This is a genomic window from Streptomyces sp. DSM 42067 (assembly GCF_055792885.1).
Map to the genome: position 1 here is coordinate 8,106,278 of NZ_CM147706.1, position 224,342 is coordinate 8,330,619.

Here is a 224,342-nt window from a genome sequence, read left to right on the forward strand (position 1 = left end):
CGCCCGACGGGACAGTCGCGCCGTCCACGGCCTCCGCCGGCGGAACAGTGGCTCGCCCGGCCCACGCACCGGCCGATGCGACAACCGCTCAATCGGCCGCGACAACCGCCCAGCCCGCGAAGGGCGGCAGCGTTGCGCCACTGCCCGTCCGCGGAGCACGGAAGAACCGCCCCAGCATCGCCGAATCCGTGCCAGGCATCCGGCCCGAGGACCGGCAGGCCGCTACGGAGCACGCCGCCACCCTGCTCACGCCCCGCTCGGAAGCGGTGCGCGGCACCGTGGAGCGGCCCCGACTCCCCAGGCGCCGCGCCCAGCAGCACATAGTGCCTCAGCTGAGGGAAGGGCCGGTCCCGCGCCGCGAGGAGCAACTCGTCGGCCATGACCCAGGGCTCATGGCCGCGTTCCGGCGCGGCATCGGCCTGGCCGAGGCGCAGTACGCGCGCGACCAGGCGAACGACCGGGCAAGCGACCACCACCTCGGCGCCCAGCCTGACGGGAGCGAACCGGCTGGCTGATGCGCTCCACTCCGCACATGTCCGCCCCCCTCACATGTCCCCATTCCCCCACATGTCCGCATCCCCCACATGCCCCGCAACCCCCCACCTCGTGCCCCGCACCCCGCAACCCCGCTCCCGCAGAACCTTTACTACTCCAAGGAGTCGATCCCCCCATGGCGAGCGATGTGCCGACCGGCCATGTATCCGATCTCGACTGGCTGATGAGCGGCCTCGTGCAGCGTGTGCCGCACACCAGAAGTGCCGTGCTGCTCTCCTCCGACGGACTCGTCAAGTCCGTCCACGGCCTCGACCCGGACAGCGCGGACCACATGGCCGCGCTCGCGTCGGGCCTGTACTCGCTGGGCCGCAGCGCGGGTGTCCGATTCGGGGACGGCGGGGAGGTGCGCCAGGTCGTCGTGGAGCTCGACTCCACCCTGCTGTTCGTCACCACCGCCGGCTCCGGCACCTGCCTGGCCGTACTCGCCGGGCGCGAGGCCGATGCGGCAGTGCTCGGATACGAGATGGCGATGCTGGTCAAGAGCGTGCGCCCGTATCTGGTCACAGCGCCACGGCAGCCCGCCGCCCAACCTTCGGCGATGAGGCCTTGAGGGTGGCGGCGCCCCAGGACGGGCCGTGGTTGGACGGGGCGGCCGGACGGCTCGTCCGCCCCTACACGGTCAGCGACGGCCGGACCCGTCCGTCCGCGGCCCTGGACCTGCTGTCGCAGTTCATGACCACCGGAACCAAGCCCCTCGGCTATCTCGGACCCGAGCACCGACAGGTCCTCGACCTGTGCAAGGGCCCGCTCTCGGTCGCGGAGATCGCCGCCCACCTGAAGCTGCCCGCAGCCGTCACGAAGGTCCTGCTCTCCGACCTCGTCGACTGCGGGGCGCTCACCACCAAGCCCCCCGACTTCTACCACAACCCCACTGACCGGTCCCTTCTGGAGGCAGTGCTCGATGGACTACGACGACAGCTCTGACGCATTCCCGACCGCGCTGAAGATCCTCGTCGCGGGCGGGTTCGGGGTCGGCAAGACGACCTTCGTGGGCGCGGTCAGCGAGATCGCGCCGCTCAGTACGGAGGAGCTGCTCACCACGGTCAGCGCGGCGACCGACAATCTGGAAGGCATCGAGAACAAGGTCGAGACGACCGTCGCGATGGACTTCGGGCGGATCACCCTCGACCGGCAGCACGTGCTCTATCTGTTCGGTACGCCCGGGCAGGAGCGGTTCTGGTTCATGTGGGACGAGCTCTCCACAGGTGCCCTCGGCGCGGTGGTCCTCGCCGATACCCGGCGGCTGCAGGACTGCTTCGCGGCCGTCGACTTCTTCGAGGAGCGCGGCCTGGGGTTCATTCTCGCGATCAACGATTTCGACGGCGCGCACCGCTACGACCCCGAGGAAGTACGGGCTGCGATAGACCTCGATCCGCGCGTGCCCGTGGTGCGGTGCGACGCGCGGATCTCCAGTTCGGCCATCCAGACCCTGCTGACCCTCGTCAAGCATCTGCTGGCCCACGCCCCGTCCCACGCGCCCAGCCACGGAGCCCACGGAGCCCACACATGAGGTACCACCCGCCCGCATCCGCGGCCCCACTCCTGCTGACGCCCGTCGACAGCGAGGCACCCGCACGGATGCAGCGGCTGCGCCTGCTCGGTCTGGGGGAGCGGCCCGAACCCACGCTCGACGCCTTCGCGGACCGGCTCGCCGAGGTGACCGGGGCGCCGTACGCCATGGTCAACTTCATCGACGAGAACCGCCAGTTCTTCGCAGGCCTGCATGTCCCGGGCGGCAGGCACACCGGTATCGGGCGCGGTGTGGCGGAAGCGGCGGCGGTCACACATGGGCATGGGCATGCGACACATGGGGTGCACCACGGGGTACAGGGGCTCCATGGGGTAGAGGGGTCCCATGGTGTGAACCGCTATATGGCCAGGGACCATGGGTACTGCCCCCATGTGGTCGTCCGACGCAAGGCGCTGGTCCTGGAGGACGTCTGCGACTTTCCGCGGTTCGCCGGGAACCCGGTTGTCGACGAGATCGGGATTCGCTCGTACATGGGCGCCCCGCTCATCGACCGCACGGGCATCGCGCTCGGCACGGTATGTGTGGTGGACACCGAGCCCCGGCCCTGGGGGAGGGCCGGACTCGAGACGATCAAGTGGATGGCGGCGGAGCTGACCGAACAGATCCAGGCGCGGGAGGACGGCGGTATCTGAGCACTCTGTTTCAGGTAGGGGCTGTTTCAGATATGGGATAGCATCCCGAATATGAAACAAGACGTGAGTGTGCTCGCCGCCGACCCGGTTGACGTCCGGCTCGCGGCGCGCCTGGCGGAGCTGCGCGCCGAACGAGGCTGGTCGCTGGGCGAGCTGGCGGAACGCACCGGAATCAGCCGCTCGACGCTGTCCCGTGCGGAGCGCGCGGAGATCAGCCCCACGGCCTCCCTCCTCAACCGGATCTGCGCCGTCTACCAGCGCACCATGTCGCAACTGCTCAGCGAGGTGGAGGCGGAACCGGCACAGGTGGTGCGCGCGGCCGACCAGGCGGAGTGGACGGACAGCGCCTCCGGCTTCGTACGCCGCTCGGTGTCGCCGCCACTCGCGGGCCTGCGCGGCGAGATCGTCGAGGGCCGGCTCGAGGCGGGCGCGGACATCGCCTACGACCGGCCTTCCGTGCCGGGCCTGGAGCAGCACATCTGGGTCCTGGACGGGACGCTGCACCTCACCACGCAGGGCGACGAACACGTCCTGAACAGCGGTGACTGTCTGCGCTTCCGCGTGTGGGGGCCGGTCCGTTTCCACTGCCCCGGGCCGAACCCGGTGCGGTACGCCCTGGTGGTGGTGGCCCCATGACCCGGATACACCGGCTGTCGTCCGCAGAACTGCTCGCCGCCGCGGACGCTCTAGGTGATCTTCTCAGCGACGTGGTGGACGGCGGGTCCTCGCTTGGATTCCTGGCGCCCCTGGACCCGGGCACGGCTGCCGCATGGTGGCGGGGCCTGGCGCCCGCGGTGGCGGACGACCGCCTCGCCGTATGGACCGCTCGGGACGGGGACCGCGTGATCGGAACGGTCAGCGTCGCCTTCGCGGACAAGCCGAACGGCCGGCACCGCGCCGAGATCAACAAGCTGATGGTGAACCGCACGGCGCGCGGCCGAGGGCTCGGCCGCACCCTGCTGACCACCGCGGAACGCGCCGCAGCCGCCGCGGGCGTGACCCTGCTGATCCTCGACACCCAGACGGCCAGTCCCGCCGAGTCCCTGTACCGCGCGGCCGGGTGGACAGAGGCCGGCGTGATCCCGGACTTCGCGACGGACCCGGCCGGGACGCTGCATCCGACGACGCTGTTCTACAAGCGAGTGAACGACATCGATCCTGTGAAGCCGGTGGACGAAGCAAGCCGCGTGGCGGTGCAGACCAGCACCTGACGGGCTCCGGCGGGGATTGGCCGGTGGATTGGCCGGGGGATTGTCGGTGGCGTTGGCTACGGTTCGTGTCATGCCAGACGCAGACGACGTACGCCGCATCGCCCTCTCGCTGCCGGATACGACGGAGAAGATCGCCTGGGCCATGCCCACCTTCCGGGTCGCCGGAAAGATGTTCGCCACGCTGCCCGAGGACGAGACATCCATCGCCGTCCGCTGCCCCAAGGAAGAGCGCGACGAGCTGGTCCTCGCCGAGCCCGAGAAGTTCTGGATCGCCGACCACGAGGCGGGCTTCGCATGGGTCCGGGTGCGGCTCGGCGCGCTGGAGGACGACGGCGAGCTGCACGACATCCTCGCCGACTCCTGGCGCCAGGCCGCGCCGGGCCGCCTGCACGAGGCGTATCCGGAGCTGGGGCTGCCGGCCATCGACTGACACGCTAGGGCCGGTCCGTCGACGTCTTCCGCTGTTCCCGCGCATCGGCGCGCGGCTGATCCCGCCCATGGGCGCGCGAGGGGCCCGTATCCGCAGGTGGCGCGGCGGTCCGGGGCCCGGCGGCAGCTTGAGGGGATGTCATCGGGACGAAAAGCCGTGAGCGACCACGGGCCGGAGTGCGGTATTGTTTCCGTGCGCGTTCGGCCAGGGGAAACCCCAGGTCATACGAGCACCGGGACGTGGCGCAGCTTGGTAGCGCACTTGACTGGGGGTCAAGGGGTCGCAGGTTCAAATCCTGTCGTCCCGACAGGAATGTCGGTGGAAACCGCAGTTCAACGGCCGGTTCGAGGCATCTCGAACCGGCCGTTGTCTGTTTGACCGAATGGGAGCGGCCCAGGGTCTCGGGTGCTCCCAGAATCGAAAGCGTCCCGCGGACGGTGTCGATGGGTTGTGCGTTCGTGCAGGTCGTGACGGTTTCGGGGAGTAGCGGCTGTTCGATGGACAACATGTCTCGCGGGTAAGGGGTCGTGAGTGCCCGAACGTGCGTGTACGGCGGCTCAGGTACGTCTACGGCCGGTCGTCCGTGAGAGTGCCGCATGCGCGTGAGTCGGGAGTGCCTGCCATGCCGGAGTTCTGGGAGCGCATTCCCGTGGCGGTCAAGGTGTTTCGCTCCCACGTGCTCCCAGTCGTTCGATTTTCTTGCTCGATTTCTCGGGTGGTGTGGACGGAGGGTGAGGGGCTCTACCAGCGTTGTGGGGTGCCCGGGACGGGGTGGCAGTCGCCGTTGAGGTAGTCGGTGAGGGTCTGTCGGGCGGTGGTGAGGTGGCGGATGCTGGGGTGGAGGTGGCGCTGGGTGGTGGTGATGCTGCGGTGTCCGGCGATCTGCTGGAGGGCGTGGAGGGGGATGCCGGCGTCGGCCATCCAGGTCAGTGCGGTGTGTCGGAGGTCGTGGCGGCGCAGGTGTTCGTGGCCGAGGCGGCGGGTGACGTCGTCCCAGTGGGTGGCGCGGCGCAGGCCCGCGGTGGTGATGCGGCCCCCGGAGGGGCCGGTGAACAGGCGGGTGTCGGGCGTGCCGTGTACGGCGGCGATGCGGGCCGTGACGAGGGGGCGGAGGGGTTCGATGATGGGGACGGGTCGGGCGCGTTTGCCTTTGGTGGGCTTGTCGGCGAGTCCGCCGGGGGCTGGGGTGGTCTGGCGGCGGGCGTTCCAGATCCAGTGGTGGCGGTCGATGTCGCGGACGCGGATGCCGGAGACTTCGCCGATGGCGTGCGCCGGTGCAGGCGGCGAAGATCACGGCCTGGCCCCAGCTGGGATAGTGGTGGTGGGAGGCGTCGGTGAGCGCGTCGGCGAGTCGGCGGAGCGTGGTGAAGTCGGGCAGTGCCAGGCCTCGTGGCTCGGTCAGTGCGTCCTCGGGGGTGAGGTAGAGGCGCTGCCAGCCCTTTAGTGCTTGCGGGGGCTGGGTGAGTCAGCCGTCGCGGGTGGCCTGGCGGGTGATACGGGCCAGGACGGCCAGGGTGTTCTTGATCGCGGACTGTCGGTGTCCGCTGGCAGCCCAGTGGTGGACGGCGCGGTCGATCGTTCCGGGTGTGAGGCGGTCGATGGGGATGGTGCCGAGGGTGGGCAGGAGTCGTTGTCGCCAGGCGGCGAGGTAGGCGCCGCGGGTGGTCGGTTCCAGGCCGGCGAGGGCGAGGTCCTTGACGCGGGCTCCGTAGCCGGCGAGGGAGGGCGCGTCGGGAAGGTGGGGCACCGGGCGCTCGGCGAGCGAGGTCAGGGCGGTCAGCAGGGCGGCGGCGAGATCCGGGAGGCAGTGGGCGGACTGCTGCCCGGGAGCGATCGGCAGGGGAGGGGCGGGTACGGGCCTCGTCGGTGCGGGGCCGGACGACGGCGGCGAGGGTGATGTCATGTCTGCACCGTGGGCGCCGACCGGCTCGTGCGACAGTTTGATCTCGGCCGGTTCCTCAACACGTGCTGAGTTAGGTGGCGTTGGTCACCGACGGGCGGCGCGTCACGCCGCCGCATGGACGATCGTGCTGCAGCGGCGTCATGGTCGGCAGGCCGACTCCGATGGCAGTCGATCCCCGCGTGCGGCCTGGTGGGCCTGAAGTGTGGTGGCCGGACCGCCGGAACGTGGCGGTCCGGACGCGACAGCGGCGCGGGCTTATCCCTGGTACGGGTCGGTGATTGTGTAGGGGCTGCGGGCGGCTGCGACGAGGGGGGCCGTGAATGATGCGCACCCGTGGTGCCGACACCACCGCGGTAGTGGAGTCCGTGCTCGCCGAAGACTGCCTCGGCACGACAGAGGTCATGATCAGGGGGCGGGCCGAGGGGCGCTGAGGTGCCCGGGGATACGGCGGGTCAGGCGCCCTTGTAGAGGCGTTCGAGGTCGACGAGTTGGATGTTCGGGTCGTGGGCGGCGCGGGTGTGCAGGTCGTCGGTGAAGCCGGCGCCGCTGAAGCAGAGCAGGCGGGTGGCGGGGGCGTTTACGGTGCCGCGGGCGCGGATCAGGTCGCGGATGTGCTCGAGGCGCTGGACGTGGCCGAAGCCCATGGTCTCGTTCCACTTGGCCTCGCCGATGGCGAGGAGTGTCTCGCGGCCGTCCTCGTCGCGTCCGAAGGCGGCGAGGTCGACTTCGTGGCTGGCGCGGGCCGCGGTGTCGGCGACAGTGCCTGACTCGACGCGGGTGCGCTGTCCGCCGAGGGTGTCAGGGGAGGCGTACCAGCGGGTCCAGGTGCGGCACAGCTGCTCGAAGTGGGGGCCGATGACCTTGCTGCGGAAGGTGGGCTGCGAGCGCTGCCAGACGGATTCGGCCTGGCCGGGGCGCTCGAGGTCGCTCCACTCGGGGCGCATCAGGGCGTAGTTGAAGGTCAGGATCGGCTCGTTGATGCGGTAAGCGGAGCGTTTGCCGTGGAAGGCATCGGGTTCGCGGCTGATCATGCCGGTGTCCTCGAGGACGGTCAGGGCGTGTCCGAGGTCGGTGGACTTGCGCTCCAGGAAGCTCGCGATGCCGCCGCGGGTGTGGTTTCCCTGGGCGATGGCGGCGAGGACGCCGTGGTAGAGCGCGGTGTCGCGCAAGTCGGGTTCCTCGGCGAGGAGGAAGCGGGCTTCGCGGAAGAGCGGGCGGCCGGGGTTGAGGATGTTGCGCAGGATCCACGGGCCGAAATCGTCCAGGTCAGCGGGGACGTCGCCGAGGGTGAACTCGCGGCCGTAGGCCGGGGTGCCGCCGACGACGGAGTTGACCAGCATGGCCAGGCGCGGGTCGGTGATGCCCCAGAAGTCGGCGGCGAGGCGGAAGTCGAGGGTGGGCACGATCAGTTCGAGGCTGGCGCGGCCGCGCAGCGGTGCGGTGCCGGAGAGCAGGTTGCCCATCAAGGACAGCGCCGAGCCGCACAGCAGGAGACGTACGGGGCCGACCTCGCGGCGGCCCTGCGGGCCCAGTGCGCGCTGCAGTAGGGAGGGGAGTTCGGGGGAGGCCTTGGCGAGGAAGGGGAATTCGTCGATGACGACGGTGAGGGGGCCGGTGCGCGCGGTGGCGAGGTGCATCGTGGCCTCGACGGCCTCGTCCCAGTGCGTGAACCGGTACGGGACGGTTCGGCCCTCGAAACGGGCCATCGCGACGCCGTACTGGCGCAGCGACTCCGCCTCGGTGGCCTCGCTGGCGGCGAAGAAGAAGCCGTCCGTGGCCCGTGCGATCCCATCGAGCAGGAAGGTCTTGCCCTGCCTGCGCCGCCCGGAGACCACACCGAGGGTCGCCTCGGGGCCCGGGTAGGTGACGAAGCGCACCAGCTCGGACCACTCGAAGTCACGGTCGAACATGCCGTCCGGCTTGTGGGTTTTCGGCTGGCTCACGGGACACCTCCGGGATGGCATTGCAATAATGAGCGTGTTAATTATAGACGCACCTATCATTTAGCGCCGTGGGTTGTCTGCCACGCCTGGACCTCCGGGGCTGTTTCCGGAGACCCCGCAACGGTCCGCCGAGGGCCGGGCGTGCCGTGGCGCCGTACGTCCATGCGGTGGGTGTCGCGGCAGCCGCAGGTGCGGTACAGGCGTCCGGGGGAGACGAGAGACGACGTGGACATGGCACGCTCGCCGTGCGCCAGCACTTCCTTCCGGCCATCGAAGCCGGCTGCTTTCCGGCACCCCGCCCTGGCCGCGCAGGCTGCGCATCCACCGGCTCTCCAACAGCGAGATCTACTCACTGAGAGATGCCCATCCTGATCACCGCTGGTCAGCGGTGCTGGCGTGGGTGGCCGGTGGCGTACTTGTCCTGGCCGCGGGCGGGAGGCTGGAGTCTAGATCATCTGACATGTCGCGGATGGGGGTTCTGTGCTTCGGCCGCGCCTCGGGTTGGCGGGGGGAGCGCCGACGAAAGTGCGCTGGTTGCACTGACGAAACGATGAGCCGGTTTCGCTATGTCTGGGCAGGCCAGGGGCGGCGTGATGGCGCTTACACGTATGACTGCCCGGTGGCTGGTGAGTCACCGGGCAGTCGGCCTTGCGGTTGTTGATCTTCAGTGGACTATTGAAGTGCGGGCAGTCTCACTCATCGGACTCGCTCTCTTCTGGCCTGGTGACGCAACCCGTTGCCGTCGTTGCCGCCGCGCCCCTTCGCCACGACGCCGTACCGTTTCACCAGACGGGGCGCCATGGTGGGATCGAGTCTCCGGCCAAAGTGCGGATGACTGCCGCGAGTTCGGATCGCGGAACCTGTTGGCCGGCTTCGTGGAGCTGCTTGGTCAACTGTGCCTCCAGTTCATGCAGGATCCGTCCGGCCACAGCGAGGTGCTCCAGCGCCTTCTCGGTCAGGACAACGAGTTTGCGACGGCCGCCGGTAGGGTGCGGTTGCCGCTCGACGTAGCCCCGCTTCTCCAGATCGTCGACGATCTGGCCGGCGGCCTGCTTGGTGACCCCGAGCTGCTCGGCCAGTTCGCTGCTCGTCGCACCGGAACCGCGTAGCGCCTGGAAGACCAAGCCGTGCATGGGGCGGAGATCGGCATAGCCGGCGGCGTCAAGACGGCTCACGAACTCGGAGAGGACCAACTGGAAGGCCATTCCGAGCAGGAAGGTGAGCTCGGCGCGCTCGAGGGGGTCATGGGTCTCCACCAGCTCATCTTGACACACCTGAATAAAGTCGCTTTACTCGCTGCGAGTAAAGGCGCTTTACATGGAGGGTGTGCACATGTACGTGGTCAGCGAGAGCGAGCAGCGGACGACCAAGACGCCGACTGGCTCGATGTTCGGCCTGGCTGCCCCCAGCCAGGGCAGTGCTGAGGTCAGCACCTGGCGGGTGGAAGTCGGCGCGGACTCCGCCACGCCGGTGCACATCATCGACCGCGAGCAGGTGTGGATGCCCCTGTCGGGCGAGTTCGAGATCGAGGTGGAGGGCAAGGCCGGGCGCGCCAAGGCCGGTCAGGCCATCATCGTGCCCGCTGGTGCGGTGCGGCAGCTGAAGGCCGTGGGTGGCCCGGCAGAGGCTGTGGTCGCCATGGCCGTGGGCGGCCAGGCGATGATGCCGGGCAGCGAGGACAAGATCCCGCTTCCGTGGGCGGAGTGACCCCTTCCCCCGTGAACAGCCCGACCAGGCCAACCCTCGATGGTTCTGGTCGGGCTGTTCGTCTCTTCGAGCTCTGCCCCGCAGCCCGTGCGTGACCGCGATCCTGGGTGGCAACTTCCGCCGTGTCACCGCTGGGAAATGATCTCCGCGAGCGTGGGAAGTGATGAGCACCAACAACGGAATCAGCCCTGGCTGAGGACTTTCGTCGGTGCCCCCGGGGCTCCTACGCCCCCGGTCAGGGTGTTGTGCCGTTCGGGAGGGTGCCGTGTCGTCGCTGGAGAAGATCGCGGCTCGCCGCGCGGAACTGGACCAGCAGGCCGAGACGCTGGCCAAGCAGTTGGCCAGGGTGGACGCCGAGCGCGAGGAACCCTCTGTCGCGGAGCGGGTCTTGCGGCGTCTGTACGAGCAGGAAGCCGAGGCTGCTGCTGCCGGTCTGGGTGTTGAGGCTGGGCAGCGGGTGGAGGTCGCGGGCCGGTCGGTGCTGAAGGTGCCACACCGCCGGGAGGTGCCGGATGCGTCCGCGCCGCCCGGCGACTACCAGCGGATGCTTGAGATCGTTAAGGCCGCGGGCGGGCCGGTGATGGTCAAGGAGGTCGGCGCCGAGCTGGGGATCGAGGTCTCGGTGCCGGGCCGGCTGGAGCCGTTGCGCGGGAAGCTGTCGAAGCTGGCCGCCCGTGGCTGGCTGCACAAGCTGCCGAACGGCACCTTCACCACCCGACCGTGAACGGTGCCTGTCAGGCCGTAACGGGCGGGCCCCCGGCCCGGGTTGAGGAGGTATGCCTACAACCAAGAACCCGGCCGGGGACCACGGTGAGCTTGTCTACCAGTGCCGACTGCCGCTGTCCACGCAGACCCTGCGCTTTATGACCAGGCTGCTTGCCGCTCACCTGAAGAAGATCCGGTCGCGGTGGCGGAAGCGTCCGGCCGGGCGGATCGCGGTGATCGTGCTGGCCGCGCTGCGGCATGACCAGCGCCTTGCCGACCTCGCCGGGGGCAACGACCTCTCACGCACCACCGTGGACCGGTGGCTGAAGGAGATTGATCGAGCTGCTGGCCGCGCGGGCTCCCAGGTTGGAGCGGGCCCTGGCAAAAATCGCCCGCGAGGGCGGCAGCGTGGTGCTGCTCGACGGGTCGCCGATACCCACCCAGCGCCGCACCGGCATCCCGATGAGGCGCCGCTGGTCGGCGAAGCATAAGCGCCACGGGCTGCTGGTCATCGCCCTGACCGACACCCGGGGACGACTGTTGTGGACCTCCACGGCCCGCCCGGCCCGCGGCTCGGAGGTCACCGCCTGCCGCCACGACGACCTGGTCGGCCGCCTGCGCGAGACCGGTCTCGCCGCGATCGCCGGCCTCGGCTTCGTCGGCCTGGACGACAACGCCGGCGACCCGACGGTCATCACTGGCTACAAGAAGCCGAAAGGCAAGAAGCTCTCGCTGGGGAAGAAGCTGGTCAACCAGCTGATCGCCGCGGAACGGGCGGTGTGTGAGCACGCGTTCGCGCATCTCAAGAACTGGCGCGTGCTGACCAGGCTCCGCCTCGACGTGAAGTGGGCCCCCCGACTCGTGAGGGCGCTCATGATCCTCAACCAGCGCGACATCGCCCGCTGACAGATGATCTTCACCGCAGACAAGCCCCAACGACCAGCACGAGCACGGCCTCATCCGCCCACGCCACCCCCGCGACCTGCACGTTCAGGATGAACACGACTCACTTACCTGGAATTTTGCCTCCCCGGACGGACGGCCCACCTTCCATCTCGACAAGACCGCCGACGGCGAGGCGCTGCTGGTCTGGCGCCGCATCGGCGACACGGCATCTATCGTCAGCCGTAGAGGCGACCGGGCCCGTCATCGGGCGTCCAGCTGAAGGATGTGCAGAACGGTGAGAGGCCGACGTCGAGAGCCGGCAGCAGAGCAGAGGTGCGTTTGAGCAGGGGCGCCGCCCCGGCCATGGGGCGGGTTTTCGCTGTTCGAGCAGCGCGTCGGCGATTTTCAGTACGGTTCGATGCCCCTCTACGGCGGTGCACCAGTCCTGGGGTGGCGTCTTCAGCCCGTGGGCTGTGCCCAGGAGGTTGCCGTACACCGCACCGGTGGAGTCGCTGTCGCCGGGGTGGGTGACGGACAGCGGTGAGCGTGGAGGCTCTGGGGCGGCGCAGTCCTGGGGGCAGCCGACGCTGGCGCCGCTGGTGCCGATCCGGGCGGTTGGCAGACCTTCCCGTTGGTGGCCCCGTGCCGTAGAAAGTCGGTCATGGGACCGTACTCCGTCCCCGTCGCCCAAGGTCCCTGGCCCGTCTCGACATTGCTCGGGAGGCTGGACGGGAGGATCGCCGCGGAACTGGTCGCCGCCGGGCGGCGGCGCACGGCGCATGCGGGTGAGGTGTTGGTGGGGCAGGGCGGGCAGGAGCGCACGCTACTCCTGCTGATGAGCGGGGCGGCGAAGGTCCTCGCCCAGACGGAGAGTGGCCACCAGGCGCTGCTCGCGGTCAGGGTCGGCGGGGACTGCGTGGGCGAGATGGGTGCGCTGGACGGCGCGCCGCGCAGCGCCACCGTCACCGCCTGCGGGCCGATGGAGCTGGTGGTGCCTCGTCATGCATCTCGATGAGCACGGCGGTGGTGAGGCGTTCGAGGGCGTCGGGGTTGGGGAAGATCTGTCTCGCCCAACCCGTACGAGCTGGAGCCAGTACGCCCAGGACATGACTGTCACGCATCACCACGGAAACCGGGACGCTCCATGACCTCAACCGAGTCGGCACAGCCCAAACGCGGCGCCGCAGGTCTTCACGGGCTGCCGCCTCGCACTGGCGATCGCCACCGTCGTCATGGTGGTGACCGAGATGGTCGGCTCCAAGGGCGGCATCGGCTGGTCCATCCTCGACTCCCAGCGGAGCTTCGACATGGTGGCGATGTGGTCCGGGATCGTCGTCCTGGGCTTCGTCGGCTACTCCCTCAACCTCGTCCTCCGCCTGGCCGAAGCGCGGATCCTGGCGTGGCACCACCAGAAGAACGGATAGGAACTGTCATGGATATCCGCAGCAACGACCGCTCCGGGACGCCACTGCTCCTGGTCCGGGAGCTCTCGAAGGCCTACGGCGACCACGAGGTGCTCGGCGGGATCGAGTTCGAGGTGCAGCGCGGCGAGATCATGTGCGTCGTCGGCCCCTCCGGCGCCGGCAAGACGACCCTGCTGCAGTGCCTGTCGGGCCTGTCGGAGCCGAGCTCCGGCCAGGTGGTGCTGAAACGGCGAGGCGATCCGTGAGACCCCGCCGGAGATGGCGATCGTCTTCCAGGACTACTCCCGTTCGCTGATGCCGTGGCTGTCGGTTCTCGACAACGTCACCGTCCCGCTCCGCTCGGCGAAGCTGGACAAGAGCACGCGCCGGGAGCGGGCCGTCGCCGCACTCACCGAGGTCGGTCTGGGCGAGCACCTGGAGAAGTACCCGTGGCAGCTCTCCGGCGGTATGCAGCAGCGGGCCGCCATCGCGCGCGCACTCGCCTACCGGCCGCAGGTCGTGCTCATGGACGAGCCGTTCGCATCGGTCGACGCCCAGACCCGCGCGGACCTGGAGGACCTTACCCTTTCACTGAAGAACCACATGGGCATCACGGTCGTGCTCGTCACCCACGACATCGACGAGGCGGTCTACCTGGCCGACCGGGTCCTGGTGCTCGGCAAGCGCCCCACCCAGGTCGTCGGCCTCGTCGAGGTGGACCTCGGCCACGAACGCGACCAGATCTCGACCAAGGAGAACCCGGGGTTCGCGACGCTGCGCAGCAGGGTCTACCGGGGCATCCGCGGCGAGCAGCAGTCCGTGAGCGGCTCGGCAGCCAGCTGAGCCGAGGCCTTCGAGTCGGCCGCCGTGTCCACCGACTGCTGGCTGGCGTACGGCTGCCCCGCCGACGCCATGTCCGACGCGAACGCCTCGCCCGCTTCCACACCCTCGCCGACAACGCGGGCGCCTGCCTGGGGCAGCAGCCATAGGGGGGAGTGCGCTGATCAACGGCCCTGTCTCATATTCGGTGGTGACGGAGAGTCGTGAGGGTCGTTGACACTCGCGTGAAGGATGTCAACGAGCTCGTGCAGACGGTGTTTTCGGGTCTTTCCCCGCTGGTCATAGAGGATGTGGTCGACGAGGGCGAGCGGATCGTGGTGCGGGCACGGACTCCCCAGGGCACCGCGGTCTGTCCGGTGTGCGGGGCGTCGTCGGGGCGGGTGCACGGATCTCACCTGCGGACGGTGGCCGACGTGCCGGTCGACGGACGGCGGGTGGTGGTCCGTGTGCGGGTGCGGCGCTTGGTGTGTCCCACGCGCGGCTGCCGGCAGACCTTCCGCGAGCAGGTGCCCGGGGTGCTGGAGCGTTACCAGCGACGCACGGCCCGTCTGACCAGGCAAGTCAAGGCTGTGGTCAAGGAGTTAGCGGGCCGGGCTGGATCACGTTTGCTGGCGATACTCGCGGCGGGCCTGTCTCGTCACACGGCCCTGCGCGCCCTGCTGCGCATCCCGTTGCCGACCGGGCGGACGCCCCGCGTGATCGGCGTCGACGACTTCGCTCTGCGCCTCAGGATCCGGTCGCGGTTGCGTTCGGTGTCGGCGCGCAGTCCCGTTCCGGGTCGCTGGTCCGGGGTGTCGCCGGGAGCTGCGGAAGAAGTCATGCCCTCACTCTACCCAAGTGGAACAGGCGGACCACTTCTGTTGTTACGCTGGACAGCAGTGGAAACGGGAAGGCCGTTTCGCTTATCGGGAGGTGTTGTCATGCGCGCTGTCACGCTGGACTCGGTGCCCGCGGCCCCGGCCGTGACCGAGGTGGAGACTCCCCGTCCCGGGGCTGGTGAGCTGCTGGTGAAGGTGGCCGTGTCCTCGGTGAACGGCATCGACGCCGCCACCGCCGCCGGCTACACGCAGGGGATGATGGAGCACCGGTTCCCGCTGGTCCTCGGCCAGGACTTCGCGGGCACCGTCGAGGCGCTCGGTGAGGGCGTGGACGGCTTCGCCGCCGGTGACGCGGTCTTCGGTGTGGTGATGAAGCGGTTCCTGGGCGCCGGAGCGCTGGCCGAGTACGTCACCGTGCCCGCCGGACACGGCGTCGCCCCGATCCCCGCGGGCGTGACGGCGGAGGAGGCGGGCGCGCTGGGCGTGGCCGGGGCCACTGCCCTGGAGAGCCTGAACGCGGTGGCCCTGGCCGAGGGCGAGACGCTGCTGATCTCGGGAGCCTCCGGCGGGGTGGGCGCGCTGGCCGTGCAGATAGCCGCCGCCCGCGGCGTGAAGGTGATCGCGACCGCCCGTCCCGGCGCGCAGACCGACTTCGTCACCGGCCTGACCGGCACCGAGGTCCACGTGGTCGACTTCACCGGGGACCTGGAGGCCCAGGTCCGGGCGATCGCCCCGGACGGCGTGGACGCGGTGCTGCACCTGGCGGGCGACGGCGCCTGGCTCGCCGGCCTGCTGCGGCCGGGCGGCAGGCTCGCCTCCGTCACCGGCCTGACCCAGGACGACGTCAAGGGCCAGGACGTCACCGTCCACACGATCATGGGCAACCCGAACGCCCAGACCCTGACCGCCCTGGCCGGGCAGGTCTCCTCCGGCGCGCTGCGCGTGCCGGTCACCGCCACCTACCCGCTGGAGCAGGCCACGGAGGCGTTCGCCGCCTTCGGAGCCAGCACCCCGGGCAAGATCACCGTCACCTGTTCTTGACCGGTCCTCCCAACCCGCCCCCCGCACACCCCTCGAAAGAAGAGAGATCCTGATCATGCCCACCATCGCCATCGTCGGCGCCGGCCCTGGCCTGGGCCTGGCCATCGCCCGCACCTTCGGCAGCCGCGGCTTCGACGTCGCCCTGATCGCGCGCACCAAGGAGAAGCTTCAGACGCTGGTCGACCAGCTCGGCCAGGAAGGCATCACCGCCGAGGCGTTCACCGCCGACGTCCTGGACCGGCCCTCCCTCACCGCCGCCCTGGACGCCGCGAAGGCTCGCTTCGGCAGCATCGACGTACTGGAGTACTCCCCGGCCCCGCACTCCCCGGTGCCCGGCCTCACCATGGCCGCTCCCTCGGAAGTCACGGTGGACAATCTGCAGCCGCAGATCGAGTACAACTTCTACGGCGCCGTCGCCGCCGTCCGCGCGGTGCTGCCCGCCATGCGCGAGGCCGGGACAGGCACCCTGCTGTTCACGACCGGCGGCGGCTCCGTGAACCCCGTGTTGCCGACGCTCGCCAACGTCAACGCGGCCGCCGCAGCCCTGCGCAACTGGGCGATCAACCTGCACAACGAACTGGCCGGCACCGGCGTCCACGCCGCCCACGTGGCGCTCAACGTGTGGATCGGCGAGGGCGGGCCCGAGGGCGTCCCGTCGGCCACGCCCGAGCAGATCGCCCCCCTGTACTGGGACCTGCACGAAAACCGCGACCGCCCCGAGGCCATCTTCAACGCCTGACCGGCGGCCCCACGCCCTCCCCGGGAGGGGGCGCGCCCGCTCCCCTCTCAGCTGCAATGGGTAACGTCGGCACCCCGGCCGACGCCGGGATGCAGGCCGCGGCCATCATGTTCCTCGCCTCCGACACCGCGAGCAACATCAACGGCGTCGTACTGCCGGTGGACGGCGGCTGGTCCGCGGTCTGACCGCGCAGCCGTCGAACCAGTTCTGCGGTGACCACGGAGGGGTCGAACCACTCTGCGGTCTGCCCATGAGCGGTTCCGTGCCCCCGTGCCGACGCTCGGCAACGCAAACGCCGCTGCCGCGCCCTAGGTGTTCTGGGTGATCAACCTGGACATGGAGCCGGCCGGCAGCGGCGTCCACGCCGCCCACGTCGCGATCAACGTGTGGATCGACGACGGCTGCCCCGAGGGCATCCCCACCGTCACCCCCGAGTAGATCGCCCCCGCGTACTGGGACGTGTACGAGGACCGCGACCGCTCCGAAGCCGTCTTCAACGCCTGACAGGCACCCCTACCCCGCTTCGGCCCCCCACAGCCTCCGCCCCCCACCGCAAGGAGCTTCTTCCCCATGCGTGTCACCGTCTTCGGTGCGACTGGCGGCATCGGCCGCCTCGTCGTCCAGCAGCTTCTGGACGACGGCCACCACGTCACCGCCCTCACCCGCAATCCCGCCAAGCTCACCCTCACCGACCCGAACCTGACGGTCATCCCCGGCCAGCTGTCCGACCGTGCTGCCGTCCAGCAGACCGTCACCGGCGCGGACGCGGTCATGAGTGCGCTCGGCCCGTCCCTGAAGCGGTCCGCGACCGGCACCCAGCTCACCGAGGGAACGCGCACCATCGTGCAGGCCATGGAGACGGAGCAGGTGTCCCGCTTCATCGGCCTGGCCACCCCCTCCCTGGCCGACCCGCGGGACAAGCCGCACTGGAAGCACAAGGTGCTGCCCGTCATGGCCGGGCTGATGTTCCCCAACGCTCTGGCCGAGCTGAAGGGCATGACCGAGGCCGTCACCTCCTCCGGCCTCGACTACACCATCGCCCGCATCACCAACCCGACCGACAAGCCCGCCGCCGGCCGCATCTGCTCCGGCTTCCTCGGCCACGACAAGGTCGGCTCCGCCATGAGCCGCGCGGACATCGCCGCGTTCCTCGTCTCCCAGCTCACCGACACCCGCTACCAGCGGGCCATGCCCGCCATCAGCAACTGACCCACCCCGTGGTGCCGGTGCTCACCGGCCGGCACCACGCCCCCTCGTGAGGAGCCCGCCGTGGAACTCGGCATCCTGTCCCTGTCCGACCTGCAGATCGACCCCGCCACCGGCGCCCTCCACGATGCCGCCCGGCGCACCCGCGAGATCGTCTCCTACGCGATCGCCGCCGACCAGGCCGGCCTGGACGTCTTCGGCCTCGGCGAGCACCACAGCCCCGACTTCTCCGTCGCCAACCCCGCCATACCCCTGGCCGCCATCGCCCAGGCCACCACGAACATCCGCCTGACCAGCGCGGTCTCCGTCCTGTCCACCCTCGACCCCGTCCGCCTCCACCAGGACTTCGCCTCCCTGGACCACCTCAGCAACGGACGCGCCGAGATCATCGCCGGACGCAGCGCCTTCCTCGAAGCCTTCACCCTCTTCGGCATCGACCCCGCCCACTACGACGACGTCTTCGCCGAGAAACTCGACCTCCTGCTCGCCATCCGCGACCGCGAACACGTCACCTGGTCCGGCCGCCACCGCCCCGCCCTCGACCACCTCCCCGTCCCGCCCCGCCCCCAGCAGGAGAAGCTGCCGCTGTGGCTCGGGGTCGGCGGCACCCCGGCCAGCGCGGAGCGCGCAGCCCGCCTCGGCCTGCCCATGGTCCTCGGCCTCATCGGCGGCGACATCCGCCGCGCCCGTCCCCTCACCGAGCACTACCGTGCCGTCGGCCAAGCCGCGGGCCACACCGCCGAGACCCTGCGCCTCGGCCTCACCAGCCACTTCTACGTCGGCACAACCTCCCAGGGCGCCCGCAAGGATCTCTACCCGTACTACCGCGAGTACCTGCGCCCCAAGACGCCAGGCGGGCGTGGCTGGCTGGTCGGCCCCGACGAGTACCAGGCCGTCTCGGGTCCCTTCGGCGCGCTGATGACCGGCAGTCCCCAGGAGGTCATCGACAAGATCCTCACCGAACGCGAACTGCTCGGTATCGACCGCTTCATGGGACAGGTCGACTTCGGCGGCATGCCGCCCGGCATGGTCAACGACTCCATCGAACTGCTCGCCACCGAAGTCGCCCCCGCCATCCGCAAGGAACTCGCACCGCCGGCAGGACCGGCAGCATGACCAGCGCCACCGGCTTATCCATCCGTGCCCCGCCGTTCCGCTGACGCCCTCGGCCAACTGATGTCTTCCCTCAGAGATCCCCCCACTTTTCGAGGAGTAGACCGGCATGACCACCACCGATCCGTCCTACGTCGACCCGGCGCGGATCAACCCCCGCGCGGTACGTCTCGTCGAGGCGTTCAAGGACGCTCTGGCCCGCCTGCGTGACGAGGAGGGACTGACCTTCGACGACCTCAACGCGGCCACCGACCTGCTGCAGAAGATCCAGACGGCCACCGGCGCCCCCCTGGCGACGGTCGCCATGCCGCTGTACAGCGAGCTCTTCCAGGGCGGCAAGGACGGCTACACCCCCTCCGAGGACGTCGAAAGCCCGACCGTCATCCCCGGCTCCCCGCGCATCGGCAACCCCGGCACCCTGCCGATGCGGCCGGACGAGCCCGGCACCCCGCTGATCGCCTCCGGCCGCATCCTGGACGGCCACGGCCAGCCGCTCGCGGGCGCCAAGCTGGAGATCTACCACGCGGCCAACAACGGCTACTACTCCGGCCAGTACGACGACGGACAGCCCAAGTACAACCTGCGCGGGCACCTGTTCACCGACGACGACGGCCGCTACACCTTCACCACCATCACCCCCGTTCCCTACGCCGACGACCACGTCACGTCGGTCGACGGGGCGGCCGAGGCCGCCGCGGCCCTCGGCCGCAGCCTCTACCGCCCGGCCCACATCCACTACGAGGTCCACCACCCCGACCTCATCGCCCCCTGGTACGGCGAAATCTATTTCAAGGGAGACCCCGTCATCCCCGTCGACTTCGTCGGCCCGAAGCTGGCCCACCCCGCCATGCAGGCCGACACCGTCCTGCACGAGGACCCCAAGGACATCGCCGAACACGGTTTCCAGGGCCCCTACAAGACCGCCGAGTTCGACTTCGTCCTCAAGACCCGCACCAGCCCCGGCATCGCCGCCCCGAAGGGGGCGACAGCATGACCCCCGACACGCAACGGCCTGGTCGCTGGCCCGGCTGAACCACGCCTTCTTTCACCACTACGACCGCCGCGAGTACGACCCGCTGCTCGACCTGTTCGCCCCCGACGCCCTGTACGAGGTGCACGGACGCAGGCTGCGCGGCCACGCCGAGATCCTGGACGTGCTCAACGCCCGCTCCGGTCCCGAGCTGACGGTTCGCCACCTGGTGACCAGCCAGCACTTCCACACCATCGGGGACACCACCGCCCAGGGAACCGTCTCCCTGATCGCTTACGCGGGACCGACCCCCGCCGGCGAGGGCCCCGCCCGCTATCCGGCCGCGAACGCCGGCCACATCGTCGAGGTGACCGACCACTACCGGGCCGAGAACGGGCGCTGGAAGATCGCACAACGTACCGTCGACATGATCCTCACCCCTGCCACCAACTGATCACCCCACGGTGTCGTCGGCGGAAACGTCGGCGTCCTCCGCCGGCGACACCACACCCCAAACATTTTCTGCCCAGGAGGCGCCGTGACCTACGCGTACGCCCTCGAGATCACACCCTGGTTTCCGAAGCTCCCCAACGGGCCGTTCACCGACGTCCGAGCGCGGCGCGCCATAGGTGAGGAAGACAGTCACACGAAGCGCGACCGCTCCGAGGCTGTCTTCACCGCCTGACCGGTGGACCCCACAGCCTCGGCTTGTTCTTCGAGTTCCAAGGCGGTCCCGCTCGACGCCGATGTCGGGGCGTTCAGCTGTTTTGCCCATGTCGTGGCAGACGGCCGCCGATTCTTCGGGCCGAGCGGCTGTCTTGGCCCGAACCGTCGACTTCTCCGGCGAGGAGTCAGAGATCGTGCGGTGCGGGACGGGCGACACCGCGCGGTTCGAATTAAGTGCAGTTCACACATGTTTCCGGCAGCCGACGCGTTCCGTTGCAGTGCCGGCACCCGGCCGGGAGAACTCCCGTACCCAGGTCAGGGGAGGCGGGCTGGGCAGTCCGTGGGGACGGCGAGGAAGCTGCCGCGCTGGGAGAGTACGACGTTGCCGTATAGCGTGTTCACGCGCTCGTCGGAACAGTGGAACTCGCCGATGCGGCGCAAGTCGCCAGACACGACGCCGACTTCCACCGCCTCGATGGTGACGTCGGGGGAGGTGGCGATCTCGGCGTACCGGAAGCCGTGGAAGGTGAACTCCGGCTCCAGTTCGACGGTGCCGCCGGCCAAGGTGTACTGGTCGGTGGCGCGTGCACCGCGCAGAATGCTGGTCTGCAGGCGGCCGTCGTCGTCGAGGATCTCGGCGTGCCGGACGGTGACCATGCTTCCCGGTGGGCCGTGGGCACGGAGCCGGAGCCAGCCGGTGATTCTCGCCCGCGTCGACGGCGATCGTGCTGTCGGGCAGTGTCCGTCGCTCGGGCCGGATGACCTGGACGACCCGTACGGGCGGGTGGGCCCGCTGGGCCAGCCCGGCGGGCAGGGAGAGCGCGGTGGTCTGCTCCCAGTCGCGGTCGTCGAAGCCCGGCCGGTGCCAGCCGTGCGGTTCGCGGCGGAGGTCGCGTTCGAAGCCGTCGTACAGGTTCGCCGCCAGCAGGTCGCCGTAACCGCCCCGCCAGTGGTCGTCGGTGGCAACCGTGACGGTGGTGCCGTCGGCCAGGGTGAATTCGAGCTGGGCGAGCAGTGCCGCTGTGTCGCCGTAGACGTTGCGGTTCTTGCGCCAGGTGAGATGGCCGCGGTACCAGCCGTCGCCGACCGCGGCGCAGAGGGCGTTGCGGCCAGGGACGAGCAGGCCGGTGACGTCGTAGGTGGCCCAGAGCAGCCGATGGGGTAGCTGGTCCAGGCCGGTTCCAGCACCTCGTCAGAGACGGGCCGGCCGTTGATGCGACGGCGCGACCCAGGGAGCCGACCCGACCAGAAGCACGTCCACTCCGTCATACGCAGGTCCCTTCACCCACGCAGTGAGCCTGCGGCCTGTGCCGGTACTGATAGGCCCGGCCTATACGGGGCATCGATTTTTGGTCGTGGACCCCTGACGTGTGGGCCGGTTCACTGTGGCCCAAGCTGGCGCGTGCCGATCGGGCTCGGTGTCGCGCGATCAGGGAGGTTGCAATGACGCAAACCCGGGACAACGAGCGAGCCGCACAGGCCGCGCGCATCGCGGCGAAGCCGTGGTACCGGCAGTTGTACGTCCAGGTTCTGGTGGCGATTTTGATCGGCATCGTGCTGGGCTGGCGGTGGCCGGATCTCGCCACCGACATGGAGCCGCTCGGCACGACGTTCATCACCGCGATGAAGATGCTGATCGGCCCGATCGTGTTCCTGACCATCATCGGCGGCATAGCGGGCGTCGCCGAGGGTCGGGCTCACCGGGATCAAGGCGTTGACGTACTTCCAGGTCGGCACGATCCTCGCCATGGCGGCGGGCCTGGTGGCGATCAACATCTTCCGGCTCGGCGACGGCGTGCACGCCGACCCGTCGACGCTGGACACCTCCGGCGACGCGGGCGAGTACATCGAGAAGGGCGAGCACCAGCAGTGGTGGGAGTTCCTCACCCACATCGTGCCGAACAGTTTCTTCGGCCCGTTCGTCGAGGGTGACATCCTCCAGGTGATCTTCCTGGCGGTGATCTTCGGCATCGCGTTGAAGGCGGTGGGGAAGGCGGGCGAGCCGGTCATCGCGGGTGTGCACCGGCTGACCGAGGTCGTCTTCAAGGTGCTGTCGTACATCATGAAGGTCGCGCCGCTGGGTGCCTTCGGCGCGATGGCGTACGCGATCGGGAAGTTCGGCCTGTCCACACTGACCAGCCTGGGTTCGCTGATCCTGCTCTTCTACGTCACCTCCGCCCTGTTCGTCGTGGTGGTGCTCGGCGGTGTGCTGGCCGCGTACGTGAAGCTGAACATCTTCCAGCTCTTCCGCTACTTCAAGGAGGAGTACCTGCTGGTCCTGGGCACGTCCACCGCCGAGCCCGCGCTGCCCGGGCTGATGCGCAAGCTCCAGCACATGGGGGTCGAGAGGTCCACGGTCGGCCTGGTCGTGCCGACGGGCTACAGCTTCAACCTCGACGGCGCGGCGATCTACCTCTCCCTCGCCACGCTCTACATCGCCCAGGCCACCGACACCCCGTTGTCCGCCACCCAGCAACTCGGGCTGCTCGCCGTCATGCTGCTGACCTCCAAGGGCGCCGCGGGTGTCGCGGGCGGCGGTTTCATCGCGCTCACCGCGACCCTGTCGACGGTCGGTACCGTTCCCGCCGCCGGCATCATGCTCGTCTTCGGTATCGACAAGTTCATGTCCGAGTGCCGGGCCATGGTGAACTTCTCCGGCAACGCCGTCGCCACCCTCTTCATCGCCCGGTGGGAGAACACCCTGGATCTGGCGCGGGCACGCGAGGTGCTGGCGGGCAGGGCGGTGGAACCGCAGGCGGCCGCCGAGACAGAAGCGGACACAGGAGCCGGAACGGAAGCGGCGAAGAGTCGGCCGGCCGTGGCTCCCAGCGCCGAGGTGGCGTCCTGATGGTGTCCGTCCTGGTCGCCCCGGACAAGTTCAAGGGCTCCCTCAGCGCCGACGAGGTCGCCCACGCACTGGAGCATGGGCTGCTGGAAGGCGCCCCGCATGCGCAGGTCCGCCGGCTCGCGCTGGCGGACGGGGGCGAGGGCAGCGTGGCCGCCGCCTGCGCGGGCCGGTTCCGTCCCGAGAAGGTCACGGTTGCCGGGCCGACCGGGCAGCCCGTCACGGCCGAGGTCGCGATGCACGGCCGTACCGTCCTCATCGAGGCAGCGGCCGTCTGCGGACTCGGCGTCCTGCCGGGCGGCCGCACGGCACCGCTCACGGCCACCAGCCGAGGCATCGGCCAAGCCGTCCGGTACGCGCTGGAGGGCGGGGCGGACACGATCGTTCTCGCCCTCGGCGGTGTTGCCACGACTGACGGTGGCGCGGGCCTGCTGCAGTCCCTCGGCGCGGTACTGGCCCGCGAGGACGGCACGCCGATCGGCCCGGGCGGCGCAGGGCTCGCCGACCTCCACACGGTCGAACTCGCCGAGGCCCGCGCCGCGCTGGCCGGGGTCGACCTCGTCCTGGCCACCGATGTCGACAACCCGCTGCTGGGACCGACAGGCACGGCCGCCGTCTACGGCCCTCAGAAGGGGGCGAGCGCGGACGACGTACGGGAACTGGACGGCGCGCTCGCCGGTTTCGTACGGCGGTTGGCGGCGGCGGGAGTCGCCGAGGCGGTACGCCATGCCGATGTCCCCGGTGCCGGGGCGGCCGGCGGGCTGGGGTACGCCGGGATGCTGCTGGGTGGGCGGGTGTGCTCGGGGGCCGACTACTTCCTCACCCTGCTCGGAGCCGACGACCTGCTGGCCGGGAGCGAGTTCGTGGTGACCGGCGAAGGCAGCCTCGACGAGCAGTCCCTGTCGGGCAAGCTGCCGGTTGCGCTCGCCCGGCGGGCCCGACGGCTGGACGTGGCGGTGCACGCGGTGGCCGGCCGCTGCACCCTGCCCGCGCACCGAACCGCCGCCCACTTCCGTTCCGTACAGGCCCTGACGGACCTGACCGACCAGGACTGCGCGCAGGACAGCGCCCTGTCTTCGCGGCTGCTCGCCGAGTGCGGGCGGACCCTCGCTGACCGCTGGATCGGACGCGGAGGAACGGAAACCGGCAGGTAGGCTCGCTCCGCCTGTTGTACCAGCACAGAGCGGGGAGGCGCCGTGGACGCCCGGCAACTGGAGTACTTCCTCGCCATCGTCGAGCACGGTGGTTTCAGCAAGGCTGCTGCTGCCCTCCACGTGGCCCAGCCGTCGCTGTCCCAGGCGATGGCGAACCTGGAGGCCGATCTCGGTGTGGCCCTCTTCCACCGGGTGGGGCGGGGCGTCGTACTGAGTGAAGCCGGTGCGGAGCTGCTGGAGCCGAGCCGGCGCGTGCTGCGGGACCTGGCCGCCGTACGGGACACCGCGGCCGCGCTCGCCGGGCTGCACGGCGGTACCGTCGAGGTCGCCACCATGCCCTCGCCCGGCATCGAACCGCTCACCACGCTCATCCACCGCTTCACCGAGCTGCATCCGTCGGTGACGGTGAGCACACAGGCCGCCTTCACCCCGGACGAGGTCATATCCCTGGTACGCAGCGGCGCCTGCGAACTGGGCCTGCTGGGCAGCGCCGCCCCCGTGCACCCGTCCGGGCTCGAGGTCCTGCACGTCGAGGACCAGCCGTTCGTGGTCGTCGCCGCGCCCGGCGGGGCGATCGAGGACGACGTCACGATCCGGCCCGAAGACCTGGCCGGCCAGAAGCTCATCGCGTCCCGCACCGGCAGCCTGATGCGCAGCATCGTGGACGACATCACCGCGGGCGGCACCGGAACGGAGATCGTGACGGTCGTCGACCACCGCACGTCGATCCTGCCGCTGGTCCTCACCGGGGTGGGAGTCGCGGTCCTGCCCTCCTCCTGGACCCGGCTGGCCCGCCGCTGCGGCGCGGTGGTCGCACCCATCGAGCCGACCGCCCACCTCCATGTGGCGATGGTCAGCCTGCCCGCGCATCTCACGCCGGCCGCGCGGACGTTCCTCGCTCTCACCAGGTCGCTGGCGCAGCGGCGGCCACAGGCCGCCTGACGCAGGACCGATCGGCCGCGCCTATACGTCGTATCGGAAGCAGGTCTTGGACGCGCCGTGACGTCGGTGTGTTGACTCGAACCCGACCGCACGACAGCGAGCCGGAGGCACCCATGACAGCCGCACCCCGCACGTTCCGCATCGCCGCCATCCCCGCCGACGGCGTGGGCAAGGAAGTCGTCGCCGCAGGACGCGCCGTACTGGACGCCCTGGCCGAGACCTCCAAGGGCTCCGACGCCGAATTCGCCTTCGCGTGGGAGGAGTTCCCCTGGGGCTGCGAGTACTACGAGCGCACCGGCAAGATGATCGACGACGACGGCCTGGAGCAGCTCAGGGACTTCGACGCGATCTATTTCGGCGCAGTCGGCTGGCCGACCGTCCCCGACCACGTCAGCCTGTGGGGCCTGCGCCTGAAGATCTGCCAGAACTTCGACCAGTGGGCCAACATCCGCCCCGTGCACTTCCTGCCCGGCGTCCAGAGCCCGCTGCGCAAGGCCGACGACACCGAGCTCGACTGGGTCGTCGTCCGCGAGAACAGCGAGGGCGAGTACGCGGGCCTCGGCGGCCGCAACCTCTCCGGACGCGGACCCGGCGGTGAAGTCGCCGTCCAGTCGGCCCTGTTCACCGAGGTGGGCTGCGAGCGGATCATGCGGTTCGCCTTCGACCTGGCTCGTACCCGGGCGCACAAGAAGGTCTCCTCCGTCACCAAGAGCAACGCCCAGCAGTACGGCATGGTCCTGTGGGACGACGTCTTCAAGCGCGTCGCCGCCGACTACCCGGACGTTGAGACCGAGAGCGTGCTCGTGGACGCGATGTCCGCCAAGTTCGTGCTGCACCCCGAGGACCTCTCGGTCGTCGTCGCCTCCAACCTCAATGCCGACATCCTCTCCGACCTCGGCAGCGCCCTGGCCGGCAGCCTTGGCCTGGCGGCGAGCGCCAACCTCAACCCCGAGCGCCGCTTCCCCAGCATGTTCGAGCCGGTCCACGGCTCCGCGCCGGACATCGCGGGCCAGGGCCTGGCCAACCCGATCGGCGCGGTCGGCAGCGCCGCGCTGATGCTGGACCACTTCGGCCTGCCCGACCAGGCGGCCCGGCTGCACAAGGCGATCGAGGCCACGACCGCCGCGGGCATCCTTACCCGCGACGTCGGTGGCACGGCCACGACGGAGGACGTGACCAAGGCCTTGATCGACGCGCTCAACGCCTGACGGTCTGAAAGCGAGCTCTGAACGTCACCGGCGCTTGCCAGGGAGGGGACACCGACTGGGCACTTGTTCTGGGTGCCCGGTCGGTATCGAGGCTGACCTCGGGGTGCGGATCAGGTCGGCTCCGGCAGGGAGCGCACGGTCGCGTCCGTACTCGCGTGTCCCACCGGGACTTCCTCTCCAGGGGCACGGGGAACCAGTCCGGTCAGTGCGGCACCGATGACGCCGGGTACGGCGAGGGCGTAGAAATTCCACTGGAGCGCCAGCCCGGCCCCGATGATGAGCCCGAGCAGCGGCGGGGCAAGCATGGAGCCGATGCGGCCGAAGCCCAGTGTCCAGCCCAACGCTGTGGCGCCCATCCGTACCGGGTAGTACTTGGAGACGTAGGCGAGGATGAACGTCTGCGTCCCCATCGCCCCGATACCCCCCAGCGCGACGGCCGCGTACAGCACCGCCGTGGGCAGCCGCAGGCTGAGCAGGATCACAGCGACGCCGGACAGCAGGTACGTCGTGACGATGATCGGCTTCGAGCCGAGCCGGTCGGCGGCCAGGGAGATGAGGAGTTGGCCGACGACAGCCCCGAGGTTGAACATGAGCAGGAAGCCGAGTGCGGAGCCGGAGGAGTAGCCGGCCCTGCGCATGATCTCCGGGAGCCAGGTGTTGTATCCGTAGATCATGAACAGGCACAGGCAGGACATGGCCAGGAAGCACAGAGTCGCCACGACGTAGTCGCGCGAGAGCAGGGCTTTCACCGGCGACATGCTGTCCGAGCCGGTTACGGTCGGCGCCTGCGTTGACGCAGGTGCTTCTTTCTCTGTGTCTTCCAGAGGGATGTTCCAGCGCCGAGCTGTCTGCTCCGCCTCGGCATGCCTGCCCTTCGCCCGGAGGAAAGCGATCGACTCGGGCAGGAACTTCAGGGCCACAGGCACGATCAGGACAAGCGGGAGGAGACCGAGTAGGAACATCGCCTGCCAGCCGAATCGGGGTATCACGAACATCCCGGTGAAAGCGGCGATGATGCCGCCCACGGGAAAGCCGCTGAAGATGATCGCGAAGACCAGGTTGCGTGCCTTGGGATGTGAGTACTCACCGCTGAGAGCGGAGGCGGTCGGCAGCACGCCGCCAAGGCCGAGGCCGGCGAGGAACCGGAAGATGCCGAACACCTCGGGGGAGGCCGCGATCGCGCACAGGCCCGTCATCACCGAGAACCAGGTCAGACAGCCGATCAGCATTCTGCGCCGGCCCAGAATGTCGGTGAGCGTGCCGACGGTCGTGGCTCCTATGAGCATCCCGATCAGAGCGAAGGAACCGATCAGACCGGCACCGGCAGGCGTCAGACCCCACCCGTGTTCGTGGAGCAAGGACGGGATGACAGCGCCGTAAATGACTACGTCGTATCCGTCGGCGACGATGGCGATTCCACAGATCGCGAGTACCAGCAAGGTCACCGGAGGCCAGGTGGCTTTGCCGCCACTTCCTCCGCGGCTCTCTTCGTGCATGACAATTCCTCTCACTGGGCTTCGTCGGTGGTATCTCTCTCGCACTTGAATGCGGCGTGCGCAGGTTCGTTGGTGGTAGTGAAGGCGATGGCCTGACTGTGTCGCCCGCGGCTCGTGTCGCACCGCTAAGTGTGCACACTATTACGGGGCTGTAAAGGGTTCAGTGCGGGAAACCTGCACCAGGTGTGCGATGTGGGCAGGGGCTGGAGATGTCGCCCCGCGGCAGCCGCTCTTACGCTGTTCTCTGCAGTTCACTCGGCCTGTATGCGGCCTGTATGCGGCCTGTATGCGGCGAATATCCTGGTCGCGTTGCGGTTCGGGAGTCCCTGGCGATGTCAGGCTACGTGCCACTCAAGGGTTCATTGTGTATGCACATTGATGGCAGGTGCCTTACGAAGCGGCGCTCGCGCCGAGGCCCCGGGAAATGCCCCGGCCGGCCAGCATGACAGCGGGGACCAGCAGATGGGTTCGGGCGTCGGCGCACACGACGGACAAGGCCGCGACCACGCGGCCTTTCGAGTCGGTGACCGGCGCCGCCACCGAATGGGCGTCTGGGCTCATCTCCTCGCGTACGACCGCGACGCCGGTCCGTCGGCAGTCCGCCAGCGTCAGACGAAGCGCGGCCGGGTCTGTAATGGTCCTGGGCGTGAAGCGGGCCAAGCCGTCCCGTACGACGTCTGTGAACAGCTCCTCGCCGGCGTGGGCCAACAGCACCTGGCCGACGGCGGATGCGTGCAGGGGAAGCCGGCCCCCGACCTGGGAAACCACCGAAACCGCGCCCGCCGCGGAGATTTTCTCGACGACGAGGGCGTCGGTACCGTCGAGGACGGCCAGCTGCACATGCTGCCGCGTGGCGGCATGGAGGTCTTCCATGACGGGCATCGCCTGGACACGCAGGGGCAGTCCTCGCGGATTGAGCGTGCCCAGCTCCCACAGGCGCAGGCCGATGACGTAGGCGCCGCTCGACAGGCGTTCCAGTGCTCCCCACGCCGTGAGTTCGCCGACCAGCCGGTGGGCGGTGGCGTGGCGGAGGCCGGTGAGGCGGCAGATCTGGGCGAGGGTCAGCTCCGGGCGTCCCTGCGTGAACGCGTCCCGGATCGCCAGGGCCCGGGAGGTGACTGTGCGACCACGGTCGCCGCTGTTGGCCGTGTCAGGTCCTTTCGCCGTGGTGGCGGGCCTTCCACCTCCGTCATTCTCCGGTCGGCAGACGGCCGTCGGACAGCAAGGTGTCCGTTCAACGGACATCGTACTGACCTCGTGGGTCTCCGCCTCGGACTCTCTGTCCCAGACCAACAGCCGAAAGGGGTCCGAGCATGCGCATGACCGAGACGTCGCAGGGCGGCGGCGGCCATGGCGCCGAGTCGCAAGCCGAGTCACAAGGCAGGTCGTTGCTGCGTTTCGACCACGAGAGCCTGCCTCAGCGTGTGTGTTTCGCCTCGGGTGAGGCGCAGGCGCTGGTACGGGCCGAGGTGGAGCGGCTCGGCGCTTCGCGGGTGATGGTGATCGCGGCAGCCGCCGAGGCCGAGCTCGCGCAGGCGGTCACCGCCGAACTGCCGGTCGTGATGCGGTGGGACGAGGTGGTGATGCACGTTCCCATCGAGGTGGCCGAGCGGGCGCGCGCCGCGGCGGCCGTCCACCAGGCGGATCTGCTGTTCAGCGTCGGTGGTGGGTCCACCACCGGCTTGGCGAAGGCGATCGCGCTGACCAGTGGACTGCCGATCGTCGCCGTTCCCACCACGTACGCGGGCTCGGAGGCCACGAGCGTGTGGGGTCTGACCGAGCAGGCACGCAAGACCACCGGCGTCGACGCACGGGTCCTGCCACGCTCCGTCGTGTACGACGCGACGCTGACGGAGTCCTTGCCGGTGCCGATGAGCGTCGCTTCGGGACTGAACGCGCTGGCCCACTGCGTCGACGCGATGTGGGGCCCCCGCGTGGACCCGATCGACCAGGCGCTGGCGGGGGAGGGGATCCGTGCGCTGGCGGCGGGCCTGCCCGCGGTGGTCGCCGACCCTTCCGGCCTTCCGGGCCGGGAGCGGACGTTGTACGGGACGTACCTGTCCGCGGTGGCGTTCTCGTCGGCGGGTTCGGGGCTCCATCACAAGGTCTGCCATGTCCTGGGCGGCATGTACGACCTGCCGCACGCCCAGACCCATGCGGTGGTGCTGCCCCATGTGCTGGCGTTCAACGCACCCGCCGCTCCGGAGGCCGAGAACCGGATCGCGGCCGCGTTCGGCGCGCCTTCGGCGATCGAGGGGCTGGAGCGGCTCCGGCGTGAGGTGGACGCGCCGAAGGCGTTGCGCGACTACGGGTTGAAGGAGACCGATGTCGACGACGCGGTGCAGGCGGTCCTGGACGTGGTGCCGGACGGCAACCCGCGTCCGGTGACGGCCGGAGACATCCAGCGCCTGCTGCGTGCGGCGTGGCGGGGTGCGGACCCGCGAACGATGGCCGACGACTCGACGACCACGACTCGATGACGAGGAGAACTCATGGCGACTGAGACGAGCGGGGCGGCCGAGCAGGTGACCCCCGAGCAACAGGCACGCGAACAGGCCCTGGTGGACAAGGTCGTGGCCTCGTTCGAGACCGCCAAGGACCCGCGGCTGAAGCAGTTGATGCAGGCCCTGACCCGGCACCTGCACGCCTTCCTGCGCGAGGTGCGCCTGACCGAGGCGGAGTGGGACGCCGCAATCGAGTTCCTCACCGCGGCCGGGCACATCACCGACGACAAGCGGCAGGAGTTCATCCTGCTGTCGGACGTGCTCGGCGCTTCCATGCAGACGATCGCGATCAACAACGAGGCGTACGCGAACGCCACCGAGGCGACGGTGCTCGGACCGTTCTTCGTCGAGGGCTCACCCGAGATCCCGCTGGGCGGAGACATGTCCTTCGGCGCCGCCGGGCAGCCGTGCTGGGTCGAGGGCACGGTCACCGACACCGACGGGAAACCGGTGCCGGGGGCCCGCATGGAGGTGTGGGAAGCCGACGACGACGGCTTCTACGACGTGCAGTACGACGACGACCGTACCGCGGCGCGGGGCCACCTGTTCAGCGACGAGATGGGCGACTACCGGTTCTGGGCGATCACCCCGACCCCGTACCCGATTCCGCACGACGGTCCGGTCGGCGCGCTCCTCGCAGCGGTGGGCCGTTCCCCGATGCGCGCCTCGCACCTGCACTTCGACGTCCGCGCCGAAGGCAAGCGAACCCTGATCACCCACATCTTCGTCCGCGGCGACGAACTCCTCACCAGCGACGCCGTGTTCGGTGTCAAGGACTCGCTCATCCACGACTTCGTGCAGCACGCCGCGGGCACACCCACTCCCGACGGCCGCGATCTCGCGGGCCAGTCCTGGGCGAGTGTCCGTTTCGACATCGTCCTCGCTCCCGCGGACATCACGGGCGCGGGTATTCCCTCGGGCGACAGGAGCCGGTGAACGATCAGCGAGGACAACAGACGAACGCCGGGCCTGCGCGTGGCCGTGGCCGGCGGAGGAATCGGCGGCCTTGCCACCGCGGCGTTCCTGCACCGGGCCGGGATCGAGGCCACCGTGTACGAGCAGGCGCCCGCCCTCACCGAGGTCGGTGCGGGCCTCGTCGTCTCCCCGAACGCCACGCGCACGGCGCCGATCCCCTCGCCGCGGTGAAGGCAGCGGTCCCCGAGGCGTCGCTGCGGCTCGGGACGCGTCTCGCCGGCCTCCCCAGACTGGACGAGGCGGGAGTGGAGCTCACGTTCACCGATGGAACACGGGCGGTCGCCGACGTGGTCGTCGGCGCCGACGGCGTCCACACCACCGTCGGACAGTACGTGACCGAGGCGGGCGCACCGCGGTTCTCGGGCATCTGCGCCTGGCGATGCCTCGTACCGGCCGAGAGCGCACCGGAGTTCGCGCGCCATCCGGCCCAGACACTGTGGCTCGGCCCCCGACGGTCCCGCTCAGCAGGCCAGGGACGCCTCGTTCTCCAGCGTGGACCCCTTCGCCCACAACGAGTGGATCTACGGGCACGACTGGAGCGAGCAGGGCCAAACGCGATCGAACACCGACCGGCAAGCGCCAGGAACGTAAGACCCTCTGGGGGCCTCCTGTCAAGGCGGTCGTACGACGGGGCGCGTATGCGAGCTGCACCAAGACGACTGCGCGGAAGCCGGGGGCCGCGTTCCGCAGGGCTCCACATGGTCCGCTCCGGCGGCAACAAGTGACGCTTCGGAGGCGCGGATGCGCCCTGGTCAGAGGCAGTTTTGCGCCGCAGGCAGGGCGTCGCCTGACACCTGACTCCCGGCTTCTCCCCGAGGGCGCGAGATTGAAAGAAGCCGTGCGCACACCCTTGACGCGCGATCTCGGGCTGCGTAGACAATGACCGCGCGGTCATACAGTTGAGCTCGAAAGACTTCCGCCTTCGGCCAGAGGAGACTCCATGACACGAGTGGTAGGACAGAGTGGAAGCCCCTCTGCGCCGCGCAGCGCCGATGTCGCCCAACTGGCCGGCGTCTCACGCAAGACCGTGTCGAGAGTTTTCAACAACGAGCCCTACGTCTCCGACGACGTACGGCGACGCGTCATCGAAGCCGCCGAGGAACTCGGCTACCGGCTGAACAACGCGGCCCGGGCACTGGCTTCCGGACGGACACGTTCCATCGGTGTGGTCGCTCTGGGGACGGCCGGGTACGGAACCGCCTCACTGCTCGTGGCCATTGAGAAAGCCGTGCGGGACTCCGGTTACGCACTCCGAGTGGTCAACACACTGGACGGCGAACCGGACGATATCGCCGGCGCCGTGGACTCCCTCCTGGATCAGGGCGTGGACGGCATCATCGTCTCCGAGCCCATCGTCGAAGGAGAGGTGTCCGTCCGCGTCGACGTGCCCGTCCTCTTCCTCGGCGCACCACCGGCCTTCGGCGGCCCTCGAGCGGTGACCGCAGGGGTCGGCGCCGATCTTCTGGCGCGGGCCGCCACGGATCACCTGCTCGATCTGGGACACCAGACCGTCCACCACCTCGCCGGACCGCTGCGCTGGTACGCCGCCAGGGACCGTGTCGAGGGATGGCGAGCAGCACTGGCGGCACGCGACAGGCACCAACCGCCCCTCCTCGAAGGCGACTGGTCGGCCGCGTCCGGTTACGAAGCGGGCCGAAAGCTGGCCGCCGACCCCGAGGTGACCGCGGTCTTCGTCTCGGGCGACGACATGGCAATCGGCCTGATCCATGCCCTGACAGAAGCCGGTCGACGCGTGCCCGACGACGTCAGCGTCGTCGGCTTCGACGGCAACCCCGTCTTCGCCTACGTCACCCCACCCCTGACCACCGTGCGCCAGCCGTTCGACGCCGCAGCCCGAGACGGACTCAGGCTTCTCGTCCACGCCATCGAGAAGCCCGACACCCAACTGCCACCGGCGAGCGACCTACCGGTCGAACTCGTCGTCCGAGCCTCGACTGCACCCCCACCGTCCTCCCTCAGCTAGACGACGCACTTCATCATCACGTTCTCACCCATCGCCACGGTCACACGTCTGACGCAGCTACCCAACTGCGTCAGACCCTCCACGCAGGCGATCAATGACCACCCTCCGCAAGAGCAGCCGGCACATCCAGAAGAGCCATGCCACACGTCATGGGTTCGTCACTGGATCAGGGAGCGCTCGCCTCCCACATTTCCCCGAAAGGCTGAACTACCTTGCCAAGATCCCGACGTAGCTTCATCGCCGCCTCTGGCGCGGCCGCCACCGCAGCCGCCCTCGGCGCAGCGTCTCCATCGTCCGCATCGACTTCCGCCGACGGCGTGTCAACGACGTCTTCGAGCGCGGCTGACACCGATCTCATGCGGCTTCCCGACATGCCCCTGCACGACCCGTACATCCTCGCCGACAAGGAGACCCAGACCTACTACCTCTACACGGCCAACATCCGGTCGGTATCGGGCGTGTCCGGCCCCGGCACGATGGTCTACCGCAGCCAGAACCTGCGCGACTGGATGCGCCCCGTCATGGTCTTCCGGACCGCCGACCAGGAGGGACTCTGGGCGACCGACGGCGGATGGGCGCCGGAGGTGCACGAGTTCGGCGGCAAGTACTACCTGTTCGCCACCCTGCACAACCACAAAAAGCCGCTTCCAGTACCACCACCCAACCAGTGGGGCACGCCGTTTCCGATCGGGAACTACATGCGCGGGACGATCATCGCTGTTTCCGACTCGCTGCTGGGGCCCTTCACCGTCATCGACCCGTCACGCCCCACCACGCCCGAGAACCTCATGGCCCTCGACGGGACGCTCTACGTCGACGAGTCCGGGAAGCCCCACATGGTGTACGCGCACGAGTGGCTGCAGACCATCGACGGAACGATGGAAGCGATCCAGCTGGCTCCGGACCTGTCGAAGGCCGTCGGCGATCCGACCTACCTGTTCAAGGCATCGGACGCGTTCTGGCTCAGTGAGCAGATCCCCAGCGGGGTACCGCATCAGCTCCCGCCCTACGTCACCGACGGCCCGCAGCTGTACCGCAGCCCTGACAAATCCCTGATCATGCTGTGGTCGACGTACGAAAAGAACTCGGCCAACCCGGACGGCACCGTCGGCGGCTACTACGTGCAGACCTATGCCGTCTCGAAGTCCGGCGACATCAAGGGGCCGTGGAGTCAGCGCCGACCGCTGGTCCGGAACGACAGCGGTCACGGCATGCTGTTCCACACCTTCGACGGCCAGCTGATGATGGTCCTCCACCGCCCCTTCAACAACGCGCGCGGGAAGCTGTACGAGATGCAGCTTCTCGGCCACGAGCTTCGGGTGCTCCGCCAGCGTACCGATCTCGATGGCGGCGGGTGACGCCCCCTGTGTGACCGCTGGCTGTCGGTGGACGCGAACACCTGGCACCTCGCCGGCCCGCAGCGGTGGTTCGCCGCCCGGGACAGGCTCGGAGGCCGGCCCGCGGCCCTCGCGGCACGCGGCAGGCAGCAGCAGCCCGTACTCGAGGCGGCTTGGCCATCGGCCTGATCCGCGCGCCAGCGGAGGCCTTCCTGCTCGTGCTGGACGGTGTCGTTCGTGTCCTCGGCTTCGACGACAGCCCGTCTCCCCTGTGTGACTCATCGCCCAACCAAGGCGCGTCAGCCGTTCGACGCTGTGGCGCACGAGGAACTCCGGCTTCTGGCGCAGGCCATCGAGAAGCCGGACGGGAGCTGCAGTCGGCGAACGACCCGCCGGTCGAACTCGTCCTCGGTGCCTCGACCGCACCCCCGCGCCCCGGAGGACCCCCCGGGGCGCGGGCGGCGCGCGGCCTCCCGCTTACACGGCGGGGCGCACTGAGGTCCTCGGTCCGCGCACCGCGTACGCCGACCACGAGGCCCGGGCGCGGCACGAGCCGGCACCCGGACGTCTCGTCACCGCCGCGGACGTGCGGTACGACGAGTTCAGCAGCGGGCGCTGCCCGACTGGCTGGTGCCCACCGCGATCAGCGGCTGGCGCGAGCTGCCGGAGACCGTCACCGCGACGACCGGGACGGACCCCAGAGGGACACCGCGTCCATGTGATCCACAACTGGAGCCGGGAGCCGACCGGCGTCACCGCTCCGGGTCAGCTGTCCGGCGTCCTGGACGGCAGTTGCATCCCCGCAGGCACCGCGCTGGAGCTCGGCGCGTGGACGTGCGGGCTTTCATTCGTCACCGCAGATGCGCCGACGGCCCAGGACGAGGGTCGTCGGCATCCCAAAAAAGGAGAAGCTATGCACCGAAGAAAGCTGGGTAAAGCACTGGGAACCTTCATGGCAGCGTCTGCCATGCTGGCAGTACCGATGGCCAGTGCGCAGGCGTACAACCCAGCGGGCGGGATCCTGTACCAGCTCGGAAACGAGCCGTGCCTGAAAGGGCGAGGCAACTGCGCCATCTACGCGAAGTCAGCGCAGCTGCCGAGCGGGCGTCTCGTCGCGTCGTTCGAGAAGGCCACTGTCGTGGAGGAGACGGGAAGCGCCGACGGAGAGACTCTCCCGGTGTACAAGAGCGACGACTACGGATCGACGTGGCAGCCGCTGTCCGAGGTCAAGGCTCCGGCGTACCTCTCCCGCGATCCCCGCTACGCGAAGTACGTGAGCAACTGGGGGGCCCCGTACCTCTACGCGCTTCCGCAGGACGTCGGGAACCTGAAGAAGGGCACGCTGCTCCTCGCCAGCATCGTGACGGGCGACGACTACTACTACAAGGAGCACAAGGCAGCCGACCCGAACTGGACGCCGTCCAATGACGGTGACCGCAGCGACATGGCGATGGCCCTGTACTCCAGCACCGACGACGGCGTGACGTGGAAGGTCCTCAACATCATCGCCACAGGCGGCTGGCAGGGCGGCAGCGCGGGCGCGATCGGCAAGAACGTCGCGAGCGCGAACACGTACAAGCAGGTGGACCCCCTCTGGGAGCCGTACCTCATGGTCCACAACGGCCAGCTTGTCTGCTACTACTCGGATGAGAACGACTACCTCGGCTTCGACCCGGTCACCGGCGTGCCGATACTGGACCCCGAGAACGACACCGCCCCGGATTCGCACGGCCAGATCCTCGTCCACAAGACCTGGAACGGCCGCAGCCCGAAGTGGAGCGAGCCCGTCGTCGACGTCGCGGGCCTGACCCAGGACATGGGAGGCGGCAAGACGCAGATCGGAGGCGGCCGGCCGGGCATGACGAACGTCGTCCGGACGACGGACGGCAAGTGGCTCCTCCCTTACGAGTACTGGGGTGGCGGGGTCAACGTCAGGTACGTCATCGCCGACGACCCGCTGAAGTTCTACGAGGGCTCCGCGGGCCCCATCACCTCACTGCCGGTCGCCGCCGGCTCCCGCCCCGTTTCTCCCGGCGGCAGCCCGGTCATCATCAAGCTTCCCGACGGGCGCCTGGTGTACAACGCCGCTTGGAGCGGCAACGTCTGGGTCAACGAGAGCGGACGCAGCGACGGCGTGTGGAAGGAGTACCAGACGCCCCTGGGAGCCGGCTACACCCGCAACCTGCAGTACGTCGAGGGAACTGGCCGCATCTCGATCCTCCGGCACCAGGGCACATCGCAGATCGCTTACTCCGAGGTCGATCTCGGCCACTCGGAGGGCGCCTACTACCAGCTGGTGAACCGCAAGACCGGCCAGGTGATCGGCACCGGAGGCAAGACCAACGACGCGAACATCGGTAACGGAGACGTTCCTGACGTCCGTCTGGAGGACGCCGGCTCGGCGGCGAACAAGGACACCCAGTACTGGCATGTGGTGACCAAGCCGAAGGGCGGCGTGACTCTGCTGAACAAGTCGGGCGGCCGCGCGGCATCCATCTGGACAGGGAACGCGACGCCCGGCCAGAGGATCGGCCAGTGGGTCGACTTCGGCGCCGCAGGCAGCTGGAACGTCATCAAGACCGACGGCGGGTACTACAAGTTCCAGGCGATCAAGAACACCAACGTGTACTTGACCGGTGCGTCCCAAGGAGCGCCGCTGACCTTGCAGAATGCCGTCGAGGACGGCTCGCAGGAGTGGCGGCTCGTCCAGCAGGCTCCGACCTCCGAGAACCTGACGCGGGACAAGCGGTCGAGTCATCTGGTCGCGGGTAACCCGGCCGGGGAGCGGGCAACCGTCTCGCTCGACGCTGCGGCGTCAGATCCTGCCGGGACCGCCTTGCACGCGAACGCGACGGGCCACGCCTACGTGTTCGCAGCCGACGGGAGGGTCACAGATCTCGGTCTCGTCTCCTTCGACGAGGCCCAGAAGGGCAGCGTGACGCTTCCGGAGACGTTCGCGGTCGGGACGAGATTCAAGATCGCTGTGGTCTTCGACGACACACCGCTGATGTGGGATTCGGCTACCGTTCGGGCTACTGCCACGGAACGTTGATCTCAGGTGGGGTGAGCCGACGAGTCGGCTCACCCCACCTGAGCCGGTCGGCTACCGCCATCTCGGCTATCTCCAGACCAAGGCGCCGGGGCGGCGGGACCCGCAGCTGTGGTGGAGCCCCGGCGGGACAGCCCGTGGGGACGACTGTTCCGCATCGTCACCAAGGCTGTCCCACAGGGGACCGGCCGGGGGCCGGGTGCCGTTACGAGTCCCAGTCCTCGGGGCCCAGGGTGAGTGCCACGCGCCCGAGGCTGTTGTCGTCCTCCATGTAGCGGTGAGCGTCGGCGGCGCGGGCGATGGGGAACGTGCGGTCGACGACAGCACGGAATCCGTGCTCCACCTGCGTCCACAGTTCCTTCACCGCGGCCGGGTTGCCGGTGCGTACCCCGATGATGCGGTGGCAGTCGGAGTACACGCGCCGCAGATCGATGCCCACCTTGCCGCCGAGGAAGGCGCCGGAGGTGACCACGGTGCCGCCGCGGGCCAGGGAGTCGATGGTGGCGTCCCAGACGGCCGGGTCACCGAGGTTGTCGACGGCGATGTCGACACCGCGACCGCCGGTCGCCTCGCGTACTCGCTTCACGAATTCCGGTGCGTTGGTGTCGAGTACGAGGTCGGCTCCCGCGGCGGCCATGGCTGCGCGCTTTTCCGGCGAGCGGGAGGTCGAGATGATCTTCGCGCCCAGGTGCTGGGCGTAGGCGGCCGTGGTGGAGCCGAGCGCGGAGGCGGCGCCCTGGACGAGTACCCAGTGTCCGGGGCGGAGTCCTGCCTGGGTCATCTGGTTGGCGGCGACCGCGCCGACGAGTGCGAGCGAGGCGGCCATCGCGGCCGGAACGCCGTCGGGGACCTTGTGGACGTTGCGCGCCGGCACCGCGCAGTACTGCGCGTATGCGCCGGGGCGGTGGGTGCCTATCACGGTCAGACCGTCGCAGACTTCCTCGCGGCCTTCGGCGCAGTAGGTACAGGTGCCGCAGGCGACACCGGGCAGGACGGCCACGCGGTCGCCGACCTGGACGGTGTCCACGCCCTCTCCCAGTGCGGCGACGGTGCCGGCGTGGTCCGCGCCCAGGATGTGGGGCGGTTCGATGGTGGCGTAGGGGTGGTTGCCCGCGCGTGCCGTGAGGTCGAGCAGTCGGCCGATGCCGACCGCGGCGACCTGAACGAGGACCTCTCCGGGACCGGGGCGCGGTGTGTCCACCGTGGCCTGCTCCAGGACGTCGGGCGGTCCGAATCGGCGGAAGAGCATGGCTTGCATGGTTGCGGGAACCGGCAGTGCTTCGGACCAGCCGAGCTCAGAAAGCTCAGGAACGGTCGAAGTTTTGCTCATGACGCCACCACCGTGTTCTCCAGGCGTCCGATGTGCTCGATTTCGATGACTATTTCATCCCCGGCGGCCAGGAACTCCCCGCGCGGTACTCCGCAGCCGGCCGGTGTGCCGGTGAGGATGACGTCCCCGGGTTCCAGTCGGGTGATGCGGCTGGCCGCCGCGATCACCTCGGGGATCTTCACCATCATCTGTGCGGTGGAGGAGTCCTGCTTCAGCACGCCGTTGATGCTGAGTTGGATCTTCAGGTTCTGCGGGTCGGTGATCTGCCAGGCGGGCACCAGTCCGGGGCCGAGCGGGCAGAAGCCGTCCTGTCCCTTGTGGCTGACCCAGTCGTAGGTGAACGGCTCGGCGACCGGCCTGGCTGCCTTGAGCCGGTCGCGGGCCGAGATGTCGTTCGCCGCCAGGTAGCCGGCCACATGGTCCATGGCCTGCTCGGGCGCGAGGTTGCGGCCGCCACGGCCGATGACGACGGCCAGTTCGGCCTCCCAGTCGACGCGTGCACCCGGGTGGGCGGGCAGCGGCACCGGGTCGCCCGGTCCCGTCACGGTCGTCGTCGGCGGCTTGAGGAAGAAGAACGGGTCACCCAGCTCATCGGGGCGTTCGCAGCCCATCTCGGCGATGTGATCCCAGTAGTTGGCGCCCGCGCAGAGCACCTTGCCGGGATACGTCAGCGGCGGAGCGAGTCGGGCGCCCGCAACGGCGTCGGATGCTGCCGGCGTCCAGTCACGGAACATCGGCGCGAGCGACTCCCAACGGCCCAGCACCTCCATCAGTGTGAGGCCTTCTGTCCCGGGCGGTCCCTGGACCACGGTTTCGTCGGTGTACACACCGACGGCGACTTTTTCCGAGTCATCGACCCGGTACTGCACCAGCGACCATTCAAGCGGTGTCATGTTTTCCTCCGACAAGCGGCTCTCTGAAGCAGCAGAACCATAGTGCATACACATTGGTAGAGGAAGACCAGGCTTCGGGATACATAACGGTCAGTGGTGGGAGGCGGGCCTCATGGGCCGGACGTGGGTGGCGGGAGCGGCGCGGACGGCGGTGGACGGTCTGCTCGACGGCCTGCCCCGGCTGCGTACCATGGCCTCCCGCGCGGAGCGCAGTGAGCGCTATGTCCGGGCGGAGCAGGAACGGCAGCCGGACGCGTACGTGCGGCGCCGTCAGGAACACCGTGCCCTTCGCCGCGGTCGCGGCCGGGGAGCCGGGCCGGGCCGGGCGGCTGATCGCGCAGCATCTGGCCCGTACGGCGCACGAGGCCATCGAGGACCTGGCTCCCGGTCGCGTGGCCCGGTACGTCCGGGAGGCGACGGACATGATCTGCGGTCCCGGAATGGAAAAGGTTTCACCCGACACCTGGACGTCAAGCGGCGAAGGTGTACACACTTAGCTCGGGTGCCCGTGCGGGATGCGGGTTCACCAGAACCATGAGGAGTGCACATGTTGCGTGTCAGAGGTCTCCTGCACTACGGACTCCAGGTGCCGTCACTCGATACGGGCGCGGACTTCTACAGCGCGTTCGGGCTGGAGACGGCTGAGCGCGGCAACGCGGTGGTGATCCGTTGCGACGGTCGGGAGCAGGACCAGACGGTGCTGATGGAGGGGCCGGTCAAGCGGTTTCACCACGTGGCGTTCGCGGTGGAGCCGGACTCGCTGCCCGAGTGGCAGCGCCACCTGGAGGGCCTGGGCCTGAAGCTGCTGGACGCACCGGCCGAGGTGCCCGGCGGGCTGTGGTTCCGCGACCACGAGGGGAACCTGGTCAACCTCCGTGACGAGGGAATCCGTCCCTGGCGTGGATTCGGTACCACGGACGCCCAGGACGCCAACGTCGGCGACCGGGTCCGCCGGATCGACCAGGCCCGCTGGCGGAACGCGACAGAGGAGACCCGTCCCCAGCGTCTCGGACACATGCTGATCTTCAGCTCCGATGTGGCCGCCTCCGAGGCCTTCTACGGCCGCACGCTGGGGCTGCGCTTGTCGGACCGCATCATCGGCGGGCCCGTTTTCATGAACTCGGGGCCTGGCGACCACCATGTCTTCGGCTTTGTCCCCGGGGAACACCCGGGCCTGCACCACTCCAGCTGGATGGTGTCCGACATCGACCAGATCGCCAGGGGCGCGCAGACCATGGCCGCCGAGGGCTACACGAAGGGCTGGGGCCTGGGCCGCCACACCCTCGGCTCGAACCTCTTCCACTACATCCAGGACCCCTGGGGCAGCTGGATCGAGTACTCCAGCGACATGGACTGCATCACCGAGAACTGGCAGCCGAACGACTGGGACTGCCCGCCCGCCGTATGGAGCCCCGGGGAGCCGCCGGCCGACTTCATCACCAACCAGGAAGCAAAGCCCGCCTGACCGTCGTCACGTGGCCGCCGAACGGCCGCCCCCAGCCGACGCACACCCCTGCCTTCTGAACGCAAAGGAACCATCCCATGCAAGGGAGTCCGCCATGCTTCCCGCGCTGAGCTCGCTCCGCCCGCCCGGCGAGCCCGTCCGGCAGCTGACCGTGGGTGTCTTCCCCGGCGCCGGCAACGTGCATCTCTACCACGCCATCGACTCCGGGCTCTTCCAGCAGGCCGGGCTGGAGGTGAACCTCGTGCAGGTCGTCTCCTCCGACCAGCAGATGTCCGGCTGGAACGATGACGACTACGACATCATGCACACCTCTCCCGACCACCTGCTGCGTGGGCTGCTGAAGCGGGATCCGGTGGCCGTCCGGGCCGACGGCATGGGCGAACTGGCTGTTCACCGGCGTCCCGGAGCGCCGCTGCCGACGGACCGGTGGGCGGTCGACAACGCGCGGAGCGCCTTCGCGTTCGTGCTGCGCGCCGTGCTCGCCGACGTGGCCGACTGGCCGGTGACCGACGACCAGCTCGTCCCGGTGGGGGGTACCTTGCAGAGGTTCCAGGCCCTGCCGACGGACGCCGTGGACGGGACCACACTCCACCCGCCGTTCGACGTCCTCGCCGCCGAGCAGGGCTTCCCGCGCGTAGGCGGCCACCTTCAGGTCGCACCCGACCTCATCACCAACGTGGTGGTCACCCCGCGCGAGACCGCCACCGCGTGGCACACCCGCGCGTACGCCGAGGTCTGCCGTATGAGCACCGAGGAACTGCTGTCCTCCGGCGCACCGGGCATCGAGGCGGCTCTGCTGCGGCACGGTCTGCCCGAGGCCGCTGTCCGGGCCGCTGTCCCCGGCCTCCTCGGGCCCGCCGGCCTGTCGACCGCTCCCGAGGTGACCCTGCGCGGCATCGAGGCGGTGGCCGGCCTGCGCCGCCGCTTCGATCCGGACTGGCAGCCCGCCTGCCCGCTCACGTCCCTGATCTGTCCCGGTCAGGGACGCTGAAGCAAGCCGTCGCGGAGGCGGAAGTCCCGCCCGCCGGAGATCGTGGCGGTGCGGCCGAAGACGCTCGTCTCGCTGGGGCCGGTCGAGCCTCCGATGCACCTTGCCGCGAGCCGTGCCGCAGCTGGCGAGTACGCCAAGGAACTGCGTGCCCTACAGGACAGGCACGCGGCCCCGCTGACAGCCGTCCTGGAGCACTGCGCTCACGACGGCTCAATGATGCCGCTCGCGCAGTCTCCCTGGCCATCGCCTCGTCGGCGATGACCGGCATGCGCGCTGCCCCGGTGACGGGGGAGGGACCGCAGGCGAGGCCTTCGGCTCGATGGCCGAGCGGCTCAGGGCGCCGCCCCGCCACAGCTGCTTCCACCTGGAGCTGGCGCCGCCACAACGGCCCGGCCGGCTGGTCCAGCCGAGGCGGCCGAGGGCGCGACTGTGCAGTGCGCGAATGCGTGCTGGGCATGCTGGAACCCACGCGCCCGCGTTCTCGAGCGATGAAGCACAGGGACCTTGTCCGGGTCGGCGACAGGGCCCCTGCTCCTGCCTGATGACCTGGGACTGTCGCAGGGCGCCTTCGCCGTACTCGTCCTCGCCGGGGACCCGACCCGCCGACTCAGGTGAATACAGTGACATGCTGTCTGAACTTGGCCGCGAACCCGTAGGCGAGCCATCACTGTGCAGTTGGGAGGGGCTCCCGTATCGGCTGCATACACACTGGGTAGACTCCGGGCGTGAGCAGGAGCAGGAACAAGTCGTCCGGGGACCAGTGGCCGGCCGACATCGGCAGCGAGGGGCAGGCGCAGTCCGTGTCGCCGGGCGAAAGCCCCGCAGCCGCCGCGGGCGGTCGCCGCCTTGCTCTCGATGTCCACGGGCGGCTGCGGAACATGATCCTCAGCGGTGAGCTGCCTCCGGGGTCGGTGCTGCTCCAGGCCGAAATGGCCCGGAAGCTGGGCGTCAGCCGCACGCCCATGCGGGAGGCGTTCCGGCTGCTCCAGGAAGAGGGGCTCATCGACGCGCGGCCCGACCAGCGAGCCCGGGTGCGGGCGGTGGACCCCGAGGACCTGGACGCTGTCTACGGGGCTCGCATCATGCTCGAAACGCTCGCTGTCAGCATGACGGCCAGGTCGCTCACGGCTGCGGACCTCGAGCGCATGAGCGACGTCCTGAAGCGGATGCAGGAGCTGGCGGGGGACGACCGGCCGGACGAGTGGCAGGCCGCGCACAGGGAGTTCCACCGCATCGCCACCCGGGCGGTGGGGCCGCATCTGCAGCGCATGCTCGCGTCGCTCGGCGAGCACAGCGATCGTTACATCCGCCTGGCTCAGCTGGGCGTGCCCAGCTCATGGGGCCGGGCACACGCAGATCACGAAGCGCTCCTGGAGGCACTGCGCCTGAGCGACCCGGCCGAAGCGGCACGCTTGATCGCCCGCCATCTGGCGCGCACCGCTCTGAGCGTGCTCGCGGACGTCGCCCCGGAGTACGAACCCGCGGCAACTCGGACAGCGCTCGGGATCGCGGGCAACGGTCAGTCCTGACGCCGGTCCGCCCGGCTGCTGTTGCCTCTCGCAGCGGGACTTGCCGCATGGGCGCGTACATGCCGCCCATTCGACGACGAGGGTCGAAGCCTCGTGTACGACGCGGTCGTGCCGGTCAACAGCGAGGCGACCCTGCGCCTTCCGCCCGCCTCCGCGGATTCGGTACGTGAGGGACGTACTCCGTCGGCACGGGTGGTCGGGGTGCGTTTCCTCAGCCACGCGGACGGGTGTCCTCGTGCGGGCTGCCGTCCGGCCGCTGCCGCTTGAGCGCCCGAGCGCGCTGATCAACGCTCCGGCACAGCGCAGGTGACCGGGCCGCGTACCTGGTGTGGTGCCGCGGTCCGGTCACTTCGGCAGACGGGTCAGCGTGGCTCGCGGACGACGGCGACGCCTCCCGGTGGGACGGTGACGGTACCGGTGATCGGTGTGCCGGTGAGGAGTTCGACGCCTTCGGCGGGTGCTTCGGCTCCCTTTCCGGCGTGGTCGATGAGGAACAGGTAGTCGGCCTCCGTGCCGCGGCGCCGGACGACCTCGATCCCCGCGGGCGCCTCATGTTCCGGTGTGACGCCCGCCTCGTGGCGAATGCGGTGGAGCAGGGCGGCGAGAGTGTCCTGGTCGGGGTGGGTGGCCACATACCAGGCGGTTCCGCTGCCGTGCTGGTGTCGGGTGACGGCGGGGTGGCCGGCCAGCGGGCCGTCGGCGTAGGAGGCGACGGCCCGCGCGCCGGTGAGCCGGATCCGTTCCGACCACAGGTCGGCCGTGGCGGCGGGAAGCGCGTCGCCGGTCAGGCCGGTCGTCTCTCCTGGCAGCAGGGGGAAGAGCTCGTCGGTGACCACGCCGAGGAGATCGCGGAACGCGCCGGGGTAGCCGCCCAGGTACACGTGGCAGTTGGCGTCGACCATGCCGCTGTGGAAGCCGACGGCCAGTGTGCCCCCATGTTCGGTGTACCCGGCGAGGTTCGCCGCGGCTGCCTCCGTCACCAGGTACAGCGACGGCACGAGGACTAGTTTGTAGCGTTCGAGCTCGGGGTCATCGGGGCGTATGAAGTCGACGGCGACCCCCGCCCGCCACAGAGGTGTGTACCAGTCACGCACCAGGTCCTGGTAGCGCAGCTCGCTGCTGGGCTGGGCGGGCAGTTCCAGTGCCCACCGGGCGTCCCAGTCCCACACGATCGCCACCTCCGCCGTGCTGGTGGAACCCTGCACCTCGGCCAACGCCCGCAGGTCCGCGCCCAGTTGGACGACGTCCCGCCAGGTCTGGCTCTCGGTGCCGGCATGCGGGAGCATCGCCGAGTGCCACTGCTCGGCGCCCGCCTTGGCCGCACGCCACTGGAAGAACGCGATGCCGTCGGCGCCATGGGCCACGTGCGCGAGTGCGTTGCGGCGCATTTCCCCGGGCCGCTTGGCGCGGTTGACGGGCTGCCAGTTGACGGCGCCGGTCGAGTGCTCCATGAGGAACCACGGGCCGCCCGCGAGCGAGCGCATCAGGTCGCCGTTGAGGGCGATGTCGATTTCGGCTTCCGGGTCGTCGGACATCAGGTAATGGTCGTTGGAGAGGATGTCCAACTCCGGTGCCCAGCGCCAGTAGTCGAGGGCGTCGATGGTGCGCAGGACCAGGAAGTTGGTGGTCGCGGGGGTGTCCGGAGCCGCCCGGAGCAGTACATCGCGTTCGGCGGTGCACAGGGAGAGCAGTTCGTCGGAACAGAACCGGCGCCAGTCCAGCTGGTGGGTGGGATTGGGGACGGCGCTGGTGGCGCGGGGCGGGAGGATCTGGTCCCACGAGTAGTACCACTGGCTCCAGAAGGTAGTGCCCCAGGCGTGGTTGAGGGCGTCCAGATCGTCGCCGTAACGGGCGCGCAGCCAGGTCCGGAAGGCGGCGGCGCTGGTGTCGCAGTAGCAGGCGTCGTTGTGGCAGCCGTACTCGTTGTGGATGTGCCACATGGCGACGGCCGGGTGGGCGGCGTAGCGCTCGGCGATGACTTCGGCGATGCGCAGCGCTGCTCGGCGGTAGGCGGGGCTGGACGGGCAGAACGTCTGACGGCTGCCGTACGACAGTGTGCGGCCGTCCCGGTCGACCGGCAGTGCCTCCGGGTACGCCTGGAAGAACCATGCGGGTGGGGCGGCGGTGGGGGTGGCCAGGTCGGCGGCGATGCCGTTGTCGTGGAGCAGATCGAGGATCCGGTCCATGCGGGCGAAGTCGTGTACGCCCTCGGACGGTTCGAGCAGCGCCCACGAGAAGATGCCGACGCTGACCATGGTCACCCCGGCCTCGCGCATCAGGCGCATGTCCTCGGCCCAGACCTCCTCGGGCCATTGCTCGGGGTTGTAGTCGCCTCCGAAGGCGATGCCGGGAAGACGAAGGCGGCGGGCGGTACTCACTGGTGGTGCTCCGGGAGGTGTAGGGGAGGGGTGGCGTGTGGGTGTCAGCCCTTGTTGGCGCCCAGGGTGAGGCCGCTGACGAACTGGCGCTGGAGTATGAAGTAGTGGAAGCTCTGCGACGACGCGCGGCCGAGGCAGTCCGCGTGAGCCCGTTGTGAGTGAGGGACAGACAGCTGAGGCTGGGGTGAGCTGCCGCGCCGGCTCACCCCAGGCCACGGATCAGCGTTCGGTGGCAGCGGCACGCACGGTGACCGCGTCCCACATCAGTGGTTGGATCAGCTCCATGAGGGTGGCGACACGGACGGGCTGCCGGCTCCGGTTGTGGACGACGCGGACGCGCCGCCGAACAGGACGCGGGCGGGCAGGTCCGCCATAAAGAAGCCTCCAGAAGAACGAGTGATGAGTGGCCTACTGCTTGACGCTTCCGGTGGCCAGGCCGCTCTGCCAGTACCGCTGGAGCATGAGGAAGGCCACGACGAGGGGAAGGATCGAGATCAGGGAGCCGGTCACGACGAGCGCGAGCATGTCGCTGCTGGCGCCCGCCCCGCCGTTCTGCGCCTGGGCGGCCCAGGACGAGAGGCCGACGGTGATCGGGTACAGGTCCGGGTCGTTGAGCATGATCAGCGGCAGGAAGTAGTTGTTCCAGGTCGCCACGAGCGTGAACAGCAGGACCGTCACCAGACCGGGGGCCAGCAGCCTGAGCACGATCCGGAAGAAGATCCGGGCCTCCCCTGCCCCGTCGATGCGGGCGGCCTCGAGGAGGCTGTCCGGGACCGCGTCGGCCGCGTAGACACGCATGAGGTAGAGGCCGAAGGGGTTGACGAGGGAGGGCAGGATGATCGCCCACGGGGTGTTGACCAGACCGACCTTGGCGAACAGGAGGTAGGTCGGGATCGCCAGGGCGGTGGCCGGGACCATGATGGCGCCGAGTACGAGGTTGAAGGCGGCCCGGTCGCCGCGGAAGCGGAACTTGGCGAAGCCGTAGCCGGCGGCGGCCGCGATCATCGCGGCGCCGACTGCGCTGACGACGGCGTACAGCGTCGTGTTGAGCAGCCAGTGCACGAAGACCCCGTCGTCCTGGGTGAAGGTCTCCTTGATGTTCGTCAGCAGCTGCGGGGCGTGGGAGAACCACAGGCCGAAGCTGTTGAACAGGTCCTGGGTGCTCTTGGTCGAGGCGACCAGCAGCCAGAACAGCGGGAGGAGGAAGTAGGCCAGGGCCGCCAGCATGGCGATCGTCAGCGGGGTGCTGCGGCGGGGGGATGCGGACCGGCGCCGTTTCGGTGCGGTGGGGGCCGGGCCGGCCGGCGCGACCGTGGCCTTCTGCATGGTTGTCGTCACTTTTCCCCCCTTCGGTTCGCGGTGAGCAGCACGGCGTAGGAGGCAATGACGATCACCAGGCCGAGGAGGAAGGACACCGTGGCCGCGTAGTTGACCTGCTGGCCGGTGAAGGCGAGGGAGTAGGCGTAGAGGTTGGCGGTGTAGGAGCTGCTGATGACGTCCGGGGCGATCTTCATCAGCAGGCTCGGTTCGTTGAACAGCTGGAAGCTGCCGATCACGGAGAACAGCAGGGTGAGCAGGAGTGCCGGACGGAGTGCGGGCAGCTTGACGGACCAGGCGGTCCGCCAGGCCCCGGCGCCGTCCATCGCGGCCGCCTCGTACAGCTCCTGGGGGATGGTGCGCAGGGCGGCGTAAAGGATGATCATGTTGTAGCCGACGAACTCCCAGGTGACGATGTTCGCCAGGCTGCCGAGCATCCAGCTCTCGCTGAGGAAGGCCGGGGCTGGTAGGTCCAGATTCCGGCTCAGCTGGGCGAACGGGCCGAAGTCAGGGCCGTACAGGTAGCCCCACATGAGCGCGGCGACCACGCTCGGGACGGCGTACGGCACGAAGATGCCCAGACGGATCACGCGCGCCAGCCGCAGCAGGCCGCTGTCCAGGGCGAGTGCGAAGAGCAGGGCCAGGAGCAGCATCAGCGGCACCTGGATCACGAAGAACAGGGCCACGCGTCCGACGCCGTGGAGGAGTTGTGGGTCCTTGAGGGCGGTGACGTAGTTGTCCAGGCCGACGAAGACCGTGCCGCCGATGAGCTGTTCCTGGAAGAGGCTGAGGTAGGCGGCGTAGCCGAGCGGGGCGAGGAACAGTAGGAGGAAGAGGATCAGGAACGGGGCTACGAACAGGGGTCCTGCCGAGCCGGACCGGCGCCGCGGCGCCGGTCGAGCTCGGCGCGGCTTCCTGGCGTAGGCCGCGGTCGTGGCGGCCATCAGGCCCCCTTGACCGTGAAGCCCTGCTTCTTGGCGTACGCCGTGAGCCGGGACTGCCACGTGCCGAGTGCGGCGACGGTGTCGGACTTGTCGGCGAGGGACTTGCCGACGGTCTCGGTCCAGTCGGTCGCCGCCTGGTCGAGGAACGGCGGCCACTGGAACGAGGTCGAGACCGTGTCGCTGATGTCGGCGAAGATCTGGTTGACTTTCTGGCCGCCGTAGAACTCGGACGCGCTGCCGGTGACACTCGGGTCCGCGAGCAGGGCCTTGGTCGCCGGGAAGAAGAACTGCTTGGTGGCGAACATCTTGGCGCTGGCCGGGTCGCTGTTGAGGAACTGGGCGAACTGTGCTGCCGCGATCTTGTTCTTGGTGGCCGCGGTGACCGCGGTCGCGGAGCCGCCCCAGTTGCCCGAGACCGGCTTGGCGGCATCCCACTGCGGGAGCGGCGCCGCCCGCCATTTGCCCGAGGTGGACTTGGCCGAGCCGGACAGGAAGGACGGGCCCCAGGCCGCGGTGAGCCAGGTGGCGTACTTGCCCTTGTTGAATCCGGCGTACCAGGGGTCGGCGAAGTCCGGGTCGGTGCTGATGACGCCTTCCTTCGCGAGCCCGCCCCAGTACTCGGCAAGCTTCTTGGAGACCGCGTCGTCGACGCTGATGGAGAGATCGCTCTTGCCCGAGGTCGCATACGGCTTGGCGCCCGCCTGCCACAGCAGGCCGTGCCAGGCGGCGGGTTCGTTCGCCGCGAGGTTGGTCAGATAGACGTCCGGGTCGGCCTTGTGGAGCTTGCGTGCGGCAGTCGCGAACTCGTCCCAGGTCTCGGGCACTTGGATGCCGTGCTTGTCGAAGATGTCCTTGCGGTAGAGCATCCCCATGGGGCCGGTGTCCTGGGGGATCGCCCAGATTTCGCCGCCGGGTCCGCTGACCTGTCCCCACGTCCAGTCGACGAACTGGTCCTTCAGCGCCGTGGCGCCGTACGGGGCGAGGTTCAGCAGGCTGCCCGTGATGGTGAAGGTGGGGATCGCCTGGTACTCGATCTGCACCATGTCCGGTGCGCCGGTTCCGGCCTTCAGTGCGGTGCGCAGCTTGGTGTAGTGGGCGACGCCCTGGCCGGCGTTGACGACCTTGACCTTGATCGCGGGGTACTTCTTCTCGAAGAGCGCGATCTCCTGCTGGATGTCCGGGACCCAGGTCCAGAACGTCAGCTCGGTGGGCGTCTTCATCGCCTTGTCGATGTCGGCCTGGCTGACCGGCTCGGCGGAGGAGGAACCGCCGGAGTCGCTGTCGCCGCTGCACGCGGTGAGTGCGGCGCCGAGGGACACCGCGCCGGTCGCGGCGAGGAACCGCCGACGGCTCATGGAGGACGTGGGAACAAAGGATCTGGGCATGGTGAACTCCCGCTGAAGGGCAGACGAATGGGCAGAGTGACGGAGCGCCTGGCGAGGGCGCTTCGCATGGGTGGGAAGGGAGAGGTGTGTGGGGGAGGGGTGACGTGGGGTGATGCGCGGACGTCGCTACCAGGGCATCGGGGTCGCCATGTTCGGGTCTGCGTCGCGCGGGGTGCGGCCGGCACGCGCGTTGCGTGCCGTACAGCTGAAGGCCACGGTCGTGGAGAGTTGTTGTGGGGCGGTGAGCGCGGGCGGCTCACCGCCCGGCCATGGGCGGGTGCCGTTCGGGCCGATGAGCGCTGATCAGCCGGTGGTGGGCGGTCCGTCCCCGGCCGGGGGTAAGCGTGCCGAGCCGCTCGAGCGGAAGGCCGTGCGTCGCCCGCGTGCCGGGGCCTTCCGGGTCGGCGGGGGTGCGGTCGAGCCGCGGACGACGAGTTCGACCGGTGGTTCGCTCGCCGGCGGCAGGTCGTTCTCCGGTTCCTCGATGGCGTGCACGAGCAGCCTGATTCCTTCCCGTGCCGCGGCGTCGAAGGGCTGACGCACGGTGGTCAGAGGAGGGGTGACGTAGGCGAAGACGGGATTGCCGTCGAAACCCACGACGCTGATGTCCTCCGGCACCCGGCGGCCGGCTTCCCGCAGGGCATGGATCAGGCCGATGGCCATTTCGTCGCCCGCTGCGAACACGGCGGTCACGGAGCTGTCCGCAGCCAGTTCGCGGCCTGCCGCGTAGCCGGAGGCGGGTGACCAGTCCCCCTCGACCACCGGGGGTTCGTGCGCGCCCCGTGCCGCCAGTGCCGCCCGCCAGCCGGCGAGACGATCCTTGGAGGCGTACCACCGCCCGGGACCGGCGAGGTGATGAACGGTCGTGTGTCCCAGATCCAGCAGGTGATCGGTGGCCGCCCGCGCTAGTGCGTGGGCGCCTACACCGACCGTCAGGGTCCGGGCAGAGATGAAGGCCGGAGGTGCACCCAGGAAGAGGACCGGCACGTCGACTTTCAGGGAGACTTCTCCTTCCACGATGGGTTCGGAGACGACAATGCCGTCAACTCCCTGTTCGAGGAGGGACGTAGCGGCGCCGGCGATGCCTTCCGAGTGGCCGTCCGCCGTGTTGACCACCCGCAGTGTGTAGCCGGCGTCCCGTGCGGCCTTCTCGATGCCCACGAGGAGCGAGGCGGTTCCGTACCCGGCCGTCCCCAGAGCGACGACACCGATGGAACGGCTCCGCCCCAAGGCCAGAGCCCTGGCCGCGTGGTTCAGCCGGTACCCGAGTTCCTCGGCGGCTTCGAGGACGCGTCGGCGGACCCCGTCGGAGACGTACGGCTCGTTGTTGAGGACCCTCGACACGGTCTTGCGCGAGACCCCGGCCACACGGGCCACGTCCTCGCTGCGCGGGGCGGACGCCCCCTCGCCCTGCCCCACCACTCGTGCCATGGGAACTCCTGTCGGCCGCATGCCTGCATCAGACGAAGTCAGCTGTATGACCGCGCGGTCAATGACCGCGCGGTCATATCTACGCAGCCGGAGAGGCACGCGTCAAGGGTCCGCACAGCGCCACTCTCCTCCTGTGGGAATCTTCCGCGCGGATCAGACCGATGACCAAGCCGCCTCGCGTACGGACGGCCGCTGCCTGCCGCGTGCCGCGAGGGCCGCGCACCGGGGGTCGAGCCTGTCCCAGGCGGCGAACCACCGCTGCGGGCCCACGAGGTAGACCAGGCCGTCCTTCTTCATCTGCTGGCACAGGGCGACCAACTGGTGCCAGGTGGTGGGGATTTCGCAGCCGTACTTCTGGAAGACGCTCTTGCGGTAGAAGACCGCCCACGGGTACGTGGTCAGCGGCACGAAGCAGGAGTTGCCCTCCTCGCCCTTGCTGAGCTTCTTCATCGCATCGGGGAAGTTGCCCTCGATCTTCTCCCGCACGTCGTCGATCGGGCTGGCGACCGCGGAGAACGTGCCGCCTCTTTTGGGTGTCGCCGCCGGACGTACCGGCTGCGCATATTGAGTCAGCCGATCTGCCGGTCGCGGCCCGCGAGAAGGCCGGCCACGAGCTGGGGCAGCATGAGCAGTGCCATGAAGACCAGTGGCGCCTTCCAGCTGCCGCTGTGCTGGTAGAGCGCTCCGACCAGGATGGGACCGGGGATGGACAGCAGGTAGCCGGTGCTCTGCGCGAAGGAGGACAGTCGGATCACCGTCGCGCTGTCCCGGCCGCGCATTCCGATCATTGTCAGGGCCAGCGGAAACGAGCAGTTGGCGATGCCGAGCAGCACGGCCCACAGCCAGGGCGCGGCACCCGGCGCGGCCCACAGCCCGGCGTATCCGGCGAGGCCGAACACTCCGATGGCGACCGCGATCCCGCTCTGGTTGCGTAGCCGTCCGGCGACCGCGGCCAGCGCGAAGGACAGCGGCACACCGAGCAGCGAGGTGACGGCGAACAGCAACCCGGCCGTCTCGGCGGACAGTCCGGCGTCGCGGAAGATCTGCGGCAGCCAGCCGATGATGACGTACGCGGCGGTGGCCTGCAGACCGAAGTAGACGGCGAGCGCCCAGGCCGTAGGGTTGCGGGTGAGCCGTACGGCGGGTGCCGGGCCCGGTGAGGCGGGGTCCGTGTCCGGCGTACCGGTGGCGGATGCGGTGCGATCGCGGGCCAGGGCGAGCCAGGGCGGTAAGGCGACGGCGGCGACCGCCGCCCAGCAGCCGAGGCCGATCCGCCAGTCGCCGCCGAACGCCCGGGCCACGGGGACGGTGACGGCCGCGGCGGTCGAGGCTCCGACGTTGAGGGCCATGGCGTACATGCCCGTCATCGCGCCGACGCGGTCGGGGAAACGCTGTTTGACCACAACCGGGAGCAGAACGTTGGCCACCGCGATCCCGGCGAGGGCAAGGGCGCTCAGCACGACGAACAGGGCGGTGCTTGCGGTGAGGGGGCGCAGCGCCAGGCCGACCGCGATCGCCGCCGTGCCGGCGGCGATGACGCCGTCGGTCCCGTACCGGCGGGCCAGCCGGGGCGCGGTGAGGCCGACCAGTGCGAAGCACACCGCCGGTACGGAGGTGAGCAGCCCGGCGACGGTGGCGCTCATGCCCAGGGAGGCGCGGGTCTCCTCCAGCACCGGGCCGAGGCTGGTGACGGCGGGCCGGAGGTTGACCGCGGCCAGCACCAGGGCGACGGCTGCGAGGCGGCGCACCCGCACAGCGGACCGGGACGCGCCCTGCTGCGGATCTTCGCGGGGCGCGCACGCCACTTCATCGTGGTCCACGGACCGATCATAGAATCATTGGATGACTCGGCGTCACGCGTTGAGCAGAGTCGCGCGGCGTCGGAGGAGGGCGAGCGGGCGCTGCCCTGGTCGATGCCGAACCAAGTGCCCATATTGGTGGTCATCCGGTATGTCACCTGATTCCGGGTGACGTTGACCGTAACGGTGGTGCAGGAACGCTCAGCGGTCGGCGGGCTGAGCGCCGCTGACGAGGGTGCGGATACGCTGCTCCAGACTGCGCTGAGGTGTCCGCGCATAGCGGCGCGGGCCGCGTCGGGGGCGTGGTCGCGCAGAGCCTGCAGCATGCGCTCGTGCTCGTCGTACAACACCTCGGGCTCGCCGAAGGACGATGGTGGGCCGCTGTCGTAGATGCGCAGCCGGGTGTTCAGCTTGGTCAGGAGCTCGGCGATGGTCGTGTTGTGCCCGGCCTGCCACAGGACCTCGTGGAAGCGGAAGTTGGCGGCGCGGACCGCCGCGTCGTCCGAGGAGGCGCGGGCGACGTCGTGCTGATGCTGGAGCCGTGCCAGGTCCAGGTCGGTACGGCGCAGTGCCGCGGCGGCTGCCGCCTCGGACTCCAGGGCGATCCAAGCCTCGTAGATCTCGACGACGTCCTCCGGGGTGCCCGCGCGCACTCGGTAGCCGCGCGGCGCCCGCTCCAGCAAGCCGTCGTGCTCGAGCAGGTTGAGCGCTTCGCGGATGGGGTCCGGGAGATGCCGTAAGTACTGCTCAGTGCCGTTTCCAGCAGTGGCGCGCCCTTGGGGCAGCGGCCGTCGAGGACCAGGGACGAGCGTACCCAGGTGCGTTCCGCTGATGGCGGGCTCCGCCCTGGGCCCGGCGGTCAGCGATAGTAGGGCTCGACCACAGCCCGTACCTCGTCGAGCAGCGCGGGGCCGTCCTGCGGCACGGGCGGTCGGCTGCTGCCCGGCCTGATGTCCAGGAGCTGTTCGTTGGACAGGGCGAACACCACTCGCCGCAGCCCTGCCCATTGGACGACGGCCTCGCACATCCCGCACGGCTGGCAGCTGGTGTACATCGTGGTGCCTGCCGCCGTCTGCGCGTCGAGTTCTCTTGCGGCCCACCTCGCCAATTTGAGTTCCGGGTGTGCAGTGATGTCGTTGTCGGTGAGGGTGGTGTTGTGCTCCTCGGCCAGGATCGTCCCGTCCGGTCCTGCCAACAGAGATCCAAAGGGCGGGTTGCCGCTCGCGTGTGCCTTGGCCGCGAGAGAGATGGCCTGTCGGAGGAGGGTGTGGTCGTCGGGTGTGGTCATGACTGCTCCATCGTGGTGCGGGGTGGGGTGCTGGGCGGGAGAAGGTGCGCGGCCACGGTGGCGAGGGCCTGCCAGGCCGCCTGCGGGTGACATGTCGCGTGGGGGTCGCCCTGGTAGGTGTCGAGGACGACGGACTTGGCGCCCAGCAGCCGCAGTTGGTCGAGGTCGTCCATGATCTGGTCGATGGTGCCCTCACCGGCGAGCCGTCCCGCTCCGTCGACCGGTTCCTTGGTGAGTCGCAGGGCGATGCGGGGAGCCAGGGCGGGCACGGGCAAGTGTTGCTCGTCCGCGTACGTCTCCAGCCTGCCTGCGGCTTCGCGCAGCCACGGCACGGTGGGGCGCAGCGGATGCCATGCGTCTCCGAGTCGTACGGCCCGGCGCAGCCCCGCGTCGCTGTTGCCGCCGACCCACACCGGGATCCGGCGGTCTCCGTATGAGGCGGTGTCCTTCCAGGCGGCCCGGATGTCCCGCAGGTGGCCGTCGGTCAGCTGTCCGCGCTGTGAGAACGGGATGTCGAGGGCGGTGAACTCCTGCCGCGCCCAGCCCACTCCCACGCCGAGGACCAGCCGGCCGCCGCTCAGCTCATTCAGATTGGCCGCCATTCGGGCGGTGAGCAGCGGGTGCCGGTAGGGAGCGATGAGGACCGTCGTGCCGAGCTGGATACGGGTGGTGAGGCCGGCCAGCCAGGACAAGGTGGTGAAGGGCTCGTAGAAGGGTGCCGGATAGCGCTCGGCGACATCCGGCGTAATGGCTATGTGGTCCGAGATCATCAGTAGGTCGAAGCCCAGGCCTTCCACGGTCTGGGCCCAGCTTCGCAACACTCCGGGGTCAGTGCCCGGGCCGAAATTGAGGACGTTCACTCCGATCTTCATAGGGCCCAACCCTAGGCAGGACGTATGGATCGCCAGAAGGGATTCCCGCCTGTTCAGAGGCGGTTCAGCCGTGGATCCGCCGGTAGAATGGGCGTATGACCGAGAGTCTCGACGTGACGGACTGGGCGATCCTGACAGAAGTCCAACGGGACGGCCGGATCCCGTTCACCGAGCTGGCACGGCGGGTGAACCTGAGCGCGTCGGCGACCAAGGAGCGGGTGCGCCGGCTCGAGGAGGCCGAGGTGATCACGGGGTACCGTGCGGAGGTGAACCCGGAGCGGACCGGTTACCCAGTGATGGCGGTGGTCCGGCTCAAGTACCCGGGGCCGGGAACCCGGCACCAGCCGCTGCGCCGGCTGCTGGAGGAGCGCCCGGAGATCCTGGAGTGCCTGCGCACCACCGGAGACGACTGCTACGTCATGAAGGTGGCGGCCACGTCGATGGCCCACCTGGAGGAGATCGTCGACGAGCTGGCCGAGTTCGGGAGCACCACCACCAACCTCGTCCTCAGCCGAACGCTCCCGTTGCGCGGCCCGGGGGTGCCTCGGGTGAACACCGTCAGGTAGGCGCTGACGTGGCGCGGACGCCACTCCATCGCCGGGGCCCGGCTTGGCGCCCAGCAGCGGCGACCGCCCCTAGCGATGACCTGCCGCAACGCAGTCGCTCGGAGGGGGGCCAAGCCGGCGCCGCCGACTCCGGTCGAACCGCCGGGGCTTGCGCTACCCGATCAACTGCCCGTCATCCCCTGTCACAGGGAGATGGGACCGAGGTCGGCGGCAGTCTGGGCCAGTGCGCGGAGGGTGGGGCCGTCGGCGGTGGATCGCCACGTGAGGGCCCAGTGCATGGTGGGGGCGTCGTGAAGGGGGAGGAAGACGATGCCGGGGGGACGGTTGTAGCGGGCGGCGATCTCGCCCAGCGGGTGGACACACTGTCCGGAGGCGACCAGAGAGAGAACCTCGTGGAAAGTCCGCGCGGCGGGCCCGCGCGGGATACGGCGGCCGAGCGGCGTACGCGTGGGGACCATGGTCGTGACCCAGTACTCGGGGGCGCCGGGGCCGAGGTCGACGACATGATTGTCGCCGAGGTCTTCCAGCGACGCGGTGCCGCGCTCGGCCAGCGGATGGTCTGCCGCCACGGCGAGCACGCGGCCTCCGGTCAGCACGGTCGGGCCGACCGTGAGGTCCGGTTCGGCCACTGGCAGCCACAGCACGTGCGCGTCGTGCTCTCCGGTGCGCAGCGCGGTGAACGGGTCGCTGCCGTTGATCTCGCCGAACTGGACATCGCTGCCGGGGTGGCGGGAGCGGAAGGCCTCGATGAGGGGTCGCAGTTCGTGGCCGGCATGGCCGAACACACCCAGGCGCAGGGTCTGCCCGCTCGCCGCGCCGGCCGCTTCGGCGCGGGCGAGCCCCTCCCGGAGGAGGTCGACGGCTTGCTGGAGGTCCTCGCGCAGACGCCGGCCGACCGGGGTCAGGGCGACGCGCCGGCTGGTGCGGTCGAACAGGACGACGCCCAGGCGTCGTTCCTGCTTGGCGATGGCCTGGCTGACGCGGGCCTGGGACACATGAAGCCGCTCCGCGGTGCGGCCGAAGTGCAGCTCCTCGGCCAGGGTCAGGAAGATCTCGATGTCACGCAGCTCCATGCATAACCCCCCTCATGCGCAACCCCCATCCGCGCATAACCGCCATCCATGCATAACCGCCACATTATGAATAGCCCAAGGAACCTTACATTGTTCCGCTGCCCACCCGCACCGATGCTGGATCCATCACCACCGGACAGGCGGCACACGCCTGACGCACACATGGATGGGGAGGGAAACCGATGGGCGACATGCGGGCCATCGCCGATCGCGTCGAGATAGAGGCGCTGCGAGCCGAGCTCACGGACGCGGTGATGATGCGTGACTTCGACCGCGCCGTCTCGCTGTTCACGCCCGAGGGCGCCATGAGCTGGCCGCACATCGACAAAAAGTTCGTCGGTCGCGAGGAGATCCGCGCGGGGATCGAGTGGGGCCAGTCGCTCTGGGAGTTCTTCGTGCAGAACGTCCACCCGGGCGTCATCCGGCTGGACGGCGACACCGCGGCCGGCCGGGCGTACGTCCAGGAGTTCGGACGGATGCGCGACGGCAGCTCGCACCTGAACTACGCCTTGTACCACGACCGTTACGAGCGAACCGCCGACGGCTGGAAGTTCAGCGAACGCATCTACGAGGTCCGGTACCTGGACTCCACCCCGCTCCGAGGCTCGGCGCCACAGCGCCTCAGCTGATCCGTCCCGCACGCCGTGACGGCGTGCCAAGTCGACATCTTGCGTGCGAATCCCTGAAAGCGGAGGAAAGAAACCATGGCTGAGAACATCGAGGTCGTCGTGATCGGCGGCGGTTACGCCGGGGTCATGGCGGCCAACCGGCTGACGCAGCGCGACGACGTGACCGTGACGCTGATCAACTGCCGCCCGGACTTCGTCGAGCGGATCCGGCTGCACCAGCTGGCGGGCGGAACGCACGAGGCCGTCAGCGACTACCGGAAGGTCCTGGGCGAGCGCGTCCGGCTGGTGGTCGACACCGTGACCCGGATCGACGCGACGGGGCGCCAGGTGGAGCTGGCGAGCGGCGACACGGCCGGCTACGACTACCTGATCTACGCGGTGGGCAGCGGCAGCGCCGTCCCGGACGTGCCCGGAGCTGCCGAGTTCGCCCACCCGATCGCCACGTTCGAGGAGGCGCAGCGGCTGCGGTCGGTCCTCGACGCCGCTCCCGCCGCAGCCCCTGTGACGGTGGTCGGAGCCGGTCCGACCGGCATCGAGACCGCCGCCGAACTGGCGGAGGCGGGCCGCACCGTGACCCTGGTCTGCGGCGGGCTGCTCGGGCCCTACCTGCACCCGAACGGCCGCCGCTCGGTCGCCGAGCGGCTGGCCGGCCTCGGTGTGACCGTGCTGCAGGGTCCCGACACGAAGGTCACGGAGGTGACCGGCGACACCGTGCGGCTCGGCGACGGCCGTGAGCTGCAGAGCGAGGTCACCATCTGGACCGCCGGGTTCGGCGTGCCGGACCTGGCCGCCCGCAGCGGGCTCAGCACCGACACCCTGGGCCGCCTGCTCACCGACGAGACCCTGACGAGCATCGACGACGAGCGGATCGTCGCCGCGGGGGACTCGGCGGCTCCGTCGGACATGCCGTTCAGGATGAGCTGCCAGGCCGCGGGCCCGCTGGGCGCACACGCCGCCGACACGGTGCTCAGCCGCATCACGAGCAAGCGGCCCACACCGATCGACCTGGGGTTCGCCGGCCAATGCATCAGCCTGGGGCGCCGCGCGGGCATTTTCCAGTTCGCCCACAAGGACGACACCGCCAAGCGGCTCTACCTCGGCGGCCGAACAGGCGCGAAGGTGAAGGAACTCGTGTGCAAGCACACCATCAAGCAGCTGGTGAACGAGGCACGCAAGCCCGGCTCCCACACCTGGGCCAAGGGCGAGCAGGGCCGCCGACTGCTGCGGGCCCAGCGCCGCGAGACGGCGGCCACCGCCGAACAGTCCGCCTGAACCACGCACCGGCAGCCGACGTGGGTCCCGGTACTCGGCTGTGTTCTTTGTGCGGCGCGGCGCAGGTTCAATAGCGACGAAGCTGTTGTAGTAGGCGGTTGTTCATTGCTGAAGAGAGTGACGTCGTAGCCAACTCCGTTGGCTGGTAGGTGTATCGGTACGACCTGGAGTGTGCCTGGCACTTCGGCGCTCGACTGATATGCGCCGGTGGTCAGCCGGTGAAGCACTCGGGGCCGAAACGGCCCCATGCGACGAAGGCAGCCAGGGCGAGGTAGATCAGGTCGCCGGCGATCGTGGCCTTCTCGCCACGGCGCAGACGCATGGTGACCGCGCAGGCAAACAGCAGAACAAGTCCGGTGGCGGCCAGCGGCACCAGCACCGGCGCGATGTCGAGCACCGCGGGCAGAATCAGGCCGACCGCAGCCAGCAGCTCGACGGCGCCGATGGCCTTGAGAGCGCCGGGGCTGAACTCCAGGACCCACTGCGCAGAGGAGCCCATCGCGGCCAGCTTCTCCTGCGGCACGAACATCTTGGAGCTGCCCACCAGGCAGACAGCGGCGAGCACCCCAGCGGTGATCCACAGCGCGACGTTCATCATCAACTCCCTGATCGAGGACTTCCGTACCCGAGACGAGGCAGCGACTCGGCCTGTGACATGCCCGAACCCAGACAGCGGAGAGACGTGGGTCACACCGTTCCGTGTCACAGGAGTGAGGGCCGCCTCGTCTTGGGGGTGAAGGCATCGACGAACGTGGAGGAGCACACGATGGACGCGCGATTGAACTACTTCGCCAACCCGGCCGCCGGCAAGGCCCTCAAGTACTTCATGTCGGCTGGCCGGGAGCTGAAGGAATCGCCGCTGCCGGCCACGACGCAGGAATTGGTGGCGCTGCGCGTGAGCCAGATCAACGGCTGCGCGGTCTGCATCGACATGCACACCAAGGAAGCCGCCGCGGCCGGCGAGACCCCGGTGCGGCTGAACCTGATCGCGGCCTGGCGGGAAGCGACGGTCTTCACCGCGGCCGAGCGCGCCGCACTGGAGCTGGCGGAGCAGGGAACCCGGGTCGCGGACGCGGCCACCGGGGTCAGCGACGACGTGTGGGCGCGCGCCGCCCAGCACTACGACGAGGAGCAGCTCACGGCCCTCGTGCTGCTGGTCTCGTTCATGAACACGGTGAACCGGCTGAACATCATCACCCAGCAGCCGGCCGGCGACTACCAGGTCGGCCAGTTCCACTGAACCACCACCGCACCCTGGCCCAGGTCAGGCCCGCCGGGGCCAGGACGCCGTGGTCAAGGCGGGCAGGGCGGTCGCGGCACGAGCGTTGTCTGCTCCGCCCACACATCGGATGATCTTCGAAGGATGCCTCGCCGGCGCGGGTCCGGCCGGGCACACAGACCACAAAGGGGGAGTCGGCGTGGGCAAGGTCGAGGAGTTCGAGGAGCTGCGGCCGCTGCTGTTCTCGATCGCGTACCGGATCCTGGGCAGCGTGGGCGAGGCGGAGGACGCGGTGCAGGAGACCTGGCTCCGCTACGACGCCTCGAGAACCCGGCCCGTGTCGGCCAAGGCGTTCTTGTCAGCCGCGGTGACCCGGATCGCGATCGACGTGCTGCGCTCCGCCCGGGTGCGGCGGGAGAAGTACGTCGGACCGTGGCTCCCCGAGCCGCTGCTGGACGATCCGTACGAGGACCCGGCCCGCGCGGCGGAGCTGGCCGACTCGGTGTCGATGGCGGCGCTGCTGCTCCTGGAGCGGCTCAGCCCGCTGGAGCGGTCGGTGTTCGTGCTGCGGGAGGTCTTCGCCTTCGGCTTCGACGAGATCGCCGCCGCGGTGGGGCGCTCAGAGGCGGCGTGCCGGCAGTTGCTCGTTCGGGCACGCCGCCACATGCACGAGGGGCGGCCCCGGTTCGAAGCGGACCGCCAGGAGCGGCAGGAGCTGGCGAGGCGGTTCTTCGAGGCGCTGGCGCAGGGAGACGTGGACGGACTGCAGAGTCTGCTGTCGGCCGATGTCCAGCTTGTCGGGGACGGCGGTGGCAAGGCCCCGCAGCTGGCCAGGGCCGTCGCTGGCGCCGAGAACGTGGCCAGGCTGCTCGCCACTGTCTACCCGCTGATGGCACAGGTCGACATCACGTTCGAACCGCACGAGGTCAACGGCCAGCCGGGCGCGCTCTTCCGCGATCGCGACGGCAAGATCCTCCACATCCTCGCCCTCGACGTGCTCGACGGGCAGATCCAGACCATCCGCTCGGTCATCAACCCCGACAAGCTCGGCCACCTCGGCCCGGTCGCCGACGCCTGGGCCGTCGACCAGGAAGTGAAGCAGACCCGTAGAACCCAGTGATCTCCCGACCAGCCTGATAGGGCAGGACCGGAGGTTTCAGTGCCGCATGCCGAGGGTCCTGGCGCACGGCTCGTCCGTTCTCCCGCGATTTGAACCGCGCTACGAACCGCGATCACCCACCGCGCAAGATCGATTATCGACACACCCACGAGAGGTTCAGTCATGATCCTGATCACCGGGGCCACCGGCGTCGTCGGCCGGGAAACCGTCCGCCTCCTGGTTGAGGGGGGAGCGAAAGTCGCCGCTGTCACCCGCGACCCGCACGCCGAATTCCCTGCGGGTACACAGCTCGTCGACCCCGCGAAGGTTCCCACCCTCGACGGCGTGGAGGCCATCCTGCTCAGCCCGCGAGCCGTCGGATCCGCCGCTGTCGACCTGTTGGCCCGCGCCCGCGAGACGGGCGCGGCAAGGGTGGTCGTGCTGTCCGCCGTGACCGTGCAGTACCCCGCTGGGCACGCACGCTTCCGGCAGCAGTTCCACACGGTTGAGGACATCGCCAAGGGGGGCGGCCTGGACTGGACGATCCTGCGCTGCGCCGACTTCGCCGCCAACACCCTGGCTTGGGCCGGGCAGATCCAGGCGACCGGGACCGTGCGGGGGGCATACCCCCACGCGAGGACCTCGACCGTCGACGAGCGTGACATCGCTGCGGTGGCCGCCCTCGCCCTGACCCACCCGCAGCACAGCGGTCAGACGTACCTGCTCACCGGAGAGCAGTCGCTGAGCCAGCCGGAGAAGGTCGCCGCGCTCGGCGCGGCGCTCGACCGGACACTGTCGTTCGTCGAGGCCGCACCGGACGAGATCCGCCGCGGCATGCTCGCCGCCGGCCTGCCCGACGAGGTACCCGACCGGCTGCTCGGCTCGCTGGCCGACTACGCCCGCGAAGCCGGGCCCACCACCGACACCGTGCGGCGGCTGCTGGGCCGCCCGGCACGCACGTACGCCACCTGGGCGCAAGACCACCGTGCCGCCTTCACCGCAGGAGGACCCCGATGAAACTCACGATCGTGGCCGCCACCGGCGGTATCGGACGGCACCTGGTCGAGCAGGCGGTAGCCGGCGGGCATGACGTCACCGCCGTGGCCCGCCGCCCACGTGAGCTGCCGGGCGGCGTCCGGGCGGTCGCCGTCGACCTCACCCGACCCGACATGCGGACGCTCGCCGCGGCGGTACGCGGCGCCGACGCCGTACTGTCCGCGCTCGGCCCGCGAAACCCGCGCGCGGACGCGGGCATCACCTCGCGTGGCACCCGCGCGATCGTTGCGGCGATGCAGGCCGAGCACGTCCGGCGGATCATCATCGTCAGCGCCGCACCCGTCGGACCGGTGCCGCTGCCGGGCCGGCCGACGCCACCCAGGCACGATCCCGGCGACGGCTTCTTCATGCGCTACCTGGGAGTCCCGTTGACCCGGGCAATGTTCGGCCGGCACTACGCCGACCTCGCCGTCACCGAGCAGACTCTGCGCGACAGCGGACTGCAATGGACGGTGTCGCGCCCGCCCAAACTCACCGACAAGCCCCTGACCGGCATGTACCGGACCGCGTGGAACCGCAACATCCGGGGCGGATTCTCCGTGCCACGCGCCGACGTCGCCCACCACATGCTCGCCATGGTGAACCAGCCGGACACCATCGAGCAGGTCGTCGGAATCGCGAACTGACGAATACCAGCCATGCACATGATCCGGGCTGCGGGTAAGAAAGCGGGCGACAACCCGCGACGGTCACCAACAAGGTCAAGAAGATGCGTCTGCCGTCCCGCCCGCCCCTTCGCCGCCCGGGTCACCCATCACGAAAGAACGTGATCATGACGAAGTACGCCCGTTTCGCCAGCCTCGTATTCGCGGGGCTGTTCGCCGGATACCTCACTTCAGTCCTCGTCCTGGAACTCTCGCTGCGCAGCTTCGACAGCACCGTCTACACCCAGGTCCGGCTGGTCGAACTCGACTCCCTCGACAAACTCGCCGTCGCCACACTCCTACCGGCGCTGATCGCCACAGCGGTACTGGTTTACCAGACCTACCGAACAAACACCCGATGGTTGACCGTGGCCGCACTCGCCCTCCTGGTCTTCATTTTCGGCCTCACGCTCATCGTCAACCTGCCCATCAACTCCGACCAGCTCCACTGGAACGCCCAGGCCCCGCCCACCAACTGGACCAACGTACGGGACCGCTGGCAGATCGCCCACGCTGTCCGGACGATGGCCGCGGTCCTCGCCTTCGCGGTCCTCGCCCTTGCAGCGCCGTTGCCTCATACACGTCGTTCAAGCTCGCCGAACACCTCGGCGCGGAAGGATCGGCTACGCGCATGAGGTGAGGGAGTCCCAGGACGATCTTCTCGGCTCCCCGCGCGAACGCCCAGGCCGCCACGGTGAAGGCCCGCATGACGTCTACGACCACAGCCACCGACGGAGTCTCGGCCGGCTCTGGGATGCAGGCGAACCGGAAGCGCCGGGGCACTCCGGAGTCCCCGTCGGATCCGGAACGGTTCGGTGCCCTCATGGCATGACCGCGGATCTGCGCTCGGACGGAGGAAGCAGGAGGATCTCCAGGGCGCGGGCGCAGGTGCGGGCCTGGGTGAGGAACCAGTCCCTGCGGTCCGCCGTGATGACGTCCGGTGTGGCGCGGACGGCCAGTGCGAAGCGCGCGGAGTCCGCGTGATCGAGCACGGGCACGGCCAGGGTGCGGATTCCGTACGCCGACTCGCCGTCGTTGAGGGCGTGCCCGTCGGCGCGCACCCGTTCCAACTCCTCGGCAAGGTGCGAGGGGTCGACGATGGTGCGGACCGTGAAGGCGCGCAGCGGCGGCAGCGACTCCGCACCGCCCTCCCCGGGGCGGGGCCAGGCGAGCAGCACCTTGCCGAGCGCCGTGGAGTGCAGCGGCCTGCGCAGGCCCACCTTCGGCGTGACGGACCCGCCGGCCACGATCACCGCGTGTGGACCGCTGCGCAGAGCCAAGTCGACTGTTGCGCCGGTGCGTTGGGCCAGATCTGCCAGTTCGGGCGCGACGAGGTGGAGTCCGCGCTGGTGGTAGGAGAGGCGGCCCAGTTCGGTGACGGCGGGTCCCAGCCGGTAGCGGGCGGTTCGCGCGTCCTGCTCCAGGAACCCGGCGCCGAGCAGGGTGCGGGCCAGCCGGTGCGCGGTCGACGTGGAGAGCTCGAGACGGCGCGCGAGCTCCGAGGCGCTGAGGTCCGGGGCGTTGTCGTGGAAACAGTGCAGGACGTCGAGGGCGCGCCGTACCGCCTGCGCGCCTGACGGCGGGGCCTGGGTCATGCGCGGCTCCTCCTGCACGCACCGCACCCTCCACCCCGATCTGTCGGAGGAACGCCTCACCCTGCTCGCCCAGCAGGAGTCCGCCCTGCGCGCGCACGGCGTCCTTCCCGAACCCGTCGACGTACGCGCCTGGGCCGACCCCGAGCCGCTGCGCCGTGCCCGTCTCCACCCCTCCGCCGCCCCGTCCAGAACGGACACGTAAGGACTGCCATGCGCATCCCCCGCATTACCCCGGCCCTGCTTGCCTCCGTTGCCGCGCTCGCCGCGCTCACCGGCTGCGGTACCTCGGAGGCCGACACCGGAGCCAAGAAGGCCGAGGTCACCGTCCGCATCCCGGACCCCGGCAACGCCGGAGTGCTCGCCCTCGGCAAGAAGGACGGCTCCCTGGCCAAGGCCCTGTCGAAGGTGCACGCCAAGGTCGCCTGGACCGGCAGCGCCGGTCCCTTCGCGCCCGCGGCCCAGGCCCTGAAAGCGGACCAGCTGGACATCGCCACCGCCTCCATCACCTCCGGCATCACGTCCCTCACGCAGACCCCCGGATTCAAGTTCTTCAGCGCCACCGCGCCGGACCCCGTGGGCGAGGGCATCCTCGCCAAGGACGGCTCCGGCATCGCCTCGGTGAAGGACCTGGTCGGCAGGAAGGTCGCTGTCAACCAGGGCGGCACCGGCGAGTACCTGCTGCTCAAGGCCCTCGCCAAGGAAGGGATCCCGGCGAGCAAGGTGGAGCGGGTCTACCTGCGCCCCGACCAGACCGCCGCCGTCTTCAACGCGGGCAAGGTCGATGCCTGGGCCGTCTGGGCGACGTACTCCGTGGCCGAACTCGGCACCGGCAAGGCGCACTTCATCGCCGACGGACAGGCCATAGGCTCCGACAACTACAGCCTCACTGCGGTCCGCACCGGCTTCGCGGACGAGCATCCCGAGGTCGTCAAGGCGCTCTACCAGTATCTGCACGACGGCAGCGTGAAGGAGAAGAAGGACCCGGCCGCGTACCTGAACGTCAACACGGACGCCGGACCCCAGGCGCTCAACGGCGAGGCCAAGCGCATCCAGATCGAGTTCACCGGCAAGGGCGGCACTGTCGACCCCATCAGCGACGCCGACATCAAGCGCTTCAAGGACGTCGCACGCTTCTACGCCGAGCAGAAGGTGACCCGCACCGAGGTCGACATCGCCGCCCACCTCATCGACGTCGGGAAGCTGTCGTGACGGCGACCCACGAGGAGGTGATCCATGAAGGGCCGGCCCACGACGGGCCGCCCCAAAACGAGGCGGCCCACGAGGGACTGGTCGTTCCGCGCGCGCCCGTTCGCCGGCCCCGCTCCCGGACGTACTCGCTGACGGTACGCGCCCTGGGCGACGAACTCCTCGACTCGTCGCTGCAGACCCTGCGCACCATCCCGTTCCTGTCGTTGGTCCCGCTGTTCATGGTGTGGTTCGGGATCAACGAGATCGCCAAGATCCTGCTCATCGCCGTCGCCACCACCGTCCCGATGTACGTCTCGGCCTCCAGCGGGGTGCGCAACACCGACCGCAAGCTCGTTGAGGCGATGCGCAGCTTCGGGATGGGCCGGCTCGGCATCGTGCGCGAGGTCGTCCTGCCCGGCGCCCTGCCGTCGCTGCTCGCAGGCCTCCGGCTCTCCATGACCCTCAGCGTGATCGCTCTGATCGCCGCCGAGGAGATCAACGCGACCGCCGGAATCGGCTACTTGATGGCCCAGGCGCAGAGCTACGCCCGCACCGACATCCTCGCGGTCTGCATCCTCGTCTACGGGCTGTTCGGCCTCATCGCCGACGGGATCGTGCGGCTTCTGGAACGGGTGCTGATGCCCTGGCGTACGGCGGGACAGGGGGCGGGCCGATGAGCACCGCCGTACAAGTCCGCGGCCTGCGACGGGTCTTCGGGGAGCGAGCGGTACTTGACGGGCTCGACCTCACCATCGGCAGAGGCGAGTTCGTGGCGCTGCTCGGCGCGAGCGGCAGCGGCAAGACCACACTGCTGCGGATCCTCGGCGCCCTGGACGGCTCCGACGGGGGAGAGGTCCTCGTCCCTCAGGCGCGAACCATCGTCTTCCAGGAGCCCCGGCTCGTGCCATCGAAGCGGGTACTGGCCAATGTGACCGTCGCGCTGCCGAGCGGCGAGGCGGAGCGCGGCCGGCGTGCGCTCGCCGAGGTCGGCCTGGAACGGCACGCCCGGGCCTGGCCCGCCACCCTGTCGGGCGGCGAGGCCCAGCGTGTCGCACTCGCCCGCGCCCTCGTCCGGGAGCCCCAACTCCTCCTGCTCGACGAGCCGTTCGCCGCGCTCGACGCCCTCACTCGGCTGAAGATGCAGGACCTGGTGGGCGAGCTGTGCCGGGTGCACCGCCCGGCCGTGCTCCTCGTCACGCACGATGTCGAGGAGGCCGTACGCCTCGCGGACCGCGTCTGCGTCCTGCGCGACGGCCGGCTCGTCACCGACGAACCCGTCACTGTGGACCGGCCGCGCGACCCGGGCGACCCCGCTTTCGCCGCGCTGCGGCGTCGGCTCCTGAACGACCTCGGCGTGCAGCTCGCCGAGACTGCCAACCCCGCTGAAACCGGAGTGATCTGAGTGACCATCAGGACCATCACGATTGGCGTGCACCACAGCAACCCGTCCCTTTACTACCTCTCGCGCCTCGACTACGCGGCCGAAGAACTCGCCGCCGTCGGGGAGACGGCCGACTTCCACACGTACACGAACGGCGTGCGCACCGGAGAGCTCCTCACCAAGGGAGTAATCGACTTCGGCGGCACCGGATCGACCCCGCCCGTCACAGCCCAGGCCGCCGGGCACGATATCGTGACACGCACCGTACTTCCACGCGAGGGAGCCCGGACGGGAACGCCGGTTGGCTGTCCGCCATGCGGTCCGGCCCCTGGGGTCAGCCGAAGCGCTCGATGCGGATCCGCTCCACGGGCTGGCCCAGCTCGGAGAGCAGCCGGGAGGCGTGCTCCGCGAAACCGTTGGAGCCGCAGACGTACGCCTCCCAGCCCGCAGCCGGCGGCTGCGCGAGGTACGGCTCGAGGTGGGCGGCCGAGAGGCGGCCGGGGCGCACTCCGGGTGGAGCGGTACCCGTGAAGACGGGGGTGGTCTCGTCCCCGTACTCGTCCGCGTAGATCAGGTCCTCGGGGGTGCGCGCCGAGACCAGCAGGTGTATCGGGACGGTCAGCCGGCGCAGGCGGTGGTGGCGGACCATCGACATCAGCGGTACGACGCCGGAGCCGGCGCCGAGCAGCAGCGCGGGCCGGTCGCCGGGCCAGGCGAAGAACCCGCTGAGCGGGCCGCGCACCTCGACGGTGTCGCCGGGCCGGGCGACTCGGTGGAACCATCCGGACACCTCGCCACCCTCGACATGGTCGAGGGTGAGCTCGATATGGCCGGTGTCTTCGGGCGGTGAGGCGATGGAGTAGTGGCGCTGGGCGACGTAGCCGTCGGCGGCCGTCAGGCGCAGCATCAGGTGCTGGCCGGGCAGATGACCCGCCCAGCCGGGCACGGCGAACCGGAACGTCGAGGCGCGCGGCGTCTCGCGGCGGATCTCTACGAGGCGGCCCGGCTGCCAGGTCGCCGCAGCGCGGTTGCTCACGGCGATCCGTCCCGGCACGGCGAACCGGGTCGGGGGCGTGAAGGTCTCAGTCACCGGCGTACCGCTCCTCGTTCCAGGGGTTTCCGCGTGCGTGGTAGCCGTTCTGCTCCCAGAAGCCCGGCTCGTCGTGGTCGAGGATGCGCAGGCCCGCGATCCACTTGGCGCTCTTCCAGAAGTACAGGTGCGGTACGAGGAGCCGTGCCGGACCGCCGTGTTCGGGGGCCAGCGGCTCCCCGTCGAACTCCCAGGCGATCCAGGCGCGGTCGCCCGTCAGGTCGGACAGCGGAAGGTTCGTCGTGTACCCGGTGTGTGCGTACGCGACGGCGTGCGTGGCGGTGGGGTGGGGGCGGACAAGGTCCAGGAACGTGTCCAGGGACACCCCGCCGAACCGCACCCCGAACTTCGACCAGCTGGTGACGCAGTGGATGTCGCCTTCGTACACGGACTGCGGAAGCTGGTGCGCCTCGTTCCAGGACCAGGTGCGCTCCTCGGCCACCAGGCCGTCGATGCGGAATGTCCAGTCGGCGGGCGTGAGGTGGGGGGTGACTTCGGCGGACAGTACGGGCCAGGAGTCCCCGGCGTCGTACTGGCCGGGTGGCAGCCGCGGATCGCGGTCCTCCGCGCGGGAGCGTCCGGTGAAGCCTCGGGTGACGGTCATGACAGGGCCTCCACGTCTGACAACCCCTCCAGATTCGACAACCCCTCCAGATTCGACAGGGCCTCGAGGTCGGCCAGGGCGGCGGTCTCGTCGAGGGTGGTGAGCGCGCGGTCGCGCATCAGTACCTGTCCGTCGACGACCGTGTCGCGTACGTCGGAGGACTGCGCGGCGTAGGCGAGCATCGACCACGCGTCGTGGCGGGGCGTGAGATGGGGCCGGTCGAGGCCCAGCACGATCAGGTCGGCGCGCTTGCCCGGCTCCAGGGAGCCCAGATGCGCGTCAAGGCCGAGCGCGCGGGCGCCCTCGATGGTCGCCATGCGCACGGCCTGCTCGGCGCCGACCGCCGTGGGATCGCCGCCCGCCTTGTGTACGAGTGCCGCCTGCCGCACCGCGCCCAGCAGATCGAGGGTGTTGGAGCTGACCGCGCCGTCCGTGCCGAGTCCGACGGTCACGCCCGCGCCGAGCAGCCGGGGCACGGGGGCGATGCCGCAGCCGAGCTTGAGGTTCGACACAGGGCAGTGGGCGACCGACGTGCCGGTGCGGGCCAGTGCGGCGATCTCGGGTCCCGTCAGGTCCACGGCGTGGGCGAGCAGCAGGTCGGGGCCGAGCAGGCCGAGTGAGTCCAGCAGTTCCACGGGCCGCTTGCCGTGCGCGGCCTCGACCGTGGCGACCTCGGTGGCGTTCTCCGCGGCGTGGATGTGCAGCAGCGCGCTGAAGTCCCGGGCCAGCGCGGCGATGTCCGTGAGCTGGTCGGGGGAGAGGGTGTACGTCGAGTGCGCGAAAAGGACGGGCCGGGTGCCGGGCCGTGCCGGGCGTGCTGCCAGGTCGCGGCGGGCCCACTCGAGCCGGTCGTCGTACGCGATGCCGTCGGCCGGGTCCGGTACGTCCATGAAGGTGGGGCCGGTGTGCAGCCGCCAGCCCGACTCCCGGGCGGCTCGCTCGGCCGCCTCGTGATACCAGTACATGTCCAGCGCCGAGGTCACGCCCGCTCGTACGCTCTCGGCAACGGCCACGCGCACGGCTGCTTCGACGTTCTCCGGCGACAGCAGTTCGGCCTCCCAGTGGATCACCCGTTCGAGGAAGCCCTGCAGCGTCACGTCGTCGGCGCGGCCGCGCAGCACCGTCATCGCCAGGTGTGTGTGGGTGTTGACCAGGCCGGGCAGCACCAGGCAGCCGGTCGCGTCGAGGGTGCCGGCGGCCGCGTACCGGGCGCGCAGTACCTCCGCGGGGCCGACGGCCAGGATCTCGCCGTCGCGGACGGCGACGGCCCCGTCGCGTACCAGGGTCCCGGCGTCGTCGACCGTGAGGATGTCGCCGCCGTGGACCAGGAGGTCGGCAGGGACGGTCATGCCGCGTCCTCTTCCTCCGCCAGCAGTCGCAGCGCCTCCAACGAGACGACGGCGCCGCGCTCCACGCCCCGCGCCACGACCTCGCGGTGGGGGTTGTATCCGCCGGTTGCTTCTTCGTCGACCAGTTCGTCCGCGTTCGCGCCGTCCACGACGAGCACGCCGCCTGCGACGAGCCCGCGCAGCGAGGCTGTCACGAGCAGCGCGGACAGCTCCATCTCGATCGCGGCCAGCCCCGCCCTGTCGTACGCGTTGAGGGGGAGGAGACCTGGCTGGAAGGCGGCCCGGGTCCACACGATGCCCCGGTGGCGCGGGGCACCCGCCTCGCGCGCCGCGCGCTGGAGCGCGAACACCGCCTCGGGCGCGGCCACGGCCGGGTACTCGGGCGGCAGCAGCTGCTGGGTCACCCCGTCGTCGCGTACGGCCGCCTCCGCGATCACGAGGTCACCCTCACCGATCCCGGGCTTCATCGCGCCCGCCGTGCCGAACCGCAGGACCGTGCGGACCCCCGCGTCGGCCAGCTCCTGGAAGAGCAGGATCGCGCCCGGCGCACCCACCCCGTGCGAGGCGACGGTGACCGGCAGGCCCTTCCAACTGCCGCTGAACACCCGGTATTCGCGGTGGTACGAGACCTCCTCGGCGCCGTCGAGCAGCGCGGCGACGGCCGCCGCACGCGCCGGGTCGCCGACGACCAGGGCGCGCGGGGGCAGGCCGGTGCGGGGTATGCGGGTGACGGGCAGCAGATCGTGCGTCATGAGGCGGCTCCGGAAGAACGGGTGGTACGGGCGGTACGGCCACGGCGCCGGGCCGTGGTGAGGAAGAGGGCGGCGAGCGTGACGACGTAGGGCGCGGCGTCGGTCGCCTGCTGCGGCAGGCCGAGGCCCTGGAGGCGGAAGCCCGCGGCCTCCGCGAGGCCGAACAGAAGCGCGGCGAGAAGCACGCCGAGCGGCAGGGCGCGACCGAGCATGACGGCCACGACCGCGATCCAGCCGCGCCCCGCCGTCATGTTCTCGGAGAACAACGTGACGTTGCCGAGGGCGAGCTGGGCCCCGGCGAGCCCGCACAGGACACCGGACACGAGCACCGCCGCGTACTTGTAGCGGACGGGGCTCACGCCGAGCGTCGCCGCGGCGTCCGGGGCCTCGCCGACACCCCGCAGGCGCAGACCCCAGACGTGCCGGGAGAGCAGCACGGCGGCGACCGCCACGGCGGACCACGCGAGATACGTCAGCGGCGAGAAGCCTCCGACGAGCGGGAGTCCGGCGAGGTCCGGGTCGTCGAAGGTGCCCTGCACCCCGAAGACCGTACGGAGAAGGAAGCTGGTCAGGCCCACGGCGAGGAGGTTCACGGCCACGCCCAGGACCACCGCGTCACCGCGCAGCGTCACCGCGCCCACTGCGAGGATCAGCGAGTACGCGGCGGAGGCCAGCGCGGCCGCGAGCACGCCGAGCCACGGGCTGCCGGTGAACCAGCTGGTGGACACGGCGGTGAAGCAGCCCACCAGCATCATGCCCTCTAGACCGATGTTGAAGACGCCCGCGCGCTCGCACAACGCACCGCCGAGCGCGGCCAGCAGGATCGGGGTGAGCGCGCGCAGCGCCGACATGAGGAGATCGGAGTCGAGGAACATCAGGCGAACTCCCCCTGGGCGACGGGCTCCCGGTCGGCGCTCTTCCGTCTGCGCGGGAAGCGCAGCCGGGCCGCCAGGAACACGATGACAATGGCCTGCAGCACCTGGGTCAGCTCACGCGGCACCTCCGTGGTGCGCTCCATCGCCAGCCCGCCGACCTGCAGCACGGCGAAGAAGAACGACGCGAGGACCGTGCCCAGCGGGGCGGCGGCCGCGAGCAGCGCGGCGGTCAGGCCCGTCCACGTGTAGCCGGGTGCGGTGAGCGCGCCGTCGAGGAACCGGTACGGGAAGCTCAGCACGCCGATCGCGCCGACGAGCCCGGCCAGCGCGCCGGATGTCGCCATCAGGCGCAGCGTCAGCCCCTTGCGCTCCACGCCCGCGTAGGCGGTGAAACGGGAGTTGAGGCCCGTCATGCGGATCTCGTAGCCGATGGCCGTACGGGAGTCGGTGAACCAGTACGCGGCCGCGGCGAGCACTACCAGGAGCAGCCCGACTGTCACGGTCGACGAGCCGAAGGCGGGCAGCGCCACGCCCTCGGGAAGCCGGCGCGTCTGCGGGAGGCTGGAGCCCGGCTCCTTGAGCGGATAGCGGACCAGGTAGGAGGCGAGGCTGGCTGCCGGATAGCTGAGCAGCAGGCTGCTCACCAGGAGCGGAACCCCGAAGTGGTTCTCGCACAGTGCGGCGAGTGCGGCGTACGCGGCGCCCGCAGCCATCCCGGCGAGCAGCGCGAGTACCACGGTGAGGGGCGCGGGCAGCGGCGAGTACAGCCCGGTGACGGCGGCGGCGATCCCGCCCAGCACCAACTGGCCGTCTCCGCCGAGGTTGATGAGCCCGGCGCGCAGGGGTACGGCCAGCGCGAGCGCCATGCCCAGCACGCTGGTGCCGGTGCTCAGCGTCGATCCGATCCCCTCGGTCCCGAGGGATCCGGTGATGACGGCGCCGTACGCGGCGAGCGGATCGGCGCCCGTGCCGATGAGGAACAGCGCGCCGATGACGACTCCGGCGAGGACGGAGAAGGTGACGGGGGAGCGGAGGGCCTTCAATATGTCGGCCAGGTCCGGTATGCGGGCCATGTCAGTCTCCGTCTCCGTCCTGCGCGGCGGCTTGGGGCTGCTTCGCCGTGCCACCGGCCATCGCCAGGCCGAGGGTGCGTTCGTCCGCCTCGTCCTTCGCGTACGTGACGCCGACCCGGCCCTCGTACATCACCAGGACCCGGTCGGCGAGCCCGCGGATCTCGCTGAGCTCCGCCGAGACCAGCAGGACGGCGTGGCCCGCGTCGCGGTAGGCGATGAGCTCGTCGTGGATGTTCTGGATCGCGCCGATGTCGACGCCCCGGGTGGGCTGCTCGACCAGCAGCAGCGGGGCGTCGTGGGCGAGTTCGCGTCCGATCAGCAGCTTCTGCAGGTTGCCGCCGGACAGCGCCGATGCGGGCACCTCGGGCGTGGACGCCTTGATGCCGAAGCGTTCGACGAGGCGCCGCGCATGGGCCCGTGCGGCGGTGGGCGGCAGCAGGCCGCGCCGCGAGGACAGCGCCGTACGGTGATGACCCATGGCCAGGTTGTCCGCGACGGACGCCGCGGGCGCGGTGCCCACCGCGTGCCGGTCCTCGGGGACGTACGAGAGGCCCGCGGTGCGGCGGTCGGCCGCCGAGGCGTCCGTGATGTCCCGGCCGGAGAGGGTGACGCGGCCGGAGGTGACGGGCCGCAGCCCGGCCAGTGCTTCGATCAGCTCGCTCTGGCCGTTGCCCGCGACGCCCGCGATGCCGACGATCTCGCCGGCGCGGACGGTCAGGTCGACGTCGCGTACGGCGTCGCCCGCGCTGAGCCCGGAGACATCGAGGACGACATCCCCGGGCGTGCCGGGCGCGTGCACGCGGTCCAGTTCCACGGAGCGGCCGGTCATCGCGGCCGCGATCTCGTCGGCGGTGGTCTCGGCGGTCCGCAGGCGGGCGGCGACCCGGCCGTCGCGCAGCACCGTCACGTTGTCGCTGACCTCGAGCACCTCGCGCAGCTTGTGCGTGACGAGAATCACCGTGCGCCCCTGTGCGGCAAGCGACTTGAGCACGGCGAACAGGGCGTCGGCCTCGGCGGGCGTGAGCACCGCGGTCGGTTCGTCGAGGATGAGCGTACGGGCGCCGCGGTGCAGCAGCTTGAGGATCTCCACACGCTGCCGGAGCCCGACCGGCAGGTCGCCGACCCGCGCGTCCGGGTCGACGATGAGGCCGTGCTCCTCGGCGAGCTCGCGCACGCGCCTGCGCGCGGCGGCCCGGTCCACAAGACCGAAGCGGCGCGGCTCGGCCGCGTAGACGACGTTCTCGGCGACGGTCAGCGACTCGAACAGCTTGAAGCCCTGGTGGACCATGCCGAGCCCGGCGGTCATCGCGTCCCCCGGGTCGCTGAAGGACACCTCGCGCCCGTCGATGCGTAGGGAACCGGCGTCGGGCCGCTCCATGCCGTACAGCACGGACATCAGCGTGGACTTGCCCGCGCCGTTCTCGCCCATCAGGGCGTGGATCTCACCGTGGCGGACCGTCAGGTCGACGGCGTCGTTGGCGAGGGTCCCGGGGAAGCGCTTGGTGATGCCGCGGAGTTCGACGGCCGCGGGGGCGTGGGCGGGGGCGTCCCCCGGTTCGACGGCCGACGGGCCCTCGGCGGTGGAGAGGCCTTCGCCCGGGACCTCGCCGGTCCCGGCCGACCGGTCAGCTGGCTGCCGGGTCATCGACCGTCAGCTTTCCGGACACGATCTGGTCGCGCAGCTTCTCGACCTTCTTCAGCACGTCCTTGTGCTCGGCGATGACGCACTGGGAGGTCTCGACGCCGTTCTCGAGCCCGGTGAGGCTGATGCCACCCTCCTTCAGGCCGTACGAGACGGTCGTGCCCGTCTTGCCGTCGAGGACCTGCTCGATGCCCTTCTCCACGGCGATGTCGGTCCGCTTGATGACGTTGTCGACGACCGTGCCGGGCGCCGATGGGCACTGGTTGACGTCGACGCCGTACGCGTACGCGCCCTTGGCCTTCGCGGCCTCGAAGACGCCGTAGTTGCCGGCCGCGGCCGCGGCCATGAGGTGGTCGTAACCCTTGGAGAGCAGGGAGTTCGCCTGCTCCTTGGCGCGCGCAGAGTCGTCGAACGGGGACTGACCGCCGACGAAGCGCGTCGAGGTCGACGTCTTCGGGGCCACGTGCTTGGCACCGGCCGCGAACGGGTCGCTGAAGCGCCGGAACTGGGGCGTGTCGAGCACGTCGACCGCGCCGACCTTGCCGCTCTTGCTGAGCAGCCCGGCCTCGGCACCCGCGAGATAGACGCCCTCGTGCTCACGGAACACCGCGCAGCTGACGTTCTTGTACGTCTTCGTGGTGCACGCGTCGACCATCAGGAACTGCTGCTTGGGGTTCTTCTCGGCCTGCTGCGCGACGATGTCGGCGAACTCGAAGCCGACCAGGACGACGACGTCCGGCTTCGCGTCGACGGCGGCCTGCACGTTCTGCTGCTGCGAGGCGGTGTCCGAGCTCTGGTAGACCTTCTGCGACCCGTCGTGCGCCTTCGCCGCGGACTTCAGGCCGGTGACCGCGAGCTTGAGGAACTCGTTCTGCCCGACCGGGTCGGGGGTGACCAGTGTGAAGGACTTCCCGCCGCTCGTGCCGGCGTCGTCGGCGCTGTCCTTCGCGGCGGCGTTGCAGCCGGTGGCGAGCAGGACGGTACCGGCCGCGACCGCGGCGAGCTGGAGGGAACGGGTTCTGCGAGTCATCGTCGATGGCCTTCCGGGGACGTCGGGCAGCGCACGCGTGCGGCAGCGCCGAGAGGCTGAAGGAGAGGGGGAGGTGAGGAAGAACGGCGGCGCCGAACGGACGTTCAGCGGCGACAGCCGTCGCTGGCGCACCGGCCGTGGTCGAGGAAGCGGCGCATCGTCAGCAGCACACGTCCTCCTTCGCATCGGCACTCGGGCTGTGGGTGCAGGAGAGTAACACCGGAATCCGGACACCTGCGCGACCGTCTCGAACTGTGGCTGCTCCAGGTCATGTACGGTGGCGCGCATCTCGCACCATCAGGAGTGCCCCGCTATGCCCCAGGAACTTCGCGCCGTCGACTGGACGGAATACGGTCTCGCGCTCATCGACCAGACCGTCCTTCCGCACCGCACCGAGATCCTTCAAGTCCGCGACGTGGACGCTCTGGTGGACGCCATCAAGCGGCTCGTGGTGCGCGGCGCACCGGCGATCGGCGCGGCGGGGGCGTACGGCGTGGCGCTGGCCCTGCAGCAGGGCGAGCGCGAGGGATGGGACCGGGAGCAGTTGCTCGCGGCGGTCTCCCGGATACGCGAGGCCAGGCCCACCGCCGTCAACCTCGCCGTCTGCGTCGACCGCGTCCGGCAACGGCTCGACGAAGGACTCGGCGCGGTGCTTGCGGAAGCCGCGGCCGTGCAGCGCGAGGACGTCGAGGCCAACCGTGCCATGGGGGCGTACGGCGCGGACTGGCTGCTGAAGCGGACCGCCGACCGTGCCGGGGACCGCCCGCTGCGCATCCTGACGCACTGCAACACGGGCGCGCTGGCCACCGCGGGCTGGGGCACGGCGCTCGGCGTCATCCGCGAACTGCACCAGCGCGGGCGGATCGAGGCGGTGTACGCCGACGAGACCCGGCCGCTGCTGCAGGGCGCCCGGCTCACCGCCTGGGAGCTCGCGCAGGAGGGCATCCCCCACTACGTCCAGGCGGACGGTGCCGCCGCGGGCACGATCCTGCGCGGCGAGGTGGACGCGGCGATCGTCGGAGCGGACCGGATCGCCGCCAACGGGGACACGGCGAACAAGGTCGGCACCGTGGGTGTCGCCCTGGCCTGCGCCGACGCCGGGATACCTTTCATGGTCGCGGCGCCCACCACGACCGTCGACCTGTCGACGGAGCGTGGCGAGGCCATCCACATCGAACTGCGCGGCGAGGACGAGATACTTCAGTGGGCCGGCGTCCGCACCGCACCCGCCGAGTCGCGGGGCCACAACCCGGCCTTCGACGTCACGCCGGGCCGTCTGGTGACGGCCCTCGTCACGGAGCGCGGCGTCCTGGAGGTGGCGGCGGGTGAGCTGCCGGTGCAGCACCTGGCCTGACGCACGCCGAAGGGCGCCGCCGCTCCTCAGGAGCGACGGCGCCCTTCGCTGTGCCGGTCAGCGCCCCGCCAACTCCAGCTCCAGCAGCCATTCGACCACTTCGGTGTGGTGTCGCGCCTGACGCGGATCAGCGCCCCAGACGTACAGGCCGTGGCCCGCCACGACGACCGCGGGCATACGCGGGTCGCGCGCCGCCTCCAGGCGGTCGCCCAGCTCTCTCATGTCCTGGCTGTTGGCGATGACCGGAAGGGTGACCTCCACGTCATGCGCCGGCTGGCCGACGCCCTTGAGCATCTCCAGGTCGTTGAAGACGATGCCGCCCGGCTCCCGGCGGCCCATCGCCACCGACGCCACCGTGTGCACGTGCACGACCGCCCCGGCGCCCGTCAGCGCCGCCACGCGCGCGTGCAGCTCGGCTTCGGCGGAGGGTTTGCCTCCGTGGACCGCCGCGCCTGCGCCGTCCACAAGGACCACGTCACGGGCCGTCAGTTCACCCTTGTCGTGGCCGCTCGCGGTGACCGCGAGCCGCAGCGGATCGCGGGAGAGAACCGCGGACAGGTTGCCCGAGGTGCCGCGCATCCAGCCGAAGGAGGCGAACCTGGCCGCCTCCGCGGCCAGTACGGCCCCGGCCTCCTCCAGGTCGAGTGCGGAGATCTCGGCGGTCACGTGGTGCTCCTTGCGATGGTGATGTCGTCGAAGACGCCGGCCTGAAGGTGGCCGCCGACGCCCTGCTCGTAGTACGGCTCCCCGGGGCGCCGTACACCCACGGTCAGCCAGCCCGCCTCCCGGGCCGCGTCCAGCTCGCCGGGCCGGTCGGAGAGGAACAGGAGACGGCCGGGGTCCGCGGCGCCGAGCGCGTCCGCGATCGCCCGGTACGACTCCGGTGACTGCTTGGGCCCGGCGTTCTCCGTGTCGTACAACCCGTCGACCAGCGGCAGCAGGTCGCCCTCGGGGCTGCTGCGGAACCAGGCGCGCTGCGCGGCCACCGAACCGGACGAGTACACGTGCAGCCGGACGCCCGCCGCGTGCCAGCGCCGCAGCGCCGGAACCACGTCCGGGAAGAAGTGCGAGGTGAGATCGCCGCGGGCGAAGCCCTCCGCCCACACGATGCCCTGGAGGGTCTTGAGCGGGGTCGCCTTGCGGTCCTCGTCGAGCCAGGCGTTCAGCGCCTTCTCGACACGTGCCGCGTCGGCGTCCGGCTCCCCGAGCAGCTCGCGCACCTGGGCGACAGCGCGCGCCACCTCAGGGTCTTCGCTCCGCTCGGCGAGCAGTGCCGCGAACCGAGCGCGTGAGTACGGGTAGAGCACGTCGACGACGAACCCCGTGGCGCTCGTGGTGCCCTCGATGTCGAGCACCACGGAGTCCACGTCGAACAGGTGGGTCACGCCGCTGCCCGGCCCTTCTCGTAGCCGGCGGCGATGGTGTCGAAGTCGGGGAAGCGCTCCGAGATCCGGTCGCCGGTGAAGTTGCCGATCCAGCCGTCCTCCTCGTGGAAGAAGCGGATCGCGGTGAAGGCGGGCCGGGTGCCCATGTCGAACCAGTGCGTGGTGCCGCGAGGCACGCCCAGCAGGTCGCCCTTCTCGCAGTACACGGCGTGCACTTCGCCGTTCACGTGCAGATAGAAGATGCCGGCGCCGGAAACGAAGAAGCGGACTTCGTCATCGTCTTCGTGCGTGTGCTCCTGCAGGAACTTCTCGCGCGCGGCCTTCGCCTTCACGGGGTACTCGGGGTCGTCGCTCGGGTGCAGCCCCAGCACGTCGACCGTGGTGAAGCCCTCCTCGGCGTTGAGCTTGTCGATCTCCGGGCCGTACGCGGCGAAGACGGTGTCGCTGTCGGCGTCCGCGGGGACGTCCTCGCGGATCGGCCACTGTTCGAAGCGCACGCCCAGCGGCGCCAGGGCGGCGGCGATCTCGGCGGGGTCGGAGGTGCGTCGCACGACGGTCTCCGGGCCGGACTCCGGCCAGGTCGTCAGCAAGGTCATGGGAACTCCAGGATCTGGAAGGGAAGTCCGGATGCCGGAACGGGCACCGGACCGGAGGGGCTGCCGGGGAAGAATCCCGGCGACGGAGCGGCGGAGTGCGCGCGGGACCGGGGCCTTGGATCAGCCGCGACACGCCGCGCAGGGACAGCGTCGCATCGCTGTCGCGCCTGGTGTCGTCATGAGGGCCTCACTGTCCGGGTCGGATGCCGGTTCCTCGGATGGTAACTCCAGGCCGTCGGGTGGCGGAGTGTGACGAAGCCGTTGTCTCACTTGTTGGTATTTGCGGACGTCGACGAGGTCCTGGAAGTCGCCGACCGGGTCGTCGTGCTCGCCGGGGGCGCGATCCACCTCGACGCGTATGGAGAAGGCGCGGAGCGCGACCGCGTCATCCAGACTCTCTCGGCGTCCGTCTGATGCCTGTTGGGGCACTAGCCAAGGAACCGGCGTCCAGCCGCTGCACAGGCGAAGCGCTGAGCAACTGCGGCTGAGCTGGGAGGGATCCGGGGCCGTGTTTGGACGGAGTCGGCCGGCTTCGCGGGTACGGAGATCGTCCGCCGCATCACCTCGGCACGACGATCAGCCAGTACGTCCGCCAGTGAAAACCCAGGGTCCCGTGCCGACTGGCCCCTGTTGTCCGACTTCGTCGCCGTTGCCGAATGTCTGGGAGGCCGGGCACACAGCAGCACCGGCTCCGCTGTGGGGCGATGCCACTGCGGGGCTGGTGCCGTGCGCCGGGTGCGCCGGTGTGCGGCGGGATCGGGCGCGCATCCCGTGGCGAGCGCGATCCGTTCGGTCAGCGGGTGACCAGCAGGCCACGGCTGCGCAGCACTCGTCGCTCCAGCGGGCTGAAGATCAGCAGATCGATGGCGATACCGACGAGCAGGATCAGGAAGATGGCCAGGAACACCTGCGACATGCTGGCGTTGTTCCGCCCGTTCTCCAGCAACTGGCCGAGGCCGACGCCCAGATCGGGCGAGGAGGCGATGATCTCGGCGGCCATCAGCGAGCGCCAGGAGAACGCCCAGCCCTGCTTCAGGCCGGCCAGGTAGCCGGGGAGCGCGCCCGGCATCACGATGTGCCAGGCTTCGCGCAGGCCGGTCGCGCCCAGCGTTCGCCCGGCGCGCAGGAACAGCGGCGGGATCTGGTCGATGCCCGCGACGAGGCCGTTGGCGATGGACGGGACCGCGCCGAGCAGGATCACGGCGTACATCATCGAGTTGTTGAGGCCCAGCCAGAGCACGGCGGGGGGCACCCAGGCCACCGATGGCAGCGACTGCAGACCGGAGAGGATGGGGCCGATGGCCGCCCGGACGAACTTCACCCGGGCGACCAGCAGGCCGAGCGGCGTACCGATGGCGAGCGCCATCAGGAAGCCGAGCAGGCCGCGCGAGACGCTGGTCCAGATGTAGTCGAGCAGCGTGCCCTGCCGCCAGGCGTCCGTCACCTCGTCCCACACCGCGGACGGCGAGGGCAGCTTGTAGGCGGGGACGACCTCGGCCCACACCAGCAGCTGCCAGACCACCAGCACCAGTGCGACGGCGGTGATGGGCGGCAGCACCTTGCGCATCAGGGTCTCGCGCAGCGGCGTACGGCCGGCCTCTACCGATTCCAGCGCGTCGAGCCCGGCCTCCAGCCCCGCCAGATCTTGCGTATCGTGCGTGTCCTGGGGCTCCCCGGCTGCCGGCGAGCCGTCCTTCCTGGCGTCGACGCCCGTGTCAGTGCTGGCCATGACGGCGGATCTCCCTACGCAGTTCTTCGGTGATCTCGACGGACAGCTCGGCGACCGCGCTGTCCTCGATGCGGCGCGGCTGCGGAATGCCGACGGTCCACTCCCGGGCGATCCGCCCCGGCCGCGAGGACAGCAGCACCACCCGCTGCGCCAGCCGCACCGCCTCCCGCACGTTGTGCGTGACGAACAGCACCGACAGGCCCGTCTCACGCCAGATGCGGGTCAGTTCGTCGTGCAGTACGTCACGGGTGATCGCGTCCAGCGCGGCGAACGGCTCGTCCATCAGCAGCAGTCGGCTGTCCTGGGCCAGCGCACGGGCCAGCGCGACGCGCTGCCGCATACCGCCCGACAGTTCGTGCACCCGCTTGCCGTATGCGCCCTGCAGCCGTACGAGTTCCAGCAGCCGCTCCGCCTCCTGCCGACGCTCCGGCCCCGCGACCCCGCGCAGCTTCAGCGCGAGCTCGATGTTCTTGCCCGCGGTCAGCCAGGGAAACAGCGCGTGCTCCTGGAACATCAGGGCGGGCCGGCCGTCCGTGTCGATCGAGCCGGCGGACGGCAGGTCCAGTCCCGCGACCAGGTTGAGCAGGGTGGACTTGCCGCAGCCGGAGGCCCCCAGGAGGGTGACGAACTCGCCCGGTGCGACATCGAGCGTGATGTCGTCCAGCACAAGCTGATGTCCGCCGGGCGTGCCCGGCGCGGGGAACGACTTCGAGACATGCTCGATACGGGCGGCGTGCGTCACCGCCGTGGCGTCCTCGACAGCCTTGGCGATCGTGGTGGCCATGGTCGTCACCTCCTGGGAACTCATCGGGTCCGGTTGTCGTTACTCGGCGCCGAGACCGGCGTCGTCGACCTCGTCCTCGCCCTCGGCCTTGAGGACCTTGTTGAGCGGTGCGAGGTCGTAGATGCCCTTCAGATCGGGCTCCTCCAGCAGACCGGCCTTCACCGCGTGCTCCGCCTCGGTGTCGAGGGTGGCGGCCAGCGGGTCGTCGAGGAAGGTGATGGACTCCCAGGCCGGGTCGATGACCTCGGCGGGCAGGGCCTTACCGGACTCCTTCTTGAGCGCCGCGTTGGCGGAAGCCTTCGCTTCCTCCGGGTTGGCGTTGATCCACTCATTGGTCTTCACCGAGCCGCGCAGCACGGCCTCGACGACGTCCGGGTGTTCCTTCAGGAACGTCTGCGACACGATGATGTTCGTGATCACGAACTTCTTGTCGGGCCACAGGTCGGCCTCGTCGAGCAGCACCTTGGCGCCCTCGGCGACCAGCTTGGACGCGGTCGGCTCCGGCACCCAGGCGCCGTCGATGGAACCCGCCTTGTAGGCGTCCGGGGTGATCTTGTTGTCGGTGCGGATCACCGAGACGTCGCCCTTGCCGCTCTCGGCGTCGACCTTCCAGCCCTGGTCCGCGATCCAGTTGAGGAACGCGACGTCCTGGGTGTTGCCGAGCTGCGGCGTGGCGATCTTCTTGCCCTTGACGTCGTCCAGGGACTTGATCTTCTTCGGGTTGACGACGAGCTTCACGCCCCCGGAGGCGGAACCACTGATGATGCGCAGGTTCTTGCCGTTCGACTTGGTGTAGCCGTTGATCGCCGGAGACGGGCCGATCCAGCCGATGTCGATGGACCCGGAGTTCAGCGCCTCGATCTCGGAGGGGCCGGCGTTGAAGGTCGCGGCCTTGATCGTGGTGCCGCCGAGCTCCTTCTGGAGCAGGCCCTCCTGGACGCCCACCAGAGCGGTGGCGTGCGTGAGGTTGGGGAAGTAGCCGATCTTCACTTCGTCGGCGGAGAGCTTCTTGGCGTCCGCCGCGACCCCGGTCTGCTTGTCGTCGTCAGTGGACTCGGAACCGTAGCCGCAGGCGGTGAGCAGGAGGGGAAGCGCGGCTATGACGGCGATGGTGCGCAGGGCGGTGAGCGGTCTTGCGGCAGACACGGAGGTGTCCTCTCAGGGATGGGCGATCAGGGAGGTGACGAAAGTGCGAGGCGTACTGCTTCTCGGCGCGCACCAACAGTCCACTCCTCGCTGTCGGCGGCAGGCATGCTGTCGCGGCTGAGAAGTGGAACGTGGGGGCGTAGTCAGCCGAGAGTGTCCGATCCGCCGACAGAGGCGAGGCGGCGGGAGGCGGCGCTGGTTCGGAGAGAGTCAGGTTCTGTGGCGTCAGAGGTGCCGACAGATGGCACTGGACGTACGGCCGAGGTCGATGTGACGGCGCGAGGTGAGAAGGGGCAGCGACTGGGCTGTGCGGTCGAGCGCTCCCATGGCCACCCCCATAGATCCCTAGTTTTCCTACCTGGTTGCTAGGGATCGTGGCAGAAGGTGGCGTCTACCCCAAGGGCTAGTTCACATGATGGACGCCGCTATCTCGCTTTTTGGGATCTACGGTGGGTGGCCCGGCATGTCAGGGGTTCACCCAGGCGCCCGGGGCGTTGGTCAACGCGGATACGGCGGCGGGTAGTTGGGCCGACGCGACGTCGGCGAGCGACACGCCCTCGAGGATTTCGCGCACGTTGGACCGCAGCGCGATCCACAGGGGGAGCAGCGACTCGGCGGGGCCGGTGTAGGACAGCTCCGGGGGACGGACACCACGCACCGAGACCAGCGGTCCGTCCACGACGCGGATGACATCGGCGATGCTGATGGACTCGGCGGGCTTGGCCAGCCGGTAGCCGCCGTTGCCGCCGCGCTGGCTGAGTACGAGACCGCCCCGGCGCATGTCGTTCAGGATGCTTTCGAGGAATTTGTGCGGGATATCCTGGGCGTCGGCGATGGCCTCGGCCTTCAGTGGCCCGTCATTCCGTGACGCGGCGAGCTGCAGCGCGGCACGTACCGCGTAGTCCGCCCTGGCTGAGATCCGCATGCGCACATTATCCCGCACGGCTTCGGTCGGTGTCCGTTGTGGGCGGGCCGCCTGGCAGCTGTCCCTGCCCGGTGGTCGCGGGGCTCAGGCCGTGGCAAGGGTGCAGCGGGAGGCGTCGTCGTTCGACGACGCGGCTGAGGATGCCCTCGACACCGGCGGGGACGTCGCTCGCGACGGTCACCCGGTGCAGCAGGCGCGGCAGGTCGCCGTAGTCATCGGGGCGTAGTGCTGGGTGATGCGGTTGTCGAGCCGAGCCGGCCGAAGTAGATCCGAGCCCAATTCATTTGAAGCACGCGCGTTGTTGCTGATCCGGCACTCCGGCCCGCACGTTCAGACAGGCAGGACGAACGGGGGGTGCGCTCCGTTGAGGAAATAGTCCCCGACATCGCGGAGCCGGTGAGCGACGGGCTCGTACAAGGTGTGGGTCCGGGCATTGCGCCAGAAGCGGTCGAAGCCCAGCGGCGAGGCCGCGGACCGGGCGCCGATGATGTCGAGGGCGCGGGCGGTCGACTCCTGCGCAGCCCTGGAGGCGGCGGCTTCGGCCATGGCCACGAGGACAGAGATCTCCGCGTACTCGTCGTAGGTGAGGTCTTCGCCGCGTGCCAACCCGTCGTGCACGGCTTCCAGTGCTTGATCGGCGAGCGCGGACGCGGAGCGGGTGAGGACGGTGAGTTCTCCGTAGGCGGTCAGCACCTGCGGGTCCTGGGGAGAGCCGACCGGCCAGGCGGGGTGCCAGGGTGAGTGGCCCGCCCACCTGCTGTACTCGCGGGCCTCGGCGAGCACTCCCTCAGCCATGCCGAGACGGAGCTGGACGGAGAGGAGGCGCCCGACCGGCGATACCAGTGCAGCCAGGGGCGACAGGACGTCCTCGTCCGCGGACAGGGAGCCGAGTACGTCGTCGGCGGCGACCGGTACACCGTCGAACTCCACGCTCCCGCCGGCCGCGAGCCGCTGGCCGAAAGTGCCGACATTGCCGTCGATCCCCACGCCGTGATGAGCGGGATCGACGACGACGGCGAGTGGTTCGCCGGTGTCGGCTCGTACGGCCCGCACGGCGACCCGGTCGGCGACCAGGACCCCGGTGGCGTAGCTCTGCCGACCGTCGAGCACATAGCCGGCGGCTGTCTTGGCCAGCGTCAGAGGCGGTTCCTGACGGGCGAAACCGCCGCCCCAGCACCACTGCCCGGCCGCGGACTGCCGCTCGACCTGAGCAGCGAGAGAGGGTTCGGTGAAGAACCGAGCGCTCCACGACAGGAAGTAGTGACAGCCGAGCAGTTGACCGATCGCGCCGTCGGCCGCGGCGATCTCCCGGACGACGGTGTAGGCCGTGGGCCAGTCAGCGCCGCCTCCCCCGAGCTCTGCCGATACGAGGAGCGTCAGCAGTCCCGACTCGCGCAGCCGGGACACCTCGTCGAACGGGGCCTTGCCTGCCTGCTCCCTGGCCACTGCGTCCGTGGCCAGGTCGTCCGCCGTCTCGCGGGCCACGCGCAGCCAGTGCGCACGGCAGGGGCCGGTCAGGTCGGATTCCGCGGCGGGGCCGGACGGCGCAGTGGCAACGGCCATGGTGGTGTGCTCCTCAAGGTCGGCGGCAGGGTGTGGAGTTGGCGCTCGCGTGCTGGTCGGGCACGTACTTGTAGCCCACGCGCCGTACGGTGACGATGCGGTGCCGGTAGTCCGAGCCCAGCTTGCGGCGCAGCCGCGCGATGTGGACATCCACGGTGCGGCCGTCACCGATGTGGTCGTAGCCCCAGATGCCGGCCATCAACTGCTCGCGCGAATGCACGCGGTGGGGATGCAGTACGAGATGGGCCAGCAACCCGAACTCCAGGTAGGTGAGGTCGAGTTCGCGTCCGTCCACCTCGGCGACCTGTTGCGCGGGATCGATGCGGACGACACCGCCTCCCGCCTGCTGCACGGGAGGTGATTGCGTGTAGGCGACCGGTCGGATCTCCGGCCGTGTCACGTCCTTGGCGAAGAGCTGAGTGGGATCGGTGCCCTCGGGGACGAGCACGAGGTAGCCGACGAGGGGAGCAGAGCCGTTTCCCTCGTCGCCTTCGTGCGCGGTGTCGCTCACGAGGCGGAGATGGCGCATGTCGGGGAGTGGTGAACCCGATGGAGTTGCCTGGGCCGGAAGTGCCGTGGTCATGGCGGTCGTCCTTCAGAAGTTCGTCGGGCCGTCAGGCGCAGTGGATGGGTGCACCTGATCACCTGGGATGAGAGAGAAGGAGCGGAACGGCACGCGGAACGTGTGAGCCGCGTGCCTTACACGTGACAGCAGGCGGCGCTGACGACGTGACCAAAGTCGACGTGCCGACGACGAACGAGTCGTTGCTGCATGTGGGACATGTGCATCATCCTGCGCACCCGCTGGGAGGGCCGTCAAGGTTTTCCTAGTAAGTCGATGGGAAATGTAGGGAAGGCAACATCGTGGGTGGGCTCACCGGCCACCGCCGATCGCCGGGCGGGCCTCAGGCGCGGTCGCCCTCTTCAGTCGGGCACGCTGTGCGGACGGCCAAATGGACGCTGAGCGTCTGCAGGGGTGTGGGCTCGCCCGAGGCGCCAACCACACTCCGCCGCCCACCCGATCCAGCGCGCCCGGTGCTGCGCGGCTGGATCTCCCAGCACCACTTCCAGGACGATTACGGACGCGTTCCCTCACCTCTGCCGTTCCTCGCCTCTGCCGTTCCTCGCCGCTGCCGCCGCTGCCGCCGCGCAGACCAGCAGGATCCGGCTGGGCACGGCGGTCGTGATCGCTCCGCTGGAGGACCCCGTGCGGATCGCCGAGGATGCCGCGGTCGTCGACGAGATCAGCGAAGGACGAATCGAACTCGGTCTCGGCAACGGCGGATTCGGTCCCGAGGCGGAAAGGGCCTTCGCAGCCTTCGGTATCGACCCGGCGCGCCGCAGGGAACGGGCTCGGAGGTGCTCGCCGGGACGTTGCGCGCACTGCGCGGCGAGCCGTTGGGGGACCGTCCGAACGGCCCTGTGCTCCAGCCGCCGGTCCCTGGACTGGCCGACCGGGTGTGGTGGTCCTCCGCCAATGCCCGGAACGCTCGACGGCTATTGACGTATCGTCAGTTGGGGGCTCGACGGCGGTGCCGTGTTCCTCACCCGGCCGGTTCGCGCAGCCTGGGCAGCAGTTGGTCACCGATGCGACTGATCTCCTGCTTGTAGGGGGTGTCGGACAGGACGAAGTGGGTGATGCCGAGCTTGCGGTAGTTGTGCAGGGCCGTGGCGATGTCGTCGGCGGAGCCGACGAGCCAGGTGGTTCCCGCTCCGCCGCCGCCGAACCTGCCCGGGGTGGTGTAGAGGCAGGTGTCGAGAACCTCGCCGCGCTCGGCGAGATCGAAGAGGCGCTGCTGCCCGACTGCCGTCCTGCGGTTTCCCGTCCAGGTGGTCTCGCCGGCGCTTGCGGCCATCTTCGCGACCTTCGCCTCGGCGTCGCGCCATGCTTCCTCGGTGGTGTCGCGCACCAGTGTCGTGATCCGCAGCCCGAACTCGAGTGGTTTGTGCCGACGGCCCACCTGCTCGCTCAACGTCTTGAGCCGGTCGATGCGTTCGGCGAGCCCGTCGAGTGGCTCACCCCAGAAGAGCTGAACGTCGGCCTCGGCCGCCGACACCCGTTGCGCGGCCTCGGACGCACCGCCGAAGTAGAGCGTCGGATGCGGCCGCTCATCGGTGCCGTACGGGCGTGGCGCGACCGTGGATCCGGTGATCTGGAAATGCTCGCCCTTGAACGTGACGTCCTCTTCGGTCCAGAGGCGCCGCACGAGATGCAGGAACTCCTGCGTGCGGGCGTACCGTTGCGCCGGGTCGATGCGTGTGTCGCCGTACGCGGCCAGGTTGTCCAGTCCGCTGACGATGTTGACGAGGACGCGTCCACGAGTGAGTTGGTCGAGCGTCGCCGCCGCGCCGGCGAAGTGAGCCGGCTGCCAATAGCCGGGACGAATCGCGATCAGTGGCTTGAACGTCGTGGTCCGAGCCGCCAGAGCCGTGGCGACGGTGAAGGTGTCCGGACGCCCCCATCCGGTGCCGATCAGGGCGCCGCCCCAGCCGTGATCTTCTGCCGTACGGGCGAGTTCCGTTGAATATTCGACGGACCCCCAGCCAGATGTTGTGTCGTCGCCACGGTGTCCCGGTTCGACGGTGTTGGGGATGTACCAGAGAAATTCGAGGCTCATCATGCTTCCGATCGCTGCTTGGGCCCCGTGCCGGCGCGCGCGATGCCGGTTGGGGTCGGTGATGGGGAGTGAGGCGTCAGTGCGCGGGCGGAGAAACGTCGGCACGCGTGCCGTCGCGCCCGGGTTGCGGGCGTTACCGCACGACGAACACGACGAACACGTCAGAGGGCGGGAGAGACCGGACTTGCCGAGGCCTCGCACTGCGGCGTCGGCGGGGCGAGAGCTTCGTCAGACAGGGCGTATGCGCGCTCGCGCAGCTCGGCAACGTGCGCGGTCCACTGCTCGACAAAAGGCTCGACAAAAGGCTCGACAAAGAGGAAGCCGGACTGACATCCGTCGACTTACGTCTGGCCGGTCTTCCGGTTCACTGCCCAGTCGCGTGCTGCGGCCGGAACCAGCCGTCAACGGCGTGTCGGTCGTCGACGAGCGACGAACCCGGCCCGATCTGCGGCGACGTATCGAGTGCGGTTACGAGATCAACAGCGTGCGCTGGACACGCGGACGAGGTCGACACAACGCTCCTTTGTAAGGAGCAGAACCTCCAGGACCTCACGCATGTGATCGAGTTTCTGCGTGATCGTTCAGAATGTCAATGAGCTCATCCCATGCGCCCCGGCCGCGCCCCGGCCGGGCCCCGGCCGCCCTTCGCAGCCGCCCCGACCTCTGACACACTCTCTGACGTTCTGAAACGGAAACTGATTCATGGCAGCCTCCGGCCCCTTCGACACCACTTACCACGCGGCGGACGACCGCTACGCGAACCTGGAGTACCGCCGTACCGGGAACTCGGGCCTCGACCTGCCCGCCTTCTCCTTCGGCCTCTGGCAGAAGTTCGGTGCCGACTACCCGTACGAAGGTCAGCGCGAGATCGTGCTGCACGCCTTCGACCTCGGGATCACCCACTTCGACAACGCCAACCGCTACGGTCCGCCGCCCCGCGCCGCCGAGAAGTTCTTCGGCACGGTGCTGCGCAGGGACCTCGCGCCCTACCGGGACGAGCTGATCCTGTCGACCAAGGCAGGCAATCCGATCGGCTCCAGCCCCTACCTCAAGGGTGGTTCCCGCAAGTCGCTGCTGGCCTCGCTCGACCACAGCCTGCGAGACCTCGGCACGGACTACGTCGACGTCTTCTACAGCCACAGCCCCGACCTCTCCACCCCGCTGGAGGAGACCGTCGGCGCGCTGGTCACCGCGGTCCAGTCCGGAAAGGCGCTGTACGCCGGAATCTCCAACTACACCCCCGAGCGTGCTCACGATGCGGCCGAGCTGCTCCGCCAGGCGGGAGTCCCGCTGCTGGTCCACCAGCCGAGGTACTCGATCTTCGATCGTCGCCCGGAACTCAACGGTCTGCTCAAGCTCGCCGCCGAGGACGGCTTCGGCCTCGTCGTCTACAGCCCCCTCGCCCAGGGGCTGCTGACCAACAAGTACCTCGACGGAACGATCCCCCAGGGTGCCCGGGCCCAGAACAGCACCTTCCTGTCGCCGGACGACATCGACGACACCTACCGCGAACGGGCAACGGCACTCAACGAGATCGCCCAGCAGCGCGGACAGTCACTGGCGCAGCTCGCGCTGCAGTGGGTCCTGCGGCAGCCGCAGGTGACCAGTGCGCTCATCGGCGCGAGTTCGACCTGGCAGCTGGACCACAACCTCAAGGCGTTGGACTTCCCCCCGCTGACCGAGGAAGAGCTTGCGCTCATCGACCGGCACGGCATCCACGGGACCGGCGTCCGAGTCTGAGACGGCGGGCGCGGTCGGTTGCCGCTTGCAGCGGTATTGGCGCTATACGGGTGCCGGTTGCGCGGTGCGTTCGGCCGAGCGCATGGGGTGGGAGGAAGGCGATGGTCGGCAGCCGCACCGAGGTGGCCGAGTGGATCGCCGAGTACCACCGGCTCGGCATCGACGAGTTCGTGCTCTGCGGCTACCGGCATCTGGAGGGGGCGTACTGGTTCGGCGAGGGCGTCCTGCCGAAGCTCGCGGCACAGGGTCTGTGGACCCACCCGTTCCACACCGTGGCGGACTTGGAGCCCACGGCCCCGGTCCCCTTCGCTGGTGCCGGCGGCCCACGATGACCCACGTGATCGCTTCCTCCCATCATGTGAGCGCGGCAGCGATACTGGGCGGACGTTCGAACGATCGGGGGCCGAAGTGGCAGATCCGACGGGACTGTACGGTCTGGCCGTCGGCCTGATGATCGCGGTGGTGACCGCGCCCGTAGGGGTCTCGGGTGCGGTGTTCCTGCTGCCCGTGCAGCTGAGCGTGTTCGGCGTGCCCAGTCCGGCGGTCACCCCCACCAACCTGTTGTTCAACGTGGTGGCCGGGCCTGGCGCCCTGCTGCGCTACCGCCGTGCGGGCCTGCTGAACAGCCCGCTGACCCGCCGTTTGGTGATCGGCACTCTGCCCGGCGTGGTCATCGGCGCAGTGGTGCGCGTCTTCGCCGTCCCCGGAGCCACCGTCTTCCGCCTTCTGGTCGCCGGATTGCTGATGCCGCTGGGCCTGTGGCTGATCGCCCGTACCTTCCGGCCTGCCCGGCCGTCCGCCCCGGCGGCGGAACCCTCCCGCCGGATCGTCACGGGCCTGGCCTTGGCCGTCGGGATCGTCGGCGGGATCTACGGAATCGGCGGCGGCTCCATCCTCGGCCTCGTCCTGGTCGGCCGAGGCATGCCGGTGAGCCAGGTCGCCCCCGCCGCCCTCGCCTCCACCTTCGCCACTTCCGTGGCCGGTGCCGCGTCCTTCGCACTGCTGTCCCTGACCGGCTCCGGTGACGTCGCCCCCGACTGGTACCTCGGGCTGGCCTGCGGCTGGGGCGGGCTGATCGGCGGTTACCTTGGGGCGCACCTGCAGCCCCGTCTGCCCGAGACCGCCCTGCGCCTACTGCTCGGCGCCCTGGCCGCCGCCTTCGGGACCCTCTACGCCGTGCAGTCACTGCGATGACGCAACAGGTCCCGGCTCCGGAATCCAGAAGGGAGCCGCCGTCTGGCGTTCGCCGCCGCCCTGGAGCCCACGCCGCCCGTGCACTGCCAGCCAAGGACTCCAGGGGCGTCGAAGCTGCCCGGTCAGGCCTCCCACGGCAGATCCGGGATGTCGACGCGGCGCGAGGTCACGCGCTGCCGGTGCTCGGCCGGATCTGAGCAGACCACCTCCACCTCGACGACACATCTTGTTCGCGGCTATGAGCAGGTCGGCCGCCTGGTCGGGGTGTCAGCCGTTTCCGGAGGCGCGCCGTGCGAGGTTCTCCCGCAGACGGGTGAGCCGGTCGATCTCGGCGTCCAGGGCCGCGAGGCGGCGGTCGACGACCTCGGAGAAGGCGCCTGGGCGGCCGGAGGAGTCGCACCGCGCCTGGGGGTTCTGGGCGAGCAGGTGGAGGCGGTGGGCGCGGCTGCGCAGGTCCTCGACGGTGAGGCCCAGAGCCAGCAGTTCGCGGATGACGCGTACCAAAGCGACCTCGCCCGGACCGTACTCCCGCTGACCGGAGGCGGTGCGGGCGGGCGGGGGCAGCAGTCCGCGCTGCTCGTAGAACCGCAGTGCCCTCGGGGTGGTACCGGCTGCCGCCGCCGCTTCGCCGATCCGCATCCGTCCTGCCCCGCTCCTGCCCCCTGGACGGCGACCTGCCGTGCGCCGCTCCTACAACTCCACTATGGCAGCCCCGAAGTGCTGTCCGCCGAACAGACCGGTCAGCGCCTGCGGGGCACGATCGATGCCGGCGATCGGCGTGTAGGGGAAGCGGATCCGTCCGGAGCGCAGCCACGCGCCGAAGTGCTCGGTCCACTCCTGCTCCACGTCGGGATGGTCACCGCCGCTGTAGCCTCGCAACGAGATCCCCTTGACGACCAGCCGGTAGGAGTCGATCTCCACGGGTGCGCTGCCGCCGGCCCGCCCAGGCGACAGTTGCCCGGCGAGCGCCCCGACGAGGGCGAAGCGGGCGCCCTGCCGGGCCGCACCGAGGGCGGCGACCAGTTGCTCGCCTCCGACCGTGTCCAGCAGCACGTCGATGCCTTCGGGCGCCGCCTCGGCGAGCTGGGGAGCGATCGGGCCGGCCCCTCGCAGCACGACCGCGTCGTACCCCAGCTCCGACACGAGCCGTTCGGCCTTCTGCGGCGAGCCGGTGCTGCCGATCACCCTCGCGGCACCCAGGAGCCGGGCGATCTGTCCGGCCAGGGAGCCGACCGCTCCCGCTGCTCCGGTCACGAAGACGACGTCGCCCCGGCGGACTTCGGCAAGCCGGGTCAGTGCGCCATAGGCGGCCGATCCCTGGGCCAGATAGGCGACCGGGTCGGGCAGCGAGCCGTCCAGCGGGGCGCAGTCCGCGATGGCCACCCCTGCGTACTCGCGCCAGCCGAGCATGTGCAGGACGGCGTCACCTGGGCGCAGCGGACTGTCGTCCGGCGCGGTGACGACCTCTCCGACAGCAGGGCCGAACAGCGTGTCGCCGGTGCGCAGTGGCGGCAGGGGCACGCCGTCCGTCTCCGTTCCCATCAAGGTGCGCAGTCCGGGGAACACCAGGAAGTACCGGTTCCGGACGAGCAGCCGGCCCGGTCCGGGCTCGGGCAGCGGCGTCTCGACGACGGCGAAGTGTTCCGGCGAGGGCAGCCCCTCGGGGAGGGCGGCGATCCGGACTTCGCGCGCGGTACGGGGGAGAGCAGCGGGCATCTTCGGGCTCCTGGCAGATCGAGGCGGTGGCACACATGCCGTGCAGGTGCGGCGAAGCTAACTCTTGACCCGCACGTCAGGGGCAAGTCGGCCCAGGTGCGGACGGTTGGCCGGGAAGCCGTGGCGGCGGGCGGCGATCACGACGATCAGGACCGGCACGAGGAGAACCAGGACGCTCCAGGGGAACGCGGCGGCACCGAGCAGCCAGCCTCCAGCCGTGTCGAATGCCAGGCGGCCCGCTTCGACATCGACGCACCGGAGAACGCCGCCAAGCTCCGCACCAGCGCGCTGCGCACTCCGACCGGATGGCCTCGGCAACACCACGTCCTGCCGACGCGCTGGAGGCCGCCGACGCTCTCGCCCGGCTGGCCGAGGAGGCGGCTGGCCGAGGAGGCCGGGCTCACCCTCGTACAACTGGCCCTGGCCTTCGTCCTGGAGCACCCCGCAATCACCTCGGCGCTCATCGGGCCGCGTACCTTCGAACAGCTGGAGAGCCAGCTGGGCGCGGACAAGATCCGGCTGAGCCGGGACGCACTCGACCGGATCGACGAGATCGTCCCGCCCTGCACCAACCTCTCGTCCCGCGACGCCGGTTACACCCCTGCCCTCGCTCACCGACTCCGCGCTGCGCCGCCGTCCGTAGGACTGACTCAGCGCCGTCCGTCGGCCTTCCGGGGCCGGCGGACCCAGAACCACGCCGCGTCAAGGGCGGCATCCAGCAACTCCGACTGGTTCGACAGGCTGGGTGGTGGCAGTGGCGGCAGGGACTCCGCACCGCCCTCGCCGGGACGGAGGTAGGGCATCCGTAGCCGCACAGCGGTCAGCGCTGGTACTGCTGTGCCCGCTCCAGCAGGGTGTCGTGCAGATCCCGTGCCGCGCGAGGGTGGGAGGCGGAACGGCGGCGCTGGACGACCATGAGCACCTCGGTGCCGGTGCCCGTCTCGCCGTCGGCGAGCGGGCGCCAGGTGATGGCGCCGCTGCGCTCCAGCGGATCGCCGATGACGCTGAAGTCGGGCAGTACGGTGGCGCCCAGCCCTTCCGCGACCATCAGTTTGCCCATCTCGGCGCCGTCGGTTGAGTACGAGAAGGCCGGGCTTCGCCCGCGCAGCAGCCGGTGCACGTAGCGGTGCATCACATAGCCGGCTCGCATCACGACGAGGGGCTCGGACAGCAGGGCGTCGACGGTCACGGTGGAGTGTGCGGCCAGTGGACTGTCCGGGCGTATGCACACCACCGGGCGGCCGCGCAGCAGGCCGGTGGACTCCAGGTCGGGCGGAAGATCGTCGCCGGTGAGGTAGTTCACAAGACCGAGGTCGAGGCCGCCCTCGGACAGCATTCGGTGAATCTCGGTCTGTTGGGCGGTGACCACCTCGACCTGGGTCTGCGGGTGTGCGGTGCGGAAGTCGCGGACCGTGGGGACGAGGAGGGGGACGGTCGCGGCGTGCACAGTGCCGAGTCTGACCATGCGGCTGACCTGGTGCTGGTGGTCGGCGGCCTGGCGCAGCCGGTCCACCGCCTCCAGGACGGCGGCGACGTGCGGCAGCAGCTCGCGGCCGGCGTCGCTGGCCCGGGCTCCGGATCGGCGGCGGTCCAGCAGTTCGACGCCGAGCTCACGTTCCAGATTGCGGACGGTCTCGCTGAGCGCGGGCTGCGAGAGGTGCAGCTCCTCGGCGGCACGGCGCAGGGAACCGAGGCGTGCGACGGCCTGGAGGTACTCGAGCTGTTCGATCCGCATGGTAGGGAAACCCTATCAATCCATCGCGGATCCGTGACGGGCCCCCGCTCGACCAGTCGGCATACGACCTGGTTGAATCATGGTCATGATCAAGCGCAACGACCTCACGCGGCGACGCCACGTCGACCTCGTGCGTGTGTCCAGCGCTCTGTGTGCGTGCTGTTGTTGCGCCGCGCGCTGACCCGGCTCACCTTCGCGCTGTCCCTCGCCAACGGCTGACGTGCCTGATGTGTCCTGACGATTCCTGACGCTCCGTCATTCCTGGCGAGCCCCTCGCCTTCCTCCCTGGCTGGGAGGCATATCCGCCTGCCCGGCCCTCTTTCGGAGCATCCCCATGTCTTCTATCGAGACCAACGCGCCGCCACCGGCGCCGACCTCGGCCTCTCCCTCGGCGCCGCCGTCCTCACTCGCGTCCAATGCCCTCTCGGCCCTTGAGGCGTTCGGACAGTCGCTGGCCGCCACCGGGCCGACCATCGCCATCGCGGGCACGGTGCCCGTGATCTTCCTGAGCGCCGGGACCGGCACGCTCTACGCGCTCGTAGCCGGCACGGTGATCGTGCTGCTGGTGGCCTATGTCGTGGCGCAGTTCGCCCGCCGGGCTGCCGGAGCCGGCTCGCTGTACGGATACGTCGCACTCGGGCTCGGGCGGGTGCCGGCCTTCGCCGGAGGGTGGGGGCTGGTGGTCGGCTACACCGGTATCGCGGCCGCCTGTCTGGTCGGTGCGGCGATGTACCTGGGGGCCTTCCTGGACTCGGCGGGCGTGCCCGCGGCGGGGACGGGCGGGCAGCTGGTGCTGCTTGCGGCCGCCACAGCCGTGGCCGTCTGGTACCCGGTACGCGGCGCGAAACTGTCGAGCAGGATCGGCATCGTGCTGGAGGTGGTGTCGCTGGCGGCGATCGTCGCGGCACTCGCGGCCACCGCAGCACACTTCGGACTGCGCCTGGACACTGTGCAGTTCACTGCGCGCGGGGCCGATCCCAACGGGGTGATGCTCGGCACGGTGCTGGCCGTGACCATCTTCGTCGGCTTCGAGTCCGCGGGCTCGCTGGGCTCGGAGGCCCGCGAACCGTACCGCAGCATCCCGCGGGCGATGCTGGGGACGGTGCTCGGTGCCGGGGTGCTGTACCTGCTCAGCACCTACGTCCAGGTGATCGGGTTCACCGGGCAGCACGGGCTTGCCTCCTCCACGGCGCCGCTGAACGAGGTCGCCCGCTCGGCCGGCGTGGAGTGGCTCACCTACGTACTCAATCTCGGTATCGCGGTCTCCGCGGTGGCCTGTGGCGCGGCGAGCGTCAACGCGGCGGCGCGCGGGCTGTACAGCCTGAGCCGGGAGGGCGTGTTGCCGGCCGCGCTGAGCCGGGTGCACCCACGGTTCCGCACCCCGCACACGGCGATCACGCTGCTCGGCACGGTGGCCGGAGCGGTGCCGCTGGCACTGATCGCGGCCGGTGCCGGCGAACTCGACGTCTACGCCTGGACCGCGACCTTCGGAACCTTCGGCTACCTGCTGGCCTACCTCCTCGTGGTGCTGGCGGTGGTCCCGTACCTGCGCCGCCGGGGCGAGTTGACGGCAGGCCCGGTGGTCGCGGGAGGGCTGGCCGCGCTGGCCATCCTGTATGTGATCTACAAGAACCTGGTGCCGGTCCCGGCCTGGCCGGTCAGCTTGCTGCCTTACCTCTTCGCGGCCGTGGTGCTGGCCGGGCTCGCCTGGTACGGCGTGCTTCATCGCCGGGACCCGGAGCGCGCGCGACGTATCGGCACGCTGGTCCGTCATGCGGACGCGCCCGGTGCCGGGGCCGATCCCGGCACCGAAGAACCCGCAGCGCAGACCGCCTGACAGTCCGCCGCCGCACACCGCCCACTCACTCAAGGAGTTCCACCCCCATGCCCACCGTGCTCTCCGTCTCCGGAAGCCCCTCCCCGACCTCGCGCACCGGCCGCCTGCTGCGTCATCTCGATGCGCGGCTGACCGCGCAGGGGCATGAGGTGGTCCCGCTCGACGTGCGCACGCTGCCCGCAGACGCGCTGCTCGGGGCGGATCCGACGCATCCGGCGATCCTCGGCGCGGCCGAGCTGTTGGAGCGCGCGGACGGGGTAGTGATAGGGACACCCGTTTACAAGGCCGCCTACTCCGGTCTGCTCAAGACACTGCTTGACCTGCTGCCGCAGTACGCGCTGGCCGGCAAGGCCGTTCTCCCGCTGGCCACCGGCGGCAGCCCGGCGCACGTCCTGGCCGTGGACTACGCGCTGCGGCCGGTGCTCAGCTCCATGGGCGCCGACCATGTGCTGCCCGGCCGGTTCGTGGTGGACAAGCAGATCACTGTTGCCGCCGACGGTGCGGTGTCCCTCCCGCCGGAGACCGCCCGGGAACTGCACCAGATCGTCGACGGGTTCTCCGCCGCACTCACAGCCCGCCGCCCCCTCGCCCTCGCCGGCTGACGCCGGGGCACCCACAAGCCGACGCCTGAAGGAACCAGCAATGACCACCCGCAAGATCCACCTCAACGCCTTCGACATGACCTGCGTGGGCCACCAGTCCCCGGGCCTGTGGCGGCATCCCGACGACCAGTCGCACCGCTACAAGGACCTCACCTACTGGACCGACCTCGCCCGCCTGCTGGAACGCGGCTGCTTCGACAGCCTGTTCATCGCCGACGTGCTCGGCGTCTACGACGTCTTCCAGGGCGGCCCCGAGCCGGCCATCGTCGACGCGGCACAGATCCCCGTCAACGACCCACTGCTCGCCGTCTCCGCGATGGCGGCCGTCACCGAGCACCTCGGCTTCGGGCTCACCGTCTCCTCCACCTACGAGCAGCCCTACGCCCTCGCGCGCAAGTTCAGCACGCTGGACCACCTCAGCAACGGCCGGGTCGGCTGGAACATCGTCACCTCCTATCTGGAGAGCGCCGCCCGCAACCTCGGCCTGGCCACCCAGGTCGGTCACGACGACCGGTACGAGGTCGCCGAGGAGTTCCTGGAGGTCTGCTACAAGCTGTGGGAGGGCAGCTGGGAGGACGGCGCGGTACTGCGCGACCGCAAGCGCGGCGTCTTCACCGACCCCCAGCACCTGCACCCGATCGGCCACAAGGGCACCTACTTCGAGGTCCCCGGGCTGTTCCTGTGCGAGCCCTCCGAGCAGCGCACCCCGGTGGTCTTCCAGGCCGGGGCCTCCCCGCGCGGCAGCGCCTTCGCCGCCGCGCACGCCGAGGCCGTCTTCATCACCGGCACCCGCCCGGAGGTCCTCGCGCCCAAGATCCGCCACATCCGCCAACTGGCCCAGGCGGCTGGCCGCGACCCGCGCAGCGTCAAGTTCTTCACGCTGCTCACCGTGGTCACCGCGCCCACCGACGAGGAGGCGCAGGCCAAGTACGAGGACTACCAGCGCTACGTCAGCCTGGACGGCGCTCTCACGCTGTTCGGCGGCTGGAGCGGACTCGACCTGTCCGGCTACGACCCGGACGAGCCGCTGAAGTACGTCAACACCGAGGCGATCCGCAGTGCCGTGGAGGCCTTTTCCACCGCCGACCCGCACCGTGAGTGGACACCGCGCGAGATTGCCCGCTGGGTGGGCATCGGCGGGATGGGCCCGGTCGTCGTCGGCAGCCCGGCCACCGTCGCCGACGAGATGGAGCGCTGGGTCGAGGAGGCCGACGTGGACGGCTTCAACCTGGCCTACGCCATCACCCCGGGCACCTTCGAGGACATCGTCGACCACCTGGTGCCCGAGCTGCAGCGCCGCGGACGGGTCCGCACCTCGTACGAGGGCACGACCCTGCGCGAGAACCTCTACGGCGCCGGCCAGGCCCGGGTCCGTGACGACCACCCCGCCGCCCGCTACCGCATCACCTCGGCCGAGGGGGCCACCGTATGACCGCTTACTCCGTACCGCAGCGCATAGCCGACGACGCCGAGGCCGTCGCCGCCGCCCGCGCACTCGGGACACGCCTGGCCGAGGACGGCGCCGACGCCCGCCGCGACGCCGAGCGCCTGCTGCCCCGCGAGCAGGTCGGGCAGTTGTCCGAGGCGGGGCTGTTCACCCTCACCGTCCCGCGCGAGCACGGCGGCCCCCAGGTCTCGGCCCGTACCCTCGGCGAGGTCTTCACCGAGCTGTCCGCCGGGGACAGCAGCGTCGGCCAGGTCCCGCAGAACCACTACTACTTCGTCGACCTGCTCCAGCACACCGGCACCGCCGAGCAGTTGGCCTTCTTCCACGCCGAGGTCATGGCCGGCCGCCACTTCGGCAACGCCCTGTCCGAACGCGGCACGGCCACCGCCAAGGACTACGCGATCTCCTTCCGGCGGCAGCCCGACGCCAGCCGGGTGGTGGACGGCACCAAGTACTACGCCACCGGCTCGCCGTTCGCGCACTGGATCCCGATCTACGCCAACGACGAGCAGGGCCGGCTGCACGCCGCGTGGATCCCCGCCGACCACCCGGGTGTGACGATCGAGGACGACTGGGTGGGCATGGGCCAGCGCACCACCGGCAGCGGCACGGTGCGCTTCGCGTCCGTCACGGTCCCGGCCGAGCACGTCGTCGCGGTCGACCCGCTCTACGAGAAGCCGGAGACCTTCGGCGCGTTCGGCAACTACCTGCACGCCGCCGTGGACGCCGGGATCGCGGTGGCGGCGCTGCGCGACGGCAGGCGACTGATCCGCGAGCTGGCCCGGCCGTGGTGGGAGGCCGGGGTCGAACGCGCCGCGGACGAGGGCGCGGTCATCGACCGCTTCGGCGAACTCGCCGTGCTGGTCCGGGCGGCACGCGCGCTGGTGCGCGAGGCCGGCGAGGCGGTGGACGCGGCGCGGGCCGACCTCACCGAGCACAGCGCGGCCGAGGCGTCGGCCGCGGTCGCGGCCGCACGCGCCCAGGCCGACACCGCCGCACTCACCGTGGCCACGGACATCTTCGCCCTGATCGGCACCCGCGCCGCCGACAACGCCCTCAACCTGCATCGCCATTGGCGCAACGCCCGCACCCACACCCTGCACGACCCGCGCCGCTGGAAGATCCGCCACCTGGGCGCCTGGGAGCTCGACGAGGTCCCGCCTCCCCGCAACGGCATCATCTGAGAAGGGACCACCCCGGACATGCCCGATACACACGACACACAGGACCCTCAGACCGGGCCCACCGAGCACGAGGAGTGGATCGCCCGCGCCCGCGAGGTCGCCGACGCCCTGGCCGTGGACGCGCTGGAGCGCGACCGGGCAGGGCAGGACCCGGTTGCCGAGCTGCGGCTGCTGCGCGAGGCCGGACTGCCGGCTCTCCTGATTCCCCGCAGGTTCGGCGGCGCGGGGCAGGGCTGGACGACCGCACTCGCCGTGGTACGCGAGATCGCCCGTGCCGACGGATCCATTGCCCAGCTGCTCGGTTACCACTACGTCAACCTCGACAACCTGTGGCTGGCGGCCGGACCGGAGGCCCAGGAGCGGTACGCCCGCCCATCCGCCGAGGGCCAGTGGCTGTGGGGCGACGCCGTCAACCCCATCGACCCCGACCTCAAGCTCACCCCGGACCCGGACGGCAACGGCTACCGCCTGGACGGCACCAAGAGCTTCGCCACCGGTGCGAGCACCGGGGACGTGGTGCTCACCTCCGGCGAGGTGACCGGCACGGGAGAGCAGCTGCTGCTGGTCGTCCCGCACGACGCGCCAGGGCTGGTCTTCAGGCAGGACTGGGACAATCTCGGCCAGCGCCTCTCCGCCAGCGGCGGCGTCACCTTCGACGGCGTGGAGATCCTGCCCGAGCAGGTGATCGGCTCCCTCGCGCAGGAGCACACCACTCCCCGCAGTTCCCTCGTCACCCCCGTCATCCAGGCCGTCTTCGGCCACCTCTACCTGGGCATCGCGGAGGGCGCCCTGGCCACCGCACGCGCGTACACCCGCGAAACCTCACGCCCGTGGGTGCTCAGCGGCCTGGCCTCCGCCACCGAGGACCCGTACCGCCTGGCCGACTACGGCGACCTGGCCGCGCGCCTGACCGCCACCGCCGCGCTGGCCGACCGCGTGGCCGGGAATGTCCAGGCCGCCGCCGACCGCGGGCCCGAGCTGACCTGGGAGGAGCGTGGCGAGCTCGCCGTCGAGGTCGCGGCGCTGAAGGTGGTCTCCACCGACGTCGCCCTCGACACCACCGCCAAGGTCTTCGAGCTCACCGGCGCCCGGGCGACCGCCAACCGCCACGGCTTCGACCGCTTCTGGCGCAATGTCAGGACCCACACGCTGCACGACCCGGTCTCGTACAAGCGCCGCGAGGTGGGCGACCACTACCTCAACGGCACCCTGCCCGAATTCACCCTCTACACCTGACCGGAGCCTCCCAGCCGTGACCACCACCGCATCCTCCACCGCCACGGTCATCCGAACCGATGACGAAACGCTGGCCACCGCCCGCGCCCTGGCCGCCGAGTTCGCCGCCGGAGCCGAGCGCCGCGACGCCGAACGCATCCTCCCCATCGCCGAACTCGACCGGCTCTCCGCCAGCGGCCTGCTCGGCATCACTGTCCCCGCCCAGTACGGCGGGGCGGACGTCTCGATCGCGACCCTGGCTGAGGTCTTCCGCCTGCTCGCCGCGGCCGATCCCAGCCTCGCCCAGATCCCGCAGAGCCACTTCGCCTACGTCAACGTGCTGCGCGCCCAGGGCACGCCGGAGCAGCAGCGCTTCTTCTTCGCGGAGATCCTGGCAGGCAAGCGTTTCGGCAACGCCCAGTCCGAGGCCGGCACCAAGCACGTACAGGACTACCGGACGCGACTGACAGTCGACCCCGACGGTGGCTACCTCCTCAACGGCACCAAGCACTACAGCACCGGTGCGCTCTTCGCGCACTGGGTGCCGGTGCTTGCCCGCGCCGATGACGAGCTGCTGCACGTCGCCTACGTCCCCCGGGACGCACCCGGGCTCACCGTGGTCGACGACTGGGACGGCATGGGCCAGCGCACCACTGCCAGCGGCACGGTTCGCCTGGACGGTGTCCGGGTGCCTGCCGAGCATGTCGTCCCGCACCATCTCACCTTCACCGGCCCGCAGTTGCACGGTGCGGTGGCACAGCTCCTGCATGCCGCGATCGACGTCGGTATCGCCGGGGGCGCGCTCGCCGAGGCCGCGGAGTTCGTCCGCACCCGCACCCGCCCCTGGTTCGAGGCAGGAGTCGAGCGTGCCACCGAAGACCCGCTGCTCGTCCAGCGCTTCGGAGAGCTGGCGGTGCGGCTGCGTGCGGCTGAGGCGCTCCTTGAACGCGCCGCCCGGGAGGTGGACGCGGCCCGTGCCGAACTCACCGATGCCTCAGCGGCCGCCGCCTCGATCGCCGTGGCCACCGTGAAGGCCTTCGCCGACCCGGTGGCGGTGGAGCTCTCCGCCGCGCTCTTCGAGGTCTCCGGCACCCGCTCCAGCCTGGCCTCTTTGAACCTGGACCGGCACTGGCGCAACGCCCGCACCCACACCCTGCACGACCCCTCCCGCTGGAAGGTCCAGCACATCGGCCGCTACGTCCTGAACGGCACCCCGCCGCCCCGCCACGGACTGCTCTGACCCGCTCGTCCCACCGCACCACCCAACCGAGGATCCCGTCATGTCACTCACCTTCCACTGGTTCCTGCCCACCAACGGCGACAGCCGCGACATCGTCGGCGGCGGCCACGGCGTGCGCACCGGCGCGGCCGGCGGCGACCGCCCGCCCACGACCGCCTACCTGGGCCAGATCGCCCGTAGTGCCGAGCAGTTGGGGTTCGTCGGTGCGCTCACGCCCACCGGTGCCTGGTGCGAGGACGCCTGGCTGAGCACGGCGATGCTCGTCGAGGTCACCGAGCGGCTGAGGTTCCTGGTGGCCTTCCGGCCCGGCCAGATCTCACCGACCACCTCGGCCCAGATGGCCGCCACCTACCAGCGCCAGTCCAACGGCCGCCTGCTGCTCAACGTGGTCACCGGCGGTGAGTCGCACGAGCAGCGCGCCTACGGCGACTTCCTGGACAAGGACGCCCGCTATGCCCGCGCCGACGAGTTCCTGGGCATCGTCCGCGCGCTGTGGCGGGGCGAGACGGTGGACCACGCGGGCACGCACCTGCGCGTCGAGGGCGCGCAGCTGCACCGGCTGCCCGACCCCGCACCGCCGATCTACTTCGGCGGATCGTCGGCCGCGGCCGGTCCCGTCGCCGCCCGCCACTCGGACGTCTACCTCACCTGGGGCGAGCCCCCGGCGCAGGTCGCGGAGAAGATCGCCTGGATCCGTAAGCTCGCCGCCGAAGAGGGCCGCGAGGTCCGGTTCGGCATCCGACTGCATGTCATCACGCGGGACACGGCCGCCCAGGCCTGGGCCGAGGCCGAACGCCTGCTGTCCCACGTGGACCCGGACACCATCGCCCAGGTCCAGGCCGGGCTGGCCCGCAGCGAGTCCGAAGGGCAGCGCCGGATGCTCGCCCTGCACGGCGGATCCACCAGCGACCTGGAGATCTACCCCAACCTGTGGGCCGGAGTCGGCCTGGTGCGCGGTGGCGCAGGCACGGCCCTGGTCGGCAGCCACACCGAGGTCGCCGACCGGATCGCCGAGTACCACGCGCTGGGCATCGACGAGTTCGTGCTCTCCGGCTACCCGCATCTGGAGGAGGCCTACTGGTTCGGCGAAGGCGTCCTCCCGCTGCTCGCCGCGCGCGGACTGTGGCAGCACCCTGCCGGACCGCGGACGACCGAGCCCGGAACAGTGCCCTTCGCGGGCCGCTGAGCACCGGCGGAGGCCGGGAAACACACAAGGAAACGGCACCTCGACATGTCCGAGACATCTCGCACACTCCCGACGCCGGATGAACGCAGCGAACGGCGCCGCCTGCGCACGGTGGTGCTCGCCAGCCTGCTGGGCACCACGATGGAGTGGTACGACTTCTTCCTCTACAGCACCGCCGCAGGGCTGGTGTTCGGGAAGCTGTTCTTCCCCACCGGCAACGACACCGTCGGCACGATCCTGTCCTTCGCCACCTTCGCGGTCGGCTTCGTGGCGCGGCCGATCGGCGGCCTGGTGTTCGGCCACATCGGGGATCGGATCGGCCGGCGGCGGACCCTGGCCGTCACCATGGGCCTGATGGGCGCATCGACCGCGCTGATCGGCCTCCTGCCGACCTACGACCAGGTGGGAGTGTGGGCACCCGTCCTCCTGCTCGTCCTGCGTGTCGCCCAGGGTGTGGCGCTGGGCGGGGAGTGGGCGGGTGCCGTGCTCTTGTCGATCGAGCACGGCCCGGACGGCCGCAAGGGCCGTTACGGCAGCTTTCCGCAGATGGGACTGGCCCTCGGACTGGCGCTGGGCACGGGGTTGTTCGCGCTGCTGAGCGATCTGCTCAGCGATGAGGCCTTTCTCCGGTACGGGTGGCGGCTCGCCTTCCTGATCAGCCTCGTCCTGGTCGCCGTAGGCATCGCCGTACGGCTGAAGGTGGACGAGACCCCCGCCTTCCGGGACGTCGAGCGGCGGCAGACGGCCTCCCGCGTCCCGCTGGCCACACTCATGCGGGACGCCGGAACCAGGCGCCTCACGCTGCTCGGGATGCTGGCCCGGTGGGGCGAGGGCGCGGCGTTCAACACCTGGGGAGTGTTCGCGATCTCCTACGCCACCTCGGAACTGAAGCTGCCGCGTACCCCGGTACTGCTCGCGGTCACGTTCGCCGCGCTGCTGATGGCCGCGCTGATCCCGATGTCCGGTTCCCTCGTGGACCGGCACGGCGCCCGCCGGACGTACGCGGTCGGCATGGTGCTCTTCGGGCTCAGCGTGTTCCCCGCCTTCTGGCTGTTCCAGGCGGCCGGGGTATGGCTCTTCGCCCTGGTGATGGCGGTGACGCTGGGCGTGGTGCACGCGTACTTCTACGGCGCTCAGGGCACGCTGTTCGCCGCCCTGTTCCCGGCCGAGGTCCGGTACACCGGCATGTCGTTCGTCTACCAGGTGTCCGGCATCTACGCCTCCGGCATCACACCGCTGCTGATGACGACCTTCCTGGCCGTGGGCGACGGCACGCCCTGGATCGCGTGCGGATACCTCGCACTGACCGCGGTCGTCAGCGTCGTGGCGACCTCGCGCATCCGGTCCTCCGACATGCACTTCGCCGCCGGGACCGCCCATCGCGCCCACGCGGCTCCGCCTGAGCCGCAGACCGCATCGAGCGCCGTGACGCGGTAGCGCTTGGGCGGTGGGGCCGCCGGGGTACTCGGCGGCCCCACGACGCACTCCGGACATGCGGCCCCCGCCCCGCGCCGGTGAACGGGCAACGCACCGTGGCGCAGCCCTGATCGATGGAGGCCTTCGCAGGCCGGTCCTGTTCCGGCCCACGTTGGGCAAACCCGGACGTGGATGCCACCTGGCACCGAAGGCCGTTACGAGGCCGCCACGAGCTTGTCATATACGAGCAGGAATGCCGGTCACGAACGTGGTGGTTGCCCCAACTATGGCTATCGGAGTAACGCTCAGCTCGACCGCTTACCAGAATCAGATCGACAGTACGGTGCAGCTCGCGAGGGAGGCCCATCAGGCCGGACTGCGCTCTGCGTGGTTCGCGCAGACCTTCGCGTACGACTCGCCCTCGCTTGCCGCGATCGTCGGTCGCGAGGTGCCCGGGCTGCACGTCGGGACCGCCGCGATCCCCGTTTTCGGCCGCCATCCGCTGCTGGTCTCCAGCCAGGCCCAGACAGCCCAGGCTGCCACCCGCGGCCGCTACCACCTCGGGCTCGCACTCGGCACCAAGTTTCTGACCGAGGAAGGCTTCGGTATCCCGTTCGAGCGCCCCATCGCCCTGCTCCGGGAGTTCCTCACCGCCCTGCGCCAGCTGGTGGAAACGGGCAGTGCCGACTTCCACGGCGAGCTGCTGACCGCCACCACGCCACTGCCGGCTGCGGTGCCGGGGGCCCAACCGCCCGTGCCCCTCCTGGTCGCGGCCATGGGGCCGCAGGCACTGCGCGTCACCGGCGAACTCGCGGACGGTGTCCTTCCGTACCTTGCCGGCCCGCGCGCCCTCGCAGAGCACATCGTCCCCGCCGTCACCGCCGCAGCCTCGGCGGCGGGTCGCCCGGCACCCCGCATCGTGGCCCTCGTACCCGGAGTGGTCACCGCAGACGCCGAGGCCGTGCGCGAGACCGCGACCGAGGCGCTCGCCTTCTACGAACGGATTCCTTCCTACCAGCGTGTCATCGGGCTCTCCGGTGGCACCCGGGCCGCCGACCTGGCCGTGATCGGTGACGAGGAGACCGTCGCCGCCGAGGTGCGACGCTACCGGGAGGCCGGAGCGACGGAGGTGGTGTTCACCGCGACAGACCTGGGTGGTGAGGCCGACCGACGCCGCACCTGGAAGCTGCTCGGAGAGCTGGCGAACGGCTGAGACGCCGGGCCGGGGGGAGGGCGAGGACTGGGGCGCCTGCCCGCCCTCGGGCCCGGCTATGACACTCCCCGGCCAAGAAGCGCCGTGGCTGCCCGCGCCGCGGCGGGGCAGCCACGGCGGACACGCACCGGGCAGGCGCTCCACAGCGTGGCCCGGAGCGGAGCAACTGTGCAGGCGTCCACGACGCGGTCATACGACTCGATGCGCGTGTAGCACTGTCGGCGGATCATGAGCACCCCGAGCAAAGCCAGATGATCACGCGAACTGGTGACGGGCGGTAGGTGCCGGACGTCGGGGCCTTCTCGGTCAGGAGTCTTCTGCCGGGGCGCCGGCGGCTCGCGATTCTTGTTGCTGTGGCAGTGCGCGCCGCGTGCGGACTGGGGAAAGGAAGACGGGCAGGAATGCCGTCGCCAGGAAGGCACCGCCTTCGCAGAGGGTGGTGCGCACGGTTGTCAGTTCGCCGAGTAGGCCGCTACGGCGGCACCGATGGTGAGTGCGCCGGTGAGCAGGAAGCGGAAGGTGGCGTTCTTCGGGCATCTGGCCACCCACGCCCCGGCGGGGAGGCCGATGAGCAGAAAGGCGGCGGTGCTCAGTGCGGCGAGTGCGCCGACCTGGCCGGGACCGGCGTCGAGCGCGGACACGGCTATGAGCGGGACGGCGACGTAACCGGTGTTCGTGCCGAACTGGCTGAGGACGGTCGCGGAGAACGGCGTGCGGAAGTCGCGTATGCGCCAAGGGGAGTCGGGCCGCGGCGAGTCGGGTCGCATGGCATCTTTCGCCGGCGGCTGCTGGGCGCGCCGGAGCGGGCGGCGTCGCATCGCGCTTACTTCCCCGGAGCGGCGAGTCCCGCTGTGTCCGCCACGTGCGAGGGTGACGGCGGCTGTTTCCGCCACCGCGTCGCCGCGACACCGGCGAGCACGACAGTCGCCCCCGCGATGACACGCAGCCCGAGCTCCTCGTTGAGGACGATCGCCCCCAGCCCCACCGATACGACCGGCAGGAGGTACCCGACGGTGGCTGCGCTGGTGGCCCTCTCGTCCGCGATGAGCCGGTAGCTGAGGTACAAGGTGAATCCGGTGCTGCAGATCCCGAGGACGGCGACGGCGACTACGGCCCGCAGATCGAGGTCCACGGACGCCGTGCCGCCGACCAGCACGGTCGGCGCGGTGAAGTCCGTGGCGGCGATGAGTTGGGCCGCCGAGAGAGCCAGGGGGGCGGTTCCCCGGCCGGTCAGGTGGCTCGCCATGTAGGCGAATCCGACGGCGTAGCTCGCCGACGCCCCGAGCAGGGCGAGCGTGCCCCCGCTCAGGAGTCCGGATTCCTGCCAGGGAGCGAAGATCACCGATCTCGCTGACGAGCCGTGGGTCCGCAGCGATGGGCCAGGCCCCTGCCTGGAAGCCGTGGTCGAAGGCTGCGCCGCGGCGGGCTTCAGTCCGAACTTCGTGGTGGAGAGCGAGGATTACGCCACGGCGCAGGGGTTCGTCGCCGCCGGCCTCGGGATCAGCCTCATCCCGGCCATGGGGTTGGCCAACCGTCACCCCGCCGTCGTCGTGCGCAAGGTGCGGGGGCCGGAACCGGTCAGGATCATTCACGCGGCGGTGCGGGAGACATCGCTGGGCCGGCCCGGGCTCCGCGGACTGCTCGCGGCACTCCGGGACGTGCCCGTGCAGTGAACGTCAGCCAGGGCCGCGGCACGAAGGTTCATACGCGCGAGAAGAGTCACAGATCGGCGATGCCGGTACTCGCCACGGTGCGCGACTCCAGCGTTCGCAACGCGCAGGGGCACCACTACGCGGGGCGGCGGCGACCGGCCGCGCACTACGTGCGACAGTCGCCCCCCACGGCGCCCACCGGTCGACTCGGCGCCGACGCAGCCGCGAGGCCGGAAGGGCGTGGGCACAGCAACCACGAAGACCTGTCGGACGCGCCTCAGGTCTCGCTCACACGGCGTCCGGCCGCGCCGGCGCAGCTCGTATACGACCTCGCGCAGGGCCCTGGAGATGCGGCGGCTGCGAATTGGCCCACGACGATGGCTGGTTGGCACCCGCATACAGCACGGAGGTCGTGCTTGCATGCCTCCGGATCCGTCACGACGCCGTCGGCAACGCGATGACGCGGCGAGTCACCGCGCTGACACCAACCACAACGGACTTACTCAAGACCGCTTAGCTCCACCGGCGTACGACCTGCCGCTCCGCCACCCCCAGAAGTGCGTCGCTCGCCTTGCCGAGGAGGGCCAGCAGCACGATGGCGAGCAGCAGGATGTCCGTGCGGCCGGTGTTCTCGCTGTCGATCAGCAGGAAGCCCAAGCCCATGGAGGAGGCGATGAGTTCGGCCGCGACGAGGAACAGCCAGCCCTGTGCGAGTCCGAGTCGCAGCCCGGACAGCACGGCGGGCGCCGCGGCCGGGATCAGGACCTGGACGAGGAGGTTGGGGCCGCGCCTTCCGTAGGCGCGGCCGAGTTCCTTCAGGCGCGGGTCGACGTGGTCGAGGCCTGCCGGGACCGTCGTGTACACGGGGAAGAAGGCACCGATCGCCACGAGTGTGATCTTCGGCGTCTCCCCGATGCCCAGCCACAGCAGGAGCAGCGGGACCCAGGCCAGCGAGGGCACGGCGCGGATCGCGTGGACGGTCGGCGCGAAGACGCCCCGAGCGGTCCTGGAGAGGCCCACCAGGCCGCCCAGGAGCAGACCGAGCGAGGCGCCGACGGCAAAGCCGATCAGCACCCGCTGGACGCTGATGGCGATGTGGTGCTGGAGTTCGCCCCGGTCGAAGAGGCTCCGCGCGGCGTCCAGGACGGCCCCAGGCGGGGGAAGTTGGCTGCGCGTGTACGTGCCGGACGTCGCGGTCAGCTGCCAGGCGATCACGAGCGCCGCGGGCAGGAGCAGGCCCGTGGCCGCGCGCAGTGCCGTACGGCCCCAGCGGGATCGGACGACCGCAGCGCCGGTGATGCCGCTCACGATGCGTCGGCCTTGCGGGCGAACTGGGGCGCGTAGAGCGTGTCGAGGGCCTGGTCGACGTCCTTCGCGTCGGCGACGAGGTTCTCCGAGACCAGCAGGGGTGCGATCCGTTCGAGCACCTTGGTCTGGGCGGCGCCGGGCACCGGCGAGATGTCGAAGTGGGTGCGCTCGGTGAGCTGCTGCGTGGCGACGGCGGGTTCGATCTTCGCGGTGTCGGCGAGGATCTTCTCCGCCGCCTGCGGGTTCTGCTCGATCCAGGCACGGGCCTTCTCGTAGCTGTCGACCACGATCTGCACCAGTTCGGGGTGGGCGTCGAGGAACTTCTCGGAGACGTTGAGGAACCCGTAGGAGTTGAAGTCGAGGTTGCGGTAGATGAGTTTGGAGCCGTTGTCGATCTGGCTCTGGGAGAGGTACGGGTCCAGGCCGGCCCAGGCGTCGACCTGGCCGCGTTCCAGCGCTGTCTTGCCGTCGGGGTGCTGGAGGTTGACGACGGTGATGTCGCTCGCGTCCAGGCCCTTGGTCTTGAGGGCCTGCAGGAGGAAGAAGTAGGGGTCGGTGCCCTTGGTGACGGCGACCTTCTTGCCCTTGAGGTCCTCGACGGAGTCCAGCTTCGAACCCTTGGCGACGACGAGTGACGACCATTCGGGCTGGCTGTAGACGTCGACGGTCTTCAGGGGCGTGCCGTTGGCGCGGGCCAGCAGCGCGGGGGTGCCGGCGGTGGAGCCGAAGTCGATGGCGCCGGCGCGCAGGTTCTCGTTGGCCTTGTTGCTGCCCAGGGACTGGGTCCAGCTCACCTTGACGTTGTCGAGGCCCTTGGCCTTGAGGGCGTCTTCCAGCCAGCCGTTGTCTTTGAGGACCAGGCTCTGGGGGTTGTAGTACGCCCAGTCGAGGCGGAGTTCAGTGGTGCCTTGGGCTGCCCCTTCCGTGCCGGTCTTGGCCTTGCCCGAGGAGTCCTCGCCCTCGGCGCACGCGGCCGTGGTCAGGAGCAGCATCCCGGAGGCGAGGGCGGCGGCGAAGGTGCGGCGGTTCATCGGAGAGGCTCCTTGTGCGGAACGGATGGAACGGATGGAACGGAGAGGGACGGGGAGACGGCGTGGGTGCGGCCGACGCCGAGGCGGTGCAGGAGATCGGTGCGCAGCGGCGCCAGTTCGAGGTCGCCGCGCTCGCGCGGGCGGGGCACCGGCACGTCGAGGGTGGCAGTGATGGATGCGGCGGGGCCCGCGCTCAACAGTACGATGCGGTCGGCGAGTTGGAGGGCTTCGTCGACATCGTGGGTGACGAGGAGGACGGTGGTGCGAGCGGCGGTTTGGACCTCGTCGAGGAGGTCCTGCATGCGCAACCGGGTCAGTGCGTCCAGTGCCGCGAACGGTTCGTCGAGCAGCAGTACACCCGGCCTGCGGACCAGGGCGCGCGCCAGCGCTGCGCGCTGCGCCATGCCGCCGGAGACCTGACTGGGCCGGTGCCGCCCCAAACCGTCCAGGCCCACCACCTCCAGCCAGCGCGCCACTTCGGCCCGCCGCTCGGCGCGCGGTATCCCGGTCGGCAGCCCGAAGGCGACATTGGAGGCGAGGGTGCGCCAGGCCATGAGGCGTGCGTCCTGGAACACGACGGCCGCCCGCCGGTCCATGTCGCGGACCGGTTCACCGTCGACGAGCACGGTTCCGCCGGTGGGTGTGTCCAGCCCTGCGACTAGGCGCAGCAGCGTGGACTTCCCGGAGCCTGAGGGGCCGAGGACGGCGACGGTCTCACCGGCCGCTATCTCCAGGTCTATCCCGCCGAGGACGGGGCTCGCGGATGCGCCGCGGCCGAAGGTCCGGGATACGCCGCGGAGTTCGACGGCTGCCGGATCACCGGCCTGCCCGGGTACGGGCATGGGTGTCTCCTCGTACAGAAGGCAACGGGCTTCGGGCGCAGGTGATTACGGCGCACCGGGTGAAGGTGAGTTTCAGGAGCCAGACATGAGGCGCGAAACGATCAGCGCCCGGACTGACGGCGTGGTGAGCTGACGGTGATCAGCGGGTGGCGGCGCAACAGAGCGCGGCTGCGACACGAACCAGATCGACGCAGCGGCGGCAGGTCAGGAACTGGCGCGGCATGCGACGATGCAAGCACGGGTGACTCGGAGAGTCAACGCACCGTCAGCATCCGAGACGATCATGTGGCCCGGCGGCGATGGCCACCTCGACGACCCCGTCATGAACGGGCGTCGTACGCCTCCCGCGCTTCGTCGATGTCGTCGACGTGGTCCAGCGCCCAGTCGAGTAGGCCGCGCACCGTCTCGAGCAGCGTCCGTCCCAGTGGCGTGAGTTCGTAGTCGACACGGGGTGGCACGACGGGATGCACGGTGCGCTCGATCAGGCCGTCGCGTTCCAGCCCACGCAGGGTCTCGGTGAGCATGCGCTGGCTGATGCCGGGGACGGACCTCTTGATCTGGGTGAAGCGCCGTTTGCCCGGGCCGAGTTCGTTGATGACGGTCAGTGACCACTTGGAGCCGACCCGGTCCAGGACATCGCGGACCCGGCAGGTGGTGTCGTCGCGCCGGGCCAGCACCGTCATGGGGTCGCCGTCGTGGGTGGGCATGGTTCCCTCCGGCTCACTGAGGCAGAAAAAAGTGCCGTCTTACGCGGCCGATCCATGGTTTCGCAGACTGAGGCCAGTTACCAGACGGAACCGATTCACCGGCCGAGGGGACCCCCATGACCACGCACGCACCCGCAGCCGACGAGACCTTCGCGATCCCCACCGACGAGGCACAGCTGGACCGCGCGGCTGAAGCCCTGCGCGGTCACGGATTCACCGTGCACGTTGCGGACACCGTGGCAGACGCCCGCGAACTTGTTCTCTCACTCGTCCCGCGCGAGGAGTCGGTGTTCACCGCCACGAGCGAGACGCTGCGGCTGACCGGAATCACCGAGGCCATCGACGAGTCCGGCCAGTTCAACTCCGTACGGGCCGCCGCAGGCGATCTCGGCGCCGATGTGAACGCCCGCATCCGGCTGGGTGCAACACCCGATGTCGTCGTCGGCAGTGTGCACGCTGTCTCCGAGGACGGCGTTCTGCTGGTCGGCTCAGCGAGCGGCAGCCAGCTCGCTCCGTACGCATCGGGGGCGGCCAAGGCGATCTGGGTGGTCGGCGCCCAGAAAATCGTCCCTGACATCGCGACCGGGCTCCGCCGCATCCGGGACTACAGCCTGCCCAAGGAGTGGCGCCGACTGCAGGAGAACTACGGCCAGACCTCGTTCATCGGCAAGATCCTGATCCTGGAGCGCGAAGCCCTCCCCGGGCGTGGCGTGGTCATCCTTGTCCGCGACAGCGTGGGCTTCTGACGCGCTTACCGGCAGGCGACCCGAGGGAATTCATACAGCTGCAACCGTCCGATCCTCATCTGCCCGCTAGACATGGTGAGGTGAGCTCTCCAGCGCTGTACCGCAGGTTGTACGTGGATCTGGCGCGTGTCGACGCGTCCACGTGTCGACGCTCCTGACGTCGCCTCCCCCTGGTTCTGTGTGAGGCGACCGCCCGTGCGTCATTCCTGTACGGCAACACTGAGAGGGGAAGCCATGACCACCACTGTCGCGAGCTACGAGATACGGCGGGCAGGTCCACGGTTCGGTGCCGAGGTGACCGGCATCGACCTGACGACCGGCGTCGACGACCGAACCGCCGAGGAGCTGCGCCAGGCGTTCCGGGAGCACAAGGTGCTGGTGTTCCGCGAGCAGCACCTCACGCCGGATCAGCACGTCGCGGCCGTACGCCTCTCGCGGAGGCCTTCGACCACCCGACCGCCGTGAAGGATCCCGCCAATCCGCTGGTCTACCCGTACAACGTCCAACAGACCGGCAACGTGATGGCTGCAGGCCCGGGCCGCGTGATCGACGAGGCGCCGGTCCCGCTCCCGCGCGCGGAGACGACCGACGTGGCCGCCCTGCGAGGTGACCCCGGTTCGCGGCCCTGCGCGCCGAACTGGCGGCCGCCACGGGATGCGGCGGCCGCCTGAAGGATGCGAGAGCGTCGCCGCCCACGGAGAAACGGGACGCAACGCCGGTCCCGCCGTTCCCCCGGACGGGACAACGCCACATGACCGCCCGACCGCCGCCACAGCCTCGGGCCGGCGCCGCGGTGGTCCTCGGGGCGCCGTCTTCGACCTCCGCTCGCGCTGGGCACCGTACGTCTGGGTGTTGTCGCCGGCGATCTGCGGCGGCAGCCGTGCGGGTGCCGACGCCCGCGCTGGCCGCCCAACTGCTTCCGGTGGCGTCGTCCACGGTTGACAGCTTGACGGCAGGTCTGCGGGCTGCCTGGCGTACCACTGCGTTCAGCGAGTGCCGTTCACCGTGTCCGCGGCCACGCGGAAGCCGATGTTGCCGGTCGAGCTGTCAGGGGTGTTGGAGCTGCGGGCGGCGACGCGGTAGCGGTTGCAGTAGGAGTCGTGGCACATGTGGGAGCCGCCGCGCATGACGCGGGCGGTGCCGGTGGCCGGGCCGGTCGGGTCCTGGCGCGGTCCGGTCCGGTGGAAGTCGGGGCTGAACCAGTCGGCGCACCATTCCCAGACGTTGCCCACCGTGTTGTAGAGGCCGTAGCCGTTGGGCCGGTACGACTTGGCTGGTGCGGTGCCTGTCCGGGCGTGCGGCCCGGTGTTGCGTACGGGGAAGTCGCCCTGCCAGATGGTGCACATGTCCCGCCCGTCAGGGGTCAGTTGGTCCCCCCACGGGTAGCGGGCCTGCTCCAGCCCGCCGCGGGCCGCGTACTCCCACTCGGCCTCGGTGGGCAGCCGGGTTCCGGACCAGGCGCAGTAGGCCTGTGCGTCGTTCCAGGAGACGTGGACCACGGGATGGTTCTGCCGGTCCGCGAACGATGAGCCGGGGCCTGTCGGGCGGCGCCAGTTCGCGCCGGACACCGCTCGCCACCAGGGAGTTCCCGGTACGGCCGCGGAGACGTTCGCGACATGGGCGGGCAGATAGATGTCGACGACGTAGGAGAAGCCGAACTCCTCTGCTTCGGTGACGTGGCCCGTGTCCTTCACGAAGGAGGCGAACTGGGCGTTCGTCACCGTCGTCGGCGCGATGCGGAAGGCGTTGACGCTCACCTCCCGGACGGGGCCCTCGCCGTCCGCAGAGAAGCCGTCGGGGTCGTCGGTCCCCATGAGGAAGCGGCCGCCGGGGAGGCTGACGAACTGCCGGACAGCCCGGAGGGCGGCCGTGCTCCGGGCAGGGGCCGGGGGCGGGACAATCGTGAGGGCGACGGGGTCACGGCCGGGTGTGCAGCAGGAGGACATGGCGTTTTCCCGGGAGATCGGGCCGCCCGTCCGGAGGTCCGGACGGGCGGCGGGCGGTGCATGCCTAGCTGGTGCGGTCTGCGGCGAGCTGAGTGGCCAGGGCGGGAATGCCCAGGTTCTGCTCGTCGTTCGGGGTGGCCTGGTACAGCTTGTTGGTGAGCTGGTACGGGTCGCCCGGGAGGTCGTAGTACTCCCGGAACGTCACCTGCCCGGTGCCGGACACCTTGCCGCCCGCATCGGTGTACAGGTCGTAGTACTCGACGTACTGCTTGTCCTTGGCGACGTAGGACGCCCACGAGTCCTTGACGCCCGCGCTGCCCTGCTTCCACCATTCGACCAGCAGGTGGTCGCGGTTGAAGCCGGACAGCAGCGACTTGCCGTCCACCGCGTGGGTCGGGGTGATCCCGGCCGCGTCGAGGATGGTGGGGGCGATGTCGATGTTGCCGACGATGCGATTGTCGGTGGTCCCGGCGCCCAGGCCACCGGCCGGCCAGGACAGGTAGAACGGCACCTCGTGAGCAGGGGAGTAGGGCGTGCCCTTTCCGAGGAGGCCGTGGTCGGCCCACTGGAAGCCGTTGTCGCCGATGTAGATGACCAGGGTGTTGTCCAGCTGCCCCAGGGCTGCCAGCTTGTCCTTGAACGCCTGGACGGCGTCGTCGACGGACAGCAGGGTCCGCAGCTGCCGCTCGCGCTGCGCCTTGCCGTCGGCCAGGGTGTTGGTCGCGTTCTTCACGTAGGCCGGCTTGTCACTCCGGTCGGCCTCGGGGACCGAGGGACGGCCGTTCCACGCCGGCACGGCCGTGTTGGCGTACGCGGGCGCAGGCGTGTTGGGCTCGTGCGAGGCGTACGGGGTGACGTACGCGAACCACGGGCGGGTGTCGGTCGCGGCCTTGTCCAGGAAGGCCAGCGTCTTGTTCTTGATGATGTTGGTGGTGTAGCCGTTGATCGTCTGGACGGTGCCGTTGACGTTCCACTGCGCGTCGACGAAGCCCGGCTGGAGCAGCGCGAAGTCTTCGAAGTGCGGCGGGCTGTCGGCCAGGGCCCAGGAGTTCAGATACTTGCCGAACAGCCCGGTGCGGTAGCCCGCCTGCTTGAGGTACCGCTGAACCGTGGTGTTCTGGTCCAGGCTGTGCGAGGCTCCGTTGTTCCGCACCCCGTGGTTGTGGGCGTAGCGGCCCGAGAAGACCGACGACCGCGAGGGCGCGCACAGCGGGGTCGTGACGTGGCCGTTGTTGAAGGTCACGCCCTGCCCGCCGAGCCAGTTGATGGTCTTCTGGATCGCCCAGTTGGTTTGCTTGGGCTGGTCGTCGGTGACGACCAGTAGGACGTTCGGGCGGGTCGCGGCGCTCGCCTTGTTGGCGGCCGCGAGCCCGGCGACGCCGGGGACAGCCGCGGCGGCGGCCACTGCGGCCGCACCTGCGAGGAAATTACGCCGCCCGACCTGCGGCTGGCTGGTATCACTCATCGGTTTCACTCCTGTTTTGGCATCCCCACGCCCCACGCATCATGAGGAGGCAGAGGGTGCCGTGAATTCGAAATACTCCGGCGCGGCGGTGCTTTTACGCAGGCCTGTTCCGAAACCGCGCATGCGAAAACGGAGTATTGACGGGAATTCTCGAGAAGGATCCGGATCAGGTGTGCCCTGGGACCGTCACTGTGCTGCCCCCGAACAGCAGCTGGTCGCCGACGCTCACGCTGCTGCCGCAACAGGCTGCAGGCGAAGGCGCCTTAGGGCAGGAGGAAGGCAGGAGAAACTGCCGGAAGATCCGGTGACGATCTGGCGTTCAGGTGCCGGATTACCGCTTGGTCGGACGGCAGTCGGCCGAAGCTGTCACGCCGACTCGGCTGTACACAGACCGCTGGCCAGTCGACCGAAATCGACGTGGCGGCGGCCGACGAGAGTGTCTCGTGCTGCCATGGCCCCGACAATACGAGTTACCGTGAGGTAAAGGCAATGCCGTTCGGTGAATTCTCGGATCGTGGTACGGCTCCCCGGAAATCATCGGGGCAGTGGCGGCTTCGTCAGGACCGGCGCCGACGTCTCGAGTGCTCGATCCGGCCGAGAGACGGGACGACCTGGCCGAGACCGCGCGCCGCGCCGCTGCCTGGTATCGCTCAGAGCAGGCCGAGACGGCGTAAAAGCACGGCGAGCGACTCGTCTGGGCTCTGCCCGGCGGTGTCGACGACGATGCGCTCCCGCTCCCACGGTTCGTAGTCGCGGTCGAGGACCTGCTGCCAGTCGGGCAGCGGCAGATCGGGGATGTCCACGGACCGTGATGTCACCCGCTGCCGGTGCTCGACCGGATCCGAGCAGACCACTTCCACGTCGACGGAAGGGACACCTGCCTTGGCGCCCGTATCGCGCCAGGCGTCGCGGGTGACGGCCAGCGGATTGACCGACTCCGCGATCACGGTCAGTCCCTGCCGGAGATGCTCCTCGGCCAGGGAGTATCCGACGACGTAGCCGACCGGTCCGACGGGGTGCTGTACCAGGCCGGAGCGGACGATCGCCTGCTCGATGGTGTCCACCCGCAGATGGACCGCACCGATCCGTGCGGCCAGGAGCCGCGCGAGGGTGGTCTTGCCGGTGCCGGGCAGTCCGCCGATGACGATGAGCATGTGCTCATCCTGCCGGAGTGCGCCGCCCACGAACTACGCGCCGTCCTCGACGAGTTCGGTGGACAGCTGCTCATGCTCGACGAGCCCACGAACAACCTGGACCGCGTGGGCCATGAATGTGCTGCCGGAACGGTGAGGCGCTCCTTGGAGCCGACCGCCCCGCCCCGCCCCGCCCGGCGCCGGGTGAGGCCGCCGGGCCGGGGCGCGATCGCTCAACTGCCGGGCCTGCCCGCCGGTGTCAGGGCTGTCCGCCGCGCTCCAGGGGGATCTTCTCGCCCGCCTCGATCGCGACAGGCAGCCTGTTCTCGGCCGGCGGCAGCGGGCAGGTCGCCAGGTCGGTGTAGGCGCAGGGGAGGTTCGCGGCGCGGTTGAAGTCGAGGGTCACCCTGCCCTCGCCGTCGGGAGGCGCGATCTGCAGGGAGCGGTTCGCGGCGTAGGTGGTCACGCCGGAGGTCTTGTCCGTGAACAACACCATCAGGCTGCCGGGGCGCCTTCCGTTGAAGACGGTGAGCCGGTGTGTCGCTCCGTCCAGTTCGAACTCGACCTGGCCGGGCGAGTCGTAGACGTGCTCCAGGCCCTCGACGGCGGCGCCGACAGTCACCGCCCGCGGCTCGTCGAAGGGCAGAAACCGGCCGACGCGGACCCAGCGGGGGTCGGGCGCGTAGGCGGGAGTGCGGGTGAAGTTGGTGCGCAGCGCGTTCTCGGGATGGCGGGGCCGCAGGATGTCCTGCCCGCCGCGCTTGGCGACCTCGATCACGGCGTCACCGGAGCCGACGTACACGCTGTCCCGCTCGCCGATGACCCCGAAGTCGTACCGGCCGTGAGCCGTTGCGCCATCGATGACCAGTTCCTCGCCATCGGCGAGCGCGACCACCACGCCGTCGGCGGTGCTCGACCAGGCTCCGGGGGCGTCATCAAAGCGGGCCGGCTCGTCGCTCAGCCAGCGCAGGCTCGTGATCGCGAGAAACCCGTGCGGGCCGGCGAGCACCTCCTGGTGTTCACGGTGCCACTGCTCCCATTCCTGGATGAAACTCGCCAGGTCGACATCTTGGACGGTCATGTCCGCTCCTTCGTATGGCCTCGAGGGCCGGGCGCGCTGCCTGGTCCTCGCGCTTCCACATCGTGCAACTGGCCAGACCGTGAAAGTCATCCCCGGGGCCGGCCCCTCACTGCTGGTGATCAGCGGGCATGTGCTTTCCGGCCGTCACGATCGACTGCGTCCAGCCCGCACATCGGTCCAGTGCCGATCGAGTGCCTCGCCGCGCCGCATACCGGTGCCGAGCAGCACCTCGAACAAGTCGGCCAGACGGTCGCCGTAGCGGGCGTGGTTGTACCGCAGGAACGCCGCCGCCTGGGTGGGGTCCCAGCAGGTCCGCTCCTGGGTGGCCGGGCGGGGCATCAGGGCGTACCGGCAGGGGTTGTCCGTGATCAGCCGCGTAGGTACGGACGGCGGAGCCGAGAGCGCTGGAGAGGGTGGCGCCGATTCGGTAGATGGTGGTGCGTGGTGCGTCCTCTCCCGCGGTCGAGCTCGGACTCGCTCCAGGCGGCGACGTGGCGCGGTCGCAGGTCGGAACGTGCCATGCGTCCGAACGCGGGGATGAGATCGGCGTGCACGTGGTCGCGGTAGCGGACGAACGTGCGCGGCTTGAGCGTCTCGGTAGTTGAGCCCTTCGATCTCGTCGTAGACCAGCCCGACGCTCTCCGCCTCGAGCATCTCCTCCGGCAGCCGGCCCATCTCCTCGGGAGTCGGACCGGTGGTCCTGGCCGCGCCGCGGGGACGTCAGCGCGCCAGTGCGCCACACAGGAAAAGGTTCACGGCATGTTGGATGTGGCGCTCCTCCACCTCGGGGTCGCGGGTGATGCCGAACGCCGCGAGGCGGGCGGGCAGTGCCGCGACCATGGCTAGGAACTGCTCGGCGGCGATCTCGATGTCGTCGACGGCGACCGTTCCCTTTGTGGCATGGTCGCGAAGGACTTCCATGACCGCCTGCATGCGATGCGACCAGGTCAGTGAGTGGGCGCTCGCCGTGAACTCGGGAAAGCGCGCCGACTCGGCCATCGCCATGCGGGTGAGGCGGACGATGCCGGAATCTGTCGCCCGGGCCACGGCCGCGCGCGCTATGGCGGTCAGCGCGGTGGCCAGGTCGCCGCTCACGGTGCGCACGGGTGCCTCGTCCCCGTGCGCGCGAGCCAGCGCCCAGGGGATGACGGCCGCGAACAGGGTTCGCTTGTCCGGATATTGGGCGTACAGCGTCCGCTTGGTGGTGCCCGCCGCCTTCGCCACTGCTTCCATGCTGGTGCCGTCGAAGCCGTGCTCCAGGAAGGCCTCCAAGGCTGCCTGCCGGATCCGCTCCCGCAGGCGGGCCGCCTCTTGGCGGGACGGGCGGCCTGCTCGTGTCTTCTGTGCCGACGTCTTCTCAGCTCGCTCCACGGATGTAAGTATACGACTGCGTTTAATTAACGTCGACAGTCGACGAGGGGACCCTCATGGGCAAGCCCGCGCAGTCCGTGTCACTCGACCCGAACACACCCGCCACTTGGACCGACCACCCGCACCAGGTTCTCTTCTCCCTGGATCGATCCACGGTGGAAGTAGCCCAAGTCGCCGCGCTGACCCGTCGGTTCGACCAACTGCGTCCCGCAGTCGCCGCCCTCGGCAAGCTCGCCGACCGGCAGGGGGTGGACCGTATCGAGAAGGTCGAAGACGTCGTCCCCGTGCTCTTCGACCACCGGGTCTACAAGAGCTATCCGATCGGCCTGATCGAGAAGCGCCGCTTCGACCGCCTCACCTCCTGGCTCGGCCGCCTCACCCGGCACGACCTGTCCGCCGTGCCGCTCGACGGCCTGGACTCGGTCGACGCATGGCTGACCCGGCTCGACGAGCACGGCCTGATCATCGGCCATTCCACCGGCACCACCGGCAAGTTGAGCTTCATCCCGCGCTCCCGCGACGAGTGGCCCGCCTGGCGCAATGTCCACTTCGAGGTGCTGCGCGCGGCCATCGGCTTCGACACCCGCACCGTCAAGATCCCGTCCTTCTCGGCTGGTTACCGCTCCGGCCACCAGATGATGACGAAGATGGGGCAGCTCTTCACCCGCGAACAGGCGGGCGGCGAGAAGAGCCGCCACACGCTCTACGACTACGCGATCTCCTCCGACCTGCTCTCCCTCGCCGGGCGCCTGCAGTCCGCCGAGGAGCGCGGCGAACTGGATCGCCTGCAGATCGACGCGAAGCTCCTGCGCGAACGCCGGGAGCTGATCGAACGCAGCCGGCACCGCGACGACGATCTGCAGGTCTGGTTCGCCAAGCTGGCCGAGGGGTACCGCGGGCAGCGCGTGCGTATCGGCGGCACCTCCGCCGATCTGGTCCGCATAGCTCTCAAGGGACGTGAGAACGGGGTCAGTTGCGCCTTCGCGCCCGACTCCGTCCTCATAGCGGGCGGTGGCATGAAGGGCTATCAGGAGGCCCCGGAGGAGTGGGAGCAGCTCCTGCGCGACTTCTTCGGCATCGACCGCATCCGCAGCATGTACGGCATGTCGGAGTGCATGGGTACCGCCCCGCTGTGCCCTGAGGGGTACTTTCACTTCCTGCCCGTCACGATCCCGGTCGTCCTCGACGAGAACGCGGTTCCGGTACCGCGCGAAGGCGTGCACACCGGCCGCCTCGCCCTCTTCGACCTGCTGGCCGAGACGTACTGGGGCGGATTCATCTCCGGTGACCGCGTCACGGTCCATTGGGACGAGGACTGCCCGTGCGGCTGGAAGGGCCCGCGCATCGAGCGCTCCATCGTGCGCTTCTCCGAGCTGGAGGGCGGCGACGACAAGATCACATGTGCTGGTACGGGACAGGCCTACAGCGCCTTCATGGACTACGTGAAGGAGGTCTGAGCGGCATGGCGATGACCACGCCCCCGGCACCTGCGTCTGCCACGGATGTCGTCGACGTCCCGATCGTCATCCGCGGCCGGATCATCGAACCCGGCGACGACGCGGTCGAGTTCGGCGGCCGTTCGGGCGCCCGCTTCCGTACCCCCGATCCGCACAAGTACGCCACTGAGCTGGCCCTGCACGATCCCCGCGACCTGAAGGACCTGGCCGACACCCCGATCGACGAGATCATCGACTTCCTCGCCGAACTGGGCCCGCGCCTCACACTGGACGCCAACCCGCTGATGCGCACCGCGTTCCGGCTGTGCCTGGAGGCGGGTGAGCTGACCGAGCCCGTGCTGCGGCCGGTGTACGAGCAGTTCCCCGGCATGTTCCGCCGTGAGCGCCTTTCGGGTCAGGTGGAGAAGATGGTCGGCAAGGCGTTCCTCGACGGCTGGGTGGAGCTCGGCCGCCCCGGCACCTCCACCCTGCGCATGCGGGCCGTCGGCACCCGGAACATGCACATCATCGCCGGGAATGTGCCCGTCACCGCCGGGATCACCGTGATCCGCAGCGCCCTGGCCAAGGGCGACTGCCTGATCAAGACGCCGTCCAACGACCCGTTCACCGCCGCCGCGATCGTCCGCACGATGATCGACCTCGACCCGGACCACCCCGTCACCAAGCACTTCGCCGTCGCGTACTGGAAGGGCGGCGACGAGGAGATCGAGCGTGAGATCTATCGTCCCTCGCGCATCGAGAAGCTGACCGCGTGGGGCGGCATGGCGTCCATGACGCACATCCCGAAGTACCTCGTCCCCGGCATCGAACTCATCAGCATGAACCCGAAGCTGTCGATCTCGATCGTCGGCCGGGAGGCGCTGGAGACGAGTGAGGCGATGCAGGAGGCGGCGCTCGGCGTCGCGCTGATGGCGGGACGGATGAACCAGACGGCCTGTTCCAGCACACGCGTCGTGTACGTCGAGTGCGACGCCGACGACGACGGGAGCCTCGATCGCCTGGAGGAGTTCGGGTGCGCCGTCCACCGGGCGTTCCTCACCCTGCCCTCGCACGAGTCCACCGCACCCCGGCGCCCCGACCCGGACCTGGAGGACGAGCTGCGGGCCGTGGCCCTGGACGAGGAGTTCTACCGGGTCATCGGGGACACGGCAAGCGCCGGCGTCGTCGTCTCCCGCACCGACGAGCCCGTCGAGTTCTCCGGCCGGCTCACCAATCGTGTCGTCAACCTCGTTCCCGTTGCCGACATCACCCGCGTCGCGGGCTGGGTCGACGAGTCGACGCAGACCGTCGGTGTCTATCCGGAACGGCTGCGCGAGAAGCTGCGCGACGAGCTCGCCCGCGGCGGTGTGCAGCGCACCCTGCCGCTCGGTGCCTCGCTCAGCGCGCAGGCCGCGCAGGCGGCCGAGTCCGCCGACCCGCAACAGGCGCTCGGTCTGCCACATGACGGCACCGAGCCGCTGCGCCGCATGGTCCGCTGGGTCGTCGACCAGTCGGCGGAGGCGGTGTGAGCAGCATGGTGTTGCGCAGACTCGGCCAAAGTGGACTCTATGTCTCGGAGTTCGGCCTCGGCACGATGACGTTCGGCATGAAGGACTGGGGCTGCGACGAGGCCACCGCGACCACCCTCGTCGACCGCTACCTGGAGGCGGGCGGCAACTTCGTCGACACGGCCGACGTCTACGGCCGGTCGGAGGAGATTGTCGGCCGCGCCCTCAGGGGCAGGCGTGACCGGGTCGTCCTCGCCACCAAGTTCGGCCTGCCCGTAGGGCGCGGTCCGCACGACCGGGGCGCGAGCCGCATCCACATCAAACGGGCCTGCGAGGCCAGCCTGCGCCGCCTCGGCACCGACCACATCGACTTGTACCAGGTGCACGTGGACGACGAGGCGACACCGCTCGACGAGACGATCGCCGCGCTCGACGACCTCGTACGCGCCGGAAAGGTCCTGTACACGGGGGCGTCCAACTTCCGCGCCCACCGCCTGATGAAGGCCCTCGCCGTCAGCGACCGGCTCGGCGCGGCGCGGTTCGTCGCCTTCCAAGGCCAGTACAACCTCATCGTGCGGGCCATGGAACGGGAGCATTTCCGCCTCGTGGCCGAGGAAGGGCTCGGCTTCGTCAGCTGGAGCCCGCTCGCCGCCGGAATGCTCACGGGAAAGGTCGAGCCGGGCGGGGCCACCAGGCTGGAGCAGCGTGAGGTCGCCCTCGACACGCTGGTCAAGAACGAGCGGGGCTTCAACGTGGCCGCCCTCGTGAAGAAGCTGGCGTCCGAGTCCGGGTGCACACCCGCTCAGCTCGCCCTGGCCTGGCAGCGGACTCGGCCCGTGACGTCCGTCATCATCGGCGCGCGCACGCCCGACCAGCTCGACGACAACCTTGCGGCTCTCGACATCACCGTCCCGTCGCAGGTCGCGGCCGAACTCGAAGAGGCGACGCGGCTCCCGGACGAGTACCCAGGGACCTTCATCGACATCTTCCAGGGCTGGTTGCGCGGCGGGACATCACCGCGCGTCCGCACATGACGCCCGACAGAAGGCAGGGACCACACGTGGATTCGGCAACGCAACGCAGGGTCGCCGTCGTCACCGGCGCGGCGAGGGCACTGCTCAGTGTGGAGGACCTCGTCGTCGAGATGCTCGTCCTGCCGGACCTCGGAGAATATCGGGGAGTTGGTAGCGCGTGGGCTCGACGCCGCGCCGGACTCCGGTTTCCGAGTGCATTCCACAGTGCGTCCTTACGACGGAACGTTCCGCGGCGGCACGGGGATTGTGAAGCCTGAGTCGCTGCGTGGTGCCGGACCTACACCCCGTGCATGCGGGGAGCCGAAGGGAACGGACGAGCAGGAGGGGATATGAAACTGGGATTTGCCATGCCGCATCTGCTGCGGCTCAAGGCCACATGCCAGCCGTGGGAAGTGGCGGTGACAGGGGCGGACCAGACGCGCCTGGCCCAGTGGGCCGAGGAGCTCGGTTACGCGATGATCAGCGTGCCCGAGCACCACATCATCCCGCGCGCCCACGTGGAGCTCTCCGGGCCGCACTACTTCCATGCGTACACGGCGATGTCGTATCTGGCCGGGGCGACGGAGCGCATCCGGGTCAACTCGTGCATTGCCATCCTGCCGCTGCAGCACCCCATCGTTACCGCCAAGGCGCTCTCGACCATGGACTGGCTGTCGAGCGGGCGGGTGACCGTGACCTTCGCCGTTGGCTGGCTGGAGGAGGAGTTCGAGCTCCTGGGCGTCCCGTTCCACGAGCGCGGCGCAATGAGCGAGGAGTACATCCAGGCGATCATCGAGCTTTGGACCAAGGACGAGCCGGAGTTCGAGGGGAAGTACGTGTCGTTCCGAGATGTCGCCTTCGAGCCCAAGCCCGTTCAGAAGCCGCACCTGCCGGTGTGGTTCGGGGGTGAGGCGGAGCCGGTGTTGAAGCGGGTCGCCCGCTACGCATCGGGTTGGTGGCCGGCCCACACGAAACCGGAGGACATCCCGGCGAAGATCGACTTCATCAAGTCACAGCCCGATTACAGCGGAAGGCTGACAGACGTCTACTACGGCTTCGCCACCAGCCGGGTGGGGGAGAGCCACACGGTGCAGCACGATCCGCGAGCTCGTCCGGGCATGACGAAGCAGGAGATCATCGATCGCCTGGGCTGGTTCAAGGAGCTCGGCGTGACGATGAGTTCCTTGCCGATCCCCCCGGTGGGGCACATCAATGACTACTTCGACTACACGCAGTGGGTCGCAGAGGAGATCATGCCAGCGGTCGCATAGACGCGGCCCCGAGTAGGAGGCGACGGGCCCACTCGTCCCCTTCCCCGCCCACGGCTGGGCCGCCATCGGCACCGGCAGCCCGGCCATCGGGACGGCCGGGCTGCGCAGATCACTCGGCAGTGCCAGGCACGCGCAGCGAATCGCCGCAGTGACTACCGGATGACGTCCTCCGCGATGCCCAGAATCCCCAACTCGGCGCGGGTGGGCAGTCCTTCCCAGTCGCCGGGCACAGTGCAGGCAAAGCCACCCGTGGTCACGGCGGTGCCCAGGCGTACGGTCGGCGGCGCGTCGGCCAGCAGTTCGGCGAGGTATCCGGCGACGAAAGCATCGCCGGCGCCCACGGAGTCGACCACGTCGACCTTCACCGCCGCGCGGGAGTACTGCTCGCCGTCGATCACTGCTGCACAGCCCTGGGCGCCGAGTTTGATGACGGCCTGCGAGGGACCGAGGTCGCACAGCGCGGACGCCAGAGTGTGGGGGTCCGCCTCCTCCGGGACGAAGAGCGAGGCCTCCTCAGGGCCGGCGAAGACGACGTCGCACGCGCGCACGATGTCGAGCAGGCCCTTGCCCGCCGCCTCGCGAGACCACAGTTTGCTGCGGTAGTTGACGTCGAACGACACGGTCATACCGTTCCGGCGGGCGAGTTCGATCGCGTGGCGCACCGCCTCCGCGGCCGAGTCGGACAGCGCCGGGGTGATTCCGGTGACATGGAGCAGGGCGGCATGGGTGAAGACGCCCTCGGGTATGTCCTCCGGCCGCAGCCGGGATCCCGCGCTGCCGGCGCGGTAGTACCACACGCCCAGAGACCGGGCCGTGCGGCGTTCCTTGACCATCAGCCCGGTGGGTGCTGCAGGGTCGACGATCCCGCGTACGTCGAGCCTCTCGGCCCGCAGCTCGCGCAGGACGAGCTTGCCGAAGGAGTCCTCGCCCACCCTTCCGATCCAGGTGGCAGGCACGCCGAGCCGCTGCAGGGCGATGGCCACGTTGCTCTCGGCGCCGCCGACGCCCACGGACATGCTGGGCACATGGCTCAGCGGCCCGGTGCGTTCCGCGGCCAGCAGTGCCATGGTCTCGCCGACGGTGACGACGCCGCTGCGGATGAGTTCAGCCACGACCGGCCTCCTGCGCTGCGGCGGCCACGGACTCGACGGCCTGCTTGGCACGCTCGCGCAGTGCGGCCAGGTCGCCACCCTTCAGGGCGTCGCCGAGCAAGGGGCCGCCCATGCTGACCGCAGGGCAGCCGACCTTGATCCAGTCGCCGGCAGTCGCCCTGCCGACGCCTCCGGAGGGGATCACCGGCATCTGCGGGAAGGGGCCGTGGAGGTCCTTGACGTACTGCGGTCCGACGGTGGAGGCCGGGAAGAGCTTGACCGCGCTCGCGCTGGCCGCCCAACCCGTCCTGAGTTCGGTGGGGGTCAGCCCGCCCGGGATGATCGGCACTTTGCGGGCCACCGCGGCGCGGATGAGCTCCGCATCGGTGTGCGGGGTGACCACATAGGCCGCGCCCGCGTCGAGCACCGCGTCGAGGTCCTCGATGGACAGGACGGTGCCCGCCCCCACCTCGACCTCGTCGGGCAGCGTGGCCCGCAGCTCGGAGATCGCCTGGAGGCCTCCAGCCGTGGTGAGGGTGACCTCCATACTGCGGATGCCCTGCTCCACCAACACCTCGGCTGCCGGAAGCAGGTATCGGGCATCGGAGGCCCGCAGAACCGCGATGATGCGGCTCTCGAGCAGGGTGCGGCTCAGCGGCTGCCGTGGAGTCGCTGAGTGCTGGTTCGCTGTGTGCATGGTTTTTCGTCCCTTGGGCGTGTGGCGGCAGGCAGGGGCAGATCAGCCCGCGTCGGGAACGCGTGTCCCGCGACGTGTGTCACGGCGCGGTCGGACCGGGGCGTCCGTGTCGCTGAAGAGCTCCGGGTGCTGCGCCCGGATGGTCTCCACGTCGGTGAAGACCTGACGCAGATGTCCCCGCAGGGCCTGGTCGGCCCCGTCCAGATCGTGCTGTTCGAGCTGATCGACCACCGCGGTGTGCTGGCTGATCAGCAGGGAGAGCTGCTGGGTGAGCGGCAGGGACAGGCGTCGCGCCCGGTCGAGCTGGGCCTTGGCCTGGCTCACGACCGGCCATGCCTCGGCATGTCCGCCGGCGGCCATGAGCCGGGCGTGGAACTGCTCGTCCAGTCGGAAGAACGCCTCCGGGTCCTCTCGCTGCTCGGCCTCGGTCTGGGCGACCAGCAGGGCTCTGAGTTCAGCCACGTCATGCGCGGTCGCCTTGGTCACGCCATCGCGCAGGGCCGCGCACTCGAGTGCCTCGCGGATGAACTGCGCGGAGGCGATGTCTCGCTCGCGGATGCGGGAGACGAAGGTCCCCAGCTGCGGGTAGACGTCGACGAGTCCCTCCTCCCCGAGCAGGATCAGGCTCTCCCGCACGGGGGTCCGGCTGACGCCGAGCTCGGCCGCGAGGTCGTTCTCCGACAGGGCCGCCCCGGGCTCCAGGTCGAGGCTGATGATCCGCGAGCGCAGCAGCTCATGGACCAGTTGCCGGGTGTTGCGGCCCCGGGCGCGTGCGGCGTGCAGTCCTTCGGTGGATGCCATCCGGGCTCTCCCATCCCTTGACTAGCGCGACTGAAGTACTTGTATGGTAGCCGACACCAAGGGGACTTGGGTAGCGTTTGGACTGCAAGGAGGCAGCCTTATGAGCGGACACGACAGCGCCGCGCCCGTGACGTCGGCACCACCGAAGGAGCTGCGGCGCACCGTCGGAGCATCCGTTGTCGGCACCGTTGCCGAGTACTACGACTTCTTCATCTACGGCACCGCGTCCGCTCTCGCCTTCAACGAGGTCTTCTTTCCGGAGGTCGATTCGGCGGTGGGCACGCTCGCCGCCTTCTCGACCTACGCCGTGGGGTTCTTCGCCCGCCCGCTGGGCGGCCTGGTCTGGGGCCACATCGGCGACCGGATCGGCCGCAAGAAGGCCCTGGTCTTCACCCTGCTGCTCACCGGCCTCGGCACCTTCGCCGTCGGACTTCTGCCGACGTACGACCAGATAGGCATCTGGGCCGCGGTCATCCTGGTGCTGGTGCGCCTCATCCAGGGCTTCGGTGTCGGCGGTGAGCAGGGCGGCGCCGTTCTGCTCACCGCGGAGGCCGCCCCGCCGGCCAGACGGGGCTTCTACGCCAGCTTCGTCCAGCTCGGCTCCCCGGCCGCCTACCTCATCCCCACGGGCCTGTTCGCCCTGCTCACCACCCAGCTGTCCGACGAGGCCTTCCTGGCGTGGGGGTGGCGGATCCCCTTCCTGCTCAGCGCGCTGGTCGTGGTCATCGGCCTCTTCATCCGGCTGCGGATCAACGAGTCCGAGACCTTCAAGGCCGCGAAGGATACGCAGGCGGCCCAGACGGCGCCGGTGAAGCTGCTGCTGCGGGACAACCGCCGCGAGGTGTTCGGCGGACTGTTCACCAAGTTCGTCGAGGCCGCGGTCTTCCCCTTCTACACCGTCTTCCTCGTCGCATACGCCAAGGACCAGGGCGTCGACTCCGGCATGGTGCTCAACGCGGTCCTGATCGCGATCGGCGCCGAGCTGGTCATGATCCCGCTGCTTGGCCGGCTCACCGACCGCGTCGGCAGGCGCCCGGTCTACCTGGCCGCAGCCGTGCTCAACCTGCTGCTCGTCGTCCCCGCCTTCAAGGCGATCCAGACCGGCGACATGGCCGTGATCGTGCTGCTGCTGATCGCCGGCCTCGCCCTCGGCCACGCGGGCACCTACGCCCCGCAGGCCTCGTACTTCCCCGAACTCTTCCCCTCGGTCGCCCGCTACAGCGGCATCTCGATCGTCTGGCAGTTCGGCTCGATGCTCGCCAGCGGCCCCTTCACCGTGGTGGCCACCGCGCTGCTGCTGGCCGGCGACGGCTCGTACACCTGGGTCGCCGTGTACGTCGCTGCCCTCATCGCGGTCAGCATCGTGGCCCTGTGCTTCATGCCGGAGACCGCGCCCGGCCGCCGCGGCGGCCGCGAGTACGCGCACTGGCCGCAGGTCGCTCACGACACCACGGCGAGCGAGGAGACCGCGCCGATCGGCGCCGGGCGCCACTGACCGACAGTTCAGCACCACGCCGCGCCACCGGCACCCCGCAGGAAGCCGGCGGCGCGGCACAGCAGAGGAGCAGCACCCATGGCCACCATCACCGAGGCGAAGGTCATCATCACCTCGCCGGGCCGCAACTTCGTCACCCTGAAGATCACCACATCGGACGGCGTGACCGGCCTCGGCGACGCGACCCTGAACGGCCGCGAACTCGCCGTGGCCTCCTACCTCCAGGACCATCTGGTCCCGCTGCTCATCGGCCGCGATGCCGACCGCATCGAGGACATGTGGCAGTACCTCTACAAGGGGGCCTACTGGCGCCGCGGCCCCGTGACGATGACCGCGATCGCGGCCGTGGACATCGCGCTCTGGGACATCAAGGGCAAGGTCGCCGGCATGCCGGTGTACGACCTGCTGGGTGGCCGCGCTCGTGACGGCGCCATGGTCTACGGCCATGCGAGCGGCGGAAGCGTCGACGAACTGCTCGACGACGTCGCCCGCTTCCGCGACCTCGGCTACCAGGCGATCCGGGCACAGGCCGCCGTCCCCGGCTCCCCGGGCAGCTACGGCGTACGCCACGGCGCGATCTACGAACCCGCGGCCACATCCCTGCCCGAGGAACAGCTGTGGTCGACCGAGGCGTACCTCGACTTCGCCCCGGGCTACCTCACCGAGGTACGGGAGAAGTTCGGCTTCGACTTCCATCTGCTGCACGATGTGCACCACCGGCTGACCCCCACCGAGGCCGGCCGGCTCGGCCGTCGGCTCGAGGACCTGCGGCTGTTCTGGATGGAGGACCCGACGCCCGCCGAACTGCAGGAGTCGTTCCGCCAGATCCGCCAGGCCACCACCACACCGATCGCCGTCGGCGAGGTCTTCAACTCCATCTGGGACTGTCAGCAGCTCATCACCGAGCGCCTCATCGACTACATCCGCGCCTCGGTGTCCCACGCCGGCGGCATCACCCACCTGCGGCGCATCTTCAACCTCGCCGAGCTGTACCAGGTGCGCACGGGCTCGCACGGCGCCACCGACCTCTCGCCGGTGAGCCTCTCCGCCGCCGTCCACCTCGACGTGACCGTGCCGAACTTCGGCATCCAGGAGTACATGGAGCACTCCCCGCTCACCCACGAGGTCTTCCGCACCTCGTACGAGTTCCACGAGGGCGCCCTCCACCCCTCGCCCGCCCCGGGCCTCGGCGTCGAACTCGACGAGGAGGCGGCCGCGCGCTTCCCGTACAACCCCAAGTACCTGCCGGTGGGCCGCAGGACGGACGGATCGGTGCACGACTGGTGACCACCCACGAGCGTCTCTCCCGCAAGACCCTTGGCGCCCTCCCGCCCGAGAGCCGGCCGGCGATCGACCCGGACGCCCTGCGCCCGCGGATCGTGCACCTGGGCATCGGCGCCTTCCACCGCGCCCATCAGGCCGTCTACACCGAAGCGGCCGAGGCCCGGCACAGCGCCGGGTGGGGCATCGTCGGTGTCTCGCAGCGCAGCCGCACCGTCGTCGACGCGCTGCGCCCCCAGGACGGGCTCTACTCGCTGACGCTGCGCGAGCCCGACGGCCCGAGGACCCGCGTGGTCGGCTCGGTGACCGACGTACTCCACGCGGCCGACGACGGCGAGCGACTCACCGGGCTGATCGCCTCGACCGACGTCACCGTCATCACCACCACGGTGACCGAGAAGGGCTACCGGCGCGATCCCGTCGGCGGCGGGCTTGCCCTGACGGACCCCCAGGTGCTCAGCGACCTGGCCGGGGCGCCGGTCCCGGCAACCGTGGTCGGACAGCTGGCCACCGGACTGCGCGCGCGCCGTCACACGGGCGCTCCGCTCTCCATCGCTCCCTGCGACAACATGGCCGACAACGGCCAGGTCGTACGCCGCCTTGTGCTCGACTTCGTGGCCGCGACCTCGTGGAGCGACCGCGACCGCCTCCTGGAGTGGATCGACTCCTCGATCGCCTTCCCCTCCACCGTCGTCGACCGCATCGTGCCCGCGACCACCGCGGCAGACCTGCACGCCGCCGAAGCCGCCCTCGGCCTGCGGGACGAAGGGGCCGTGGTCGGCGAGCCGTTCACCCAGTGGGTGCTCCAGGACGCCTTCGCCGCCGACCGGCCGCAGTGGGAGACCGCCGGCGCACAGCTGGTCCCCGACGTCGCCCCCTACCAGGTGATGAAGCTCCGGCTGCTCAACGGCTCACACTCACTCCTCGCCTATCTGGGGCTGGCCGCCGGATGCCGGACCGTGGCCGACGTCATGGACACCCCATGGGGAGAGCCGGTGGTGCGGGCTTACGCCACAGAGGTCGCCCAGAGCCTGACCTCGGCAGCGGACCTCGACATCCCCGCGTACGTCGACAGCCTGCTGGTCCGTTTCGGCAACCACGCGATGCACCACCGGACAGAGCAGATCGCGATGGACGGTTCGCTCAAGATCCCGGAGCGATGGCTGGCACCCTTGCGGGACTTGCGAACCGCGGGCCACGACACCCCCGTACTGGCGACGGCCCTCGCCGCGTGGGCCCGATACACCCGGGACGAGCGGATCGATGATCCGGCAGCCGAGGGACTGCGGCAGGCCTGGCAGCACCATCAGGCCGACGCGGTACGCGAGTTGCTCCGTATCCTCGGCGCCCCGGAGCTCGCAGAGGACACACCGTTCGTGGCGGAGATCGACGCTCGGCTCCATGCCCAGGACCGGGGGATCGAGGCAGGGCTCAGCTGCTGACCCTGGCGCAGTCCGCATGCCTGGCCTTCACCCCCTGCCCTGAGCGCCGTCTTCTCCTCCAGCATCACCGGTCGTTCGTCTGTGGCCGTCTCAACCCCCTTTCGGCATACGTCGGGTGGCACGGAAGGTGCCTGCCGTGGCGGTCTCGGTGGTGCCGTCGGGGAAGACCACCCGTGCGGTGGTTGCCGGCGGCACGTCGGCGGCGATGGTCAGCTCGTCGCCGGTCGTTCGCCACTCGACGGTGATCGTGCCCTGCGGGGACTCGTGAGTGCCCCGGGCCCACGTCAGCGACGGGTGGGGGACGGGCGCGACCTCGAAGGACTCCCAGGCGACTGACCCCGGTGTCTGTCGCAGCCCCAGCGTGTGGGTGTGCAGGAAGCGGATCACGGCGCCCTTGCTGTAGTGGTTCAGGGAGTCGTGGGCATCTCCGTTCTCGTCAATGCCTTCCCAGTCCTCCCAGATGGTCGTCGCGCCGCGGTCGAGCATGTACAGCCACGACGGTGCGGTGCGCCGGAAAAGCAGCTCGTAGGCGATATCGGCGTGGCCGGTTTCGGCCAGGACGGGGAGCAGGTCGCCGGTGGCGAGGAAGCCGGTGCCGAGGTGGGTGCCGGCGGTGCGGATCAGTTCGACGAGGCGCGCGGCGGCGGCCGCGCGCAGCTCGTCGGGGACGAGTCCGAGGGAGAGAGCGCGTACATAGGCGGCCTGCGTGTCGCCGGTGGTGCGTCCGCCGGGGGTGAGGAACTCGGTGCGCCAGGCGTCGCGGATGCGCTCGGCGGTCTCGGTGTAGCGGGCTGCGTCCTCGGTGCGGCCCAGCACCCTTGCGACATCGGCGAGGGTCGACGCCGAGCGGTACAGGAACGCTGTGCCGACCTCGCCCTTGTCCGCCATGAACCAGGCGATCGGGTCGGTCTGGACCGGGTCGATGCGGGTGCCGTCGGCCGCCTTCTCCTTCGGCTCGGTCCACTCGCCCCAGTGGAAGGAGCCGTCCCAGAGGTACTGCTCGTGCGGGAGCGGCTCGGCCGAGCACTCGATCCGGGACTGGTGGCGGGTGGTGCGGGCGGTCTGCAGCGCCCACTCGACCCAGCGGACCATCGCGTCCCAGTTCTCGGCGAGGACCTCCCGGTCGCCGTAGGACTCGTACAGCTCCCAGGGGACGGCGACGATCGCGTCGCCCCAGCCTGCCGAGCCGGTCATCATGGCGAACTGGTCGTCGAGGTGGTGCTTGATGCGGCGGCCGTCGGGCGAGAAGTTGGCGATCCGGCCGTCGGGCAGTTGGTCGTCGCGGACCGAGCGGAGCCATTTGCGGCTGAAGCCGAGGACGTCGTACAGGCGCGTGGCGGTCGGTGCGAAGACCTGGTAGTCGCCGGTCCAGGCGAGGCGTTCGCGGGTCGGGCAGTCCGTGGGAACATCGACGGCGTTGCCGCGGAAGCTCCAGTCGGCGATCTCGTGAAGGCGGTTGAGGTCGTTGTCACTGCACGCGAAGGTGCCGGTGCGACGCAGGTCGGTGTGGACGACGCGCATCGTGATGCTCGCGGGGTCGAGCGGGGCGCCGTCGCGGCGGATGCGCACGTACCGGAAGCCGTGCACGGTGTGGCGTGGCTCGAACGTCTCGCCGCGGCCCGCAGAGATGGCCTCGTCGCGCTGGACGAAGGGGATCGGGTCCTCGCCGGGGCGTACGGAGTCCAGGTGGGCCGTCGTCAGGTCGCCGTCCGCGCCGACATGTTCGCCGTAGTCGATGACGGTGCGGGTGCCGGCCGGTCCGAGGTCGCTGAGGGCGATCCAGCCGGAGGCGTTCTGGCTGAAGTCGGCGATCCAGAGCCCGTCCTCGAGCTGTTTGACGGACTGCGCCGGGCGGGAGTCGACGACGCGTACGGGGGGTGCGGGCGACCAGTCGATCGCGGGGGCCTCGACCTGATCGACGAGGACCGGCTGTTCGGCGCCCGGCCCGGCGTGGAAGTCGGTGGTCTGACCGTCCATGAGGTCGGCCCGGGTGATGTTCGACCGCGTGCTCGTCCAGGTCTCGTCGCTGCGCACGAACTGGCGTGAACCGTCCTCGTACGCGATGTGCAGTTCGGCACGTGCGCCGAGCACCGTCCCCCAGCCGGCCGGCAGGCGGAACGCGCCGACCTGGCCCCGGTACCAGCCGTCGGAGAGGACGATCTCGACGAGGTTGCCGCCCGCCCTGACGGCGGCCGTGACGTCCGATGCCTGGGCGTAGAGCGTGCGATCGTAGGAGGTGGACCCGGGCGACAGTTGGGCGGTGCCGGCCCGCTCGCCGTTCACGTACGCCTCGTACACGCCGAGCGCCGTCGCGTACAGCCACGCCGAGCGCACCCCGGCCCGTGCCTCGAACCGCGTCATCAAAATGTGGGCCGGGCGATTGCCGTAGCCGGGGTCGACGGATTCGGCCGGCGATATCCAGCGCGCCTGCCAGTCCTCGTCGAGGAGGCCGACCTCGAACGCGTTCCATTCCGACCACGGGGACGTGCCCTCGGTGCCCCGGGCCCGGACCCGCCAGGCCACCTGCCGGCCGCTGCGCAGAGCCGCCCATGGCCAGGGGAGGAACCGGTGCCGGCCGGGCGCGACCTGCACCGCGGGCTGCGCCTCGCCGTCGATGGTGCATTCCAGTTCGTATCCCGTTGGGCGTCCCGCGTCCGACGGCGGCTTCCACGACAGGCGAGGTGCGGGGCCCGACACGGTGAACTGGTCACCGCCGCTGTCGATGCGCAGGTCATACGGTGCGTTGTTCATGTTCTGCTTTCTCGGAAGTTCGATGAACCCTGTTGTTTCCCACGGCGGTTGTGCCCGCGCGCGTTCGGCGAGGGCCTCTCGCGGTGAGGCCGGCCGGCGCAGGCTGTCGTCCGGTCCGCCAGGGCGGGCCGCGGAGAGCCGGGCTGTCCGCTGACGCCCCGGGAGGGCGTCCAGCGGGCGGGTACAAGGGACGTGCTCCTCGGACGATGACGGATTGGTGTCGGCCGGTGTGAGCGGGATGGACCGCATCCCTTGCGCGCAACGGCGATTGCCGACGTGCCCCGCTACCGGACCGACTTGACCCCGAACTTGATGGTCAGGCCGCCGACCAGCGCGAGGACCGCGCCGCTCAGATAGAGGTATGTGTAGTTCTTGTCGGAACCCGTGACGCCGATGGTGATGATGAGCGGGGCGATCAGCGGAGCGATGGCGCTGGGGATCTTCTGCGCGAAGGCGACTACCGCGAGATAGCGGCCGGCCTGGGCCCGGTCCGGGAGGACGGCGAACACGATCGCCTGGTCGACGGCGCTGAACATCGCGATGGCGAGCTGCATCAGCACCGCGCCGACGACGAGCTGGGGCAGCGAGTAGGCGAACGCCTCGGCGACGGCCCCGGCGACGAAGATCGCGGAGCCGATCAGGGTGAAGAGCTTGCGCCGGCCGAGCTTGTCGGAGAGGAAGCCGCCCGCGAGGGCGCCGCCGGTTGCCGCCAGTACCCCGATGATCCCGATCGCCGCAACGACGCCGGCCACCTCCTTGACGGGCATGTCGAGCCGCTGGGCGTAGAAGAAGGTCCCGAAGGTGGTGTTGAAATACAGGCCCATGAAGAAGACGAAGCGGCCGAGCCAGTTCCACCCGAAGTCGGGGTACTGCCGCGGATTGAACCCGTAGCTGGCGACCAGGCCCTTCAGGCTCACCTCGCTGGTGTGGACGAGTGCGCGGGAGTCGCCTTCCGGCTTGAACAGCGGGAACAGCAACAGCATGGCCGCTCCGATGACGCCCGGGACCAGGAACACCAGAAGCGTGCTGGAGGCCACCGTGTACGCGATGCCGATGCCGATCACCGGCGCGATCTGGGTCATGACACTGGTCACCGCCGAGACGCGTCCGCGCTGCTCCTCGGGCACGCGGTCGGCCTGGACGTTCTGGATGGCCTGCCCGACCGTGGACCAGCCGACCATGCCGACAACCCACGCCAGGCCCACCAGGAAGACGGTCGGTGCGACGGCGATCCCCAGGAGCCCGACCATTCCGATGGCTGTGCCGGCGAACATGAACGGTGTCCGGCGGCCCAGGCGGGAGCGCATCCGGTCGCTCCAGAAGCCGATCAGAGGGCTGAGGACCAGATAGACGAACTGGGCGGATCCGGTGACGTATCCGAGCAGTTCCTCGCGTCCGGGGACGAGGTCGTCGATCCGCAGCGCCAGCGAGTAGGAGAGCGGAACCATCAGGGCCAGGGAGGCCCCGAAGCTGGCGATCATGATCCAGGCGAGGTAACTCCTGCTGACCCTCTCCAGCGGCGGGGCCTCGATCTCGGGTGCGGGGGTCTCGGCCGGTTCATCACCGAAGACCTTGGCAGGCCCTGTCGGCTCCTCGCCGTCCCCCTTCGCCGGTTCGGTCGGCGGGGGTCCGGCCACGCTGATGTCACGGTCGTTCTGAGGCATGAGGACTCCTTCGTCTCATGAGTGCCAGGTGGCGCGGCAGTTGGTGCGGGAGGGCCCATGCGCTCGTGGGGGAACTGGTGGGGCTGCATACGGAGCAGCGCGTCACCAGGCCCGCTTGCCGATCTACTGCCACGGGGTTTGGGCATTACTGGACCGACCAGCCGCCGTCGGACGGCAGGACGGCGCCGTTGATGTTGATGCCGTCGTCGCTGAGCAGGAAGGTGATGGAGGCCGCCAGCTGTTCGGCGGTGGCCAGGCTCGGAATCGCCTGCTGGAAGGGGGCGAGACGGGCGGAACCCGTCTGCGACACATGCGCGGGCATGGGGATGCCGGTCGCCACGCCGCCGGGTGCCACCGCATTGACCCGGATGCCGTGCGGGCCGTACATGAAGGCGGCAGACCTGGTCAGGCCGATGACTCCGTGTTTGGAGACGGTGTACGCGGTGCCCGAGGAGTTGCCGCGGAGCGCCGCTTCCGAGGCGACGTTGACGATCGAGCCCGCGCCTGCGGCCATCATGGCCGGCAGGACCGCGCGGGACAGTTTGAAGCCGCCGGTGAGGTTGATGCCGATGACGCGGTCCCAGACCTCGTCGGAGGTCTCGTGGACCGGCGAGAAGTCGTCGTTCACGCCGGCCACGTTCGCCAGGGCGTCGATGCGGCCGTCGGCTGCCGTGACGATCCAGTCGATGTCATCTTGCCGTGTGATGTCACCGACGACGGTGGCGATCGCGCCGTCGGGGAAGGACGCTGCGATGGTTTCGAGGCGTTCGGCCGAGACGTCCACAGCGATCACGCGGCCGCCTTCCCGTGCGATGCGCGATGCGGTTGCCCGGCCGATGCCGGCGGCCGCGCCGGTGACGATGACGGATTTGCCGTCGAACCGTCCGGGCGTGACGCGCTCGGTCCACACGCCCGGGGCGCTCTCTTCGGTGGGCATGACGCCGTCGTTGACCTGGAGCACCAGTTCGTCGACGACCGCCTGCGGCAACTGCCCTTGGCTGACGGCGACCAATTGCTGGAGCGGGAGCGTGCGGACGGGGGCGAGCATTTCCTGCGGCACCCCGGCCTGGTCCAGCAGCGCCTTGATGAGCGGAGCGCCCTTCGGGTGGGTCAGCCATGCGTCGATGGTGCTGTGGGCGGTGAGCGGGGGAGGGGAAGAAGCAGAGGCGGTGGGCATGGCGTGCGGCCCTTCTCAGTTGCTTGGGCAAAATGCTTATTGGAACGTTTCAAAAGCTGCTGTGGCGCCGTCGAGGTTCGCGGCGGATCAGGGGGTGCGGGGAGAGGCGTCAGTCGTCTGCGGCCTGGCCGCGGGGAGAAGCCTCAGCCGTTCGCGGCCTGGCCGCGGGGAGAATCCTCAGTCGTCCGCGGCTTGGCCGGGCTTGCGTCCGCTCAGACCGTGCCAGCGGCGGCGAAGAGCGAACGCTGCCGTCTTGGGCTTGCGGTCGCGGGTGAAGACGCCCTTCTTGTTGCCGTCGACGCGGTGGATGCCGGCGGAGGTCTGGAAGTCGGCGAAGTTCCAGACGTGTTCGCCGATGAACTCGGGGATGCGGTCGAACACGCTGTGGTACATGGCGAGGTAGTCGCTCTGGTACTCCTCGCTCCACGGCGTGTCCCAGACGGAGTGCAGGCCGGGCTGGGTGTCGGCGCCGTACTCGGACATCATGACCGGCTTGCCGAAGCGCTGGACCCAGCCGCGGAGGTCCTGCTCCAGGTACTGCTCGGCGGTGGCGAGGTCACCGGTGAACAGGTACCAGCCGTAGTAGCGGTTGATGCTCAGTACGTCGAACAGGTCGCCGATCTGGTCGTTCTGCGGCGTTGCGAACATGACCGCGGCGTAGGTGAGAGGGCGGGTCGGATCGAGCTTGCGGGCCAACTCGACCAGCGGCTCGAAGTACTCGCGCGCACCGTCCTCGTTGGAGGCCGGCTCGTTGGCGAGGCACCACATCACCACGCTCGGGTGGTTCTTGTCCCGCTCGATCAGCTCCCGCAGGTGCTGGGCGTGGACGTCGCGGGTGGCCCCGCCGAAGTTCTCCGGCGCGAAGGTCGGGGTCGGCGCGGTTCCGGTGAGGCCGCCCATGACGCCCAGGTTGAGGCCGACGGCGGCGGTCTCGTCGATGACGACGATGCCCTGCCGGTCGGCGAAGTCGAGCACCTCCTCCGCGTACGGGTAGTGCGAGGTGCGGAAGGAGTTGGCGCCGGTCCACTGAAGGAGCTGGAAGTCGTGGACGAGGTAGGCGTCGTCGTGGCCCTTGCCCCGCACGGGGGTGTCCTCGTGCTTGCCGAAACCGGTGAAGTAGAACGGTTCGCCGTTGATGAGGAACTCGGTGCCCCGCACTTCCACGGTGCGGACGCCGAAGGGCTGGGTGTAGCTGTCGACGAGTTGTCCCACACCAGTCTCGTCCTCGGCGGCCAACTCCACCACGAGGTCGTACAGGTAGGCGGCGCCGGGCCGCCAGAGGGTGACGTCCTCGATGCGGAGGGCGCCCTCGGGCCCATGTGCCTCCGCCACGATCCGGCCCGCCTCGTCGACCGCGCGCACCCGGACGGCGATCGCGTCGGCGGCCTCGCCGGCGGTCTCCACGCGGTACTCGACGATGCCGGCCGCGCCGTCCCGTCCGGTGACGACCGTGACGTCGTCGACGAAGGTCAGCGGCGTGCTGCACAGGCGGACCGGGCGCGCGATGCCCGCGTAGTTGTAGAAGTCGTGCAGATACGACTGGCGTTCGCGGCCGTCGGGGCCGGTGGTGACGGTGCCGGGCGGGAGCGTCTCGTTCGTCAGCCGGTTGTCGACGCCGACCGTCAGCCTGAACTCGGCGCCGGGGTGGACGATCCCGGTCAGGTCCGCCTCGAACGGGGTGTAGCCCCCGGTGTGTTCGGCCACCAGCCGGTCGTCCACGTAGACCTGCGCGGCGTGGGTGACGGAGCCGAAGCGCAGGACCACCCGCTCGCCCGCCCAGCCGCGCGGCACCCGCACATCGCGCTGGTACCAGACGACGCCGACGTGATCACGGATCTCCGCGTCCACGAACAGGTCGTTGTAGCTGGCGGGGACGGGGACTTCGAGGGGCGAGGTGAGCCGCGACGTCCACGGAGTGGCGCCGGCACGGGTGTCGAGGACGAACCGCCACAGGCCGTCGAGGCTGACGATGACGCGGGTGGGGCTGGTGCGGGGCGAGAGCATGGGGATCCTACGCGTCGTTGCGGGGCCGTGGCCCAAGGAGGATGGGGGTGGTAGGGCGTCGCGGATTAAATCGTTTCACCGGCGTCTGCGAGGAGCGTGCTCCCCGTCATGAAGGCCGAGAGGTCGCTCGCACAGAACAGCACCACGCGTGCGATGTCGTCGGGGACGCCGAGGCGACCGAGCAGGCTCGGCTGCATCACGGACATGATGTCCCCGGCGTCCGCGTGTGCCCCGGCGGCCGCGGCGGCCGCCGCAGCCGCCGCCATGTTCCCCTCGGTCGGTATGTACGTCGGTGCGACGCCCAGGACCCGAATGCCGAACGGTGCGAACTCGAGGGCGAGTTGCCGGGTGATGCCGCGCGCCGCGTGCTTGGAGCCGACGTAAGCGGCGAGCCCGGGGGCCGTTCCCCGAAAGCCTGCCGTGGAGACGACGTTGACGATGACGCCGTCGCTCCCGGCCTCGCGCATCCGGCGCGCGGCCTCCCGGCATCCGAGGAAGACACCGCGCGTGTTCACGGCGAACACCTCGTCCCAGGTCTTCTCGGACATCTCCAGCGCGGGAACGCTGGGAAAGATCCCGGCATTGTTGACCCAGATGTCGACCCCGCCGAGCTCCCGGACCGCGAGGTCGGCGGCCGCGGCCACGCTCCCGGCGTCGGTGACGTCCACGTGGGCGGCCACCGCGCAGCCCGTGCGGCGGGCGTTGAGGTCCTCGGCGACGGTGGCGGCGAGCCCGTGCTCGATATCGGCGACGAGCACGTCCGCGCCTGCTTCGACCATGCGCTCGGCGATGGCCCGGCCCAGTCCGCGGCCCGCGCCGGTCACGACGGCGCGCCGCCCGGACAGCGAGATCAGTTCGGCCAGGGACCGGGACGAGACGTCGGGTACGGATACCTGCACGATGTGTCCTTCCGGTGGGGGGCGGTCAGTTGCCCGCGCGGCGGGCGGTCTCGCCCAGCCAGGCGAGGCTGGGCTTGGGGCGGCGCTCGAAGGTCTCGCGGTCGACCTCGACCAGTCCGAACGTCGGCGCCCAGTGGCCCCACTCGTAGTTGTCCAGCAGACTCCAGTGCAGGTATCCGCGGACGTCGGCGCCGTCGGCGATCGCCGCCTCGAGGTGCTTCAGAGCCTCGCCGGTGTAGGCGATCCGGCGCGTGTCGTCGTGGGTGGCGATGCCGTTCTCGGTGATCAGGATCGGCATGCCACCGGTGACCTCGGCGGTGTGGCGCACGGCGATGCTCAGGGCGTCGGGCCGGTAGGCGGTTCCGACGAGCGTGTTGTCCGGGTGCTGCGGGTGGGGCTCGATGCCGTCGGGGCCGACCCACTGGCTGGAGTACGACTGCACACCGACGAAGTCGTCGCCGCGCGACCCCTCCAGGTAGAGGTCCTCCCAGACGTACTCCAGCTCCCGCTTCTTCTCCTCGGCTCCCGGGCGGGCGGCGAAGGCGCGGTTGGCGACCGTCCAGCCGACCTTGGCGCCGGTGCGCTCGCGCAATACCTCCCGGACGGCGTGGTGCGCCTCGACCAGCCGTTCGCCGACCTCCACATCCGGGGCCGGCGTCTTCGGCCGCGGGCCCTCGTTGTCGAGGGTGGGGCTCATCCACGGGTCGGCCGCGTGCGGGTCGTCCTGCAACGCCCGTGCCATGCCGACCATGATGGCCAGCATGTTCGGCTCGTTCATCGTGACAACCCACTCGACGCCGTCGAGGATCGGGGTAACCGCCTCGGCGTACGCCCGGAACCGCTCCACGGCACGGTCGCCGAGCCAGCCGCCCTCCTGTGTGAACCAGAGCGGGCTGGTGAAGTGGTGCAGGGTCACGACCGGGGTCAGGCCGAGCTCGAAGGCCGTGTCGATCATGCGCCGGTAGTGGGCCAGTTCCGCCCGCGAGATCATCCCGGGGACCGGCTCGATCCGTGCCCACTCGATGCCGAAGCGGTAGGCGTTGAGGCCGGCGTCGGCGAGCAGCTGCATGTCCTCGCGGTACCGGTGGTAGCTGTCGCAGGCGTCACCGCTGCGCTCCATGCCGGGCATGCGCCCCTCGTTCGCCCAGAAGTCGCTGTTGAGGTTGTTGCCCTCGATCTGGTGCGGTGCGGTGGAGGCTCCCCAGAGGAACCCGGGAGGGAATTCGGTCATCATCGACTGCTTTCCTGAGTGTCGGTGGTGAGGGCCTGGTGGCGCTTGCGCCACGACCTGGCCGTTCGGGCGCGGTGGGCAACGGCCTCAGTGCGGAGGGTCGTCAAGGGGTTGAGGCGATATCTCCTGCCGGCCCGGTCCCGCGTGTGGGTGGTGAGTGCTCATAGGTGGGTTCCTTCGTGGGGAGCCGGTGGGCCGCGACCTTCGTCAATTCGCCAGTGCGCAGGTACATGGCGCCCGAGCGCCAACTCTTACCATGTGGTTGGTTTTGGCTTGGACGGTAGACCGGGATCGCAAGGGCAGGAAGTCTGTCGCTCGGCTTCGTGATCAGAACGTTACGTGGCGGCGTCTCGGTCAGTGGGAAAGCGCGCACACTGTGAGCAGGGCAAAAACTGGCGGCCCGTATGCCAAGGCGGCGGCCCACGCGGGCCTGCTGCATCTCCCACCGGGATCGTCCGGCACACGCCTACTTCGTCCGGCACTACGCCGTCGGGTGCATGCGCTTCGTCCAGGGCGTGCCTGAGACGGCGGTCCGCGGCAAACTGCACAAGGGGCTCGCCCGAAAGGCGCGGTGCTTTTGCTCCAGGCAGTGCTCAACGGCCTGGAGTCGCAGTGGCTGCTGGAACGAGGCCTCGACATCGTCGGACCTCTTCGACGTGCTGTGCATCAACCGCTACTACGGCGACATCGTCGCCCTCGCCCTCGGCACCTGGCTGCGCGCCAAGGACTACGCACCCGCATCGGTATGGCGGCCGATGCGGGTGTTCATCTCGAATCGTCTGTGTTGTGGGTTACGTCAGCGCACCAGGCGCACGTTGCGCAGCCGGATGGTGGTTGCAGGGCCGACCGCTTCGAAGCGGACCTCGACGGGCCCGGCAGGACGGTCCGCGTCGAGTGGGAGTACCTGGGAGGTTTCCTCGCTGTCGGGGCCGGCCGAGGGTGTGAGCGTGTCCAGCACGTGTCCGTCGACCAGTACGCGGGTCGGTCCGGCACTTCCGTCTGAGAGGTGGATCACTTGGAGGCCGGTGGCGGTGCCGTCCGGGTTTGTGAGGCGGTAGGACCACCATCCGGTGGCGGCCCGCCACCTCTGCCCGTCGGTGAGGCCCGACCAGGTGTCCTGCCCCTCGAACCGGTGGTCGCTTTCGGGCTGTTGCTCGCCGGCGGCAACGGCGTCAACGGTGCGGTCGTGCAGCGCGAGGGCGGCCTCGTCGGCCGCGCGCAGCTCCGCCCGCCGTTCCTGGAGGCGTTCGGGTTCTGCCAGGGGGAAGTAGAGGTGGTAGCGGGAGTCGTGGATGCCGGCGAACGGCACGAGGGTGACGGACTCGCCCGGTCGCGTGTCCACGTGCTCCAGGGCGAACGCCAGCCGGTCCGGGGCGAGTCGGCGTACGCCGGCCGCCGGATCGGAGGTGCTCGGGGTGAGCACGACGGGCAGGTGCTCCAAGGGGCGCAGCGGGCCGTCGGCGACATGTCCCATCCTCGAGTCGTCGGCGAAATGCCCGACCAGGTCGTTCCGGTCGCCCTCGGCCGCGAGGACGGTGGGCCCGAAGCGGAAGGACACCCACGGTGAGCCGTCGGGGAGCAGTTCGGCGGTGATGCGCGGGCGAAGGCGCATGGTGATCGTGTCCCCTTCACGCCACTGCCGCTCCAGACGCACGTATGTCAGGGGCTGTCCGTCTGTTCCGTGGCGCGTCGTGAGTGGGGCGGGTCTGTCCTCGGGCGGTGCGCCGTTGATACGGACCTGCGGCGTCCCTTCGTGCCAGCCGGGGACGCGTAGGTGGATCGCCACGGGACTGGCGGGAGCCTCGCGCACCACGAGTCTGACCTCATCGTCGTACGGGGCTGTCCCGGTCTGCTCCAGCACCAGGTTCTGTTCGGGCAGGCTGAGCCGGGAGGCGATGAAGAGGTTGACGAACAGGTCGCTGCCCTCGGCGGTGTATACCAGCTCGCCGTACTTGGCGTGGTTTTCCAGTCCGGTGCCGACGCAGCACCAGAAGCAGTTGTGGGGCGTCGACACCACGCGGTAGTGGCCCGGCCTGACCGGTGTGAAATACACCAGCCCGCCCTTGGGATGGAGGGACGAGAGGATGTGGTTGACCGTCGCGCGCTCGTAGTGGTCGAGCACCTCGGCGTCCGGCTCTTGGAGGAACAGCGCGCGGCTCAACTTGAGCATGTTGTAGGTGTTGCAGGTTTCGGGGCCCTCGGGCGACTGGAGCGCGGAGGTGAAGTCGTCGCGGGGGTGCAGGTGTTCGCGTACGGAGTTGCCGCCGAAGGAGAACGTCCGGTGGCGGGTCATGGTCTGCCAGAAGAACCGGGCGGCGTCCCGCAGGCCGTGGTCGTCGACGACCTCGCCGAGCCGCTGGTATCCGACGACCTTGGCGATCTGGGTGTTGGCGTGCATCCCGTCGAGGACGTCGCGGTGCTCGCGCAACGGGCCGAGCAGGGACTGGTCGAGGAAGCGCCGGGCCAGGGCGGCGTAGCGGTCCGTGCCGGTGATGTCGGCGAGGTCCGCCAGAGCCTCGCACATCCCGCCGAACTCGGTGCGGAGCATGGCCTCGTGGGTGTCGTCGTCCATCCCCGCCGCCATCTGGTCCCACCAGTCGGCAAGCCGTCGGACGGCGGTCAGGGCCAGGTCCGACCGGGTGTGGCGGTGGGCGTCCAGCAGGCCGGCGAAGAGCTTGTGCAGGTTGTACCACGGTACCCAGGCGCCACCGAGCTCGAAGGAGTCCCGCTCCACCTGCCCCGCGGCCACCCGCTGCCACAGCCGAACGCCGTCGGGGATGCCCCCGACGTAGCCGGTGCCCAGCGCGTCCTGGCACTCGACGACGCCCCGAACCAGACGCTCGACCATGGCCCTTGGCCGGGGGTCGTCCGTCACCGCGCTCATGAGAGCGGCACCCGACAGCGCGTGCCCGACGGTGTGGCCGTCGAGCCCGGAGTTCTCCCAGTTGCCGTAGGACTCGGCGACCGGCGGCAGGCCGGCCTCGCGCCGCAAGGGCGCGAGGAGCCGGTCGGTGTCGAGGGACAGCAGGTAGTCGAGAGCGGTGGCCTGTGCGTCCAGGAACGGGCCGGGGAGAAGGCGTACCGCGCTGCGGGGGAGTGATTGCATGGGTGCTCGTTTCCTTCGTTCGAACGCTTCGGCCCTGCGGGGAAGCGGCGGCGTGGTGCCGGCGATCCGGCTCGCGAGCGCGCCGCTCAGCCGGTGGGGCGTGTTCGGCGTGAGTTGTGGACGACCGCCCGGAGTCCTGAGGTCGATGTGAACGGCCGTCAGGGCGGGAACCGCATGTCCCCCCGTGTCACCGGTCAGGTCCTTCGAGAGGGAGGATGGGGGCCTCAAGGGCTTCGTCGCGGTCGCACACGAGGGTGTCTCCGCTCACCCGCAGGCGGGCGACCTGGATCGAGCTTCGGCGGTCGTTGTGGTCGATGTGGGGTCCAGAGCCGTCGTCGGATCGCCTGGGGTGCGAGAAATAGAAGATGAACGCGCCGAGTTCGCTGGTGACGACGTCGGCGTGGTAGCCGTACCCTCCGTCGTCCTGGCCCTGACCGGGACGATCGAGGATGAGTCCTCGCGGTTCCCAAGTCTCCAGGTCCCGTGAGTGAAGGACCCGCTGCCCATGCCATTCGTCGACGAGTATCCAGTAGCTGCCGCCGAACTCGAAGACGTTCGGGCCTTCGTGCTTCGAGCACTCGACGGCGGGCCCCCGGACGGTCCACCGCGCCAGATCGTCGCTGTCCGCCGCGTAGGTGTGCGCGTGATCGGCCTCGTCCTTGTACCACATGCGGTAGCCGCCTGTGGGGAGCCGCAGGACGCAGGCGTCGATTACTCTGTCGGACGAGAGCGACAAGGTGGAACGGTAGGTCCATGAGAAGAGGTCGTGGCTCGTGTAGTGACGGATCACGCGTGCATGGCCCTCCCACTGGGTCGGCACACCGCGGATCACGCTGACGAACATGTGGTACTCGGTTCCGTCGTCGACGATCTCAGGCGCCCAGTAGGTATGCCGCCCGGGCTCGATGTCCAGCCCCTCGGCGATTCCCCGGTACAGCCAGGTGGCTCCGCCGTCCGCAGAGGACGCGATGCCGATGTCGGTCCCGTGCACCCAGCTCACGTCGTTCATCGGCGGCGCGTCGGCTCGTCGGCTCGTGTAGAACATCCACCACTCGCCGGCCTGCCGGTTCCAGATGACAGTGGGGTCGGTCGCGCCGTCGTGCATGGGGTCTCGGAACAGGGGTCGGGCAACTGTTGTCATCAGTTCTTCCCAGGCGTGAGTGTGTTGGTGCCGCATGCAGGCCCATGAGCCAAGCGTCCGCGACGTGGACGACGGCGGTGGCAGCGGCCCATGGGCAGTCGGTACGTCGGAGTGGTCAGTCCTGCCGGCCTGTCAGCCGGATCATGTTCCAGGAGAGCGGTTCGAGTTCGGCGTGGAGGACGCCGTCGGTGACGGTGGTGCCGGTGGCGGGGTGAGGGGTGACCCGGTCGGGCCGGTCCGCGGTGTTGGTGGCCTCCGGGTCGCTGTCGGCCAGGACCAGGTGCTCCGCCACGGTGCGGGCGCCGACGCCGCGCAGGTCGATCTCCAGGGGCAGCGCGTCTGCCTGGCTGCGGTTGACCGCGAAGACGGTGATGTCGCCGGTCTCGTCGTCCATGACGGCGGTCGCGTGCAGCAGCGGTACGTCACCGAAGCGGGCGGTGGGGTACGTGGGGCTGTCCACGTCGACGCGCAGCACCCGGCCGCGCCCGTACGTCGACGCCTGGGCGAAGGGGAAGAATGTGGTCTGCCGCCACGCCGGTCCGCCCGGCTCGGTCATGATCGGCGCGATGACGTTGACGAGCTGGGCCAGGGAGGCGGCGGTCACCCGGTCGGCGTGCCGCAGCAGGGCGATGAGCAGCGAGCCGAAGACCACGGCGTCGGTGACGGTGTAGACGTCCTCCAGCAGGCGCGGTGCCTGCTGCCAGTCCTCGACCTGGTGGGGGTTGGGCCGCTTCTGGTACCAGACGTTCCATTCGTCGAAGGAGAGGTTGATCCGCTTCTTCTCCTTGAGCCGCGCCCGGACGTGGTCGCAGGTGGCGACGACCGACTCGATGAAGTGCTCCATGTCGACGGCGGAGGCCAGGAAGGAGTCGCGGTCGCCGTCGATCTCCTCGTAGTAGGCGTGCAGCGAGATGTGGTCGACCAGGTCGTACGCGGCTTCCAGGACGGTCGCCTCCCAGGAGCCGAAGGTCGGCATGCCGGAGCTCGAACTGCCGCATGCGACCAGCTCCAGGCCGGGGTCGATCATCCTCATGGCGCGGGCGGTCTCGGCGGCGAGCCGTCCGTACTCCTCCGCCGTCTTGTGCCCGGTCTGCCAGGGCCCGTCCATCTCGTTGCCCAGGCACCACATCCTGATGCCGTACGGCTCCTTGGCGCCGTGGGCGGCACGGCGGTCGGACAGCTCGGTGCCGCCCGGGTGGTTGCTGTACTCCAGCAGCCGCAGGGCGTCCTCCACGCCGCGGGTGCCGAGGTTGACGGCCATCATGGGTTCCGTGCCGGTCTTGGCGCAGAAGTCCATGAACTCCCCGAGACCGAACTCGTTGGTCTCAGTGCTCTTCCAGGCGAGGTCCAGTCGGACCGGGCGTTCCTCGCGCGGGCCGACGGAGTCCTCCCAGCGGTAGCCGGAGACGAAGTTGCCGCCCGGGTAGCGCACGGTGGTGACGCCCAGTTCCCGGATCAGCTCCAGGACGTCCTGGCGCAGGCCGTCGGTGTCGGCCTGCGGGTGGCCGGGTTCGTAGATGCCGGTGTAGACGCAGCGGCCCAGGTGCTCGACGAACGATCCGTACAGCCGGGGGTGGACGGCGCCGATGCCGAACGCCGGGTCGAGGGTGAAGCGTGCGGGGGTGGTGGGGCGGGACATGACTGCCTTTCGTTGGCTGGTTTCAGGCTGTCCGGCGTTTGCGGACGAGGTGTTCGGGGCGAAGCGGGTGTCAGAGGACGAGCGCGCAGACCACCGACGGAACGGACATCGCCGGGCCCGCCTGCCGCAGCGCCCCGTCGTCCAGGACACGCAGCGCGACGAACGTCCCGCTGTGCTGGTTGGCGACCAGCAGATGATCGTCCGCGTAGGTCAGGCCGCGCGGCCAGGTACCGCCGACGGACATCTCGTCGATCCGTTCCAGTGTTGTGCCGGTGACCCGGAACGCGGCCACCGTGTCCGCGCCCCGATTGGTCACCCACACGAATCGGCCGCAGGGCGAGGCGACGATGCCGCCCGGCTGGTTGATGACATCCGGGACGGCCGTGGCGGGCACTGAGGAGAGGCCCGTCAGGGTGCCCGTACCGGTGTCGTAGCGGTGGCAGGTGACGGTCGAGGACAGTTCGTCCGCGCTGAACACCAGCTCACCACTGGGGGCGAAGGCGAGGTGGCGAGGACCGGAGCCGGGGCGCAGCTGGTTCACAGCCGTCCGATCCAGGGTTCCGGTGCGGGTGTCGAGCCGGTAGGTGAAGACCGCGTCGGCGCCCAGGTCGGTGGCGAGGACGTAACGGCCCGCCGGGTCGACGAGCACCTGGTGGGCGTGGCTGTTCTCCTGCCGTCCGGCGACCGGGCCCGACCCTTCGTGGACGGCGATGTCGGTCAGCTCCACCGGGCGTCCGTCCGCGTCGAGGCGGTGCACGGCCACGCTGCCGGGCGCTGTGTCGCTGCCGTAGTTGGCGGTCAGCAGCCAGCCCCCGTCCGGGTGGACCGTGAGGTGGCACGGGTTGGCGCCACCGCTGCTCAACGGGCCGCCCGACGGCGACAGTTGGCCGTCGCCGTGCCGGACCAGGGCGCTGACGGTGCCCGGATCGGTCTCGTTCGTGCTGTAGACGACGTCGAGCCAGGGATGCGCCGCCAGGAAGGACGCCCCGCTGACGGGCACCGGCGGCACTCCGGCGTCGTGCGCCAGGTGGCCGGTGCCCGGGGCGAGTCTCAGGGCTGCGATCCCGGCGCCGTCCCCGCCGGAGTCGGGTGTGTAGGAGCCGGTGAGGACAGCGACCTCATCGGTGGAGGAACGCGTGGGCATGGGTGTGTTCCCTGGAAGTTCTTTGAACGGGTGGGCAGTTGAGCGGGCGATGCTGGGAAGGGCTCAGCGCACGATGTCGTCGTAGTGGTCCAGCAGCCCCAGTTCGGAGCGCCGGGGCAGACCTTCCCAGTCTCCGGTGGTGCTCACCGCGAAGGCGCCGAGCAGGGCCGCCGTCCGCAGCCGCAGCTCCGGGGGCTCACCCGCGAGCAGTCCGGCGAGGTACCCGGCGGCGAACGCGTCTCCCGCTCCCACCGAGTCGTGCACGGTGACGGGCATGGCGGGCTGCCGGTACGACCGTCCGTCGAGGAGGGCGTACGCGCCCTCGGCGCCGAGCTTGATCACGGCCCCGGCGGGGCCGAGGGCGCAGATGTCCTTGGCGAGCTCCTCCGGTCCGTCGGCGTCGGGAGCCATGATCCGGCCTTCGTGCGGTCCTGCGAAGACCAGGTCGCTCCTGCGCAGCAGCGGCAGCAGCGTGCACCTGGCCTCGGCCTCACCCCACAGCAGGGAGCGGTAGTTGACGTCCAGGGAGACCGGTACTCCGGAGGCGACGGCGATGTCCACCGCCCGGGTGACGGCCCGGGACGGCCCCTCGCCCAGCGCCGGGGTGATGCCGGTGATGTGCAGGGCCGCCGATCCGGCGACGAGGGCCTCCGGGATGTCCTCCTCGGAGAGCCGGGAACCGGCCGTGTGGGTGCGGTAGTAGCGCGTACGGCTGTGCGTGGCCGTACGGCGTTCGCGCAGCAGCAGCGAGGTGGGGGCGGGGTCGCGTGCGGCGACCGTGGTGACGCCTTCCGCGCGCAGCTCGCGGAGGATGAGGTCGCCGAGTGCGTCGTCGCTGACGCGGCCGATCCAGGCGGCGGACCCGCCGAGCCGGCTGACGCCCACGGCGACGTTCGACTCGGCTCCGGCGAGCCCGAGACGCAGGTCGGAGCCCAGGGCCAGCGGGCCGGTGTCCGTCGCGGCCAGGACCGCGAGGACCTCGCCGACGGTCACCAAGTAGCGTTGCTGGGAAGGGTCGTTCACGGGTCCACCTCCTGATGACTGGGCGTGGCCCGGATCGCGTCGAGCAGCGTGCGGGTCCTCGCCGTGAGGGCGTCCAGGATCTCCGGCGCCGGGTTCCGGTCCGCTCCGCGCAGCAGCGGTGAGCCGATGCCGACGGCGAGGGCGCCCGCGTCGAGGTAGTCGCGGGCCTGGTCGACGCCGACTCCGCCGACGGCGACGAGCGGGACGTCTGGCAGCGGCGCCCGCAGCTGCCGCAGGTGGGCGGGGCCGCCGGTGCTCGCGGGGAAGAGCTTGACGGCGGCGGCACCCGCCCGCCAGGCGGTGGACACCTCGGTGGGTGTCCAGGCGCCCGGGTAGCACGGGATGCCCCGGCCGGCGGCGTCGCGGATCACGTCGGTGTCGACGGCCGGGGCCACCAGGAACTCGGCCCCGGCCGCGAGCGCCTCCCGGGCCTGCTCGGTGGTGATCACCGTGCCGGCGCCGACCGCCACCTCGGGCCCGAGCTCGTCCCGGATGTCGGCCAGGGCGTCGAGGGCACCCGATGTGGTGAGGGTGACCTCCAGGCATGTGATGCCGCCGTCCGCGAGGGCCCGGGCCACGGCGGGCAGTCCCGTCGCGTCAGCCGACCGGAGGATGGCCATGACCCGGGTCCGGCTCAGCTGCGGGGTGAGTGGGGGACGCTCGGTCAAGACCTCACCGCCGCGGACGACGTGCCGAAGCGCTGGGTGGTGGTCATGCGAAGTTCCTTTCCAGCGTGGTGCGTTGGTAAAGGGCGTTTTTTTACTTGAGTCCGGAGGTGGAGATGCCGGAGATGAAGCCGCGTTGCATGATCAGGAAGAGTGCGAGGACGGGTAGGACGTACATCACTGCGCCGGCGGCGACGATGTTGCCGAGTTGGGCTCCGTGTTGGTTGACGTAGCCGGTGGCGAGTTTGACGGCGAGGGTGGTGCGGGCGTCGTCCAGGAGCAGGGCGGGGGCGATGTAGTCGCCCCAGGTCCAGGAGAAGGACAGGATGAGGCTGGTGGCGATGACGGGCCAGGACTGGGGCAGGAAGATCCGCCAGAAGATGCGGATCTGTCCGCAGCCGTCGACGATGGCTGCTTCTTCGAGTTCTTTGGGCATGTTGGTGAAGAACTGCCGGAACAGGAAGATCAGGTAGGGGGCGCCGGACAGGCCCCAGAGCACCCAGGGCATGTAGGTGTTGACCAGGTGGAGCTTGGCGAACATCAGGTATGTGGGGATGAGGGTGATCACGGCGGGCAGCATCATCGTCGACATCAGCACGGCGAAGATGGCTTTCTTGCCGGGTGCTTCCAGCCGGGCGAAGCCGTAGCCGGCCCAGGCCGAGGCGAGGGTGACCAGGACGGCGTAGAGGGTGGCGATGGTCAGTGAGTTGCGGGCGTAGCCGAGGTAGTCGAACATCGTCAGCGCGTCGTGGAAGTTGCCCACGCTGGGCTGGTGGGGCCACCAGTGGATGGGGAAGGCGCGTAGTTCGGAGGAGTCTTTGAGCGCGGTGATGGCGAGCCAGCCGAAGGGGCTGAGCATGAGCACCAGGATGCCGACCAGGAGTATGTAGATGGTGCTGCGCCGGGAGAGAACCCTCATCGGCTGTCTCCGATCGTGCGGGGTTTGGGCTTTGCCTGCTCGGGTTCGACGGAGTAGAAGACCGCGCCCTTGCTGAGTTTGAACACGAGGAAGGTGATGATGCAGATGATCGCGAAGAGCACCCACAGCAGGGCGGAGGCGTAGCCGTAGCGGCCGTTGGCGAAGTACTGGGCGAAGACGTGGATCATGTAGAAGTAGTTGCTCTCGGGCACGGCCGAGACGCCCCTGGGGGTGGGGTCGAGCGCGATGAGCAGGGGCATGAAGGTCTGCAGGGAGGCGATGATGCCGGTGACGACCTGGAAGAAGATCACCGGGGACAGCAGGGGCAGGGTGATGCGGGTGAAGGACTGCCAGGGGCTGGCGCCGTCCACCCTGGCCGCTTCGTTCAGTTCCCTGGGGATGTCCTGCAGCCCCGCCAGCGAGATGATCATGCCGTTGCCGACGGCCCACATGGTCAGCACGATCAGCACCCAGCGGGCGTAGGGGTCGACCAGCCAGTTGATGCCGTTGATACCGGCCACATCCAGGACGCCGTTGGCGGCTCCCGAGTCACGGTCGAAGATCAGCTTGAAGGTGAGGGCGGCGCCGACCGGGGGCACCACGGCGGGCAGATACAACAGGGTGCGAAACAGGCCGCGGGCCCGGATCGGCTGGTTCACCAGCACCGCCAGCAGCAGCCCCGCAAGGATCCCCAGCGGCACCGTGATCGCGGTGAACACTCCGGTGCGCGCCAGCGAGGACATCGTCTCGGGGTCGGTGAAGACCTCCTTGTAGTTGTCCAGTCCCACGAACCGCGAATTGTTCGACAGGCCGTCGGCGTTGGTGAAGCTCAGCCACAGGGCATACCCCAGCGGGAAGGCCGTCAGCGCCAGGAAGCTGACCACCCAGGGCAGGGTGAACACATAGAACGCCCGCGCCCTGCGGGTGCGTAGTGAGGCCGGGCGGCGGGGCGCCCTGGCCGGCCGCCGGGACGGGGACGATGACGCCTCGCCCGTCCCGGCGGCCTGATCAGTGAGCTGGCCGGTGCTCACCCCACCAGCTCCTTGCCCTTGGCGATCTGCTCGTTCATGAGCGTGTTGAGCTCATCAGCGACCTTGCCCGCGGACGTCGTGCCCTTGATCGCCTTCGGCAGCACCTTGTTGATCACACCGTCCAGGGCGGTCAGCTGCGCATAGGGGGTGAACGTCAGCACGGAGAAGTGCTTAAGCTCCTGCTCCTGCACGCCGAACGCCTGCTTCTGGAACGCATTCGTCTGCGGCATCTTCGAACGCAGCGACTTCAACGTCGGGATGCCCCAGCCGCTGGTGGCCCGCTCCTCGGCGGGCTTGCCCGCGAAGTAGTACTCGAACAGCTTCCAGGCCGCGTCCTTGTTCTTGGCGTCCTTGGGGATCCAGTAACCGGTCGCACCGAAACAGGGGCTGATGCGGTTGCCGCCCAGCTGGGGGGCGGGCGCAAGACGCGACACCTCAGCGATCTTGGCCTCGGCGCCGATCGCCCCGCCGAACCAGTAGCCGTCACAGGCCATCGCCATCCGCCCGGCCTGATAGGTGGGCCAGTCCCAGCCGTCCGGGTTGGGATTGGCCACGTTCGGGCCGACATTGGCCCGCGCATACTCCAGGTACCACGTGAGAGCCTTGAGCGCCTCGGGCGAGGAGAAATCGACCGACGCCAGATCCTCAGCGAACAGGCCTCCACCGGCCGAGGCCGTCATACCCATGAACTGCGAAAACGCACCAAGCCCCGTCGCATTCAGCCCGTAGACCTTCACCTTGCCCAGCCTGCGCTTGGTCAGCTCCTTGCCCAGATCCAGCCACTCGTCATAGGACAGCGGCTCACTCTCACTGGGCAGATCCAGCTTCGCCGCCTCGAACATATCCGTCCGGTACCAGAACATCTGGTCCTGCGAATAGTCCTTGGCCATGCCATAACGAGGCCCCGCGCCCTGCTTCTCGCCGTCATAGCGCCACACATCGTTGACCGGATCCAGATCCGACGCCTTCAGCACCGAACTCTTCTCGAAGTACGGGTCCAGATCGGTCATCAACCCACGCGCGGCAAAGTACGGCGTCTCCGTCGCACCAAGACCCCGCACCAGGTCCGGCGGATTCTTCGACGCCAGCAACGCGTTCAGCTTCGTCGGGTCCGCGGCCACGAAATTGACCTTGATACCGATCGACTTGCCCACCGCCTGCAAGATCTTCTTGTCATCCTCAGTCGACATGACGGTGACCGTCGACGAGCCACTCGACGAACCACCACCACCCGAACCGTCATCGACGGAAGCGGCACAGCCGGACAGCGCGGCCGCGCCGAGCGCGGCACCGGAGAAGGTGAGGAAACGACGTCTGTCGAGAGACCCTGTGGTCGGGACGGACATAACTGGACAGCCTTTCGTGCGGGACGTATGGGAAATGCGGAGTTGCCGCGGGGAGGAGCGGCAAAGGGACACGGGGTAGGGGCGTGGGGATGGATCGGGCGGGAAGCGCATGGCTCACTCGGCCCTGGCGCGAGAAGTTCCGGACGGGCACGCACACGGCTGTCGTGCACGTGTGTCGGCACCGCATCGTCCGACCGCGACGGCGACGGTGGTCGCGTCCGCGGTGACCCTCCCGGCGCGCCGTGTAGCGCACCCCGCCCATGGCCCGTATCCGGCGTTGACACTGCTGCGTTCACATGGGCAGGTTTTTGCGGCTCTGCCCAGACATGTCGTCTATTTCCGTCCGAGGAAACCGGTTGACTCGAACTTTGGCGAACGTTAAGTTGCAGCGCCAGAAGGTGTCAAGAGTCACTAACGGATCAGAACGCGCCACCGCCGCACACGCCGAGCGGCCCCTGGCGCCCACCGGAAAGGGGGGGACCTACGTGCCGGAACAGCACGTCAGGGCGAGGCTGGTGGACGTGGCGGAGAGGGCCGGAGTCTCCAAGGCCACCGTGTCCAAAGTGCTCAACGGCCGACAGGACTTGTCCGTGCGGCCGGAGACGCGCCGACGCGTCCATGAGGCCGCCGAGGCACTCGGCTACCGGCCCCATTCCGGGGCCCGGGCGCTGGCCGGCGCCAGCACGCACGTACTGGCCCTGCTGGTCCCCGCCCTCGGCAACCCCACGTACGTCACCATCGCTCGCGGCGTCTACCAGCGCGCCCGTCAGCTCGGCTATCTCTCCCTGCTGGCCGAGGACTTCGACGGTCAGGAAGCCGACGAGTCCTTCAACGACCTGGTGCAGGAGGGCAGGGTCGACGGGCTGCTCATCGCCTCGGCCCGCCCCGGCCACCCCCTGCTGGACACCTTGAGCCGCAGCCCGGTCCCCCACGTCTTCCTCAACCGCTCCGTGCCGGAATCCGGCCGCAACGTCACGATGGACGTCGCCCGCTCCAGCGTGACCGCGCTCGACCACCTGCACGGCCTCGGTCACCGCGCAGTCGGCCACATCGCGGGTCCCCCCGGGATCACGCCCAGCGAGGTCCGCAAGGAGGCGTTCCTGCGCCACGCCGACGCACTCGGGCTGGATGCGGCTCCGGTCGCCTCCGGGGACTTCACCGAGGACGGCGGCGGCTTTGCGGCGCGGGAACTGCTGCGCCCCACCGACGGTGGCGAGCGCCCGCCGGTCACCGCCGTCTACACCAGCTCGCTCGCCCAGGCGATCGGTGCCATGGCCGCGATCCGGGAGCTCGGCCTGAGGATTCCGGACGACGTCTCCGTGATCGGCAATGACGACCTGCCCGTGGCCGCGCACCTCCATCCCCCGCTGACCACCGTGGCGATGCCCCTGTACGAGCTGGGTACCGCGGCCGTGGACGCCCTGGTGGCCACCATCGAAAGTGCGCCGGTGGGAGACGTCGTCGTACCGACCGAGCCGCGGCTTGTGCTGCGCGGCTCCACGGCCAGACCGCCAGGACCAGGAGGAACGCCATGACCGTCGCCGCCGCACCGGCGCGTTTCACCGGCCGTACGGCCCTTCTCACCGCGGCCGCCTCCGGCATCGGGGCGGCCACCGCCCGTCGGCTGGCGGCGGAGGGAGCGTCGGTCCTCGTCACCGACGTGGACGCCAAGGGCGCCCATCACGTCGCCGAGGAGATCCGCGCCGCAGGAGGGCGGGCGCAGGACCAGCGCCTCGACGTCACCTCACCGAGTCAGTGGGCCGAGGCCGTCGCCGAGGCCGAGTCCTGGACCGGGCGCCTCGACGTGCTCCACCTCAACGCCGGCCAGAACCTGCCCGGAGCGGCACACGAACTGGACGACGCCGTCTGGCACCACCAGCTGCGGCTCTGCCTCGACTCCGTCTTCTACGGTGTCCGAGCCGCCGTGCCCCTGCTCAGGACGGCCAGGGGCGCGGTAGTGATCACCTCGTCCGTGCACGCGGTCATCGGCTTCAAGGGCTTCCCCGCGTACGCGGCGGCCAAGGGCGGGATCGACGCCCTCGTCCGCCAGCTCGCCGTCGAGTACGGCGGGCAGATCAGGGTCAACGCCGTCCTGCCCGGAGCCGTGGCCACCGCCCTGTGGGCCGAGGTACCCCCGGAGTACAAGGCGCAGGCCATCGCACGCACCCCCGTCGGCCGGCTCGGCGCCCCCGAGGACATCGCCGCCGCCGTCGCCTTCCTCGCCTCCGAGGACGCCGCCTTCGTCACCGGCCAGAACCTGCTCGTGGACGGTGGCCGCAGCATCAGCTCCCAGGAGTAAGGCGCCCTCGCTCGTTCCAGGCGGGACCCTGCCCGCTCCAGGCACGACCCGGCCTCCGCATCCAGGGGCCGCCGGCGCCCACAAAGCAGCCAGTTCCTCACAGCTCGCCTCTCCCCCCGGAGCGGGCAGTTGCTCTCACCCGCCCCAACCACACGACTCACACGCCCGCCGTCTCGCCCAGGCCCCGCCCGGCGGTACACAGCACAGGACCGGAGGTCCACCCCATGAAGATCACTGGATACGAGCTCTTCCTCGTCGAACCGCGCTGGCTCTTCCTGCGCGTCGACACCGATGAGGGCATCTCCGGCTGGGGCGAGCCCATCGTCGAGGGCAAGGCCCAGACCGTCGCCCGCTGTGTCGAGGAGATGTTCGACTACCTGGTCGGTCAGGACCCCGCCCGCATCGAAGAGCACTGGCAGGTGCTCGCCAAGAGCGGCTTCTACCGCGGCGGCGTCGTCCTGAACAGCGCCCTGGCCGGCATCGACCAGGCACTGTGGGACATCGCCGGCAAGACCCACGGCGTCCCGGTCCACCAGCTCCTCGGTGGCCACGTCCGCGACCGGGTGCGCGTCTACGGCTGGGTCGGCGGCGCAACCCCCGAGGAACTCTTCGACTCGGCTGCCGCGCAGGTCGCCAAGGGCATGACGGCGGTCAAGCTCAACCCCTGCGGCCAGCTGGAGCCCCTCGCCGCGCCCGCCGCGATCAACGCCATCGTGGACGGGGTGACCGCGGTCCGCGAGGCCATCGGCCCGGAGCGCGACCTGGCACTCGACTTCCACGGCCGGTTCAGCGGGGCGATGTCCCGCCGCGTACTGCCCCTGCTCGAGCCCCTGCTGCCGATGTTCGTCGAGGAGCCGGTGCTGCCGGAGTTCTCCCAGGACCTCGGCGCCGTGGTGCGCTCCACCTCCATCCCCATCGCCACCGGCGAACGGCTCTACTCGCGCTGGGACTTCCGCTCGGTGCTCTCCGACGGCATCGCCGTGGCCCAGCCCGACATCAGCCACGCCGGAGGCATCTCCGAGACCCGCCGGATCGCCGCGATGGCCGAGACCTACGACGTCCTGGTGGCCCCGCACTGCCCGCTCGGCCCGATCGCCCTCGCGGCCAGCCTCCAACTCGACTTCGCGATCCCCAACTTCCTCATCCAGGAACAGGCACTGGGCATCGGCTACGGCGACAGCAGCGGACTGCTGGACTACCTCGCCGACACCACGCCCTTCACATTCCGCGACGGCTACATCGACCGCCCGACCGCTCCCGGTCTCGGCATCACCATCGACGAGGACGCGGTCCGGTCCGCCGCCGAACGCGGCCATCACTGGCGCAACCCGGTCTGGCGCAACACGGACGGCTCACTGGCCTCCTGGTAGCCCTCCTGCTCCAGCGCTACTGGCAGAGCGGTCTGGCGACCGGAAGCGTCAAGCAGTAACGCCCCCTACTTTCCCGGAGGTTCCCTTCATGGCGGATCTGCCCGCCCGCGTCCTGTTCGGCGCCGCGTACTACCACGAGTACACGCCCGCCTACGACCCCGAACTGCGGCCCGACGAACGGCTCAAGACCGACCTCGACCTGATGGCCGAGGCGAACTTCACCGTGATCCGGGTGGGCGAATCGGTCTGGTCGACCTGGGAGCCGGAGAACGGGCGCTTCGATCTCGACTGGCTCCAGCCGGTCCTCGACGGCGCCCACGAGCGCGGCATCTCCGTCATCATCGGCACCCCGACGTACGCGGTGCCGCCGTGGCTGGCCCGGCAGTACCCGGAGATCGCGGGGGAGTACGCCACAGGGAAGCGCTTCGGCTGGGGCGGGCGCCAAGAGGCCGACTTCACCCACCCCGCCTTCCGCTTCCACGCCGAGCGGATCATCCGGAAGATCGTCCCCCGGTACGCCGACCATCCGGCGGTCATCGGCTGGCAGGTGGACAACGAACCAGGCGTGCACCTCTTCCACAACCAGGGCGTCTTCCAGCGCTTCGTCGACCATCTGCGCGACGAGTACGGGGACGTCGAGACCCTCAACCGGGAGTGGGGCCTGGTGTACTGGTCCCACCGGCTGTCCACCTGGGCCGACCTGTGGACGCCGGACGGCAACGCCCAGCCCCAGTACGACGTCGCCTGGCGGGAGTTCCAGGCCCGCCAGGTCACCGAGTTCATCGGCTGGCAGGCCGACATCGTCCGCGAGTACGCCCGTCCCGAGCAGTTCGTCACCACCTGCATCTCCTACACCAGGCAAGGCGTGGAGGACGACGAGCTGTCCGCCCGGCTCGACATCGCCTCCGGCAACCCGTACTACGACATGCAGGACGGTCTCCTGCTCCCCGACCCCACGCCCGACGACCACCAGCAGATCTGGAAGACCACCGGCGTCTGGTCGATGTACCAGACCGCGGACTGGATGTTCTCCTCCCGCCAGGAGCCGTTCCTGATCACCGAGACCAACGCCCAGTGCATCGGCGCCCCGTGGGACAACCGCCCCGCCTACGACGGCCAATGGCGGCAGGCCGCGTGGGCGCACGTGGCGCGCGGCGCGCGGATGATCGAGTACTGGCAGTGGCAGACGCTGCGCTTCGGCGCCGAGACCTACTGGGGCGGAGTCCTGCCGCACAGCGGACAGCCCGGCCGCGCGTACGCCGAACTCGCCCGCCTCGGCGCTGAGTTCGAGGCGGCAGGCCCCGTCGTGGCCGGGCTCGAGCCGGACGCCGACATCACGATGGTCTACTCGACGCCGAGCAAGTGGCTCATGCAGAAGCACCCACCGCTCGCGACCGCCGACGGCGACCCCGACCCCGCCGCCTACCACCGCCTCTTCGACCCCTTCTACCGCGGCGCCTTCGACGCCGGCCGCCAGGTGCGGATCGTGCACGCCCGGCAGCTGCACGACCCGCGCGGCGTGGGGGTCTCCCCGGCCGAAGTCCCCCAGCTACCGCTGGGAGGTGCCCCCAGGGGGAGGGAGGGCATGGCGCCGGATGAGGCCGCACGCCGCCACCCCGTGCTGGTCGTACCGGGGTTGTACATCGCCGCCGACGCGACCCTCGACTGGCTCGCGGCCTATGCCGAAGCGGGCGGCCACCTGGTCCTCGGCCCGCGCACCGGCTACGCCGACCACGAGGCCCGGGCCCGGCACGAAGCGGTACCCGGACGCCTCACCGAGGCGGCGGGAGTCACGTACGACGAGTTCAGCAACCTCGCGCGCGACATCCCGGTCCACCCCGTGCCCGGCAGCCCGCTGCAGCTGCCGCGGGAGGCGACGGCGACCCGCTGGGCCGACGGCCTGACCGTCACTGACGCCGAGGTGCTCGCCGCATACGATCACCCGCACTTCGGCCGCTGGCCCGCCATCACCACCCGCCGCCACGGAGAGGGCCGCGTCACCTACGTCGGCACGGTCCCCGGCCGGGCCCTCGCCCGCGCGCTGGCGACATGGCTGACACCCTCGGCACGCCACGGCTGGCGGGACCTCCCGGAATCGGTCACCGCGACGACCGGTACGTCCCCCGACGGGCGCCGCGTCCACGTCGTCCATAACTGGAGCTGGGAGCCCGCCCGTGTCGCCGCCCCCGTGGAGCTGACCGACGTCCTGGACGACAGCGCGGTCGCCGCGGGGGCCGAACTGGAGCTCGGTGCATGGGACGTGCGGGTGTTCGTCACCGGGCGCGCAGGCGGCCCGGCCGACGACGACCTCGACTGAACCGCGGTCCGCAACGGCCGTCACCGTGACGGACGCCGAAGAGCCAGCTCGGCAACGAACCGTGCCTGAAAGGGCGGGTCAACTGCGCGGTCTACCCGAAGTCGGCGCAGTTGCCGAGCGGACGTCTGGTCGTAGCACGTGGACGCGGTGTCCGGCGCGGCGGTGTGGATGCCCTGCCTCACGGCCTACGGCGCGATGGTGGAGGTGGGCGGGATGCGGGCCGGTGACGTGGCGGTACTGAACGCGGCCTTCAGCAGCGCGCGTGTGGCCGCGGTCCACACGGCCAACCGCGTAGGCGCCACGCCGATCGCCGTCACCCGCACCCGCGCCAAGCGGCAGCGACTGATCTCGATGAGGGCGCGGCCGAGGTCATTCGAGGAACTCCGGCGTCATGCCCACGCCGCCGGCGAATTCCAGGGCGCGGGTTCAGTCGCCGCCGCGGGCGAGCCCTGCACGCGGCCGAGCCTGCACGCGGCCGACCGCCTACTGCGGCTGTGTCGCGATCTGGATGAGGTTGCCGCAGGTGTCGTCGAAGACGGCGGTGGTGACGGGGCCCATCTCCAGGGGCTCCTGGATGAAGTGGACGCCGAGGTCGCGCAGGCGCTCGTACTCCGCCTTCACGTCGTCGACGGCGAACTGGGCGAGCGGGATGCCGTCCTTGACGAGCGTGTCGCGGTAGGTCTTGACGGCCGGGTGGCCGGCGGGCTCCAGGAGGAGTTCGGTGCCGTCGGGCTCGTCGGGCGAGACGACGGTCAGCCACCGGTCCTTCTCGCCCACCGGGACGTCGTGCTTCTTCACGAAACCGAGGATCTCGGTGTAGAAACGCTCGGCCTTGGCCTGGTCGTCGACGAAGACGCTGGTCAGATGGATCTTCATGAGGTGCTCTCCTCCGGTCCGGATGTGCCGGGCACGAGCCATCGCTCGGCGATGTGCCGCAGCGGGGCTGTGTTCAGGTCGTGGAACTTGTAGCGGCCCTCCCGCCTGGTCTCGACGAGCCCGGCGGCCTCCAGCACGGCGAGGTGCTGGGAGACCCCCTGGCGCGAGATGCCCAGCTGATGCTTCATGCTCAGTCGCGAGCAGATCTCGAACAGTGTCTGTCCGGACTTCTCCGCGAGCTCGTCGAGGATGGTGCGCCGGGTGGGGTCGGCCAAGGCTTTGAACAGGTCGTCGGCCACGACCACAGGATAGGCAATTGCTCACTTGCCTATCAAGTCGAGGTGCACCGCGTCCCGAGTCGGCCCGCCGACGGCGGGCGCAGGCCCGCGGGCAGCGAGGACGCGGTAGGCGGACTGGGCGGCTTCGGGGCGGCTGGTGGCGAGCTGGACGGGGATGAGCTGCTGGTCGAGGGCCTCGTTGGTCGTTTTACGCTGAACGGCATCGGGACCCTTCCCGGCGCTCTTTGCCGCGCCAGCCAGGGGCATCGGTGGACGCGGCACGTGCCCAGGGCCTCCGTGCGTGCGAGGCTCGTGCAGATCAAGTGCCGCACTGGGCCCACTGGTTCACCGACGTGCGGAAGATGCGAACGTGGCGAGACAGGCGTTCCCATCTTGTGGGCGCTTCTCTAGCGTCCCGGCGATGACGTCGTCGAGCGGGGAGGATGCGATGCCGGGACGCAGGCAGGTGCTGGGCTGGGGTGGATCACTGGCGGCAGCCGGGGCACTCGGACTTCGGCCCGCGAAGGCGACCGCGGCGCAGCGGGCCCGCACGAGAGTGGCCGTACTCGGCGGCGGTATCGGCGGCCTGACCGCCGCCCACGAGCTCGCCGAGCGCGGCTTCGACGTCACCGTGTACGACCGGCGCGCGGAATGGGGCGGTAAGGCGCGCAGCCTCCCGGTGACCGGCACGGCCACCGGTGGCCGCCGCGACCTGCCCGGTGAACACGGCCATCGAGGCTTCTTCGGCTTCTACACCAACCTTCCGGACACCATGCGACGCATCCCCTTCGGCGACCGCACACACGGCGTCTGGGACAACCTCGTCACCGTCCCCTACTTCGCGTTCAACAGAGACAACGGCAAGGGCGACCTCTACCTCCCCACCATCCCGCCCGACACACGCACTCTCGACCCCGCCACCCTCCCCCTCGTCATCGCGGGCCTGTTGCGCACGATGCCGCAACTCCTGCCCCACGAATGCGCGTTGCTCGGCCGTAAACTCGCCGTCCTCATGACGAGCTGCGACGAGCGCCAGTTCGGGCAGTGGGAGCACACCGGCTGGCTCGACTTCATCGAAGCCGAGGGCAAGTCGGACTACTACCAGGTGATGTGGGGCGGCTCGGCGAAGGTCATCCAGGCTCTGCGCCCCGAGACCGCCAGCACCCGGACCTGCGGGCAGGGCATCTCGAAGATCCTCTACTCCATGCTCGGGATGGGCCCCGACGGCCCCTTCGACCGGATCCTCGACGGCCCCACCAGTGAACGCTTCATCGACCCGTGGGTGCGGCACCTCACATCCCTGGGCGTCCGCTTCGTCACCGGGCATCTCGTCGAGTCCCTCGAACTCGGCTCCGACGGACGCATCACGGCCGCTCACGCCCGCACCGCGGCCGGTCCCGCCCGGATCGACGCCGACTGGTACGTGGCCGCTCTCCCCGTGGACCGCGTACGGCAATTGTGGTCTCCCGACATCCGGGCGGCAGATCCTCAACTCGCCAAGATGGACCGAATGCGCACCACGTGGTGCCAGGGCATCATGTACTACCTCAAGGAGACGTTCCGCGGCCCCGTCGCCCACCTTGGTCTCATCGACTCACCGTGGGCGCTGGTCCTCGTCGGGCAGTCCCGCCTCTGGTCCGAGCCCTTCACCGAGACCTGGGGCGACGGCGTGGCCGCCGAATCCCTCTCCGTCGTCATCTCCGACTGGGACACGCCAGGCCGCCTCTACGGCAAACCCGCCAAGGAGTGCACCCCGAAGGAGATCTCCGAGGAAGTCTGGGCGCAGATGAAGGCGGGCCTCGAGGACGACGGCGACGTCGTCCTCCCCGACGGCATCGTCCACTCCTGGTTCCTCGACCCGGCCGTCACCCGGACCGCCGGCGGCAGGCTCGAGAACGACGACACCTACTACCTCAACGACGTCTCCTCCTGGGAACTGCGTTCCGAGGCCGTCACCGCCATCCCCAACCTCTTCCTCGCCGGCGATCACGTACGCGCGCACAGCAACGTCGACTTCACGTCCATGGAGGCCGCGAACGAGACCGGCCGCCGCGCCGCCAACGGCGTGCTGGAGGCCGCCGGAGCCGACGGCGCCGACGAGGTCCGTCTCTTCGGCGGCGCCGAACCTCCCGGATTCGCCGAGCTCAAGGCGGCCGACCGAACCCGCTACCGGCTGGGCCTTCCGCACGTCCTCGATCTCTGAGGACGAAGCCACCACGTAACGGCCGTCCGGTGTTCGTTGATCGTCTTCGGCTGAGGATTCCGATTCGGGAGGGGTGTCTCCGGTTTCCGGCGACCTGGGGACGGTCCTTCCAGACGGGTGTTGCACGACGGCACACTGCAACGGCACCTCCCAAGCCCCGAGGCTTGCCCGCTGAGCGCCAGCCGCTCCCGGCTGAGCATGCGATAGGTCTCCGGGCCCGAACGCCGCCTGCTCGTCTATGACGCGGGCCAGCCTCCTCTACCGGCGGAGTGACGGATCTGCCGGCTGGTCAGCCCTCGCCGGCGAGCGTGTCCCGCAGCAGCGTGACCAGGTCACCGGATTCGGCTCGGCCGAGTTCGTCGAATGCGCCCGATCGGCGTCCCAGCAGGACCCCGATGAATGCCGCCACGACGATCTCGGCCCGCAGCCGCGGCCGGTCCAGCCCCTCGCGGGTGAAGCGCTCGAGCAGCGGCTCGACCAGTCGGGCGTGCAGTGCCGCGCGGGCGGCGTCCTGGGCCGCGGGGTCGCTGTGCGGCTGGACGGCGACCTGGGTGATGGGGCCGGGGCCGCGGAGGTCGACCCGCTCGAGCAGTTCGAGGAGCCGGTCCGGGTCCAGCAGGTCGGCGGGAACCGCGTCGTCCGTCGCGTTCTGCAGCGTGGCCACGTACAGCTGGGTCTTGTTGCCGAAGTAGCGCGCGATGAGCGCCGCGTCCACTCCCGCGCGCTCTCCGATCTCGCGGACCGTGGTGCGGTCGAAGCCGCGCTCGGCGAACAACTCGCTCGCCGCCTGCAGCAGCAGCTCACGGCTGCGCGCGGCGTCGCGGCGGCGCGCCGGCATGCGGGCGCTCACCGGTCGGCCGAGGTGTGTCGCGGGCCGCCCGCCTGGGGCGGCAACGGGCCGGCGTCCGCCTGCTCCGCCGGCTTCTGCGTACCCGCCGTCAGCACGGTCCGCGTGCCGCCGCGACGCGACCGGATCAGGAGGTAGCTCACCAGGGCCGTGGCCACCCACACTGCGCAGGCCAGCAGTCCGGCCGAACGGTAGCCGTCGTTCGAGGGCAGTGCCTGGCCCGCGGCGGTGTGGGCCTGGAGCACCACCGCGCTGAGCGCGCTGCCGGTCGAGTAGCCGATGTACTTCACGACGTGATTGAAACTCATCGCGCTGCCGGTTTCCTGCGCCGGCACCGCACCCACGATCAGTGCTGGCATGACCGAGACGGTGATGCCGATGCCGAGCCCGGCCAGGGCCATGGTGACGAACACCTGCCACAGGCTGTGGCGGGCGAACACGAAGGACAGCACGGCCACGAGGGAGATCAGGCAGCCCAGGGGCAGGAGCCGGGCGAGCGGGATGGTGCGACTCAGGACGCGCACCAGCCGGCCGGCCAGCAGGCTGCCCGCCGAGAACGGAACCAGCACCAGGCCGGTGACGACGACGGAGGCGCCGAAGCCGTAGCCGGCGCTCGTCGGCGTCTGCACGAAGCGGGTCACCAGTGACATCAGCAGGTACATCCCCACGCCGCCCACGACCGCGGTGAGGTTGGCCGCGAGCACCACCCGGTCCCGGACCAGCCGTACGTCCACCAGGGGATGCGGCGTACGCAGCTCATGGGCGACCCACCAGACCAGCAGCAGGACCGACACGACGGCCAGTACGAGCAGACGGGCCGACGACCAGCCCCAGTGCCCGCCCTGGGTGAGCGCGAACAGCAGCCCGGCCATGCCCCCGGCCAGCAGCGCGGCGCCGAGTACGTCCAACCGGTGCGCCGGGCGCTGCGGCGACGGAGGCAGTACGACGATGGCCGCTGCCAGGGCCAGGGCGGCGGCGATCGCCGCGAACCAGAACCCGGCGTACAGGCCGAAGTACTCCGCGAGCAGCCCGGTCACGGGATAGCCGAGACCGATGCCTGCGGCGGCTGTGAGCGACAGCGTCGCCACCGCCGACCGCGACCGCTCCGGCGGCAGGGCGTCACGGGCGGTGGCCATGGCCAACGGCGTGAGCCCGATCCCGAGACCCTGGAGCGCCCGGCCGGCGATCAGCGCGCCGAAGCCCAGCGGCAGAGCCGCCAGCACGCTGCCCACCAGCACCGCGGCCAGGCCGGTGAGGACCACCTTCCGGCGGTGCGGCCCGTCGCCCAGGCGCCCCATCGTCGGGGTGGCGACGGCGCCCACGAGCATCGTCACCGTGAGCGACCACTGCGCACTGGACATGGACACGTGGTTCACCGCAGCGATCGTCGGGATCAGCGGAGCGCCGAGGCTGCTGACGATCGCGACGAGCATGCCGAGGGAGATGAGTACCGGGACCAGTGCCCGTTGCCGGTGGGGGGATGGGGTGCGCGTTGGTTGCACAGAGGGGCCAATCTTGTCATCAAGTGATGTCATCGCCTGATGACATACTACCGCGCCGTCGCGGCAGGGCGGTCTCCGCCAGTGGCTCAGCGCTCGTGGATGACGTGTCCTACGTCTCGCGGAATTCGGCGCGCACGCCGAGGAGGCGTACCGGGCGGTCGTGCTCGAACAGTTCCAGCACTGCCAGCGCCGCGCGCTCGATCTCGGCGGGCTCGCTGGTCGGCGTGGGCAGGGTGACGCTGTGGGTCTGCGTGAGAAACGGCGCGTACCGCACCTTCACCGCGACGCGTTGCGCCGGTCGGCCTTCGGCGGCCACATCCTGTGCCACGCGTCTGGCCAGGGTTGCGACGTGTTCGCCGATCTCGGAGCGGTCGGTCAGGTCGTGCTGGAAGGTGATCTCGCGGCTGCGTGAGCGCGGAACGTAGGGAGCGCCACTGACCTCGGTGTCACCCGCACCCAGTGCGAGCATCCGGTACCACGGCCCCTGCACCGGGCCGAACCGGGCGGCGAGCTCGTCCGGGTCGGCCCTTGCCAGCTGGGCGACGGTGAGCAGGCCCGCCTCGGCCAGCCTTCTCGCGGTCTTGCTCCCGATGCCCCACAGCGCGTCGGTCGGTCGCTCCGCCATGACGGCCGCCCAGTTGTCCCGGGTGAGGCGGTACGTACCGGCCGGCTTGGCGAACCCGGTGGCCAGCTTGGCACGCAGTTTGTTGTCTCCGATGCCCACCGAGCAGGACAGCCCGGTCGTGACCCGCACGGCCTCGCGTATCTCGGCGGCCATGGCCTCGGGGTCGTCGATGTGGGCTCCGAGGAATGCCTCGTCCCAGCCGAGTTCCTCGACGACCACCGGAAACCGGCGCAGCGCGGCCATGAACTGGTCGGAAACCCGTTGGTAGGCCGGCGGATCCGAGGGCAGGAACACCGCTTCGGGGCAGCGCTTGGCCGCCGTACGCAGCGGCATGCCGGATTGGATGCCGAACTCGCGCGCCTCGTAGGAGGCCGTGGCCACCACCCCTCGCTGGGTCGGGTCGCCGGAGCCGCCGACCACCACCGGCCGTCCACGCAACTCAGGCCGGCGAGCCACTTCCACGGCGGCGATGAACTGGTCGAGATCGACGTGCAGCACCCAATCCCTGCCGGACACGCGGTTCAGTATGCGTCTTCTGCCCGTGCCGTGCTCGCCATGCCTGGTCATCAGTCGCGCTCCCACTCCTTGGGGCCGATCAGCTTCTGTCCGAGGAGCACGGCGACGCGCTCGCCCGCCTCGCACACCGAGTCCAGGGCGGCCTCGACGGTCTCCTCGACCTCTTCAGAGGTGTCGGCGCGCAGGACGGCGATGCCCATGAGTTCCAGGGCCTGCTGCGTCGTACGGCCCATGGGGCCCTGCCACGGGTTGAACTCGGCGTACTCGCCCCGCATCGCCACCAGTTTCAGGAAGGGCGAACGGGCACATCTGCAAGGGGTGTTCACGGCGCCGGCCCGGCCCCTGGCGTCACTGCCCGGCGCCTGGCGTCACTGCCCGGCTCCTGGCGTCACTGCCCGGCGCCTGGCGTCACTTGTCCTGCGCGAGGGCCTCGGCCCCGTGCATCTGGGCGGAGGGCCATCCGCCCTGCGCCACGGCAGAGCTGATCTGCCGGACCAGTTCACGGGCGACGACCTGCACGGCGGGCGGCGTCCGGCCGGACCGCGGAGTGCCGAGCACGACCGAGCGCCGCACGTCGGGCTCGCACAGCGGCGCGGCACTCAGGGTGCCGTTCGTGACGTCCTCGGCGATGCCCACACCCGGCAGGACGGTCCAGCCGTGACCGGCCACGACGAGCTGTTTCTGCACCCGCATGGAGTTGGTCTGCACGACCACGTCCATGGCGGCCTGGGCCCGCGCCGCAGCGGCGTCGATCAGCGCACGCAGCGCATGACCGGACGCCGGCATGACGAGCGGATGGGAGGCCACCTCCGCGAACGGGACCGGACGGTCCGCCCGCAGCCCGGCCGAGGGCGGAGCCACCGCCCACAGGTGCTCCCGCACCAGCGGACGGACGTTGAGCGACGGCGTGCTGTCCAGGTTGTAGAGCAGCGTCAGATCCAGGTCGCCGTCGTCCAGCCACTGCTGGAGATGCCCGGAGTAGGCCGTCATCAGGCGCAGTTCGATGCCGGGATAGTCCCTGGCCAGGGCCGAGACGAGGGGCTCGGCCAGCAGATCGGTCGTGCTCTCCAGCAGGCCGGCCGTGACGATACCGGTCACCACGCCCGGAGCGGGCTGCACCTCGGCACGGGCCCGCTCCAGCTCGTTCAGCGCCCGCCGGGCCCGGTCCACCATGATCGTCCCTGCCTCGGTGGGCCGCATGCCCTGCCGGGTCCGGTCGAAGAGCGGGACGCCGAGTTCCTCCTCCAGCGTGCGGATCTGCCGGGTCACGGCAGGCTGCACCAGGTGCAGCAACTCGGCGGCCCGGGTGACGCTGCCCACCTCGGCGATCGTGACGAGGGCCTTGAGCTGTTTGACGTCCACGGTTCTCCCACCCGCCATCCGCATCAGGCATGGTGCCATCAAGACTTACTATTTCACTCGGGCTCTCATGAGTGACCATGATGGTACTCCCGTAATGGAGAAGCACCCGGAGGTCATCGCGTGACCGAGCCGCCCGAAGCCCTGCCGCTCGCCGGCATCACCGTCGTCAGCATCGAGCAGGCGGTCGCCGCCCCGCTCGCCACCCGTCAGCTGGCCGACCTCGGCGCCCGCGTGATCAAGGTGGAGCGCCCTGGAGGGGGCGACTTCGCCCGCCGGTACGACACCACCGTGCACGGCGAGTCCAGCTACTTCGTGTGGCTCAACCGGTCCAAGGAGTCCCTGACCCTCGACCTGAAGTCGGACGACGGGCGACACGTACTGGAGCAACTCCTCGGCCACGCCGAAGTGTTCGTACAGAACCTGGCGCCGGGAGCGGCCGCGAGGATGGGTCTGGGAGGGGAGGCGCTGCGCGAGCGCCTCCCGTCGTTGATCCCCTGCTCGATCTCCGGCTACGGCTCCAGTGGCCCCTGGGCCGACCGCAAGGCGTACGACCTGCTGGTGCAGTGCCAGACCGGCCTGGTCTCCCTGACCGGAAGCGCCGACGAGCCCGCCCGGGTCGGGATCTCGATCGCCGACATCGCCGCCGGTATGTACGCCTACTCGGGCATCCTCACCGCCCTGTTCACCCGGGCCACCACCGGTGTCGTCCGGGCCGTCGAGGTCTCGCTGTTCGAGGCCCTCGCGGAGTGGATGAACCAGCCCGCCTACTACACCCGCTTCGGCGGCGCCCAGCCCTCGCGGGTCGGCACCCAGCACGCCACCATCGCCCCCTACGGCGCCTACACCGCCGCCGACGGCAAGGACGTCCTGTTCTCCATCCAGAACGAACGCGAGTGGGCCGCCCTGTGCGAGCGGTTCCTCGAAGCCCCCGGCCTCGTCGACGACCCGCGGTTCGCCACCGGCTCGGCCCGCGTGGCCCACCGCGACGAACTGAACGCGATCGTGGCCCGGCGGTTCGCCGAGTCGGACAGCGGCGAGGTGATGAAACTGCTGGACGAGACGGGCATCGCCAACGCCGGCGTCAACGACATCGAGGACTTCCTGGCCCACCCTGTGCTCAGCGCCCGGGGCCGCTGGCGGCAGGTACCGATTCCCGGGGGCGTCACGGTGCCGGCCCTCATCCCGCCAGTGGATCTGGCCGGCGCGGCCCCCCCGCATGGGAGCCGTCCCGGCCGAGGGTGAGCACACCGAGAGCATCCTGGCCGAACTCGGATACAGCGCGGACGAGACGGCTCGTCTGCGTGCCGAACACGTCGTCTGACCATCTGCCCGCGAGGCGCCAGGGCCATCCAGCAAGGAGCGTCACAGCATGAGCACCCTCGACATCCTGTCCGAGGACGAGCAGTTCATCGTCAGGACGGTGCACGACTTCGTCGACAAGGAGGTCAGGCCGGTCGTCCAGGAGCTGGAGCACGCCAACACCTACCCCGAAGCCCTGATCGAGCAGATGAAGCAGCTCGGCATCTTCGGCCTCGCCGTCCCCGAGGAGTACGGCGGCACACCCGTCTCCACCCCTTGTTACGTGCTGATCACCGAGGAGCTGGCGCGGGGCTGGATGAGCCTGGCGGGTGCGATGGGCGGGCACACCGTGGTCGCCAAGCTTCTGCTGCACTTCGGCACCGAGGAGCAGAAGCGGCGGTACCTGCCGAGGATGGCCACCGGTGAGATCCGGGCGACCATGGCCCTGACCGAACCGGGCGGCGGCTCGGATCTGCAGGCCTTGCGTACGGTCGCCCGCAAGGACGCTGACGGCTATGTGGTGAACGGTGCGAAGACATGGATCACGAACTCCCGCCGCTCACAGCTGATCGCGCTGCTGTGCAAGACGGACCCGGCGGCGAGCCCCGCACACAAGGGCATCTCGATCCTGCTGGCCGAGCACGGACCGGGTCTGACGGTCTCCCGTGACCTGCCCAAGCTCGGCTACAAAGGCGTGGAGAGCTGCGAGCTGTCCTTCGAGGACTACCGTGCTCCGGCCGACGCCGTACTGGGCGGCGTGGAGGGTAAGGGCTTCGCACAGATGATGAAGGGCCTGGAGACCGGCCGCCTCCAGGTCGCCGCCCGCGCCCTCGGCGTCGGCCGGGCGGCATTCGAGGACGCGCTCGCCTATGCGCAGGAGCGGGAGTCGTTCGGCAAGCCCATCTGGAAGCACCAGTCCATCGGCAACTACCTGGCGGACATGGCGACTTCACTGACCGCGGCCCGCCAGCTCACCCTGTACGCGGCACGGGAGGCGGAGGCGGGACGGCGGGTGGACATGGAGGCGGGGATGGCGAAGCTGTTCGCCTCCGAGACGGCCATGCAGATCGCCCTCAACGCCGTCCGCATCCACGGCGGTTACGGCTACTCGACCGAATTCGACGTGGAGCGCTACTTCCGCGACGCACCGTTGATGATCGTCGGCGAGGGCACCAACGAGATCCAGCGGAACGTCATCGCGAGCCAGCTGGTGAAGCGCGGAGGACTCGACGCATGAGGATCGTCGTCCGAGTGACAGCACGGGCCGCAGATCTCCGAGAACTCCAGGACATCGCAGGGCGTGCGACACAGGCCGCGCAGCGTTCCGCGACAGCCCAGCAGACGTCAGCCCGCGCCCAGGCCGTTGCCGCACGCGCGGCAACCGCGCGGAGCCGGCGCGCACCGCGCGGCTTCGCCGCGGGGGAGCGGGTCGCGTGCGCCGGGCCCCCGCGTGGCTGAAGGGCGGGTGGATGCCGTGGCATCCACCCGCCGGTGCCGCTGCACGCTCCGGCCTGGCCTACTCGCCGGTGCGGTAAACAGGCTCTGCCCGGCGCCGTTGCTGCGCGGCGGTGTGCCCCGTCCGGTGTTGGTGCAGGCGCCCGCTGGCGCCGGGGCCACTCGCGCGGTGGACTGGTGGGGGAGGCGGGTGACATGCATGCGCGTCTGTGGGGTGCTGTCCGCGCCGTGGCCGCTGTGTCGTTGGCCGTCGGCCTCGGCGCCTGTGGGCAGTCCGGCGAGTCCGGCGGTTCGGGCGAGAACGCCTCCGGCAAGCAGCTGAAGATTGGGCTGCTGCTCCCGGGCTACGGGGGAGCCACCCGCTGGGCGCAGTTCGACAAGCCCCTGGTCGAAGCGAAGATCAAAGATCTGTGCGGCGACTGCACGGTGGCATACGCCGACGCCGGGCTGAACGCGGCCACTCAGCAGCAGCAAGCGGAGGCGATGATCATCAAGGGGGTCGACGTCCTGATCCTCGCTTCCGTCAACTCCGAGACGATCCGCTCCACGATCAACAAGGCGCACGAGGCGAACATCCCGGTCGTCGCCTACGACCACCTCGCGGAGGGGCCGATCTCGGCGTACGTCGGCTTCGACGCCCGCCGCATCGGCGAGCTCCAGGGCGAGGCGCTTCTCAAGGCCCTGGGCGACAGGGCTCATGACAGCCAGATAGTCATGATGAACGGCGACCCCATCAACCCGGACGCAAGAGAGTTCAAGATGGGTGCGCTCTCTGTCCTCGAGGGCAAGGTGAAGATCGGCAAGGCTTATGACACACCCGGGTGGGAGATCGCGACCGCCCACAGCAACATGACCGACGCCATCGCCGACCTCGGCGCGGACAGGATCGACGGTGTCTATGCCGCCAACGACTGGCTCGCCTCCGGCGTCATCTCTGCCCTCAAGGCCGCCCACATCGATCCGCTTCCGCCGGTCGTCGGCCAGGACGCCCTTCTCTCGGCCGTGCAGCGCATCCTGACCGGTGAGCAGTACATGACGGTCTACAAGTCCTACAAGCTTCAGGCCGGCGCTGCTGCAGAGATGGCTGTGGCCCTGGGCCGCGGCGAAGGACTGGACCGCATCGCAAAGGACACAGTCAGCAGCCCCACCACCAAGGACATCCCTGCCGTCGTGCTCACCCCGGTTGCCGTGACCCGGCACACCATCAAGGACACCGTCGTCAAGGACGGCCTGTACACGATCGACCAGATCTGCACCCCGGAGGTCAAGCGGGCTTGCGATGAGGCCGGACTGACGTCGTAGGCCATAATCCTCCGGTTCACACGCTGACTGTGCCCGGCTGACTTCCGTGGGGTGTCGTCGCAGTGCTCCGCGCGCTCTTCTCGGCGGGCTCCGCGCGGCCCTCAGCCGCCCACCATCGCCCGTGCGGTGGCCAGAATGGACAGAAAGCCGTCCACGTCCCAGGCGGCCCGCCCGACGAACAGGCCGTCGACGCCCGGTACGCGCAGCAGCGTCCCGGCGTTGGACTGATCGACCGAGCCGCCGTACAGGACGGCGGCGACCCGGTCGCCCCACTTGGCGCTGAGCGCCGTGATGACGTCGGCGATCTCGTCGGGGCGCGGCTGACGGCCGTGCTCGCCGATGGCCCACACCGGCTCGTACGCGATGAGGACGCGGGAGGTGTCAGCCAGCCCGTCCAGGGCCGCGGCGACCTGGCCCAGGATGTGCTGCACGGAGTCACCCCGGGCGAACACGTCCGCGCTCTCTCCGCAGCACAGCAGCGGGATCAGGCCGTGCCGCAGGGTCGTCCGCACCTTGAGCGCAATGGTGGCGTCCGTCTCCCCGAAGTGCTCGCGCCGCTCCGAGTGGCCGATCTCGACGATGCGGGCACCGGCGTCGGCTGCCTGCGGCACCGAGATCTCACCGGTCCACGCACCGGCGTCCTCCCAGTGCGCGTTCTGCGCGCCGACGAGCACGTGTGAATCGCCGCCGAGCACCGCGGCCACCTCGGTGATCGACGTCGCAGAGGGGATCACGAACGGCTGGACGCCGGGGACGCCGTCCCGGCCGACTTCCGTGCGCAGCCGCGCGGCGTACTCCGCGGCCTGCGCCCTGGTCTTCGTCATCTTGAAACTCGTGCCGATCCACAGCATGACGGTCCGTCACCTCCGGTCGTACGAGCAGATCGCGGCGACCTTCGAGGCGGACGGCGACGTATCGTCGAAGCGGTAGCCGAGCCACTCGCGAGCAAGTCGGCGCGCGAGCTCCAGGCCGACGACGCGCTGGCCGAAGCAGAGCACCTGGGCGTTGTTGGAGAGCACGGCCCGCTCGACGGAGAAGGAGTCGTGGGCGGTGACCGCGCGGATCCCCGGCACCTTGTTGGCGGCGATGGCCACGCCCAGACCGGTGCCGCACACCAGTAGGGCGCGGTCGGCCCTGCCTTCGGCGACGAGCCGCGCGGCGTCCACGGCGACGTGCGGGTAATCCGTGTCCTGTCCCGCGCTGATGCCGACGTCGACGACCTCGGCGACGGCCTCGTGCCCCTCCAGGTCCTTCTTGAGGGCTTCCTTGTAGTCGTAACCGGCGCTGTCTGAGCCGACGACGATGCGCAGGGGCTTCATCGGGATTCCTCCGTGAATTCGGAGCGAAGGGTGTCGCCGAGGGCGGTGACGACCAGCGCGAAGGAGACGGCGCCGGCGTCCGGGGTGCCGAGGCTGCGGTCGCCGTGGGTGCGGGCGCGGCCGCGTCGGGCGGTGATCGCGGCGGTCGCCTCGGCGGCCTGGGTGGCCGCCTCCGCGGCCTGCGTCCAGGCGGCGCGGAAGCCGGCCCCCGGCAGGGCGGTCTCCAGCCGGTCGACGAACGGCACGGCCGCGTCGACCAGTGTCTTGTCGCCGGGCGTGGCTCCGCCCAGCCGCATCACCACGTCCACGGCGGCGCGTATGCCGGCGGTGATCCGCTCGGGACCGGGCGTGTCCGTGTCGCCCAGCAGGGTGCCGAAGGCGGTGAGCGCGGCCCCCCACAGGGCACCGGAGGTGCCGCCGGCCCGCTCGGACCACGCCGCACCCGCCCTGGCCAGAGTGGTACGCGCGCCTGCCCCCAGGCTGACGGCCTGTGCCGCCGCCTCCGCGGCCGCCTCGGCGCCGCGCCGCATGCCGATGCCGTGGTCGCCGTCCCCGGCCACGGCGTCGATGTGGCCGAGGCGCGCTTCGTGGGCGGTGACGGTGTCGCGTACCACGCGCAGTGCGTCGGCGATGCGGGCCGCGGCTGAGTGGGAGGCCTTGCTGCCGGCGACGACCGGGGGCAGTTGGTGGATGTGCGAGAGGTCGTCGGTGCGCTGTGGTCCGGGGGTGAGAGCGCCGCGGCGGAAGGCGGGGGTGAGCGCGGGCGCCGTCCACAGGTCCCGCAGCTCCTCGTCGAGGAAGGTGAGACTGAGCGACAGGCCGGCCATGCCCAGACTGGTGACCTGCTCGCCGACCTCCGGAGCGACGACGTCGATTCCTTCGGCGGCGAGGCGTTCGGACACGCGCCGGAAGACGATGAACAGCTCCTCGTACTTGGTGGCGCCGAGGCCGTTGAGGACCACCGCGGCCTGGTCGGCGCCGCCGACCGCTGCCGACGCCTGCTTGGCCTCTGCCAGCAGTCCGTCCACGAGCAGGTCGGCGACCTCGTCGGCAGACGGCAACGCCCGTTCCTCGATGCCCGGTTCGCCATGGATGCCGAGACCCACGCCCATACGCCCGGACGCCACGGTGAACAGCGGGCCGTCGCCGCCGGGAAGGGTGCAGCCGCTGAAGGCCACGCCGAAGGAGCGGGTGGCGTCGTTGGCCTTGCGGCCGATGCGCTCCACCTCGTCGATGGCCATGCCGCTCTCCGCCGAGGCGCCGAGGACCTTCATCACGGGAAGATCGCCGGCGATGCCGCGGCGCCTTGCGGGGTCGTCGGCGGGGCCGGAGGCGATGTCGTCGGTGACGCGCAGCACGCGTACGTCGATGCCCTCGGCGCGCAGCTGCTCGGCGGCCTGCCCGAAGTGCAGGACGTCCCCGGCGTAGTTGCCGAAGGCGAAGACCACGCCGCCGCCGGTGTGACAGGCCCGGGCGACGGAGCAGATCTGGGAGGCCGAGGGTGAGGCGAAGATGTTGCCGCAGGCGGCGCCGTGGGCGAATCCCGGGCCGACCCACCCGGCGAAGGCGGGGTAGTGGCCTGTGCCGCCGCCGATCACCACGGCCACTTGGCCGGCGGGCGTGGCGGTGGCGCGTACGACGCCTCCGTGGACGGTGTGTATCAGGTCGCGATGGGCGGCGGCGAAGCCGCTGAGGGCCTCGTCGGCGAAGGACCGCGGGTCGTTGTGCAACAGGGTCATGACCGCTCCGCCAGCTTCACGGAGAGGATCTTCCGCAGGTAGTCACGGTTGCGGGCGGACACGCTGAGGCCGTCGCCGCCGTAGTGCTCGACGCAGATCGGGCCCTCGAAGCCGGCGTCCAGGGCCAGCTCGACGGCCTGCCGGTAGTCGATGACGCCGGACTCGGCGGGGGCGGGCACGGTGAAATAGGCGCCCGTGGCCGGGTCGAGATCGCGGTAGTAGTTCTTGATGTGCCAGTAGTTGGCGTACGGCAGCACGGGGGTCAGAAGCTCCTCCCAGTGCGGCACGGGGCGGTGCAGCCGCACCAGGTTGGCCACGTCCGGGTTGAGGCCGACGTTGGGCAGACCGATGTCGCGGACCATCCGCACCGCGCTTTCCGGCGACCCGAGGTAGGTGTCCTCGTACATCTCCAGCGAGATCTGCACGCCGAGCCCAGCGGCGCGCTCGCCGACGGCCCGGAACCTCTCGACGGCCAGCGCCCGTATCCCCTCGTCGCCGTCGGGGTCCCGGCCGCCCTGTTCGTGCCAGAACCACACGGCCTCGCGCTGAGCGGACGTCAAGGGCCGGTGCAGGCCCGCACACACCGTGCCGACGCCGAGTTCGGCCGCGGCGTCCACAGTGCGCAGCAGGTACTCGAGGTTCGCGGTGGCGGTGCCGGCATCGGGGTCGATGACGCTGCGGCGAGCCGTGGTGACGGCGGTGAGGCCCAGCTCTGCCTCCTTGAGGGTTCGGGCGAGCTCCGCAAGGCGCTCGGGGGAGAGGTCCCCGGGGCGCAGCCAGGTGTCGGTGAGGTCGACATGGTCGAAGCCTGCGGCGGCGACCTCGCGGAACACACGGGCCCAGTGCCGGGCTGGGGCGTCCTGGACGCTGCGTCCGTCCTTGGTGGTGTTCGGGAACTGCAGTAGCGCCGCGCCGATGGGCCAGCTGTCTGCCGAGTAGGACATCGTCGTCTCCGTCGATCCGCCGTCCGAGCGAGCTCTTGGATCGTGGACCATATAGGATCTTTTTTGTTCTCGATAGAGTAGGCGGAAGGATTTCCTCGCGTAGGATCACCTCGAGATGAACAGAAGCGACGTGAGCAGGGCGGGCACCGGCCGGAGCCCGAACAGGGCGCCCGTGGTGCCCCGGCGTGCTCTGCGTGACGGTGTGTACGACGCCATCCTGGAGAAGCTGCTCGACGGATCGACCCCGCCCGGCAGCTCCATGTCGATCGACTCCCTCGCCCGCGAGCTGGGGGTGTCGCCGACGCCCGTGCGCGAGGCCCTGGTGCAGCTGGAGAACACCGGGCTGGTCTCCCGCGTGGCCCTCAAGGGCTACCGCGTGGCGGAGCCGCTGTCACCGGGCCAGATGGCCGAACTCCTCGATGCCCGCACGGTGCTCGAGGTGGCCGCCGTCGAACGGGCCGTGGCCCACGCCGACGGCCTGGTGCCGGAGTTGCGCGCCGCCCACGCCCAGCATGTGCTCAGCGCACACCGGGTGAGGAAGCTGCGTGGCGAGGGGGGCCAGCCGCCCGACTACGCCGACCTGCGCGAGTACTTCACGGCGGACTGGGAGTTCCACCTCACCATCATCCGCGCCGCCGACAACGGATTCCTGCTCCAGCTGGTCGAATCGCTCAGCGCCCATGTGCACCGGCTGCGCCAGACGGTCGACCACGGCGACATGGACCTCGACGAGGCCGTGAGCGAGCACGCGGCCATCCTCGCCGCCTTCGAGTCCGGCGATCCGCAGCGCCCCGTGGAGGCGATGCGTGCACACATGTCGGCGCTGGCCCGGCGAGCGGCCGTCGATCTCTAAGCGGTCTCGGGGAAGTGGGGGCGTGCCTCACTTCCCCGAGACCGCTTAGCCGCACCACGGCACCACACACGCGAGGGGCGCGCCAACCGGGCGCGCCCCTCTGGTGTTGCGGGTGCCGTGATGCGTTCGCGCGACGCCGGGCGCCGGCCCATCGGATTTTCCTCGGGCTCGCCTCTTGTCACGCCGATGGGGGCACCGTACCGTCAAGCCGCATATCCAATAGGATCTCTGATGTTGCGTAGTGACGCAGTCGCTCAGAGATCCCACACCTTCCCGACGCAGGAAGGCTGACGATGAAGTCACCGCTGCGCATCCCGCTCGTCCTGGCGAGCGCCACCATGCTGCTCACTGGATGCTCCTTGGCGAACGCCAAGACCCCGGTGGGCGAGGACTGGAAACCACGAGGCTCGGTGTCGGCGCTGGTCGCCTTCGCCCCGGGCGGCGGGAGCGACCGCTCGGCCCGGGTGCTCGCCCAGAGCCTCAACGAACTCGACGCAGGGTTCGACGTCAATGTCGAGAACAAGGAAGGCGGCTCCGGGGCGGTCGGCTGGGCCACCTTCATGTCCGAGAAGGGAAACGGAAACGCCCTGCTCGTCGCGGAATCGGCGCTGAACACACTGCCGATCGTCTACGACGTGCCGTTCACCTACCGCAGCTTCACACCCCTGGTGATGTTCGCCAAGGACTCCCGGATCGTCGTGGCCCGCAAGAACTCGCCGTACTCCACCTGCGCCGAACTCGTCCGGGCGAGCGCGAAGAAGGCGGTCAAGACCGGCTCCAGCGGCAAGACCGGCGCGGACTCACTCGTCATCGCCGAGTTCAAGAAGAGCGGAGGAAAGTTCTCCGTCGTTCCCTACGGCTCCACGGGAGAGGTCCTGACGGGCCTGCTCGGCGGGCAGATCGACGTGGCCCCGGCCAGCGCAGCGGCAGCCAAGCCGTACCTGCAGAGCGGGGACTTCAAGGCCCTGTGCACGCTGACCGCGAAGCGCTACGACGACCCCGTCCTCAGCAAGGTCCCCACCGCCAAGGAGCAGGGACTCGATGCCGAGGTCCTGATCTGGCGAGGCGTCTTCGCCCCCGCGGACATCAGCGATGTGCAGCGCCGCTACTGGATCAAGGCCATCCAGGGCGCCCTGAAGTCCGGAACCTACCGCGACTACATCAAGACCGACCTGCTCATCCCCGCCGACACGGACGGGCAGGACTTCGCACGCTACCTCGACGCCTATGACAAGCAGGTACGGGAGGTGTTCAGATGAGTACCCCGGCCGGTACCGAGCGGCCCGCCCGCCGCCGACCCGTTCTCGTCGCCTACTGCGTCCTCGCCGCTGTCGGCGGCGCGTTCTTCCTGGGTTCCTTCGCCTATCCGTGGACGAATCCGGAGGACGGCACGATCGGGGCCGGTGCCCTGCCCCGGGTTGCCGGGCTCCTGCTGTTCGTCCTCTCCCTGGCACTGATCCGTCAGGAGACCGGCACCGGATCGGTGCTCGAAGGCGACGGCCATGTGGCCGAGACCGCCGAACACACCCCGGAGGAGACCCGCCGCATCCGCGCCAAGCTGCTCGTCGTCACCCTGACCATGGCGGCCACGGCGCTGTTGATACCGGTCCTCGGCATGCTGCCCGCCCTGACGGTGATGACCCTGTTCCTCACGGCCGTTGTCGAGCGCCTGCCGCTGCCGCGGGCCGCCGCGGTGTCGGCGGGTGTGTTCGGGGTGTCGTACCTGCTGTTCATCGTGGTGCTGCAAGTCCCGCTGCCGTTCGGCCTGTTCGACCCCACCACCTGGAGCGTGCTGTGATCGACAACATCGTCACCGGCTTCGGGGCGGCGCTCAGCGCGGAGAACCTCCTGTGGTGCTTCGTCGGCGTGCTGCTCGGCACTGTCATCGGCATCCTGCCGGGCCTGGGCTCCGCCACCGGTGTGGCCATCCTCATCCCCGTCACGCTCACCTTCGACCCGCTCACCGCACTGATCATGCTCGCCGGCATTTACCACGGCGCGCAGTTCGGAGCCACGATCACCGCCATCCTCATCGCGACGCCCGGTGAGGCCTCATCCGTGGTCAGCACGCTCGACGGCTACCGGATGGCGCGCAACGGCCGGGCCGGGCCCGCCCTGGCCGTCTCGGCGCTGGGAGCCTTCGTCTCCGCGATGGTCTCGCTGGTCGCCCTGGCGGCCGTGGCGCCCTTCTTCGCCCGGCTGGCACTGGACTTCGGGCCGCCGGAGATGCTGGCGGTGATGATCCTGGGGTTGTGCACCATCGTGGTGTTCTCCGGGAGGAACCTCCTGCTCGGCATGGGCCTGGGGTTGCTCGGTGTGCTGATCGCCTGCATCGGCGTGGACGTCGGCAGCGGCACGCCGCGGTACACCTTCGGCCAGATCTCCCTGTTCGGCGGTGTGCCGTACGTCGAGGTCATGATCGGCCTGTTCGCCATCGGCGAGCTGCTGAACCAGCTGCACATCGGACTCGCCGAGCCGGTCAAGGCCCGGTTCCGGGATCTGATGCTGACCAAGGAGGACCTGAAGCGGGCCGCCCCCTCCACCGCCCGCGGCACCGTGGTCGGCTTCCTGCTGGGCTGCCTGCCCGGTGCCGGCACGACGCTCGCCTCGTTCATGGCGTACGGCGTGGAGAAGAAGCTGTCCAGGAACCGCCGGAAACTCGGCAGCGGAGCCATCGAGGGTGTCGTCGCTCCGGACGCGGCCACCAACGCCGCCTCCAACGCGAACTTCGTTCCCACGCTGGTGCTCGGCGTGCCCGGCGGCGCCACCACCGCCGTCCTGCTCGGAGCCTTCCTGATCTACGGCATCCAGCCCGGGCCGCTGCTCTTCGAGAACCAGCCCTCCCTGGTGTGGGGCCTGCTCGCCTCGTTCTTCATCGGCAACGTGATCCTGCTGGTGCTGAACCTGCCGCTGGCTCCCGTCATGGCGCAGCTGCTGCGCGTGCGCTACTCGATCATGTACCCGCTGATCATCGCCACCAGCCTCATCGGCGCGTACTCGGTCAAGAACAGCATGCTCAGCGTCTGGATCGTGATCCTCTTCGGTCTGGTCGGTTACGCGATGAAGCGCCTGAACTTCCCGGTGGCTCCCCTCGTCCTGGGACTGGTCATCGGACCACTGTTCGAGAAGGCCCTGGTGCAGACCTCGGCGCTGGCCGCAGGGGACAGCCTGGTGCTGCTCTCCAGCCCGACCGCCGTGGGCATCCTGGTGCTCGCCCTCGTACTGGTGGCCGGACCGGCCGCCGTCAAGAGCCTTCGCCCGGGCCGCCGTGCCGCCCATCCCGCCGAAGCGGACACCGGATCCGATCCCGCAGCCGGTGACACCGCTCCGCTTGTTGCGGAAGCCGCCCTCGGGGCCGGTCGGGCAAGGGTCGACGACGACAGCACGCACCCGCCCGACCGTGACCGCGATCGCCCCGACACCTCGACCGAAAGGCGCTCATGAACACCGCACAGGCCACCGAGCTCCGGCCCCGCGTCGCCGTCACCTTCGGCGACCCCGCCGGCGTGGGACCCGAGCTGATAGCCAAGCTCCTGTCCCGTCCCGAGAACGTCGCAGCCGCCGACATCCTGCTGATCTCCGACGAGACAGAGCTGCGTGACGCCGGTGAGGACGCGAAGTGTCCCATCGAGTACGTCACCGAACCCACCCCCGGAAAGCCGTTGCTGTACGACAACAGTGCCGGGCGCCCGGTCGAGGTGTTCGAACGTCGGGCGGCCACCGAGGCCGGCGGCCGGTGGGCTCTCGGCAACCTGCGCCATGCCCTGGAGCTCGCGAAGAAGGGCGACGTGGACGCCATCCTCTTCGCCCCGCTCAACAAGTCCTCACTGCACCTGGCCGGCATGCGGGAGAACGACGAACTGCGCTGGTTCGAAATCATTCTCGGCGCCGAGGACTACACCTCCGAGCTCAATGTCCTGCCGGGACTCTGGACGGCCCGGGTCACCTCGCACGTCTCCCTGGCCGAGGTCGACGCCGGTATCACCCGCGAGAACGTGGCCGCCGCCGGCCGGCTGCTGGACAAGGTACTGCGCGAGTCCGGCATCGCCTCGCCCCGCATCGGTGTCTGCGCCCTGAACCCGCACGCGGGTGAGAACGGCAAGTTCGGCCGCCACGAGCTCGACATCATCGCCCCCGCGATAGGCGACATGGAGCAGGACGGCATCGACGCCAAGGGGCCGTTCCCCTCGGACACGATCTTTCTCCGCGCCAAGGCCGGGGACTTCGACGGCATCCTGACCATGTACCACGACCAGGGGCAGATCGCGATGAAGCTCATGGGCTTCGACGGCGGCGTCACCGTCGCAGGTGGACTGCCCGTTCCCATCTGCACGCCCGCCCACGGCACCGCCTTCGACGTCGTCGGCAAGGGCATCGCCACCACCGGTTCGATCCAGAACGCCTTCGACCTCGCGGTCAAGATCGGGGCCCGCCGCCGGGCTGCGGCCTCGCTCTGATCCCTTCTGTTACAACCGAGTTGAAGACGCCTACCGGTCCCCGGTTCTCCATCAGGGGACCGGTGAGTCACTGGCTCATGGCCCGCGTCCGCGCCGGACGCCCGCGCGTCAGGGAGCGGCGTCGAGATCCACGTCGAGGTCCTCGGTCTCGGTCCAGAATCTGTCATCCGCATCCTGGAGCCGAGCCGCGGCGTGCTTCATGTGGTGGCGGGCGGCGTCGCGTGCCGCTGTGGCGTCGCCTGTCTCGATCGCGGCCACGATGGCGTGGTGCTCCTGCCGGACCGCCTCGATGAAGTCTCGCCGTCGCGCCTCGTTCGCGCGCGTGACGCGGATACCGCTGCGCATCACCTCGCCGAGGTACCGCACCGTCGAGACCATCACCGCGTTCCCGGTCGACTCGGCGATGGACCGGTGGAAGGCGAGATCCTCGTCCACGCCGTCACCGCCGGCCGCGACCGCCGAGTCGATCGCGTCCAGGGCCTCCCGCATCCGGGCGAGGTCGCCCGGTGTGGCGCGCTCGGCTGCGAGACCGGCGGCCTCGCCCTCCATGGCGCGGCGTACCTCCACGATCTGCAGCACTTTGATCTTGGTACCGGCGGCCTCGGCCTCGATGTCGAGCGGGCGTGTGCGCCGTGGCATGACGAACACGCCGAGACCCTGGCGCGGTTCGACCAGGCCCGCGTTGCGGAGCCTCGATACGGCCTCGCGCACCACCGTGCGGCTGACGCCCAGCTGCTTGACCAGCTCGACCTCGGTCGGCAGCTTGTCGCCCTCGGCCAGGCGCCCCGACTCGATCTCCTCCGCGAGGACCGCGGCGACCCGGTCCGCGAGCCGGACCGGACCGGTCACCTTGGAAAACATGCTTGTCAGTCTATCGATCCGTCCCCGACCGTCCCGCCGTGAGGTGTGTGCCGACCGCGACGGCGTCGGCGTGGTCGGCGAGGTAGTCCCGCACCACCGATTCGAAGCCCGGGTCGGGCTGCAGTCCGAGCGCGGCGGCGCGCGCGTTGTCGAAGACGGCGGGCCACGAGCCCACGATGGCTTCGACGCCTGCGTCGGGTGTGATCGTCACCAGGTCGGCGACGGCGTCCCCGGCGACCCGCCGCAGCGTGGCCAGCATCTCGGCCACCGAGACGGTGAGCGCCGGAAGGTTGACCGGCAGCCCGCCGTCGAGCCGGCCCGGTCCCGTACCGCGCTCCACTTCGGCGACGCGAAGGATTCCCTCGACCGTGCGCCGCGGCGAGGCCAGGGCCACCCGCAGGCCGGGATGGACCGGGCAGGTCGCCGGGAGGCCCGCGAGGGGCTCGCGGATGATGCCCGAGAGGAAGCCGGAGGCGGCCGCGTTCGGTTTGCCCGGCCGTACCGACACGGTCATCAGGCGGGCGACGCGTCCGTCGACGAAGCCGCGGCGGGTGTACTCCGCGACCAGCTGCTCGCAGACGAACTTCTGCGTCCCGTAGCTCGACCTCGGCGTGGGCAGGGTCGACTCGCTGACCACCAGGGGCAGCGGCAGCGCCGGGTCGGAACCGTAGACCGCGACGCTGCTGGAGAACACCACCCGCGGCGTCGGACCGCCCGCAGCCGACTGTGCCCGGGCGGCTTCGAGCAGCGCGCGCGTCACGTCGACGTTGGCGCACATGCCGAGGTCGAAGTCGGCCTCGCACTCGGCCGAGACCGCGGCGGCGAGGTGGATCAGCACATCCACCGGCTCCGCGAACACCTCGTCGAGACGGTCGATCAGATCGCCCTGAACGATGTCCACGAGCGGGTCGGCCGCCGCCGGCGACTCGGGCGGCACCATCCGGTCGGCCAGCACCAGCCGGTCGATCGGTACGCCACGGAACGTGCGCGTCTTGAGCAGCGTGCCGGCGACGAGCCGTCCCAGGAAGCCGAAGCCACCCGTGATGACGATCCTCATGCGCTTTCTCCTCGGTAGTCGGTCAGCCAGGCGAGACCCTCGCTCGTGCCGGCGCGGGGGATGTACTCGCAGCCGATCCACCCGTCGAAGCCCAGGTCGTCGATGACACCGAACAGGTGGCGGACGTTGAGCTCACCCACGTCGGGCTCATGGCGGTCGGGCACGCCCGCGATCTGCAGATGACCGACCCGCCCGGTCGGTACGTCGCGGCGCAGGGTCTCGGTGAGGTCGCCCTCGACGATCTGGCAGTGGTAGAGGTCGAGCTGCACCTTGAGATTCGAGGCGCCCACGTCCCGCACCACGGCGTGGGCGTCGGCCTGCCGGTTCAGGAAGTAGCCCGGCATGTCACGGCCGTTGATCGGCTCGACCAGGATGTCGACGCCCATCGTGGCGGCCCGCTCCGCGGCCCAGGCGAGGTTGGCCAGATAGGTGTCGCGGTGCTTGGCCGACTGTGCCGGCGTCGCGTCCGGCTGCACCAGCCCGGCCATCACGTGCACCCGCGGGCAGTCCAGCGCCGCGGCGTACTCCAGAGCCCGCTCGATCCCGGAGCGGACCTCCGCCTCGCGGCCGGGCAACGCCGCGATCCCGCGTTCTCCCGACTCCCACGCCCCCGGAGGTGCGTTGAAGAGCACCTGACTCAGGCCGTGGTCGTCGAGCCGACGGCGCAGCTCGGTGGCGTCGTACGCGTAGGGGAAGAGGTACTCGACGGCCTGGAAGCCGTCCGCCGAGGCCGCGGCGAAGCGGTCGAGGAAATCGTGTTCGGTGTACATCATGGACAGGTTCGCGGCGAACCTCGGCATGCTGGCTCCTGTGTTCGGACCGGGACTTGGACCCGTCAGCGGTTGACGACCTGCTTGTTGGTGGTGAGCACCGCGGCGGCGCCGACGACGAGGCTGAGCGCCAGGACGTACATCGGTATCGACGTCGAGCCGGTGGCGTCCTTGAGTGCGCCGATCATGTAGGGACTGACGAAGCCGGCGAGGTTGCCCACCGAGTTGATCACGGCGAGGCCGGCTGCTGCTGCGGCGCCGCCCAGGAACGCGGTGGGGAGCGACCAGAACAGCGGCGCGCAGGTCAGCACCCCGGCCGCGGCGAAGGACAGCGCGATCAGGGACAGCGCGGTCGACCCGGCCCAGCCGGCGGCCAGCGAGAATCCGACGGCGCCCATGAGGGCCGGGACGACCAGATGCCAGCGGCGCTCGCGGCGCTTGTCCGCCGAACGGCCGAACAGGTTCATCGCGACGAGTGCGGCCAGGAACGGCACGGCACTGAGCACCCCGATCGCGAGGTTGCCCTCGATTCCGGTGGACTGGACGAACGTCGGCATCCAGAAGGTCAGGGCGTACTGGCCCATCACGAAGCAGAAGTAGATGAGGCACATCAGCCACACCTTGGGCTCGCGGAAGGCGTCCCAGACCCGGCCGTGCACCGTCTGGTGCGCGGCGTCATCGGCGATCGCCCGCTCGACGACGGCCTTCTCCTCATCCGTGAGCCATTTCGCGCTGCGCACGTTGTTGTCGAGGTAGAACAGCGTGACCACACCGATGACGAGGGCGGGGATCGCCTCGAGCAGGAACATCCACTGCCAGCCCTGCCAGCCGTTCGTGCCGTGGAACCGGTCCATGATCCAACCCGAGAGCGGGTTGCCGAAGATGCCCGCCACCGGGATGGCCGACATGAACATCGCGATTACCCGGGCCCGACGGTGGGACGGGAACCAGTAGGTGCAGTACAGGATCACGCCCGGGTAGAAGCCCGCCTCCGCGGCACCGAGGAGGAACCTGAGCACGTAGAACATCGCCTCGTTGGTGACGAACATGAACGACGCCGAGACCAGGCCCCAGGTGATCATGATCCGGGCGATCCAGGTGCGGGCGCCGACGCGCTGCAGGATCAGGTTCGAGGGGACCTCGAAGAGGAAGTAGCCGATGAAGAACAGGCCGGCGCCGAGGCCGTACGCCGCCTCGCTGAACCCGAGGTCGGCGGACATCTGCAGCTTCGCGAAGCCGACGTTGACCCGGTCCAGGTAGGAGAAGACGTAGCAGAGGATGAGGAAGGGGACGATGCGGCGAACGACCTTGCGGAAGACGGCGTTCTCGCGGGTGAGGTCCGTGACCTCGGTGGTTATAGGCATGGACATGACCGAATCCTTTGTGCGGCTCAGGGGATTCTGACGGGCGAGGAGCTGGTCACCACGCGGCGGCGAACGTGGACCTCAGTTCGTCGAGTGCGTGGAAGGGGAGCGGCTCGGGTCGACGGTCGGTCAGGAGCCAGAGACGTGCCGTCTCCTCGAGTTCTTCGAGGACGGCGAGTGCGGTGGCCGCGTCGGGGCCCCAGACGACGGGGCCCAGCCGGTCGAGCAGCACGGCCCTGATCGGCGTGCCGGTGCTCGCGTGGGCGGCGATCCGGGCGGTCACCAGGTCGGCCACACGCGGGTCGCCGGGCCGGTGGTAGGGGATGAGCGGGACGTGCCCGACCTTCATCACGTAGTAGGGCGTGATGGGCGGGAGCACGTCGTCCTGGCTCCACACGCCGGCCAGAGTGAGCGCGACCAGGTGCGTGGAGTGGGTGTGGACGACGAACCGGGCCGTGGGGTCGGCGGCGTAGATGCGTCGATGGAGCGTCAGGGTCTTGCTGGCGCGGTCGCCCGCGATCTGCTCGCCACGGGCGTCGACCAGCGCGAGGCGGTGGGCTTTGAGGAAGCCCAGGGCGGCGTCGGTGGGAGTGATCAGATGGCTGTCGCCGACCTTGGCGCTGATGTTGCCGGCGCTGGCGTGGACGTAGCCCCGGGCGAACAGGCTCGTGCCCACCCGGACGATCTCGTCGCGTGCCTCGTCGACGGCCGTGTCGCGTGTCCCGTCGACTGTTTCGTCGACGGCGGTGCCCGGGTGCTGCGTCATGAGGCCTCCTCGTCCAGGAGGGCGAACGAGGTGGTGAAGAAGTCGGGGCCGCCGAAATTGCCCGACTTGAGCGTGATGTGGAGCGTGTCCCCGCCGGGAAGGGGCGCCGCGCACCATGGCACACCGGGGGCGATCTGCGGTCCGATGCGGAGCCCGGTGATGCCGAGCGCCTGGACGACGGCTCCCGAGGTCTCGCCGCCCGCGACGACGAGTTGGCGGACCCCGCGCTCGACGAGCCCCTCCGCGATGCGGGCAAGGGTCTGCTCCACGAGCTCACCGGCCTCGGCGGCGCCGAGCCGGCCCTGGACGGTCCGGACCGTGTCGGGCGAGTCGGTGGAGTAGACGAGGATCGGCCCGTCGTCCAGGTGCGCATCGGCGAAGGACAGGGCCTGGCCGACCACGTCCTCTCCGGCCGCGACACGCAAGGGGTCCACGCTGTACGCGGGTCGGCCGCCGCGCAGGTATTGAAGAACCTGACGGTTCGTGGCGACGGAGACCGATCCCGAGACGATGGCCCGACGGCCGCCTGCCTTCGGCAACCGTGCTGCGGCGCTGGACGGCTTGAAGCCCCAGTTCGCGGGCAGGCCGATCGCCAGGCCCGAGCCGGCGGTCACCAGGGGCAGCCCCTGGACCGCCGCGCCGAGGCGCACGAGGTCGTCGTTGGAGACGGCGTCGACGATGGCCATCCCGACGCCGTCCTCGCGCAGGGCGTCGATACGGGCCCGGATCGCCTCCGCGCCGTCGGCGACGACCCTGTGGTCGATGAGGCCGACCGCTCGCGTGGTCTGCGCGCCGAGGACGGAGACCAGGTTGGAGTCGGTCATCGGCGTCAGCGGGTGGTGGCGCATGCCGCTGTCGCTCAACAGCACGTCACCGACGAAGAGATGGCCCTTGAAGACCGTGCGCCCGTTATCGGGGAAGGCGGGCGTCGCGATCGTGAAGTCGGTGCCCACCGCGTCCATCAGGGCCTCGGTGACCGGACCGATGTTGCCGGCCGGTGTCGAGTCGAAGGTGGAGCAGTACTTGAAGTAGATCTGCTCGGCACCCATGGACCGCAGCCAGGCGAGTGCCCGGAGCGACGCGTCGACGGCGTCGGTGGCCGGGATGGTCCGCGACTTGAGGGCGATGACCACGGCGTCCGCGTCCACCGCCTGCTCGGCGCCTTCTGACGGTACGTCGATCAGCTGAACCACGCGCATGCCCGCGCGCACCAGGTTGTTGGCCAGGTCCGTGGCGCCGGTGAAGTCGTCGGCGATGCACCCGAGTCGGATCCCCATGTCAGCCCTCCACCGGCTTGGGCAGGTCGACTGCCGGGAAGATCTTGATGACCGCGCTGTCGTCCTCGGCCCCCAGACCCGACGCCGATGCCTGGAGGAACATCTGGTGGGCGGTGGCGGCGAGGGGGAGCGGGAACCGCTCCGGCCGGGCGGAGTCGAGCACGAGTCCCAGGTCCTTGACGAAGATGTCGACCGCGGAGAGGGGCGTGTAGTCACCGGCGAGCACGTGCGCCATGCGGTTCTCGAACATCCACGAGTTGCCGGCGCTGTGCGTGATGACCTCGTAGAGCGCCTCGGCGGGAACACCGGCCTTGATGCCGAGGGCCATCGCCTCGGCTGCCGCGGCGATGTGCACACCCGCGAGCAGCTGGTTGACGATCTTGACCTTCGAGCCGAGTCCGGCACGGTCTCCCAGGCGGTAGACCGTGCTGCTCATGGCCTCGAGCACCGGGTCGGCGACCGCGTACGCCGCCGTGGAACCCGACGTCATCATGGTCAGCTCGCCGACCGCCGCACGCGCGGCGCCACCGGAGATGGGAGCGTCCAGGTAGAGCACGCCCTTCTCGGCCAGGCGCCCCTCGAGTTCGGCGGACCAGGCCGGGTCGACCGTGGAGCACATCACGAAGACGGCGCCCTCGCGGAGCCGGTCGGCCGCCCCGTCGGCGCCGAACAACACCGACTCGACCTGCGCCGCGTTGACCACCACGCTGACCAGGACGTCCACCGCGGCTGACAGGTCGCCGGCGGAGGCGAACGCGGTCCCACCGTCACGGGCGAAAGTCTCGGCCACATCGGGTCGCAGGTCGTGGACCCCCACGTCGTAGCCGGCGTTCCGCACGCTGCGGGCCATGCCGAGACCCATGGCCCCGAGTCCCACCACGCCCACGCGCGGCCGTGCAGGCCTGTCCTGGTCGTTCATGCCAAATCCTCATCTTGCTGCGCCGTCCGAGGCGCAGCCGGCTCGGTGAAGAGATCAGGTCATATGATGACCTGAGGATGTTGTTTGGCATACTGTGATGTCGGTCACACGCGTGGTGGTCAAAGGGCGGGGATCAGACCGCCCGCCGCTCGGCTGGCGTCGACGAGCGAGGCGGAGCAGGGGCCGCCCTGCTCGTGCACGACCGGGGGCCGGCCTGCCCGCGGATGACCGGCCCCACGCGCGCGGGATTCAGGCGTCGAAGTGGCCCTTGCTGATGACCCCGTGGACGCCGACGGTGCGGTCCACGACCTGGGACACCTCGAAGTCGGCGGCCGCCGACAGGTACGCGTACGCCACCGGGCGTTCCATGCCGAGGTCGTGCTCGAGGAAGTCCAGAGCGTTGACCACGGCGCGCCGCATGGCGATGTCGAGGTCGTTGCCCTGGCCGTTCTGGATGCCGTCGGGGTCGGACAGGCCCACGGCCACCCATGCGTCGGGGGTCTCGGCGAACGGGTAGTGGAATGCGACGGACGGGGCGTCGCCGGAGCCCTTCTTGCACACGGTCAGCCGGAAGGTGGTGCGCAGCGAGCCCTCCATGGCCGTGAGCGCCACCTCGCCGTTCCCCATGGCCATGTGCGGGTCACCGGTGTAGAACAGCGCACCCTCGGCGAAGACCGGGACGTAGAAGGTCGAGCCCTGCGTGAGCAGGTTGATGTCGATGTTGCCGCCGCCGAGGGTCGGCGGTATCGAGTTGAGCTCGGGTGCCGTGAGGCTGTCCGCGGATGCGAAGGCGACGCCCATCATGCCCATGTGGGGGCGCAGCGGGAAGGCGACTTCATGTGAACCGCCGTACGTCATCACGCCGTTGACGGCCCCGCCGCTGCCCCGCCGGACCGGTGTGAACAGCGAGACGTTGCCGTAGCGTTCGGGGTCGCCAGTGGACCGTCCGTCCGTCGACACCGGCGGCATGACCTCGTCGAAGGTGATGCCCGCCGGAGCCGAGCCGCCCGCCTGGCGGGCCAGCGCGCCCTTGCCGTGGCGGCTCGACACGACGCCGTAGGGCACGCGCGGCATGAGGGACAGCATCTCGATCTTCAGTACGTCGCCGGGCTCGGCGCCCTCGACATGGATCGGGCCGGTGACCACGTGGGGGCCGTCGACATCGAAGTTGCGGGTGGTGCGCTCGTAGTCGCGGGCGATGGCGACCGCGTCGTCGAGCACCTGACCGGCAGGCACACCGTGGCGCGCGAAGTAGGCCTTCGGGTCGCGCCCTTGGTCCTCGAGAAGGCCCTCATGGGAGAGCGTGTCGACGGTCACCGTCTCGCCGGAACGCATCCGCAGCACCGGCTTGCTGCCGAGCGAGGGAACGTACCCCCAGCGGATCTGCTCAGGGAGGGAAGACAGGTAGTGCTTGCCCTGCACCGGTCCCTTGCCGGGCTGGAGAATCTCCTTGGGGAACACGGTCGCGGGAGCCTTCGCAGGCTCCGCCGTCTGTGCCATCGCCGTGGAGGGAAGCGCCGCCGCGGCGCCCGCCGTGGTCACGGCGGTGGCGGCGGCCAGGAACCTGCGGCGCCCGAGCCGGGAGACGAGCAGCTCCCGGGCCTTACCGGGATCCATGGGGGAGGTGTTCATGAGTCATCCATTCGTGGTGTGGAGTGATCGGTTCCCGGCATGGCTTGGCACACGTGAGCAGTCGCGTATCGATGACGGGTGCGTGCAGGCGTGATTGCCGGGGATCGCGCGGCCGTGCGGGGTGGTCGCGGGGGAGCGGACGCGGGCGAGGAAAACGCGGGGGAGAAAGGGTGAGACCGGTGAGAAGGGGGGAGGTCAGTCCTGCTCGGCGGAGGCCGCGCCGTCGTGGCGCGTGCGTCGGATCACCTGGTCGATGTCGGCCAGATGCATGATCATCGCCTGGGATGCCGCCGCCGGGTCACGGGCCTCGACCGCGTCACGGATCGCCTGATGACCGATCAGGGATTTCCGCCGGCCCTCCCGTGTGCTGTGGGAGTCCTTGCGCACCGGGGTGGTCCATGAACTGACCATCGTGGTCAGCGCGGTGAGCAGCGGATTGTGGCTCGCCCTGGCCAGGGTCAGATGGAACTGGACGTCCAGCTCGAGCGATTTGGCCGCCAGCAGGTTCTCGTCCGTGGCGTGCAGGATGTCGTCCATCTGCAGGAGATCGGCGCTGGTCGCGCGCACTGCGGCGAATTCGGCGATCTTCGGCTCGATGACCGTCCGCAGCTCGGCCACGTTGGCCAGTTCCCGGTCGTCCTCGGCCACGTCGGCCAGCCTCGCGTAGAGATCGTCGACCTGGGTGGGCGGTGCCAGCACGATGGTGCCTCTGCCCTGCCGCCGCTCGATGAGGTGCTTGGCTTCCAGCTGGTGCAGGGCTTCCCGGAGCGAGGTCCGCGACACCGACAGCGACTCGGCCAGTTCGCGCTCCGCCGGCAGCCTGTCGCCCGGGCCGAGTTCACCTAGTGCGATCAGCTGTTCCAGGTGGGCGACCAGCGCGTCGCTGACGCTGTGGGCACGGCTGCGCAGTGGCGGAACCTTCGCTACTGCCATGCCCTCGACCTCCTTGCCCAGAGTGCAGCCAGCGTACCGTGCCCGATCACCCCGGCCAGGTGGTCCCACCTGCGATGGCGTCCCGTACCGGCAGTGATCCACGATCATGTGCACCCCCCGAAGGCGCTCTTGCGGATCAGGCAGTGGACACCTTTGGGCAGGAGGGGGCGCATGGAGGGGTCCTCTCAGGTGACAGGTGCAGGGATCGATGCATATTGGACGGATGGTCGGACCAATCGCGTAGTCACCATAGGCGCACCTCGCTGTCGCGACATCGGCCGGACGTCAATCGTCATGGCGTTCTTACTCGGGCGTAACAGGCCCCGGAAGTCAAGCGGGGTTCCCCCGCTCCCGGGCGGGGTCTGGATCACGAGCCAGCGGATTTTCTGGTTGCCTCCGTGTCCGGCGCAGTGCAAGACCCGATGCAGCTCAGAGCCGGCGTATGCAAGGTCGACCGGTGTCCGGACCCGGGGTCTCGAGAGTGACAGAAAACGCTATTTAGTGTATGAAAAACGACATTCGACATTCTGTTCTGGGTGAACCTCGCGGTCATCCGGTCCAACACTGTGATGATCAGAGCCGACGGAGTGCCTGTGAAATGGCTGAAACCCCCTCGGGACTCCCGGGGCGTCCCCGCGGTCCGTAGCGCGGAGGCGGAGCAGGAGCACGGTGGCCCCACCCCGTCCAGCGGGACGGCCGATGATCTCGCCAGGCAGTGGCGGCACGCCGGCGCGGACACCGCCGAGCCACTCGTGAGGACGCTCCAGAGCGCCGTGTCCGGCATGAACGCGCAGGGAGCCGCCATACACCTGTTCGAACGCCATCGGTCGCGGTTGCGCCTGCTGGCCATGGCCGGCCTGCCCCCGGCCTTCGCCGAAGCCTGGGACCAGGTGCCCGTCGACCGGAATCTGGCACCGGCGGAAGCGGTGCGGCGCAGCTGCCCGGCAGGACGGACGGACGCGCCCGACCAACTCGGCAGCATTCCAGGCCCTGATGCACCCTGCCCTCCCGGCGCCCGCGTCCTCGTTGTGCCGCTGGGTCCGGACACCGCCCCGGTGGGAACCCTGTCGGTACTCCTGGACCGCGGGAAGGAGCCGGGCGAGACCCGGCTTTCCCTGCGGGCGGCGGCCATCCGGCTGCACGGTCACCTCGCAGGCCCGGCCCGAGGCCGGGGGCCCACGACAGCAGACACGCCGTCGGGGTCCGGCGAAGGGCCGGGGTGGATGCTGGATGCGGCCCAGGTAGGCACGTACGACTGCGATGTCCGCACCGGTCAGCTCTTCCTCGACGAGCGCGCCTGCCTGATCCTCGGTCTGAACCCGGAAACCTTCGACACCAGGTACGAGACGTGGGCGAAGATGGTGCACCCGGACGACCTTCACTCGGTCTCGTTGCCCAAGGCGGTGGTGGGGCGCTACGACTGCGAGTACCGGGTCACGCGCCCGGCCGGTGACATGCGCTGGATACGGGCCGGCGGGCTTGTCCTGCCCGGGCCCGACGGCCGGCCGGGTCGTGCGGTGGGGACGCTCTTCGACAACACGGGGAGCCACGCGACCGCGGACGGCATCGCGTACAAGCTGGAGCACCCTGCCGACGGCGTGGTCCTCACCGGCACCGACGGGCGGATCACCTACGTCAACGTCCAGGCCGAGGGAATGCTCCGGACCTCGCGGAGCGATCTGCTGGGACGGATCCTGTGGGAGGCCGTGCCGTATCCGGGCGAGCCCGGTCTCGAGGCACGCTGCCGTGAGGCCGCCGCCACGGGTCTGCCCACGGAATTCGACGTGCATGTCCCGGCTCTGGGCACGTGGTACCGCCTTCGGATCACCTCGCGCGAGGACGGACTGACGCTGTCGCTCAGCGACATCACCGAGTCGCGGTTGCGGGGGGCGGAGCGGGTCCGTGTCGAGCGCGGGGCGGCGCTGCGGACCACGAGGACCCAGGAACTGACCGCGGCGTTGTCCGAGGCGGTCACCGTGCAGGACGTCGTGGACGCCGTCGGCGATCACCTCCTCACCCCGTTCGGGGGGACCGGTCTGGTGGTCCAGACCCTGGAAGGGGACCGCCTGCGTGTGGTCGGTCACGCCGGCTACTCGGAGAGTTTCTTGAGCGTGCTCGAGTCGGCTCCCGTGACCCAGGTGTCGCCCACCTCCGACTCACTGCGCACCCGCACCCCCGTCTTCATCGGCTCGGGCGCCGAATACGGCCGTCGCTATCCCCACCTGGAGTGGCGGATCGGCCCTTCCGGCATGCAGGCGTGGGCGTTCCTGCCTCTGATCGCCTCCGGCAGGCCCATCGGCTGCTGCATCATGGCCTTCCGGGAGCCGGGGGAGTTCGACGAGGAAGAGCGCGCGCTGCTCGCCGCGCTGAGCGGCCTGGTGGCGCACGCCCTGGAACGAGCCCGGCTCTACGACGCCGAACATGCCCGCGCCCTGGAATTGCAGCGCGGCCTGCTGCCCCAGGTCCTCCCACAGGTGCCCGGCGCGATCACAGCGGTCCGCTACCTGCCCGCCAGTGAGGGCCTGGAGGTCGGCGGCGACTGGTACGACGTGATCCCGCTGTCCGGCGACCGGGTCGCCCTGGTCATCGGCGACGTGATGGGGCACGGCCTGCCCGAGGCGGCGACCATGGGCCGTCTCCGTACCGCGGTCCACACGCTCGCGGACCTGGAAATGACGGCCGAGGACCTTCTCACGCAGCTCAACGACCTGGTCTCGCGCCTCGGTGAGGACTTCTACGCCACGTTCCTCTACGCGATCTACGACCCCACGGCTCGCACGGCGACCTTCGCCCGGTCCGGGCACCCGCCGCCGGCGCTCGTCCATCCGGGCGGAGAGATCGACATCCTGGACCTGCCGAACAATCCGCCCCTCGGGGTGGGGACCCCGCCGTTCGAGACGGTCGAGTTGGAGCTTCCCGATCAGAGCCTTCTCGCCTTCTACACCGACGGACTGGTGGAAACCCGCGGCCGGGACATCGAAAGCGGCATCAACGCGCTCACCACAGCGCTCACGGACGCACTCGCCGACCCGCTGACGGGTACCGAGACCACTTCTCGGCTCGACCGGCTGTGTGAAACCCTCACCACCGCACTGACCAGCCCGAACGGCGCCGAAGACGACGCGGTCCTCCTTCTCGCCAGGCCATGCGGTCTGCCCCGCGAGCACGTCGCCGACTGGGCACTACCCGACAGCCCCCTCGCCGCCGGCGAGGCACGGAGTCTGGCAGCCGCCCAGTTGAGGGCCTGGCGGCTCGAGCCCCTGGTCGACATCACCGCACTGCTCGTGAGCGAACTGGTCACCAACGCCGTCCGCCACGGACGGGGCCCCATCCGGCTCCGCCTGCTCCGGAGCGAGTCGCTCGTCTGCGAGGTGTCCGACGGCAGCACGACCACTCCCCGGGTCCGCCGCGCGGCCGAGACCGATGAGGGCGGACGTGGGCTGGCCATGGTCACCCTGCTGGCCCAGCGCTGGGGCACCCGGCACAGCACCCACGGCAAGACCATCTGGGCGGAGCAGCCCCTCCCACCCGCGGCCGGGCAATAGCCGATCACAGGGTCCTGCGGCGGCTCCGGCACCACCCGGCATGTGATCAACCGGCATGTGATCAACGACCGGGGCGAGCCCGTACGAACCGAGCCATAGACTGGGACAGAGCGTTGCAACCCGACAGGGCCGACCATGAGCGCAACCCGATCGAGGCGGCGCGTCGGATGGGGCCTGACGCGCCTTACGGTCGTCGCGACCAGCCTGCTCGCACTGCTGATCGGCCTCGCTTTCAGCGTGCTGCTGTGGGCGATCAGTGATACACGCGAGGCCGCGGACGCGAGGAAGCACGTCCGGGCGGCACTCTTCGAGTCCGGGCACCTCGAAAGGCTCGTACTCGACGTCGAGACGGGCGAGCGCGGCTTCCTGATCACAAAGCAGGAGCGCTTCCTCCAACCGTGGGAATCGGCCAGGGCTGCGTTCCCCGGACAGGCAGAGGAGCTGTTGCGCGACACCGAGGGCTCTCCTGAGCTGCGGACCCTGGCGCATGGGATCACCCGTGACGCGGAGTCCTTCATCCAGGACTACTCCGTTCCCCTGGTCGATGCCGCAAGGCAGGGCGATCCCGCCGCATCGAGTGTGGAGACGACGGACGAGGGCAAACGACGCGTCGACGCGTTGAGGGCCCAGTTCGACCGTTTCGAGATGGACGCGCGCGCCCTCCTGGCGGCGCGGGAGCAGGCTGCCGAGGACAAGCTTCAGTTGGCGATCGATGCGGCGACGGCCGGACTCGCTGGATCGGTCGTCCTCGTCGTCGCCTACACCGGATATCTGACACGCGCGGTCGTTCAACCCGTCCGTAAGGCGGCGTCCGTCGCGAGCCGCCTCGCGGGCGGAGACCTCTCAGCCCGTATGCCCCAGACCGGTGGCGGGGAGATCGGCGAGCTCGCGGTCGCGTTCAACGCCATGGGGGACTCGCTGGAGGAGAGCCACAGGCTGACAGAGGTCGCGCACCGACGCCTCAAGCTGCTGTACGACGCCAGCGTGGCGGTGGGCACCACCCTCGATGTGAGACGGACCGCGCAGGAGCTCGTGCAGGTCGTGGTCCCCGGGTTCGCCGACTTCGTCACCGTCGACCTTGCCGTGTCCGTCCTGCGGGGCGACGAGGAGCCGCCAGGGGAGCGCGCGACCATGAGCCGGGTCGCCGTCGGCGGCATAGGGGACGCCCCTCCACTTCACCCGGAGGGCGCGCTCGTCACATGGGCTCCGATCACGCCCCAGGCCCGCAGCTTCGTCAGCGGGCTCGCGACGATCGAGCCCGATCTGCGGGCTTCCGCAGCATGGCGGTCAGCGGACCCGGAAGGGGCCCGCCGGATCCTGGACCACGGCATCCATTCGCTCATCACGGCTCCGCTGTGCGCCCGGGGCGTACCCATGGGCGTCGTCACCTTCTGGCGCTCGCGGCAGCCCAGGCCGTTCGAGGACGCAGAACTGTCCTATGCGGCGGAGCTGGCCGCCAAGGCCGCCGTGGCGATCGACAACGCACGGCGCTACACCCGCGAGCGCGACACCGCGCTGACCCTGCAGCGCAGTCTGCTGCCGCAGCGGCTCCCGGCGCAGTCGGCGCTGGAGATCGCCTCCCGTTACCTGCCTGCGGGCTCGCAGGCCGGAGTGGGCGGCGACTGGTTCGATGTGATCCCGCTGTCCGGCGCCCGCGTCGCCCTCGTCGTCGGGGACGTCGTCGGCCACGGCATCCACGCCTCCGCCACCATGGGCCGGCTGCGCACCGCCGTACGCACCCTGGCGGACGTCGACCTGCCACCCGACGAGCTCCTCACGCACCTGGACGACCTGGTCATCCACTTCACCGGCGATGAAGAGGCCGATACCGCACACGGCGACGCGGCCGCATTCGGCGAACTGGGAGCCACATGCCTGTACGCCGTGTACGACCCCGTCTCGCGCCGTTGCACCCTGGCCACAGCCGGCCACCCGCTGCCTGTCGTCGTGGCTCCCGACGGCATCGTGGAGCTCGTGAAGGGGCCCATCGGCCCCCCACTCGGCGTCGGCGGCCTGCCCTTCGAAACAATCGAGCTCCACCTTGCCCCGGGGAGTGTGCTCGCCCTGTTCAGTGACGGCCTGATCGCATCCCGCGGCCGCGACGTCGACCAGGGCCTCTCGGAACTGTGCCGCGCGCTGGCCCTGCCCACGGCGTCGCTGGAGGAGACCTGCGACACCGTGACCGACGCCCTCCTCGACGGCCGCCCGGCCGACGACGTCGCCCTTCTCGTCGCGCGCACCGGTGCCCTGTCGCCGGACCGGGTCGTCACCTGGGACGTCACAGCCGACCCGGTTCAGGTCGCACACGCCCGGACGCTCGCCACCGACCAGCTCCACGCATGGGGGCTCGCCGAAGTCGAGTTCATCACCGAACTCGTGGTCAGCGAGCTGGTCACCAACGCCATTCGCTACGGGGCTCCCCCGATTCAACTGCGGCTGATCCGCGACCGCGCGCTGATCTGCGAGGTCTCGGACGGCAGCAGCACCGCACCCCATCTGCGGCGGGCCCGGGTCTTCGACGAGGGCGGCCGCGGCCTGCTGCTGGTCGCCCAGCTCACCCAGGGCTGGGGCACCAGACAAACCGCCTCCGGCAAGACCATCTGGTGCGAACAGACACTGCCGGGCAGTGTCTGAGGGGACGACTGCCGCGGGCGGGCAGCGCGGGCGGGGCCACACTCCGGTGATGCACTGCTCCGTGGCGATCGTGAGGGTTCCGCACACAAAAGACCCTGCACCGCCGCCACCGCCTCCTGAGGTCCAGAACCAATTCTCCCCGGCCTTCCGCTCCCAGCGAGCCGGAGCTTCGGCTGTGCGACGAGCTCGGCATCGCGTTCCTGCCCTGGAGCCCGCTCGGCGGCATCACCCATGCCCGGGAACTGGGCTCTGCATATGCCCCGTTCGCCCGGGTCGCCAAGGCCCGCAGCGTCAGCCCGCAGCGCGTGTGCCTGGCCTGGATGCTCGCCAAGCCGCCGCCCGTGAGGTGAGCGCGGAAGTCTCAACTCCCCTGCCACAACACGTTAGTTCGACCTCGCAGAGGGGGACGTGAATCCGTTGGGGCGGGGACACTGGCGAACGGAGGTGCCGCTGTGGGCGGCGAGGAAACGGAATACGGATGCCGCAGGATCGAGCGGGGCCCGGCCGAGAACAGCTGTCCGGTGTGGCGCGGGCCCGATGGGGTCTGGCAGGTGCGCGGATACGAGGAAGCCCGCGCTGTGTTACGCAGTACCACGACCGTGCAGGCCGGTCTCGGGATAGAGACCGTGGAGAAGCTCCCTTCGGGCATCCGGCGGCCGGTCCTCTACCGGGACGGCCCGGAACACCGTGAACACCGGCGGCAGACCGCCCGGTTCTTCACCCCTCGCCGCGTCGACGAGCGGTACCGCGATGTCATGGTCCGGGTCGCGGAGACCCAGATCCAGAAGCTCCAGGACGCCGGCCGGGCACATCTCCCCGATCTGAGCTTCCAGTTGGCGATCGAGGTCGCCTGCGCAGTGATCGGCCTGACGGAGAGCCGGCCCGGCATCCGGCAGCGGCTGGAAAGCTTCTTCCCCGAGAAGTTCGGGAAGCCCGGGCTGACGAGCTTCCATGGGATCTACTGGCTGTTGCGGCAGAACGCGAACTGGCTGCGGGTCTATCTGGGGGACGTACGACCGGCCGTGCGGGTCCGCCGCCGGCAACGTCGTGACGACCTGATCTCGCACCTGCTCGACGAGGGGTGCTCGGCCGGCGAGATCCTCGGCGAGTGCCTCACTTTCGCCGCGGCGGGGATGGTCACGACCCGCGAGTTCGTCAGCGCCGCGGCCTGGCATCTGTTCAGCGATCCCGCACTGCTCACGCGCTATCAGGCGGCGGATGAGCCCGACAGGATCGCGATCCTGCACGAGATACTGAGGCTCGAACCGGTCGTCGGCCGTCTCAGCCGTCGTACCACCGCTCCTCTCGCCCTGCCGGGCGGTGGCGATGAGACCGTGACAGTGCCGGCTGGGGAAGTGGTGGACATCCTGATCGACGGGGTCAATCTCGACGGACGTGCGGTGGGCGCGAGTCCGGAACGGATCTGTCCCGGCCGCGCGATGACCGAGGGCGCAGGCCCTCCGGGGCTCTCCTTCGGCGACGGCCCGCACAAGTGCCCTGGCGCCCATATTGCAATCCTCGAGACAGATGTCCTCCTCAGCCGGCTCTTCGCCCTGCCGGGACTCCGGATGGCGACCCCGCCGAGGGTCGCTTTCAACGACGCGATCGGCAGCTACGAACTTCGCGATTTCGCCGTTGTGCTCGACGGCGCCAGGTGACCGCCGAGCACCAGCGGGACGTCACCGTCGTCGCCGCGTCGCGGACGGGCTGGTTGACGCGTTCTAAGCGACTGCTTAGTATCCGAGGGAGTTCGCGTCTGCCTGCCCGATCACCGCCCCTGGAGTCCGCCGTGACCTCACTTTTCTCCGTCTCCGGCAAAACCGCCCTGGTCACCGGAGGGTCCCGCGGTATCGGCCTGATGATCGCCCGCGGCCTGGTCGAAGCCGGGGCCCGGGTCTACGTCAGTTCCCGCAACGCCGCCGCGTGCGAGGAGGCCGTACGTGAGCTCTCCGCGCTCGGCGAGGCGAACGAGGCGATCGCGCTGCCCGCGGACCTGTCCCGGGAGGAGGAGTGCCACCGGCTCGCCGCGGAGATCGCCGACCGGGAGGACCGGCTGGACATCCTGGTCAACAACGCCGGCGCGACCTGGGGCGCACCACTGGACGAGTTCCCCGTCAGCGGCTGGGACAAGGTGATGGACCTCAACCTGCGCAGCCCCTTCCTGCTGACCCAGGCGCTGCTGCCGCTGCTGCGCAAGGCCGGCTCCCATGACGACCCGGCACGCGTGATCAACGTCGGCTCCATCGACGGTCTCCACGTGAGCCCCCTGCCGGCGTACTCCTACGCGGCGAGCAAGGCCGGACTGCACCACCTGACCCGGGTCCTGGCCAAGGAACTCGGCCCACAGGGCATCACCGTCAACGCGATCGCCCCCGGCCCGTTCGAGTCGAAGATGATGGCCGCCACACTGACGGCGCACGGCGACGCCCTGGCCGAGTCCGCTCCGCTGCGCCGGATCGGACGCCCCGACGACATGGCCGGCGTGGCGGTCTACCTGGCCAGCCGGGCCGGAGCGTACGTCACCGGCGCGGTGATCCCCGTCGACGGCGGCATCGGCACCACAGTCTGAACCGCCGCCAGGACACGTACTCGTACCCGTTCCCCGTACCCGCTGCCGCCGCCCTCCCCGATCGGACCCACGCCATGGACTCCCTGCTGCTTTCCCGCCGCGACCTCGACTTCCTGCTCCACGACTGGCTGGACGTCACGGCCCTGACCGGCCGCGCCCGCTACGCCGACCACGACCGGGACACCTTCGACGCGGTGCTGGACCTCAGCGAGGCCATCGCGACCCGGCACTTCGCCCCGCACAACAAGAAGAACGACGCCGAGGAGCCCCGTTTCGATGGCGAGCGCGTGCACATCATCCCGGAGGTCAAGGAGGCGCTGCGCGTCTTCGGCGAGGCAGGCCTGACGGGCGCGGCCATGGACTACGAGGTCGGCGGGCAGCAGCTGCCCACCGTGGTCGCCAACGCGTGCACGGCCTGGTTCCAGGCCGCCAACGTCGGCACCGCCGCATATCCGTTCCTCACCATCGGCAATGCCAACCTGCTGCTCGCCCACGGCAGCAAGGAGCAGGTCGACACCTACGTGCGGCCCATGGTCGAGGGCCGCTTCTTCGGCACCATGTGCCTCTCCGAGCCGCAGGCAGGCTCCTCGCTGGCCGACATCACCACGCGGGCGGTGCCGCAGGACGACGGTACGTACCGGATCACCGGAACCAAGATGTGGATCTCCGGTGGCGACCACGAGCTCAGCGAGAACATCGTCCACCTGGTGCTGGCCAAGATCCCCGGCGGGCCGGCGGGCGTGAAGGGCATCTCGCTGTTCATCGTGCCCAAGTTCCTGGTCGAGCCGGACGGGGGCCTGGGCGAGCGCAACGACGTGGTGCTGGCCGGCCTCAACCACAAGATGGGCTACCGCGGCACCACCAACACACTGCTCAACTTCGGCGAGGGCCGTCACACTCCGGGCGGCGCCCCGGGCGCGGTGGGCTACCTGGTGGGTGAGGCCCACCACGGGCTCGCTTACATGTTCCACATGATGAACGAGGCCCGCATCGGCGTCGGACTCGGCGCCACGGCGCTCGGCTACACCGGCTATCTGCACGCCCTCGACTACGCCCGCACCCGCCCGCAGGGCCGCCCGCTGACGGGCAAGGACGCAGGCGCCCCGCAGGTCCCCATCATCGAGCACGCAGACGTGCGCCGGATGCTGCTGGCACAGAAGAGCTATGTGGAGGGCGCCCTTGCGCTCAGCCTCTACTGCAGTCGCCTGCTCGACGAGGAGCGCACCGCGGAGCAGGAGTCCGGGCGCGCCCGCGCCCGGCTGCTGCTCGACGTCCTGACGCCCATCGCCAAGAGCTGGCCGTCGCAGTGGTGCCTGGCCGCCAACGACCTCGCCATCCAGGTGCACGGCGGCTACGGCTACACCCGCGAGTACAACGTCGAGCAGTTCTACCGGGACAACCGCCTCAACCCCATCCACGAGGGCACTCACGGCATCCACGGGCTGGACCTGCTCGGCCGCAAGGTCGTCATGGGCGGCGGCGCAGGGCTGAAGCTGCTGCTTGAGACCCTCTCGGCAACCGTCGCCCGGGGCACGGAGGCCGGTGGCGAGGCGGCTGAGCTGGCCGCCCGGCTGGAGCAGGCCGCAGCCCGCGTCGAGCGGACCACCGGCAAACTGTGGTCGACCGGAGACCCCGCGACCGCCCTGGCCAACGCCTCCGTCTATCTGGAAGCCGTCGGCCACGTGGTGCTGGCCTGGATCTGGCTGGAGCAGTTCCTCGCGCTCAAGGACGACGCGGACGACTTCCACGAGGGCAAGCGACAGGCGGCCCGGTACTTCTTCCGGGTGGAACTCCCCCGTACAGGGCCGCAGTTCGACCTGCTCGACAGCCTGGACCGCACCGCGGCGGACAGCCGTCCCGAGTGGTTCTGATCCACGGCCATGGGGTCCCTGCCATCCCCAGGGACCGCACGTGTGTGCGGCGTGCCGCCGGCTGAGAAAACGCTTGGACTCCGCGGGCGCCGTCGCGGGACACTGCGGTTCCTTGCCTGCGCGTACTCGCACGGTAGCGGCGCCCGCGTCGCCCGTGAGCCGCGCGGAGGCTCCGTCGTCGTGCCCCGGCCTTCGGAGGACGACCCGAGCGAGGGCACTCACTCGAACCGAACCGAAGCTCCGCGCGGCCAGTGAGGGCAACGGCTTCTCCGCGGAGAAGCATGTGGCGGGCTGCCGCACGACCACAAAGGGTTGGGATGGGATCGCCTGAATCGCGCGAGGTTCCGCCGGGCAAGGGCTCGGTGCTCCTCGCACTTCGTTATTACGGACGGGAGTTAGCCCGGCTCCGGCGGTGGACGGTGCCCGCGCTGCTGCTGCCGGCTCTGGGCAACATCGGCCTCAACTACATCGCGCCGCTGGTCGTCGCGAAGCTCGTCGGCCGAATCGCCGGTGACACCGGTATCACCGTCGGCTCGACGCTGCCCTACGTCCTCGGCTTCGCCGGCGTCCTGCTGCTCGCCGAGACGCTGTGGCGGATCGGCCTGCACTGCCTGAACCGCCTTGACGCCCTCGGCATCGAGCACCTGTACGTGATCGGCATGGACGAGTTGTTCGCCAAGGACGCCGTGTTCTTCCACGACAACTTCGCCGGGTCGCTGACCAAGCGGGTCCTGAGCTTCGCCTCCCGCTTCGAGGAGTTCATCGACACGCTGACGTTCTCGGTCGTGGGCAGCTTCGTGCCGCTGATCTTCGGGTCGGTGGTGCTGTGGCGCTACGAACCGCTGCTCGTCGTCGGGCTCCTGGCGATGATCGCACTGACGGCGCTGTGCGTGGTGCCCCTCATCCGTCGCCGCCAGGCGCTCGTTCGCCAGCGCGAGGAGGCGATCGCCCGGGTGTCGGGGCACGTCGCCGACAGCCTGATGAACATGGACACGGTCCGGGCGTTCGCCGCCCAGGAACGCGAGGCCGCCGAGCACCGGTCCCGCGTCGCGGAGTCGCGGCGGCTCACGCTGCGGTCGTGGGACTACGGCAACCTGCGCATCGACACGCTGGTCGCGCCGATGTCCGTGCTGACCAACGCGCTGGGCCTGCTGGTCGCGGTCGCGCTCGCCGGGGGCGGACACGGCGTGGAGGCGGTCGTCGTCGCCTTCACGTACTACACCAACGCGACGCGGATCATGTTCGAGTTCAACCAGATCTACCGTCGCCTGGAGAGCTCGATGACGGAGGCCGCGCAGTTCACCGAACTGCTGCTGAAGCCGCCGACCGTGCTCGACCCGGAGTCGCCGGAGCCGCTGAAATCGAGGGGCGCCGACGTCCGCTTCGACCAGGTGACCTTCGCCCACGGGGGAGGGAAGCCGCTCTTCGATGGCCTCGACCTGGCTGTGCCCAGCGGGGCGAAGATCGGTCTCGTCGGCCGGTCCGGCGGCGGCAAGACCACGCTCACCCGGCTGCTGCTGCGCATGACCGACATCGACGGAGGGCGGATCCTGATCGGGGGCCAGGACATCAGCAGGCTGCGCCAGGCCGACCTGCGGGGCCTGATGGCCTACGTGCCGCAGGATCCGGCGATGTTCCACCGCACCCTGCGGGACAACATCGCGTTCGCCCGCCCGGACGCCACCGAAGCCGAGATCCGCCGCGCGGCCGAGGCGGCGCACGTCACGGAGTTCGCCGACGCGCTGCCGGACGGCTTCGACACCATGGTGGGCGAGCGCGGTGTCAAGCTGTCCGGCGGACAGCGCCAGCGGGTGGCCCTCGCCAGGGCGATCCTGCGCGACGCGCCGATCCTGCTGCTCGACGAGGCGACCAGCGCCCTGGACTCCGAGAGCGAGATCCTCGTCCAGGAGGCGCTGTGGCGGCTCATGGAGGGGCGGACTGCGCTCGTGGTGGCGCACCGGCTGAGCACGGTCGCCACCATGGACCAGCTCGTCGTCCTCGACCGCGGACGGATCGTCGAGCAGGGCTCGCACAAGGAGCTGCTCACGGCGGACGGCGCCTACGCGAAGCTGTGGCAGCACCAGTCGGGCGGCTTCCTCGACGACGCCCCCGCACGGGCCGACAGTGCCGCGCGGGCCGACCTGCGCTGAAGTCCTGACCCGGATCACACCGGGTCAGGACCCGCCCTCCGAGGCGATCAGCGATGGGGCGGGGCCGATGTCGAGCTGGTCGACGCGGACGGCGTAGGGCATGGGTAATGTGACGGGGCGATCGGTCGTGGGGGGATAGGCCCGGATGGGTGACCTGGTCCTAGTGCTGGGCGGGATCCGGACTGCTACGAACCCAGTGCCGGCGGCATTACGGGACGTACGACCATCAGAGAGTCCTCCCGCGAGGCCCTCAGCGCAAACGGGAACTCGTCCACCTCGAGGCACAGCGCGACATCGTCGGGATGAATCCCTTGGTATCCACGGCGGAGACCGTCGGTGAGATCGGCGGCCGCCCGGGACCGCCCGGCCCGGCTGACGAACTCGGCGGCCTCGGCCCGGACATCGTCGATCCGTCGAGCGACATAGTGCGCACACGCCAGGTCTTCGTCGGCGTTCCCGTCCTCGCCCGTGATCACGAACGTCACATCCTCACAGCGCTCGGCACGCAGGAACCGGGCCGTCGCGTCCGCCACCACGAAGCTCGCACACAGCACCAGCGAGGCGTCCCCGACTGCCAGCGCACCCACCGTTCCAGCAGTGGTCTTCTGCACCACGGTCCGGCCCGTCAGGTCCATGTCCCGTACCAGCCCCGGGGAGTTGACCGCATCAAAGCCCTGAGCGGGCGCACCGTCTTTCAGGGCAACCCAATCCGGGTTTCCGCTCTTCAACTCAAGGGCCGCATCCAGGGACTCGGCCAGGACGATCTTCTCGGCTCCCCGCGCGAACGCCCAGGCCGCCACGGTGAAGGCTCGCATGACGTCGAAGACCACAGCGACGGATGGCGTCTCGGCCAGGTCTGGTATGCCGGCAAACCGGAAGCTCATTCGATCAGCATGTCGTATGTCGTATGTCGTATGTCGTATGTCGTATGTCGCCTGTCGCCTGTCGCATGGCGCCATCCGGCCCCGGCCTGTCGAACCGGTCGCACCGCGGCATGGCATGGCATGACCCCGGACCTGCGCCCGGCCAAAGGAAGCAACAGGATCTCGCACGCGCACTGCTGGCCGCGGTGCCATCGCTCCACCCCGGCCTCTCCCAGTCCGGTAGCGGGCGTGACGAGTCGTCATATCGCTGGCCATGGCGCCGTCGAGCCACGGGGAGGTACCGGTGAGCTACGGGAGTGCGGCCCTGAGGGTGTGCTCAGGTGCTTCGGACGCGGCGGATGAGCAGGTACATCTCGCAACCGAGGCAGTAGCCGAAGGCCGAGTTGAGGAAGGCCGCGGCGAGGGCGAACGCGGTAGCGGTCAGGCCGAGCCAGTCGGCGCCGGCGAGGTAACCGACGGTGCCGACCAGGCCGAAGCCGAACCCGACGCCCTGGGCGAAGCGGGGTGGCCGGGCGTCCTCCAGCTCGCTCGGCGGGGCGAGCCTGGGCCGAACGGCGACGCGGTACAGCCAGCCGTACGGGGAGTACTGCAGGCCGGCGAACGCCCCGAGAGCGAAGACCGCGGTCTGCACGGCGAGGAGGGCACCGCTGCCGGTGATCAGTACCGCGCACAGGACAAGTGTGGTGAGCGCGGCGGCGAAGCGGGGGCCGCGCGGGTCGATCTGCATGAGGGAGGACTCCGGGAGGAGGGGGACGGTGGTCGGGCCGGTGCAGGTGTCAGCGACAGCGGGAGACCGTGACCCGGCAGAGGTCGACCACACGACGGGTGGTCAGCCGCAGCGGAGGGGGAGAGGAGTCCATGGCCGTCATGTTAGCTGTGGGGTACCGAGCGGTCGATGGCGTGGTGGCGGGCAGATTCCGGAGGGATCCGGAGAGTTCGGACGGTACGGAGGGTTCGGAGAGCCAGGAGGGTTCGAGGGTGAGTTCGGAGGTGGTGCAGACTGGTCGTATGACCGGGTGGGTGGTGTGTGTCGCGGTGCTCGTAGTGGCGAGCATCTTCGGGGTGGTACGGGCGGCGCGCAGCGGCAAGGTCCGGGAGCGGCCCCGGAACGGTGCCGAGCGCCTGTCGGCGGCGGAGATCGGGGCCGAGTTGGGGGAGCGGGTGACTCTGGTTCAGTTCTCCACTGACTTCTGCTCGCCTTGCCGGGCCACGCGGCGGTTGCTGACGGAGGTCGCCGGGACGGTGCCGGGAGCGGCGCATGTGGAGCTCGACGCGGAGGACCGGATCGAGCTGGTGAGGCGGCTGGGAATCCTGCGGACGCCGACCGTGCTGGTACTCGACCCGTCGGGCCGGGTTGTCGGCAGGGCGTCCGGAGAGCCCCGGCGCGCGGAAGTGATCGCGGCCATCGGCAAGGCAACCGGGGCCTCCGCAGCAGCGTCGTGACACTGACCGGCCGCTTGGCGACATGGCACCGAAGGCCGTTACGAGGACGCCACGAGCCTGTGACTCGCCACGCCGGTGCTGCACCTCCGCGAAGTTCACACCGGCGTACGCGACTTGTTCAGCACCTGGCCCGGGCCGGGCACCGGCGTCGGCACCTGGATCTCCTCCAGGACCTCCGGGCCGCCGTTCGACTTGAATCCGTATGCGCGCATGGTGTGCCCGCTCAACCGTCGTGCCGGACCGGAAGCGGTTTGCCCCAGCTCTCCGCGAAGAAGGTGTCCGCCAGGGGGCGCCGCTCGCGGTCGGCGGTCTCGCGGTCGCGCAGTTCCTGCGGGAGGAGTTCCGCCGGGGCCAGGGACCCGATCGCGGTGATGGAAAGCGGCCGGTAGCCGTCCGGAATCCCCAGCGCCGAGCACAGCTGCTCGGGGTGGAAGCCGCCCATCTGGTGGGCGTGCAGCCCCAAGGCGTGTGCCTGCACCGCCAGTTGAGCCACGGCGAGCCCGGTGTCGTACGCGGCGCCGTGGTGCGGCGTGCCGTCCTCAAGGCGCTCCGCCGCCACCGCCGCGACCAGCAGCGAACTCTGCCCCGCCCAGAGCCTGTTGCCGGACATGAGGGTGGAGAAGATCTGCTCGTACGTGGTGTCGCCGCGCCGGCCGACCAGGAAGCGCCACGGCTGCGAGTTGCGCGCGGAGGGCGCCCAGCGGGCCGCCTCGAGGAGCGAGACGAGCTCCTCGTCGCTGATCGTGTGCGTGGCGTCGAAGGAGCGTGGGCTCCAGCGCTCGGCGAGCAGTGGGTGGACGGCCACGGCCATGTTCGCGGTGCGGGGAGACATGCTGATGCCTTTCCTCGATGGGTCGATGGGTCGATGGGTCGATGGGCCGATGGGTCGATGGGGTGAAGGGTGGGGGCCTGCCCTGCCGTCAGTTCCAGTGATGAGCGAAGCGCGCTCCGACCCAGCTGGCACCGGTCCAGGCCGCTGCCGTGACTGTTCACCGCCTCGGTCAGAAAGACAGCCAGGCGGCCGAGGCCGCGACAGCCTGCATGAACGGGGCAGGGCGGGGCGTGGCACGAACAGGGCCGGCCGGGCGGGCGTGGCACGAACCGGGCCGGGCGGCGCGTGGCGTTGAACGAAGCGCCGCGAGGCAGCGGCACGACGCCTGGGGCGCGGCGTCAGCGCCCGGCGGGACACGCCGTGGTCGTGACGCGCACGAAGTCGACGTGGCGGCGGGTCACGAGCACGGTCCTGGGGTCAGCAAAGCACAGCCGCCGCAGACAGCACCAGTACTCCCCGTACCGGCCGACCGATCCGGGCCCCACGGCTGAGAGCGTTCTGCTGAGAGCGCTCTTCAGTCCCTGCCAGGCTCCTTGCCGAGGACATAGAGCTCGGGCAGGTTGACCACGACGGCCTCCTGGGTGCTGCGGGCGATCACCACCACGGCCTCCTCGTCCGGGCTCGGGTTCTCCTCGCGGTGCGGGACGAATGGCGGGACGAAGATGTAGTCGCCCGGTGCCGTGCGGATCCGGATCTCCTCGGGCGTGCCCGAGGAGTCGTCGAGGAACACGAACTCCGGGTGGCCCTTCACGACGTGGATCGCCGTTTCGGAGGCTCCGTGGTGGTGGTTGGAGGAGGCGGTGTCGGGGGCGACATGGGTCTGCCCCATCCAGATGCGCTCGGAGCCGACGGTCCGCCCGCTGATCGCGGCGAAGCGGCGCATGCCGCCGGTCTGGGCCGTGTCGCCGTCGAGCGCGTCGGCACGGATGTGGTGCAGCCGGGCACGCAGCGGCAGCGCGCTGCCGTCACCGATGTGGTCGTGGCCGTTGTCCGGAAGGTGCGGATGGAAGGCGTCCTGCTGGGTGGGGGCGGCTTCGTCGGACGGCTTGGGCGGGGTGTGCGGGGCCATGGGAGGGAGTCCTGCTCGTCGGGGCGGGCCGGGGCGGCCGGGCCGGAATGGGGCGGGCGCCCGCCGGTGTGGGGGCCGGGCAGATGCTGCGGAAGGCCGCAGCAGGGGCTCATCGACCGAGGGCGTGCGCAAGATCCTTGAGATGACCGTAGAGAGCCCGGGAAATGGATGTCAAGATGTGTCCATTGTCGCCGACCTGGCCGTACCACGGGCCCTGCTGGGTCGGCCGATGCTGGAACCGACGTTTCGGGAAGACGGTGCACATGCAGATCTCTGCCAGGGCGGACTATGCGGTGCGGGCACTCGTCGAGCTCGCCGCCGACAGTGCGCGGCCGCTGACGTGCGAGGGCATCGCCTCGGCGCAGGACATCCCGTTCCGCTTCCTCAAGTCCGTGTTCCGCGACCTGCGGTCGGCCGGTCTTGTGCGCAGCCAGCGCGGCTGCGAGGGAGGTTACTGGCTCGGTCGGGACGCGGCCACGATCACGGTCGCCGAGGTGATGACGGCCGTCGACGGCGAGTTCTTCACCGTACGCGGCATACGCCCCGAGGCGCTCGGCTACCCGGGTGCCGCGTCCGGCCTGCCGGACCTGTGGCGCGGAGTCGAGTCCGACGCACAGGCGCTGCTCGCACGGACGACCATCGGTGATCTCGCCGAGCGGGGCGCGGACGCGAGAAACGGGGACGGTGAGGCCGGCAGGGCGCGCGACGCCTCTGCGGCCGTCACGGCATGAGCACGCAAGCTGCGGAAACGGGCGAGGCGGGCGCTGTTGCGCAACCGCTCGTACACGTCACCGAGTTCACCGACCCTGCCTGCCCGTGGGCCTGGGGCTCCGAACCGGTCTTCCGTCTGCTGCGGCACGGCTTGGCACCTCACCTGCGTTGGCGGCGGGTGTTCGGCATCCTCTTCGACGAGGACGACGACCCCGCCCCCGACCCCGATGCCGAGGCACGCTGGTACGAGGGATTCATCAAGGGCGTCGCCGAGCACACGCACGCACCCTACGCCGCCCGTCTGCACTGGCTGAGCCGCACCAGCTGGCCCGCGTCCATCGCGGCCAAGGCCGCCGAGGCACAAGGTGAGCGGGTGGCGGAGCGCGTACTGCGCCGGCTGCGGGAGACGACGTTCGTGCTGGGCACGCCTGCGGACACTCCGGCGGGTGTGGAGGAGGCCATACGCGGTGTTCCGGGGCTCGACATCCGGAAACTGCTCGACGACCGGACGATGGCCGACGCGCGTGCGGCGGTGCGGGATGACTGGGCGGAGACCCGCCGGCCCCTGGCCGAGGTGTGCGATCTGCAAGGGCCGGGGCCGCATCCGGGGCGCGCCAAAGAGGTGGGCGACGGGCGCCGCTATGCCCTGCCGACGCTGCTGTTCGACGGCCCGGGCGGGCGGATCTGCGTACCGGGGTGGAGGCCCCTGAAGAGCTACCTCGAGGCGGCTGCCGCGGCGGCCGGGACACCGCTTCCCGCTCCGGAGGCCGTGTCCGCCGAAGCGGCGTTGAACCACTGGCGCAGCGTCACCCGGCCCGAACTCCAGTTGCTGACCGGCGCCTTGGAGCCGCCGCACGGTGCGACCGTGGTGGAGACGGCGAACGGGCCGTTGTGGCTGCACCCGGAGGAGGCCGAGACCCATCCGGCGACACGCCGGCGGACGAGCTGATGTCGCGCCGTCGTCGGCCGGAGCGGTTTCCGGCCGCCGTTCGCACGAAAGCGATGTCGGCAGCCGACGTGCGAACGCCGTGCATCGGCCGAGAGATTGAGCGAACGCGCAGGTCGCCGGGGTCTCGGACAATGAGACACCTAAAGGTGTCCATTGACAGTGGGGGTGCGCAGCCGTGAGGATACGAGACATGCTTTCGCTGCATCCCGGCGTGGTCTGCCGCTACGTGGACTATCGACGCACCTCCAGTGCGCTCTGTCGCTGACCCGGTCGGTCGGCGCCTTCCGCACTCCGGATCCCGGGACTCCCGCCCGGTGCTGCCTCGTTGGACAGCGCCGTAGGCAGCAGAAGGCCCGAGTGGCCTGAAATCCATCACCGGTTTGATGACGCATCACCTTTTCCGCATCAGATGATCCGCGCCCTGGACAGCGCACCTCTGACGCGGAGTGCGGTGCGGCGGTGCGTGCCCGCGGCCATCCAGACGCTCCGCCTGACGCCCATAGGCCGATACGCCAGACCGTCATCGCCGGACGCCCTCGTCTGCCACCGCCGACCTCTCCGGGGCCGCCTCCGTATGGCATCCCGTTCGCCCGTCCTGCCTCCTGTCATCCCTCGCCTCCCCGCCCGCGCCCCGCCGACCGGGCGCCCCACGGCCCGCCCGCGTACCCGTCTCACAACGGCGCGGCCCAGAAAGGTGCGCTTCCATGCCGAAGTTTCGCTCGCCCTCCACCTCGGAACCATCCCGCCGGTCGCCTTTCGAGGGTGCTGACGCGGACAGCCCGCGCCACAACCGTCTTCCGGCCCTGAAGGCCCTGGACCGGCGTTCCTTCCTCGGACTGTCGCTCGGAGCAGGGGCCACCCTCGCCCTGACCGCCTGCGGAGGACAGTCCACCTCGGCCGCCAAGAGCGGCGGCGGAACCCTCAAGTGGGGCTGGGCGCTGCCCACTTCATGGGACCCGGCCACCTCGTCGGCCGGGTGGGACGTGCACGCTCTCTCCCTTGTCTATGCGGCGCTGACGAAGCTCGACCCCAAGGGCGTCGCCGTACCCGCCCTGGCCAAGTCGTGGAAGTACAACGACGACGGCACCGTCGTGACCTTCACCCTCCGCTCGGGAGAGACGTTCAGCGACGGCAGCCCCGTTGACGCCACCGCCGTGAAGAAGAGCCTCGAGCGAGGCCGCGACTACGAGAAGTCCCTGGTGGCCGCCCAGCTGATCGGGGTCGAGAAGGTGACCGCGCTCGACGAGCACACCGTCGAACTGCGGCTGGCCGCACCCGACTTCCAGATTCCCGCCCTCCTCGCAGGCAAGACCGGAATGATCGTCAACCCGAAGGTCCTCGAGAAGGACGCCGCGAGCCTTTCCACGAAACCCGCCGGCGCCGGGCCGTACACCCTCGTCTCGTACGTCGAGAACTCCAAGGCGGTCCTGCGCCGCAACCCGGCCTACTGGGACGCCGGCCAGATCAAGACCGAGAACTTCGAGCTCCACCCGCTTCCTGAGCCCTCGACGGTCGTCGCGGCGCTGCAGTCCGGGCAGTACAACGTCGCGCAGATACCTGGCAGCCAGGTCAAGGCAGCCAAGGCCGCCGGCCTGGAGGTCCAGGTCATCCCGTCGATGGTGGTGGCCGTCCTCGATGTGCACATCGGCAAGAAGCCCTTCACCGACCCGGACGTCGCCCTCGCCCTGAAGTACGCGATCGACCGCGAAGAGCTCCTGAAGACCGCCGCCTTCGGCTACGGAGAAGTCACCCGCCAGCCCTTCCCACGCGGCTATGCGGGCCACGACGAAGCGCTCGACAAGCTGTTCCCGTACGACCCGGCGAAGGCCAGGGAGCTGCTGGCCAAGGCCGGTTATGCGGACGGGCTGAAGATCACGCTGTCGGCCCAGAAGGCCGAAGGCGTCCCGGAGCTGATTCAGGCTCAGCTGAAGAAGGTCGGGATCACCGCAACCCTTGAGGCCATTCCCTCGGACCAGGCCACGCAGATCGTCTACATCCAGCGCAGCAAGGCCCTGTACGTCGACCAGTTCGCCGGACGCGACTCCGCCACGCAGGCCTTCCAGGTGCTCTTCGGCGAGGAAGGATTGATGAACCCGGGGCGCACCACCTCATCCGAGCTCGAGAAGGCTCTCGACGTCGTCCGCCGTACGCCGCTCGACGCGCCGGAGTACCCGGAAGTGCTGCAGAAGGCGACGGGCATCGCGGTGCGCACCATGCCGAACGTGTTCCTCTACACCGTGCCGCGCATCCTGGCCCGCAATCCCAAGGTCTCCGAGATCCCGGCCTACACCGTCGTCCAGCGGTTCGAGGGGGTCACCGTCTCATGACCGCTCCCGCAGCACTGACCGGCCGGGGCCCGGGGCGCGCAGGCCGGGGGCCGGGCCCCTCTCCCGCCGGGCCGGCAGCACGGCCGCGCGTACGGGAGTCGCTGTTCCGGCGCCTCACCGCGGCGCCCCGCCCGCTCGGCCGACTCCTCGTCGTCACCGCCACGGTGTTCGTCCTTGCCTCCCTGCTCACCTTCGCACTCGGCGCCCTGTCCGAGGCCAACCCGGCCGCCGCCGTCCTCGGCGACCTCGCCACACCGGCCGACATCGCCCGGATGGAGGCCCAGTTCGGCCTGGACCGCCCGCTGTACGTGCAGTACGTGACATGGCTCGGGAGCGCTCTCAGCGGTGATCTGGGCGTGTCGTGGTTCACCGGTGTGCCGGTGGCGGACAGCATCGCGCAGGCACTGCCCGTCGACCTGTCCATCGCCGGACTCGCACTGCTGCTCGCTGTGGTGATCGGCGGAGGCGCCGGTATCGCTGCGGCTCTGCACAGCGGTGGCCGTATCGACCGGGCCGTCACGCTCGTCTGCTCGGTGCTGTCGACTCTTCCGCCGTTCCTGATCGGCATCGTGCTCATCGTCGTCTTCGCAGTGCAGTTCGGCGCGCTGCCCACGGGGGGCTACGAACCACTGAACGCCGGGGTCGGGCAGTGGCTGCGGTACGCGATCCTGCCTGCCTTCGCGCTGAGTCTGGACGCCGCCGCCTCCATCGCCCGGCAGCTGCGCACCTCGTTGGTGGGTGCCCTGCGCGAGAACTACGTCACCGGCGCCGAGATGCGCGGATACTCCGCCCGCCGCGTGCTGTTCGGGCATGTGCTGCGCAATGCCGCAGGACCGGCGCTGACCGTCCTCGGCATGAGCGTGCCGGTGATCCTCGGCGGTGCCGTCGTCACCGAGAAGATCTTCAATCTGCCAGGGATCGCGCAGCTGTCGTTGCAGGCGGCGGAGCGGCACGACATCCCGGTCGTCCAGGGCACCCTCCTGGTCACCGTGGCCGTCGTGCTCGTCGCGAACATCGCGGTCAACGCCGTGCTCGCCGCGCTCAACCCCGCCGCACGCAGGAACAGGGGCGGACGCGCCCTGACCGCACCGGCCGAGGGAGGCGGCGCATGAGGGTTCTCCGTCTCACCTGGCGCCAGCGCTCGGCCCGTATCGCGCTGGCTGTGCTCGCAGTGGTCGCGGTGCTTGCCGTCGCCGGCGGTGCGCTCGCGCCCGACGACCCGCTGGCCCAGCATCCCGCGGACATGCTGCAAGGGCCCAGCGCCGCACATCTGCTGGGCACCGACTATCTCGGAAGGGACGTCCTCAGCAGGCTGATCGCCGGTACCGGGCTGTCGATCGCCGGTGCGCTGGAGGCGGTGGCGGCCGCGATGCTGCTGGGCGTCATCCCGGGCGTCGCGTCCGTGTGGCTGGGCCGGACCGTGGAGTGGACCACGCAGCGGGCCGCCGACACGTTGATGATCATGCCGTTCACGGTCTTCGCGATCGCGGTGGTCGGGGCGCTGGGCAACGGCATGCACCAGGCGATGCTGGCACTCGGCGTGCTGTTCGCACCGCTGTACTTCCGCGTCACGCGGGCGGCAGCGCTCGGCCTGAAGCAGGCGCAGTACGTGGAGGCCGCAGAGCTGATGGGCGCGTCGCGCTGGTGGATCCTGCGCACCCACGTCTGGGGCAAGATCCTCCCGACGATCGCGGTGACCACGGCGCAGACGGTCGGGCAGGCCCTGCTCGTCGTATCGTCGCTGACCTTCCTCGGTCTAGGTGTCCAGCCGCCCGCGCCCACGTGGGGCGGGATGCTCGCGTCCGACCTCGGCTATCTGGCTCAGCAGCCCTGGGCGCCGCTCATCCCGGGCGCCGCGATCATGATCACCGTCGGGGCGCTCAACCTGCTCGCGGACGCAATCCGCGACAGCGGAGCTCCCACGGCCGGTGAGCTGGGGAAGCCGCCCAGGGCCGAGGGCACGGCTCCCGCCTTGGTGACCGAGGACCATGAACCCCTCAACTCCCCGGTAACGCAAGGACGTTCCGCGAAGCGTGCGACACCATCGGAGGATCCCGAGTTGCTGTCTGAGGACCATGCCGACACGGCGGCGACCATCGAGCGGACCCACATCGAACAGCCAGAGGAGGCCGAGCACCGTGTCACGACCGGCTGAAGCAACGGTTGAGCCGCTGCGTGCGGAGAGCGCCCCCAGCACCGGCGCGCACACCCACGTGCCCGCCTCCGCGGCCGCCGTACTCACCGTCGAGGGCCTGGACGTCACCATCGGCCGGACCGTACGAGCCGTACGCGACGTGTCGTTCAGCCTGGCGCGCGGTGAAGCGGTCGGCCTGGTGGGGGAGTCGGGCAGCGGCAAGAGCCTGACGTGCCGCTCCGTGCTGGGAGTGCTGCCGCCCGGATGCCGGGTCTCGGACGGACGGATCACGCTCTCTCCCCGCACGGACACGGCCGCAGACGGGGCCACGGATGCGGACGCCGCCACGCTGCCGGCGTCCGAGTCCGCCGAACTGACGGCGCTCTCCCGCAAGCAATGGAACGCGATACGAGGCCGCCGCATCGGCGCCGTTTTCCAGGACCCCGCTTCGTACCTCAATCCCTCGCTCACCGTCGGCGGCCAGCTCGGCGAGCAACTGCGCGTGGGACGGGGCCTGTCGCGGTCCGAGGCATACGCCCGCGCCGTGGAACTGTTCGCCGCCGTCGGACTGCACCGTCCCGCCGAGCTCTACCACCAGTACCCGCACGAGCTGTCCGGCGGCATGCTGCAGCGCGTCCTCATCGCCATCGCCGTCTCCTGCGAACCGGAACTCCTCATCGCCGACGAGGCGACCACCGCTCTCGACGTCGTCATCCAGGCAGAGATCCTTGAACTGCTCCAGACCCTCCGCAAGGAACAAGGCCTCGCGCTGCTCCTGGTCACGCACGACCTCGCCGTGGTCGCCGAGAGCTGCGACCGCGTCGTCGTGATGTACGCGGGCGAGATCGTCGAGGACGGCCCGACCACCGAGGTCCTGGCCGCGCCCGCGCACCCGTACACCGAAGCGCTGCTGCGCGTTGCGTCCATCGGCGACTGGGGGCGCCGGGAACTCGACATCATCCCCGGCCGACCGCCCGAGACGGGCGCGGACCTGCCGGGCTGCCGCTTCGCCGACCGCTGCGCGTACGTGACGAAGGAGTGCACCGCCGGGCCCGTCGCGCTGCGCACGCTCGACGGCGGCCGCCGGGCGCGCTGCCTTCGCCCCGCCGGCCCGTCCGGCGAGACACCCTCGGCCGCCGCGGCCGACCCCGGCCTGCCTGTACCGCAAGGAGCGGCCCTGTGAGCAGCACCTTGGCCACCGACCGCAGCGCAGAGGCCTCCGAGTCCGGCACCCCGGCGCCGCTGCTGGAGATCACGGGGCTCGGTGTGTCCTACGGCCGCCGGGCTGTCGCACGAGGCTCGGCCCGGCGCACGCGTGTGCTGGCCGACGTCGGCCTCACCGTGCGGGCGGGGGAGATCGTCGGCATCATCGGCGAGACCGGTTCGGGGAAGACCACGCTCGCACGCGCCACGGTCGGACTGGTCCGCCCCGACGCGGGCAGCATCCGCTTCGACGGCCGCGACCTGACTGCCCTGCGCCGGAGCGAGCTGCGGGACTTCCGCCGCTCCGGACGCGTCCAGTACATGTTCCAGGACCCGCTGCGGTCCCAGGACCCCGACCTCACTGTCCGCCAGATCGTGGCCGAGCCGTTCGCGGCCGTCGGCGCGCTGAGCCGACAGGAGCGAGCGGTGCGGGCCGAGGAGGCGCTGAGCCTGGTCGGACTGGACGCCGCGGAGATCGGGTCGCGCACCCCCGGGCAGATCTCCGGCGGACAGCGCCAGCGCGTGTCACTGGCCCGGGCGATCGTCACCAGGCCGCAGCTGCTGCTCAGCGACGAACCCGTCAGCGCTCTGGACGCCTCCAACCGCAACCTCGTCCTCGGCCTCCTCGACCGGCTCCGCCGCGAACTCGGGCTCGCCGTCGTCGTCATCTCCCACGACCTCAGCTCCCTGGCGGGGATCGCCGACCGAGTGGCCGTCCTCTACCGAGGCCGACTCGTCGAACAGGGGCCCATCAGCGAGGTGCTGGAGCACCCACGGCATCCGTACACGGCGCTGCTCACCGCCTCCGCACCCAGCGTGCGCTCCGAACACCGGTTGGTACCTGCGGAGTTGCGTGCACCGGCCGGACGCGACCTGTGGCCGGACGACGTGGGCTGTGTCTTCGCGCCGCGCTGCCGGTTCGCCGACGACGCATGCCGCACGGAGCCCCGACCGGCGGCCGTAGAGGGACCTTCGGTGCCGCAGGACCACGAGCACGGGGCGCTCGAAGCATCGGCCGGCGACAAGGCCTCGGCCGTGGGGCACACCGTCGTCTGCCACCACGCCGGTTCGTGGCGCGCGCGTCTCGGCTGAGCCGCCCTTCGCAACGGCACCCGGCGTATCCGCCGCCCCGCCCCCCATCCCTTCGACCATCCCGGAGTCACGCCACCATGGCCATCGAATTCATAGGCTTCGCCGCCACCCAGGAGACCAGCGAGAGCGGTTCCGCCACACCCACCGCCACCCGCAACGGCGGCTCCCCGCAGCCGGGCGCGGGCCACGCCCCCGGTCCCGTCGTCCAGCCCGACTACGTACGCGAGGTCGCCCGCGTACACGAGGCGTCCGGCTTCGACCGTGTGCTGGTCGCCCATTCCTCGGCGAGCCCCGACGGCTTCACCGTCGCCGACCAGGTCCTCACCCACACCCAGGGCCTTGGAGTCCTGCTCGCGCACCGCCCAGGCTTCGTCGCCCCGACGCTGGCAGCCCGCAAGTTCGCCACCCTCGACGCCTTCCATCCCGGACGGGTCGCCCTGCACGTCATCACGGGCGGCGACGATGCCGACCAAGCCCGCGACGGCGACTTCACCGACAAGCCGACCCGATACCGCCGCACCGACGACTTCCTGGACGTGGTCCGCAAGGAGTGGACCGCCACGGAACCCTTCGACCACGACGGCGATTTCTACCAGGTCAAAGGCGGGTTCTCCGCCGTGCGCCCCGCCGCACCCATCCCCGTCTACTTCGGCGGCGCCTCCGCCGACGCCATCCGCGTCGGCGGCAAGCACGCCGACGTCTACGCCTTCTGGGGCGAGCCGCTGGCCGGCATCGCCGAGCGCATCCGCGAGGTGCGGGCCGCTGCCGCACCGTACGGCCGCAACCCGCGATTCAGTGTCAGCCTGCGGCCCATTCCCGCCGCGACCGAGACAGAGGCATGGGAGCGCGCCCGGGAGATCCTGCGGCTGACCAACGAGCGCTTCGGCGAGCTGCGCAAGGCCTTCAACATCGACCACAGCGAGCAGCGCGGCTCCCAGCGCCTTCTGGAGTACGCGGCTCAGGGCGAGGTACACGACAAGCGGCTGTGGACCGCGATCGCGAAGACCACCGGTGCGGCGGGCAACTCCACGGCGCTGGTCGGCAGCTACGAGCAGGTCGCCGAATCCCTGCTGGACTATGTGTCTCTCGGCGTCACGACCCTGCTCATCCGCGGCTTCTCCCCGCTTGCCGACGCCCGGGACTACGGCACTCTCATCGACCTGGTCCGCTCCGGAGCCGCACGCGATGCGCGTACCGCCCCTGCCGCCCTGGAAGACCCCGTGGTGCCGGCATGACAGCCTCCGCCCCCGTCGGTCGTGCCGACGCCCGGCCGCCCGTGACCGCGTATGTGCCCACCACCTCCCACTGGGGCGCGTACAGCGTGGGCTCCGACGCGGACGGCCGTCTCGACATCCGGCCACATCCTGCCGACCCCGCGCCGTCCCCGCTGCTCGGCAACATCGACGGGGCGCTGCGCCACGCCACCCGTGTGCGCAGGCCCGCGGTGCGGCGCGGCTGGCTGGAGCACGGTCCCGGCCCGAGCCGGGCACGCGGCCGCGAGCCGTTCGTCGAGGTCGGCTGGGACGAGGCGCTCGACCTCGTCGCGGCCGAACTCGCCCGCGTACGCGACGAACACGGCCCCCAGGCGGTGTTCGGCGGCTCCTACGGCTGGGCGTCGGCCGGCCGCTTCCACCACGCGCAGAGCCAACTGCACCGCTTCCTCGCCCAGTTCGGCGGCTACACCGCGTCCCGTAACTCCTACAGCCTCGGCACCTCGCTCGTCCTGCTTCCCCACCTGGTAGGACGAGCGGGCACGGAAGCCGTGTTGCGCGCCGCCTCCAGCTGGCCGACGCTGGTGCAGCACACCGAGCTGATCGTCGCGTTCGGCGGCATCCCGGCGAAGAACGTGTACGTGACGCCTGGCGGCGTCACCCGGCACCGCACCCCCGGTCGTCTCGCCGACCTCGCCGCCTCGGGCACCCACATCGCGCTGATCAGCCCACTGCGGGCCGACCTGCCGGATGGGCCGGACAGCACGTGGTACCCGGTCGTTCCCGCCACGGACACCGCTCTCATGCTCGGCCTCGCGCACACTCTGCTCACCGAGAACCTGCACGACCGTGCCTTCCTCGACCGCTGCACCACCGGCTTCGACACCTTCGCCCGCTACCTCGACGGCCGCACGGACGGCACGGCGAAGAGCGCCGACTGGGCCGCCCACATCTGCGGTCTCGACGCGGACGACATCCGCCGGCTGGCCCGGCGCATGGCCGCATCGCGCACCCTGGTCACCGTCACCTGGTCGCTGCAGCGCATCCAGCACGGCGAGCAGCCCGTATGGGCGGGCCTCGCCCTCGCCGCGATGCTCGGCCAGATCGGCCTGCCCGGCGGCGGCTTCGGACACGGCTACGGCTCGATGGGCGACGTCGGCGACCACGGCCCCCAGCTGCGGCTGCCGCATCTGCCCCAAGGACCCAACCCCGTCGACGAGTTCATCCCCTGCGCCCGCATCGCCGACATGCTGCTGCACCCGGGCGAGAGCTACGACTACGACGGCGAGCAGCGCACCTACCCCGACATCCGGCTCGTCCACTGGGCCGGCGGCAACCCCTTCCACCACCATCAGGACCTCGGACGGCTGCGCCGGGCCTTCGCCCGCCCCGACACCATCGTCGTCCACGAACCCCATTGGACGGCCACCGCACGCCATGCCGACATCGTCCTTCCGACCACCACCTCACTGGAACGCGAGGACTTCGGCGGCGGACGGCGCGACACCCATCTGATCGCCATGCACCGAGCCGTCGACCCCGTGGGCGAAGCCCGTGACGACTACGCCATCCTCGGGGAGCTCGCCGCCCGCCTCGGATTCGGAGAGCGCTTCACCGAAGGCCGTACGCCGCGCCAGTGGCTGGAGCACCTGTACGGCGAGTGGCGCGAGGAGCTGAGCCGAGCCACCAGCGCGAACGTTCCTGGCTTCGAGGAATTCTGGGCGGCCGGGGAGTACGAACTTCCCTCCGGGCCAAGCGACTTCACTCTCTTCGAGGACTTCCGCCGGGACCCGGACGCCTTTCCGCTGGACACCCCGAGTGGCCGTATCGAGATCGCCTCGGCCGCGATCGGCGATCTCGGGCTCGCCGACTGCCCGGGTCACCCCGCCTGGCTGGAGCCCGACGAATGGCCTGGAGCCGTCGCTGCCGAGCGCCACCCTCTGCTGCTGATCGCCAACCAACCCGCCACCCGGCTGCACAGCCAGTACGACGTTGGCGCGCACAGCATGGCCTCGAAGGTCGCGGGGCGCGAGCCGGTGGAACTACACCCCGACGACGCCGCGGTGCGCGGCATCCGCGACGGCGACGTCGTACGCATCTTCAACGACCGCGGCGCCGTCCTCGCCGGAGCCCGGCTCGGCGACGGGCTGCGCCCCGGCGTGCTGCGGCTGCCCACCGGTGCGTGGTTCGACCCGGCTCCCGACGATGGCGACGGAGACGGCGATGTGCCGTTGTGCCTGCACGGCAACCCCAACGCCCTCACCGCCGACGTGCCCAGCTCCCGGCTCACGCAGGGCTGCACCGGGCAGCACGCCCTCGTCCAGGCGGAGAGGTACGAGGGCGAGGCGCCTCCCGTGACGGTGCGGCGCCCGCCACGGCTCCAGGACGGCGCATCCGTGCCGCGCTATGCCCGTGGCCCCCGATCAGCCGCAGGCGGCGACCCAGACCACGCCGACCACCTCACTCATCTCGACCGGCCGGAGACCCCATGACACGTACTGGCCAGACCACCGACCTGACCGCCACCGGCCGCTCCGACGGGGACGGATCTCGTGCCGGTCGGCCCGACGCGGACAGCTCCCACACCGGCCGCCCGGGCACCGACGGCCGACGCACCGGCCGCCCGGACGAGGACGGCCTCCTTACCGGCCGCACCGACACACAGGGCCGGGGCACCGACCGCTCCGCCCTCGCGCTGCCACCCCTCGATCTCGACCGTCTCCCCGACGTCACCCGCGCCCTCGCCGCCCGTGCCGCCGAACACGACCGCGACGCATCGTTCCCCACCGAGGGCATCGCTCTCGTTCACGAGGCAGGGTTGCTCACCGCGACCGTCGCGCCCAGGTGCGGCGGCCCGGGCGCGGGCCTCTTCGACACCGTCCGCATCCTGCGCGCTCTCGGCGCCGGCGATCCGGCCGTCGCCCTCGTCACCGCCATGACCTTGTTCGTTCACGCCGGGGAGGCCCGCAACCCGAGCTGGCCCGCAGCCACCTACGCCGAGTTCCTCAGCGAGGCCGCCACGCGGCCCGCCCTCGTCAACGCCCTGCGCGTCGAGCCGGAGCTCGGCAGCCCGGTACGTGGCGGCCTGCCCGCCACCACGGCACGCCGCGACGGCGACCACTGGGTGCTGACGGGCCGGAAGATCTATTCGACGGGCGCGGTCGGACTGAGCCGCATGCTCGTCTACGCCCGCACCGACGAAGACCCGGTACGCGTCGGCTCGTTCCTGGTCCGGGGCGACAGCCCAGGGCTGTCCATCGAGCCGACCTGGGACCACGTCGGGCTGCGCGCCAGCCGCAGCGACGACGTGCTGCTGGACGGCGTCCGCGTGCCCGTCGACGAGGTCGTCGGCCTCACCGAGGCGCGCGCCGCCGCTCCCGGTGCCCGCCAGGACGCGGCAGCCGGAGCGTGGAACGCTCTCGGACTCACCGCCCTGTACCTCGGCGTCGCCGATGCCGCCCGCGACTGGCTCATCGGCTTCCTCCATGAACGCGTCCCCACCGGGCTCGGCGCACCGCTGGCCACGCTGCCCCGGTTCGAGACCGCCGTCGGTGAGATCGAGAGTGCTCTCACCGGGGCCGCCGTCCTCGTCGAGTCCCTCGCGGCGCGCGTCGACGCGGGCGACCCGGATGCCCCGGCCCAGGCCGGCATCGCCAAGGTCCTCGGCACCCGCGCCGCCATCGGCGCCGTCGAACAGGCCCTGCAGCTGACCGGCAACCACGGCCTGACCCGCGCCAACCCCCTCCAGCGCCACTACCGCGACGTGCTCTGCAGCCGCGTCCACACCCCGCAGGACGACTGCGTCGTCACCGCCGTCGGCCGCGCCGCACTCGACCACCGCCGCCCCACCGCAGTGAAAGGCACCTGACCATGACCAGTCCGTCCGTCGAGTTCATCGGCATGATCGGCACCCAGGACGCCTCCGAGACCCGGCCGACCACCGGCCCGGCGATCGACCCGGCGTACACGACCCGGTTCGCCCGCGCCCACGAGGACGCCGGCTTCGACCGGATCCTGATCGGCTACAGCTCCACGCGGCCCGACGGCTTGCAGGTCGCCGCGTACGTCGCCGCCCGCACCGAACGCCTCGGCCTGCTCATCGCCCACCGGCCCGGTTTCATCGCCCCGACGCTGGCCGCCCGTAGCTTCGCCACCCTCGACCAGTTCACCGAGGGCCGCGTCGCCGTGCACACCATCACCGGCGGCAACGACGCCGAACAGCGCCGGGACGGCGACTACCTGGACAAGGACGAGCGCTACGGTCGCACGGACGAGTACCTGGGGATCCTGAGGCGCGCATGGTCCTCCTCCGAGCCCTTCCGCCACGAAGGCCGCCACTACCGCTTCGAGGACTACGCGCCCGGCGTGCTGCCGTACCGGCCCTCGGGCATCCCGCTGTACTTCGGCGGCTCCTCGCGGGCCGCGTACCGGGTGGGCGGCAAGCACGCCGACACGTTCGCGCTGTGGGGCGAGCCGCTCGCCGAGACCGCCGAGCAGATCGCATCCGTCCGCGCGGCCGCCGAAGCCGCGGGCCGCACGGAACCGCCCGGCATCAGCGTCTCCTTCCGCCCCATCCTCGGCCCGACCGAGGAACTCGCCTGGGAGCGCGCGCACCGCATCCTCGACACCATCAAGTCCGGTTCCGGTCGCCCCTTCTTCGACCAGGCCCCCCACCACAGCGGCACCCCTGCTCCCCAGAACACCGGATCCCAACGCCTGCTCGCGGCCGCAGCCAAGGCCGACGTGCACGACCGCTGCCTGTGGACACCCACCGCCACCGCGACCGGCGCCGGCGGCAACACCACCGCCCTCGTCGGTACGCCGGAGACCGTCGCCCAGGCACTGCTCGACTACGTCGACATCGGTGTCACGACGATCCTCATACGCGGCTACGACCCGCTCGACGACGCCATCGACTACGGCCGCCACCTGCTGCCGCTCGTCCGCCAGGAACTCGCCCACCGCGCCGCCACCGCGGCGCCCCTCACCCCCGCCGGAAGTGCCCGATGACCGACCTCGCCACCACTCCCACGCCCCGTACCGCCACCGTTCACAGCTGGCAGCCGCCCGCCGGCATCGCTCCGCGGGGCACCCTCGTCGTCGTCCCCGGGCGCGGTGAACACGGCCTCGTCTACGAGCGGTTCGGCCGCCGCCTGTCCTTCGACGGATACGTCGTCCACGCCCTCGACACCACGCCCGAGCACCACACCGACGACATCCTGACCGCCACGACCCAGGCCGTGGGCCCCGACCCCGTCGCCCCCGTCGTCCTGATCGGCAGCGACACCGGCGCCCTCCAGGCCCTCCACGCCGCGACGGCCGACGAGCCGACCCGTCCGACTCTCCACGGCCTCGTCCTTGCCGGAACAGCCCCCACCACCGGTACCGGTTGGGCCGACGCCGATACGGACACCGCCTCGGACTGGGATGCCGAGCTCAACGCACGCACGGCCTGCCCGACCCACCGTCAGAAGCTGACGGCAGACCCGGACTTCGCACGGGGCCTGCTCACCGGCCCTGTACCGCACCGCCTCCTCACCGACGCCCTCCCTGACGTCCCCACCCTGGTCCTGCACGGCGCCGCCGACCCGCTGACGCCCCTGGAGCAGGCCCGCACCCTCGCACACCGCCTTCCAAGCGCCACGTTCGGTGTCCTGCACGAGGGCCTGCACGACGTCCTCAACGACGCCTCGCACCGCACCACCGCTGCCACCGTCGTCCAGTGGCTGGAGCGGCTGCGAGCCGATGCGGAACTGCGCCCGATTCTCACTATCGAGCCGCTGAACCAGCGCTGACCGACACCGGGCGAACAAGCACCACACGCATGCGGACTGTCGCCCGCCCGCCCGTCCTGGGCGGGCCCCGTCCCACACCCAGTTGAAAGGGAAGCGGCATGACCACCACCTCCATCGACCATTCCGCGCAACTGTCCGCGGATCCCCCGGTCGACGTGATACTCCGCCGTACCCTGCGGCGTCACGCATCCGGCGTCACAGTGATCACCGTCCCGGGCCCCGCAGGGTTCACCGCCACGTCCTTCACCTCCGTATCCCTGGAACCCGCCCTCGTCTCCTTCTGCCTCGGGGTCACCGCATCGACCGCGGATGCCGTGCAGCGGGCGGACCGGTTCGCCGTACACATCCTGGGAGTGGACAACGCGGCCTTGGCACGGCAGTTCGCACGCAGCGGCATCGACCGCTTCATGGGCGTCCCTTACCTGGAGGAGAGCGACGGTCTTCCCGTACTGACCGGCGTACCGGCCTGGCTCACCGCCCGTGTCGCCTCGGTGCAGCGCATCGGAGACCACTTCCTCGTCGTCGGTGAGGTCGAATCGGGCGAGGTCCGTGACGACGCCACGGCGCTGGTCCATCATGAGGGCGCTTTCGCCGGTGTTTCCCGGCTGGTGCCGCCGACGCCGGAGTGACAGTTGTCCGCCGCTCGGCCCCAGGCAGCTCAGGCCCAGGGAGACTCAGGCTCAGGGCGGTTCACGTTTGTGGCCGGCTTCCGGCGGCGCGCGGGGGGACACGCGGATCCCGTGCGATCCGTCGATCGCTTGCTCGTGGGACTCGGCGCCGGGCACGCAGGACCCGTCGCAGGGGCGGTGGATGCCAGGCCGTGCCGGCGCCGACGTGCACCACGTTCCCCGGTCAGCGCCCCACGCGTCGTCGTTCGCCTGCAGACAGCCGGGGTACTGGGATCGCAGTACAGCGTGACCGCAGGCGGTACTTCCGCAGGCGCTGAGCAGGACCGCCCGCTCGTCGCCCCTATATCGTCCCCAGTTCGCAGTGGAAGGCAGGATCGTCAGCCGCAGTGGCGAGGCGACATGCGCCTCGGATACCGGTCAGCGGACGCTACGCCGGGCAGTACTGGGGGGCCTCGTCGACGTTGTCCTTGGTGATCAAGGTGAGAGGGATCTTGGCGATCTTGTCGGCCTTCTTGCCGTCGAGCAGGGCGACGGTGTTCTGCACCGCTGTCTCGCCGATCACCTTCGGGGAGTTGGCGACGGTGGCGGCGAACCGGCCGTCCTTGATGGCGGCGATCCCCTTGTCGGTTCCGTTCTCAGTCACGATCTCGACGTCCTCGGCGCCGGCCGCATCGAAGACCTTGCGCACAGCGAAGGCCATCTCCTCGTTGGCGACGAAGACGTAGTCCAGGTCGGGGTGGCCCTGGATCATGTTCTCGGCGACGTCCTGGGCCTTGACGGGGTTGAACATCCCGGGCTGGTTCGCCACCACCTTCGCGTTACCGGGCAGGGCCTCGGTGAAGCCGGAGACCATCAGGTCGGAGGCGGCGCCGGGGGAGCCCGCGACGATGCCCACCTTCACCTGCCTGCCGCCGGCGTCCTCGGCAACCCAGCCGGCGTCCAGAGCGCCGAGCTTCTTCAGGTCGACGACGGCCGCGCCAAGAACGTCGGAGACGTTGCCGGTGGCGACCGAGGTCAGGAAGATCGGTACCTTCGCGGCCTTGGCCTTGGCAATGCCGCCCTCGAGCGCGTCGACGTTGACGGTCTGCAGAACCAGCGCGTCGACGTTGCGCGAGATCATGTCCTCGATGTTGGACAGCTCGTTGCCGGGGTCCATCTTGGAATTCGCGACGTTGAGTGTGACTCCTTGTGCCGTGGCCTCCTGCTCGACGGCCTTCTGCAGGCAGGTTGCGAACTCGCTGGTGTCGCCGTTGACGAACCCGATGGTGACGGAGTCGTCGCTGCCGCCGGCGGAGCCGGTGCCGCAGCCGCTCAGCAGCACGGCGGTGCCGACGGCCACGGTCGAGGCCAGCGTTCGGGAAAAACGGGCGGGATATCTCATGGTGAACCGCCTTCTGGTTGCAGATGGGATGGCGGCCGGGCCGCCGGGGACAGAGGCGCCGGCGGCCCGGCCTTTCGAGAAGTGGTGGACCGCTGAAGATTCAGTGGCTTGCGTCAGCCGGTCGCCGAGGCGCGCCCCGCCGGGTGAGCAGTCTTGAAGGCCCCACCTCGGCGAGCGCGAGCGCCAACGCGGGCCACGGGAGATGCACAGGCTGACCGCTCTGCCTCGCCCGCCCGGTGCGTGCACCGTGACGGCAGCTGGGCAGAGATCGGTCGGCGGAAGGTGGTCAGATCGGCTGGACCATCGTTTCCAGGACGTGCTGGGTCAGTCCGGCGTGG

Annotated in this window: 201 protein-coding genes, 1 tRNA gene and 16 pseudogenes (2 of these 218 running past the window's edge); 114 read left to right on the top strand and 104 right to left on the bottom strand. The window is 70.1% G+C overall.

Annotated elements, in window-relative coordinates:
• From ACSMXV_RS36275 to ACSMXV_RS36315, 9 genes are all read left to right on the top strand, one after another.
• Nucleotides 1-515, top strand: the end of a protein-coding gene (locus ACSMXV_RS36275; RefSeq protein ID WP_473175336.1) for a sensor histidine kinase. 1,582 nt of this gene lie to the left of the window's left edge; the window shows 515 of its 2,097 coding nt (coding positions 1,583-2,097); its start codon lies off the left edge, out of view; its stop codon occupies nt 513-515.
• 155 nt (nt 516-670) lie between these two features.
• Entirely contained in the window at nt 671-1,105 is a 435-nt protein-coding gene (locus ACSMXV_RS36280; RefSeq protein WP_181661723.1) for a roadblock/LC7 domain-containing protein, read from the top strand.
• Nucleotides 1,106-1,107: 2 nt separating this feature from the next.
• Nucleotides 1,108-1,479, top strand: coding sequence for a DUF742 domain-containing protein (locus tag ACSMXV_RS36285; protein WP_181661722.1), 372 nt, complete (start codon nt 1,108-1,110; stop codon nt 1,477-1,479).
• Complete coding sequence (locus tag ACSMXV_RS36290; RefSeq protein ID WP_181661721.1) at nt 1,457-2,065, top strand: GTP-binding protein; 609 nt, start codon at nt 1,457-1,459, stop codon at nt 2,063-2,065. Before ACSMXV_RS36285 ends, ACSMXV_RS36290 begins: the two co-directional genes overlap by 23 nt.
• Nucleotides 2,062-2,718, top strand: coding sequence for a GAF domain-containing protein (locus ACSMXV_RS36295; protein ID WP_473175337.1), 657 nt, complete (start codon nt 2,062-2,064; stop codon nt 2,716-2,718). Before ACSMXV_RS36290 ends, ACSMXV_RS36295 begins: the two co-directional genes overlap by 4 nt.
• A gap of 51 nt (nt 2,719-2,769) precedes the next feature.
• Nucleotides 2,770-3,354: a helix-turn-helix domain-containing protein gene (locus tag ACSMXV_RS36300; protein WP_473175338.1), complete on the top strand. Its 585-nt coding sequence runs from the start codon at nt 2,770-2,772 to the stop codon at nt 3,352-3,354.
• The gene (locus ACSMXV_RS36305; RefSeq protein WP_473175339.1) at nt 3,351-3,929 is read left to right on the top strand and encodes a GNAT family N-acetyltransferase; all 579 of its coding nucleotides are present in this window, start codon (nt 3,351-3,353) and stop codon (nt 3,927-3,929) included. Before ACSMXV_RS36300 ends, ACSMXV_RS36305 begins: the two co-directional genes overlap by 4 nt.
• Nucleotides 3,930-3,999: 70 nt before the next feature.
• The gene (locus ACSMXV_RS36310; protein ID WP_181661718.1) at nt 4,000-4,359 is read left to right on the top strand and encodes an MmcQ/YjbR family DNA-binding protein; all 360 of its coding nucleotides are present in this window, start codon (nt 4,000-4,002) and stop codon (nt 4,357-4,359) included.
• A 233-nt stretch (nt 4,360-4,592) separates the two neighbouring features.
• Nucleotides 4,593-4,666: transfer RNA gene (locus ACSMXV_RS36315), tRNA-Pro, on the top strand.
• Nucleotides 4,667-5,100: 434 nt separating this feature from the next.
• Here the strand turns inward: ACSMXV_RS36315 and ACSMXV_RS36320 are convergent.
• From ACSMXV_RS36320 to ACSMXV_RS36335, 4 genes are all read right to left on the bottom strand, one after another.
• Entirely contained in the window at nt 5,101-5,622 is a 522-nt protein-coding gene (locus ACSMXV_RS36320) for a tyrosine-type recombinase/integrase (protein WP_473179183.1), read from the bottom strand.
• 202 nt (nt 5,623-5,824) lie between these two features.
• A complete protein-coding gene (locus ACSMXV_RS36325) occupies nt 5,825-6,262 on the bottom strand; it encodes a hypothetical protein (RefSeq protein WP_473175340.1) in 438 nt (145 codons plus the stop codon).
• A gap of 452 nt (nt 6,263-6,714) precedes the next feature.
• Nucleotides 6,715-8,172, bottom strand: coding sequence for an AAA family ATPase (locus tag ACSMXV_RS36330; RefSeq protein ID WP_473179184.1), 1,458 nt, complete (start codon nt 8,170-8,172; stop codon nt 6,715-6,717).
• A gap of 815 nt (nt 8,173-8,987) precedes the next feature.
• On the bottom strand, nt 8,988-9,461 hold the full coding sequence (locus ACSMXV_RS36335) for a MarR family winged helix-turn-helix transcriptional regulator (RefSeq protein ID WP_473175341.1): 474 nt from the start codon (nt 9,459-9,461) through the stop codon (nt 8,988-8,990).
• A gap of 61 nt (nt 9,462-9,522) precedes the next feature.
• Here ACSMXV_RS36335 and ACSMXV_RS36340 point away from each other — a divergent pair, with 61 nt between their 5' ends.
• The 16 genes and pseudogenes from ACSMXV_RS36340 to ACSMXV_RS36415 all read left to right on the top strand — a co-directional run bounded on the left by ACSMXV_RS36340 (nt 9,523) and on the right by ACSMXV_RS36415 (nt 20,317).
• Nucleotides 9,523-9,912, top strand: a complete 390-nt coding sequence (locus tag ACSMXV_RS36340) for a cupin domain-containing protein (protein ID WP_473175342.1) — start codon at nt 9,523-9,525, stop codon at nt 9,910-9,912.
• A 265-nt stretch (nt 9,913-10,177) separates the two neighbouring features.
• Nucleotides 10,178-10,636, top strand: coding sequence for a hypothetical protein (locus tag ACSMXV_RS36345; protein WP_473175343.1), 459 nt, complete (start codon nt 10,178-10,180; stop codon nt 10,634-10,636).
• Nucleotides 10,637-10,950: 314 nt separating this feature from the next.
• The gene (locus tag ACSMXV_RS36350) at nt 10,951-11,523 is read left to right on the top strand and encodes a transposase family protein (protein WP_473175344.1); all 573 of its coding nucleotides are present in this window, start codon (nt 10,951-10,953) and stop codon (nt 11,521-11,523) included.
• Nucleotides 11,524-12,163: 640 nt separating this feature from the next.
• The gene (locus ACSMXV_RS36355) at nt 12,164-12,517 is read left to right on the top strand and encodes a cyclic nucleotide-binding domain-containing protein (protein ID WP_473175345.1); all 354 of its coding nucleotides are present in this window, start codon (nt 12,164-12,166) and stop codon (nt 12,515-12,517) included.
• 166 nt (nt 12,518-12,683) lie between these two features.
• Nucleotides 12,684-12,926 (top strand): annotated as a pseudogene (locus ACSMXV_RS36360) (ABC transporter permease); the annotation flags it as partial.
• Between the two features lie 8 nt (nt 12,927-12,934).
• Nucleotides 12,935-13,171, top strand: coding sequence for an ATP-binding cassette domain-containing protein (locus ACSMXV_RS36365; RefSeq protein WP_473175346.1), 237 nt, complete (start codon nt 12,935-12,937; stop codon nt 13,169-13,171).
• Nucleotides 13,172-13,184: 13 nt separating this feature from the next.
• Complete coding sequence (locus tag ACSMXV_RS36370) at nt 13,185-13,748, top strand: ABC transporter ATP-binding protein (RefSeq protein ID WP_473175347.1); 564 nt, start codon at nt 13,185-13,187, stop codon at nt 13,746-13,748.
• Nucleotides 13,749-13,969: 221 nt separating this feature from the next.
• A pseudogene (locus tag ACSMXV_RS36375) lies at nt 13,970-14,482 on the top strand (transposase family protein); the annotation flags it as partial.
• A 183-nt stretch (nt 14,483-14,665) separates the two neighbouring features.
• Nucleotides 14,666-15,604 carry an NADP-dependent oxidoreductase gene (locus tag ACSMXV_RS36380; protein WP_473179185.1) on the top strand — a complete coding sequence of 313 codons (939 nt, stop codon included), beginning with the start codon at nt 14,666-14,668 and terminating at the stop codon, nt 15,602-15,604.
• A 55-nt stretch (nt 15,605-15,659) separates the two neighbouring features.
• The gene (locus ACSMXV_RS36385; RefSeq protein ID WP_473175348.1) at nt 15,660-16,343 is read left to right on the top strand and encodes an SDR family NAD(P)-dependent oxidoreductase; all 684 of its coding nucleotides are present in this window, start codon (nt 15,660-15,662) and stop codon (nt 16,341-16,343) included.
• A gap of 53 nt (nt 16,344-16,396) precedes the next feature.
• Nucleotides 16,397-16,528, top strand: a pseudogene (locus ACSMXV_RS36390) (SDR family oxidoreductase); the annotation flags it as partial.
• A 385-nt stretch (nt 16,529-16,913) separates the two neighbouring features.
• Complete coding sequence (locus ACSMXV_RS36395) at nt 16,914-17,552, top strand: NAD(P)-dependent oxidoreductase (protein ID WP_473175349.1); 639 nt, start codon at nt 16,914-16,916, stop codon at nt 17,550-17,552.
• 60 nt (nt 17,553-17,612) lie between these two features.
• Nucleotides 17,613-18,665 carry an LLM class flavin-dependent oxidoreductase gene (locus ACSMXV_RS36400; RefSeq protein ID WP_473175350.1) on the top strand — a complete coding sequence of 351 codons (1,053 nt, stop codon included), beginning with the start codon at nt 17,613-17,615 and terminating at the stop codon, nt 18,663-18,665.
• A 106-nt stretch (nt 18,666-18,771) separates the two neighbouring features.
• Entirely contained in the window at nt 18,772-19,656 is an 885-nt protein-coding gene (locus tag ACSMXV_RS36405; protein WP_473175351.1) for a dioxygenase family protein, read from the top strand.
• 34 nt (nt 19,657-19,690) lie between these two features.
• A complete protein-coding gene (locus tag ACSMXV_RS36410) occupies nt 19,691-20,086 on the top strand; it encodes a nuclear transport factor 2 family protein (RefSeq protein ID WP_473179186.1) in 396 nt (131 codons plus the stop codon).
• 84 nt (nt 20,087-20,170) lie between these two features.
• A complete protein-coding gene (locus ACSMXV_RS36415) occupies nt 20,171-20,317 on the top strand; it encodes a hypothetical protein (RefSeq protein ID WP_473175352.1) in 147 nt (48 codons plus the stop codon).
• A 296-nt stretch (nt 20,318-20,613) separates the two neighbouring features.
• Here ACSMXV_RS36415 and ACSMXV_RS36420 read toward each other — a convergent pair whose 3' ends face one another.
• Both ACSMXV_RS36420 and ACSMXV_RS36425 read right to left on the bottom strand, forming a co-directional pair.
• Nucleotides 20,614-20,955, bottom strand: a complete 342-nt coding sequence (locus ACSMXV_RS36420) for a family 78 glycoside hydrolase catalytic domain (protein ID WP_473175353.1) — start codon at nt 20,953-20,955, stop codon at nt 20,614-20,616.
• A gap of 166 nt (nt 20,956-21,121) precedes the next feature.
• A pseudogene (locus ACSMXV_RS36425) lies at nt 21,122-21,472 on the bottom strand (alpha-L-rhamnosidase N-terminal domain-containing protein); the annotation flags it as partial.
• A 269-nt stretch (nt 21,473-21,741) separates the two neighbouring features.
• Between ACSMXV_RS36425 and dctA the strand changes: the two are divergent.
• The 4 genes and pseudogenes from dctA to ACSMXV_RS36445 all read left to right on the top strand — a co-directional run bounded on the left by dctA (nt 21,742) and on the right by ACSMXV_RS36445 (nt 26,447).
• A pseudogene (dctA, locus tag ACSMXV_RS36430) lies at nt 21,742-23,146 on the top strand (C4-dicarboxylate transporter DctA).
• Nucleotides 23,146-24,297: a glycerate kinase gene (locus tag ACSMXV_RS36435; protein ID WP_473175354.1), complete on the top strand. Its 1,152-nt coding sequence runs from the start codon at nt 23,146-23,148 to the stop codon at nt 24,295-24,297. The pseudogene dctA and the gene ACSMXV_RS36435 overlap by 1 nt, the downstream one beginning before the upstream one ends.
• Before the next feature lie 42 nt (nt 24,298-24,339).
• A complete protein-coding gene (locus ACSMXV_RS36440; RefSeq protein WP_473175355.1) occupies nt 24,340-25,239 on the top strand; it encodes a LysR family transcriptional regulator in 900 nt (299 codons plus the stop codon).
• Nucleotides 25,240-25,352: 113 nt separating this feature from the next.
• Nucleotides 25,353-26,447 carry a tartrate dehydrogenase gene (locus ACSMXV_RS36445; RefSeq protein ID WP_473175356.1) on the top strand — a complete coding sequence of 365 codons (1,095 nt, stop codon included), beginning with the start codon at nt 25,353-25,355 and terminating at the stop codon, nt 26,445-26,447.
• A gap of 110 nt (nt 26,448-26,557) precedes the next feature.
• Here ACSMXV_RS36445 and ACSMXV_RS36450 read toward each other — a convergent pair whose 3' ends face one another.
• Together ACSMXV_RS36450 and ACSMXV_RS36455 are read right to left on the bottom strand one after the other, a co-directional pair.
• Nucleotides 26,558-27,943, bottom strand: a complete 1,386-nt coding sequence (locus ACSMXV_RS36450) for an MFS transporter (RefSeq protein ID WP_473175357.1) — start codon at nt 27,941-27,943, stop codon at nt 26,558-26,560.
• Nucleotides 27,944-28,333: 390 nt separating this feature from the next.
• Nucleotides 28,334-29,188, bottom strand: a complete 855-nt coding sequence (locus ACSMXV_RS36455; protein ID WP_473175358.1) for an IclR family transcriptional regulator — start codon at nt 29,186-29,188, stop codon at nt 28,334-28,336.
• Nucleotides 29,189-29,334: 146 nt separating this feature from the next.
• On the opposite strand from ACSMXV_RS36455, the gene ACSMXV_RS36460 reads away from it, so the two are divergent.
• The 6 genes and pseudogenes from ACSMXV_RS36460 to ACSMXV_RS36485 form a co-directional block, all read left to right on the top strand.
• Nucleotides 29,335-30,423: a maleylacetate reductase gene (locus ACSMXV_RS36460; protein WP_473179187.1), complete on the top strand. Its 1,089-nt coding sequence runs from the start codon at nt 29,335-29,337 to the stop codon at nt 30,421-30,423.
• Nucleotides 30,424-30,435: 12 nt separating this feature from the next.
• Nucleotides 30,436-31,383, top strand: a complete 948-nt coding sequence (locus ACSMXV_RS36465) for an intradiol ring-cleavage dioxygenase (protein ID WP_473175359.1) — start codon at nt 30,436-30,438, stop codon at nt 31,381-31,383.
• A gap of 45 nt (nt 31,384-31,428) precedes the next feature.
• Nucleotides 31,429-31,593 (top strand): NAD(P)-binding protein, encoded by a 165-nt coding sequence (locus ACSMXV_RS36470; protein ID WP_473175360.1) that lies wholly within the window; start codon nt 31,429-31,431, stop codon nt 31,591-31,593.
• 769 nt (nt 31,594-32,362) lie between these two features.
• Nucleotides 32,363-33,406: a LacI family DNA-binding transcriptional regulator gene (locus ACSMXV_RS36475; protein ID WP_473175361.1), complete on the top strand. Its 1,044-nt coding sequence runs from the start codon at nt 32,363-32,365 to the stop codon at nt 33,404-33,406.
• A 356-nt stretch (nt 33,407-33,762) separates the two neighbouring features.
• A complete protein-coding gene (locus tag ACSMXV_RS36480) occupies nt 33,763-34,764 on the top strand; it encodes a glycoside hydrolase family 43 protein (RefSeq protein ID WP_473175362.1) in 1,002 nt (333 codons plus the stop codon).
• An 892-nt stretch (nt 34,765-35,656) separates the two neighbouring features.
• Nucleotides 35,657-37,453: pseudogene (locus tag ACSMXV_RS36485) on the top strand (RICIN domain-containing protein); the annotation flags it as partial.
• Nucleotides 37,454-37,997: 544 nt separating this feature from the next.
• Here ACSMXV_RS36485 and ACSMXV_RS36490 read toward each other — a convergent pair.
• Nucleotides 37,998-39,041 (bottom strand): alcohol dehydrogenase catalytic domain-containing protein, encoded by a 1,044-nt coding sequence (locus tag ACSMXV_RS36490; RefSeq protein ID WP_473175363.1) that lies wholly within the window; start codon nt 39,039-39,041, stop codon nt 37,998-38,000.
• 77 nt (nt 39,042-39,118) lie between these two features.
• Nucleotides 39,119-40,015: a fumarylacetoacetate hydrolase family protein gene (locus ACSMXV_RS36495; RefSeq protein ID WP_473175364.1), complete on the bottom strand. Its 897-nt coding sequence runs from the start codon at nt 40,013-40,015 to the stop codon at nt 39,119-39,121.
• A 281-nt stretch (nt 40,016-40,296) separates the two neighbouring features.
• On the opposite strand from ACSMXV_RS36495, the gene ACSMXV_RS36500 reads away from it, so the two are divergent.
• The 4 genes from ACSMXV_RS36500 (at nt 40,297) to ACSMXV_RS36515 (ending at nt 44,000) form a co-directional block, all read left to right on the top strand.
• The gene (locus tag ACSMXV_RS36500) at nt 40,297-40,512 is read left to right on the top strand and encodes a hypothetical protein (protein ID WP_473175365.1); all 216 of its coding nucleotides are present in this window, start codon (nt 40,297-40,299) and stop codon (nt 40,510-40,512) included.
• A 50-nt stretch (nt 40,513-40,562) separates the two neighbouring features.
• A complete protein-coding gene (locus ACSMXV_RS36505; protein WP_473175366.1) occupies nt 40,563-41,480 on the top strand; it encodes a VOC family protein in 918 nt (305 codons plus the stop codon).
• A gap of 94 nt (nt 41,481-41,574) precedes the next feature.
• Complete coding sequence (locus ACSMXV_RS36510) at nt 41,575-42,471, top strand: ABC transporter substrate-binding protein (RefSeq protein ID WP_473175367.1); 897 nt, start codon at nt 41,575-41,577, stop codon at nt 42,469-42,471.
• A 725-nt stretch (nt 42,472-43,196) separates the two neighbouring features.
• A complete protein-coding gene (locus tag ACSMXV_RS36515; RefSeq protein WP_473175368.1) occupies nt 43,197-44,000 on the top strand; it encodes a GntR family transcriptional regulator in 804 nt (267 codons plus the stop codon).
• A 362-nt stretch (nt 44,001-44,362) separates the two neighbouring features.
• On the opposite strand, the gene ACSMXV_RS36520 is transcribed toward ACSMXV_RS36515, so the two are convergent.
• The 10 genes and pseudogenes from ACSMXV_RS36520 to ACSMXV_RS36565 all read right to left on the bottom strand — a co-directional run bounded on the left by ACSMXV_RS36520 (nt 44,363) and on the right by ACSMXV_RS36565 (nt 55,414).
• The gene (locus ACSMXV_RS36520) at nt 44,363-46,378 is read right to left on the bottom strand and encodes a beta-galactosidase (RefSeq protein ID WP_473175369.1); all 2,016 of its coding nucleotides are present in this window, start codon (nt 46,376-46,378) and stop codon (nt 44,363-44,365) included.
• A gap of 408 nt (nt 46,379-46,786) precedes the next feature.
• Entirely contained in the window at nt 46,787-47,704 is a 918-nt protein-coding gene (locus tag ACSMXV_RS36525) for a carbohydrate ABC transporter permease (protein ID WP_473179188.1), read from the bottom strand.
• A gap of 8 nt (nt 47,705-47,712) precedes the next feature.
• Nucleotides 47,713-48,639 (bottom strand): carbohydrate ABC transporter permease, encoded by a 927-nt coding sequence (locus tag ACSMXV_RS36530; protein ID WP_473175370.1) that lies wholly within the window; start codon nt 48,637-48,639, stop codon nt 47,713-47,715.
• A complete protein-coding gene (locus ACSMXV_RS36535) occupies nt 48,639-49,994 on the bottom strand; it encodes an ABC transporter substrate-binding protein (RefSeq protein ID WP_473175371.1) in 1,356 nt (451 codons plus the stop codon). Before ACSMXV_RS36535 ends, ACSMXV_RS36530 begins: the two co-directional genes overlap by 1 nt.
• A gap of 333 nt (nt 49,995-50,327) precedes the next feature.
• The gene (locus ACSMXV_RS36540) at nt 50,328-51,455 is read right to left on the bottom strand and encodes a LacI family DNA-binding transcriptional regulator (protein ID WP_473175372.1); all 1,128 of its coding nucleotides are present in this window, start codon (nt 51,453-51,455) and stop codon (nt 50,328-50,330) included.
• A gap of 153 nt (nt 51,456-51,608) precedes the next feature.
• Nucleotides 51,609-51,962, bottom strand: a pseudogene (locus tag ACSMXV_RS36545) (extracellular solute-binding protein); the annotation flags it as partial.
• 62 nt (nt 51,963-52,024) lie between these two features.
• Nucleotides 52,025-53,203: a CynX/NimT family MFS transporter gene (locus tag ACSMXV_RS36550; protein WP_473175373.1), complete on the bottom strand. Its 1,179-nt coding sequence runs from the start codon at nt 53,201-53,203 to the stop codon at nt 52,025-52,027.
• Complete coding sequence (locus ACSMXV_RS36555; RefSeq protein ID WP_473175374.1) at nt 53,095-53,937, bottom strand: GntR family transcriptional regulator; 843 nt, start codon at nt 53,935-53,937, stop codon at nt 53,095-53,097. Before ACSMXV_RS36555 ends, ACSMXV_RS36550 begins: the two co-directional genes overlap by 109 nt.
• 176 nt (nt 53,938-54,113) lie before the next feature.
• On the bottom strand, nt 54,114-54,542 hold the full coding sequence (locus ACSMXV_RS36560; RefSeq protein WP_473175375.1) for a nucleoside deaminase: 429 nt from the start codon (nt 54,540-54,542) through the stop codon (nt 54,114-54,116).
• The gene (locus tag ACSMXV_RS36565; RefSeq protein WP_473175376.1) at nt 54,539-55,414 is read right to left on the bottom strand and encodes a TIGR03619 family F420-dependent LLM class oxidoreductase; all 876 of its coding nucleotides are present in this window, start codon (nt 55,412-55,414) and stop codon (nt 54,539-54,541) included. The genes ACSMXV_RS36560 and ACSMXV_RS36565 overlap by 4 nt, the downstream gene beginning before the upstream one ends.
• 95 nt (nt 55,415-55,509) lie before the next feature.
• Here ACSMXV_RS36565 and ACSMXV_RS36570 point away from each other — a divergent pair, with 95 nt between their 5' ends.
• Nucleotides 55,510-55,980 carry an Lrp/AsnC family transcriptional regulator gene (locus tag ACSMXV_RS36570; RefSeq protein WP_189323829.1) on the top strand — a complete coding sequence of 157 codons (471 nt, stop codon included), beginning with the start codon at nt 55,510-55,512 and terminating at the stop codon, nt 55,978-55,980.
• Between the two features lie 182 nt (nt 55,981-56,162).
• Here the strand turns inward: ACSMXV_RS36570 and ACSMXV_RS36575 are convergent, their stop codons facing one another.
• Nucleotides 56,163-57,053, bottom strand: coding sequence for a LysR family transcriptional regulator (locus tag ACSMXV_RS36575; RefSeq protein ID WP_473175377.1), 891 nt, complete (start codon nt 57,051-57,053; stop codon nt 56,163-56,165).
• A 182-nt stretch (nt 57,054-57,235) separates the two neighbouring features.
• Between ACSMXV_RS36575 and ACSMXV_RS36580 the strand changes: the two genes are divergently transcribed.
• Both ACSMXV_RS36580 and ACSMXV_RS36585 read left to right on the top strand, forming a co-directional pair.
• Nucleotides 57,236-57,682 carry a nuclear transport factor 2 family protein gene (locus ACSMXV_RS36580; protein ID WP_473175378.1) on the top strand — a complete coding sequence of 149 codons (447 nt, stop codon included), beginning with the start codon at nt 57,236-57,238 and terminating at the stop codon, nt 57,680-57,682.
• A 75-nt stretch (nt 57,683-57,757) separates the two neighbouring features.
• Entirely contained in the window at nt 57,758-58,954 is a 1,197-nt protein-coding gene (locus ACSMXV_RS36585) for an NAD(P)/FAD-dependent oxidoreductase (protein WP_473175379.1), read from the top strand.
• Between the two features lie 211 nt (nt 58,955-59,165).
• Here the strand turns inward: ACSMXV_RS36585 and ACSMXV_RS36590 are convergent, their stop codons facing one another.
• Entirely contained in the window at nt 59,166-59,549 is a 384-nt protein-coding gene (locus ACSMXV_RS36590) for a DoxX family protein (protein ID WP_473179189.1), read from the bottom strand.
• A gap of 171 nt (nt 59,550-59,720) precedes the next feature.
• On the opposite strand from ACSMXV_RS36590, the gene ACSMXV_RS36595 reads away from it, so the two are divergent.
• The 5 genes from ACSMXV_RS36595 (at nt 59,721) to ACSMXV_RS36615 (ending at nt 63,607) form a co-directional block, all read left to right on the top strand.
• Nucleotides 59,721-60,194, top strand: a complete 474-nt coding sequence (locus tag ACSMXV_RS36595) for a carboxymuconolactone decarboxylase family protein (RefSeq protein ID WP_399725528.1) — start codon at nt 59,721-59,723, stop codon at nt 60,192-60,194.
• Between the two features lie 178 nt (nt 60,195-60,372).
• On the top strand, nt 60,373-61,293 hold the full coding sequence (locus ACSMXV_RS36600) for an RNA polymerase sigma-70 factor (protein WP_473175380.1): 921 nt from the start codon (nt 60,373-60,375) through the stop codon (nt 61,291-61,293).
• 162 nt (nt 61,294-61,455) lie between these two features.
• Nucleotides 61,456-62,289, top strand: coding sequence for an NAD(P)H-binding protein (locus ACSMXV_RS36605; RefSeq protein ID WP_473175381.1), 834 nt, complete (start codon nt 61,456-61,458; stop codon nt 62,287-62,289).
• A complete protein-coding gene (locus ACSMXV_RS36610; RefSeq protein ID WP_473175382.1) occupies nt 62,286-62,954 on the top strand; it encodes an NAD(P)-dependent oxidoreductase in 669 nt (222 codons plus the stop codon). Before ACSMXV_RS36605 ends, ACSMXV_RS36610 begins: the two co-directional genes overlap by 4 nt.
• A 146-nt stretch (nt 62,955-63,100) precedes the next feature.
• Nucleotides 63,101-63,607: an anthrone oxygenase family protein gene (locus tag ACSMXV_RS36615; RefSeq protein WP_473175383.1), complete on the top strand. Its 507-nt coding sequence runs from the start codon at nt 63,101-63,103 to the stop codon at nt 63,605-63,607.
• Between the two features lie 13 nt (nt 63,608-63,620).
• Here the strand turns inward: ACSMXV_RS36615 and ACSMXV_RS36620 are convergent.
• Together ACSMXV_RS36620 and ACSMXV_RS36625 are read right to left on the bottom strand one after the other, a co-directional pair.
• Nucleotides 63,621-63,797: pseudogene (locus tag ACSMXV_RS36620) on the bottom strand (2-phosphosulfolactate phosphatase); the annotation flags it as partial.
• Nucleotides 63,794-64,567 carry an IclR family transcriptional regulator gene (locus ACSMXV_RS36625; RefSeq protein WP_473175384.1) on the bottom strand — a complete coding sequence of 258 codons (774 nt, stop codon included), beginning with the start codon at nt 64,565-64,567 and terminating at the stop codon, nt 63,794-63,796. The pseudogene ACSMXV_RS36620 and the gene ACSMXV_RS36625, both read right to left, overlap by 4 nt.
• Here ACSMXV_RS36625 and ACSMXV_RS36630 point away from each other — a divergent pair.
• The 5 genes and pseudogenes from ACSMXV_RS36630 to ACSMXV_RS36650 all read left to right on the top strand — a co-directional run.
• Nucleotides 64,566-64,769 carry a hypothetical protein gene (locus ACSMXV_RS36630; protein ID WP_473175385.1) on the top strand — a complete coding sequence of 68 codons (204 nt, stop codon included), beginning with the start codon at nt 64,566-64,568 and terminating at the stop codon, nt 64,767-64,769. The two genes, ACSMXV_RS36625 and ACSMXV_RS36630, sit on opposite strands and share 2 nt — an antisense overlap.
• An 8-nt stretch (nt 64,770-64,777) precedes the next feature.
• Nucleotides 64,778-65,776, top strand: a complete 999-nt coding sequence (locus ACSMXV_RS36635) for an NrtA/SsuA/CpmA family ABC transporter substrate-binding protein (protein WP_473175386.1) — start codon at nt 64,778-64,780, stop codon at nt 65,774-65,776.
• Nucleotides 65,777-65,919: 143 nt separating this feature from the next.
• Nucleotides 65,920-66,432 (top strand): annotated as a pseudogene (locus ACSMXV_RS36640) (ABC transporter permease); the annotation flags it as partial.
• Entirely contained in the window at nt 66,429-67,157 is a 729-nt protein-coding gene (locus tag ACSMXV_RS36645; protein ID WP_473175387.1) for an ABC transporter ATP-binding protein, read from the top strand. The pseudogene ACSMXV_RS36640 and the gene ACSMXV_RS36645, both read left to right, overlap by 4 nt.
• Before the next feature lie 6 nt (nt 67,158-67,163).
• Nucleotides 67,164-67,421: pseudogene (locus tag ACSMXV_RS36650) on the top strand (ABC transporter substrate-binding protein); the annotation flags it as partial.
• Between the two features lie 49 nt (nt 67,422-67,470).
• On the opposite strand, the gene ACSMXV_RS36655 reads toward ACSMXV_RS36650, so the two are convergent.
• From ACSMXV_RS36655 to ACSMXV_RS36690, 8 genes are read right to left on the bottom strand one after another with little or no spacing between them, the layout of a single operon-like run.
• Nucleotides 67,471-68,226 carry a ferredoxin reductase gene (locus ACSMXV_RS36655; protein ID WP_473175388.1) on the bottom strand — a complete coding sequence of 252 codons (756 nt, stop codon included), beginning with the start codon at nt 68,224-68,226 and terminating at the stop codon, nt 67,471-67,473.
• Nucleotides 68,219-68,830, bottom strand: coding sequence for a sulfite oxidase-like oxidoreductase (locus tag ACSMXV_RS36660; RefSeq protein WP_473175389.1), 612 nt, complete (start codon nt 68,828-68,830; stop codon nt 68,219-68,221). Before ACSMXV_RS36660 ends, ACSMXV_RS36655 begins: the two co-directional genes overlap by 8 nt.
• On the bottom strand, nt 68,827-70,179 hold the full coding sequence (locus tag ACSMXV_RS36665; protein WP_473175390.1) for an amidohydrolase: 1,353 nt from the start codon (nt 70,177-70,179) through the stop codon (nt 68,827-68,829). Before ACSMXV_RS36665 ends, ACSMXV_RS36660 begins: the two co-directional genes overlap by 4 nt.
• Nucleotides 70,176-70,931, bottom strand: coding sequence for a nucleoside phosphorylase (locus ACSMXV_RS36670; RefSeq protein ID WP_473175391.1), 756 nt, complete (start codon nt 70,929-70,931; stop codon nt 70,176-70,178). Before ACSMXV_RS36670 ends, ACSMXV_RS36665 begins: the two co-directional genes overlap by 4 nt.
• Nucleotides 70,928-71,806: an ABC transporter permease gene (locus ACSMXV_RS36675; RefSeq protein ID WP_473175392.1), complete on the bottom strand. Its 879-nt coding sequence runs from the start codon at nt 71,804-71,806 to the stop codon at nt 70,928-70,930. The genes ACSMXV_RS36670 and ACSMXV_RS36675 overlap by 4 nt, the downstream gene beginning before the upstream one ends.
• Nucleotides 71,806-72,879, bottom strand: a complete 1,074-nt coding sequence (locus ACSMXV_RS36680; RefSeq protein ID WP_473175393.1) for an ABC transporter permease — start codon at nt 72,877-72,879, stop codon at nt 71,806-71,808. Before ACSMXV_RS36680 ends, ACSMXV_RS36675 begins: the two co-directional genes overlap by 1 nt.
• 1 nt (nt 72,880) lies before the next feature.
• On the bottom strand, nt 72,881-74,524 hold the full coding sequence (locus ACSMXV_RS36685) for an ABC transporter ATP-binding protein (RefSeq protein WP_473175394.1): 1,644 nt from the start codon (nt 74,522-74,524) through the stop codon (nt 72,881-72,883).
• Nucleotides 74,505-75,551 (bottom strand): BMP family ABC transporter substrate-binding protein, encoded by a 1,047-nt coding sequence (locus ACSMXV_RS36690; RefSeq protein ID WP_473175395.1) that lies wholly within the window; start codon nt 75,549-75,551, stop codon nt 74,505-74,507. The genes ACSMXV_RS36685 and ACSMXV_RS36690 overlap by 20 nt, the downstream gene beginning before the upstream one ends.
• 313 nt (nt 75,552-75,864) lie before the next feature.
• Between ACSMXV_RS36690 and mtnA the strand changes: the two genes are divergently transcribed.
• Nucleotides 75,865-76,905, top strand: coding sequence for an S-methyl-5-thioribose-1-phosphate isomerase (gene mtnA / locus ACSMXV_RS36695; protein WP_473175396.1), 1,041 nt, complete (start codon nt 75,865-75,867; stop codon nt 76,903-76,905).
• A gap of 57 nt (nt 76,906-76,962) precedes the next feature.
• Here the strand turns inward: mtnA and mtnB are convergent, their stop codons facing one another.
• The 3 genes from mtnB to ACSMXV_RS36710 are packed head-to-tail and all read right to left on the bottom strand — an operon-like array spanning nt 76,963 to nt 78,886.
• Nucleotides 76,963-77,571: a methylthioribulose 1-phosphate dehydratase gene (gene mtnB, locus ACSMXV_RS36700; protein ID WP_473175397.1), complete on the bottom strand. Its 609-nt coding sequence runs from the start codon at nt 77,569-77,571 to the stop codon at nt 76,963-76,965.
• On the bottom strand, nt 77,568-78,290 hold the full coding sequence (mtnC, locus tag ACSMXV_RS36705) for an acireductone synthase (protein WP_473175398.1): 723 nt from the start codon (nt 78,288-78,290) through the stop codon (nt 77,568-77,570). The genes mtnB and mtnC overlap by 4 nt, the downstream gene beginning before the upstream one ends.
• A complete protein-coding gene (locus ACSMXV_RS36710; protein WP_473175399.1) occupies nt 78,287-78,886 on the bottom strand; it encodes a 1,2-dihydroxy-3-keto-5-methylthiopentene dioxygenase in 600 nt (199 codons plus the stop codon). Before ACSMXV_RS36710 ends, mtnC begins: the two co-directional genes overlap by 4 nt.
• 270 nt (nt 78,887-79,156) lie before the next feature.
• On the opposite strand from ACSMXV_RS36710, the pseudogene ACSMXV_RS36715 reads away from it, so the two are divergent.
• A pseudogene (locus ACSMXV_RS36715) lies at nt 79,157-79,300 on the top strand (hypothetical protein); the annotation flags it as partial.
• 379 nt (nt 79,301-79,679) lie between these two features.
• Here the strand turns inward: ACSMXV_RS36715 and ACSMXV_RS36720 are convergent.
• From ACSMXV_RS36720 to ACSMXV_RS36755, 8 genes and pseudogenes are all read right to left on the bottom strand, one after another.
• A complete protein-coding gene (locus tag ACSMXV_RS36720; RefSeq protein WP_473175400.1) occupies nt 79,680-80,615 on the bottom strand; it encodes an ABC transporter permease in 936 nt (311 codons plus the stop codon).
• The gene (locus tag ACSMXV_RS36725; protein ID WP_473175401.1) at nt 80,602-81,399 is read right to left on the bottom strand and encodes an ABC transporter ATP-binding protein; all 798 of its coding nucleotides are present in this window, start codon (nt 81,397-81,399) and stop codon (nt 80,602-80,604) included. Before ACSMXV_RS36725 ends, ACSMXV_RS36720 begins: the two co-directional genes overlap by 14 nt.
• Nucleotides 81,400-81,438: 39 nt before the next feature.
• A complete protein-coding gene (locus tag ACSMXV_RS36730) occupies nt 81,439-82,545 on the bottom strand; it encodes an aliphatic sulfonate ABC transporter substrate-binding protein (protein ID WP_473175402.1) in 1,107 nt (368 codons plus the stop codon).
• A gap of 225 nt (nt 82,546-82,770) precedes the next feature.
• On the bottom strand, nt 82,771-82,884 hold the full coding sequence (locus ACSMXV_RS36735; RefSeq protein WP_473175403.1) for a putative leader peptide: 114 nt from the start codon (nt 82,882-82,884) through the stop codon (nt 82,771-82,773).
• 127 nt (nt 82,885-83,011) lie between these two features.
• Nucleotides 83,012-83,470, bottom strand: a complete 459-nt coding sequence (locus tag ACSMXV_RS36740; protein WP_473175404.1) for an RrF2 family transcriptional regulator — start codon at nt 83,468-83,470, stop codon at nt 83,012-83,014.
• A gap of 7 nt (nt 83,471-83,477) precedes the next feature.
• Nucleotides 83,478-83,716: pseudogene (locus ACSMXV_RS36745) on the bottom strand (hypothetical protein); the annotation flags it as partial.
• 84 nt (nt 83,717-83,800) lie between these two features.
• Nucleotides 83,801-85,033 (bottom strand): acyl-CoA dehydrogenase family protein, encoded by a 1,233-nt coding sequence (locus ACSMXV_RS36750; RefSeq protein WP_473175405.1) that lies wholly within the window; start codon nt 85,031-85,033, stop codon nt 83,801-83,803.
• Nucleotides 85,034-85,046: 13 nt separating this feature from the next.
• Nucleotides 85,047-85,616, bottom strand: coding sequence for a winged helix-turn-helix domain-containing protein (locus tag ACSMXV_RS36755; RefSeq protein ID WP_473175406.1), 570 nt, complete (start codon nt 85,614-85,616; stop codon nt 85,047-85,049).
• A 393-nt stretch (nt 85,617-86,009) separates the two neighbouring features.
• Between ACSMXV_RS36755 and ACSMXV_RS36760 the strand changes: the two genes are divergently transcribed.
• Nucleotides 86,010-86,537, top strand: coding sequence for an LLM class flavin-dependent oxidoreductase (locus ACSMXV_RS36760; RefSeq protein ID WP_473175407.1), 528 nt, complete (start codon nt 86,010-86,012; stop codon nt 86,535-86,537).
• Between the two features lie 40 nt (nt 86,538-86,577).
• Here the strand turns inward: ACSMXV_RS36760 and ACSMXV_RS36765 are convergent, their stop codons facing one another.
• Nucleotides 86,578-87,654, bottom strand: coding sequence for an LLM class flavin-dependent oxidoreductase (locus ACSMXV_RS36765; RefSeq protein ID WP_473175408.1), 1,077 nt, complete (start codon nt 87,652-87,654; stop codon nt 86,578-86,580).
• A gap of 699 nt (nt 87,655-88,353) precedes the next feature.
• Here ACSMXV_RS36765 and ACSMXV_RS36770 point away from each other — a divergent pair.
• The 3 genes and pseudogenes from ACSMXV_RS36770 (at nt 88,354) to ACSMXV_RS36780 (ending at nt 90,585) form a co-directional block, all read left to right on the top strand.
• The gene (locus ACSMXV_RS36770) at nt 88,354-89,391 is read left to right on the top strand and encodes an aldo/keto reductase (RefSeq protein WP_473175409.1); all 1,038 of its coding nucleotides are present in this window, start codon (nt 88,354-88,356) and stop codon (nt 89,389-89,391) included.
• A 95-nt stretch (nt 89,392-89,486) separates the two neighbouring features.
• Nucleotides 89,487-89,723 (top strand): annotated as a pseudogene (locus ACSMXV_RS36775) (LLM class flavin-dependent oxidoreductase); the annotation flags it as partial.
• Nucleotides 89,724-89,799: 76 nt separating this feature from the next.
• A complete protein-coding gene (locus ACSMXV_RS36780) occupies nt 89,800-90,585 on the top strand; it encodes a sulfite exporter TauE/SafE family protein (RefSeq protein WP_473175410.1) in 786 nt (261 codons plus the stop codon).
• 267 nt (nt 90,586-90,852) lie between these two features.
• Here the strand turns inward: ACSMXV_RS36780 and ACSMXV_RS36785 are convergent, their stop codons facing one another.
• Complete coding sequence (locus ACSMXV_RS36785; protein ID WP_473175411.1) at nt 90,853-91,224, bottom strand: MerR family transcriptional regulator; 372 nt, start codon at nt 91,222-91,224, stop codon at nt 90,853-90,855.
• Nucleotides 91,225-91,275: 51 nt separating this feature from the next.
• Nucleotides 91,276-92,301: an MDR family NADP-dependent oxidoreductase gene (locus ACSMXV_RS36790; RefSeq protein WP_473175412.1), complete on the bottom strand. Its 1,026-nt coding sequence runs from the start codon at nt 92,299-92,301 to the stop codon at nt 91,276-91,278.
• Between the two features lie 381 nt (nt 92,302-92,682).
• Here ACSMXV_RS36790 and ACSMXV_RS36795 point away from each other — a divergent pair.
• Nucleotides 92,683-92,944, top strand: a pseudogene (locus tag ACSMXV_RS36795) (aldo/keto reductase); the annotation flags it as partial.
• Nucleotides 92,945-93,121: 177 nt separating this feature from the next.
• Here ACSMXV_RS36795 and ACSMXV_RS36800 read toward each other — a convergent pair.
• Nucleotides 93,122-94,036, bottom strand: coding sequence for a LysR family transcriptional regulator (locus tag ACSMXV_RS36800; RefSeq protein ID WP_473175413.1), 915 nt, complete (start codon nt 94,034-94,036; stop codon nt 93,122-93,124).
• Nucleotides 94,037-94,121: 85 nt separating this feature from the next.
• On the opposite strand from ACSMXV_RS36800, the gene ACSMXV_RS36805 reads away from it, so the two are divergent.
• From ACSMXV_RS36805 to ACSMXV_RS36850, 10 genes are all read left to right on the top strand, one after another.
• Nucleotides 94,122-94,217, top strand: coding sequence for a putative leader peptide (locus tag ACSMXV_RS36805; RefSeq protein ID WP_473175414.1), 96 nt, complete (start codon nt 94,122-94,124; stop codon nt 94,215-94,217).
• A 153-nt stretch (nt 94,218-94,370) separates the two neighbouring features.
• The gene (locus ACSMXV_RS36810; RefSeq protein ID WP_473175415.1) at nt 94,371-95,873 is read left to right on the top strand and encodes an APC family permease; all 1,503 of its coding nucleotides are present in this window, start codon (nt 94,371-94,373) and stop codon (nt 95,871-95,873) included.
• 47 nt (nt 95,874-95,920) lie between these two features.
• Nucleotides 95,921-96,475, top strand: a complete 555-nt coding sequence (gene ssuE, locus ACSMXV_RS36815; RefSeq protein WP_473175416.1) for an NADPH-dependent FMN reductase — start codon at nt 95,921-95,923, stop codon at nt 96,473-96,475.
• 40 nt (nt 96,476-96,515) lie between these two features.
• Nucleotides 96,516-97,907 (top strand): LLM class flavin-dependent oxidoreductase, encoded by a 1,392-nt coding sequence (locus tag ACSMXV_RS36820; protein WP_473175417.1) that lies wholly within the window; start codon nt 96,516-96,518, stop codon nt 97,905-97,907.
• Nucleotides 97,904-99,106 (top strand): SfnB family sulfur acquisition oxidoreductase, encoded by a 1,203-nt coding sequence (locus ACSMXV_RS36825; protein WP_473175418.1) that lies wholly within the window; start codon nt 97,904-97,906, stop codon nt 99,104-99,106. Before ACSMXV_RS36820 ends, ACSMXV_RS36825 begins: the two co-directional genes overlap by 4 nt.
• An 18-nt stretch (nt 99,107-99,124) precedes the next feature.
• Nucleotides 99,125-100,342, top strand: coding sequence for an acyl-CoA dehydrogenase family protein (locus ACSMXV_RS36830; protein ID WP_473175419.1), 1,218 nt, complete (start codon nt 99,125-99,127; stop codon nt 100,340-100,342).
• A gap of 16 nt (nt 100,343-100,358) precedes the next feature.
• Nucleotides 100,359-101,561 carry an SfnB family sulfur acquisition oxidoreductase gene (locus tag ACSMXV_RS36835; protein ID WP_473175420.1) on the top strand — a complete coding sequence of 401 codons (1,203 nt, stop codon included), beginning with the start codon at nt 100,359-100,361 and terminating at the stop codon, nt 101,559-101,561.
• Nucleotides 101,562-101,601: 40 nt separating this feature from the next.
• A complete protein-coding gene (locus ACSMXV_RS36840) occupies nt 101,602-102,747 on the top strand; it encodes an LLM class flavin-dependent oxidoreductase (RefSeq protein ID WP_473175421.1) in 1,146 nt (381 codons plus the stop codon).
• Between the two features lie 45 nt (nt 102,748-102,792).
• The gene (locus ACSMXV_RS36845; protein WP_473175422.1) at nt 102,793-104,184 is read left to right on the top strand and encodes an MFS transporter; all 1,392 of its coding nucleotides are present in this window, start codon (nt 102,793-102,795) and stop codon (nt 104,182-104,184) included.
• 265 nt (nt 104,185-104,449) lie between these two features.
• Complete coding sequence (locus tag ACSMXV_RS36850; protein ID WP_473175423.1) at nt 104,450-105,376, top strand: LLM class F420-dependent oxidoreductase; 927 nt, start codon at nt 104,450-104,452, stop codon at nt 105,374-105,376.
• A gap of 452 nt (nt 105,377-105,828) precedes the next feature.
• Here ACSMXV_RS36850 and ACSMXV_RS36855 read toward each other — a convergent pair whose 3' ends face one another.
• Nucleotides 105,829-106,143, bottom strand: coding sequence for a hypothetical protein (locus ACSMXV_RS36855; RefSeq protein ID WP_473175424.1), 315 nt, complete (start codon nt 106,141-106,143; stop codon nt 105,829-105,831).
• Between the two features lie 56 nt (nt 106,144-106,199).
• Nucleotides 106,200-106,718: an EamA family transporter gene (locus ACSMXV_RS36860; RefSeq protein ID WP_473175425.1), complete on the bottom strand. Its 519-nt coding sequence runs from the start codon at nt 106,716-106,718 to the stop codon at nt 106,200-106,202.
• Here ACSMXV_RS36860 and ACSMXV_RS36865 point away from each other — a divergent pair.
• Nucleotides 106,672-107,049, top strand: coding sequence for a LysR substrate-binding domain-containing protein (locus ACSMXV_RS36865; protein WP_473175426.1), 378 nt, complete (start codon nt 106,672-106,674; stop codon nt 107,047-107,049). The genes ACSMXV_RS36860 and ACSMXV_RS36865 overlap by 47 nt on opposite strands.
• A gap of 492 nt (nt 107,050-107,541) precedes the next feature.
• Here ACSMXV_RS36865 and ACSMXV_RS36870 read toward each other — a convergent pair whose 3' ends face one another.
• The 4 genes from ACSMXV_RS36870 to ACSMXV_RS36885 form a co-directional block, all read right to left on the bottom strand.
• Nucleotides 107,542-108,336 (bottom strand): ABC transporter permease, encoded by a 795-nt coding sequence (locus ACSMXV_RS36870; protein WP_473175427.1) that lies wholly within the window; start codon nt 108,334-108,336, stop codon nt 107,542-107,544.
• Nucleotides 108,333-109,367 carry an aliphatic sulfonate ABC transporter substrate-binding protein gene (locus ACSMXV_RS36875; protein WP_473175428.1) on the bottom strand — a complete coding sequence of 345 codons (1,035 nt, stop codon included), beginning with the start codon at nt 109,365-109,367 and terminating at the stop codon, nt 108,333-108,335. The genes ACSMXV_RS36870 and ACSMXV_RS36875 overlap by 4 nt, the downstream gene beginning before the upstream one ends.
• Complete coding sequence (locus ACSMXV_RS36880) at nt 109,364-110,209, bottom strand: ABC transporter ATP-binding protein (protein ID WP_473175429.1); 846 nt, start codon at nt 110,207-110,209, stop codon at nt 109,364-109,366. Before ACSMXV_RS36880 ends, ACSMXV_RS36875 begins: the two co-directional genes overlap by 4 nt.
• A 320-nt stretch (nt 110,210-110,529) precedes the next feature.
• On the bottom strand, nt 110,530-110,916 hold the full coding sequence (locus tag ACSMXV_RS36885; protein WP_473175430.1) for a winged helix-turn-helix transcriptional regulator: 387 nt from the start codon (nt 110,914-110,916) through the stop codon (nt 110,530-110,532).
• A 116-nt stretch (nt 110,917-111,032) separates the two neighbouring features.
• Between ACSMXV_RS36885 and ACSMXV_RS36890 the strand changes: the two genes are divergently transcribed.
• From ACSMXV_RS36890 to ACSMXV_RS36900, 3 genes are all read left to right on the top strand, one after another.
• A complete protein-coding gene (locus tag ACSMXV_RS36890) occupies nt 111,033-111,662 on the top strand; it encodes an LUD domain-containing protein (protein WP_473175431.1) in 630 nt (209 codons plus the stop codon).
• Nucleotides 111,663-111,896: 234 nt separating this feature from the next.
• Entirely contained in the window at nt 111,897-112,127 is a 231-nt protein-coding gene (locus ACSMXV_RS36895; protein WP_473175432.1) for a TauD/TfdA dioxygenase family protein, read from the top strand.
• Nucleotides 112,124-112,333 (top strand): hypothetical protein, encoded by a 210-nt coding sequence (locus ACSMXV_RS36900; protein ID WP_473175433.1) that lies wholly within the window; start codon nt 112,124-112,126, stop codon nt 112,331-112,333. The genes ACSMXV_RS36895 and ACSMXV_RS36900 overlap by 4 nt, the downstream gene beginning before the upstream one ends.
• 315 nt (nt 112,334-112,648) lie before the next feature.
• On the opposite strand, the gene ACSMXV_RS36905 is transcribed toward ACSMXV_RS36900, so the two are convergent.
• The 6 genes from ACSMXV_RS36905 to ACSMXV_RS36930 form a co-directional block, all read right to left on the bottom strand.
• On the bottom strand, nt 112,649-113,608 hold the full coding sequence (locus ACSMXV_RS36905; RefSeq protein ID WP_473175434.1) for a formylglycine-generating enzyme family protein: 960 nt from the start codon (nt 113,606-113,608) through the stop codon (nt 112,649-112,651).
• Nucleotides 113,609-113,672: 64 nt separating this feature from the next.
• Entirely contained in the window at nt 113,673-115,073 is a 1,401-nt protein-coding gene (locus ACSMXV_RS36910) for a sulfatase family protein (RefSeq protein ID WP_473175435.1), read from the bottom strand.
• A 650-nt stretch (nt 115,074-115,723) separates the two neighbouring features.
• The gene (locus ACSMXV_RS36915) at nt 115,724-116,227 is read right to left on the bottom strand and encodes a P-loop nucleotide/nucleoside kinase family protein (protein ID WP_473175436.1); all 504 of its coding nucleotides are present in this window, start codon (nt 116,225-116,227) and stop codon (nt 115,724-115,726) included.
• 238 nt (nt 116,228-116,465) lie between these two features.
• Entirely contained in the window at nt 116,466-117,287 is an 822-nt protein-coding gene (locus ACSMXV_RS36920; protein ID WP_473175437.1) for a DUF1684 domain-containing protein, read from the bottom strand.
• A gap of 144 nt (nt 117,288-117,431) precedes the next feature.
• Nucleotides 117,432-117,626 (bottom strand): hypothetical protein, encoded by a 195-nt coding sequence (locus ACSMXV_RS36925; protein ID WP_473175438.1) that lies wholly within the window; start codon nt 117,624-117,626, stop codon nt 117,432-117,434.
• Between the two features lie 381 nt (nt 117,627-118,007).
• Entirely contained in the window at nt 118,008-118,658 is a 651-nt protein-coding gene (locus tag ACSMXV_RS36930; protein ID WP_473175439.1) for a TetR/AcrR family transcriptional regulator, read from the bottom strand.
• A 56-nt stretch (nt 118,659-118,714) separates the two neighbouring features.
• On the opposite strand from ACSMXV_RS36930, the gene ACSMXV_RS36935 reads away from it, so the two are divergent.
• The 4 genes from ACSMXV_RS36935 to ACSMXV_RS36950 all read left to right on the top strand — a co-directional run bounded on the left by ACSMXV_RS36935 (nt 118,715) and on the right by ACSMXV_RS36950 (nt 123,886).
• A complete protein-coding gene (locus ACSMXV_RS36935) occupies nt 118,715-120,115 on the top strand; it encodes a hypothetical protein (RefSeq protein ID WP_473175440.1) in 1,401 nt (466 codons plus the stop codon).
• 5 nt (nt 120,116-120,120) lie between these two features.
• Nucleotides 120,121-121,623: an acyl-CoA reductase gene (locus tag ACSMXV_RS36940; protein ID WP_473175441.1), complete on the top strand. Its 1,503-nt coding sequence runs from the start codon at nt 120,121-120,123 to the stop codon at nt 121,621-121,623.
• A gap of 5 nt (nt 121,624-121,628) precedes the next feature.
• Nucleotides 121,629-122,636, top strand: a complete 1,008-nt coding sequence (locus tag ACSMXV_RS36945) for an aldo/keto reductase (RefSeq protein WP_473179190.1) — start codon at nt 121,629-121,631, stop codon at nt 122,634-122,636.
• A gap of 347 nt (nt 122,637-122,983) precedes the next feature.
• Nucleotides 122,984-123,886, top strand: coding sequence for a TIGR03619 family F420-dependent LLM class oxidoreductase (locus ACSMXV_RS36950; protein WP_473175442.1), 903 nt, complete (start codon nt 122,984-122,986; stop codon nt 123,884-123,886).
• Nucleotides 123,887-124,038: 152 nt separating this feature from the next.
• Here ACSMXV_RS36950 and ACSMXV_RS36955 read toward each other — a convergent pair whose 3' ends face one another.
• From ACSMXV_RS36955 to ACSMXV_RS36965, 3 genes are read right to left on the bottom strand one after another with little or no spacing between them, the layout of a single operon-like run.
• Complete coding sequence (locus ACSMXV_RS36955) at nt 124,039-124,998, bottom strand: sugar kinase (protein WP_473175443.1); 960 nt, start codon at nt 124,996-124,998, stop codon at nt 124,039-124,041.
• Complete coding sequence (locus ACSMXV_RS36960; RefSeq protein WP_473175444.1) at nt 124,991-125,674, bottom strand: bifunctional 4-hydroxy-2-oxoglutarate aldolase/2-dehydro-3-deoxy-phosphogluconate aldolase; 684 nt, start codon at nt 125,672-125,674, stop codon at nt 124,991-124,993. The genes ACSMXV_RS36955 and ACSMXV_RS36960 overlap by 8 nt, the downstream gene beginning before the upstream one ends.
• A gap of 42 nt (nt 125,675-125,716) precedes the next feature.
• The gene (locus tag ACSMXV_RS36965) at nt 125,717-126,475 is read right to left on the bottom strand and encodes a GntR family transcriptional regulator (RefSeq protein ID WP_473175445.1); all 759 of its coding nucleotides are present in this window, start codon (nt 126,473-126,475) and stop codon (nt 125,717-125,719) included.
• A gap of 100 nt (nt 126,476-126,575) precedes the next feature.
• Between ACSMXV_RS36965 and ACSMXV_RS36970 the strand changes: the two genes are divergently transcribed.
• The 3 genes from ACSMXV_RS36970 (at nt 126,576) to ACSMXV_RS36980 (ending at nt 130,693) form a co-directional block, all read left to right on the top strand.
• On the top strand, nt 126,576-127,970 hold the full coding sequence (locus ACSMXV_RS36970; protein WP_473175446.1) for an MFS transporter: 1,395 nt from the start codon (nt 126,576-126,578) through the stop codon (nt 127,968-127,970).
• A gap of 78 nt (nt 127,971-128,048) precedes the next feature.
• Nucleotides 128,049-129,257, top strand: a complete 1,209-nt coding sequence (manD, locus tag ACSMXV_RS36975; RefSeq protein ID WP_473175447.1) for a D-mannonate dehydratase ManD — start codon at nt 128,049-128,051, stop codon at nt 129,255-129,257.
• Nucleotides 129,254-130,693 (top strand): mannitol dehydrogenase family protein, encoded by a 1,440-nt coding sequence (locus ACSMXV_RS36980; RefSeq protein ID WP_473175448.1) that lies wholly within the window; start codon nt 129,254-129,256, stop codon nt 130,691-130,693. Before manD ends, ACSMXV_RS36980 begins: the two co-directional genes overlap by 4 nt.
• A 90-nt stretch (nt 130,694-130,783) precedes the next feature.
• Here the strand turns inward: ACSMXV_RS36980 and ACSMXV_RS36985 are convergent, their stop codons facing one another.
• From ACSMXV_RS36985 to ACSMXV_RS37055, 15 genes are all read right to left on the bottom strand, one after another.
• A complete protein-coding gene (locus ACSMXV_RS36985; RefSeq protein ID WP_473175449.1) occupies nt 130,784-133,444 on the bottom strand; it encodes a family 78 glycoside hydrolase catalytic domain in 2,661 nt (886 codons plus the stop codon).
• A 284-nt stretch (nt 133,445-133,728) separates the two neighbouring features.
• Nucleotides 133,729-135,108: an MFS transporter gene (locus ACSMXV_RS36990; protein ID WP_473175450.1), complete on the bottom strand. Its 1,380-nt coding sequence runs from the start codon at nt 135,106-135,108 to the stop codon at nt 133,729-133,731.
• Between the two features lie 145 nt (nt 135,109-135,253).
• Nucleotides 135,254-136,285, bottom strand: a complete 1,032-nt coding sequence (locus tag ACSMXV_RS36995; RefSeq protein WP_473175451.1) for an SDR family NAD(P)-dependent oxidoreductase — start codon at nt 136,283-136,285, stop codon at nt 135,254-135,256.
• A 177-nt stretch (nt 136,286-136,462) separates the two neighbouring features.
• A complete protein-coding gene (gene uidA, locus ACSMXV_RS37000; RefSeq protein WP_473175452.1) occupies nt 136,463-138,289 on the bottom strand; it encodes a beta-glucuronidase in 1,827 nt (608 codons plus the stop codon).
• A 65-nt stretch (nt 138,290-138,354) separates the two neighbouring features.
• Entirely contained in the window at nt 138,355-139,188 is an 834-nt protein-coding gene (locus ACSMXV_RS37005) for an SDR family NAD(P)-dependent oxidoreductase (RefSeq protein ID WP_473175453.1), read from the bottom strand.
• A 25-nt stretch (nt 139,189-139,213) separates the two neighbouring features.
• Nucleotides 139,214-140,419 (bottom strand): glycoside hydrolase family 1 protein, encoded by a 1,206-nt coding sequence (locus ACSMXV_RS37010; RefSeq protein WP_473179191.1) that lies wholly within the window; start codon nt 140,417-140,419, stop codon nt 139,214-139,216.
• A gap of 796 nt (nt 140,420-141,215) precedes the next feature.
• The gene (locus tag ACSMXV_RS37015; protein WP_473175454.1) at nt 141,216-143,525 is read right to left on the bottom strand and encodes a beta-L-arabinofuranosidase domain-containing protein; all 2,310 of its coding nucleotides are present in this window, start codon (nt 143,523-143,525) and stop codon (nt 141,216-141,218) included.
• Nucleotides 143,526-143,712: 187 nt separating this feature from the next.
• Nucleotides 143,713-144,666 (bottom strand): glycosyl hydrolase, encoded by a 954-nt coding sequence (locus tag ACSMXV_RS37020; RefSeq protein ID WP_473175455.1) that lies wholly within the window; start codon nt 144,664-144,666, stop codon nt 143,713-143,715.
• Between the two features lie 115 nt (nt 144,667-144,781).
• Entirely contained in the window at nt 144,782-146,305 is a 1,524-nt protein-coding gene (gene arfA, locus ACSMXV_RS37025) for an arabinosylfuranosidase ArfA (RefSeq protein ID WP_473175456.1), read from the bottom strand.
• A gap of 70 nt (nt 146,306-146,375) precedes the next feature.
• Entirely contained in the window at nt 146,376-147,449 is a 1,074-nt protein-coding gene (locus ACSMXV_RS37030) for a lactonase family protein (protein ID WP_473175457.1), read from the bottom strand.
• Between the two features lie 63 nt (nt 147,450-147,512).
• Complete coding sequence (locus ACSMXV_RS37035) at nt 147,513-148,472, bottom strand: sugar kinase (protein WP_473175458.1); 960 nt, start codon at nt 148,470-148,472, stop codon at nt 147,513-147,515.
• Nucleotides 148,469-149,140: a bifunctional 4-hydroxy-2-oxoglutarate aldolase/2-dehydro-3-deoxy-phosphogluconate aldolase gene (locus ACSMXV_RS37040; RefSeq protein ID WP_473175459.1), complete on the bottom strand. Its 672-nt coding sequence runs from the start codon at nt 149,138-149,140 to the stop codon at nt 148,469-148,471. The genes ACSMXV_RS37035 and ACSMXV_RS37040 overlap by 4 nt, the downstream gene beginning before the upstream one ends.
• 91 nt (nt 149,141-149,231) lie before the next feature.
• Nucleotides 149,232-150,056, bottom strand: a complete 825-nt coding sequence (locus ACSMXV_RS37045; RefSeq protein ID WP_473175460.1) for a carbohydrate ABC transporter permease — start codon at nt 150,054-150,056, stop codon at nt 149,232-149,234.
• Complete coding sequence (locus tag ACSMXV_RS37050; RefSeq protein ID WP_473175461.1) at nt 150,053-151,087, bottom strand: carbohydrate ABC transporter permease; 1,035 nt, start codon at nt 151,085-151,087, stop codon at nt 150,053-150,055. Before ACSMXV_RS37050 ends, ACSMXV_RS37045 begins: the two co-directional genes overlap by 4 nt.
• Nucleotides 151,084-152,433, bottom strand: coding sequence for an extracellular solute-binding protein (locus ACSMXV_RS37055; RefSeq protein ID WP_473175462.1), 1,350 nt, complete (start codon nt 152,431-152,433; stop codon nt 151,084-151,086). The genes ACSMXV_RS37050 and ACSMXV_RS37055 overlap by 4 nt, the downstream gene beginning before the upstream one ends.
• A 485-nt stretch (nt 152,434-152,918) precedes the next feature.
• Between ACSMXV_RS37055 and ACSMXV_RS37060 the strand changes: the two genes are divergently transcribed.
• From ACSMXV_RS37060 to ACSMXV_RS37075, 4 genes are all read left to right on the top strand, one after another.
• Nucleotides 152,919-153,968: a LacI family DNA-binding transcriptional regulator gene (locus tag ACSMXV_RS37060; RefSeq protein ID WP_473175463.1), complete on the top strand. Its 1,050-nt coding sequence runs from the start codon at nt 152,919-152,921 to the stop codon at nt 153,966-153,968.
• Nucleotides 153,965-154,732, top strand: a complete 768-nt coding sequence (locus ACSMXV_RS37065; RefSeq protein WP_473175464.1) for an SDR family NAD(P)-dependent oxidoreductase — start codon at nt 153,965-153,967, stop codon at nt 154,730-154,732. The genes ACSMXV_RS37060 and ACSMXV_RS37065 overlap by 4 nt, the downstream gene beginning before the upstream one ends.
• Nucleotides 154,733-154,956: 224 nt before the next feature.
• Entirely contained in the window at nt 154,957-156,102 is a 1,146-nt protein-coding gene (gene dgoD / locus ACSMXV_RS37070) for a galactonate dehydratase (RefSeq protein ID WP_473175465.1), read from the top strand.
• Between the two features lie 88 nt (nt 156,103-156,190).
• Complete coding sequence (locus tag ACSMXV_RS37075) at nt 156,191-158,419, top strand: beta-galactosidase (protein WP_473175466.1); 2,229 nt, start codon at nt 156,191-156,193, stop codon at nt 158,417-158,419.
• Nucleotides 158,420-158,902: 483 nt separating this feature from the next.
• On the opposite strand, the gene ACSMXV_RS37080 is transcribed toward ACSMXV_RS37075, so the two are convergent.
• The 3 genes from ACSMXV_RS37080 to ACSMXV_RS37090 are packed head-to-tail and all read right to left on the bottom strand — an operon-like array spanning nt 158,903 to nt 159,840.
• On the bottom strand, nt 158,903-159,295 hold the full coding sequence (locus ACSMXV_RS37080; protein ID WP_473175467.1) for a VOC family protein: 393 nt from the start codon (nt 159,293-159,295) through the stop codon (nt 158,903-158,905).
• Complete coding sequence (locus tag ACSMXV_RS37085) at nt 159,292-159,594, bottom strand: ArsR/SmtB family transcription factor (protein WP_473175468.1); 303 nt, start codon at nt 159,592-159,594, stop codon at nt 159,292-159,294. The genes ACSMXV_RS37080 and ACSMXV_RS37085 overlap by 4 nt, the downstream gene beginning before the upstream one ends.
• A gap of 21 nt (nt 159,595-159,615) precedes the next feature.
• Nucleotides 159,616-159,840 (bottom strand): hypothetical protein, encoded by a 225-nt coding sequence (locus ACSMXV_RS37090; protein WP_473175469.1) that lies wholly within the window; start codon nt 159,838-159,840, stop codon nt 159,616-159,618.
• 154 nt (nt 159,841-159,994) lie between these two features.
• Here ACSMXV_RS37090 and ACSMXV_RS37095 point away from each other — a divergent pair, with 154 nt between their 5' ends.
• Complete coding sequence (locus ACSMXV_RS37095; protein WP_473175470.1) at nt 159,995-161,776, top strand: hydroxysqualene dehydroxylase; 1,782 nt, start codon at nt 159,995-159,997, stop codon at nt 161,774-161,776.
• Nucleotides 161,777-162,065: 289 nt separating this feature from the next.
• Here the strand turns inward: ACSMXV_RS37095 and ACSMXV_RS37100 are convergent, their stop codons facing one another.
• The 5 genes from ACSMXV_RS37100 to ACSMXV_RS37120 all read right to left on the bottom strand — a co-directional run bounded on the left by ACSMXV_RS37100 (nt 162,066) and on the right by ACSMXV_RS37120 (nt 166,628).
• The gene (locus ACSMXV_RS37100; protein WP_473175471.1) at nt 162,066-162,614 is read right to left on the bottom strand and encodes a TetR/AcrR family transcriptional regulator; all 549 of its coding nucleotides are present in this window, start codon (nt 162,612-162,614) and stop codon (nt 162,066-162,068) included.
• A gap of 8 nt (nt 162,615-162,622) precedes the next feature.
• A complete protein-coding gene (locus tag ACSMXV_RS37105) occupies nt 162,623-164,056 on the bottom strand; it encodes an MFS transporter (RefSeq protein WP_473175472.1) in 1,434 nt (477 codons plus the stop codon).
• A 178-nt stretch (nt 164,057-164,234) separates the two neighbouring features.
• Nucleotides 164,235-165,266 carry a DNA polymerase IV gene (locus tag ACSMXV_RS37110; RefSeq protein WP_473175473.1) on the bottom strand — a complete coding sequence of 344 codons (1,032 nt, stop codon included), beginning with the start codon at nt 165,264-165,266 and terminating at the stop codon, nt 164,235-164,237.
• A 50-nt stretch (nt 165,267-165,316) separates the two neighbouring features.
• Nucleotides 165,317-165,541 (bottom strand): hypothetical protein, encoded by a 225-nt coding sequence (locus ACSMXV_RS37115; protein ID WP_473175474.1) that lies wholly within the window; start codon nt 165,539-165,541, stop codon nt 165,317-165,319.
• Nucleotides 165,542-165,674: 133 nt separating this feature from the next.
• Nucleotides 165,675-166,628, bottom strand: coding sequence for a LysR family transcriptional regulator (locus ACSMXV_RS37120; RefSeq protein WP_473175475.1), 954 nt, complete (start codon nt 166,626-166,628; stop codon nt 165,675-165,677).
• Nucleotides 166,629-166,748: 120 nt separating this feature from the next.
• On the opposite strand from ACSMXV_RS37120, the pseudogene ACSMXV_RS37125 reads away from it, so the two are divergent.
• The 3 genes and pseudogenes from ACSMXV_RS37125 (at nt 166,749) to ACSMXV_RS37135 (ending at nt 170,684) form a co-directional block, all read left to right on the top strand.
• Nucleotides 166,749-167,949, top strand: a pseudogene (locus ACSMXV_RS37125) (CaiB/BaiF CoA transferase family protein).
• 48 nt (nt 167,950-167,997) lie between these two features.
• Nucleotides 167,998-169,164, top strand: a complete 1,167-nt coding sequence (locus ACSMXV_RS37130) for an acyl-CoA dehydrogenase family protein (RefSeq protein ID WP_473175476.1) — start codon at nt 167,998-168,000, stop codon at nt 169,162-169,164.
• A gap of 413 nt (nt 169,165-169,577) precedes the next feature.
• A complete protein-coding gene (locus ACSMXV_RS37135; RefSeq protein WP_473175477.1) occupies nt 169,578-170,684 on the top strand; it encodes a substrate-binding domain-containing protein in 1,107 nt (368 codons plus the stop codon).
• A gap of 101 nt (nt 170,685-170,785) precedes the next feature.
• Here ACSMXV_RS37135 and ACSMXV_RS37140 read toward each other — a convergent pair whose 3' ends face one another.
• From ACSMXV_RS37140 to ACSMXV_RS37155, 4 genes are read right to left on the bottom strand one after another with little or no spacing between them, the layout of a single operon-like run.
• Nucleotides 170,786-171,535: a triose-phosphate isomerase gene (locus tag ACSMXV_RS37140; protein ID WP_473175478.1), complete on the bottom strand. Its 750-nt coding sequence runs from the start codon at nt 171,533-171,535 to the stop codon at nt 170,786-170,788.
• A 9-nt stretch (nt 171,536-171,544) separates the two neighbouring features.
• Nucleotides 171,545-172,003, bottom strand: coding sequence for a ribose-5-phosphate isomerase (locus ACSMXV_RS37145; protein WP_473175479.1), 459 nt, complete (start codon nt 172,001-172,003; stop codon nt 171,545-171,547).
• A complete protein-coding gene (locus tag ACSMXV_RS37150; RefSeq protein WP_473175480.1) occupies nt 172,000-173,742 on the bottom strand; it encodes a dihydroxyacetone kinase family protein in 1,743 nt (580 codons plus the stop codon). Before ACSMXV_RS37150 ends, ACSMXV_RS37145 begins: the two co-directional genes overlap by 4 nt.
• Nucleotides 173,739-174,686 carry a sugar phosphate isomerase/epimerase family protein gene (locus ACSMXV_RS37155; protein WP_473175481.1) on the bottom strand — a complete coding sequence of 316 codons (948 nt, stop codon included), beginning with the start codon at nt 174,684-174,686 and terminating at the stop codon, nt 173,739-173,741. The genes ACSMXV_RS37150 and ACSMXV_RS37155 overlap by 4 nt, the downstream gene beginning before the upstream one ends.
• Nucleotides 174,687-174,801: 115 nt before the next feature.
• Between ACSMXV_RS37155 and ACSMXV_RS37160 the strand changes: the two genes are divergently transcribed.
• From ACSMXV_RS37160 to ACSMXV_RS37180, 5 genes are all read left to right on the top strand, one after another.
• A complete protein-coding gene (locus tag ACSMXV_RS37160) occupies nt 174,802-175,539 on the top strand; it encodes a GntR family transcriptional regulator (RefSeq protein ID WP_473175482.1) in 738 nt (245 codons plus the stop codon).
• A gap of 293 nt (nt 175,540-175,832) precedes the next feature.
• A complete protein-coding gene (locus tag ACSMXV_RS37165; protein WP_473175483.1) occupies nt 175,833-176,798 on the top strand; it encodes a tripartite tricarboxylate transporter substrate binding protein in 966 nt (321 codons plus the stop codon).
• A complete protein-coding gene (locus ACSMXV_RS37170) occupies nt 176,795-177,337 on the top strand; it encodes a tripartite tricarboxylate transporter TctB family protein (RefSeq protein WP_473175484.1) in 543 nt (180 codons plus the stop codon). Before ACSMXV_RS37165 ends, ACSMXV_RS37170 begins: the two co-directional genes overlap by 4 nt.
• On the top strand, nt 177,334-178,983 hold the full coding sequence (locus ACSMXV_RS37175) for a tripartite tricarboxylate transporter permease (protein ID WP_473175485.1): 1,650 nt from the start codon (nt 177,334-177,336) through the stop codon (nt 178,981-178,983). Before ACSMXV_RS37170 ends, ACSMXV_RS37175 begins: the two co-directional genes overlap by 4 nt.
• The gene (locus tag ACSMXV_RS37180; RefSeq protein WP_473175486.1) at nt 178,980-179,996 is read left to right on the top strand and encodes a 4-hydroxythreonine-4-phosphate dehydrogenase PdxA; all 1,017 of its coding nucleotides are present in this window, start codon (nt 178,980-178,982) and stop codon (nt 179,994-179,996) included. The genes ACSMXV_RS37175 and ACSMXV_RS37180 overlap by 4 nt, the downstream gene beginning before the upstream one ends.
• Nucleotides 179,997-180,104: 108 nt before the next feature.
• On the opposite strand, the gene ACSMXV_RS37185 is transcribed toward ACSMXV_RS37180, so the two are convergent.
• From ACSMXV_RS37185 to ACSMXV_RS37225, 9 genes are all read right to left on the bottom strand, one after another.
• Nucleotides 180,105-180,857 (bottom strand): FadR/GntR family transcriptional regulator, encoded by a 753-nt coding sequence (locus tag ACSMXV_RS37185; RefSeq protein WP_473175487.1) that lies wholly within the window; start codon nt 180,855-180,857, stop codon nt 180,105-180,107.
• Nucleotides 180,858-180,867: 10 nt separating this feature from the next.
• Nucleotides 180,868-181,914: a D-erythronate dehydrogenase gene (denD, locus tag ACSMXV_RS37190; protein ID WP_473175488.1), complete on the bottom strand. Its 1,047-nt coding sequence runs from the start codon at nt 181,912-181,914 to the stop codon at nt 180,868-180,870.
• Complete coding sequence (gene otnI, locus ACSMXV_RS37195) at nt 181,911-182,714, bottom strand: 2-oxo-tetronate isomerase (protein WP_473175489.1); 804 nt, start codon at nt 182,712-182,714, stop codon at nt 181,911-181,913. Before otnI ends, denD begins: the two co-directional genes overlap by 4 nt.
• A 35-nt stretch (nt 182,715-182,749) precedes the next feature.
• Nucleotides 182,750-184,054 (bottom strand): MFS transporter, encoded by a 1,305-nt coding sequence (locus ACSMXV_RS37200; RefSeq protein WP_473175490.1) that lies wholly within the window; start codon nt 184,052-184,054, stop codon nt 182,750-182,752.
• Between the two features lie 49 nt (nt 184,055-184,103).
• Nucleotides 184,104-184,814, bottom strand: coding sequence for a class II aldolase/adducin family protein (locus tag ACSMXV_RS37205; RefSeq protein WP_473175491.1), 711 nt, complete (start codon nt 184,812-184,814; stop codon nt 184,104-184,106).
• Complete coding sequence (otnK, locus tag ACSMXV_RS37210; protein ID WP_473175492.1) at nt 184,811-186,091, bottom strand: 3-oxo-tetronate kinase; 1,281 nt, start codon at nt 186,089-186,091, stop codon at nt 184,811-184,813. Before otnK ends, ACSMXV_RS37205 begins: the two co-directional genes overlap by 4 nt.
• Nucleotide 186,092: 1 nt before the next feature.
• Nucleotides 186,093-187,010, bottom strand: a complete 918-nt coding sequence (ltnD, locus tag ACSMXV_RS37215; RefSeq protein ID WP_473175493.1) for an L-threonate dehydrogenase — start codon at nt 187,008-187,010, stop codon at nt 186,093-186,095.
• A gap of 249 nt (nt 187,011-187,259) precedes the next feature.
• A complete protein-coding gene (locus ACSMXV_RS37220; RefSeq protein WP_473175494.1) occupies nt 187,260-188,642 on the bottom strand; it encodes an acetamidase/formamidase family protein in 1,383 nt (460 codons plus the stop codon).
• 195 nt (nt 188,643-188,837) lie between these two features.
• Nucleotides 188,838-189,575, bottom strand: coding sequence for a FadR/GntR family transcriptional regulator (locus ACSMXV_RS37225; RefSeq protein ID WP_473175495.1), 738 nt, complete (start codon nt 189,573-189,575; stop codon nt 188,838-188,840).
• Nucleotides 189,576-190,168: 593 nt separating this feature from the next.
• On the opposite strand from ACSMXV_RS37225, the gene ACSMXV_RS37230 reads away from it, so the two are divergent.
• The 7 genes and pseudogenes from ACSMXV_RS37230 (at nt 190,169) to ACSMXV_RS37260 (ending at nt 202,344) form a co-directional block, all read left to right on the top strand.
• Nucleotides 190,169-193,120 carry a SpoIIE family protein phosphatase gene (locus tag ACSMXV_RS37230; RefSeq protein ID WP_473175496.1) on the top strand — a complete coding sequence of 984 codons (2,952 nt, stop codon included), beginning with the start codon at nt 190,169-190,171 and terminating at the stop codon, nt 193,118-193,120.
• Between the two features lie 135 nt (nt 193,121-193,255).
• Entirely contained in the window at nt 193,256-195,754 is a 2,499-nt protein-coding gene (locus tag ACSMXV_RS37235; protein ID WP_473175497.1) for a SpoIIE family protein phosphatase, read from the top strand.
• A gap of 121 nt (nt 195,755-195,875) precedes the next feature.
• Nucleotides 195,876-196,098 (top strand): annotated as a pseudogene (locus ACSMXV_RS37240) (aldo/keto reductase); the annotation flags it as partial.
• 177 nt (nt 196,099-196,275) lie between these two features.
• Complete coding sequence (locus ACSMXV_RS37245; RefSeq protein WP_473179192.1) at nt 196,276-197,412, top strand: cytochrome P450; 1,137 nt, start codon at nt 196,276-196,278, stop codon at nt 197,410-197,412.
• Nucleotides 197,413-197,543: 131 nt separating this feature from the next.
• Nucleotides 197,544-198,323, top strand: a complete 780-nt coding sequence (locus tag ACSMXV_RS37250; protein WP_473175498.1) for an SDR family oxidoreductase — start codon at nt 197,544-197,546, stop codon at nt 198,321-198,323.
• Between the two features lie 74 nt (nt 198,324-198,397).
• Nucleotides 198,398-200,194, top strand: a complete 1,797-nt coding sequence (locus tag ACSMXV_RS37255) for an acyl-CoA dehydrogenase (RefSeq protein ID WP_473175499.1) — start codon at nt 198,398-198,400, stop codon at nt 200,192-200,194.
• A gap of 317 nt (nt 200,195-200,511) precedes the next feature.
• Nucleotides 200,512-202,344 carry an ABC transporter ATP-binding protein gene (locus ACSMXV_RS37260; RefSeq protein WP_473175500.1) on the top strand — a complete coding sequence of 611 codons (1,833 nt, stop codon included), beginning with the start codon at nt 200,512-200,514 and terminating at the stop codon, nt 202,342-202,344.
• Nucleotides 202,345-202,529: 185 nt separating this feature from the next.
• Here the strand turns inward: ACSMXV_RS37260 and ACSMXV_RS37265 are convergent, their stop codons facing one another.
• Together ACSMXV_RS37265 and ACSMXV_RS37270 are read right to left on the bottom strand one after the other, a co-directional pair.
• On the bottom strand, nt 202,530-203,228 hold the full coding sequence (locus ACSMXV_RS37265) for a 2-phosphosulfolactate phosphatase (protein ID WP_473175501.1): 699 nt from the start codon (nt 203,226-203,228) through the stop codon (nt 202,530-202,532).
• A 316-nt stretch (nt 203,229-203,544) separates the two neighbouring features.
• Nucleotides 203,545-203,955, bottom strand: coding sequence for a DUF4395 domain-containing protein (locus ACSMXV_RS37270; RefSeq protein WP_473175502.1), 411 nt, complete (start codon nt 203,953-203,955; stop codon nt 203,545-203,547).
• A 281-nt stretch (nt 203,956-204,236) separates the two neighbouring features.
• Between ACSMXV_RS37270 and ACSMXV_RS37275 the strand changes: the two genes are divergently transcribed.
• On the top strand, nt 204,237-204,671 hold the full coding sequence (locus ACSMXV_RS37275; protein WP_473175503.1) for a TlpA family protein disulfide reductase: 435 nt from the start codon (nt 204,237-204,239) through the stop codon (nt 204,669-204,671).
• Between the two features lie 223 nt (nt 204,672-204,894).
• Here the strand turns inward: ACSMXV_RS37275 and ACSMXV_RS37280 are convergent, their stop codons facing one another.
• Both ACSMXV_RS37280 and ACSMXV_RS37285 read right to left on the bottom strand, forming a co-directional pair.
• Nucleotides 204,895-205,503: a nitroreductase family protein gene (locus ACSMXV_RS37280; RefSeq protein ID WP_473175504.1), complete on the bottom strand. Its 609-nt coding sequence runs from the start codon at nt 205,501-205,503 to the stop codon at nt 204,895-204,897.
• 514 nt (nt 205,504-206,017) lie between these two features.
• Nucleotides 206,018-206,572, bottom strand: coding sequence for a cupin domain-containing protein (locus ACSMXV_RS37285; protein ID WP_473175505.1), 555 nt, complete (start codon nt 206,570-206,572; stop codon nt 206,018-206,020).
• Nucleotides 206,573-206,835: 263 nt separating this feature from the next.
• Between ACSMXV_RS37285 and ACSMXV_RS37290 the strand changes: the two genes are divergently transcribed.
• From ACSMXV_RS37290 to ACSMXV_RS37350, 13 genes are all read left to right on the top strand, one after another.
• Nucleotides 206,836-207,303 (top strand): RrF2 family transcriptional regulator, encoded by a 468-nt coding sequence (locus ACSMXV_RS37290; RefSeq protein WP_473175506.1) that lies wholly within the window; start codon nt 206,836-206,838, stop codon nt 207,301-207,303.
• Nucleotides 207,300-208,232 (top strand): DsbA family protein, encoded by a 933-nt coding sequence (locus ACSMXV_RS37295; protein ID WP_473175507.1) that lies wholly within the window; start codon nt 207,300-207,302, stop codon nt 208,230-208,232. The genes ACSMXV_RS37290 and ACSMXV_RS37295 overlap by 4 nt, the downstream gene beginning before the upstream one ends.
• A 704-nt stretch (nt 208,233-208,936) precedes the next feature.
• Entirely contained in the window at nt 208,937-210,559 is a 1,623-nt protein-coding gene (locus ACSMXV_RS37300) for an ABC transporter substrate-binding protein (protein WP_473175508.1), read from the top strand.
• Nucleotides 210,556-211,671: an ABC transporter permease gene (locus ACSMXV_RS37305; RefSeq protein ID WP_473175509.1), complete on the top strand. Its 1,116-nt coding sequence runs from the start codon at nt 210,556-210,558 to the stop codon at nt 211,669-211,671. Before ACSMXV_RS37300 ends, ACSMXV_RS37305 begins: the two co-directional genes overlap by 4 nt.
• A complete protein-coding gene (locus ACSMXV_RS37310) occupies nt 211,668-212,714 on the top strand; it encodes an ABC transporter permease (RefSeq protein WP_473175510.1) in 1,047 nt (348 codons plus the stop codon). Before ACSMXV_RS37305 ends, ACSMXV_RS37310 begins: the two co-directional genes overlap by 4 nt.
• Nucleotides 212,698-213,876, top strand: coding sequence for an ABC transporter ATP-binding protein (locus ACSMXV_RS37315; RefSeq protein ID WP_473175511.1), 1,179 nt, complete (start codon nt 212,698-212,700; stop codon nt 213,874-213,876). Before ACSMXV_RS37310 ends, ACSMXV_RS37315 begins: the two co-directional genes overlap by 17 nt.
• Nucleotides 213,873-214,988, top strand: a complete 1,116-nt coding sequence (locus tag ACSMXV_RS37320) for an ABC transporter ATP-binding protein (protein ID WP_473175512.1) — start codon at nt 213,873-213,875, stop codon at nt 214,986-214,988. The genes ACSMXV_RS37315 and ACSMXV_RS37320 overlap by 4 nt, the downstream gene beginning before the upstream one ends.
• 77 nt (nt 214,989-215,065) lie before the next feature.
• Complete coding sequence (locus ACSMXV_RS37325; RefSeq protein WP_473175513.1) at nt 215,066-216,223, top strand: LLM class flavin-dependent oxidoreductase; 1,158 nt, start codon at nt 215,066-215,068, stop codon at nt 216,221-216,223.
• Nucleotides 216,220-218,691, top strand: coding sequence for a molybdopterin-dependent oxidoreductase (locus ACSMXV_RS37330; RefSeq protein WP_473175514.1), 2,472 nt, complete (start codon nt 216,220-216,222; stop codon nt 218,689-218,691). The genes ACSMXV_RS37325 and ACSMXV_RS37330 overlap by 4 nt, the downstream gene beginning before the upstream one ends.
• Nucleotides 218,688-220,067 carry an acyl-CoA dehydrogenase family protein gene (locus ACSMXV_RS37335; RefSeq protein WP_473175515.1) on the top strand — a complete coding sequence of 460 codons (1,380 nt, stop codon included), beginning with the start codon at nt 218,688-218,690 and terminating at the stop codon, nt 220,065-220,067. Before ACSMXV_RS37330 ends, ACSMXV_RS37335 begins: the two co-directional genes overlap by 4 nt.
• 2 nt (nt 220,068-220,069) lie before the next feature.
• The gene (locus tag ACSMXV_RS37340; protein ID WP_473175516.1) at nt 220,070-221,209 is read left to right on the top strand and encodes an LLM class flavin-dependent oxidoreductase; all 1,140 of its coding nucleotides are present in this window, start codon (nt 220,070-220,072) and stop codon (nt 221,207-221,209) included.
• Entirely contained in the window at nt 221,206-221,994 is a 789-nt protein-coding gene (locus tag ACSMXV_RS37345) for a serine aminopeptidase domain-containing protein (protein ID WP_473175517.1), read from the top strand. The genes ACSMXV_RS37340 and ACSMXV_RS37345 overlap by 4 nt, the downstream gene beginning before the upstream one ends.
• 98 nt (nt 221,995-222,092) lie before the next feature.
• Nucleotides 222,093-222,623 carry a flavin reductase family protein gene (locus ACSMXV_RS37350; protein WP_473175518.1) on the top strand — a complete coding sequence of 177 codons (531 nt, stop codon included), beginning with the start codon at nt 222,093-222,095 and terminating at the stop codon, nt 222,621-222,623.
• A 427-nt stretch (nt 222,624-223,050) separates the two neighbouring features.
• On the opposite strand, the gene ACSMXV_RS37355 is transcribed toward ACSMXV_RS37350, so the two are convergent.
• Together ACSMXV_RS37355 and ACSMXV_RS37360 are read right to left on the bottom strand one after the other, a co-directional pair.
• Nucleotides 223,051-223,962, bottom strand: coding sequence for a sugar ABC transporter substrate-binding protein (locus tag ACSMXV_RS37355; protein ID WP_473175519.1), 912 nt, complete (start codon nt 223,960-223,962; stop codon nt 223,051-223,053).
• A gap of 328 nt (nt 223,963-224,290) precedes the next feature.
• Nucleotides 224,291-224,342, bottom strand: partial view of an FAD-dependent monooxygenase gene (locus ACSMXV_RS37360; RefSeq protein ID WP_473175520.1) — the end only. Its footprint extends 1,088 nt past the window's final position; only the last 52 of its 1,140 coding nucleotides appear in the window; the start codon falls outside the window, past its right edge; its stop codon occupies nt 224,291-224,293.

What these genes read in the sequence shown, in the direction of transcription:
- ACSMXV_RS36280 (WP_181661723.1), top strand. Translation starts at nt 671, where the DNA reads ATGGCGAGCGATGTGCCGACCGGCCATGTATCCGATCTCGACTGGCTG.
- ACSMXV_RS36290 (WP_181661721.1), top strand. Translation starts at nt 1,457, where the DNA reads ATGGACTACGACGACAGCTCTGACGCATTCCCGACCGCGCTGAAGATC.
- ACSMXV_RS36295 (WP_473175337.1), top strand. Translation starts at nt 2,062, where the DNA reads ATGAGGTACCACCCGCCCGCATCCGCGGCCCCACTCCTGCTGACGCCC.
- ACSMXV_RS36300 (WP_473175338.1), top strand. Translation starts at nt 2,770, where the DNA reads ATGAAACAAGACGTGAGTGTGCTCGCCGCCGACCCGGTTGACGTCCGG.
- ACSMXV_RS36305 (WP_473175339.1), top strand. Translation starts at nt 3,351, where the DNA reads ATGACCCGGATACACCGGCTGTCGTCCGCAGAACTGCTCGCCGCCGCG.
- ACSMXV_RS36310 (WP_181661718.1), top strand. Translation starts at nt 4,000, where the DNA reads ATGCCAGACGCAGACGACGTACGCCGCATCGCCCTCTCGCTGCCGGAT.
- ACSMXV_RS36325 (WP_473175340.1), bottom strand. Translation starts at nt 6,262, where the DNA reads ATGACATCACCCTCGCCGCCGTCGTCCGGCCCCGCACCGACGAGGCCC.
- ACSMXV_RS36330 (WP_473179184.1), bottom strand. Translation starts at nt 8,172, where the DNA reads ATGTTCGACCGTGACTTCGAGTGGTCCGAGCTGGTGCGCTTCGTCACC.
- ACSMXV_RS36340 (WP_473175342.1), top strand. Translation starts at nt 9,523, where the DNA reads ATGGAGGGTGTGCACATGTACGTGGTCAGCGAGAGCGAGCAGCGGACG.
- ACSMXV_RS36355 (WP_473175345.1), top strand. Translation starts at nt 12,164, where the DNA reads ATGGGACCGTACTCCGTCCCCGTCGCCCAAGGTCCCTGGCCCGTCTCG.
- ACSMXV_RS36365 (WP_473175346.1), top strand. Translation starts at nt 12,935, where the DNA reads ATGGATATCCGCAGCAACGACCGCTCCGGGACGCCACTGCTCCTGGTC.
- ACSMXV_RS36370 (WP_473175347.1), top strand. Translation starts at nt 13,185, where the DNA reads ATGGCGATCGTCTTCCAGGACTACTCCCGTTCGCTGATGCCGTGGCTG.
- ACSMXV_RS36380 (WP_473179185.1), top strand. Translation starts at nt 14,666, where the DNA reads ATGCGCGCTGTCACGCTGGACTCGGTGCCCGCGGCCCCGGCCGTGACC.
- ACSMXV_RS36385 (WP_473175348.1), top strand. Translation starts at nt 15,660, where the DNA reads ATGCCCACCATCGCCATCGTCGGCGCCGGCCCTGGCCTGGGCCTGGCC.
- ACSMXV_RS36395 (WP_473175349.1), top strand. Translation starts at nt 16,914, where the DNA reads ATGCGTGTCACCGTCTTCGGTGCGACTGGCGGCATCGGCCGCCTCGTC.
- ACSMXV_RS36405 (WP_473175351.1), top strand. Translation starts at nt 18,772, where the DNA reads ATGACCACCACCGATCCGTCCTACGTCGACCCGGCGCGGATCAACCCC.
- ACSMXV_RS36420 (WP_473175353.1), bottom strand. Translation starts at nt 20,955, where the DNA reads ATGGTCACCGTCCGGCACGCCGAGATCCTCGACGACGACGGCCGCCTG.
- ACSMXV_RS36435 (WP_473175354.1), top strand. Translation starts at nt 23,146, where the DNA reads ATGGTGTCCGTCCTGGTCGCCCCGGACAAGTTCAAGGGCTCCCTCAGC.
- ACSMXV_RS36445 (WP_473175356.1), top strand. Translation starts at nt 25,353, where the DNA reads ATGACAGCCGCACCCCGCACGTTCCGCATCGCCGCCATCCCCGCCGAC.
- ACSMXV_RS36450 (WP_473175357.1), bottom strand. Translation starts at nt 27,943, where the DNA reads ATGCACGAAGAGAGCCGCGGAGGAAGTGGCGGCAAAGCCACCTGGCCT.
- ACSMXV_RS36455 (WP_473175358.1), bottom strand. Translation starts at nt 29,188, where the DNA reads ATGTCCGTTGAACGGACACCTTGCTGTCCGACGGCCGTCTGCCGACCG.
- ACSMXV_RS36465 (WP_473175359.1), top strand. Translation starts at nt 30,436, where the DNA reads ATGGCGACTGAGACGAGCGGGGCGGCCGAGCAGGTGACCCCCGAGCAA.
- ACSMXV_RS36475 (WP_473175361.1), top strand. Translation starts at nt 32,363, where the DNA reads ATGACACGAGTGGTAGGACAGAGTGGAAGCCCCTCTGCGCCGCGCAGC.
- ACSMXV_RS36480 (WP_473175362.1), top strand. Translation starts at nt 33,763, where the DNA reads ATGCGGCTTCCCGACATGCCCCTGCACGACCCGTACATCCTCGCCGAC.
- ACSMXV_RS36490 (WP_473175363.1), bottom strand. Translation starts at nt 39,041, where the DNA reads ATGCTCTTCCGCCGATTCGGACCGCCCGACGTCCTGGAGCAGGCCACG.
- ACSMXV_RS36495 (WP_473175364.1), bottom strand. Translation starts at nt 40,015, where the DNA reads ATGACACCGCTTGAATGGTCGCTGGTGCAGTACCGGGTCGATGACTCG.
- ACSMXV_RS36505 (WP_473175366.1), top strand. Translation starts at nt 40,563, where the DNA reads ATGTTGCGTGTCAGAGGTCTCCTGCACTACGGACTCCAGGTGCCGTCA.
- ACSMXV_RS36510 (WP_473175367.1), top strand. Translation starts at nt 41,575, where the DNA reads ATGCTTCCCGCGCTGAGCTCGCTCCGCCCGCCCGGCGAGCCCGTCCGG.
- ACSMXV_RS36525 (WP_473179188.1), bottom strand. Translation starts at nt 47,704, where the DNA reads ATGCAGAAGGCCACGGTCGCGCCGGCCGGCCCGGCCCCCACCGCACCG.
- ACSMXV_RS36530 (WP_473175370.1), bottom strand. Translation starts at nt 48,639, where the DNA reads ATGGCCGCCACGACCGCGGCCTACGCCAGGAAGCCGCGCCGAGCTCGA.
- ACSMXV_RS36535 (WP_473175371.1), bottom strand. Translation starts at nt 49,994, where the DNA reads ATGAGCCGTCGGCGGTTCCTCGCCGCGACCGGCGCGGTGTCCCTCGGC.
- ACSMXV_RS36540 (WP_473175372.1), bottom strand. Translation starts at nt 51,455, where the DNA reads ATGGCACGAGTGGTGGGGCAGGGCGAGGGGGCGTCCGCCCCGCGCAGC.
- ACSMXV_RS36560 (WP_473175375.1), bottom strand. Translation starts at nt 54,542, where the DNA reads ATGACCACACCCGACGACCACACCCTCCTCCGACAGGCCATCTCTCTC.
- ACSMXV_RS36565 (WP_473175376.1), bottom strand. Translation starts at nt 55,414, where the DNA reads ATGAAGATCGGAGTGAACGTCCTCAATTTCGGCCCGGGCACTGACCCC.
- ACSMXV_RS36570 (WP_189323829.1), top strand. Translation starts at nt 55,510, where the DNA reads ATGACCGAGAGTCTCGACGTGACGGACTGGGCGATCCTGACAGAAGTC.
- ACSMXV_RS36575 (WP_473175377.1), bottom strand. Translation starts at nt 57,053, where the DNA reads ATGGAGCTGCGTGACATCGAGATCTTCCTGACCCTGGCCGAGGAGCTG.
- ACSMXV_RS36580 (WP_473175378.1), top strand. Translation starts at nt 57,236, where the DNA reads ATGGGCGACATGCGGGCCATCGCCGATCGCGTCGAGATAGAGGCGCTG.
- ACSMXV_RS36585 (WP_473175379.1), top strand. Translation starts at nt 57,758, where the DNA reads ATGGCTGAGAACATCGAGGTCGTCGTGATCGGCGGCGGTTACGCCGGG.
- ACSMXV_RS36590 (WP_473179189.1), bottom strand. Translation starts at nt 59,549, where the DNA reads ATGAACGTCGCGCTGTGGATCACCGCTGGGGTGCTCGCCGCTGTCTGC.
- ACSMXV_RS36595 (WP_399725528.1), top strand. Translation starts at nt 59,721, where the DNA reads ATGGACGCGCGATTGAACTACTTCGCCAACCCGGCCGCCGGCAAGGCC.
- ACSMXV_RS36605 (WP_473175381.1), top strand. Translation starts at nt 61,456, where the DNA reads ATGATCCTGATCACCGGGGCCACCGGCGTCGTCGGCCGGGAAACCGTC.
- ACSMXV_RS36610 (WP_473175382.1), top strand. Translation starts at nt 62,286, where the DNA reads ATGAAACTCACGATCGTGGCCGCCACCGGCGGTATCGGACGGCACCTG.
- ACSMXV_RS36615 (WP_473175383.1), top strand. Translation starts at nt 63,101, where the DNA reads ATGACGAAGTACGCCCGTTTCGCCAGCCTCGTATTCGCGGGGCTGTTC.
- ACSMXV_RS36630 (WP_473175385.1), top strand. Translation starts at nt 64,566, where the DNA reads ATGCGCGGCTCCTCCTGCACGCACCGCACCCTCCACCCCGATCTGTCG.
- ACSMXV_RS36625 (WP_473175384.1), bottom strand. Translation starts at nt 64,567, where the DNA reads ATGACCCAGGCCCCGCCGTCAGGCGCGCAGGCGGTACGGCGCGCCCTC.
- ACSMXV_RS36635 (WP_473175386.1), top strand. Translation starts at nt 64,778, where the DNA reads ATGCGCATCCCCCGCATTACCCCGGCCCTGCTTGCCTCCGTTGCCGCG.
- ACSMXV_RS36645 (WP_473175387.1), top strand. Translation starts at nt 66,429, where the DNA reads ATGAGCACCGCCGTACAAGTCCGCGGCCTGCGACGGGTCTTCGGGGAG.
- ACSMXV_RS36660 (WP_473175389.1), bottom strand. Translation starts at nt 68,830, where the DNA reads ATGACCGTCACCCGAGGCTTCACCGGACGCTCCCGCGCGGAGGACCGC.
- ACSMXV_RS36665 (WP_473175390.1), bottom strand. Translation starts at nt 70,179, where the DNA reads ATGACCGTCCCTGCCGACCTCCTGGTCCACGGCGGCGACATCCTCACG.
- ACSMXV_RS36670 (WP_473175391.1), bottom strand. Translation starts at nt 70,931, where the DNA reads ATGACGCACGATCTGCTGCCCGTCACCCGCATACCCCGCACCGGCCTG.
- ACSMXV_RS36675 (WP_473175392.1), bottom strand. Translation starts at nt 71,806, where the DNA reads ATGTTCCTCGACTCCGATCTCCTCATGTCGGCGCTGCGCGCGCTCACC.
- ACSMXV_RS36680 (WP_473175393.1), bottom strand. Translation starts at nt 72,879, where the DNA reads ATGGCCCGCATACCGGACCTGGCCGACATATTGAAGGCCCTCCGCTCC.
- ACSMXV_RS36685 (WP_473175394.1), bottom strand. Translation starts at nt 74,524, where the DNA reads ATGACCCGGCAGCCAGCTGACCGGTCGGCCGGGACCGGCGAGGTCCCG.
- ACSMXV_RS36690 (WP_473175395.1), bottom strand. Translation starts at nt 75,551, where the DNA reads ATGACTCGCAGAACCCGTTCCCTCCAGCTCGCCGCGGTCGCGGCCGGT.
- mtnA (WP_473175396.1), top strand. Translation starts at nt 75,865, where the DNA reads ATGCCCCAGGAACTTCGCGCCGTCGACTGGACGGAATACGGTCTCGCG.
- ACSMXV_RS36710 (WP_473175399.1), bottom strand. Translation starts at nt 78,886, where the DNA reads ATGACCTTGCTGACGACCTGGCCGGAGTCCGGCCCGGAGACCGTCGTG.
- ACSMXV_RS36720 (WP_473175400.1), bottom strand. Translation starts at nt 80,615, where the DNA reads ATGGCCAGCACTGACACGGGCGTCGACGCCAGGAAGGACGGCTCGCCG.
- ACSMXV_RS36725 (WP_473175401.1), bottom strand. Translation starts at nt 81,399, where the DNA reads ATGGCCACCACGATCGCCAAGGCTGTCGAGGACGCCACGGCGGTGACG.
- ACSMXV_RS36735 (WP_473175403.1), bottom strand. Translation starts at nt 82,884, where the DNA reads ATGGGGGTGGCCATGGGAGCGCTCGACCGCACAGCCCAGTCGCTGCCC.
- ACSMXV_RS36740 (WP_473175404.1), bottom strand. Translation starts at nt 83,470, where the DNA reads ATGCGGATCTCAGCCAGGGCGGACTACGCGGTACGTGCCGCGCTGCAG.
- ACSMXV_RS36750 (WP_473175405.1), bottom strand. Translation starts at nt 85,033, where the DNA reads ATGGCCGTTGCCACTGCGCCGTCCGGCCCCGCCGCGGAATCCGACCTG.
- ACSMXV_RS36755 (WP_473175406.1), bottom strand. Translation starts at nt 85,616, where the DNA reads ATGACCACGGCACTTCCGGCCCAGGCAACTCCATCGGGTTCACCACTC.
- ACSMXV_RS36765 (WP_473175408.1), bottom strand. Translation starts at nt 87,654, where the DNA reads ATGATGAGCCTCGAATTTCTCTGGTACATCCCCAACACCGTCGAACCG.
- ACSMXV_RS36770 (WP_473175409.1), top strand. Translation starts at nt 88,354, where the DNA reads ATGGCAGCCTCCGGCCCCTTCGACACCACTTACCACGCGGCGGACGAC.
- ACSMXV_RS36785 (WP_473175411.1), bottom strand. Translation starts at nt 91,224, where the DNA reads ATGCGGATCGGCGAAGCGGCGGCGGCAGCCGGTACCACCCCGAGGGCA.
- ACSMXV_RS36790 (WP_473175412.1), bottom strand. Translation starts at nt 92,301, where the DNA reads ATGCCCGCTGCTCTCCCCCGTACCGCGCGCGAAGTCCGGATCGCCGCC.
- ACSMXV_RS36800 (WP_473175413.1), bottom strand. Translation starts at nt 94,036, where the DNA reads ATGCGGATCGAACAGCTCGAGTACCTCCAGGCCGTCGCACGCCTCGGT.
- ACSMXV_RS36805 (WP_473175414.1), top strand. Translation starts at nt 94,122, where the DNA reads ATGATCAAGCGCAACGACCTCACGCGGCGACGCCACGTCGACCTCGTG.
- ACSMXV_RS36810 (WP_473175415.1), top strand. Translation starts at nt 94,371, where the DNA reads ATGTCTTCTATCGAGACCAACGCGCCGCCACCGGCGCCGACCTCGGCC.
- ssuE (WP_473175416.1), top strand. Translation starts at nt 95,921, where the DNA reads ATGCCCACCGTGCTCTCCGTCTCCGGAAGCCCCTCCCCGACCTCGCGC.
- ACSMXV_RS36820 (WP_473175417.1), top strand. Translation starts at nt 96,516, where the DNA reads ATGACCACCCGCAAGATCCACCTCAACGCCTTCGACATGACCTGCGTG.
- ACSMXV_RS36825 (WP_473175418.1), top strand. Translation starts at nt 97,904, where the DNA reads ATGACCGCTTACTCCGTACCGCAGCGCATAGCCGACGACGCCGAGGCC.
- ACSMXV_RS36830 (WP_473175419.1), top strand. Translation starts at nt 99,125, where the DNA reads ATGCCCGATACACACGACACACAGGACCCTCAGACCGGGCCCACCGAG.
- ACSMXV_RS36840 (WP_473175421.1), top strand. Translation starts at nt 101,602, where the DNA reads ATGTCACTCACCTTCCACTGGTTCCTGCCCACCAACGGCGACAGCCGC.
- ACSMXV_RS36845 (WP_473175422.1), top strand. Translation starts at nt 102,793, where the DNA reads ATGTCCGAGACATCTCGCACACTCCCGACGCCGGATGAACGCAGCGAA.
- ACSMXV_RS36850 (WP_473175423.1), top strand. Translation starts at nt 104,450, where the DNA reads ATGGCTATCGGAGTAACGCTCAGCTCGACCGCTTACCAGAATCAGATC.
- ACSMXV_RS36855 (WP_473175424.1), bottom strand. Translation starts at nt 106,143, where the DNA reads ATGCGACCCGACTCGCCGCGGCCCGACTCCCCTTGGCGCATACGCGAC.
- ACSMXV_RS36875 (WP_473175428.1), bottom strand. Translation starts at nt 109,367, where the DNA reads ATGAACCGCCGCACCTTCGCCGCCGCCCTCGCCTCCGGGATGCTGCTC.
- ACSMXV_RS36880 (WP_473175429.1), bottom strand. Translation starts at nt 110,209, where the DNA reads ATGCCCGTACCCGGGCAGGCCGGTGATCCGGCAGCCGTCGAACTCCGC.
- ACSMXV_RS36885 (WP_473175430.1), bottom strand. Translation starts at nt 110,916, where the DNA reads ATGCCCACCCACGACGGCGACCCCATGACGGTGCTGGCCCGGCGCGAC.
- ACSMXV_RS36890 (WP_473175431.1), top strand. Translation starts at nt 111,033, where the DNA reads ATGACCACGCACGCACCCGCAGCCGACGAGACCTTCGCGATCCCCACC.
- ACSMXV_RS36895 (WP_473175432.1), top strand. Translation starts at nt 111,897, where the DNA reads ATGACCACCACTGTCGCGAGCTACGAGATACGGCGGGCAGGTCCACGG.
- ACSMXV_RS36905 (WP_473175434.1), bottom strand. Translation starts at nt 113,608, where the DNA reads ATGTCCTCCTGCTGCACACCCGGCCGTGACCCCGTCGCCCTCACGATT.
- ACSMXV_RS36910 (WP_473175435.1), bottom strand. Translation starts at nt 115,073, where the DNA reads ATGAGTGATACCAGCCAGCCGCAGGTCGGGCGGCGTAATTTCCTCGCA.
- ACSMXV_RS36915 (WP_473175436.1), bottom strand. Translation starts at nt 116,227, where the DNA reads ATGCTCATCGTCATCGGCGGACTGCCCGGCACCGGCAAGACCACCCTC.
- ACSMXV_RS36920 (WP_473175437.1), bottom strand. Translation starts at nt 117,287, where the DNA reads ATGACCGTCCAAGATGTCGACCTGGCGAGTTTCATCCAGGAATGGGAG.
- ACSMXV_RS36925 (WP_473175438.1), bottom strand. Translation starts at nt 117,626, where the DNA reads ATGCCCCGCCCGGCCACCCAGGAGCGGACCTGCTGGGACCCCACCCAG.
- ACSMXV_RS36935 (WP_473175440.1), top strand. Translation starts at nt 118,715, where the DNA reads ATGGGCAAGCCCGCGCAGTCCGTGTCACTCGACCCGAACACACCCGCC.
- ACSMXV_RS36940 (WP_473175441.1), top strand. Translation starts at nt 120,121, where the DNA reads ATGGCGATGACCACGCCCCCGGCACCTGCGTCTGCCACGGATGTCGTC.
- ACSMXV_RS36945 (WP_473179190.1), top strand. Translation starts at nt 121,629, where the DNA reads ATGGTGTTGCGCAGACTCGGCCAAAGTGGACTCTATGTCTCGGAGTTC.
- ACSMXV_RS36950 (WP_473175442.1), top strand. Translation starts at nt 122,984, where the DNA reads ATGCCGCATCTGCTGCGGCTCAAGGCCACATGCCAGCCGTGGGAAGTG.
- ACSMXV_RS36960 (WP_473175444.1), bottom strand. Translation starts at nt 125,674, where the DNA reads ATGCACACAGCGAACCAGCACTCAGCGACTCCACGGCAGCCGCTGAGC.
- ACSMXV_RS36965 (WP_473175445.1), bottom strand. Translation starts at nt 126,475, where the DNA reads ATGGCATCCACCGAAGGACTGCACGCCGCACGCGCCCGGGGCCGCAAC.
- ACSMXV_RS36970 (WP_473175446.1), top strand. Translation starts at nt 126,576, where the DNA reads ATGAGCGGACACGACAGCGCCGCGCCCGTGACGTCGGCACCACCGAAG.
- manD (WP_473175447.1), top strand. Translation starts at nt 128,049, where the DNA reads ATGGCCACCATCACCGAGGCGAAGGTCATCATCACCTCGCCGGGCCGC.
- ACSMXV_RS36985 (WP_473175449.1), bottom strand. Translation starts at nt 133,444, where the DNA reads ATGAACAACGCACCGTATGACCTGCGCATCGACAGCGGCGGTGACCAG.
- ACSMXV_RS36990 (WP_473175450.1), bottom strand. Translation starts at nt 135,108, where the DNA reads ATGCCTCAGAACGACCGTGACATCAGCGTGGCCGGACCCCCGCCGACC.
- ACSMXV_RS36995 (WP_473175451.1), bottom strand. Translation starts at nt 136,285, where the DNA reads ATGCCCACCGCCTCTGCTTCTTCCCCTCCCCCGCTCACCGCCCACAGC.
- uidA (WP_473175452.1), bottom strand. Translation starts at nt 138,289, where the DNA reads ATGCTCTCGCCCCGCACCAGCCCCACCCGCGTCATCGTCAGCCTCGAC.
- ACSMXV_RS37010 (WP_473179191.1), bottom strand. Translation starts at nt 140,419, where the DNA reads ATGACCGAATTCCCTCCCGGGTTCCTCTGGGGAGCCTCCACCGCACCG.
- ACSMXV_RS37015 (WP_473175454.1), bottom strand. Translation starts at nt 143,525, where the DNA reads ATGCAATCACTCCCCCGCAGCGCGGTACGCCTTCTCCCCGGCCCGTTC.
- ACSMXV_RS37020 (WP_473175455.1), bottom strand. Translation starts at nt 144,666, where the DNA reads ATGACAACAGTTGCCCGACCCCTGTTCCGAGACCCCATGCACGACGGC.
- arfA (WP_473175456.1), bottom strand. Translation starts at nt 146,305, where the DNA reads ATGTCCCGCCCCACCACCCCCGCACGCTTCACCCTCGACCCGGCGTTC.
- ACSMXV_RS37030 (WP_473175457.1), bottom strand. Translation starts at nt 147,449, where the DNA reads ATGCCCACGCGTTCCTCCACCGATGAGGTCGCTGTCCTCACCGGCTCC.
- ACSMXV_RS37045 (WP_473175460.1), bottom strand. Translation starts at nt 150,056, where the DNA reads ATGAGGGTTCTCTCCCGGCGCAGCACCATCTACATACTCCTGGTCGGC.
- ACSMXV_RS37055 (WP_473175462.1), bottom strand. Translation starts at nt 152,433, where the DNA reads ATGTCCGTCCCGACCACAGGGTCTCTCGACAGACGTCGTTTCCTCACC.
- ACSMXV_RS37065 (WP_473175464.1), top strand. Translation starts at nt 153,965, where the DNA reads ATGACCGTCGCCGCCGCACCGGCGCGTTTCACCGGCCGTACGGCCCTT.
- dgoD (WP_473175465.1), top strand. Translation starts at nt 154,957, where the DNA reads ATGAAGATCACTGGATACGAGCTCTTCCTCGTCGAACCGCGCTGGCTC.
- ACSMXV_RS37075 (WP_473175466.1), top strand. Translation starts at nt 156,191, where the DNA reads ATGGCGGATCTGCCCGCCCGCGTCCTGTTCGGCGCCGCGTACTACCAC.
- ACSMXV_RS37080 (WP_473175467.1), bottom strand. Translation starts at nt 159,295, where the DNA reads ATGAAGATCCATCTGACCAGCGTCTTCGTCGACGACCAGGCCAAGGCC.
- ACSMXV_RS37090 (WP_473175469.1), bottom strand. Translation starts at nt 159,840, where the DNA reads ATGCCCCTGGCTGGCGCGGCAAAGAGCGCCGGGAAGGGTCCCGATGCC.
- ACSMXV_RS37095 (WP_473175470.1), top strand. Translation starts at nt 159,995, where the DNA reads ATGACGTCGTCGAGCGGGGAGGATGCGATGCCGGGACGCAGGCAGGTG.
- ACSMXV_RS37100 (WP_473175471.1), bottom strand. Translation starts at nt 162,614, where the DNA reads ATGCCGGCGCGCCGCCGCGACGCCGCGCGCAGCCGTGAGCTGCTGCTG.
- ACSMXV_RS37105 (WP_473175472.1), bottom strand. Translation starts at nt 164,056, where the DNA reads ATGCTCGTCGCGATCGTCAGCAGCCTCGGCGCTCCGCTGATCCCGACG.
- ACSMXV_RS37115 (WP_473175474.1), bottom strand. Translation starts at nt 165,541, where the DNA reads ATGCGGGGCGAGTACGCCGAGTTCAACCCGTGGCAGGGCCCCATGGGC.
- ACSMXV_RS37130 (WP_473175476.1), top strand. Translation starts at nt 167,998, where the DNA reads ATGAGCACCCTCGACATCCTGTCCGAGGACGAGCAGTTCATCGTCAGG.
- ACSMXV_RS37135 (WP_473175477.1), top strand. Translation starts at nt 169,578, where the DNA reads ATGCATGCGCGTCTGTGGGGTGCTGTCCGCGCCGTGGCCGCTGTGTCG.
- ACSMXV_RS37140 (WP_473175478.1), bottom strand. Translation starts at nt 171,535, where the DNA reads ATGCTGTGGATCGGCACGAGTTTCAAGATGACGAAGACCAGGGCGCAG.
- ACSMXV_RS37145 (WP_473175479.1), bottom strand. Translation starts at nt 172,003, where the DNA reads ATGAAGCCCCTGCGCATCGTCGTCGGCTCAGACAGCGCCGGTTACGAC.
- ACSMXV_RS37150 (WP_473175480.1), bottom strand. Translation starts at nt 173,742, where the DNA reads ATGACCCTGTTGCACAACGACCCGCGGTCCTTCGCCGACGAGGCCCTC.
- ACSMXV_RS37155 (WP_473175481.1), bottom strand. Translation starts at nt 174,686, where the DNA reads ATGTCCTACTCGGCAGACAGCTGGCCCATCGGCGCGGCGCTACTGCAG.
- ACSMXV_RS37160 (WP_473175482.1), top strand. Translation starts at nt 174,802, where the DNA reads ATGAACAGAAGCGACGTGAGCAGGGCGGGCACCGGCCGGAGCCCGAAC.
- ACSMXV_RS37165 (WP_473175483.1), top strand. Translation starts at nt 175,833, where the DNA reads ATGAAGTCACCGCTGCGCATCCCGCTCGTCCTGGCGAGCGCCACCATG.
- ACSMXV_RS37170 (WP_473175484.1), top strand. Translation starts at nt 176,795, where the DNA reads ATGAGTACCCCGGCCGGTACCGAGCGGCCCGCCCGCCGCCGACCCGTT.
- ACSMXV_RS37180 (WP_473175486.1), top strand. Translation starts at nt 178,980, where the DNA reads ATGAACACCGCACAGGCCACCGAGCTCCGGCCCCGCGTCGCCGTCACC.
- ACSMXV_RS37185 (WP_473175487.1), bottom strand. Translation starts at nt 180,857, where the DNA reads ATGTTTTCCAAGGTGACCGGTCCGGTCCGGCTCGCGGACCGGGTCGCC.
- denD (WP_473175488.1), bottom strand. Translation starts at nt 181,914, where the DNA reads ATGAGGATCGTCATCACGGGTGGCTTCGGCTTCCTGGGACGGCTCGTC.
- otnI (WP_473175489.1), bottom strand. Translation starts at nt 182,714, where the DNA reads ATGCCGAGGTTCGCCGCGAACCTGTCCATGATGTACACCGAACACGAT.
- ACSMXV_RS37200 (WP_473175490.1), bottom strand. Translation starts at nt 184,054, where the DNA reads ATGTCCATGCCTATAACCACCGAGGTCACGGACCTCACCCGCGAGAAC.
- ACSMXV_RS37205 (WP_473175491.1), bottom strand. Translation starts at nt 184,814, where the DNA reads ATGACGCAGCACCCGGGCACCGCCGTCGACGAAACAGTCGACGGGACA.
- otnK (WP_473175492.1), bottom strand. Translation starts at nt 186,091, where the DNA reads ATGGGGATCCGACTCGGGTGCATCGCCGACGACTTCACCGGCGCCACG.
- ltnD (WP_473175493.1), bottom strand. Translation starts at nt 187,010, where the DNA reads ATGAACGACCAGGACAGGCCTGCACGGCCGCGCGTGGGCGTGGTGGGA.
- ACSMXV_RS37220 (WP_473175494.1), bottom strand. Translation starts at nt 188,642, where the DNA reads ATGAACACCTCCCCCATGGATCCCGGTAAGGCCCGGGAGCTGCTCGTC.
- ACSMXV_RS37225 (WP_473175495.1), bottom strand. Translation starts at nt 189,575, where the DNA reads ATGGCAGTAGCGAAGGTTCCGCCACTGCGCAGCCGTGCCCACAGCGTC.
- ACSMXV_RS37235 (WP_473175497.1), top strand. Translation starts at nt 193,256, where the DNA reads ATGAGCGCAACCCGATCGAGGCGGCGCGTCGGATGGGGCCTGACGCGC.
- ACSMXV_RS37255 (WP_473175499.1), top strand. Translation starts at nt 198,398, where the DNA reads ATGGACTCCCTGCTGCTTTCCCGCCGCGACCTCGACTTCCTGCTCCAC.
- ACSMXV_RS37260 (WP_473175500.1), top strand. Translation starts at nt 200,512, where the DNA reads ATGGGATCGCCTGAATCGCGCGAGGTTCCGCCGGGCAAGGGCTCGGTG.
- ACSMXV_RS37265 (WP_473175501.1), bottom strand. Translation starts at nt 203,228, where the DNA reads ATGAGCTTCCGGTTTGCCGGCATACCAGACCTGGCCGAGACGCCATCC.
- ACSMXV_RS37270 (WP_473175502.1), bottom strand. Translation starts at nt 203,955, where the DNA reads ATGCAGATCGACCCGCGCGGCCCCCGCTTCGCCGCCGCGCTCACCACA.
- ACSMXV_RS37275 (WP_473175503.1), top strand. Translation starts at nt 204,237, where the DNA reads ATGACCGGGTGGGTGGTGTGTGTCGCGGTGCTCGTAGTGGCGAGCATC.
- ACSMXV_RS37280 (WP_473175504.1), bottom strand. Translation starts at nt 205,503, where the DNA reads ATGTCTCCCCGCACCGCGAACATGGCCGTGGCCGTCCACCCACTGCTC.
- ACSMXV_RS37285 (WP_473175505.1), bottom strand. Translation starts at nt 206,572, where the DNA reads ATGGCCCCGCACACCCCGCCCAAGCCGTCCGACGAAGCCGCCCCCACC.
- ACSMXV_RS37290 (WP_473175506.1), top strand. Translation starts at nt 206,836, where the DNA reads ATGCAGATCTCTGCCAGGGCGGACTATGCGGTGCGGGCACTCGTCGAG.
- ACSMXV_RS37295 (WP_473175507.1), top strand. Translation starts at nt 207,300, where the DNA reads ATGAGCACGCAAGCTGCGGAAACGGGCGAGGCGGGCGCTGTTGCGCAA.
- ACSMXV_RS37300 (WP_473175508.1), top strand. Translation starts at nt 208,937, where the DNA reads ATGCCGAAGTTTCGCTCGCCCTCCACCTCGGAACCATCCCGCCGGTCG.
- ACSMXV_RS37305 (WP_473175509.1), top strand. Translation starts at nt 210,556, where the DNA reads ATGACCGCTCCCGCAGCACTGACCGGCCGGGGCCCGGGGCGCGCAGGC.
- ACSMXV_RS37310 (WP_473175510.1), top strand. Translation starts at nt 211,668, where the DNA reads ATGAGGGTTCTCCGTCTCACCTGGCGCCAGCGCTCGGCCCGTATCGCG.
- ACSMXV_RS37325 (WP_473175513.1), top strand. Translation starts at nt 215,066, where the DNA reads ATGGCCATCGAATTCATAGGCTTCGCCGCCACCCAGGAGACCAGCGAG.
- ACSMXV_RS37330 (WP_473175514.1), top strand. Translation starts at nt 216,220, where the DNA reads ATGACAGCCTCCGCCCCCGTCGGTCGTGCCGACGCCCGGCCGCCCGTG.
- ACSMXV_RS37335 (WP_473175515.1), top strand. Translation starts at nt 218,688, where the DNA reads ATGACACGTACTGGCCAGACCACCGACCTGACCGCCACCGGCCGCTCC.
- ACSMXV_RS37340 (WP_473175516.1), top strand. Translation starts at nt 220,070, where the DNA reads ATGACCAGTCCGTCCGTCGAGTTCATCGGCATGATCGGCACCCAGGAC.
- ACSMXV_RS37345 (WP_473175517.1), top strand. Translation starts at nt 221,206, where the DNA reads ATGACCGACCTCGCCACCACTCCCACGCCCCGTACCGCCACCGTTCAC.
- ACSMXV_RS37350 (WP_473175518.1), top strand. Translation starts at nt 222,093, where the DNA reads ATGACCACCACCTCCATCGACCATTCCGCGCAACTGTCCGCGGATCCC.